A 230686-nucleotide genomic window follows, 5' to 3' on the forward strand; every position below is an offset into this window, starting at 1 on the left:
CTACTCCTGACAGCATGATGGTGGTTACGGCTGGCCAGCCCGAGCCGGGCCACGGCGCTGGTGTCCCAATGCAAGTCTCGTCCAGTGGCTCGACGGATCTGCACGCCTTGGTGATATTTGTGCTCGACGCCACCAAACCGTTTTCATCTCCCGCAAATTTCCCGTGAGCAACGGTTTACCCGCCTCAGCGCGTGAACATCCCCATGTGGGCTTCGCTTCCCTTCGCCGATGCCGGTCATTTCGAACGTCGAACGTCCGCTTTCGGCCTTTGAATTCGAGACCTCGTAATTTCGCTTCGGGTCGATAGCGCCTATTTCGATTTCTCCGAAACCAGGCGTTCAGAAACAGTCAAATGGCGGGAAGCTCGAATGGCCGGGGTGGCCGAAGAGCACCGCTGTCGTCCGCCAGCGGGACACGCTAACTGGCAATCTGCGTCGTCGCAAGTTGTGCGATTTGCTGCTTTAAGCAGGGTTGGGTGTTTGCGCGTCCGTTTCACCGTGTGGCATTCAAATCAAGAGAACCTAAACCGCGGGCGTCAAGGCTCCGCCGGACTTTCGTCAATTGAGCCCGCTACAATGAATGCTAGCCAAAAGACGAATGCGACCAGCCATGCATCTTCCCTCAATCCCCCGAATGCAGAAACGAACAGTCCGTCCAGTCTGGATCGCTGTGTGCATCGCACTCCTTCTGTCGCCGCCAGCCCTCCTTGCCCAGGACGAAAAGCCGGGTATTGTCTTTTCCACGATCCAGCCCGAAACACCACTGCCCGCGAGCTGGAAGAATCTGCCGGTCGTGCACGGCAAGCCCATGACGCAATACACGCTTGTTCACGACGGCCACATCACCGTCCTGCAGGCGGACGCGAACCGCTCTGCTTCTGCGCTGATGCACGAGGGTAATATCGACCTCGTCCGCACACCCGTCGTGGCATGGCGCTGGAAAGCAGAGATGCCGATCGAGGGGGCCGACAACCGCGTCGGATCGAAGGAAGACGCGCCAGCGCGACTAGTGTTCTCCTTTGACGGCGACAAAAGCAAGCTGTCGCTATTCGACCGGGCCAAGATGGGCCTGGCTAAGCGCATGGGGGGCGAAGAGTTGCCCTATGCCACGCTGATGTATATCTGGTCGACCACCGCCGCGCCAGGCACCGACATTGCCAATCCTCACACGGACCGCGTACAGATGATTGTGGTCTCAGGTCTGCCCGGCGATGCGGATCAGTGGCAAAGCCTGCGCCGCAATATCGTGCAAGACTACGAGCGGGTCTTTCGCGAACCGCCAGGACGAATCACCGGCTACGGGCTGCTCACCGATACCGACAACACCGGTACCACGACACGCGCTTGGTACGGTGACATCCAGTTCCTGCCCGGGCCTTGATAACCCAATGCCACCCGCTTCTGCCAAAAGCGCATGTCGCGGCTGTCGAGGGGGGTTCAGCCGAACTTATCAGGCGGCAGTCGGCCATGAACAGCTGTTCACATGCGTCGTCGCTCGGACGTTCAAGCGTCGGCTCCACTCCGTAACCGGCCATCCAATCGTAAAGGACGAACGCTCGGTCTTCGGCCATTGCCGACGTTCAGGCGATGAAGTCGGTGAGGCAGCTCCAGGTTGCTTCTCTGCCGTTCGCACATCGTTGGTGATGAGTATCTAGCCTCACTATCGGCGAATGCTTGCTACGACCCTAATGGGACATTCGGACTTCTCCGAAACGGACGCACCCGCCGACATTGGACTACGTTTCTTTTTGATTGAGCAGCCTTAGAACTACGCCTCTTACCTCGAAAGGTGTCCGGCGCTTACGGTCCGTCCATTGTCAGCCGAATCGCATAGCGATTGTTTAAACGTATTGTGCGTCTACATGGAGGCGCCTTCGTACACTGAAATAGTCGAAGGACGGCCGTCCTGGATCGCTGAAGATGTCGGCGATTTCTTCTACGGCAGGCCAACAAATCAGTATTCGGATACTACGTCGGGGCCGACATGGTTGGCTGTGCCGACGTGAATCGTTCATGTCTGGCGGAAGATAGCGTCTGGATCGGCTTGTTGCTATTTTGGCGATGCCGCTGGAATTGCGGGAGGCAACCAGATCGCCCATGCCGTGAATGTCACGTTCCAGACCGGCAAATATCCGCGGCACTAAGGGGCGGCAGCGCGCGAGGCCGTCGAGTTGCTACGATTTGAGATGTGCCGCGTCGTAGCGGTGATGAGCGGCAATTTCGATTATTGGGGTCTGCCGGATGGGGATCGGCCTACGACCGCGCCGGGCGCTGTGGAGCGGGTTGATGCTGTGGCGACTGGCGCCATGGCCAATCGAAAAAGACCGCAGAGGCCTAGGCCGGCGCGTTTTGCCGATACCGAGTAGGTCTTGCACCGTGCAACACACCCGGCGCCCCTGAACCCACCAGACGTGGGCCAGGAGCGCGTTCCTCAGACCGTTACGCCGCCAGTTTGCGAGAGCGAGCGGGGTCCCGCTGATCAGCATAGCACCGGGCCTCGACCACTCGGGCAAGATCTTGCTTGAGTAGGTAGACAGAGACCATCAGCAAAACGAGATCCTTCAAAAGGAAGCCCGAAACTATTGTCATCGCTGGAAACCCTCCGGCGGCAGCATCCCACGCGCCAGGAGCAAATGGCATGATCGTGAAGGTAGCGAGGAAGGTCAAGGTAGAACCGAAAGCGCCCAGTGCTCCCAATTTCTTATTCCAGAATCCCAGGAGCAGTAACGAGCCATACGTCCATTCTGACGCTCCCAAGAAAATGCTTGTGCCTTTAACGCCCAACAACGGAAGCACCCAAAAGATAAGCGGCCCGTGCTTGATTAAAGGAATTAGGTCTATGATTTCGGTCTGAAACCATTTGTCGTACCCGAACCAAGCGAAGATAATCACCATCGAGGCGCGGAGCAGGTGGTAGTCGAAGTCTCGCTTCAGAAGACCTGAACGACCCAGTATATCGACGAAGTAATTCATGATTTCCTCCGTGTCGGAGCTGTGAGCACTTCGGCTCCGGTGGCGACCTCAAGTGCGGGAATTTCGATGTGCAACATCTAGTAATCCTTTCATTAGTTGGCTTTCGCTAGTAAGTTCATTTTATGAGCCCGAATTGATACTTATGATTCTCAACTGGCTCGATAACATGCCTGGAATTATCAAACGACAGGTGCAATGCTCGACCAAATCGATTGGTTAAGGCGCCTCCTTGACCGCTCAGCCGGATCGCAGACACGACCTGCGCGGCACCACGAAGCGCTGGAAAGCACAGCTATCAATGCCGACCAATACAACCTGCTTTGCGCGATATCGCGCCTTGATGTTCCCACCCAGAGCGATCTGTCGGCGCTTGGCCATACGCTGAAGCCACTTATTCGCGATGGCTTCGTTGAAAGCCGAAAGGACGATGAAGATGCCCGCAAGCGCCGCATTGCCCTGACTGAAGCGGGCGAGACAAAGCTCCACGACGCTGAAGCGCTCTGGAAGCTGGCACAACGTCGTTTCGCTTCGCTGCTGGGTCGGACTGTCAGCAAAGAACTCCGGGAATTGCTTGATCAGATCGCTTCTCCCGATTTTGCAGAGCAGCTTTCGTCCTGAACCGTACCGTCGCATCCGCGCCGTGAATCAGACGTGTGCGCATCGCGGCATCGCCGCTGCCTGCGCACCTCGCCCTCACCTTTCGAGTCCTTCCGTTCGCTTCAAACGCTTTTTAAGTTTTTCATCATGAAGTGATGGCTTACGCTCGATTATCCGATCACACCGTGACGATGTTCGTGGTGACCTCGATGTTGCCGCGCACAGACTTCGAGTACGGGCAGATCTGATGAGCCGCGTGCGCGATTTTCTCGACGACGTCCTTAGCCAGACCCGGCACGCGAACGGTGAACTCGGCGCCGAGCAACCACGCGGTACCGGTCTGCCCAATGTTGACCTTGATGTCCACGGAATAGTCGGGCGGCAGCGTGACCTTCTTCATCGAGGCCGCAATCCCGAACACGGTGGTGTAACAGGCTGACCACGCGCCCGCAAACAACTGCTCGGCTGTCGGGTGCGGCTCGGTGGCGATGAACTCCAGGCTTTCAACGCCGGGCGCTGTCAGCTTGAGGTCGAACACACCAAACTCGCCGCGCTGGAGATTGGGGTCACGATTGACCGTGGCGTGGGTGTTGCCTGAGGCGAGGACTTTTTCGATCTTTTCCATGATGGATTCCTTCGTAAATAAGGGTGTTAAATGCATTTAAAGCGCGTGAGATTCAATCGTATGCGTCATATGGTGGGCGAAGATGCCCTCACACCGTGACTACGTTCAGGCCGACCTCGATGTTGCCGTGCACGGCCTTCGAGTACGGGCAGAGCTGATGGGCCAGGTGCGCGAGTGCCTCGACGACTTCCGTTGCCAGACCCGGCGCGCGGATGGTGAACTGGGCGCCAAGGGAATGCCCGGCGCCGACCGACCCAATGCTGACCTGGATGTCCACGGAATAGTCGGACGGCAGCGTGACCTTCTTCATCGAGGCCGCAATCTCGAACGCGCTGATGTAACAGGCCGACCACGCGCCCGAGAACAACTGCTCGGCTCTCGGGTGCAGTCCGGTGCCGATGAACTCGCGGTTTTCACTGCCCGACGCCGACAGCTTGAGGTCGAGGGCACCGTACTCACCGCGCGGGACGTTGGGGTCGCGATTAACCGTGGCGTGGCTGTTGCCTGAGTGGAGGAGTTGTTCGATCTTGCTCATTTGAGATTCCTTCGATGTGTGGGTAGGAGCCCAGACTTTAATTCGCGGCGTGACGTTCGCCGAGTCCTGAATGGCTCAAGGGCGTGCTCAAAAGGATCAATCTGTGACGGGTGGCGTCATTTCGTGACGCTTTGCCAAAGGGGCAACAGGTGCTGTTTTGCAGGAGCCGAAAATCCACTGGCACCTGATCCGAGGCGAACGGTAGGCGAGAGCCGCAGCGGAAAGCGGCAACTAACCAACGTAAGACAACCCGTGTTAGCAGCAATTTATAGCGTTTTATTAGCACGTTCTTCGGGTGCGACCTACCATTGCAAGGTGGTCAGGCAGACCCGGCATCCTTGCCGATGGAGGAGAACATGACCGAAGCCGACAACAGCGCCATCGCCGAAGCGTTGTTCGCCTAGCGGACCGGAGGTCGTCATGGCTTACGCTCCAATCCTCACCGAATCTCAACTCGAACGTGTGCGCGTCTTCACGAAGCCGCGACAGGTGGCGGCAGGCGTTGTCCTCTATAACCCCAATGACGACACCCCGCCGGTATACGTGGTGATCGAGGGCAAGATCAGGATTGTCTCGCTGGCTGGCGGCGTCGAAGATACGGTGACGACTTATGACCCGGGTCAGTTTTCGGGCGAATTGCTGATGATTGCAGGCAGGCGCTCCATCTACCGGTGTCAGGCCGTCGAAGCATCGCACCTGCTGGAGTTGAGCGCGGAAAACCTGCGAACCCTGATCAGCAAGGACGCGGAGTTGAGCGAAATCTTCATGAGGACGTTCCTGGCGCGGCGCCTTTCCATGGTTAGTCATGGACGTACCAATGTGCTCATGCTCGGCTCGCGCTATTCGGCGCAAACGCTTGCTCTACGAGAATTTCTGACGCGCGACGGACACCCGTTCGCTTATGTGGATCTCGACACCGACAGCAGTGCCCAGGAATTGCTCGACCGCTTCGGGGTATGCAGCGACGACGTCCCTATCGTCATTTGCAACGGGGACCAGATACTCAGAAACCCATCGACGCGGGAAGTGGCACAAACGTTGGGCTTCAACTCGAATATCGACGAGTTACAGGTGCGCGACATCGTCATTGTCGGCGCGGGTCCCGCAGGACTGGCCGCGGCAGTGTATGCGGCATCCGAAGGCCTCGATGTGCTGGTCATCGAACGCGCAGCGCCCGGCGGACAGGCCGGCTCCAGTTCACGCATCGAAAACTACCTCGGTTTTCCAACTGGCCTCTCTGGTCAGGAGCTTGCGAACAGCGCGATTGCGCAGTCGGAAAAGTTTGGCGCCAGGATCATGGTGGCGCGTACGGTCGAGGGCCTGAACTGCGATGAGCGGCCTTACCGGATTGCGCTCGACGACGGCCAACAGATAGCGGCCCGTTCGATCGTACTTGCGACGGGCGCCGCCTATAACCAGCCTGCGCTGCCCAACATCGACCGCTTTACTGGCCGTGGCATTTACTACAACGCCACGTTCATGGAAGGCCAACTGTGTAGCGGCGATCCGGTGATCGTTATCGGCGGCGGCAACTCCGCGGGACAGGCGGCCGTGTTTCTCGCCCAGAACACGAAGGGCGTGCGGATGCTGGTCAGGTCAGCGAGACTCGCGGCAACGATGTCGCGCTATTTGATCCGGCGCATCGAAGAAAATCCGCTCATTCAGGTTCATTTCAACAGTGAGCTCGTGAGCTTGAGCGGTGACGACCATCTTGAAGAGGTGGCGTGGTGCGACAAGACCACGGGCGAAGTGACGACGCAACCCGTGCGGCACGTCTTCGTCATGACGGGAGCCTCACCGAAGACCGAGTGGCTTGCCGGCTGCCTGTCACTCGATCCGCGCGGCTTCGTGTTGACAGGAAGTGATCTGGACGACGTCTTGCCACCCCAGCCATGGCCGCTTGCGAGGCGGCCCTACATGCTCGAAACCAGCCTGCCCGGCGTATTCGCGGTAGGCGATGCGCGGGCCGGAAATGTCAAACGGGTCGCATCTGCAGTCGGAGAGGGTTCGATCGTCGTCCACATGGTGCATCAGGTGCTTGCCGATATGTAGATTGGATGACGACCTTCCGTTTCGCCGGAGGCCGGGGATTTCAAACGCGTCGCCGCCACTTGATACTCACCTCATCCGTCTAAATGTCCAGCATCAACCGACTCGACCGGCGCATGCGGGTTGGCTACGGTCTGACGCGATGCGCGGTCCGGGAGATCGCGCGTGCGGGACATCGGACAGGGTTTGGCCATCACCGGCCCTCAGCACGCTCGCCCGCGCGGACACTCAAACGGCTGCTCCGCCCCTCGATAGCGGACGTTTGTCTTCCATAGTGGACCGACCGCGACGAATTGCGGCCCGTGCTTACCACGCATTGAACGAATCTGCTGCTGTTTCCGATTCCTGGGTGGCTGGATGATGGATGCATTCCAAACCAACAGGAGCAGTGTCATGGAATTCCTCCGACTCGTCCGCATCGTTCTTTCCAGCTTCTTCGGCGTGCGCAAGCGTGCGTCGCATGAGGCGGACTTCGCCAACGTGAACTTTGTCCTGCTGCCGTTCGTGGCCGTGTTCCTTGCAGTGGTCATCGGCGCAATCATATTCGGCTTTGTGCACCTGGTCGCGGACTCGACGAGCGCAATGCAGGGCTTCTGATTCGCGGTTCGCTGCATTGGCCGCGCAACCCGGCTGCTATTTGCGTGCATGGCTTAACAGCAACGGGCTCATCACGGTCGCGCAGAACTTGAATCAGATTGATGCGTGCACCGCCGGGTCCTCGAGAATCTCGGCAAGGGCTCGGATGGCTCCATCAATCTTGACGCTCCAGGGATGCCCAAAGTTGATCCGGACGCAATTCTGAAATGCGTGCCTGGCGGAAAAGATCGGACCAGGCGCGATGCTGATACCACGGCCGATCGCGAGCCGGTGCAGCGCCATCGCATCGACCGCGTCCGGCAATTGCAGCCATAGGAAGTAACCGCCCGAGGGCGTCACCCATCGGACCTCACGCGGCAGGTAACGCCGCAAAGCCGCCTCCATGGCTGCACGTTGTGTCTGCATCGCAGCACGCAGCTTGCGCAGATGCCGGTCGAACCCGCCATGCTCCAGGTAGTCCGCAATGCCCGCCTGCGCAGGGGTGCTGGCCGAGAGCGTCGTCATCAGTTTGAGCCGCTGCACGCGATCCGCGAAGCGTCCAGCGGACGCCCATCCGATACGATAACCCGGTGCAAGCGTCTTCGAAAACGAACTGCAGTGCATGACCAGTCCGTTGCCATCGAAAGCTTTCGCAGGTAGTGGCCGATCACGGCTGAAGTGCAGCTCCTGATAAACGTCGTCTTCGATCAGCGGTACGTCACGCGCTGCAAGCATGTCAACGAGCGACTTCTTCTTTTCGTCGGAAAGGGTGACGCCGGTCGGATTCTGGAAATTGGTCATGAACCAGCATGCGCGAATCGGATGCTTGTCGAGCGCAGCGGCGAGCGCGTCGAGGTCGAGGCCTGTGACCGGATGGACCGGAATCTCGACCGCGCGCAGATCGAGCCGCTCAATGGCCTGCAAGGCCGCGTAGAAGCCCGGCGACTCGACCGCGACGACGTCGCCCGGACGCGTGACGGCCATCAGACACAGATTCAGCGCCTCCAGCGCGCCGTTGGTAACGACGATCTCCTCGGGGGGGATCGACACGCCGGTGGCCACATAGCGCAGCGCGATCTGGTGGCGAAGATGGTCGTTGCCGGGCGGCAGATCCACGACCGTGCTCCATGGGCTGAGCGCGCGCGTGCCTTGGGTCAGCGATTTGAGCAGGCGAGCTGAAGGGAACAACAGTGGCGATGGGAACGCCGAGCCGAGCGGCACGATGTCTGGATGCTTCGCGGCATCGAGCACGGAAAACACCAGATCGCTGATGTCGACCTTCGTTGAATCGGCAAGCGGCATGTCGTGATGCGACGGCACCTGTTTGACCGCCGCACCGGGCGTCACGAAGTAGCCCGCGCGCTCTTCGGCGCGGATCAGCCCCCACTCTTCGAGCAGATAGTACGCGCGGAAAACCGTCGACTGACTGACACCGCGCTGCGCGATGATCTGCCGGAGCGACGGCAGCCGGGAGCCGATGGGAATCTGCCCCGACCGGATGCCATCAGCGATCGAGTTGGCGAGAGCCTCGTAGCGTTTCATGATGGGTCTTCTTCAAATGTTTATCCCATGTTAGGTCGCCGTCGCCGTCAACTCGTCCCCGACGTGACTCCTGTCCGGTTTCCGTCGTCCCGATCCCATGGCGGCGTCCCGCCGAACGCATCGACCAGGAAATCGATCATTACACGCACTCTGGCGCTCAGGTGTCGACGGCTCGGGTACATGGCGAGTATGTCGATCTCAGGCAGGCGATACTCAGGCAACACGTGAACGAGCGTCCCGGCACGTAGATCGTTGCCGATCAGGAATGTGGGTTGCCAGATCACCCCTTGCCCGGCGAGTGCTGCTGCGCGCGCCGTATCGCCGTTATTCGTATGCATGTGACAGTCGACCTTCACCATGTGAGTCTTGCCGCCATCGTCGATCAGTTGCCACTCATCGCCGGTGGCTGCATAGGTGTACCCGATGCAGCGGTGGCCGATCAGGTCCGCCGGCGCTGCCGGAACTCCGGCGCGAGCCAGATAGGCTGACGACGCGCACAGAATGTTTTGCGATGTCGCCAGCTTGCGGGCTGCGTGGCTAGTCGAGCCGGCGCGCGAGATGCGAATGGCGAGATCGTAGCCTTCATCGACAATATCGACGACGCGGTCAATCAGCCCAACGTCGAGTTCGATGCCAGGATATTTCCGCATGAACTCCGGCCATAGCGGCGCCAGATACAGAACGCCAAAGCTCACGGGCGCATTGATGCGCAGGCGTCCGCGTGGTTCGACCGACGCGGATGACACCAGCCCCTCTGTCTCAGCGACATCGTCGAGGATGGACTTGCAGCGGGCGTAAAGCGTCTCGCCGCCCTCGGTCAGAGACAGCGTGCGAGACGTGCGATTCAGCAGGCGCGTGCCGAGGTGCGCTTCCAGTTCATTCACATACCGGGTCACGTTGGCGGGCGACGTGTCAAGCGCATCCGCTGCACGCGCAAAGCCACCGCGACTCACCACCGTCACGAAAACCTCGAAGGCACGCAGGCGATCCATACAGCCCCCGATTATTCATAAAAACTGAATGATAGGACCATGTTTTAGGCCTTTCTGCCATCAGGACTGAAGCCTATATTGCTTTCACGGGCCAAGGCATAGGGCACTGGCCGATCAGATGCAGCCGGAGATAGAACATGCAACGCTTGACAGGAAAAGTCGCCATCGTGACGGGTGCCAGCGCAGGAATTGGCCGCGCTACTGCGAAGCTGTTCGCGAAGGAAGGCGCCAAGGTGGTCATTGCGGCGCGCCGCGCGGCGGAACTTGAAACGCTCGCTGCGGAGATCGTCAGCGAAGGCGGCGAAGCTGCGTATCTGGCAGGCGACGTGCAGTCGGAGGACTTCGCGAAGGCGCTGGTCGCACTCGCAGTGAGCCGCTTCGGCCGTCTGGACATCGCCTACAACAACGCCGGTACGCTGGGCGAGATGGGCCCGACCACCGGCATTTCCGAAGCTGGCTGGAACGCCGCGCTTGCGACCAACCTGACCAGTGCCTTCCTGGGAGCGAAGCACCAGATTCCCGAAATACTGAAGCAAGGTGGTGGATCGATCATCTTCACGTCGACGTTCGTCGGTTACTCGTTTGCGTTCCCCGGAACCGCGGCCTACGCGGCGAGCAAGGCCGGACTGATCGGCTTGACGCAGGCACTCGCCGCCGAGTACGGTGCGCAAGGCGTGCGCGTCAACGCGGTGTTGCCGGGCGCGGTGGACACGGAGATGTATCGGGACATGAACGACAGCAACGAATCGCAGACGTTCGTCACCGGGCTGCATGCGCTCAAGCGCGTCGCAAAGCCAGAAGAACTGGCGCGCTCGGTGCTGTATCTCGCGTCGGATGATTCATCCTTCGTGACCGGCACCGCCTCACTGGTCGACGGCGGCGCATCGATTACACGTACGTGAACCTCGTGGCGGCATCCGACGTTCAAGCCCCGATGCCGCGATTTCTACTTCATCCATTGAAAGGACCTCTCTCATGGACCTGAATCTGACAGGCAAACTCGCACTGGTGAGCGGCAGCACAGCTGGCATCGGTCTCGCTATCGCCAGCACGCTCGCACAGGAGGGCGCTCGTGTGATCGTGAATGGCCGCTCCCAGTCATCCGTGGATGACGTGGTCGCGCAGCTGAAAGCGGAGACAGGCAGCGACGTGCAGGGATTCGCGGGCGATCTAAGTACTGCGGCTTCAGCAGAAGAGCTCGCGCGACGCTACCCGGACGTGGAAATTCTGGTCAACAACCTGGGCATCTTCGAGCCAAAGCCGTTTGAAGAGATTCCCGACGCGGACTGGCAGCGGTTCTTCGACGTCAATGTCTTGAGCGGGGTACGCCTCGCCCGCCTGTTTTTGCCGGCGATGAGGCAGGCCAACTGGGGGCGCATCATTTTCATTTCGAGCGAAAGCGGGGTGCAGATTCCAGCTGAAATGATCCATTACGGGATGACCAAAACCGCGCAGCTGGCGGTCTCGCGCGGGCTCGCCGAAGCAGTCGCCGGCACCGGCATCACAGTCAATAGCGTGCTGCCGGGGCCGACGAAATCGCGGGGAGTGGGTGAATTCGTGGAGACCCTTGCAAAGGCCGACGGCAAATCGTTTGAAGCGTTCGAAAAGGAGTTCTTCGAGAAAGTCCGTCCCACATCGCTCATCAAGCGATTTGGTTCGCCGCAGGAAATCGCGTCGCTCGTAGCCTATATCGCCAGTCCGCTTTCGTCGGCCACGACCGGAGCTGCGTTGCGGGCCGACGGAGGCGTTATAAAGAGCGCCTTCTAGACCCACGCCAGCATTGGGCCGGGCTCTCTGCATGTTTTTTCGATCAGTATTCCGACGCAACGGGGCCGGCTGATGCGCTCCTTTTGTGAGCCACCTGACGATCAGCCATCGGCCGGGCTGATCTGCGTGCTCGCACTGACGGGGTTTTTTTGTTGCCTGTGGGTAGCCCTAAAATGTCGGGTAGCCGGCCGGACTCGAATGACGGGATTGACCCGTGTTGCGTGATTGAGCGAGTGCCCGCTGTACCTCGGAAGCTGCCCTTGATTTCGCGTTGAACCGAAGGGCCGAAGAGGGTCGCGTGCTACCGATCGCAGCCTGCCGAGGTTGAAGCGGTGTATGCCAATTGCATGAGACCGCACCCGGCCAGAAAACGCCGTTCGACGGCGCCACCGGATGGACCTTCAAAAGCCGCTCCGTACCGACAACGGACGGCATCCGTTGCTACCCGTTGTTTTGCCGGCGGGTCTTTGCAGGTCGAAATGTCGGCATACAGAAAATCGAAGCAGCTTAGCTACCGGCGAAAGTCGCCCACATTCCGTGGATGAATCCGACCGGAATCGACTTCTCGCGAGAAACGCGCTCGGTCTCTTGTCAGTCAAGGTTGCGCGGTAACGGCGCCGGTCTTTGCATCGATATAGCAGTCCACGCGCTGTGCGGCGGCCGAGGTGTCTACGACCTCGGCGCGCGGAGTATTGCTGCTGATGGGCTGCTTTCGCGCGTCTGCTGGCCTTGCGCCGCGGGGCCGCGGTCGAACCGGGTTAGCGGCGCCAGGCGCGCTGGCAGACGAAATGGCAGGCGGCGGGGCGCCGCGCGTTTCGAGGACGACATGCCATACCGCGCTGGATGATCCGCTGCCGCCGGTTCCCGGAATGAGATCGACCGACGCGATACGCTTAACCGTCTGCGTGTCTGCCGTCGCCTTTTTTGCGGCCTCGATTGCCATCGTCGCCGAGCTGACTGCGAAGTCTTCCGGTTTTCTGTGCACCACGTTGTCGTAGTTCCGTGCGGCGAACCCACCGAGGCATAGCATGCCTAGCCCGAATATGATGAACGTGCCCATTGTGGACAATTGCCGTATGCGGTTGTCGCCGGCCTTGAACGCCTTCGCGGGATTCGCGCCCGCCGAGTCGAGGGTGTTGATCAGCGTAGCGAGTACGAGGATTGCCGCTAGTATCGCAACGCCGAGCAGGACCCATGAGGCTTCCAACAGCCATTCCCAACGCAGCGTGCCGGCGGTAGGTCCAAAAACGTCTTTGATAAATCCGAAGGTCAATGCGAGCGTATCTTAATCCTTTATTTGCGACTTTGTAGCCAAGCTGAAAGGAGTAAAAGCCAACAAAGGAGACACACCATGGACCTGCTTTACATCGGCGCAATACTTACGTTCGGAGCGATCTCGTTAGCAATGTGATGGGCGTGGACAAGTTGCGCCGCACGTCACGGGATCGTGGAACACACTAGTTGTGGCGCTCGCCTGTGCTTCCGATCACGCCAATCTGGATCCGTTCATGTTGCATCCGGCACCTCCATTTCTTCAACGCGTTGCGCTGGCCGCTGAAATCCACTTCCCATAACCCACTCATCGGTTCGCGCAGCGCGTCAGGAGTTGGCCTGTTTCAGACGATTGCGTGCGGCGCGGACGATCGGCGGTTCTCTCAAGGCGTTTTTTCGATACAGCCCCAGACAACGGCAGACCGTCAGCCGTCCTGTGCTGGAGGAACGATTTTTCTTAGAAGCGGACCGAAGGTCAGGCCCTGAACCAGGATCGAAAAGATCACAACGATATACGTGGTCGTGAGGATTAACTCACGCTCATGACCTTGAGGTAGCAGGAAAGCCATCGCGATGGAAAGCGCGCCCCTCAGTCCACCCCATGTCAGCATGGTGATGGTGCCCTTCGGAAGCGATACAACGAAACTCATGATCCTGATCGGAATCAGGACGCTGATGCAGCGCCCGACCAATACGCACGCAATGCCTACCAGTCCGAGGACAAGATAGGTTCCAGTCTCCCTGATCGCGAGAATTTCCAGCCCGATCAGCAGGAACAGCAAACTGTTTAGAATCTCGTCGATCAGTTGCCAGAACGTCTCTAGATACGCTTGCGTCTGCTCGGACATCGCCAGGTTCCGTTCATTGTTGCCCAGGAACAGCCCGGCGACGACCACGGCGATCGGCCCTGACATATGAACCGCGTCGGCGAGTGCGTACGAACCCATGCATAGCGCGATGGAAAGCAGAACCTCGACCTGATAGTCGTCGATCTTGCGAAGCAGGCGAAACACAATCCAACCAAGAAGCCAGCCAAGCAAGATACCGCCAAGCGTTTCCTGGATAAAAAACCACGACACGCCGGCAACGCTCGGATCACTCCGACCGGTAGCAATATCAAGGATCGTCAGAAAGATTACCGCGCCGACACCGTCGTTGAACAGGCTCTCGCCAGTGATCCGGGTTTCCAGATCCTTCGGCGCCCCGGCTTTCTTGATGATGCCAAGCACGGCAATGGGATCGGTCGGAGAGATCAGTGCGCCGAACAGTAACGCGAAGATGAAGCGCAGTTCATATCCCAGCAGATGGGCTGCGCACCAGAACAAGGCGCCTATGACAAACGTCGAAATGATGGTGCCGAGGGTGGAAAGGATGGTGACGGTCCACTTGACCTTGTATAGATCACCCAGGTCCACGTGCAGCGCCCCGGCAAACAGCAGAAAAGCGAGAAAGCCGTGAAATACCAGATCGCTGAAATCGATACTGGGAACGAAACCGGCATACCTGTGGACTTCGACAATGCCGGTCTCCCCCAGGACGACCAATATGAGAGAGGATGCCAGCGCAATTGCCATGAGGCCGATCGTGGGCGGCAGGTGCAGAAGGCGGTGATTCAGATAGCCGCCCAACGCAGTCAGCGCGATCAGGACGGTCACGGTTTGAAACAAGGTCATGAGGGACTACGCCGGTTCGGGTTTGACTGGGCCGCCATGACTGCAATCGGCACCGGCGCTATTCTACCGAGTGCACGCCGGCAGCCGAAAAGCTCAATCCGCGAACGCCTGCTATCCCGCGAGTCGAAGTTCAGTTGTGAGTAGAGTGGAGGCAAGCGAGGTTCTACAAAGCAGCCATTCACGACGACGTTCGGTCACATTCCCGTAAATGGCGGCGTCCGGCTGAATTTGAGACGTTCGCGCGCAATCATCGAATGACGGCAGAGGGTGGCGGATTCAACCGGTCGATGCAACACACTAGAATCTGCGTGAGCAGTGGAGGTGTTGCAATGAAGCAGAGACCGAGGATCTATTATTCTGAGAGTCAGAAAGCACTGATGTGGGACCGCTGGCGCAAAGGCGAAACGATTCATCAGATTGCCAAATTGTTCGATCGGGGCCACTCTTCGATACAGCGGATACTCGCGGAGGCCGGCGGCATCGAGCCACAGCAAAGACACCGCGCACCGCAGGCGTTGAGGCTTGCAGAACGCGAGGAAATCTCTCGTTGCCTGGTGGCCCGATTGTCGATTCGGTCTATTGCGGCCAGGTTGGGACGCGCTCCTTCCACGATCAGCCGCGAACTGCAGCGCAACGGCGGCGGTCAAGGTTATCGAGCAAGTCAGGCGGACGCGCTCGCCTGGGATAGGGCACGTCGCCCGAAGGTTTGCAAACTGGTGAAAAACCAGACGCTGGCCCGAGTTGTGGCTGCAAAGCTGAAGCTGCAGTGGTCCCCTGAGCAGATTTCTGGTTGGCTCAGGCATGTATATGCCGTCAACAAGGACCATCTGGTGTCACACGAGACGATTTATCGGAGCCTTTATATTCAGGCTCGCGGCGCCCTGAATAAGGAATTGCTTGAACACTTGCGACGCTCTCGAGTCATGCGGCGGTCTCGCCATCACACATTGAAAACCGAAGACCGTACGAACATTCGCGATGCTGTATCGATCAGTGAACGCCCCGCTACGGCGGAGGATCGCGCAATACCCGGGCACTGGGAAGGCGACCTGCTGTTTGGCAACGCTACCAGCCAGATTGCGACTCTCGTCGAGCGTCACAGTCGATTCGTGATGCTGGTGAAAGTACCCAGCAAGGATTCTGAGGCTGTAGTCAACGCGCTGATACGACACGCCAGCAAGTTACCTCGGGAACTATATAAATCGCTGACATGGGACAGGGGCTCGGAAATGGCCGAACACAACCGCTTTACCGTGGCTACCGACATCAAGGTCTATTTCTGCGATCCACAGCATCCCTGGCAACGCGGCTCGAACGAAAACACGAATGGGCTTCTCAGGCAATACTTTCCTAAGGGCACTGATCTCTCCGTCTATTCACAGGCGAGACTTGATGTCATAGCCAGACGGCTCAACGAACGTCCCAGGAAAACACTAAACTTCGACACACCGGCTGAGCGATTTCACCACACCGTTGCATCGACCGGTTGAATCCGCCGTCGACAAGAGGCGGTCGCGCCTGTCCGGCAGCGGCCATTCACGAAGCCCACGATGGGCTAGGGACGCTCTTTCTCCGGTTACAAATGGGCGCCGTGACCGTGCCATTGCGACAAGTATTCTTGTATCTGTCGACGACACGCGCTGGCGTCGACGTCACCACAAATCGTCAAGCTCCAGCACCATCTGCTTCTTCGGGTTTGTGCCACGAGCACCGTCGGAGGCATCTCCCTTTGGCAACGGTCGCTTCAGCACATTGAGATGAAAAACCCACAGCCACGCCGATCAGGACAATGCAATCATTCTCCTGCTTCGAGCCTTCGGTGCCGTTCGGGATAGCGTACCGCCCTCTACCTCCGCCGCCGCGATGTTCACGCTGCGTCTGCCAGCATTGACCGACGACAGTCCGCCGCAGAGCACCGGCACGCGTACTGCGCCCGAACGTCTTCACCCAGCGGTTCGTCCGTCGCCAGCAAATATTCAATAAACAGTTCTTCACCGGGCTCGATCGGCCGGAGAGTGTGGATGAAAATGCGGCCAGCGTCTTCGATCGTCTCGCAGTTCGGCGCGCACGCATGGTTGAGCCAACGTGCGCTATTGCCGCCGCGGCTGCCGTCGATCACGCGCCCGTCGGTCAGGCCAAACAGGAAGGTGTGTCCCTCGACGCCTTCGCGCCGGTGCCGGCGAACGGCATCGCGCCACGCGGTGATTTCACCCTTGTACTCGAGCACGCGCTCGCCCGCTCCAAGCGGTCGCATCGCGAATACACCCTTGCCGTGGACCGAAGACTGCCGGACGATCACGCGTCGCATACTTTTTCCCTGACTGATATCCGCGCCAGTATAAAGCGGCAAATGTCCGCATCCACTGCGACGTGATGCAACACCACGTAGCCATATTGAAGTTGAAGAGCTGGAGGGTTCCGACCAGTTGAACAGTGAGCATGTCGTCAGACCGCTCGAGATCGCGTCCTGATTCAGAACAGCTGGGCGCCGAGCTCGCGCAGGCTGTTCCACTTCACGGTACTCACAAAGGATCTGCCCGCAGTATCAAGTGACTCGATCATCGCGCGCTGCCCACGCGCTTCTGCGATCACGCGCACGATGCGCGTCCGGTAGCGCAGCAGCGCACCGATCGGTGGACACAGCTCCCGCCTGCTCCGCGATCGTTTATTTTATTCCCTGTCGCCGGCCAACGGTAGGGAACGGTGTGGCCGGCTGGGTACCGCCGGCAGGAACCCGCCGACGGTTTGCCCGCTCTCAGCCGCCGTTCACCGCATCCTTGAATGCCTTGCCCGCCGTGAACTTGACCGTCTTCGCGGCAGGGATCTGGATCTCGGCGCCGGTCGCCGGATTGCGGCCCACCCGCGCGGCGCGCGCGCCCGTGGAAAACGACCCGAAGCCGATCAGTTGCACGGTATCGCCTTTTTTGACGGCGGCCGTGACCGCGCCAATGAATGCATCGATCGCCTCGCCGGTTGCGGCCTTGCTTTCTCCGGTCGCCGCGGCGACCGCATCCACCAGTTCCTGCTTGTTCATTGTCTTTTCCTCGTTGAGTGAATGATGATGGCGTCACCCTACCCGATCGGCACGCCTCCGCGCAATCGGCACGTGACTGCATGGGTTTCACGCGCCCGGTCCACACCGATGCCGGCTCGTCTTCTCCTGTCGTTTCGGCGCGCACGTGTTGAAGCGGCCTGACGAAATTGGCACAAGCAAGGGCAGCGACGCTGACCGCGAAAGGTCAGCGGCCAGGGCTCTGCGCCGGAGGCCCGGCATTCTCCGGGGATCGACCGGCCGAAACCGTCGACCACGCCCCGGGCGGCTCCGCGCCCTCTGTTGCCTGTACCCGCGCCCGCCGCTCCGGTTACTCCCGTCAATCCGGCCCGAGCATCCGCTCACACAACTAATGTTGTAACTATCGACGTGTGGCTCGAAATCCCCCGGAGACCCTTGACCAGCAAGGCACAGAGGTTGAATCCGATTTCAACTAATGTTGTAACTCTCGCGTCGACGTCGGCAACTAAAGGTGTATCCCGATGCGCGGTTTCAACAAAAGTTGTACCTCAATGAGCGGTGGCGCGCCGCAGCACGGTCGCCATGTGCAAGGTGGAGAACCGGCTCACGCGGCGCGGCCACGTAACGGTGCACCCGATGGCAATGTGCTCAGGTAGTCACAAAATTAGTTGAAAACTGGTAACAGATTTAGTTGTGTGAGCGGTCATCCGGTTCATATTGGGGCCAGTGTCCTCAAATGAAGGGTATGATAGCCATAACTTTCATACCCTTCACTTTTAGACCGGAATGAGGGTACATTTCCATTCGACCCCGTGCTGTGGCCCGCCACACAAGGCGCGCCGGGTGGTCGATCAATGGCACCGACGCCTGGGACCGCGTCGCAGACCGTGCGACGAAGTAAAAGTAGCTTCGTTTCAGAAGTGAAATTAGCAGCACCGTAGGCTCAAGTCTGGCGACCTAACGGGAACGCGGCGCCTCACCATAGGGCTTGGTGCTCAATCAATCAGCCGGGCTATTAAGAATTCGCTTAAAAATGCGGAATGCCGTGCTTCGGCTGGCGTACAAAAGCCTTGTCAGCAGTGTCCGTCGCCCCCATAATAGCGACCAAGTGGACTGGGAGTTCCCGGTCGGCGTCAAAGCCTCGGTGAGTCTCACCGGGGCTTTTCGCTTTCTCGCGACGGGAAAATCTTCAGTCCCCAGTCCTCGTAGCCTTCCCCCAGACGTTCGCGCCCGCCGCTGCAATAGAATTTTCGTTTCAGTACCTCGAATGCGCGGTTCTCCTGCCCCGGGCGAATAACGCTCATCCCGACCGGCCGAGCCACGAGGTCGGCTAGCTGCAGCCCCGGCGAATCAACCTTCTTGTCGGCAAAGATGACGTCGAACGGCAAGGAGATGCCCAGTCGGTTGGCGCCGTCACAGATGCGACGAAACTCAAGCTCGAGCTCGTTATCTTCCTTCTTGCCGCGGCATTCGACGACCACGTGCGTCAGCGCGCCATCCTGATTCTTTTCCTGAAGGAATTCGTAGAGCGTTTCGAGACAGAACCCGAGCGCAAGATGGTAGGGGTTGTTGTCCGCGTCGCCGCGCTCACGAAGCCGGATCTTGTCAATGACACAACTGATCAGGATGAAGTTGCTGAGCTCAATGATGCCGGTCAGCTCGCAGATGAACTGCTGCTTGTGCTCGCGATTGACGAAGAAACGAAAATCTCCTTTCTCCTTCCGGATCTCATGTTCGTGGAGCACCACCAGGTCGTGACCGAAGTGGTTGAACTTGAACTTGTGCAGCGCCGGCACGACCTTTTCGCTGTAGTGCCGCTTGTAGAACACACAAAAAGCCAGCACGAACACCGGATAGTTGGCATCTAGTGTCTGCATGCCGTGATCACCACTCTCATCCACGTAGACGACGAAATTGCTGTATTTGCCCGGCACCGACGTCTCGCCGGCATCATCGTCCGCGTCATGTTGCGGCTCATCGTTAAACAGCGAAAATTGCTGCGGCATCGGCGTTGGATCGTTGCTCATGCGTTGGTTTCGCTCCCTTGGTCGTCATCGCGCCGTTCGCCGGATTCTCCACGCGACCGCGGCAACTATCGGTGGTGTTTTGGCACGTACCGCCGGGATCCTGTTCCCGGTCCGGCGAGGCGACTATTTTACTGTCGACCGATGCGCATCCGCTTTCCCGCACGGAATGTCGGTCGGCCAGCCCCTCATACACATGACGGCATGGAGCCCGGAGCGTCGCTCGCAGTGTGCTCAGAACAGTTGCGCGTCCTGGCAGCCTTATTACCGCCATTTTCTGCGCAAAACGCTACCCCCTATCAGCTCGCCTCGTCGGGCAATGCGCTGCCAAAGAGGTCTGCAATCGCGTCGCTCGCCTGTTGCCGCGATGGCATCGTGCCGCTGCGGACACGCGAGAGAACATCCGGTGGCAGCCAGGTATCCTCCATCGCGCCAATGCCGCCCTCGATCATCTGCTGCAGGAAAAACGATTGCCTCCTTCCCGTTAATTCTGCCAATAGTCGCAACCTGTGCTCGATCTGTGGGTTGACGCGTACCGCGACCACCTTCAGCTTGTTTTCGGCGGTCCGTTTCACCGCATACTCCTGTCGTGTTCTTCGTGCCGCAAACGGGCACGTTCGTGCGGTGCTTCTACCATGGTGAATCGCGCTTCGCAACGCCATTTCGAGGACGGGCTCCTGTACCCGGCTGCCTGCATTCCCACACCTGAAGGAAGAACGACGACCGTAATGTCGAAACTGGGCGCGATGACAAAGGTGCGGTCTTCAACCGTCGACTTTACCGGCCACCCCGCGGGCGCGACCTGGCGATCTGGTCCAGGCAGTCTTCCCCGGCATTGTCGGGTTCTGCGACGACACGCGTGGAAACGCCCGACCGTCGCGGTTCCTGGTTTCGACGACAAGTCCGCAGTAAACGAAGAGTACGGCTCTCCCGCTGATCCCGCTTACGCGCGCATGACGAATCGACCGCCTACTGCCCCTGACTGCTCGTGTCGGGAGGCACCCCATCTGGATCGACCTGTCAGGACATACGCGCCAAGGTAACGACAGAGGGAACCTCTTCCTGCGCACATCAGGAAGCACGACCCGCTCCCGCTCGCTGCTCCATGGCTACCGGTTAGCCCCGGGCAATGTGTCAGGTCCTTCCCGGACAATCCGGTAGCCAGGGGCACAAAGGCGGTGGCACAGCGACGTGCGACAGGACACCGCCTTTGTGCCCCTCACCGGTGCTGCACTTTCCGTGTCGCCATATACGCGTCGAACAGGCCCGCATGCAGGCGCCTGAGTTCCTGGCGCAGCGCGATGAGTGCGTGCTGGTCGCCTTCGTGCTCCCGGCGCAGGACCTCACCCAGCAGGACCATGGCCCGCGAGGCCGCGTGGTCACGCTGCACGCGCGCCTCCTCTAGTCGGCCCGCGAGAGCCCGCTTGACCACCAGCAGCCTGGCCGGGAACCAGGCGTAATCGTCGACCTCACCCGAGCCGGGAAACTCCGCATCGAAGCGCTGGCGTAGCGCGTCAAGCGACGCATCGCCCAGTCCGGGCAGCAACGCCAGGAATCGGGCGGGTGCCAGCCACGCCAGTTCAGCGAGCAGTGGCCACGCGGCATCCAGCCCATCCGCCCGGTAGCGTGCCTCGTCCATCCACGTGAGCGGCACGGGGATGCGCCACCAGGATTCAATGCCCTCGACGGATTCGCGCGCGGCCGCCCAGTCGTGGGCTAGAAGCCACAGGGGCGCGGCATGGCTGTCGGCATCGGCGCCGCGAAAGGCGAGGGTTCCGGCCCGCCGGGCGAGCGATCGCCAGCACGGTGCGAGCCACGGCTGGATGGCATGCACGGGTAACACCCGCCTGGCGGCGGGCGTGACCTCGACCTCGAGGTAGCGGCGCGCGATGGCCAGCGCCGCGTGATCAGCAAAGGGCGCTGTCGATCCGCGCCCGAGTTCGCAAACCAGCACGGTCATTGCGGACAGCGCACCGTCGTCCGGGTATTCGCCGGCCAGCAGTTCCAGTGCTGTTTGCGCGGCCGCAGCATCGCGCCGCTGCAGCGGCTCCAGCACGTCGTTGCGCAACATCAGGTCACGGCTGTCGGCGAAGATGTCGAGCTGCTGCATGGTCAACTCATTCAGAAGAGCTGATCGTGAAGAGCGATCAGACTAGCCCATTTCACCGTGCTGCGGAAGGTCCGTCCGTCCTCGTCCACCGACTCGATGATCACCCGCTGGCCGCTCGCTTCGGCGAGCACCCGCACGGTCCGCTCGTTATAGTGCATCAGTGCGCCGATCGGCGGACAGGTCGGGGCTTTGCGCCCTTTCCGCTGGCGTTTTTTTCGTTCCATCGGGCTTACCCGCGCTTGCGGCGCTCCGCGGTCTTGCTGGCCGCCGGGCGTGCTGCAGTTGGGCGTGCACGGGCGGCCTTCTCGCGGACCGGCCGGGCTTCCGCCTGACGCAATACCGCGAGCTGCTCCTGCAGCGTTACGTTCGTGGCCTGCACCGCATCCAGCCGCCCCTCCAACACGCCAGCCCGATGGCGTGCGTCACCGAGCTGCGCCTGCAGCGCTTCGGCCACGCGGCGATGGTCCGCCTCGCGTTTTTCTGCGCGCTTCGTCGCCTCGTCGAACTCCTTCTGCAGCTTCGTTGCGGTACTGCGCTCGCGGTCGATCTCGAGCAGGGCGCGCTTTTCGGACCCCCTGAGCCGCTCCTCGGCGCGCTCAGCCGCCTCCCTCTGCTTCGCCAGATCGCGCGAAAACCCTTCCCTTGCCTCCGCCAGTTCGCGCTCGCGCGCGGCCAGTGCCGCCTGGACCCGCGCCAGTTCTGCCGCCAGCGCCTGTCGCTGCGCGTGGCCGTCGGCCTGTGCGCGGTCGAGATCCCGTATCTCGACCTGCGCGGCCAGCAGCGCCGCGGTGCGCTGCTCGAGCGCGGTCTCCACGCGTCCCAGCTCGTCCCGCGCGGCGACGACCGCCTGCTGCGCCTCGACGCGCTGCGTCTCGACCTCGTCGCGCAGCGCGTCGAGCGCGGCCTCCGCTGACGCGGTGGCGCGGGCCCAGAGGGTGGCCACCAGTTCGCCTGCGGCCGCACCGAGATCGACGGGCAGGTCGGGATGCTCGATGCGCACCCGGCTTTTTTCCCGCAGCTCGGCCCAGAACTCGCCGAGCACGGCCGCGGGCGTGCCCATGCTGCCACGCCTCACCAGCTGGTACAGCCGGTTCGCGGTCGGCGTCTGGCCGAAGCGGAAAAACAGCAGCGCACAGACCTCGCGGTACAACTCGCGCGTCCTCGGGAACTCCCCCTTCAGCCGGTCGATTTCAGCGGCGAGGCGGGCTTCGTCGGGCTGGACCGCAGGCAGGGCGTCAGACATGGATCGGGAATCTGAATAAGTAGCATTGATAATACAACGTAAAACGCAAAATATACAACGTGTATGGCTACCTACACGACATTAGGCCTATAATGTCGTGTAAGCGCTCGCGAGCATCGGCCGTCATCGCGTCACACCCGTCGGAGCCACCCCAACCGTGCCAGATACCCCGATTGCGTCCGTGCAGCCCGTCGAGTCGCTCGCCATTCCGGAACGCCTGGACGGCCGCGACGGCACCAACCGGGCCGACCCCGGCAATTCGCAGCTTTCGGCCCGCAATGACCTTGACGCGGTGCGCGCGTGGCTGTCCAACTACGCGGACACGAAGGCGACTTTCGACAGTTACCGCAAGGAAGCCGAGCGCCTGCTGCTGTGGGCCGTCGTGCAGTCCGGCAAGCCGCTTTCGTCGCTCACGCACGAGGATCTGCTGCGGTTCAAGGTATTCCTCGTCAATCCGCAGCCCGCAGACCGCTGGGTATCGGCCAATGGCGGCAAGTACTCACGCAGCGATACACGCTGGCGGCCGTTCAACGGACCGCTGTCACCGGCCAGCCAGCGGCAGGCGCTGATCATCCTGAACGGCATGTTCACCTGGCTGGTGGACGCCGGTTACCTGCGCGGCAACCCGATGGCGTTGCTGCGACAGCGTGGCAAACACGCGGCGCCGCGGGTCACGCGCTACCTGTCGATTTCACTATGGGATGAGGTCAAGGGCTTCGTCGGGCAGTTGCCGCAGGACACCGGGCTGCAGCAGGCGTACGCCGCCCGCTGCCGGTGGCTCACTACCCTCTTCTACCTGCAGGGCATGCGCCTCTCCGAGGTCGCCGCCGGGAAGATGGGCGACTTCTCACGCCGGCTCGGCGCCGACGGATGCGAGCAGTGGTGGCTCGACATCATCGGCAAGGGTGACAAGGAGCGGATCGTCCCCGCGTCGCCCGAGCTGGTCGCCGAGCTGGCGCGTTACCGGAAGGCGAACGGCCTGCCGCCGTTGCCGGCTCGCACCGACGACACGCCGCTGCTGATCCCGTTCAGGGGAAAAAGCCGCTGCATGTCGCGCTCAGCCGTGCACGACGCGATCAGAAGCGTATTCGGCAACGCCGCCGCGTGGCTGCGCGCCCGCGGACCTGCGTTCACGGATCGCGCCGATGAACTGGACCGGGCGTCGGCGCACTGGCTGCGACATACATCGGGCTCGCACCAGGCCGACGGCGGTGTCGACCTGCGCACGGTGCGAGACAATCTCGGTCACGTGTCGCTGAACACCACCAGCCTTTACCTGCACGAGGAAGAGGACAAACGCCATCGCGAAACGGTGAAACACCACCGGATGAACTGGGCGGCGCCGCCCGCCGCAGAACCCGGTTCTGCGGACAACGACCCATGAACCCAGACCCGGACGGCCGGCCCCGGCGATTGCGTTGAGCCACAGGCCGACTGTCGCCTGACGCCCGACGGCCGCGAACGGTCCAGGCCAGAGTCAGGTGCTCACAATGATTGGGGAACTGGACGTCCCGGCCAGGAACGCCCTGAGCTTCTGCTCCGCGGCGAGTACTTCGTGCAGCGGAGCACTCGCGAGTTGCGAGTCGTAGAGGGCAAGAAGCACCTCGAAGTCGGCGATCGCCTCTTCCGGAAGCCGCCACTCGCCACACTCGTGAGCATGGGCCAGCGTCGCCTCGACGGCGTATTCGGCGATCCTGAATTGGCCGGCCGGACAGTTGCCGTATCCGGCCCGCTGCAGAAACCAGCCCAGATACACCACGCGCATCAGCTCATTGACGAGGTGTCCGTTTCCGTGACCGCTCCGGCACGCGACCAGTGCAAGATGACTGGCCAGGGACTGTTCGCCAGCCGATGCCCGATCCATCGGCAACAGCAGCGCTTTGGTTAGCGGTTTATGGCTGCGGGCACTGCGGGACTTATTTCGTCTGGAGGACACGGAGTCGAAATTGCAAGGAACGTTTTGAACACGAGCGGATTATAGCGGGACTGCGCGCGGGAATTTTAAGCTCGCATGAGCCGTGAGGCGCCACGCCAGGCACGCGTCGTATGAGCCCGGACGAGGCCCATCAGGGCGTGGCGCGAGAACCCGGTTTGCAGGCCATCCAGATGGAGCCTGGCAACGTGATAGTCCGGGACGCGCGCGCTGCCCCTGGCACACCCGACCATACGGACCAACTGACTGTAACCGGTCACCACCATGACCATAGGCCGTGGCTGGAAGCGGGTAGCCCCTCCCGCGTTATCGCACAAGCGATATCAATGCCCTGGCCGGGCGGGCGAAATGGGATCTCGCGTCGGTCCGGCGCGACATCATGTGTCAGCTGATCGTGACGAACAGGGAGGCCGCCACTTCTTTAAAGACCGGGGTTTGGGGTTGTTGGGTGCCCGGCGGGCGCAAGACCGTTAGTTGCGTCTGCCGGTTTGACAGATTACGACTCTGGAAGGTGAGCCAATACGGGAGACCTGCAGCATGGGCGTCGGGCGTGCCGGCGCTAACATCTTTCCGATCGAAGTCGGTCGGCAACTCGCCTGCTGAAGCATTTCCTCATTGCGAGGTCGAGACATGCCTCACGCACCCGCGCTCCCCAGGGGTAATCGGCCGTAATCGACCCCTATGCTCAGGTCGCAACTATGCGCAGATGATCATCCCAGCGCGGCCAGCCCCTTGAGCGGTGCGGTGGGGGCTGGCAAGCCCTATGCATAGTTATAGCGTCTGCAGGAATCGAATCAACGAGTCCGGTGCCTGATACCGGCGAATCCTGGCGTCAGGCGCTGCCAGTCGACCGAGCGCTTTCTCCTTCATCGCGAGGTCAGCTTCGACGTAGCGATGGGTTGTCATCGGGCTCTCGTGACCCAGCCACAAGGCGATTACGTTGAATGGAACGCCCGCCTGCAACAGGTGCATCGCGGTCGTATGTCTCAAGATGTGCGGTGAAATGCGCTTCTTGAGGAGGCTCGGTTGCTCGACACTTGCGCGGCTCACGGCAAGATCCAGGCGTTGCGCAACGTTAGAGCGCGACATCGCCTGCCCATCCCGGTTGGGCAACAAGGCGGCTTCGCCGCGCGTCATTGGATTCGATCGCATCCAACTGCGGATCTCGGCGACGGTGGCGTCCCAAAGGGGAATCGATCGCAGCTTTCGCCCTTTGCCGCGCAGGTGCACGCACGCTGCACCGTCGAGGACTACATCGACGACCCGTACTCCGATGATCTCGGAGACACGCGCCCCCGTGTTGTAGAGCATTGTCAGTAGCAAGTGATCGCGTTGCGAGGACCAGCTCTCGCCGGGCTGACCGAGTACGGCCACCATCTCCGCACGTGTAAGGTAATTCAGCATCGGCCGCTCGAAACGCTTCATCGGCACCGCCAGCGCGCGCTCGACGTCGTGCAACGACGCCACGTCGCGGCGGCCGGCAAACTTCAAGAACGCGCGCAGCGCGGTGAGCCGCAAGTTGCGGCTGCGAACCGAGTTCTTCCGATCCTGCTCCAGATGGTCAAGGAAGGCCAGAATCAGATCGGGTTGGATGTCAGCCAGCCGCATTGTGGTCGGCGCCTTGTTGATCTGACGACAGGCGAAGTGCAGAAACAGCAGCAAGGCATCACGGTAACAGGCTACTGTGCGGGGACTGAGCGCTCGCTGCGCGACCAGATACTCGGTAAAGAATTGCTGGACCAGCGCAGCGAACGAAGGCGGCTTCGGGGCTAGGGTCTCACGCATCTTGCACCTCCAACCTGGCCGTAAACGACTTAAAACGTCCGGCGGCCAGCGCCATCAACTCGGGCACCGCCGACAGGTACCAGTAGGTGTTGGTCACCATCGTATGTCCGACGTAGGTCGACAGCGACAGCATGGCCTGATCGATGTCCACGCCTTGGGCCTGCCACTGCACGATGCGGCGCACCACGAAGGTGTGGCGCAGGTCATGAATGCGTGGTGCATGGTGCGCTCCGCGGTTGCGCCAGCCCAACTGCTGGCTTAGGTCGCGGAAGACGCGATGCACCTGACGCTCGCCGAGTGGCAGACCTCGTCGTCGACCGCGAGTGCCGACGAAGAATGGGCCATCTTCCGCTGGCGGTCCCTCGGTCAAGTCGCGCTGCAAGCAATACCGACGCAAGGAACCCACGGTGCTTGGGTGCGCAGGAACTTGGCGCGACTTGCCGAACTTGGTTCGACGGATGGTCAGCATCCCGTTCTTGAGATCAACGTCGCAGTTGCGCAGCGATAGCGCCTCGCCGATCCGCAGCCCCGTGGCGGCGATCAGTCCGAACAGCGTTTCATAGACGGCGCCGCGGAGTCCCGGTGAAGGCCCGAGTCGGCGCGAGTGAGCAAGTAGGTCGACGATCTCTTCCTCGCGGAAGATGTGTGGCGCTTGCCGCTCGGGCAACCGTCCGAAGATCGAATCATCGGGTATCTCAGTACGCGGCTCGAACTGCTGCAGCCATCGCAGGAACGTGCGCAGCCTCTTCAGCCGTCGCGCCCAGGTCCGCGGGTCATTGCTCTCGTGGCGGTCGCTTCGGGCCCAAGCAGCCATGAGTTCCACCGTCAGGGCGCCGCGATGGCCGGCAGCGTGGACATGGCGCGCGAAGCTGCGTAGGACGTAGCCATCATCGGAGAACCCCAGTTGGCGACGCTCGACCAGAAACTGTTCGACGCGTACTTGCACAGAAGTCGGCGCGCTCATGCTGCACTCCCTGGCCAGGGCAGCGCAACCTCGACCAACTTGCGGCTATCGAGCTTGGCGTAGATCAGGGTCGAGTTCAGCGAGCGGTGACGCAGGACGTCGGCTACCTCCTTCAGCGAGGAGCCGGCGGCTAGCAAGCGATTGGCCATCGTGTGGCGCAGCAGATGTGAGCGCGTATAGGGAAGGCCGGCGCGCGCAAAGGCCTGGCGGATGGTCTTGCGGACGAGATCAGCGCCGGCGGGCTGGTCGCGCGGCGCGACATGGCGGACGAAGACGGCTCGATTGGAAGTCCTGGGACGCTCCTGTTCAAGGTAGGCCGCGATGGCTTCGCCAGTCGCGACGGGTAGCGGCAGCACGTCCTCCCGGCGCCCCTTGGTTTGGCGCAGGATAAGCGTACCGGCTTGCCAGTCGATATCGTCCAGGCTGAGACGGGCGATCTCGCCGCTGCGCAGTCCGAGATCGAGCGCACAGCGCACGATAGCGTCGGCTCGCCGCATCGAGTGGCCCCGTTGGCCGAGGGATCTGATCAACAGTTCGACCTCTCCCGCCGTCAGTGACTTGGGCAACGAGGACAGCGACCAGTTAGCAGGATAGGACACCGCGCCAATCAGTCCGTGGACCAGATCGCCGAGCGAGGCGCGGTAGCGGAAGTAACCGCGCAGCGATGCCACGACCTGCCCGGCATTCGCCGGTTTGCTATAAAGCTTCGCTTGCACGGCGAAGAAATGCCGAACGTGCACGGGCTTGATCGCGGCGATGTCGACGAGGCCCTCGCCGAAACGAGCTGTCAGCAACCGCGCGACGATGCGCAGGGCGATGCTCCGCGTCTTCGGCGCCAAGCCTCGCACATGCTCCATATACTCGCCGTAGCGGCGCAGTTCCTCGTCTACAGGTGTTGTGCTGACCGCTGGCACTTCAATCACACCATGAGCGCGCAGGACCACGAGCAGGTGCCCTAGCGCCGCCCTATGGTCACCCCGGTCATGATGTAACGTGCCGGCACACCTGCATGGTAGGAGATGCTCGTCGAGGAACTCCGCGATCAACCCTTCATCGATTCGGCGCCGCCGACAAGGCCCGGAGTCTGCCCATTGGGCGAAGTGCGTGATACACAGCAGGTAAGTAGCGACCGTCTTTACAGCGTACCGGCGTTGGCTCAGGTACTGCTTGAACGCAGCAATGTATGGCCCGATCCGCCCGTCGGCGAAACCGCTTATGTCAGTACGGCGGGAGCGGCGAACGATGTCCATGGTGATCTCCAGAAGTGGGACCACCACTGCATCACAGGTCGGAACTATGTCCAGATCCTTGCTTGCTCACCTTGCCAAAGCCTCGTCATGCACGGGTCGCCACCATCAGCGACCGATTAGCTGCGCATAGTTGCGACCTGAGCATAGGGGTCGCTATGCAGAGGTTTACATAGCGACCCGTTGCCGTCATTCGGGTCTCCGCGACGACGGCGTCCGCTCTCGAAGTCTAACCGCCGTTCCATCGCGCCGGGACGCCCACTGCTTGCGGGGCATTGCCAATCGTCAGGTAACGACCTCAGTGAGGCGGTTTTGAGGAGTCAGCCACGACTACAAAATCGAAAGCGGCAATGCGCGGACGTGCGCCTGCAACACGAAACCACCCGCGTACGTAAGGGGTACACCGCGGAAGAAAAAGCGACTATCCGAGCCGAGAGCATGCCAGGCAAACGAGTAGAACAGCCCGCATTGCGCGGGCTGTCGTTTCCTCTCGGCAAGGGAAGTGGCTAGTTCAGGCTTTGTACCTGTTGCACGACGACAGGTTTGATGGAGGTTGACCCGGAGTTCGGCCCAACGGTTAGCGTGACCGGTACCGCAGTCGTCGATGAGCCGAACGCGTGAGCGCCAACCGCCACAATCCCCCAAGGCCCGGTTGCCTGCCCTGTCAGGATGAGACCGAACTTTGCACCGTTAAGGGTGCCGCTGTACGTGTACAGGCCAATCTTGGGGCTTGGCTGCTTGATGGAGCCTGCGGGGACTGTAACGGTGAAAGCGCCCACTGTCAGCGTCAGGTTTTCGGTCATGGGTGCAAGTGCCTTCGCTCCTTTGGCTAGCGTGAAACTCGCGGCCACCGAGTAGGCCGAAAGCTTCGGCGCAACAAGCAGCTCCGGCGTGTACTTCGCAAATGGCGTTGTGACCGGAGGCGGCGGGGGTGGCACTGGAATGCCGTTGGTGGCAATGAAGATTCCACCCGGAACACCCGACACACTGGTCGATATCGTGTTCGTTAAGGTGTCAATGACGGCTACACCATTGAAATACTGTGCGAGATAGCCAAACCTCCCGTCCGGCGTAAATGCCAACCCCCGAGGGTCGTTGCCGTTAGTCACGGGGACCGTTGCCCGAACAGTGTTTGACGCGGAGTCGATAACCACGACTTGTTGGCTCTGAACCACGTAAATACTTTTCCCATCTGGAGAAACTGCCACGAATTGGGGGTACGCACCAAGCGCCGCCACAGACTGTACCGCGTAGGTGGCGGTGTTTATAGAAGTGACCACACCATCGGCCCCCGAAACGTAAGCGATTGGCTGCGTCGGAGACATGGCAATGGAGCTTTCGGCCTCAGGCACCGCGACGGAAGCCAGGGTACCAAGCGTCGTTGTGTCATAGACATCAACGGTGGCTGATCCGTAGTTCGCCGAGAACAACTTTGTGCCATCGACGGTCAGCCCAAGTGCCCAAGTACCTAAGGCGCTTTGCGTTGCCAATGCCACATCATTCACGACCATGCGCGTGTTCAGGTTGATCGCGCTGAGGTGAGCTGCCACGCCCGAAACATTCTGAAAGCCAACATAGGCCGTTGTCCCGTCGGCTGACAGAACAAGCGTCTCGGCATACGGGGCAAGTTGTAGAGGATTATCCGCATTCGTCGCGGTATTGATGATGTGAAGGATGGAGGCATTGGGCTCAAGGACGACCGCGCGAGAACCTTCCGCAGACACATCAACATAGAGCGTGGCACCCGTGGTAGGAATCTGTGCAACGACGGAGTTTGAGGTACTGTCGACGACAAAAATATTCGCAGACGCTGTCGAACTCACATAAAAAACCGTTGCATGGGCCGCGTTGGTTGCGAGCGCCAGCAGCGCTAAGAAAGCAAATGTAGGCGCAAAGAGGGCAAGTCTTGCCCGCTGTCTAAACCGGCTCATGAAATGTCTCCTCGCAGGGTTTTATCGCGACACTGAATTGTTCAGAAAGCCTGAACGTTTATCTTCGATGCGAATGCCTAGAGGGGATGGTAGGTAAACGAGGGCCTCACTTGCACTGCCGTCGCTGTAATCCTTTCGAGGTCTGTCCGCTGGCGCACACTTGCGATAAAACTATCCCGGATAACGGGGTGACGGAAAAGTTGGCCACTCATTCGCAGGATTTCACGATGGTTACTGACTCCAAAATGGCTGGCAGGCTTAATCCGCCACATCCAACTGTCAGCTTTCGGTTTCCTTCTGAAACACCTGCAATGGCAGAGCCCATTCCTTCTCTTACGCAAAAAAGGACGAAGGGAATCTGGCAGCCAATTTCAGGTAAAACGCCGTAAAGTACACAGCACCTTGAGAAGATAACGCCGGGCGGCATCAGTAAAGGAAAGCGGCCAATTAGCAAAAAAATGACTATTTGTTTGACTCTGTTCACGTTACACGTTGATGAGTTGTCCGCCGAGCGATGACGTGATGAACTGCTCGGGCAGAACTCTGCCCTTAAACGATGTCAGAAGTCATTGGCATGCCAGATAATTGGGCAGGTGCCTGGGGTGTGACGTCGCGCAGTTCGATCTGCAGCCCACCATTGACGCGCGAGTGGAAGCTATTGACCGTCTGGATGTGAAGTGACTGGTTTTGTTGCGAGCTGTGCGTCAAGGCGCTGAGCGTCTTCAGGGAGGACAAAACGAGAGTGATTGGTGAGGTGAACGTCCGCTGACTACTGCGGAACAGGCATTTGAATGTCTCGGCGCGCACGCCGGCGAACGGCAGAAACTGGCCCCCGCCCGCCGGCAACAAGCAGAGCTCGACCTCCGCCAGCCATTCGCCCGACTGCCGGACGGTGACACACCTAAACCTCGCTTCGCTTCAGCAGGTAATCAAGGCCGCCCACCCGATACCATCGATACCCGTACGGCTCAAGCACTACGGTATGCCGCCCGTCATCGGCCTCCACACTGTGGTCGTCGGAGAGAAGGTTGATGAGGCGGGTTTCGCCCTCCCCGCTGCAGCCCGAGCGAAACTTCACCGTGCAGGCCTCGGGTCCGAAGTTATGCACGCAGATCACCGAGTTGTTTCGCCAGTCGTACCGCAGCGCGAGGACCTCGTTGCGCGATGTACGCAGGATCGCGAAATCACCCCAGCTTATTTCCGGCACTTCTCGGCGCATGCGGATTACACGCTCCGTCCAGTTCAGGAACGAATTCGGGTCCCGCCGCTGGCTGGCGACGTTCACTCGCTCGAAACCGTACGCGCCGCCCGATATGACCCGGCACGACGGCTTCGCGTGCTTCGTGAAGCCGCCATGGGGTTCGGTCGACCATTGCATGGGGGTGCGCGTACATTCGCGCTCCGGTAGGCACAGGTCGTCGCCCATGCCGATTTCGTCGCCGTAGCGAAATACCGGCGTACCTGGCGAGGTAAGCATCAGGCTGTAAGCAAGCTCGAGGCGGCGCCTGTCGCCAGAGAGCATCGGCGCAAGCCTGCGGCGAATACCGCGCCCGTATAGCTGCATGTTGGGGTCCGGGCCGAACGTGGCGAACACGGCGGCACGCTGGTCGGACGTCAGGCGGCCCAGATCCAGTTCGTCGTGATTGCGCAGAAATACACCCCATTGAGCGGTCGCGGGACGTGGTTTCGTCGCTGTCAGCGCTTTCTTCAAAGGCCCCGTATCGCCGGTCGCGAGGGTGTAAAACGTGTTCTGGTTGACCTGGAAATTGAACATCATCTGCAGGCGCTCGCCGTCGTCGCCGAAATAATCGAGGTCGGTATCGGGCAATACATTCGCTTCGGCGAGGATGATCGCGTCGCCCTTGCGCCATTGCAGAAACTCGCGGAAGGTCCGCAACATGTCGTATTGCTCGACGGGCCTGCGTACTTTCGGGCCCTTCGTGGCAATCACAAACGGCACGGCGTCCATCCGGAATCCCGACACGCCGAGCTGGATCCAGAAGCCCATCACCTTGAGTAACTCGGCCTGCACATGTGGGTTCGCGGTGTTCAGGTCGGGCTGGAAGTCATAGAAACGATGGAAAAACCAGCGTTTGGCCTGCTTATCGTAGGTCCAGGTTGATTTCTGGACGCCGGGAAATACCACCCCGTCTTTAGCGTTCGGCGGTTGCTTGTCGGCCCATACATACCAGTCGCGATACTTCGAGTCAGGATCGCTGCGTGCTTCCTTGAACCACGCGTGCTGATCGGACGTGTGATTGACCACGAGGTCGATCATCACGCGCAAGCCTCGCTCGCGGCACGCATGCGAGAACTCGGCGAAGTCCCCCAGGGTGCCGTATTTCGGGTCGACGTTGTAGTAATCCGAGATGTCGTAGCCGTTGTCGCGGCCAGGCGACGGCTGGAAAGGCATCAGCCAGATGGTCGTGGCGCCAAGCCCCTGAAGGTAGTCGAGCCGGCGGATCAGGCCTTGGAAATCGCCGACGCCGTCGCCATTCGCGTCCATGAAAGTGCCGACGGAGAGGCAATAGACGATTGCATTCTTGTACCAGAGGTCATTTAGCATACGGTCCGCGCGTGGCTCCAAAACAGTCGATCAGTGAGAGGAACAGCAATGCCTGAACTGGTGTGGTGGCAACGCGGCGTGATCTATCAGGTCTATCCGCGCTCGTTTCAGGACACCAATGGCGACGGCATCGGCGACCTGGCGGGCATTAGCGCGCGTCTGGCGTATCTCGCGGCGCTTGGCATCGATGCAGTCTGGATCTCCCCAGTCTACCCGTCACCCATGGCGGATTTCGGTTACGACGTCGCCGACTACTGCAATATCGATCCGATGTTCGGCACGCTCGACGACTTCAAGCAACTTGTGGACCGCGCCCACGGTCTCGGGTTGAAAGTGCTGCTCGACTTCGTGCCGAATCATTCGTCGGACCGGCATGCGTGGTTCGAAGAAAGCCGGTCCTCGCGCGACAACCCGAAGCGCGACTGGTATTTGTGGCGTGATCCCGTGCCCGGTGGTGGGCCGCCGAACAACTGGCTGAGCCGGATGGGAGGGTCCGCCTGGCAATGGGATGCGCACACTGGCCAGTTTTACTATCACGCGTTCTTGCGCGAACAGCCCGACTTGAACTGGCGCAATCCCGACGTGCGCCGCGCGATGGACGATGTCCTGCGCTTCTGGCTGGATCGCGGCGTGGACGGGTTCCGCGTGGACGTGCTGTGGCTGCTGATCAAGGACGCCCAGTTCCGTGATAACCCGCCCAACCCCGAGTTCCGACCGGGCGAGCCGGATCATCACCGGCTATTGCAGACTTACACTGCGGATCAGCCGGAGGTGCATGCGATCGTGCGGTCGATGCGTGCCACGCTGGATGAATACGGCGAGCGTGTGTTGATCGGGGAAATCTATCTGCCTGTGCCACAACTGATGACGTACTACGGCACGAACGGCGATGGTGCCAACATGCCTTTCAATTTCCAGCTCCTGAACGCAGCGTGGAATGCGGCCGAAATTGGAAGGATGGTGTCGGATTACGATCGCGCATTGCCGGAACACGCCTGGCCAAACTGGGTGCTATCCAATCACGACAACCCGCGCGTGGCATCGCGCCTGGGGGCGGCGCAAGCGCGCGTGGCCGCCGTGCTGCTGTTGACGCTGCGCGGGACACCGACGCTCTACTACGGCGATGAAATTGGCATGGTCGACGGCGAGATTCCGCCCGACCAGGTCCATGACCCGGCCGAGCTTCGGCAGCCGGGTTTCGGTCAGGGCCGCGATCCTGAGCGCACGCCGATGCAATGGGACTCATCCTTGCCCCATGCCGGTTTTACAGGCGGCCAGCCGTGGTTGCCCGTAAGCGCGGCAACCAGCGTTAGCGGCCAGGACGGCGAGGCGTCGAGCATGTTGTCGCTGTATCGCCGGCTGTTGTCGATTCGGCGGAGCAACGCGGCGCTCCGGGGAGGCGCGGTTGAAAACCTCACCGCGCACGGCGACGTGCTCACTTACGAGCGGCGTTCTGGCGATCAGCGGCTTTTCATGGCGCTAAACATGGGCGCCGCCGATGTCACCGCCCCGTTGCCATCAGGCACGGCGCTGTTATCGACTTTACCCAGCCGCGACGGCGCGTCGATCACGGAAGGCGCAAATCGTCTCGCCGCCGGCGAAGCACTGATCATCAGGCTCGCCTGATTGCGGATGGCAGACAGCCCCGTGCTGGCTCGCTCGTCTGGGCTCCAAGGCTGAACGGCGAGGTATAGCGCGCCCGCCGAATTGTTGGCATTCCAGAAGACGGCGTGCAACGGCTGCTGCTGGCCGCGAGGAGCGCGCTATGACGACCCTCCGGTATCGACCTTGACCCATTGCGGACGTTTGAGTCACTAACATCAACGGCTGCATACTGGAGATCAGCGGTCATCCGCGCCTAGCGGGGTAGTAGGCCGGCCCGTTGCGCGGCCACTTGGATAGCATAAACAGCGGAACCAGTTACCACACCTACTATCAACACGCCCTGAAATCCAAGCAAGATCGCGACGATCCGGCCAAGCGTGGTGGTCGGTACCACGTCGCCGAAGCCGATGGTCAGCGCCGTGACCGCGCAAAAGTAGAAAGTTTGACCTAGCGATGATTGTGTGCGCGTGGCTGCATCGACGGCCCCCCCAACGTAATACATGGCGACCGACAAAATGAGGAAAACTATCAGCAGCATCGCCAAAATTGCGCGCAGGTGCCAGAGGACCCTGGCAAACTCGGCAATTGCTTGGCGCGGCTGGATTCGGGCGCGAACAGCGTCTTTTGCGGCATTATCCATGTCATGAACCTTATAGATTTTCCGGCCTCTCTTTTTCCGAAGCCTAAAATCGATACTACTACGGGGTCGATCCTGAATAATCCTCCAAGCCAAGTATGACAAGGTGCCGGCAAGCGGGAGGATTGTGTCGCGATAACGGCGGCAAGACAAGAAAATTCCGCGATGACAAGGAGTCCTTACGCCACCAACGAATAGAACTGATCGGCAGCGGTTCGGGTGACGCCCCTGTCCTTCATCTGGCCTTTCCTGATCATATGCATCGTCTCAATGCCTGACAGGATGATGCGGGCGCACCGGAAATCCTTGAAGCCCATCATGGATCTGGTTCGGCGTTTGATCGCCCGATGATCCTGCTCTACGATGTTGTTCAGATGCTTGACCTGCCGGACCTTGATGGGCGTTTCCCGCTCGGCGTTGATGGCTTGGAGGGCGGCCAGATTCGCCCCGCTTTTATCCATGGTCACGGTCTCGGGCGTCCCGTTCCGATCAATGGCTTTCTCGAAGTAACGGCGTGCTGCCGCCTTGTCGCGATGCGCCCGCAACAGGAATTCGACCGTATTGCCGGCCTTGTCCACCGCGCGATACAAGTACTTCCACTGGCCGCCCACCTTGACGTAGGTTTCATCCATCCTCCAGCTCTTGCCGACCGGACGTTTGTACTTGCGAAAGGCCTTCTCGAATAACGGTACGAGTTTGATCACCCAGCGATGCACGCTCGAATGGTCGACCTCGAAACCCCGTTCGGTCATCATTTCCTCGAGATTTCGCAAGCTCAGCGAGTAGGCCACATACCACCGCACGCACAGAAGTATCACGTCCAGAGGATAATGCAGGCGCTTGAGTACCTTCGCTACGCCGGCAGGCAGGGGTTGTCTCGCAGTCGACTTCTTCATCTCACGCTTCACTTCGGGCAAATATCGCGTTCGATTTTACTCCTGCCCCCTTAGCGCGACAAAACCCCTGCTGGTGTGCCGTGACGCCCGCGCCTTCACGCTTCTGCCTAGACAACCGGCTGACCGGTTGCGGCAGCGCTTTGGCCGCGCCCCGGATATTGCGCCGCCACCGCCCGCATCGCACCGCTCCGACACGATCGCATCAGCGTCCTCGCAACCTTCACACGCAGCAGCGGGACGTCTTTCACAACCCATCCAACACCGCCATCTGCAACATCGCGGTCATCACGCTGATTCAATACCCATAGCTGCCCGCGCTAGCGGAGCGGTTTCGCTCAGAGGATTTTTAGCGAAGCGGGCGCGGATTTCATGCCGTGCCCGCGAGCATCCCCGTGCGCCGCTTCCGCTTCGCTAAAAATCCTCTGCCTTATGGAAAGCTTCGCATAAGGCCGAGCTGCGGTCCTTCGTCGCGCCTCGACCTCTCGCACCATCGAAGCCTTACGCAACCGAATCCCCGTTGACTATCCCCACTCGGTTCAGATCAAGAGCGGGCACAACAATGAATCCCCCCAATTCATCGCCGTATGCCACGAATCTCTCGTCAATTAAGAAATTTGCTGTCAATGCGCACAGTCCTGCATCCACTTCATCGATAGACTTCAGTGACGTCGCATCGATTCCTGCATCCTCAAGAACTCTTCGGCGCTGAGTTCGCTTTTGCTTGGCAGAGGCTACTTCAGTCTTGAGAAGGGCCGTCGCTATGGCGTGAGGAAACGTTTCAAAGCAGACTCGGTCAGCGCGTTCGCCGCCATTTTTGAAGAGACTGAAATGCGGAGCAAATGCCTGATAGACGCGCTCGCCGTTGAACATCCACTCGTAGAATCCGCTTTTACTGGCAACGGCCGTCTCGCGAGTCGGCGTAGCGAACGAAAAGATTCGTTGGCGTGCCAGCTCTTTCTCGGCGAGCCTACCCGCCTCGTTGCCTCGCCATTGGCACGGGGCATCAATACCCACTGCTTTTACCTCAAATTCGAGACATTTTTCGAGCATCTGCTCTGGCGTCTCCCTGCGAGGGTTATTCCAAACAATCTCCCTGCCTCGCATGATAACCAGATGATTCCCCTTCCGGTTCCCACCGATGTCGATTCCTGCTACCGTTCGTCCCGACCTCATAACTCATCTCGCTTTTGATATGGGCCAACCGTCTTAGACGGCAATACCGTATAGACGGCGACCCATCCCTCGCCGTTCCGTCCGGGCAACTACGCGCTAACAAGTGAGAGAACACGTCATTTACGCGCCACCGCGTTCTTGTCTAGCGCTTACATGAGGCAATCCTGCTAAGCGTGGAGCATGCCTTAGGTTTGGGGGGCCATGGTTCAGGACGGCGCTGTCACGTTAAAGCGTTCGCGACACATTGGCGGAGAGGAAACCGATTTGCTCAGAATGCGGACGGATCTTGGGTGATCTCAGTGAAACGATGCCAGGCGGCAAAGCGTGCGGCGAGTTGTTTGCGATAGAGCGAGGCGCGTAGCAGGTGTCGCTTGAGCGCGAAGTGCTGCCGGATCGGACCGAAGCTCGATAAGAAAGCCTGCGTGCGTTCAGGGTCGCGGAAGCCACGCATGCGTCGCTCGCGTTCGCGCGTCGGCTGATGACTGTTTTCGGCCCGGTTATTGACCCGCGCGCTGGCTTTGACGAAGACGTGCTTGACGTGAGCCAGTGCGGGAATCTCGGCTTTCGCCGCCGGATAGCTGCGCAGCTGGTCGGTCACGATCTTGCGCGGTCCTCAGCACAAGAGGCAAGCACGCGCTTGAAAAACCGCTCGCTGCTGCCTTGTCGCGGCGCTTCTGTAGCAGGATATCGAGCTCGGCACCATGCTGATCGACGGCGCGCCACAACAGGTAAGGCTCGCCGCGCAACGTCACAAATACCTCGTCAAGATGCCACGTGGTGCCGGGCTGGCGCCGCGCCGCTTTCACACGGTGTGCGAAGCACGCACCGAACTTATCGCACCAGCGTCGGACCGTTTCGTAACTGACGATAACCCCGCGCTCGAACAACAGTTCTTCGATATCACGCAGACTGAGCTGAAACCTGAAATACCAGCGCACCGCGCAACTGATGACTGCCGCCGGAAAGCGATGACCGTGGTAAAGCGATTTTGCATTCTTCATCACGCGATCTTACTCGACCATCTCAGCAACGTGACAGTGCCCGATAGAGTATTAACAGTGTCGCCCTTGGCATCATGCAACCCAAATAGATGAATGTGATCCATTGATCACATTCACTGATCGGCCGACTACGTGCCTGATGCGGGCCGGGTTTCGTGATTCAGAACAAAGTCCTCGGGGACGTCCGGCCCCCACACGTACAACGAGTCTTCAGGCGGATGGTCCCCGGCTCGCCACTGTGTGCCTGCGGGGATGAAATCGATGTCGAACGAGTATTCCGCGTAACTCCCCCAAGGGTCACGCACGTAGCGGAAGTAATTTGAGCCCAAGACTTGCCGCCCCAGACCCCAGCCCTCTGCGAAACCCGCGCGGGACATCTGCTCGCTGCCGAGTGCCACATCGTCGATGGACGGCACATCCCAGCTTGTGTGGTGCAGCCCGACCCCGTCGGAGCTGGCAAAAGCAATCAGATGATGATCGCTGCCGTGAGGGGTGTGCATAAAAGCGATGATCGAACCCGAATGGTCCGAAAGACGCAACCCGAGCGCGTCCGCATAGAAGCGGCGGGTCGCATCCACATCACGGGTAAACAGCAGAACATGAGACAGATGAGCCGGACGGACTGCCGTCACCTGGCTTCGGCATGGTGCCCTGCCATACCCAGACAACTCAGGTGGATAGACTCGCATCGACTTGCGATCAGGCGAGCATTTCTCAGCGACAACCAATTGCATGGCCAGGCCATCCGGTCCCTCGAACCAGACACCCGCGGCATCAGCATCGGCGGGCGCAGCGATACGCCTCACGCCATGCACACGCAGCCGCTCCTCGAAGGCCGCGCGGTCTTTCTCGAAGATACCAAGCGCGAGCCATCTCAGACGCTTGCTATCGCCCTGCAAGACACGCCCCCACCGATGCGGGTTGTCAAACGTGTACAAACCAAGCCCGCCAGGCTCCTCGCGCACGTCGAGGCCGAACGATGTATAGAAGCGTTCAGCCTCGCGCAAATCGGGAACGCTGAACACGAACTCGTGAATCGAATGGATCGCGGGGCCTGCTACCGTATGGTCTCTCATATCTGACCTCGTATCTGCCACTGACACAGCAGTCTCCTGTGAGCAACGCCCGGCAAGACGTCGGGCGCCGGAATATTCCGTCGTGACGAAGAAGCGACGCTATACGATGCGTTGACGTTGCGCACCCAGGCCATCGATCTTGAGCGTGACCACATCGCCGCGCTTGAGGAACTGCGGCGGCTTCATCCCGAGGCCGACACCGGCGGGCGTACCGGTAATGACGATGTCGCCGGGCAGCAGCGTCATGAACTGACTGAGGTATGACACAATCTCCGCGACCGGGAAAATCATGTCGGCGGTGTTGCTCTTCTGCCTGATCTCGCCGTTCACGCTCAACTCGAGCGCCAGGGCCTGCGGATCGGCAATCTCGTCGCGCGTCACGAGCCACGGACCAACCGGACCAAACGTGTCGAAGCTCTTTCCCTTGCTCCACTGCCCGTTGCGTTTGATCTGCCAATGGCGCTCGGACACGTCGTTGGCGAGGCAATAGCCTGCGACGTAATCGAGCGCCTCGGCTACTGCCACGCGCCGGGCCGTTGTGCCGATCACAAATCCCAACTCGACTTCCCAGTCGCCTTCGAGGGCGCCTTCGGGAAGCACCGTATCGTCGTTCGGTCCGCACAGCGAGGTGATCGCTTTGAGGAACACGACCGGTTCTTCCGGTATCGCGAGACCCGCTTCTTCAGCGTGCTTGCGATAGTTCAGGCCAATCGCGATGAACTGGCGCGGACCCTCAACAGGGACGCCCATGCGCGGATCACCCTCAACGCGAGGCAGCGTGTCCGGATCGATGGCGGCGATCTCGCGTAGCCGCTCGGGTGACAGATGCTGTGGGGTCCAGTCATCGATCTGCTGGGACAGGTCGCGGATCGTTCCGCTGGCGTCCAGCATGCCTGGCTTTTCGGCACCCTGAAGGCCGTATCGAAGTATTCTCACCTTGATGTCCTTATGAATAAAAGTCGTCTCGTGCGAACAACCCGCACGTCATGCGAAGCGCGGAAAAAGCGTGAGTGCGTTGTCCCGCATGAAATCCTTGCGCATCGCGGGCGACAACAAGGCCGTGTTATCGAGCTTCTCCGCCAGGTCCGCCACGAGCAGTTCCGGCGTGTAGGGCCAGTCGCTGCCGTACAAAATGCGCTTCGGGTCAGCGATTTCCAGCAGCGGGAGAATTTGCCGCGGTAATGGGAACCCGGCAAGGTCATAGTGCAGCCCGCGCAACATGTCATAGAAACGCGCGACGTCGAGCGGCTCAGGCAAACCAAGCGCCGACGACAGGCCTGCGACGCGATCAGCGAGGATGGGTATCGTCGCGCCGGCGTGCGGCACGATGATCTTCAGATTGGGAAAGCGCTCCAGTGTGCCGGAGAGAATCAGATTGAATACCGCACGGGTCGTCTCGAACATGAACTCGAGCATCGGAAACGGGTAGCCGATAGGCGGCAACGCAGTGGAATCCTGGCAACACGTGCAATGTGGGTTGGTCGGATGGATGAATACCTTCGCGTGACGGCGATTCAGTTCATCGAACACAGGGTCCAGTTTCCGGTCACCGAGGTACACGCCGTTATGGTTACTTTCCACCACCACGCCATCGCTGTGCAACGTGTCGAAGGCATATTCGATTTCAGTTAGCGAACCGTCGATGTCCGGCAACGGCAAAGCCGCAAACAAGCCGAAGCGACGCGGATGCGCAACGACCGCATTGGCGCCCTCTTCATTCGTGTAACGGGCAAGCTTGCGCGCCGCGGCGTCGTCGCCAAAGTGCAGGCCCGGCGCGGAAATCGACAGCAGTGCGGCATCGATGTGCAACCGGTCCATCATCCTGATGGCTCCGTCTATGCTCCAGGCCGGAATCCCGGGCATGCCCGAAGGCCTGGCGTGTCCTGCGGCGACCAGCGCGGAGCGATACTGCTCCGGCAGAAAATGCGCATGTACGTCGATTCGCCCGGGGCCTGCACGACCTGCCGCCAGCGTGTCCGGATCAGCCTTGACCGTGGCCTCATTCGACCCCGATGTGTCAGGCGTCCTTGCGCCTGCCGCAGACATGGCGCGTGTCGTGCGGCGCTGCTCAGGCCACATGTCGTCCGGAAATGCGTGGGAACCCGCAGCCACCCGCACTGCAGGCTCGCGCACTGCGTTGGCGAGGCTCCTGGCCCCTTCGTGATTCTGCTTCATTGTCTTTTCCATGGTTGACGGGCGCTGGGGTCACATTCAGCCCAATTCACCAGCAGTCGTTGTTTACCGTCCAGCCGACTGCAGGCGCGTGCGCCTCGACCTGCTTGTATTTGCCGCTAAAGAAGACCAGCGGTTTGCGCTGTTCGCCCAACTGCAGATATTCGATCTCGCCGATGTACAGCAGGTGATCGCCGGCCTGGTGAACGGCAGTCGTGCGCGCGACGATGTGGGCCAGACTGCCTTCCAGCAAGGGAATTCCGCTCTTTTCGACGAACGGAACGCGCAACGCCTCGTCCCGCTTGCCGCCGAAGTGCGCGCTGAGCGCCTGCTGGCCCTCAGCGAGGAAGTTGACGCCATACAGCACGCCCGCTTTGACTGCGTCGTTAAAGCGCGACTGTTTTCGCACCGACACGAGGACCAGTGGAGGATCCATCGAGATCGACATGAACGCGTTCGCGGTCATGCCAGCAGGTTGCCCATCCGCGACGTAGCTGATCACGGTGACGCCAGTAGCAAACAGGCCCATCACCGAGCGGAACAGCTTTGCGTCTATTTCCATAACCTTGCTCCAGACATGCGCAAATCAGACCAACGGGGTAACCGTGTTTTCGACGCCCAGCAGCGCCTTGCCATAGACCTCGATGCCGACCGCCGGCAACACCACTGCATGTCGCGCGGCCGTGTTCGAGTCGCGCCAGATACGCTGCAGCGGGCTCGCTTCGGCGAAGGTTCCAGCGCCGTGTGCCGAGATCAGGATATTCAGCGCGTCGGTGATTGCCGTCACGACCACACCTGCGTCGGCGCGCACCCGCGCCCGGGTCGCATAGTCGAGCTTTTCGCCGCGCCGGGCGGCCTTGTCGATGTCCTCGGCTGCGCGAAACGCGTGCAGGTGGGCCGTGTCGATCTTCAGCGATGCTTCGGCGATCTGCGCCTGGAACATCACCGACGAGGTCTGCTTCTCGAAGCTCGTGTACGCGATACTGCGTTGCGGCGCCTTGTCGATCACGTATTTCAATGCGGCACGCCCCATCCCCAGTTGCGCGCCCACCAGCACGATGGCAGCAACAGGCACAAAGGCTCCCCGATACTCGGCCTCGTCCTTGAACTCGGTCGGGTAGTCGCTGCTCACGGCGGCGCCCACGTCGAGCAGGCGGTGGTCGGGAATGAAGACTTCTTTCGCGACGACACAATTGCTACCGGAGGCGCGCATGCCCACCGTGAACCACGTGTCTTCGATGGTCACGTCCGATTTCGGAATCAGCGCCAGGTACTGCCCGACGAAGGCACCGTTTGCGTCGTGCTCCATCACACCAACAGTGACCCAGTCGGCGTGCAGGCTACCGGACGACCAGTACCACTTGCCGGAGACGACGAGGCCCCCTTCCACACGCCGGCAGTCTGTTGACGGTGTGAAGACGCCTGCAACCCGCGCGTCGGGGTTCGCTCCAAACACATCCTCCTGCGCCTTACGGGAGTAAAGGCCGACAAACCAGGCGCAGACATTGGTCAGCGCGGTCACCCACGCCGTACCTGCACACGCCTCTGCCAGCGCCGCAGTGATTTCCAGATGCGATTTAATCGAGCTTTGATAACCACCGAAACGCTTTGGTACCATCAACCGGAACAACCCGGCCTCACTGATCGCATTGATGTTTTCCTCGTGAGCTCGCCGATCCTGTTCCGACTTCTGGGCGTTCCTCGCGAGCAGTGGACCGAGTGCACGCGCACGTGACACCAGTTCCTCATCCGTAACTTCAGTTTGCGGCAAGGTCGATTCGATTCCTACTTTCATGATTAGTTTTCCTAAATGATGATGGATATAAACTGGCATTGCCGGCTGGCATGCCTGAACATACGGCTTCTACGCTTGCCAGCGCGGAAGAAGTGCTGCCGCGTTGCCGCCGAGAATCATCGTTCGCGTGCTGGCCGGCAGGGCTAGTTTGCCGAACTGGCCCACGCCGTGCCTGATCGGGATGTAGCTGTAATCGGAGCCGAAAAGCAGCTGGGACTTCGGCACGATCTTTCGCAGCATGTCGAAGATCTCCGGCGCGTAAGCCTGCGCACAGTCGAAATAGAGCTTTGAGAACTCTGCACGGATGCCGTCCGGGAACATCGCGTCGAGGCGTTGCTGCCCCACTGCCGGATAGTCCAAGAAGCCGGCGATACGGCCGAGCAGAATCAGCATCACCCCGTTGCCATGGCAGAAAATAAACCTGATGTCCGGCATGCACCGCGTCGTGCCCGCAGCCCACAAGCTCAGGATAGTGCGAGCGGTATTGGTCGGAAATTCGATCCACGGAACCGACACGGGCGGCTTTTCGTAACTTAGTGTCGCGGCCCGTGCAGCAAGGCGCTTCCGACGGCTGCACGAACACAACGGCTTTGCGACGGTTCAGCTCGGCAAAGATGGGGGCGAATTTCGGTTCGCCCAGCCAGACACTCTGATAGTTAGTGACGAGCTCGATGCCGTCTGCCTTGCGCACGTCAAAGACATAGGCGATCTCCACCAGGGCGCCATCCACGTCGTTCATCGGGATGGACGCAAACAGCCCGAAGCGGCCCGGATGATCGAGGCAAAGCTTCGTGCCCCACTCGTTGATCTCGCACGCCTTGGGCCGCCCCATCGGAACATCCGCGGTGAAGATGGCGCCCGCAAAGGCAATCGCCGTCGATACGGCGTTCTGGTCCAGTTGCTCCACTGCGTTTTCGATCTTCCACGGCATGCCGTCGTAGTTCTTGCCGCTGGGCTCGAAGTGATGGTGCACGTCGATCACCCGTGACTGGTCCGGCGCCGAGACTGCCAGCGAGGGGATGGCTGTGGACGCCGCGACTGCGATGGTGCCTGCAAGGAAGTGGCGGCGGCCGAGCGACGCAGGCGCACAGCAGGCACAGGTGGAGATCATTCTCATGCAAGCCGTCCTGCGCAGAGAGCTAATCGACGCGATCTGACTTGGATGTGTCGATTGCCGGCAGAGCGGTACTTGCACACGTGCATGCTGTTACCTGTTGGCCCGTTAAGAATGAACGTTTTGTCTATTATATTAATCGCGCTGAGCTTGCCAATGAGGGTTTTCGTCCCCGTCAGAGTGCACGGTTCGTCACTCTGCGATCGCTCATATCGCTGCACAAGCTAGCGTAGCCTAGCTCGATGTTCCCGTCTGACGGGGAACACAAGCGAATTTGAAGACGAGGATCGGCTATCAGCACGCCGAGCCGGTAGCACACAGCCCGGGCATGCTCGAGCTTGGCGGATTAACAAAATATATATACTCTGCAAACAAGTAGCTGCATTCGCAGCATTTCGCCGCGCAAGGAGTGCATACATGACCACGACTGCTTTGGTTGTTTTCGAAACGAAAGATGGCGCTTCGACCGACTTTGAAACGGCGATCAAAGCGCTGCTGGCCTCCACGTCCGGAGACCCGGGATTCGTGAGTTGCACCCAATATCAAGACCTCAATGAACCCAACGTCTACGTGTTCCATGAGCTATGGCAAAGCCAGAGCGCACTCAATGAACACTTGAGCACGGCGCACGTCGCGCGTTTTCTCTGCGCGATAGAACCGCTGCTCGAGCGCAAGAAGGTCAGGCTCCTGCAGCATCTCGATGCTTCGCCCCCGGATCGTTGCTGTCAGGCGTAAGGCGCATTACGCGGAAACGGTGTGACTTGCCTCGGGACACGCCCTTTGTCACACTAGCAAACGACTCACGGAGCCAACAATGCAACAGTCGATCCTGGAGCGCGGTGTAGCCGCAGCCACAAGCGGTGCACAGGAAGATCACCGAACCATCGCCGCGCGCAAAAAGCGGGACGTAATGCGCGCACGCATCCTGCATGCGACGATGGAAGTATTTGCCGAACGCAAGAATCTGTCGGCATCCATTGAAGACGTCGTGAAGGCCGCCGATATTTCCCGCGGCACGTTCTACAAGCATTTCGCGTCACTGGAAGAGGCGTTGACCGCTGTGGGACACGAGGCGACTGACCGCATGACGCTCGACATCCTCCCCGTCTACGACGTGCTGACCGATCCGTTGCAACGCGTCAGCACGGGCATGCGCCTGTTTCTCGAGCGCGCGTTGACCGACCGCAGATGGGCCGGTTTCGTGGTGCGAGCGGAGTTGATCCCACACGAATCGATCCTGCTCAACTACATTTATCATGACCTTCGCGCGGGACAGGCTGAAGCCAAGCTGGACTTCGATGATGTCACCGCCGCCGCGGATTCCGTGATGGGTGCAACAGTCGAGGGCATGCGCACCATCATGCTGGCACGTAGCAAGGATCCGCACGCGTATATCAGCAGTGTGATACGAATCACGCTGCGTGGCCTCGGGGTATCGAAAGAAAACGCCGAAGTGGCGGCCGCCTTCTCGCACTCGTATCTTATTGCGCAGACCGCAGGCACCGTCGATTATTCGTCGCCCGCGCGTTGAGCCTCGGTCTTGGTGCGACCGCGCGGGCGCGCCTTGAGCTGGATTGGCGACAGAAAAGCCTCGACCTGGTTCTTCAGCAACAGGTCAGCCGTCTTTTGGTAATGGTCGACGAGCAGCCGGCAGGCCGTCACGGCGTCATGAGACAGGATCGCCTCGGCTATGGCCTGATGCTCCATCGCCACGTTACGCTTGCCGCCATGTGCCCCCTTCAATGACAAATGCCGGTAGCGCGCCGTCTGCTCGCGCAGAATCTCGCTAAAGCGGATCAGATAGTCCGACGCGCAGCCCGATATCAGTACTTGATGAAATGACGCATGAGCGCGCTCCCATTCCGGGTTCATGCCGTCGCGCGCAGGTGTATATAGCGGTGTGTGCGATAACTGATGATGGGCGGCCAGCACGCGCGCCTCCCACTCCACGCCGCCGAAAGCCATGGCATCCTTAAGCGCGATCGTTTCGATGTGTTGCCGCGCGCGTGTCGCGTCCAGAAGATCCCGCCGCGAAAGCGGCGCTACGCTAAAGCCCTTTTGGTCCAACGCGACCACCAGCCCAACCGCCGTTAGCCGACTCAACGCCTCTCGTAGAGGAATCACGCCGACGCCATAGGCGAGCGCGAGATCCTTCAAGCGCAGCGGCATGCCCGGCGCGAGCCGGGCTTCGATGATGTCGCGCCGCAGGATACGTTCGAGCGTCGAGGCCGTCGTTTCGCCGGTGTGACCGGGTTCTGCGTGTGCCGTAGCAGGAAGAGCGCTGGGTTGTTCCATAAGGTCGTGGTTGAGCTTCTCGAGGCACGTCAAGGCGTGCGACGAATCGCGGGCGCATAAAACGTATATATTTTATCTTAGGTTCCGCGTTTCTGCGGGCCAGGCATTTCCACCGTCGCGCGTTCGGGCCGCCACGCCCTCGCCTCAGGATGACAGTTCGTCCACTGTTATGGACGTAAATACCCCAAATTGACGGCCTGCCGTCATCTTATAGAATGAACACGTTCGTCACTATACGTCCTTCGATGTGGAGACACGCCCGCGCAGTTGCGAGTCGTGGCGAGGTCAGGCCGCTGGTGGCCCGCCAACTTTTCACCGTAGCTTCACGAGCTGCTCGAGGCTTTCCATAAAATCCGTTAACTTAGAATGCCTAAATAATTAACCATAACCGATCCAGACGGCCGATACCGGCCGCACGAGGCGTGCCTACCCGACATCGATCACTCGCCAAACACACCCGAAAAAAACATACCTGTTTTTATATACGCATACTAATTACATTGAATATTGAAATGAATGATATTTTCTTTTCAACGTCGAAGTGGATAACGGGCGGCGCACTTCTGCTGTCAGCCGGCCTCGCACAGGCACAAAGCAGCGTCACGCTCTACGGCGTGGTCGACGCCGGCTTCCAGTACGCGAGCAAGACGCCCAATGCCAGCGGCCACGACGCGGGCGCAACCTATGCAATGACCGATGGCGGAAATGGTCCATCCCTCTTCGGACTGCAAGGGAAAGAGGACCTGGGTGGAGGTCTGAAAGCCACCTTTGCGCTTGAAAGCGGTATCAGCATGGTCAACGGTGGCTTTTCCAGTTCCAACGGCAACCTCTGGGGCCGCCAGGCATGGGTTGGACTCGACGGGAATTTCGGAAAAGTCCGCGTGGGCGCACAGTTTTCGCCATTTTTCCTCGCGTTGCTGGAGTCGGATCCGCGTCACTTCTCGACGTTCGGCAGCGGCATCGTCCAATACGGCAATAACGTCGCGTTCACCGGCGCGGTGAATTCGAACGCTGTGCTCTATAACTCACCGAAGCTTGCCGGATTCGAAGGCAGCGCGATGTTTGCGCCGGGCGGCATCGCCGGTGACTTTCAGGCCGGGAAGCAGTGGTCGGCGAGCCTTAAATACGGAAACGGCTCGTTTATGCTCAACGCGTCAATCTATGACGGCAACGCCGGCGGCACGCCGACGCCGGTACCGACCACCGTGGCCTTTCTCGGTCGCACGCTCGGGATGGCTTACGTGGTCGGCCCGGTCACGGCCAAGGTGTCGTTCGTCAACTATAAAGTGGCGGGGTCGTTCAATAACAACGTGATTGGGGGTGGCATCGACTACCTTGCCCTTCCCGCGCTCGATTTCTCAGGAGGTGTGTGGGTCACGAGCGACCGCAACAAAACCTCCAACAACTCGTTGATGGCTGCAATTGGCGCCAACTACTTCCTCTCGAAGCGAACCCAACTCTACGTGCAGTTTGCCTCGGTCGATAACCACGGTGCGATGAACACCGGTCTGTCGTTGACGGACCATAGCCTTTTCAACGGAGTACCGGGGACCACGTACGGCGCCAATATTGGCATTCGGCACTCGTTCTAGGACGCCTGCGAAGAAAGTCGGCCCGGGATAGTCATCCTTCTTCCACACACGTCACGGCGGGAAAGAAAAAGTGGCTCCGATGGAAATAGGTGACGCGGTCGAAATGTACCTTTTAGATCCGGATACCTTATCGATTGAACAGGAAACGTTCCAGACGGAGGGCGCAGCGGCGCCCTGCCATAATTCGTGAGCATTGTTTTGCGCGCCACCCCACGCAGTGCGCCTGGATCAACACGAACACTTATTTCCTGCTGCTAACCGCGACAAGGACTCCCCGAGTGTCTGTCGGCAAACTACACATGTAGGCTCTGCCGTGGGAGTTCTGAATGTAATTTCCTACGCAATACATTTCGTATAAGACATCTAACCGATCAAGGAATAGAGATGGCCCATCCTTTCTATCGATACGCCGCGATAGTCTCTGCTTGCGCAGCCGCAATTCTGAGTGCCGCTTGTGGATCTGGCGATAATTTGACGGACCATGGCACTGCAACCGACCAGCGTGCAGCAGCGCTTGTCGCTCAAATGTCCTTGGACGAAAAGATCCTGCTTGTGCATGGCACCGGCTTTCAGGCGGTGGGTGCAGGCTATATCCCCGGCATTCCGCGGCTCGGCATTCCGCCAATCTACAGCGCCGATTCGGCGGGTGGCGTCAACGTCGCGAATGTAGGCGCCACGGCGCTGCCAGCTCCCATTGCGCTTGCGGCGAGCTGGGACCCTCAACTGGCAAATGAATATGGCGCGCGTATTGCGACGGAACTCCGCACACTGGGCTATGCGGAGGGGCTCGGGGGTGGCATCAATCTGGCTCGGGAGCCACGCGACGGCCGCACATTCGAGTTCATGGGTGAAGACCCCGTACTGGCAGGTACGCTGAGTGCGGCGCGCACGACCGGCACGCAATCGCAAAAAGTGATTGCGACTGTCAAGCACTACGCAATGAATGATCAGGAGACAAACCGCTATACGAGCAATTCGCAGGTCGAAGAGCGCACGATGCGGGAGACCGAACTACTCGCGTTCGAGATTGCCGTCAAGCAAGGTCAACCGGGCAACGTAATGTGCTCGTACAACCAGGTGAACGGCACCTACGCTTGCGAGAATCCGTATTTGCTGACTGACGTGTTGAAAACGGAATGGGGCTTCAAGGGCATCGTGCAGTCGGACTGGACCGCGACGCACAGTACGGCACCCGCCGCGCTGGCCGGACTTGACGAGGAACAGCCGGGCGCTGCCGACGACAACAACATACCGCAGCCGATAGCGGGCATCACTGTGGCTTCATACTTCAACACGAAACTCAAGGCTGCTGTCACGGCGGGCACTGTGCCGATGGCGCGCCTGAACGACATGGTCCAGCGCAAGCTGCGCACGCTGATCCTGACCGGCATCATGGACTCGCCCCCTGCATCAGGCGGCACTGTCGACGAGTCGGCGGGCAACGCGCTTGCCCTTCAGGTTGAGCAGCAATCAGCAGTGCTACTGAAAAATTCCACGGCGGCGGGTGCGCAGCAAGCCGTGTTGCCCCTCGCGGCGGCGAATCTGTCTTCGATCGTAGTGATCGGTGGGCATGCCGATGTGGGTGTGCTCTCTGGCGGCGGCTCGGGTGGGACGCCAGCTGCCAACGGCAACGCGGTGTCCGGTTGCCAGCAGCCGACCGGCGTGCTCTTCGGCGGTTGCGCGAAGTGGTACAAGTCCGCACCGCTCGCCGCGATCAAGGCGGCCGCACCGAACGCGAACGTCAGCTACCTCGACGGCAACGACGCGAACGCGGCTGCCAGCGCAGCCGCGCAGGCGGACGTCGCGATCGTGTTCGCGACGCAGTGGGAGACTGAAGGACTTGATCTGCCAAGTCTGAGCCTGCCCGACAGCAATGCAGATCCGTACAACCAGAAGTACGACCAGAACGCACTGATCGCCACGGTGGCCGCGAAAGCGAAGCGCGTGATTGTCGTACTCGAAAACGGCAGCCCGGTGCTGATGCCGTGGATCAATAATGTGCATGCCGTTCTGGAGACTTGGTATCCGGGCGTGCAGGGCGGTCAGGCCATTAGCGACCTGCTGTTCGGGACCGTCAATCCGTCGGGCAAGCTGCCTGTCACGTTTCCGGTGCAGAACGCCAACCTGCCGCAGTCGGCAATATCCGCGACCAATCTCAACGTCAATTACAGCGAAGGCCTGATGATGGGATACCGCTGGTATGACGCGCAGAAGATTCAGCCACTGTTTCCGTTCGGATTCGGCCTGTCGTATACGACGTTCTCGTATTCAGGCATGACCGCGAGCACCGACGGATCGGGTAACGTGATCGTCACATTCACAGTCAAGAACACCGGGGCGCGAGCGGGTGCAGAAACGGCGCAGGTGTATGCCGCGTTGCCGTCCGGGCTCGGCGAGCCACCGAAGCGGCTGGTTGGATGGCAGAAGGTCACACTGCAGCCGGGGCAGTCTCAACAGGTAAGCATCGTGATGCCCTTGCAGCGGTTCGCAACGTGGGACGTGACGAATCACACGTGGAAGCTGAATGCAGGAACCTATGGACTCACGGCAGGAACATCGTCACGCGATGCCAGTGCACTGAGCAGTTCGGTGGCGCTCGCCGCAATCGAGCCGGTACATTGATAGGTCAGCGTTCAGGCAGTACCGGCCGGGTAAGCCCGGCCGGGGGAGCAGAGCGATTCATCGGCCGCCCTGATCCAGAACGGAGATCGAGGAAACAGCTGACTATGCGCTCAAACAGGACAGTGGCACCGGGAGCCATCGCCTTTTGAGGGCAAGCGATGACCGATCGTGGCATATGGCTGCTGTTCGTCGCTGACCACCGTTAGACCGCCCGGCCCCTGATTGACCCGACAGTAATGCCGGACACGTGCGCCCTGATTCTGGCGAAGGGGCAGTCCAGCAATTCCCTACACAACGCCGCTCCCGCCGGGGCGCGCACGTTCTCAGCTGATAGAGTCGGACAGGTAGGCGGCTATCGCTGAAATAATCTCCGCCAAGCCAAGCCAAGCCAAGCCCATCAAGCTGCTCACCTATTGTATCGATGCGCGAGGCATGTGTAGAGGAACTCAATTGGCTGGTTCTGTCAATGCGACCACCAGTCCAACCGCCGTTAGCCAGCTAAACGCCTCGCGTAGCGAGATCACCACGACGCCGTAAGCGAGCGTGAGATCGCTTCAAGCGAAGCGGCATCCCAAGTCCGAGGCTTGCCTCGAAGATGTCGCGCCGCAGAATGCGTTCGAGGAAGGATTCCGTCATTCCGACAGGTTCGTTGCGACAATGCCGCTCCCGTTTCAACTCGCCTGGTCAGGCACCTTCCTGCTCCCGTTGCTGGTGCTCTATGCCGCGCCGGCCTCCGTGCTTTGCTGACCGCCAACGGGCAAGCCGGTGAGTGACAGCCGCGACGCAAGGTTCGCGACAAGCGCCGTGAGGTCGGTAAGCGCCCTGACGGTACCGAAGACGTAATAATCCGGCCGAACGATGATGGCCTTCACACCATGTTCATCGAAGAACTGCCGATACTTGCCGCTCACGTCAAACAGGATGCGGCCCGGTACTGCCCTGCTCGCGTCGCCGGTGATGCCGATCGTCTGGCCACCGATTCGGGCAAGCGCAGCCTGCGACGCGGCGTCGACGAACTGTTCCGGGTCGGCATCGAGCGCGATGATGTGAAATCCGTTCGGCAACGCGTCGTCGTACCGCATCTGCTCGCCGTCATTGCGAACCTGCCCGTGTACGCTCAGGAGCCCCGCGGCACCGCGGGCTGCATAGCGTTCCTCTCCGCAAATAAGGCCGTCCGTGAGGCCTGGAAATGGGGGCAGCGGCGGAACCTGACCGGACAGGTAAGCTTCGTCGCGACGCGCTGCTTCGTCCGGGTCCGAAATGCAGACCACCTGGCCCATGGCAACAGATGCGTCAATGACGGCGCGCACCTGCGGGCGACGCTCCGGCGTATAGTCTTCGAGCAGTTCCGGCGACGCGACACCCTTCAGGATGAGATCGAAGCGCCACGCAAGATTCCACGCGTCCCGGATGCCAGAGCACATGCCTTGACCCATGAAGGGTGGCATCTGATGCGCTGCGTCGCCGGCGAGCACGACGCGCCCGCTGCGCCAGTTCTCGGCAATTAGCGAGCGGAATTTGTAGACTGCGTAGCGCACCAGCGTCGCGTTCTCGGGCGTTACCCACGGCGACAGGAGTTCCCAGACCTTTTCCGGTTTCTGAAGCTCATCGATCGACTCGTGGGGCAGGCGCATGAACTCCCAGCGACGATAGCCCGGACCGCCGGGCACCATCGTGGTGGGACGCGCGGGGTTGCACCACTGGCCGATATCCGGCACATCGAGCACGACCCCTTCGTTCGGTTTGAGGTCTATGACCAACCAGTCTTCCTGGAAGCCCAGGTCTTCAAACGCGATGTTCGACGCTTCGCGCACGAAGCTGTTTGCGCCATCAGCCCCAACCACATAGCGGGCGCGCACGGTCCGCGTCTCGCCGGTCGGAACCCATGAACCGTCAACCATTGCGCCCTTGCGCAGAGTAACCTCGCAGCAATCTGGAAATTGACGCAGGTCTGTCGCTTCCCAGCCCTGATTGACCGAGACATCAGGCAAAGACTTCGCCTTTCTGTCCAGCAGCGCTTCAAGTGAAGGCTGATTGAAGAGATAGCCGACAGGACCGTCGCTGATCGATTCGGCCGACCAGTCGATTTCGACGAGCGTCTTCCAGTCGGCGTTGAACCACTGGTAATTCGAAGACGGCTGCGAGATGCTTTCCACCTCCTCGCCGATTCCCATCGCGTGGAACACGCGGCGGATCTCATGGTCGTGGAACACGGCGCGCGGCAGCGGATACAAGGTGGGCCAGCGATCGAATACCGCCACGTTATAGCCGCGTTCGCCAAGAAGGATAGACAGCGACTGTCCAACGGGTCCGTATCCTACGATGACGACATCAAAAATGTTCTGGTTAGCCATTCGAAGTCACCTGCTAAGGAAGCGAGTGTTCCCCTGGCGCCAGCTGGTCTGGCTGCCATCGAAACACGTTTCAGGGAAGAAAGCTGTTAGCCTTCCGGCGTCACACCGGCCGGGTCGGCTGGTGCTTCGGTGTTGTGGATGAAGTTTTCCGGCACGGCGGGCCCCCAAAGATAAAGGGAATCCTCCGGCGGAAAGTCGCCTGCTGGCCACGGTTTTCCGGGCGAGACGAAGTCGATGTCCGCGGAGTACTCGCAAAACGAGCCCCACGGATCCTGCACGTAATGAAAATAGTTCGAGCCGAGGACATGCCGGCCGGTGCCCCACCCTTTGTCAAAGCCAGCAGCAGCCATTTGCGATGCCCCTTCGCCAACCTGGTTGACGTTGTCGACATCCCAGGCTGCGTGATGCCATCCGCGCGCACTGCTTTTTGCGAACGCAACCAGATGATGGTCGCTGCCATGCGGCGCATGCGTAAATGCGATCAGATCCAGTGACTTGTCCGAGAGCCGAAGCCCCAGCGCCTTGTTGTAAAAGTCGAGCGCGCCGAGCACGTCAGGGGTGAACAGCAGCACATGCGAAAGACGCCGCGGGTGGACCGTTTTCGCTGCCGAGCGCGTATGCGACCCACGTTCGTCCGCTGCGCTTCCGGTTAGTACGCAAGGCGTCTTGGAGGATGGGCTGGTTTTCCGACCAACCTTCACCTGAATCAGATTGCCGTCCGGATCGTGGAACCAGAACCCCGAGCGATCGACGCCAGAATTGCTTTCGATGGCGCCACCCGCCGCTTGCACCTGCGCCCGGATGGCGGTGAGGTCTTCTTCAAAGCAGTTGAAGCTCAGGTACGCGAGGGATTTTTTCGAAGCAGGCAGGACGCGCGCCCAGCGATGCCTATCAGCCGCACGAATCTCGAGTTCCTGCGCTTCATTCCCGGCCAACGTGACGTCGAGTCCGAACGCACGGAAGAAGCGCTCTGCGTCACGGATCGAAGGAACATTCAGCGCGAAGTGATCGATTGAATGCACACCTGCGCGGGGACGAACGACTACCGGGTCAGCCATGACTGTCTCCATCAATGTTCTGCTGGAGCCGGCTCGTCGGCCGGCTCATGGGGGGCGCCGCTGATCGCGCGCTGTTCCCCTTGTTTAACCGGCGGCTTCGTTGACAATTACATTTCTAAGTGTGCCGATTTTTTCAACGGTCACCTCACACACATCGCCCGCCTTCATCAGAAGTTTCGGATTGCGCGCCCAGCCGATGCCCGACGGTGTGCCAGACACGATGACGTCGCCAGCTTCCAGGGTGATGGCCTCGCTGATAATGCTGATGAGGCTCGCCACGTCGAACACCATCTCGTCCGTGTTTGCAGACTGGACGACCTGGCCGTTCAGGAGTGTCTCGAGCAGCAGCCCCTTCGCTCCAGCCGGCAATTCGTCTGCCGTCACGAGATCCGGACCAAAGGCGCCCGTGCCGTCAAAGTTCTTGCCGACGGTCCACTGCGGTGTTTTGAACTGGTATTCGCGCACCGATCCGTCGTTAAAGAGCGCGTAGCCGGCAACATGCGATAACGCGTCGTCGTTCGTGATGTGACGGCCACCCTTGCCCAGCACGACCGCAATTTCACCTTCGAAATCGAGTCCTTCGGAATCAGTCACACGCGGGCGCACCATGGGCTGCTCGTGAGCAATGAGGCTCGTGTGCACACGGAAGAATAGTGTCGGATAGTTCGGCTGTTCGTACTTGCTCTCTGACGTGTGGTCCGCGAAGTTCAGGCCCACGCAGATGATCTTTGGCGGCCGTTGCAGCGGAGGCAGAAATTTCAGACCCTCTGCCGCGACCGTTTCTTTACCTGCGTTGGCCCTTGCGTACTCTTGAAGATCCACACCACGGCCAAGCAGCGATTCCAGCGGCTCATCACCGATGATCCGCACCTGCTCGCCGTCGCGCACACCGAGAACCGCTTTGCCGTCTCGCTCAAAACTGACGAATCGCATTGTCTGCCTCCTGTAGATTCCCGGGCGGATCTCCCGAGAACATAAACTCATAGAATTGACGAATTTGTCATTTCTAATTCTAGTTGATTTGACGAATCCGTCAACTAGAATGGACATAGGACAAACCCGCATGGCCCTGCACTGTTAAACTGTTATGAATCAAGGGGAAACATCATGTTTGAATCAGCGTCGACCGAGAACTATCAATCGCGCGTCGGAGCCATGCGGCGTGAGAAAACGCGCAATCGACTGATCGAGAGCGCACTGCGTGTATTCGCTGAAAAGGGACCGGACGCGCCGCTCATCGACGACTTTATCGCCGCCGCGGGAGTGGCACGCGGCACGTTTTATAACTACTTTCGCACCACGGCTGAACTACTCTCCGCCGTGGCAGGCGAAAGCAGTGACGAGGTGCTCGGCGTCATTGACCCGTTAGTGCGGGAGGTACAGGATCCGGCGCAGCGGGTCGTCATCGGCTCGCGCCTTTACATGCAGATGGCGTGCCGTTATCCCCGTTGGGGGGCATTCATCACCCGTGTCGGCACCAAGCGAGGCTCGCGGGGCCGGTTACTTGATGAATATCTGACGCGCGACCTGCAGATGGCAATCGACGCCGGCAGGTTTGATGTTCCCAACGTGGTAGTAGCACGCGACATTGCACTGGGCTCAATCATTTACGGCATTGCGACCCTTCTGTCTGACGAATCGCCAGTCGACTATGCAGAGCAGGCCATGTATGCGCTACTGCGAGCGTTTGGCATCGGCGCCAGCGAAGCACGAACAATGGCATACGCACCGCTCGCCGAATGCCCGTCGCCACAGGGGACGCTGTTCAGGCGCCTTGAGATGGTTGCCGACGACAGCCAGCCCGATCTGAAGAACCAGCAGGCTTCCGCGGTAACCGAACGTTCTGCATGTTGACTGCATTGCAGCTTTTGGTTCGCGCCACGATCCCAAAACTGAGATTTGGCACCGGCGATCTGACGCAGCGCCAGGGAATTCCGGTTTCATCACGGCGGACAGGCATCGTGGACGAAATTCGGGACGCGATGGTTGCTTCCACCGAGCCGGGCACGCGAGAAGGCGGGTCGACGCGCCATCTACAACGATTCACATCGATCCACGACCAGGTGGCAAACCTGTTCACGCACTGCCGCCACAACGCGAACGCGCAAAAGACGCGGCAGGCTCGCAGCAGGCCTTCGAGCCCTGAGAAACCGTAGCGGTCAATCCGATGCTGGATCAGCTTGCTGCATAATTTAGCGATCCGCACGCTCTGCGTTCTCGCCCGCGAGCTCTTCACAATTTGACGGCATCCCAGACGGCGACGTGCCACATATTCGCTAGACACGACGTTACTACCTTCCTCTCATTGGACGCTTAGCCGTCTGCGCGGCGCGCCAGCGCCGCGCAGTTCAGTCCAAAAGCAAGTTGCTGGAGTTGCAACGCCGCGCCGATTCGATGAAAGTCTGCATTGTGGCCAGTTGCCCGAAGGATCTGCGCATCAACCACCGGCGCGCTCGTGAAGCGGGCTCCGAAACCATCCACCTCCTTATCGTCAACTACCCAAAGATTGTCGAATTCGGGCTGTCGATAGTGGACCGGAACATTGACGAGCGGCGCGGAGTCATTGAGTAACCGTGGCCACTCAAACACGATGTCCAGCAACTCCTGTCGAGGGGCAATAGAGTCCGCGCGATGGGCCGCGTTGCGCGCGGCCGGATCCCAGGTACCCTCCGGTCCGTACATCAGCAGGTCCTTTACGTCGGCCGGAATGGCGACAGACGGCGCCGTCGGCAGAGAGCGCCATTGTTCGGAGACATGCCCAGGAGCCCTCAACCCGACTCCGGAAATGGCGATGCCGAGCAAAGGCCAGTTTTTGCGCATACCAGCAATCAAAACGGAGACGGCACCTCCAATCGAGTGACCGATCAAGAAAATTCCGGCCGATTCGCGCCCGTGAAGGTTCCACAGTTCACCCAACGCGTCGTTGACAATCGCCGCACTCGACATGATCGATCCGTCGGCCGAATGTCCGTTTGAGCTATCGCCGTAGCACGGCCGGTTCACTGCCATGATTGGGATGCCGATGGCAGTCGCTCGCGCAAGCAGCGAGTAGCCCTCAACGTCAAAGTATCCGCTGGTGTATGTTCCACCATGAATGGCGACGACAAGAGGATAGTCGGGCGCAGCCGGTTGGCCGGATAAAGGAGAAAACTGGCCCGTAATAAAATTCGCTCCATCCTCGCAATTCAACTTTATATTGCTCACAACGTCTCCTTCCGGTATTGGTGATTTCTAAGTCGCCGTAGATAAGTTCGGCGTTCTGTCAGTAGCGGCTGATCAATGTGGCGGCCATTGTGGAATCGATCCTTCGCAAGCCGCGCGTTTGTCCGGCTACCGACTTCACGGTTCCCTGCGGACCGGCGGATGATCCGCAAGCACCTTGCGCAACGCCTGGGCAAATGGTTCCGGCTCGAGCTTCATGGCAAGATGATTTCCCGGTACCTTGACAAACGGGCAGCCGAGACGTTGCGCGACCATCTCGGTGGTGCGCACGTAGTAGGCATCTCCGCTTTTTTCGCCGGCCAGCGCGACGACAGGTACGTTGGACGCCGTGATTCGATCCAGCGCAATGTCGCACAAGCTCAGATTGAGATATTCCTTTCTAAAGAAAAAAGGCAGATCCTTGTCCTGACCCAAGTCGCGCGGTCGCTCTGACGGTATGTCGAAGCCGACGAGGCTGCCAGCAAACACCCTCATTGCAGCGCCTGCACCCTCACGCAAAAAAATGTCGTGGACCTGGCGGACGAATTCGACGGTTTTTCCGCCGTCTTCCAACAATCTGACGAAGGGCGGTTCGTGAACGACCAGCAACGAGACATTCGCGGCATGCCCCGCTGCAAGTTGGAGCGCGATGTTGGCTCCGCCACTGTTGCCGAACACAATCGCCCTCTCATGACCGGCCGCCCTCAGCACGGCGACGGCGTCTCTGGCTTGTTGCGCCATGTCCAACTCTGCGTCGACGTCGCCAGAGCTGCGGGCAACGCAGCGGCGATCGTAGGTGATGACCTCATAACTGTCGCCGAGCACACCCGCGATCCGGCTATACACGTCGGCTCCGCCCCCCGCCCCCGTGATCATGAGCAGAGGCGTACCCGCTCCGACTTTTTCGAAGACGATCTTCGCGCCTTCCGTCTCGACAAATTGCACATTTTTCATAAACGTCCCCTTTCCGGATTGCGTCGAGGCTAGAAGAGATCGCCATTCGGCATCGACAGATAAGCCTCGTTATAAGTAGTTACGCATACTGACGAGACTTGTCCCGAAAGTGCGCATCGCACCCCTGCTTCCTTGATAACTGACCACATGGTAAGCGCAGGTATTTCATAATTCCATGCAATGGAATTCATACTAAAAATGAATGTCCTGCATGGCTCACGCATTCCGTTCTCCCCCCGTCTGCACAGACTCGCTAACCGCACCTATCCTCGCTAATATGGCACGCATGCGGAGCTCGATCGAATAGCTTGCTTGACTCAGCGCCACGCAGCTCAAGGCTACCTGTCACAGCGCTTCGCAGGGCTGAGGACAGGCAAATTTGGGAGCATCTCCGTGTGCTCTTTTGAAAGCAGAGTGGGTAACCATTCACGGGGCATGCACGTTGAAGCCGGAGAAATCGATCTTGCCAGCGATGAGGAACAGAACAGCGCGTATGGCTTCGAAGCCTATGTATTTGCGTGCCTTGATCCTCGCAGCCTGAAACAAGCCGTTGATGCAAACTCCCGAGATAACACCGCCTTGCCGTGTTGCATGCTCCGATAAAAGCGCCTCTAGAAGGTATGTCGAATCCCGACATTCGCACCGTACGAGGTTCCCGCCACTCCATTCAGGAGGGACGTTGTATCCAACGACATGCCAGTGTGCATTGCACCGTGATTATCGACTGTGGTCAACTGCATATACAGCGAGGTCGCCTTCGAGAGAAGATACGTCGCGCCGACGGCTGCCAGCAGAGAATGATTGGACGTGTCATTGCGGTCACTCGTCACCCAGACACCCCCATTCAAATCGAGAGCCGTAGTGGCAAAGTAATCGAGGCCACCACCATAAACATTATTGTTGAACGATCCAGCCACCTTATAGTTGACGAACGACGCCTTGGCGACGAGTGGCCCGAATCGATAAGCCATGCCTACTGTTCGGCCCAGAAATTCAACGTTGGTGGGAACCGGTGTCGTCGCGCCACCAGCGTTACCGTCATAAATCGACGTGTTGACCATCAAGGAGCCGTTGTCGTATTTGAGACTGGCCGACCACTGGCGCCCTGCCTGAAAATTACCCGCCACGCCGCCCGGCGCGAACATCACGCTGCCTTCAACCCCTCCGAACTTTGGACTGGCATATGTCACAGCATTCGAATTGACTGCGCCCGTAAAGATGACGTTATCAGCGTAAATGACATTGCCGCTACCAGTCGAAGAAAAGTGCCGCGGATCCGAGTCCAGCAACGTCAGAAAGAACGGCGAAAACTGTGTACCCAACCTGATTTTCCCGAAGTTTCCCTCTAGCCCTACCCATGCTTGCCGGCCCCATAAATTTCCGTTTGAACTGGCAAACCCTCCGTTAGCCATGTTGATTCCACTTTCAAGGGCGAAGGTTGCTTTCAGGCCTCCGCCGAGATCCTCGGCTCCTCTCATTCCGAAAAGCGAAGGCCCGCTTGCGCCATTGACGACTGCGAACGTCGAGCCGGCGTTCTTCCCCGCCGCGGTGGCCGTCTTGCTGGCGTACTGCAAGCCGGCGTCGAGCACCCCGTAGAGCGTTACGCTGCTTTGCGCGTGTGTCAATCCAGCTGACGCGAGCAGTACGCTGCCTGCGACCCATTTCGACTTCGAACGAAAAGTGGACTTCATCTGATCTCCAAATATAATTAGTATGACTTATTAAATATGCTGCTTTTAGACACATTCTGCCGCTTCACCTTGATACGTGGCGAACAGCACTCTATGACATCCAGCAGTGGACTACCCGTGCGAGAGGGGTTCCGGCATCAGCTCGCTGCGACAGCATCACTCGGCTACGACCGAACACGTCAAGCGAAGGACAAATTCCGCCAACTGAAACGCCGCTCCCGCGCGAAGAAAATCGGCGTTGTGTCCAACATCTCTCATAGGCTGAACATCGACTATCGGAGCAGGAATAAATCGCGTCAGGCACTTCTTACGCCAGGATCTCTCCGTTGCAGGTAAAGTCATCCGGCACGTCTGGTCCCCATAGGTATAAAGCGTCCTCAGGAGCAAAGTCGCCCGCCGGCCATTCGTGTCCGACAGACACGAAATCAATGTCCGCCGAATATTCACAGAACGATCCCCAAGGGTCTTGAACATAATGGAAGTAGTTCGAGCCCAGCACATGCCTGCCAGTACCCCATCCCTTGCGATAGCCGGCTGCGGCCATTTGCGACGCGCCTTGGCCGACCTCGTTGACGTTCTGCACATCCCAGGCTACGTGATGCCACCCGCGCACGGTGCTCCTGGCGAATGCGACGAGATGATGATCGCTGCCATGAGGTGCATGAGTGAATGCGATGATGTCGAGTGACTTGTCCGAGAGCCGCAGCCCGATAGTCCGGTTATAGAAGTCGATTGCGCGCAGAACGTCAGACGTAAATAAGAGCACGTGGGAGAGCCTTCTCGGACGCACCGTCCTCGATGCCGAGCGGGTATGGGCACCACGCTCATCGGCCGGGCATCCTTTTGTGACGCAGGGCGTCTTGGATGAAGGGCTCGTCTTCGGACCGATCTTCACCTGAATGAGATTGCCATCTGGGTCATGGAACCAGAAGCCGGTATCATCACCGCTAATACGACCTGTAGTGAACGCTGCTCCCGCTGCGCTCACCTGGCTTCGGATAGCGTCAAAGTCGTCCTCGAAACAGTTAAAGCTCAGCCACGCAAGCGACTTGCGATCTGCGGGTAGTATGCGCCCCCAGCGATGACCGTCGGCCGCCCGAATCTCCAGTTCCCGTGTCTGCGCGTTCGCCTCGGTCACGTCGAGGCCGAAGGCCCGGAAGAACTGTTGCGCTTCGACAATGGACGGTACATTGAGCGCAAAGTGGTCAATCGAATGAACGCTGGCGTACACGCGTCCGACTGCGGATTCACTCATGACTATCTCCATGTTTCGCTGCAGTACGCCGGCTCTGCGGCCGGCTTCCGGTTTGTGATCACAATCAGGCTGCAGCTTCGTCCGTGACGACGTTGCGCAATGTACCGATTTGTTCGACCGTCACCTCGCACACGTCACCCGCTTTCATCAGAAGCCGGGGGGCGCGCGCCCAGCCGATACCCGAAGGTGTGCCCGACACGATTACGTCACCCGGCTCGAGTGTGATGGCTTCGCTGACAATACTAATGACACTGGCAACATCGAAAATCATGTCGTCCGTGCTCGCCGACTGCACGACTTCGCCGTTCAGCCGGGTCTCGAGCCGAAGTCCCTTTGCGCCGGGCGGCAACTCGTCAGCCGTCACCAGGTCCGGCCCGAACGCGCCGGTGCCGTCAAAGTTTTTTCCGACGGTCCATTGCGGTGTCTTGAACTGATACTCGCGTACAGAGCCATCGTTGAAGACTGAATAGCCGGCCACATGAGACAACGCGTCGTCCTTGCTGATATGACGGCCGCCCTTACCCAGCACGACTGCGACTTCGCCTTCGAAGTCGAGCCCCAGCGAGTCCGATACGCGTGGGCGCACCATCGGTTGCTCGTGGGCGATCAGGCTTGTATGAACCCGAAGGAATAGCGTCGGATAGTCCGGTTGCTCGTATTTGCTTTCCTTGGTGTGGTCCGCGTAGTTCAGACCGACGCAGATAATTTTTGGCGGCCGTTGCAGAGGCGGCAATAACTTCAGTCCATCAGCGGCCACCCTCTCCTCGCCCGCGTTGGTCTTCGCATACTCGTCAAGATCCACGCCGCGTGCGAGCAGTGACTCGAGCGTTTCATGGCCCACAACCCGTACGTAATCGCCTTCGCGAATGCCCAGCGTTGTGTTTTCATCATGTTCAAAACTGACAAACCGCATTTTTTCCTCCGTTTGGCCCGATACGCTAATCGCACTGGGGCCGGAAATTCGTATTAAAAGCAATGCCTCATCCGAAGACATCGCGGTAGCAACAGCGCGTTGCGCCTTTTTTCCTCGGTCAAATCTGGTAAAGCGGCAACTGGCTGAGGTGGACACGGGTGCGTGGGCAGAGTCGAATTGAAGCGCCGCGCCGCGCCGCGCCGCGCCGAACCGCACGGCCCGCTTCAGCGCTTGCCCACGCACGCTACTGCATCTAGCTAATAGTGCTTTTCACGTTAGTTTTGCGAAATGGACGTTGAAAATTTATCAGACGGTACCCAATCAAGGGGAACACCTTGAATTCTGTACACCCAGTTAGATATCGCTTTCGGATGACCGGGGGTCGGCGGCACGGGAGCCTCTCCCTTGAACGGTGACACATACTCCCAGACAATCTCTCCTTGCGGAGTAACCTGGAAGAAACGGCCGCTAACGCCCTCGTCTATCAAGGTATTGCCGTTTGGAAGTCTCTGCGCACTGCTGATGAACGGGCTAAAGAAGCTCCAGTTAGCGTCGCCGCTACTGGCTCCGGTGTATTCCCAAACGATTTCCTTACTTACGGGATTGATTTCCAGTACCCGCGAACCACCGGTCACTTCAAGCTCAACCGGCGGATAGCCGGCTTCGCCCTGATTATCGAACAGAAGGATATTTCCGGCTCCCGGGAGGCCTTTCGGAATCATGTGCGCATCATGTTGACCACTGATTTGATCGACCGGGCGAGGCGTGATCTCGGGTCGGAAATCATTTCGCGACGGATAATCTGGTCCGATCCGCCATACGACCTTGCCGGTCTCCCTACTAATGATGGCGGTAAAGTTCGAATCACGCGAACTGATCATGATGTTGTTCTGCGCAAAGCGGCTGTCGCCCGCCTTCTCCCAACGATTGGGCCCAAGCACCTGCATATCGTTGGTGTGCAGATAGTCGACCGCGGACTTCTGCTTGATGTCGGACAGTTGAGCAGGCGTAAAACCAAATTCGTTCAGGTGATCAGACGCTTTCCACGTCCATACGATATTGCCTTGTGCATCGACTTCACAAATGACATCGTCGAGCATGACGCGTTTGCCGAATCCGGGAATAGCGTAACTGGAGTTTGCGAGAATCAGCATATGTCCATTTGGCAGGACCGCCCAATCGTGATGCTGGCGGGCAGCGCCGCCCGGAGCCTGATTTCCCCACTGCCAGATCGTCTTCCCTTCCCAATCGACCAGCCCGACGCTTTTGTTTCGATACAAGGCCGGTTGGCCGGGCACCACGCCCGTTCCGGCGGGCCCGTCTTTCACCTCCGCGGCGCTCAATTGCGCGCCTAGGACGCCCTTCTTCCCGTTGACAAGACCCGGCTCCACAATGCGGGCAGGAAATCCCTCCACGTCCCACTGCTTGACGACATTGCCCTTGATATCAATAAGATAGGTTTTATGATCTGCCCCGGTGAACAACACGTCACAGTCGTACGCCTTGCCAGGCACGGATGCCGTTACACCCGTCGGAATCACCGATGGTGTCGCAAACGCGTTCACAGCTGCTACGGCCAAACATCCAAAGAACATGCATTTAGCTGCATACGTGGCCTTTTTTAAACTCGGCAACATAATCTTCCTTGTTCTTCTGACAATCGTTTCATCGTTGCCGTTCTTTTCAAAACTCACATACCGCATGTCCCTCTCCTTATCGTCTCCGCTACTTCACATTGGCCAGAATTGACTTCGATTGTTCCGACTGCTTCGATCACAAAGGGCGCGACGGCGCCGCATTCCGCTTACAGGTTTGTCGTGTGCCCGCCGCGATAGGCCCAGCCATTCACGAGCATCGCAGCGCCCGCGATCACGACTGGCGCCGCGAACATCGCGAAAGCCACCGTTGTCGACTGGAACGCGACCAGCACCAGACCGCCCGTCATCGAGCCGATGATCGACCCAACGCGACCGACGCCGAGCGCCCAGCTCACGCCGGTGGCCCGCGCTGCCGTCGTATAGAAGCCCGCGACCAGCACGTTAGCCCCCGTCTGTGCGCCGGAGAGGCCGAGGCCCGCCATGAAGACCGTCACGTACACCCACGTCGGCTCGGCGATCGAGAATCCGATGAGTGCAATCGACACCGCCGCGATCGCGTAGGACCCAGCCAGTACGAAGAACGGATTCATCCGGTCCATCAGGCGCGCGTTGATCAACGAACCGATCGTGCCGCCGAGCGGCAACATCGCGCCGACGCGCGCTGCATGCGCAGCATCGATACCGGCACCGGTGATCACGGTCGGCAGCCAGCTGCTAACCTGGTAGTAGACCCACAAGGTGCAGAAGAATGTGACCCACAGCAGCAGCGTGCCCGCGCGATAGCGGCGGCTGAACAGCGTGCCGACAGGCGTCTCCGCAGCCGCGCCCGGCGGCGTCTGCTCAGGAATGACGTCTTCGTAGTGGGCGTCGGCGTTGCCCGTGAGCCGCGTCAGTACTCGTCGTATCTCTCCCGCATAGCGCGGCTTGCCTGCCATGAAGCGAAGCGACTCCGGCAACCAGATCCAGATGATCGGTGCGAGCAGGAGCGGAAACAGCCCACCGAAGATGAACACGCCCTGCCATCCGAAACCCGGGATCAACAACGCCGCGACAGCACCGCCGAACGCGAGGCCCAGCGTGAAGCCGCAGAACATCAGCGTGACCATCATGGCGCGGCTGCGGGCCGGGCTGAACTCAGACGACAGCGTGATCGCATTCGGCATCGCGCCACCGAGGCCCGCGCCCGTCGCAAAGCGCAACGCGATCAACCACAGCGGCGACGGCGCGTAGGCGCAGGCAAAGCTGCCTACGCCGAACAGCACCAGTGAAATTGCGATGACCCGCTTGCGACCGATGCGATCGGCGAGCGGCCCGAACAGGAAGCTGCCGACGGTCAGGCCGAACAAACCTGCGCCGAAAATCGGTCCGAGCTGCGCGGGATTCAACCCCCACGCTTTCTTCAGCAACGGCGCGACATATCCGACCGAGGCGACGTCAAAGCCGTCGGCCGCAACAACGAAAAAGCATAGAACCAGTGTGAGGATCTGCAGGGACGACGTCTTTCTGCCATCCATGAGTGTGTGGGGCGTGATCGCCTGAGCATGCATGTCGTGCCTCCAGTGTCGCGTTCGCCTCTGTCGTGCGAATCTGTTCAGGTGTTGATTCGAGGCCTTGTTTGAAGGGCCCATTGCAGCGGCTTACATCGTGTGCAACGCCGCTCGCCGTGTCGCGGGCGCCGAAGAAAGCCGCGGGCTCACGCAAGCGGTTGCGCGAAATGCTGCCGCTTCGAACCCGGCGTCGAGTGCGTCGCCTCGCCATGCGATGTGCTGGTCCGGGCGGATCAGCACAAACGCGGCCTTGTATAACTCCGCGACACTCACGTCACTCACGTGGACGACCGCGAACTGTGCGAACGCCGACGCCGCGCGTTGCAAGACGTCGTCATGTTCGTTGCCAACGCGCGCATCGCCTGTGCACAGCAAGGTGAAGCCTTGTCCGAAACGATCGTAAAGCGAACGACCGTCGGTGAGCCATGCATGCGGTGCGCGGTGACCCGCGCGCGCGCACGGCACATAGAGATTGGCTGTATCGGGTGGAGACGGCCCGTCTTCTGCTTCGATGAGCGGCGAGGTTTCGTAGCGCGTACCCAACTGCACGCCGGGAATGACAAACTCGGACGTCGCATGGAACGCGAGATAGGCTCCCACGGCTTCGCGCGCAGCATCGCCCTCGGCGCCCTCATCCAGCACTTCGGTAGGCGTGCGTAAGTGGCCAATGCTGTCTGCGAAACCGCGCGCGAACGCGGTATTGCGCAACGCAGCCGGACGGCGCTCCGCCTCATAGCTCGCACCCAGCGCAGCGCCTGCGAAGCCCTTGACCATCGCCTCGAGCTTCCAGGCCAGATTCGCCGCGTCTTCGATGCCAGTGTTGTAGCCGAGGCCGCCCGTCGGTGTGAATAGATGCGCGGCGTCGCCAGCGAGATACACGCGGCCTCGCGCGAACTGCTCGGCGACGAGCGTAAAGCCGGCCGTCCACGTCGAGCTGCTTTTAACCTCAAACGGAATGTCCGCGCCGATCGCTTCGGCGATACGGTGTTTCACCTTTTCGCTATCGGGCAATTCGCCTTCGCGCGTCTGCACATTCATGATGAAGTGGCCTTGCCCGTCGACCGCGATGATCAGCGAGCGTTGGCGTGGCGTGAAAGTCCAGTATTGCCATGCAGGCGCATGCCGGCTCACGCGATAGATGTCCGGCGCGTAAAAGTACACCGCGTCCATCTGACCGCCCATGAACTCGCGCTTCTCGTTGGCGACGCCTTCGTAGCGAATTCCGAGCGACTTGCGCACGAAGCTGCGCGGACCATCGCAGCCGATCAGATAGCTCGCGGTAACTGTGCGGGTCATCGCGGGGCGATCTTCGGTAGCATCGTATTCAACGGTGGCTGTCACGTAGTCGTCGTTCTGCGAAAACGCGACGACCCGTGCAGCGAAATGCACACGGCAGGCAGCCTGACTGCGCGCGGCGTCAAGCAGCACCGGTTCGACGTAGAGCTGAGAGCAACGATGCGGCGGTTCCGGGGTAGCCCATGTAAACGAATGCGTCTTCGCCCATTCGACCGCGTCGCCTGATGCAGGTTGATGGAGGCGCGCCAGTTCGTGTCCCGCGATCGACGTGAAGTATGCGACGTCGGGCGCGTAGTCGCGCGGCAGGCCAAGTGACCGCACGGTCGACGCGATGCCGATGCGGCGGAAGTGCTCCATGGTGCGCGCGCTGTTCGCGTTCGCCGCGGGATGAGTGCTGGTGCCGGGCTTAGCATCGAACACTTCGACGCTCACGCCACGCTGTCCCAGTTCCGCCGCAAGAAAAAGCCCAACCGGGCCGCCGCCCACGATGATTACGTCGCAGTCCACCACTTCCATCTCCTATATTTTTCGTACCGTGGACGGAAGTTAATCGTCATGACTGTATAAATCTATACAATGCATTTCATACCGATCATGAATATGGTGCATAAATGCAACCGCCAGACCTCAATTTCCTGTATGTCGTACAGGCGCTCGCCGAGGAGCAGAGCGTGTCTCGAGCCGCTGACCGGCTCGGACTCACCCAACCTGCTGTCAGCCATGCACTAGGGAAACTACGGACACAGTTTCAGGACGATCTGTTCGTCCGCGCGGGTCCGGTAATGGCGCCGACACCCGTCGGGGCGCAGTTGATCAAAGGCGCGGCCAATGTGCTGTCGCTCGTGCAACGGGAGATCTGGGGCGCGCGTGCGTTCGATGCCGCAACCACGACTCGCATTTTCTCCGTCTGCATGAGCGATATGGGTGTGATCGTGCTGCTGCCGCGCCTGCTTGCAGCGTTACGCGAGCGCGCGCCGCTCGCGACGCTCAAGCCAATCCAGTTGCCATCGCCGGAACTGGCCGGAGCGCTGCAGGACGGCGCGATCGATATAGCGATCGGCTACCTCGGCAAGATCGGCGACAACCTGCATCAGCTGCCGCTTTTCAGGCGATCGCTGGTCGGTATCATCGGGGGCGGAGTAACGCGCAAGAAAGTGCGGATGACGCTCGACGAATTCATCGAACGCAAGCATGTGGTCGCGGGTACGCTGGCAATCACGAACCAGCTATTGGAAAAGGAAATGCGACGACTTGGCGCACGGCTCAAAGTCGCTGTCGACGTTCCGTATCTGCTCGCCGTCCCCGGGCTAGTGGCAACCTCAGACTACGTCGCCGCTGTTCCTGACGAACTTGCTGAATTATTCTCGCGCTTGGCGAATGTGGACGTGTTTCAACTGCCTATCAAGCTGCCAGACCTGACCGTGCAGCAATTCTGGCACGCCCGCTATCACAACGACTCAGGTCATCGCTGGTTCAGAAGCCTCGTTAGCGAAACTTTCCGCAGCAGATCGGGGATGCCGCCCCGCGCGGCCAATCTCGTTGCGCCCAACGCGCATTGAGCGGGGATGAACAAGGTACGCGCTTATGCTCTGCAGAGGATAAACGCGTACCTTGTTCGTCCCCCTAAACCACGGCGCTGGTTGCGTTTGGCATAGTCACCGCGACTTTTTCAACAGCATCCACTGATACCTGCCCTTGCGATCTCGACGGCTCGACCGACAGCAAAGGGTCGTTCAAACCGCGTCCCGTCCACTCTGCGCCCAGTGGCTGAGAGCCGCGTTTCGATAGGGTTGCATAGACGGGCAGACCGCCCGGTTGCGCAGTAACAGCATCCTGTAGTCTGAGATCGACCCGTTTCAACCAAATAGAAATCGTGCCCCAATTGCGCTGCGCGATAACCGTGCGCTCACAAACGGCTCAGCAGCTCCGCCTTCTTGGCGGCGAACTCCTCGTCGCTGAGAATCCCCTTCGCGTGCAGTTGGGCGAGCTTCTCGATGGTGGCGAATACGTCTGCATCGCTGGCGCCCGACTGGGTGCTGACGGGCTCCTCCTGCACCGGCGGCGATGCCGGCTGCGGAACCCCACTGACCGAGACAACCGGCAGGCTGGCGACAGCAACCAAGCCGTGCTGGCTCGCAAATGTGAGGGACGCGCCGCGGGACTGCTGCTGTGAGAAGCCGCTAATCTGGTGAGCGCGCGTATCGTAGACCGTCACCTTGCCGTTCACTTCGATCGCCAGGCGCCGGGGGTGAGCGAAGAACGCATAGCGGATGTCGTTCTGCGCGCCGGTGCTGTTGGGCGCCCCCAACTCAGCGGGCCACCAGTCGCCAGAGGTGCCGGGGGCGGCCGGAACAAACAGACTCACCGGGCCGACCGGGCCGGCTGCAGTCTGCTGCTGAGTGACTTGGCTCTGCGACTGGAAGCTGCCGATGCGAATAAGATCGGGCTGGTTTGCGATCAGGCGGGAAAGCTCGAAACAGAGCCCATCGACCCGGCCCTTCAGGTAGTGGTTGAACATGTCGGAGACCATGGTCATTCCCCCCTGCATCCACTGGCCAGAGCCACCAAATTCGGGGTGATTGAACTGGGCCATGCTGCCGTTACCGCGAATCACAGACTCCAGCATGCTCATCACGGCATCCGTGCTGAACCCATGTCGCTGGGCTACTTCTTCGATCAATTGCTGGCCGGCGGGGGTGAGTTTTTGCATGGCGATGCTCTCATGGTTTTTCGACATGTCACTGCCCGAATGTTGGCGATTAAGAGCCTGTCAGCCGACCTGTGACGATCAGCCGGGATCCAGCGCACGAAACGAGCATACTCTGCGTCGGCTGGCAGGGGGGCGGTCATCCGACTCAAACCCTGCGATGCTGTTTGAAAAAGTCGCTGTACGGCGTATGCAATCCGCTGGCGAAAAAATCGACCTCTCAGATCGGCCTACAAACCGCTCGCGAACATCGGCTAAGGGTACGAGGACCCCTGAAAACCCTGCGCAAGCGACGGTCCGCGACTTTTTCAACAGCATCAGTTGCTGAGCGGACAGTCGTTCGATGAGGCGACAGGTGGCTTCGGGTCCCTGTGTGCCATCGCATAGATAACGCGCGCGGCGATCCGTAGAATTGAAGTCGGCGAGGCGGCCTATCCTGAGGACGGCGACGGATTCAACAGGCCTTGTCAGGCGGTCTCGGAGTACATTGTGGTGCCGGCCAATGAGGCCGATCCCATCCCGGATGCGTTGCCTTTTGAAACCCTCTCTCCGGCCGATCAAGCTGCCCGCCGCCTCCGGTCCGGCAGCATACGTAAGGTAGTGGCGGGCGAATCTGGTAGCGGCCCTGTACCATCATCCTCTCCTGGACACGGCACTGGCATGGGAACGTCCACTAGCGAGAACGCATCAGTCTGATACGCCGTACCTGAATTGGCTCGCACCATCTCTCCTTTTTTGCACTCTCGCCGCCATACCTCGTTGACTATCAAACTGCACATGCGGATGGCGGCGCCAAGAGCGTCGGCAGGTGCCAACCGCTACAGAAGCGGCACGTGCAGATAACCGCTGCCCTACCCGCTGAGCTAACGACCCGAGCTACTCCCATTCATTCACCTCGCAAGCGCGGCGTCGCCGCCCAACGCTAGCCAATATCGATCGTGCGGCTCGGGGCGGCTCCTGTTTTGGCACGGTCAACGTAAGCACGCCTTTGTCAAATTTTGCGAGAGCGTGGTCCGGATCGGCGTCTTCCGGCATCGGGATCGTGCGCGTGAAGGCCTCGTATGCGCGCTCAAGCCGATAGCAGCCGTCTTCCTCGCTGTGCACATCCCGTTTTTTCTCGCCGCGCAACACCAGCGCCCCATCCTCCACGCTGACGTTCAGATCCTCCCTCTCCATGCCTGGCAACTCGACAGTCACGCGCAGTATCTTTCCCTAGTCGACCACGTCGATGCGCGGCAGAAAATGCGATGAGCTGAAGTCACCAAACCATCGTTCGAGCGCCCCGCGGGCTGCAAATGGATCGTGGAAACCGCGGAGAAACTTGAAAGGGTTCCATTTTTTCGGGTCGGTATTCATCTTATGATTGATGGTCCGGCAGGAGACCCGGATGTCTGTCATTGGCCCCCGCTGCAACGTTTCTGCTGACTTCCGTGGACTGCGCCCCCAATTGACCGCCGTCGCCTGGCGCCTTCGCTCGCGACTACATCGTTTCCAGTCAGCCCGACGGCGTGCCGCGGGGCGTCGCGCTCCGCCTCACGCCTGATCCTGACCAGCGCGATATTTCCATCAGGGACGGCCAGGCCGCTGGCGAACCGGCACGGCCTAGGTGCTGATCGTGTATCCACGCCACCATTCCTCCATGTCCTGCATCCGCGCCCCCGCGAACCGGGCGGTGGCGACCTCTCGGCCGCCGCCGGCTTTTCTCCTGTCGTCGTTGCTGGTCTTCCGGGCTCAGTTCGTGTGCACCTCGATCCGTCGCGGCCGCGCTTCGGCGCGACGCGGAATCGCCAGCTTCAGCACGCCGTCCTGCAGGTTTGCATCGATCTTCGATGTGTCAAAGTCCGGGCTCAGCGAGAACGCGCGCGCGAAACGGGGCTCACGGATCTCGGCGTGCTGCAGCCGCAGACCAGCGGGTGTCGGCACGACCGCTTCGGCCTCGATATAGAGATTGCCATCGTGCACCTTCACGTCGAGATTGTCCTTAGTGACGCCTGGCAGGTCCGCCCACAGCGTGATGCCCTGGCTGTCCTCGAATACGTCAATGGCTGGTGTAAGCGTCATCCGCCGTGCCGGCTGGTGGCCCGCGCGTGGTGCTACCGCTTCGTGCTCGCGTTCAGCAACCTGTGTCCTGTCGTTCATGGCTTGCTCCTTGAATAACTGGCGTTACTGGACGGTGATGGCCCACGGCTTCGACGCTTCGCGCTTGCCGACGGTGATCGACAGGCAGCCGTTGGTGTACCGGGCCTGCACCTTGTCGGGGTCCGCATTCTGCGGCAGTTCGATCACACGCCGGAATGTGCCGGTGAAGCGTTCCTGCGAATAGATACGGGTGTCGTCGCGGGATTTGTCACCGCTCCCGGGCTGAGCGGGCTTGCGCTCACCGCTGATTGTCAGTACGCCCCTGTCGATCGAAACGTCAAGTTCAGCGGTGTTGACGCCCGGCGCGAACGCGACGATCTCGATTGAGTCGTCAGTCGCACCGATGTTGACCTGCGGGAATGCGCCGGAGCGGCCGGAGCGGATGCTGGACGGGAAGCCGCCGAACAGGCTCGCCATCTCGCGCTGCAGGCGGTCGAGTTCGCTGAACAGGTCGGTTCCAGAATAGAGATCACTCATGGTCGTATCCTCCGTAAATGCAGCATGGAGGCGAACGGGCCTACGCGCTCCAGTCCGCCTGCCACGCTGCTGGCAAACAAATCGAAACACGCAGCGCGCCTGATACCACCAGCGCGTCTGCCTGAGCGAAAACCAAGATAGACGTTACAGCGAAAATTTCAAGGGGAAATGGTGAAATTCCGGTCTTGAAAACCGCCTGCCAGCCTATATAACCGCGATGCGTTCCAACGACCAGGCGGAGGACACCATGGAATTCAATACGGACTGGCTCACATTGGGCAGACACCGCGTCCGGCTGCGCTCCAGCAGAGGCTTCCCGACTGAAACGATGCGTAGCGTGGCGGAGGTCGTGAGGCTGGCAATCGACAACAACATGAGTGCGCGCGCGCGGCTGGTCGAAATCGTCTTCCAGCAGGAACCGACCTACGATATCGCCGTTGGCACGACCTTGGTGGAAGACAGCGTTTGTGCGCCGCAACTGGAAGCGGCGATCGCGCTGGTGCTCGGCCTGCTGCCGGAGCAGGTGAACATCATCGTGACGACGGTAAGGCAGGAGGAAGTTGACCTGCACTTCGGCGTGTATGAGCGCATGCTGGCCGAGAAACTGGGCGTTGTACCGCCAATCCAGTGACCGTCAGGCGATGGTGCTGAGCGGCAGGGGCGGTCTCCGCGAAGCAGATCGATTGCCGGCTAATTCTCGGCCTGGGACTTAACACCGATACAATTTCGCGATTCCGACCTGGAGTTCGACACCATGAGACCTGACAACGCATCGGACCTCGCGAAATTGAGCGACGCCCAGCGCCTTGAGCTTCTTGTTACAAGTGTCAGGGACTACGCGATCTACATGCTCGATCCGCGCGGGACCATCGTAAGCTGGAACACGGGCGCCGAGCGTTTCAAGGGCTATCTGGCCAAGGAGGTAATCGGCCAGCATTTTTCGCTGTTTTACACCGATGCGGACCGGCAGGCGGGGCTTCCAGACCGCGTCTTGCGCATGGCCGCCGAGGCGGGCAAATTCGAGGCGGAAGGTTGGCGCGTCAGAAAGGACGGCACGCGTTTCTGGGCTCACGTCGTCATTGACCCGATAACTAATGACGCCGGCCAACTGATCGGCTACGCGAAGGTCACGCGGGACATCACCGAGCGGAAAGCTGCGCAGGAGGCATTGCGCAAAAGCGAAGAGCAATTCCGGCTGCTGGTCCAGGGCGTCACTGACTACGCCATCTACATGCTTTCCCCGGAAGGCGAGGTGTCCAGTTGGAATGCGGGTGCCACCCGGATCAAAGGATACGAACGCGCGGAAATCGTTGGCAGACATTTCTCATGTTTCTACACCGGCGAGGATCAGGTCGCCGGGGTGCCAGCAACGATGCTGGCGATTGCCTCGAAAGAAGGCCGTGTCGAGCGCGAAGGTTGGAGGGTGCGCAAGGACGGCACGCGTTTCTGGGCTCACGTGGTCGTCGATGCCATACGCAATGAGGACGGCGCGCTCGTCGGGTTCGCGAAAATAACCCGCGATATCACCGAGCGAAAGGAGGCGGCTACTGCGATCGAACGCGCGAATCTCGCTCTTTTCCAGTCGCAAAAGATGGAGGCAATCGGTCAGTTGACGGGTGGCGTTGCGCATGACTTCAATAACCTGCTCGCGGTCCTTTCCAACGGACTGCAGGTACTGTCGACGCAATCGCGAACCCACCTCGATGCGAAGATGATCCAGAGCATGCAGCGCGCGATAGAACGGGGCGCGTCGCTTACGCAGCAGCTACTTTCGTTCGCCCGTCAGCAACCGCTGAAACCGGAACGGCACGACCTGAACGCGCTAATCCGTGATTTTGAACCCATGCTGCGACGCGCGGGCAGTTCCTCCGTCAGGATTGAGCTGGCGATGAGCCGGGCCGAGACTACGGCGCTAGTGGACGCTCCTCGATTTGAGGCGGCTTTGCTCAATCTGGTAGTCAATGCCTGCGACGCCATGCCAGACGGGGGATCGGTCATCGTCAGCACAGAATGTGTCGAGGTGGCATCCGGGACCATCGGTAATCTGCCCGGCGGGTCATACGTGCGGGTTTGCGTGACTGATTCGGGAACAGGGATGTCACCCGAAGTCGCGTCGCGTGCGTTTGAGCCGTTTTACACAACGAAGGAGACGGGCAAAGGTACCGGCCTCGGCCTGAGCCAGGTCTACGGCTTTATCACGCAGTCGGGCGGCGACGTCAGGATTACCAGCACAGAAGGCGTAGGGACCGCCATCGACCTTTACCTTCCGATCGCCGGCGCAAGTGCCCCAGGTTCCCGCGACGGCCTGACGCCCTTCGCGGCCGAGACTGTACTTCTCGTCGAGGACGATCCGGATCTGCTCTCGGGAGCCACCGAACTGTTTCGTAGCATCGGCTATGAAGTGGTGGCCGCAACGGATGCAGCACAGGCTGCGGGAATCCTGGAGAGCCGAACGGACATTGATATCCTGTTTAGCGACATCGTGATGCCGCATGGCGTGAGCGGCGTCGAACTTGCCAGGCGTGTGCGGGCGCGCTACCCCGGTGTAAGGATCGTACTGACGTCGGCCTACCCGATGGCCGCATTGCGGCGCGATAACGGCGACATAGACGAGTTCGTTTTTGTTCACAAGCCGTACCGTCTGTCCGACGTTGCCAGAGCGATGCGCGCGTAAAGACCCAATCCTGCCTCGTCTCGCAGTTCGATCTACGCGTTCGCGCGAAACGGCATGCGTCGGGCGCGCGGTGCCGTGCGACCCGGACGGTCCGGCAGCATCGACACCATCGCTTTCCGCGAACGGCCGCATTCACATTACCCGCGAGGTACAGCCTGCAATTGCTCCTCCGGCGCGATCCGACCGCCCTGCTCTCGCTCCGTTGCAACCACGACAGGTGTAGGGCCCCGGGCACACTCGTTGCGAGAATTAGTGGACCACATGTTTCAGGAGAACACCATATCTACACTCGGCGCGCAGGGCAACAATCGCCGTCCTTCGCCCCGCCAACTATCATCAGAAACTTTGCACTATGAGCGGTTCAATTCAGACACTACGGCTTGGTGATTGCGGCGGAAGCTTTTAGCGCCGACCGTTGGTATTCCGATCCCTTCGCGATGATCGGCAAGACCAATTACCTGGCGGTACGCAGTCGCTCCCGGTATTCAGTCTCTCTTCCAATGGCAGTGACAAGAAAGGATGCGCCATGACCCTGCCCCAGATCAGCGGAACAAAATTTTCCCCAGACGCGACGCGCTTCGGTCGATTGTTTTTCCTCGAACCGAGCGGCGGACGCATGATAGCGGTCCCGGCTTTAATGGCGGCGACGGTGGTGATGGAAGTGTATTGGCCCTCCCCAAAAATTGGGAAACTAATTCCAATCTAAATTTCGTTTCCAGGGGTGGCGAACCTGTACTAGGTGGTCGAGGCGGCAAGGGTGGGCGAGGGCGGCGTTGGCGTAAAGTCCTCCCGCTGTATCGGGCTGGGCCGGGCCCAGCCGCTGTTGCGCGCGGCTCTGAAGGCTTGTTAATGGGCGACTTTCAGAACGCGGGGCTTCACTTCCCAACGTCGGTCAACGCCTCCGTTATCAGCTCAGCGGTCGACAGTCGGCGGCTAACTTCGCGCAAGGCGGTGCCGAAGCCCTCGGGTGCTCGCGAATCCAGACGCGCACTGGTGATCACACGGGGAGCGGCGCTCCAGGCAACCGTCGCACCGGCGGCAATCAAGGCCTCCACTAGCGCGACGTCCTCGTTCGAAGCGAGGGGCTGGAAGCCCCTCACGAGCGAGTACGCTTTTGCCGAGACACCCAGGTTTGCACCGTGGATATGACGGTGTCCGTCAACATCACGATACGTCGCCACGAAGTTCTCGCGGACGGCGTTGCTATGACCGCTCCAGTCGTCCACACTGATCACGCCACAGACTGCGTCTGCGCGGCACCGTAGCTGCTGAACCAGCCAGTCAGGTGCGACCGTCGTGTCAGCGTCCGTGAATGCCAGCCAACGTGCCCCCTGAGCCAACGCGGCCCCGGCGCCCGTCGCGCGCGCAACACCGACGTTTCGGGTCCCGACGAGCAGAACGTTGGCATCGAGTGCTGTAGCGACATCGCCAGTTCCGTCTGTACAGCTATCGAGCACCACAAAGATTTTGACCTCTTCGCCTGCGAGGCCCGGATGCTCCGCGGCCCGGATGACCGACCGCACACAGGAGCCTATGTAAGCGGCCTCATTATGGGCCGGGATAACGACGCCGAGCACGGTCTTCTCCTGTTCTTATTCGATCAGATCAATCTATTTCTGACGCATGTCCAGGCGCGGACACGGGTTGACGTTATGTGCGCGTCGACGATGTTGAGCCCGCAGTCCGCAGCCCACGCGTCGGCCTACTCCACCTGGCCCGAACCGAGATCAGCGCCCGTCGTGGGATCGGACGACGTGTCCGATGCAGTGCGCGCAGCCATCGCCTGCAGCACCTTCACATCCCGTTGCGACACGTTGACGGTGGCGAGGCCGTCGCCGCCATCTACGGCTGGTTGTGGAGACTCCACGAACTCCCATTCCGGTCCCTCGTTCCAAGGACCACGCGGCGCATCGTCGCCCTGTGACATGTTGTAATACACGCTCGTGTATTCCGGCACGCCCGGAAGTTTGCCTTGTGGGAAGTTCGGCTGGATCGAATGCAACGCTTTCTCGAACGACTTCTGATGGGCGATTTCGCGTGTCATCAGAAAGCCGAGCGTCTCCTTGATACCCGGATCGTCAGTGACGTTGATCAACCGCTCATAGACAATCTTGGCGCGCGCCTCAGCGGCAATATTCGACCGCAGGTCCGCAGTAGGGTCGCCAATCGTGTCAACGTAGGCGGCACACCAGGGCACGCCAGCTGAATTGGTCAATGCCGGGCCGCCGCCGTAGAGCAACGCGGTCGTATGGGAGTCGTTGCCTCCGCCTGTCATTGACCGATAGAGTTCTGCTTCTGCTTCCACGGCCTCTGCCAGTTGACCCTTGGCACTCTTGTTAAGCATTGCGACAATCGAACCGACAATTTCGAGGTGACTCAGCTCCTCCGTCGCGATATCAAAAAGCAGATCCTTGCGCCCCGGATCATCTTCGCCCACGGCCTGCGTGAAGTAGCGACAGGCGGCGCCTAATTCGCCCTGGGGGCCGCCAAACTGTTCGAGCAACAGATTGGCAAGACCGGGATTGGGTGCGGCGACCCTGACGGTGTACTGCAAACGCTTGTTGTGAATAAACATGGTGCCTCTCCGGTGCATGGCGCGATGCGACCTCCTACGTTCGGGCCGAGGCACCGTTTGCGTAGACAGGGTCGTTTGCGACCGTGGGTCAAACCGGACAGCGACGCAATCACGGGATCGCGTCCAACCCATACCTGGGCGCCCGGCTCTCAGAGCAGAAGCTCTGGCATGTGCACGGCGATATTGCCGCGCATGGCAGACAGTGCCAGCCGAAGTCCCGCATGACTTGTGCCTGTTCACCGAAGGAGGCAAGGTGTGAAACGGGAGTCGACTGCGTGCGCCCTGCACGTCCTATAAGCGGCTCAATGGATTGTCGGGTTGGGCCCAGGTTTTGCGCAACGTTTGGCACAGCACCACCCGGCCGAGTCCGCGCTTTGCACAGAAGCGTGGTTCTCGACTTTACGGCGCCGCATTTTTCCCGTGCGGCTGATCGCACCCAATTGAGGAGCACACAATGGAATCGACGAAAGGAGAAGGAACACTACGAGAAATCGCCGGCGACGTGCAGCAAGCCGCAGGGGATCTGCTCGGCAATGCCGGTGCGCAAGTTAGCGGAACGGCAAAGGAACTGAGTGGCAAAGCGCAGCAGCTCTATGCCGATTTTGCGGAGGTGGTACGCGAGTCCACCGTGGAGCGGCCGTTCGCGGCGCTGGCGATTGCCGCCGGCGTGGGTTTCATCCTCGGCACGTTACGCGCGGCAAATCGCTCCAGGGCCGATAACGACCGCGGCGATCGAAGAGATCGCGAATAAGGCGATTCGCGTCTTGCCTTCCACGAGAGCGAAGAGGTGCAGTCGACAAGCACGCGGACGATCGCCACGGCGTTTCCGCGGCACGCCAGCCCTGAGGAGTTCCGCAATGTCAATGCGTTTAAAAGCCACGAAGTGGCGAAACGTGGGCAGATTCTGCATCGCGCGGGCCACCGATTATGGTGAGCTCCTCGGTGTCGAACTCGAGGAAACCAGGAAATGTCTGGTCCGTGAGTTAAGTGCACTAGTTGCCCTGGCCGTCGCTGGCCTTTTCACGCTCTCGTTTGTGTGCATCGCGATTATCGCAACGGCTTGGGGGACGCCTTATTTTCTTCCCGTGGTTTGGGGTGTCGCCGGGATGTGGCTTGTTGTGTCTGTTGTCTGCGTGCTAATCGTTCGCTCCCAGAAACCAGCGCGATCGTTTCATATTCTGCAGGGGGAGATCCGGAGCGATCTCGACACCTTAAAGGAGGCGCTTAAATGAACCGCGCACCTGGCGACGATGAAACCGAGACCGCCATCCTGCTGCGGATGGCGGCATCACGCGCAGCGCTGCTCGCAGCGAACAGCACTCCACCATCGGTCCCGGCTGTACATGGACAGATGCGGTCTCCCGCAGCCGGCCTCATCGCTTCGCTGGCAGACGCACCGCGCGTTACGCTGCTGCTGGCGCTTTGCGTTAGCGCGATCGTCCTCGGACCTAGCCGGACAATAGGAATCGCCAGCCGTTCGGGGATCGCCGCGTGGCTAGGCGGCACCGTGCGGAAAGCAATCCACAAGGCTGTATGAGCAGTTGCGGCGTAGCCATAGTGGGACCGCCCTGTCCGCCCGTTCCCCCTGCCCCTTGCGCGAACGCGGAGCCGGCGAATGCGAACAGGACTGCAGAATAAACTGCCAACAACGTCGGCGCTGGACTTTTCCTCATGGCAATCGCCACACAGGCGAGCTAGACCGCACGGCGGGCCGCCTTTACATAGCTCGACATGAAGGTCCGCGTTCTACCGTCGGGAAACACGATTGCGACCTGCTCGCCGTTCGCCAAAGCCACCTCTCCTGCCCCAAACCTCGGGACGCGTACCGCGTCGCCCGGTGACCATGGATGCGGCATCGACGATGGGTTCGATGCGTCCGCGTCGCGCAAGGTGTCGTCCGCGTCGGTCGACTGCTCCGCCGGCACAATGCGCGGTGGACTCACGCAGTTGTCGCATACGCCGCAGCGCTGCATCGACGGCGTATCGCCGTAGTACGCGAGTATCGCGCGCCAACGGCATTGGCCGGTCTGCGCGTAGTCGATCATCTGTTGCAGCGTTTCCTTGTCGTGGACGCTCATTGCTTCGAATTGAGCGGCGGCTTTCGCCACTGCATCATGCACGCCATCCTGCGCGCCGTTACGTGCCCGCACTCGATAACGCCGGTGACGGTCGCGGCCCGCGATACGGGCATCGACCAACATGCCGAGCGCAACCTCCAACTTGCCGCCGCCCACCTCGGGCAATGCGTCCTTCAGCTCCGCGAGCGTGACACCTTCCGGCGCTCCTTTACAGCGTGCCGCGAGCGCATCGTACAAACGCCGCGCCAGTTCGACGCTCGGGTACCTGCCGGCGAGAAAGAACTGCTGGATGCGCCGGTCGTTCAGATCGAATAGCGGCACGCAATCGGCAGGTTGCCCGTCGCGGCCCGCGCGGCCAGTTTCCTGGTAGTAGGCGTCAAGGCTGCCCGGCATCTGGTAATGGACGACGAAGCGGATATCGGATTTGTCGATACCCATGCCGAAAGCGTTGGTGGCCACCATCAACCTAGTCGCTCCCGACATGAATGCTTCCTGAGCGGCTTCGCGCGCGCCCGGCGCCAGCTTGCCGTGATAACGCGACACGGACTCGCCCGCTTCTGCGAGCCAGGCGTAAATCTCGTCTGCATCGCGTACCGTCGCTGTGTAGATGATGCCCGTCCCCGTGATCGACGCGATCACTTCGCGCAACTGTTCGCGCTTGGCCTGCGCGGCCCGCTCGGCGTCATTTTTGCCACCCCCAACGCTCACCTGCACGACGCGATAACGTAAGTTTTCCCGCAACGTCCCGGTACGGACCACGCGCGGATCGCGCAGCCCCAATGACCGCGTGATGTCGTCCAGCACAGGTGGAGTCGCGGTAGCGGTGAGCGCGAGCACCGGCGGTTGGCCGAGCGCCTTGACGGCGCTGGCAATCTCGAGAAACGCCGGCCGGAAGTCATGGCCCCATTGCGACACGCAATGCGCTTCGTCGACCACCACCAGACCCACGCTATGTCCGGCACCCGCGCGCAACACCTTCATGAATGCGGGCTGCGCCAGCCGCTCCGGCGTGACGAAGACGATGCCGCTCTCACCATCCAGAATGCGTTGCAACGCCTCCCGTTCGTCGCGGCTGCGCAACGTGCTGTTCACTACCGTGCAGTCGACGCCCGCCGCCAGCAGCTTGTCGGCCTGATCCTTCATCAAGGCGATGAGCGGCGATACGACGAGCGTCGTGCCGTCGAGATGTAACGCCGGCAACTGGTAACAGAGCGATTTGCCGGCGCCGGTCGGCATCGTTGCAAGCGTGTCGCGCCTTTCAAGCACGCTGCGAATGATGTCTTCCTGGCCGGCGCGTAATCGGGCAATGCCGAACATCTCACGCATCGTCTTGCGCATGCTGCGAAGCCGCTGCTCTAGCGTCATATGTTCTTAATTCCGGTCGGACCACAGTGAAAGCTGCGGCTTCCCCGCTTCATCGAGCAAACCCTATGCCTACCAGCGGACGGCCAGGACGCGGAGTTGGAAAACGGAACCGGAGCGGCACAAAAAATGCGTCCCACGCAAACGATTTATCCCGAACGGCATCGCAGCGATGCCGAACGCTTCGGCATATGGACGATGCCGGTATCGACAAGGTCATGGAGGCTGTCAATGAACCACACGATAGATCCAGCGGACTATCCGCCGGCCGCGAAAGATCCTGCGCTGTTAATCCGGCAACACGAGGCCGCGGTCTCATGGGGAGCCGTGTCCGCCGGCGGCATCGGCACGGCCGCGTTCGCACTCATCCTGCTGACCTTGGGCACCGGCCTCGGCTTGACCTCGATCTCGCCATGGTCATCGGGGCCGTCGAATGCAAAAGCATTCGGCTTTGCCGCCGTGGTGTGGGTATGTGTCACCTCGATACTCACATCAGGATTAGGCGGCTATCTGACGGGACGACTACGCAGCCGCTGGCTGGCAGTCGATACCGACGAAATCCACTTCCGCGACACGGCTCATGGTTTCCTCAGTTGGGCCGTGGCGACGCTCTTCACGGCTGCCATACTGACATCGGCCGCGTCGGGCGTTGTGCGCGCCGGCGCGCAGACCGCCGCGACAACTGCCGCGGCAGGCGGCTCCGTGACGATGGAGACGATGCAACGCGGCAATGCACAGGCCGCTACGAACACGTGGCCGCTCGGTTATTTCGTCGATTCGTTGTTCCGGATGCCCGCCGGTTCGTCACTCGCCGCACCCGCCACCCCAGAAAACCGCAACGAGACGACGGCCCGCGCGGAAACGGCGCGGATATTCCTTAACAGCGCAGCGACCGGCGATCAATTGTCGCCGGAAGATACTGCCTATTTAAGCCAGCTTGTCGCGCAGCATACTGGCCTTACGCCGGAAGCAGCACGAACTCGTGCGGTGACCACCTACACGCGCCTGCTGCAGAAAATCGCTGCCCTCGATGCTGCCGCTAAAGATGCCGCCGACAAGGCGCGCAAAGTCGCAATCGGCGCATCGTTATGGTTATTCCTCTCGCTTCTGATGGGCGCATTCTCTGCGAGTCTGATGGCAACTCATGGCGGCCGCGTACGCCAACTCTGATTGAAACTTCAATTCATTACCGAAGGAGGTGTTTATGCGCTCAATTCTTCTTTATATGCTCGGAGTACCCATTCCCATCATTATTCTGATCGCGCTGTTCTGGCATTAGGCGCCGTCTTGCCGTCGACCGTCGGGGCATACTGCCGGTCGACGGCGCTGATTGTCGAAAAGGTCGTAACGGGCCCCGCAATTGAGAACGTCGCGTCCGTTTTGACTCTACGCTAATGTCGATCAACCGTGTCCGGGCCCGGATCGGGCGGCCCAAGCTCCGCGGTGGATGCTACGATCTGAAAACCATCGACTGCGTTCTGGCCGAGCAGCTTGAGGATCATGCCTTCGAGCTGGCTTAGTTCAGCAGGCTTGCGGCACACGGCGTCAAAACCAACCTCCTTCATTTCACGGATGTAGTCGGCGGTATCGAACGCGGTGAATGCCAGAAGGGGAATCATTTCAGTCGCCTCGATTCTCCGCAGCGCCGCTGCAACACCGATGCCGGATAGGCCGGGCATGGCGACATCCAGAACAATGCAATCAGGTATCCACGCCCTCGCTTCCCGCAGGGCGTCCGACCCATGGTAGACGGTGCGCACGCTCATGCCGCCTGCTTGCAGGTATGCGCTCAGAGCGTCTGCCGACGGTCGCGAATCGTCGACGACAAGCACGCGGACAGGCGCTCCGTTTTGATAGCGCCCGCACTGACTTCCGGTCGAATCATCCGGGTGTTCCTGGCTTTCGAAATTCGGGGTCATGGGTTTTCTCTCGCTGGTGTAGCGTTGACATCGAACTGCTGCCAACGGTGACCGCAACGACCGTTCCCACACCCCGATCCGCCCGCAACTCGACCTAAGTGAATAACCAGTTTGCGGAGCGACCTGACTGCTCCGCAGGCCGTGCTGGAGCGCATGGCAGCTGCCGGTTCTTCATTGGACAGCGTGGGACTTGAGAACTGGCGCCTTAGCACGCCCCAAGCCTCACGCGTCCAACGCCGACGGAATCGTGCGCGGCACGTCCGTCGGCGGCCGCGTCGATGCAATCCTAGTGCAAGTCGCCCCGGACATCGTCCGAACAAATCACTTTGCCGGAACGGTCCACGATCGCCACCTCCTCAGCGGCGGCGACGGCTGGTTCCGTCATAACAAGCAGACCCGATCTGGCGATCCGCTCCTGAGCGACGAATCCACCGGACGACGCGACGTCGAATATCTCCGCGAACGTCTGAAGCGAACTTCCGAAGTGCTCCTGCATTGCCGAGAAGAGCCCATTTCGCGTTTGAACAGCGATGTCTTCCACATGCCGCCAGTATACAAATGTCTTCGTGAGCGCGGCTGGGAACTGCTGTGACTGAAGATCGATTACTTCGCTGACGGATTGGGCAGAAAGCGCCGCGTCGCCCAACGCCTGCTGCTCGGACAGTGAGGTTTTAACCGTCTGGACGTTCAATTCGACAACCCTCTCAATTCCGGCAAAGACCTCATTAGTGCAGGCGAAAGCCGCTTCGACTGCCGTTTCATATCGACGCGGGGAGAACGGGGTCATGGTTTCGGGGTACATAAAGGCTCCGTTGTGGTGAGGCGCACACAGCGTTGGGTACCGCATGCTGGAGACGACCTGCTCGCGCCACTCGCACTGCGCTAAGACCGAACAGGTCTCTCCGTCGCCGGCATTGAGCTGCCGCCGACCTTGATTGCTACTGCTAGCGCTTTCACTTCGATACTGCTGCATCCTGACCGGCGCCCAGGCAGGCACCGGCGTCCGGGTCGCTCTTAGTTGCGCAAGAGTGACTGCTCTGGTGTGATGTGCGCTGGAACGCAAGAGATAACCCTGCGCCTCCGACTTCCGCATGCGTCGTGCCCGAAGGGTCAACTGTCTGCGCGGATCCTGGGGGATTCCTGCCGCAATGCGAATGAGGGTGCTCTCATCGCTCATCGCAGCAGACGCCGTTATGCACATTCGGTTGGCCCTGGCAGCCATCGCCGCGGCATAACCCTTGCGCGTGCCAGAACGTCCCAAGGCTCGGGGCCTGAATGGGCTTTGCGTGCCGCTCGCTCACGCGAGCCGTCTTTTTTTGCCTCGATGTGGCACCGACGGGAATATCAGCCGACTGAGGCCTCTGTGTCTCGTGGTCGTTCTTCTCTCGGACAACGTAAGGTCACCGGCGGCGGGGTTCTCCAACGACTGCCGATTTTTCGGCCGGCTTCTGACGCTCGCTATCCATGGCCGCGGTGATCTCCGCACCGAGCAGGAAAACCGCTGCGGAGAAATAAAGCCACATCATCAGCACGGCAAGCGAGCCGGCCGCGCCAAACGAGTTTGCCGTGCCGGCGTGCGCGAGATAAAGTCCGAAAAGTCGCCGCCCCACCGTGAAGAGGACGGAGGAAACAATTGCGCCTGTCATTGCATGGCGAAACGGGACATGGGCGTCCGGCAGCCAGCGCAACATCGCAGTAAAGGCAGCGGACAACACAACGACGCCGAAGACGGTTTGTGCGACCTGAGCGGCAATCACCAATGGCGAGTCGCCAAACACCTGATGCCCGATATAGGTGATCGCCGTGTCGAGGACTAGCGAAACGACCAGCAGAAATCCCACTCCGAGGACCAGCCCGAATGAGATAAGCCGCGCACGCACCAGCAGGGCAAAGCCGGCTACCCCTGCCCTCGGCTTTGCCGCGAAGACCACGTCGAGGGCGGTGTTTAGCGAGCTAAATGTCGCAAACGCGCCGATCGCCAGCAGCAGCGTCGAAAGCACCGCTGCCAGGCCGCCTCCGCTTGCACGGTGCGCGTTGCCGATCACGGCTTGCATCGCGCCTGCGGCGTCGTTGCCCAGGATGTCGTGCACCTGCGCGAAAAGTTTGCCACGGGCTGCCGTCTCACCGAAAAACCAGCCGGCGACGGTGAGGACGATCAGCAACGTAGGTGCCAATGAAAATGCTGAATAAAACCCGATGCTGGCGGATAGCGTTGTGCATCGGTCCGCAAAAAACTGCCTGACCGCCCTGGTCACTACACCTGCCAGGTTGGCAATGGGGCCTCGCTGGGCCGCCTGGATCCGGTTCGACTCATTCACAATCGGTCTCCCAACGTCCACACACGTCGACAGGCAATCACGGCCCGACATCTGACGCACAGGGACGCATGGGGCGATGACACAACCCCGGGCTCGGGAGGAAGCTGGGCCATAAGCCGCCGCAGCGCCACGTTGTCAAGGCTTCAATACCACCTTGATGCAACCGTCTTCCTTGTCGCGGAACACCTTGCACATATCAGGGCCCTTTTCGAGAGGCACGGTGTGGGTGATTACAAATGACGGATCGATCTGACCTTCCACGATGCGTTGGAGCAGGTCGTCGGTCCAGCGATTGACGTGGGTTTGGCCCATTCTAAAAGTAAGTCCCTTGTTCATCGCCGCGCCGAACGGGATCTTGTCGATCAGGCCGCCATAGACGCCGGGAATCGACAGCGTTCCCGCCGGCCTGCAGACGTAAATCATTTCGCGCAACACATGCGGCCGGTCGGTTTCAAGCATCACAGCCTGCTTCACCCGATCGTACATCGCGTCGATTGAGCGAGTCGCGTGAGACTCCATTCCGACCGCGTCTATGCACTTTTCCGGTCCCTTGCCTTGGGTCAGTTCATTCAGCCGCTCGACGACACTCTCGTCCTCGAAGTTGATCGTGATCGCACCTGCCCCACCTGCCATCGCTAGCCGCTCCGGCACACGGTCAATCACCACGACCTGTTTTGCGCCAAGCAAATTGGCACTGCGGATAGCAAACTGGCCCACTGGCCCGGCGCCCCAGATCGCGACCGTGTCCGTTGGCTGGATATCGCATTGCACCGCAGCCTGCCATCCGGTCGGGAAGATGTCCCCGAGGAACAGGACCTGTTCGTCCGTCAGATGCGAGTAGCCGAACAAGCCTGCCGTAGAGTGGCCGAACACCTTGTCAGCCTTCTCCTTGTTGCGGTTCGATCGCTCACACACCGAGAAAAATCCGCGCTTGCACTGGTCGCATTCACCGCATGCAATGGTGAACGGCACCACCACCCGGTCCCCGACTTTCAGCTTTCTGTTATCAGCTCCGACTTCGACAACCTCGCCCATGAACTCGTGGCCCATCACGTCGCCCGACTCCATGGTCGGCATGAAGCCGTCAAACAGATGGAGGTCGGAGCCGCAGATCGCGCAACTGGAGACTTTAATTACCGCGTCGCGCGGATGCTCGATCGTCGGATCCGTGACGGTGTCGTACCGGATGTCTTTCTTGCCATGCCAGCATAGGGCTTTCATCTCTCGCTCCGTCGTCAGGGAGGGCCAAGGCTTCGTATAACATGCCTTGCATGTCGTCGCGTGCGCACCGGCGCATCGGTGTCGGCACTGCGAGTGCGCAAACACCGTGCCGCACACCGGGGAGGACTTCAACAAGCGTCCCGGACCTGGGCCGGACTAGTTTCGGATGGCGGAAGATGCTGATACCGGTAGGCCTTAAATCTCGCCGGTCTTCACCTTTCCCCTCTGCCAGAGTCGGGGGCCGCGGCTCCAGGGAGCGATTCCCTTAGTACTCCGCGACGGCTGAAGGGCGGTATGCGTTGCAAGTGCGCGAGCTTTCAACCGCGGAGTTATCGTCGGGCCGCCGTGGCATGCTGGTTGCGCGGAGTCCGGTACGCCGCGCTTGCTGGATGCTGCGGGGCCCCGACCGACTCAAGGAGGAACTATGGCTACCAAGACCCTGAAGGATCTGTTCATTCATTCGCTATCTGACATTTATAGTGCCGAAAAGCAGATGACGAAGTCACTTCCCAAGATGGCGCGGGCGGCGACCGGTCTTGACCTCCGGTCGGCATTCGAGACGCACCTGGAAGAAACGCAAGGCCAGATTGAAAGAATTGACCAGGTCGTCGAAGCCAGCGGAATCAAACTCAAGCGCATCAAGTGCGTTGCCATGGAGGGTCTGGTCGAAGAAGGCCAGGAGCAGATAGACGAAATCGAGAAAGGCCCGGTTCTCGACACGGCCCTCATCGCAGCAGCGCAGAAAGTGGAGCACTACGAAATTGCATCGTACGGCTCGTTGATAGCGCTGGCCAAACAGCTCGGTGAAACGGTTGCTGTCAAGCTGCTGGCTGAAACGCTGAAGGAAGAAAAGGCTACCGATGACAAGCTTTCTCTGCTCGCTGAGGAAAAGGTGGCGGCAGAGGCCTTGGGCAAGTAGGCCGACTCGTCGCCCGGCGGCGGCCAGCGCCGCCTTTGTCATAGTGCACCTGATTCGTATCTGCCACGAAATCTGTTGATTGCACTGCGACGCAGTCGGTGCCGACGGTGCAATCAACAGTCTCAAAACCGATATCTTGTTGGCCGCCAGCGGGGCGGCCCTTGGAGAAGGGAATGGACCCGGTCTCGCATGGAATCATTTTCTGGCTAATTATTGGCGGCATCGCCGGCGCTTTGGCTGGTCGCATTGTCGATGGTGGCGGCTTCGGAATTCTTGTCGATATCCTCGTGGGGATTGTTGGCGCATTCATCGGAGGATGGCTCGGTGGAGTTCCCGGATTGCACCTAGGCAGCGGCATCATCGGGTCGCTGATTACAGCTCTGATCGGTGCCGTCATCCTGCTCGCTATCCTGCGCCTATTCAGCGGCGGTAGCGCGCGTTCACTCTGACGCCGGTACATGATCGACCCGTAGCAAGGCCCTGACCACTTGACGGTTTTTCTGGAGATTGAAATGGATATGCCAGTTACCGAGGACCAGATTCGTACGCTCGCGTTCTATCTTTGGGAGAAGGATGGAAGTCCGGACGGGCGTTCCGAAGAATATTGGGAGAAGGCGCGACAGCAGCTAGGCGCGGACAGTTTGACGGCGGAGCCGAACTCAGACGGCAGCACGACTTGAGTAGTAAATTTCCTGTCAATGGCTCAGCGCGAGTGTTCGGCGGCCCAGTTCCGCTGACGCTCGCCTACCGGAGCTGGAACGCCCAAGCGTATATGAGCAGGCAGCCTATCTGTTCTCAATTGCCCTGATAATCTAATCGACAGAAACCGGCGTGGTCAGATGCAAATCAAAGCCTGCATTTCGACCCTTGAACATCGTCCTCTTGACCAAAGCCGCTCAACGCAACCGTCCTCATTCGACCTAGCGCGGAATTTCCACGAAGGATTCCCGCAAGCTCGCGCCCGCTCATTTCCGGCATCTTTTCGTCAATGAGCGCGACGTCCGGCAAGAACGTTTCGACTATTCTTAGTGCCTCGGTACCGCCAACAGCAACGCGCACCTCGTATCCTTCCAGCTCAAGTAGCAATGACATCGCCTCGACGGCATCAAGCGCGTCATCGACAAGCAAAACCTTCTTGCGAACAGCCATGGCAATGAACCCAACAAGTCCGAATTTGCTCATCGTCGCACGCCTGACAGGAAACGCGGACGGAAAGAGCCTTAGCTTCTGGTTGCCATTCCTCGGTTTGCTCGGACCCAGCACATGCGATGAAGTGCCGACGCTCTCTTGATCCGAGAGTTCATCGCTCTTCAGTGCACCGTTTCGCCGTTCGCCGACGACAACCAAGCGGCGAACGGGGCGTACTGCTGCAGCACAGAACCGGTGCCGCTCGTTCACAATTTGTGCGACGCAACGGCGTTAAACGTTGACGGAACCGCGCAACTCTGTCGCCAGCATCTGACGAGTAATGCGGCTTTAATTTGCACGCAGTTGATTGCCGTGCCGTTCGCCGCCTAAGCGCTCCGCCCAGAATCCGCGTGCCGCGGTTGCTACAAGGGCATATCCGGTTATGGATAGGTGGCGGCCTGTCCACACGTCCACGGTGAAACGGTCGGCCCAAGCCCAAGCTCAGCGCGGATTCACCTGTCGTCGCCGGGCATCGAGATCGGCGTTGACGGACTTGCGTCTAGAAACTTCAGCCTTCGCGTCACGGTATGGTTGTTGCGCCCGGGTGATTAACTGCTCCGGACGTTCTCAATGCCGACCATCCTTCTAGTAGATAACGAACCAGACATTCTGGCCGCTTTGAGCATGGCTTTGGAATGGCGCGGATATCGGGTCCTCTTGTCGGGAGACGGCAAGGCCGCGCTGGAACAGGCTGGAAGAAGCGTCCCGGACCTTATTGTCACGGATTGCAGCATGCCGGAGATGGACGGCGTCGATTTGTGCCGGCAGCTCAAGTTATATCCAGCCCTTGCGGCAATACCGGTAATCATGGTTTCGGCGCAGACGCAGCCTCACCAGAAGCCAGCCCTCTGGAGTGCGTTCTTTCTCAAACCCATAGACCTTGAAGCGTTTGAGTCCACTGTGGGATTGTTGCTGTTATCGCGACCTTTGCGTGAAACGCTTCGCCCAATGTGTTCCGACCGGGCAGTGTCGCGGTGGCAGCCGGTATCTTCGGCATTTATATCCTGAGGTCCGCCGAGGTCTGCGGAAGGCAGCGGTGAGCTATTAGACGACGCCGCTCACCCAATGCTCCGCACGTTCAGCTCGCAGCGATTCCGGCCGCAGTCAAACCAATCCACCCAGCTTGCCACCAGTTCGATTCGCCAGGATGTATTGCAGCCTTTCAAGCGAGAGCGGCTTGGTCAAGTGGTAGTCAAAGCCTGCAGCGAGGGCCCTTGATTTGTCGGACTCGACTGCGTAGCCGGTCAGTGCCACTAGCACGACGTGATCCAGGTGCCGGTCAGAGCGAACAGCGCGTGCAACGTCGAAGCCGTCTACGTCCGGCATCCCGACATCAATAATTGCCACCTCCGGTCGCGCTTCCGTCATAAGACGGATGGCGTCGCGCCCACTGCTTGCGGTGGTCACACTGTGACCTTCGAGCTCGAGCAAGATGCCCAGGGACATCAAAGCGTCCTGATTGTCATCGACCAGAAGAAGGCGTACCGGGCCGAGTGCCAAAGTCTCGGCAGTCTGTTCAGGTCGGGCAGGCACCGGTGCCGTCCGGAGGATTGATAAACGCAGCGTTACAACGGTGCCGGTGCCTGCTCCTTCACTCTGAAGAGATATGGTGTAGCCAGCGCGTGCGCGAGTTCGCGCAGCGCCCTCGCTTCGGCTTGGTAGTCCGGCGCGCGTGCATTTCTTGTGGACAGCTCGGCGGTGATAAGCGACTCGGTGGTCGTCACGGATACCGCCCTCCAGGCCCGGGAATCGTCATAAGCGCTCAAAAATATGGCGGAGAACCGCACAATTACACCGAATATGTCAGGCCGCGAATTGGGCAAAGACGGGCTTCACCAGGGTAAGCGCGAGGCACACTGGCCTCTTCACATCGGAAACCTGAATCGTTGGCATCTTGGACACGTAGACGCATACGGCGCGGCCGCCGGTGCCGTGTCGGAAACGGCAGAGCGCCGCCGGTGCGGCGAACAGCCGTGGCAGTCGACTGTCGACGCGGTTGCTAGCGCCCTAATCGGACGGGGCAATCTGTCGGTCGCATTCGGTCTGGCCTCGGTCGGCGGCCTGCGGTTCTTCCTCGTCCGGGGGGGTGTCGCCTGGCGAAGGCTCTGCGGGCGTTTCTTCATCAGGGATGTCCTCGTCCGGCTCGGTACCGGGAACATCGCTTTCCGCCTCACTCAGTTCAGTCACTTCGTCGTCGGACCCAATCCGCATTACCCCTCCCGTCGACGGCGGGTCGCTTGCGGGAAAAGTGTCGTCGACGCTCGCTTCCGATTTGTCGTCGGGAGCGCGTTGCTCTGTCGGTTGGTCTGCCATGGTGAGCTCCTTAAGGGTGAGTCCAAGACTGCAGCAAGCTACGTACCGCGCAGCGTGCGCGCCGGTGTGCTCCGCGGTCCTCGACCGCCGCGCGGGCAGCGAGACGATAAAACGTTCGCCAGAGACTTTGAAGCCGTATTTTTCCAAACTACGTCAACGCGCCTCGTGAACGTAGACGGCGCCGGCAACCGCAGGATAGGGGCAGCGCGGTCAGGCGTCGGTGAGCCGGCGTCGCTGTTCGGGATAGCGTGCCGCTTGCTTGTCTTCGGCCGCTTTGCGGTCGACACCGCGGCTCGGTTCCTTTGGATGGTTGGCCATCAATGCTCCCAGGAAAGGCCGTAACTCGTGCGCAACTGCGCGGGAGTGCGGCGGCTACCTCGGTTGACGACACGCCGAACGGGGCGACCAGTTCGCACCTCGTTCGCCCGGCAGACGGCTGCACCCGCGTTCCAGTTTTATGTCTATGATTGTTAGGTCTGGCTGATTTTTCAGGAATAGCGGATATGCGTGAACCCATAACAGGTTGGGCCCTCCTAACTGTCGTCGCTGTTGCATTCTCGGTCGGCCTGCTTGCATTTCAGACAGTTGCTGCTCAAGACCTTGGTCCTCGCACAGCACGACACGCAGTCGGTAAGAAAGCGCTTCGACATATCCAGGCACGCATCGCTGGGATAGACCCGGCGTACAACAGCGTGACCTTGCGCGACGCGGGCGGCGAAATGCTCGTGTTTGCACTGAGCGCAGACATCGCGGACGTTGAAAAGTTACAAGTCGGAGACACGGTCAGTATTACGTATAGAAATGCAATTCTGACGCATCTGGACAAGATAGCATCGAGCGGTATCCGCGAGCAAATCGAAACCGAAGTCATGCAGCCAGCGTCGAATGGGGAAGTCAGTTCGACCCGAAGCGTGGAGTTCGTGGCGACGGTGCTGAAAATCGACCGCAAGAATCGAGAGGTCACGTTGCGCGGCCCGACTCAAACGCAGGAGCTCGATGCTGCCCCGACGGTATCGCTCTACGGCCTGAAAGTCGGCGATACCGTGCGCGCAGAATTTCTCACCGCTGTTGCCGCTTCGGTTGTCCGGGTCGGGACTGCTCCCCAGTAAGCAGTGCCGCAAGACAACTGTCTCTTTGGCAGAGAGTTCGGACGATTCGCGCGGATTGAAGGGACTGCGTCGGAACCCGTGCTATGTATCTCGGGCCAGGGCACGATTGAATAGCGGCCGTTTCGCCGCGTTCTGTCGAATACGTAGCGAGGATGAACATGGATATGCAGATGACGGAAGAAGAGCTTCGTCCGCTCGCCTACCAATTGTGGGAGAGGGCTGGATGCCCCGATGGTCGCGCGGCTGAATTTTGGGAACAGGCCCGGCTGCAACTCGGCTCAAGCGGCAGCCCTACGCCGGGAGACAGAATGAACGACTCCGATGAGTTTGTCGACGCTCCGGAAGTGGTGCCGAGCGAAAGGACATCCACAGTCAGTCCCGGTCGAGCTTGAGACGAGGCAAACATGGCCGACTGCGGCTTGGGAAACGCGGTGTTCCTTCGATATGACATTATGAATTCTGGTGTTTAACCTCGACACATAAATAAAGCGGTCTCATTGGCAACCTGAAGCCAACCGTGTACAGCCGCGACCCGCCGGAGGACGAACCATCAGCAAAGCCACCGAAGCCGCTTTAGACGTTTGAGTCGAACAGTCAGCTCACCAAATTTTGGCGCCCGAGCTAGCCTCGCTCGGCAGCCCTCTGTCCTTCGAGCAAGACCCATCCATTCGCACTGCCGGTCGAGACACACCGGGCATACCCGTTGCGCAATGAAGTTATCCTGCGCCGCGACATCGCGTCTGGTTGCCAGCGAGGCTCATTGAATCACAAGGGAGACAGTCATGAAAGCGATAAGGAAAGCCGCCGTTTGTTCTGCGGTACTACTCGCATTCTCTACTACCGCGTTTGCACAAGGCGCGGGAGGTGGCGGAGGTGGAGCGGCCGGTGGCGGTGGCGGCGGAAGCGGCGGCGGACAAGGGGGCGCTGGTATGAGTACGCCCAATGCCGGCGGGACGACTGGCACGACTTCCAGCTCAAAGGGCTCAAATACGACAAAGGCGCCGACGCGCATGCCGCAGAATGACCCGCACGCTAAAGGCGCATCAGACACGGCTGCTTCGGGCGCCCAATGATCTCGGCTTCGGTTACTGAGAAAGGGGCCGAAGCTCGATTGCCGATCGATGCCACATGTTGGATCGACTGAGACCGATGCGCGAATGTGAACATTTGCCGCCGCGTCAAGGTAAGCCGCACCGGCCGCCGGAGTTCGAGCGCAGCCATCAACGCAAGCGGGAGATGATAATGCGGCCGTAACCCCGAGCCGAATGCGCCGCCGACAAAAGGCGCGATCACTTGCACCTCATCGTCCTTCAGGCCGAACAAATTGGTCAGGTGTGCATCCGAGTATTTCCATGGGATTGTGATATTAGGCGGTCGTGCTGTAGAACGCGTCGACCTGCACCGCAGCGCTCGCCGATACCGCGTACCCGTTGCCGCGCTTGACGCAGACGAGCGGCCGGCGGAGCTACGTCAGTCACGTGGGTATTTTCCCCAAGCGCCGTCGTCGCGGTATGGCGGTTGCGCGGGATTGGGTGCATCCCCGCGTTATCTCGTGAGGGGCATTTGTCTTGTACGCACCTTTTCAGCGGTGCCGCTGGAGCGTCAGCGGTCCGAAGCACACCTGCACACCGAAGGCGCAGCCCGCACGCAAAGCCTGCCGTACCTCGAAAAACTGCGGCTGCTGCACTGCGCTACCACCGCGCTCTTCTCCGCGGGACTCTTCCGGGCTGGACACTGTGGCCGTAGAACCAGGAACATGCGACGACCGGTGAGGTAGTGCTCAGCGGCTCGCCTGGTTTTGCAATCCTCCACGGCACCCGGGATCTGGCGGTAGCGCCTGTCGACCTCACGCAGCATATTGCGCGACAAGGCGAGGCGAGGCGACGCAGACGCTACTTATCCCGCATGAGATGGCAGCGCGGGGCAATACGCAGCCCCTGCAGATAGAACGGGCGTCCGTGGACTTCGACAAAGTGTGCTTCGCCTAATCCGGCCGCCGGTCAGTGCTCAGCGACTTTAACCTGCACGTTCGCGCTGGCGAGCGGGTGGGGATTGCGTCCTCACACGCTTGGCGAACATCGCTTTCCGTCGCGTCTGGGACACCGTTTGCGAATGCTATCCAGCAGGGATCAGTGAAACAGGGACGCGTCGTTGGCAGCCCGATAACTTTGCGCCACGGTCGCCAGCAATGGTGTCGAGTCCCACGGGTAAGGCGGCGAGGAAGTCCATAGCCGTCCATCCCGTCACCCAAGCCGTGCGCGGAAATCATCCCGCCTTAAGCGTATCAAAGCCGCAGCAGTTCATCTTTCATCCACTCGTGGACGGCTCGACTCAGTTCCTGCTGCGACAGGTCCCGAGGGGACAATGCCGGGCCGACAACCACACGAATTTGTCCACGGCCGCTGGGCCAGCCTTTCGCCGGCCAGACTTTGCCCGCGTTGAGAACCACAGGAACAGCAGGCACGCCAGCCGCGCAAGCCAATCGAACGCCTCCCGATGTCATCCTCAACGGGGCATCGTGTGGCACCCGGGTCCCCTCCGGGAAGATGACGACAACATCCCCCTTTGCCAGCCTCTTAGCGCTTTCCTGCGTCACAGCCTGATGAGCCTGCCGAGCGGAGCCGCGGTTCAGACTAACCATATCGAGGCCACGCAGCACCCATCCAAAAAAGGGAACGCGAAGAAGCTCTTCCTTGAAAACAAAGCTGATGCGCCGTGGAAAAAGTGCAAGAAACGCGAGTGTCTCCCAGGTCGATTCGTGACGGCACAGTAGTATCGCTGGCCCTTCAGGAATATGTTCAACCCCTTCTATCGAACATGAGACTCCCGGCAGCCAGCGCATTGCGGCCACCAGCGCACGACACCATTGTTTTGCCAACCAGTACCGCCCTGCCCTGCCGACGAAAGGAAACAGTGGCAGTATGCCCATTGAATACAGCGTCCCACTACCGAGAACGTAGACGATGAACAGCCATTTAATGAAAGTCGAGCGCATCGGGACCTGATTCAGATTGGTTTGCGGCGGAGCATTTTCACCGTCGACAGATGAGACTATGCCGTAAGCGATGCGTTCGTTCCCCAGACCGAATTCTGGCAACGCCGCACCTGAAACGTGCCGCGCAAAGCAGACTATCAGTTCCGGGACGTCCAAATCCGCAACGCTTATGTCCCCCAACGCCATGGGCGGCCCCCACGCTGCTTCAAGCACACTGGGAGCCCAGCATGCGCTGCAAATTACATCAAGCATAGGAACCCCGCGCCAAGCTTCATAGCTTTCGCCAGACAAAGCGAGTCTCCATCGGCCTGCTGCGGGCACGACGAGGCGCGGTTGGTTTAACGGGAAAAAGGGCGCGACGCCAGCATCTGCAGCTGCTGGCGCTGCAAAGTTGGCAAGCGCGTCGGTCTTCGATCTCTCTGGCGTCCGATCGACCGGCATGCGGGAGTGGTTGAGAAACATCTGCGCATCGGGAAACTCCCGCACCAGAGACAAGACCTCTTCCATCTGCGGGTAGTACAGCCACAGGTCGAACGACAGGTCGTGGCGCTTGGGCAGCGCAGCGCCTCGAAAGCGGTGCGCCAGCCGCTGTCGCAGGAGGCTCCGAGGATCCGGTTAGCGGGCGCCCTAAGACACGCGGAGCTTCACTTCCCGCCCCCGGTCAACGCCACTGATGTTAACCCAGTTGTCGCCAGTCGGCGGGTGACTCCGCGCAAGGCGTCGCCGAATATAGATCGCGTACACGCCTGTAAATGCTGCGGTGCGCCTATAAGCAAATCAAAACAGAAACCTGACGCTATGGGGAAAACTGTCGGCGCCGCCATGGCGAACGCTCGCGCAGCTTACGCGCTTGAACTGGCGCGAGGGTGCTCCTACATCAGCTGTTGAAGTTCGTAAATTTCGCTAATAATGTCCGTTGAAGTGCTAATCGTGTCCGTTAATGTTGAAGTTCGTAGATTTTGCTAATGGCATCTTTTGGAACGCGAACGGCGTCCATTGAATCTGCTAACACCGCATCAAGAGTGGGTCATTGCGCTTCTCCGACGACTCTTGCGGCGATTGCGCAATGGCCCATAGCCGAGCAAGGGATGGCGACGAGCTTCACTGAATTGCAGAAAGTGCCACAATTTAGGCCACAATCTGAGAACGGAACGGAGCTGCCGACGAAGTACATGGCCACATATACCTCGAGTCCCGGCCAATGTCTTCGTCGTCCAGGAGCCGTTGCCGAGCGGATGCATTAGCAGATTCAAAGGACAGACAAACACGTTAGCAAAATAAACGGACATCCTAGCGTCCATGCGTTGCCGAAACGCAACGCGTAAAAAAACGCGCAAAAGCGCTGTCATGCCTTTATCCGTGGGCTAGGCCGAAACCTTACATTAGCGCAATCTACGGACGCAATTAGCAGTTACTACGGACTGCAACACAAGCTGACGACGCGGCTTTGCGTTGATGATTTCTGGTCTACCATCATCGTATAATTTTACATAAAAATTATCAACAAAAGCACAATCGTTCGCTTTACTGCTCTTGTCAGTTACGTGTCGACGCGACAGCCTTCGTCAGCCAACGGTCGGTTACCGGGCCACGAAATCGTTGACGGTCAGCCACAGCGGCTCGTCGGGCCGCGCAAGTAACCTTCTTTGTGCGACCGCGACGATGCGGTTGCGGCCGTTTTCAAATGTTTCGAGCGTGCGCGTCGTGTCGGCGCTACGCGGGAGCCAGAAATGCTCTTCGAGTGCGTCACGAGCAATTGCGCCTTCGACCTCGCGGCCGCGGATCGATAGCGTGAAAACCACAGCGCGTCCGTCCGGCGAGACAGCGGGCGCGCGATCAAGAACTTCCATGACGTACCTCGACAATATCATTCGCGGTCTTTGTATTTGTACTGCGTCGCTCAGCGACAAATCTACCAGAAGTTGAAAGCAGCGCAATCGTCAATGATGCAACGGCTCAGCCTCACCAGTTATCCGTTCTCGATAACCGGCAGGCGACGTCCGTGCTCGTTATTTTTCAGGCGGCCGTTGTTGCAGACAGGTTTGAGTTTTGTGGTGCATGTCGTTCGGATAGACGATTAGTTGCTTATTAGATATCAACACGCCTCGTTATGGTGAGCTTTTCCGGGAGCGCGCGCGTGCCACCATCTGACGAGTGGTCAGGCGCTACAGTGTGAAAACACCAATAACGATGATTTACCAGCGAGAACGCAATAGCCGTTTCTGAAGAAGCGTTTGTAAATCACGGCGCGTATCGGTGACGACGTGAATGTAAATCGTGTCGTCGCGCACCTCATATATGACCCGATTCTGGCCACTCAACGCTTCCCGGAAATTCAGACCGCCGAAATCTGAAAGCTCCGGCGGGACATAACCGCTCTGCGGGGCCAATGTTCGTCGGTCGCCATGAATGCGCCGCCCTATTCCGCTTTGCTGTAGGTCGGCGCCCCCACGTGTTCAAGTGACCGACAGGCAAGCGGATGCAAGCGGCCGCGGACAATTTGAACTAAAACGTTCACGAAAAGTGCTCACTTTAATTATGTCAAAGCACTCAAGGCTGCTCTTGGCGTGGGGTCAACCCTACCGAAAAGATCGCGCCATCTCGATACCAATACCCCTACGCGCGACACAATCACCGGCATGCACTCGTCAGCGACAGCGGATCGAAATCTTTCCCTCGGGTGCCGAAGCACTTGACATCCGAATCGAGACCCCCCCGTTCAGTGGCCGTGGACCGTGGACGGAGACCACGGTGCTGCGGGACGCAGCGCGCAAACGCGCCGCGAATAAGGCCAGCGCTCCTGTCAAACTCGGGCCCGCGGCGGCACGCCATCGAAAGCGTCCTGCAACAGCGCACGAATCGACGTGTAATCGATAGCACGTGGATTCCAGTAGGGATTTGCTGTAGCAAGCTCCGCCATCTGATCGAGCTGATCCGCCTGCATGCCGATGTCTCTGAGCGCGACCGGCGAGCCGTTCGTGCGGGCGAGTTCGTACACACCGGTCCCGGCATCCGCATGGCCGAGTGCTTTCGCGATCCGCTGCATCGCCTCCGGCACCGCGCCGGCGTTATAGGCCAGCACATGCGGCAGCACGATCGTATGAGTCTGCGCGTGCGGCAGATTGAGACTGCCGCCTAACGTGTGACACAGCTTGTGGTGCAAGGCCATGCCGACATTGCCCAGCACCGTACCGCACAGCCATGCTCCATACAAGGCACGCGACCTCGCCTGCAAGTCCTGCGGATCGGCGACGATGGCCGGCAAGGCCTGCGCGAGCGCCGCGATACCCTCTTCCGCCATCAGGCTGATGATCGGATTGGCGTCGCGCGAATACAGTCCTTCAGCGGCATGTGCAAGCGCGTTGATCCCGCTCGTCAGCGACAATTCCGCGGGAAGCGAAAGCGTCAGTTCCGGATCGTAGATCACGGTCTTCGGCAGCACGCGAAGATCGGTTCCCGTCCGCTTCAGGCCGCCTTCGGTCAAGCCGAAGATCGGCGTCATCTCGCTGCCGGCATAGGTAGTCGGAATCGCGAGTATCGGCAGTCCCGATTCCAGCGCAATGGCCTTGCCGAGGCCAATGGTCGAACCGCCGCCTACGGCGATCGCGCAATCGGCTTTGAGTGAGGCCGCCAGCTCGCGGGCTTCGATCGCCAGTTCGAGCGGCACATGCATGACCGCCCGATCGAAGATGGCCGCCGCACGCGAGCCCAGCCGCTGCGCCAACGCTTCAGCAACCTCGCGTTGCCCCGGCGTGCACAGGATCAACGCCCGCTCGGCCCGCTGGTTGAGCACTTCACGTTCGAGATGCTGCAAGCTGCCGGCGCCGAACACCACGCGCGCGGCGCGCGCCGAATAAACGAAGTCAGGCGTTTGCATGACGGTCCTCCGAAGTCCCAGCCGCCGTCCCGGCAACCGCATAGTCGACCTGATAACGCGCCGTGCGGATGTTGCCCAACGCCTGCCGCACCCGAAGATGTTCCGGATGACTGGCGTAAGCGTCCAGCGCCTGCTGCGACTCGAATTCAGTGACGAGCACGACGTCGCACGCGTAGTCCACCGCGCTGGCGTCGATGCCGACCTCGAGATGCCGCATGCCGGGAATACGTCCGCGCAACTGCTCGAAACTCTGCTTGACGAGCCGACGCGACGCCAGCCTCTCGTTGGGCGTGTCGCCGCTCACGCGCCACATGACAATGTGTCTGATCATGCGGCCTCCTCCACCGGGTTCAGAACGAAGTTGTACTCAAGCTTGTAGAACGGCGTCGACATCGACGAACCATCCGGAGCAATGCCTGGCTCGTGCTTTACCCATTCGACGATCAGGCTCGATCGCACCCCGAACACCGCGTCCGAATCCAGGTACTGATCGCCGTCGCGGAATACGTGAGTGATCAGCGTCTCGTAACCGGGTGCCTTGATCCAAAAATGCAAATGAGCCGGTCGCCACGGGTGCCGCCCGAGTCCTTCGAGCATGCGTCCAACCGGACCGTCGTGCGGAATTGGATAAGCCTCTGCAAGAATCGACCGAAAGCAGAAGCCACCGTCCGCCTGTGTGCGCAGTGTGCCGCGCGCACTGTGGACCATTTCACCGACCGTTTCGCTGGTCTTCTGCACGTCGTAGAAGCCGTCTTCGTCCGACTGCCAGACATCGATCGATGCCCCGGCGATGGATTCTCCGTTCACGCCGGTTACCCGACCCTGTACAAAGCAAGGCGCGCCAGCAGCGCCATTCGACAGATCGGCGCCGTTCTCATAGTCGGGGGCGCCCTCCACGAAGAAGGGGCCAAGCACCGTCGCCGCGGTGCACACGGCAGGCTTGCGATTGTTCTGGGTCGTCACCAGCATCGAGAGGCCCAGCGTGTCGGACAGCAACACGAACTCCTGACGTTTGTCGTCGGTAATGTGGCCGACGTCAGTGAGGAACTGGATCGCCTTGAACCATTCGCCTTCGGTCAGCTTCACGTCGCGGGCAAACGCATGGAGATGCTGGACCAGACTCGTCATGACCGTGCGCAGGCGCTCGTCTCGGCATCCGTCCATCGAAGCCAGCACCGCCTGGGTGATCGTGTCTTCGTTGATATTGCGCATTGCGGAGTCTCCGTTCTTTGGGGTGGCCATCCACCTGATAAATGGGGATGTTAGACCTTCGCCGGTTGGAGAAAAACTCGCTATAGTAAGAACATATTTCCACCAGACGGAAAAATCGCGCCTATGGATCGTTGGACACAACTTGAATTTTTCGTTTTGACGGCAGAAACCGGCAGTCTTTCCAAAGCGGCGGAGCGGCTGAACATGTCCAACGCCGCAGCGAGCCGCACCTTGAACGCGCTCGAAGAGCGGCTCGGCACGCGCCTGATAGAACGGACCACGCGGCGGCTCTGGCTGACGGACGCCGGGCGCGAGTATTACCTGCGCTGCAGCACGATTCTCGCCGAAGTCGCTGAGGCAGACGCCGCCGCCAGCGATGCGGCATCGCAGCCGCGCGGCACCTTGCGCGTGACGAGTTCCGTTTCGTTCGCGCTCATGCATATCGCACCATGGTTGCCCGAATTCAACCGGCAATATCCGGATCTGGCCGTGCAGGTCGTGGCCGCCAACCGATATCCGGATTTCATCGAATCCGGCATCGACGTCGCGATCCGCACACGCGAATATGAAAGCGATTCCGGCATCACGGTCAGGCGGCTCGCCGAAACGCGGCGGGTGCTGGCCGCCTCGCCGGGTTATCTGGCACAGCATGGCAGCCCCAAAACACCGGACGACCTCGCGCAGCACAAGATGCTCGTGTACAACCTCGCCGCCGATCCGTACGTGCTGCATCTGACTCGCGGTGACGAAACCCGCGCTATCCCGCTCAGAAGCGCACTCGATTCGAACGAAGGTCAGGTAATTTGCGCCGCCGGCTATGCAGGCATGGGCATCGTGATTCAACCGCTCTATCTCATCTACGACGATATCGTGGCGGGGCTTCTCGTGCCCGTTCTGGAAGACTGGCAACTGCCGCGCCTCACGATCAATCTCGCGTATCAAAGCAGACGCTACCAGCCCGCCAAGATCCGCGTTTTTACAGAGGCGTTGATCGCGCGGGTTGAACGGCTCGATCTGGCGCGCAAGTGGTCGACGGTGTCGGCGTGAAGTCAGCACTGGCAGCCGTGCGGAAGCCGCTCAATTGTGAAGCTCATCCCAGATCAGCAAGGTGAGTTCGAAAGCTACGCATTTCAGCCGGCCGGCTTCTCGGAACACCACACCGAAGAGCCCATTTTCTGGAAACCCATCCTATTTCGTACGCGATATAGTCCCTTGGAACTGGCTTCCTTGTGTTGGATGCTGCTTGCCACATTGCACATGCGTTGCTCGCCGCGCGAGCTCAAACCCCAAAAGCGTAGCCCGGCGTCCAGCTTTTGGCGGCAGTTCACCGCCAGAACCATCTGCTCGTGTGCTCACTGACAGCGTGAACGTGTCAACTCAAAACCGTGTTTCCACCGCCACGCGAGCAATAAACTGGCTCGGACCACTCGACGTCCCATTCGGATCGAGTACGCCAGCGATCAACGCGCGTGCGCCATGGTTAGCGCGCTGGTAGACCCCCTCTACGTACACAGTCGTGCGCCTGGACAGGAAGTAATCCAGGACGGCCGTGATCTGATGTGCGTGGTTGTTGTTGAGGAATGCATTGCCCTTCATGTACATATAGTCCGCACCGATCTGCCACTCCGGCTGGAACAGCCAGCTCCATCCAACTTCGCCTTCGGTGATAGCACCGCCATTGAACGTGTTGCGCACGGTTGTCAACAAGGCCGTCATACTTACATTCGCAAACTGATAGTGCCCGCCTACACCCCAGTTACGGATGCCCACCTCTGGCGCACCTGTCGTCAGATATTTCACTTCAGTATAGGCCGCGGCCATCCCGAATGGACCGTTTTCATAGTTCACGCCAAAGCTCACGGAGTTGCCGCTTCCTAGTGAGCCCGGCACACCGCCGAACCCGTATAACGCGCCAAACCTGAATCCGCCGATCGAAGGAGACTGGTATTTCACTGAACTGTTAACCGTCGCTCCAGCCATGCGATCCCAGTCGAACTGCTGGGCAAACGGCGGATTTGCCGGAATTCCGATCCTGCTAAAAGGACCGGCGCGGAAATTGTATAAGCCCCCCACTTCCAACGCCGCATCGGCGCGTCCCGAGAATAGCGAGTCGGTCATAAAGTCGTACTGGTTACCGAGCGTCACACTGCCGTAGCTGTCACTGACGAGACCCACATATGCGTTCCGCCCGAATAGACCCTGCCCCGCCAGGATCGAACCGGTGCCAAGCGAAAACTGATCGACAAGACTGAACACCGCGCGTACTCCGTCCCCTAGATTTTCGATCCCTCTAAAACCAAGCAGGTTCGGCACAAGCGCGCCATCGTCGAATTTAATATTCTTGCCGCCGCCCTCGTTGCTCACGTAAGACAGGCCGGCGTCAATCAATCCGTAGATCGTCACGCTGTCGCCCGTCGGTCCTCCGTCCGCATGAGCCTGAGCAACTGCGAACGCAGAGAGAGAAGCACACCATAATGCACGATATTTCATTGATCCATCTCCTAAATTTACTTCCTTTGTGATTGTTTCAGTAATCCTCTTTAAATCTTCTAATTGTTGCCATACTGAAACACTGGCAGTCCGAACGTCCGACCTAATATTGATGTTTGACCCCACCGGGTCAAATGCTGTGGCCTTCTTGCGGTGAGGCCCAATGTTAGAAGGAAACGGAATGCCGACCCCCTCCAGCAGTGTGCGCAGTCTTTTAACGAATCATGGGAGCTGTTCCACAGCCTGATATGACGAGTACAGAACACCCGGACGATGTGATTCGAAAGCGCGTGTGTCACCGAATCTCATCGTCACTGGCTTACCACGTGACGCAGGAGAAACTGGGGACGAATTTACACCGCCCGTACCGTGGTCTTCGGGCCAGTACACAACGTCATGGCGAGCGTTGTTTCCAGCCGCTGAATCAGACGCCGTTCAGCCCGACGATAAAAAGGCACTCGGCAAAAATGCGCCATCTGGACCGAGAGAATGGATGCTTCCTTTCGATGGTTTTAATGCCAGCTTCCTCTCGTTTTTCGTTACTTCGCTATACCAATTGTTTACGTCGACTCTGCCACGTAGTTCCACATGAGACTTGCTTCTCGGGTCGATTTATCACTGGCGCGAAAGAATACGACTGGATCCCAGACTCTCAATGGAAAGTTCCAGAACCGTCCCACACGTAGCGTCGACGCCCTCAAATCGTCAGCGGATGCTCCCGACACGCACGCCGATGCTGCGTTGTACTAACACGAATATATCGGCCAAATTGAGCGCACTTGCCTCCAGCCTGCACCGCTTCATCCACGGATTTCCTTTAACCGCCAAATGCTATTTGTTCACTATACGCACAATATTTTGCATACCGAACGTGCCCAAGTGGAGCGGATACTACTGGCGAAGCCTCGCAGCGCAAATGCGGGACAACCCGCAACGTGAGTGAGACTGTACTAGCCCGAATCCTTGTTCGTCCTCCAAGGATCCGGGCTGCAAGCTGCAACGTGTCTTTCTGCGACAAACAGAAGAGCCACCACAAATTTTGGCCTATACCATGCTTCTGCTATCGTCATGCGTCGGGCATCGACTCCGAAGAGAGGAGTCACCCCACGGAACTTCATCATCGGCTTCCCCGACGACTAGTCCGAACGCGCCAATTGCCGCCAGACACCGCAGCAGGGCTATCTGGGAGCGTAGTACGCTCTTAGGGCCGCCTGTCCTAAGGAATTTTTGAGGCGCTGCCCGGACGCCGAGCTCAACCGATACTTATCGCCTTCCCAGACGAAACCTATCTGGAGAAGCGACCCTGACCAGACGATTTCCTGAGTCGCAGATGTGCGACCTGGAAATGCAGACCGCCCGTGCTTGCCTCAAATTCCCGGACGATCAAGACGTACCGTCCTTCAGGGCAGCCAGACGATGACGAAGCTGTGCCCGCGTCAAACCCAGTTCCCGGGCCGCCCCGGATACGTTTCCGCCTCTTTTCCTCAAGGCTTCATCGATAGCGGCCCTCTCTATTTCGGCTAACGAGCGCCGGCCGACCAGAGTCCTAATGGCTGTGTAATCGAGGTCGTTGTCCTCGACGGCTCGCTTGAAGCGGGCGTCTGCGAGACTGCCGTTATTTTCAGGTGAAAGGAAGGCTTTCTGTAACGCGTCCTGCCTGCTGAACAGGTGAAACGCGTCTATCGCCTCACCGTCTGTTGTCAGGATCGCCGCGCGCTCCACCATGTTCTCGAGTTCACGGATATTGCCGGGGAACTCATAGAGGAGCAGCGCGTCGATCGCGGCGGAAGTGAGACCCTGCACGCGCCGGGCTGTCGTTTCATTGAAGCGTCTGAGAAAAAGATCAACCAGTGGTGGGATATCGCCGCGCCGCTCCCGGAGCGGGGGAATAGAAATCGGGAACGCTTCCAGCCGGTGTCGAAGATCTGCGCGAAAAGTCCCTGCCGAGACCGCTTCGGCCAGATCTACGTTGGTTGCGCACACCACGCGAACGTCAACCTTGGTGGTTCTGGTTGAGCCCACTCTCGTGATTTCTCCCTCTTGAAGAACTCGCAGCAGTTTTGCCTGGGCCGTCAGGCTCAGGGTTCCGATCTCATCAAGGAAAAGTGTGCTTCCGTCGGCTGCTTCGAACCAGCCCGGCCGCGCGGCTACGGCACCTGTGTATGCGCCTCGCTCCACGCCGAAAAGTTCGGAGTCTATAAGGCTGTCCGGGATTGCAGCACAATTCAGACAATAAAGCCGTTTCGAGGACCGCGGACTCGAGCGATGCAGCGCCCGGGCAAACACCTCCTTGCCGACGCCAGTCTCGCCTTGAAGCAATACGGTAGTCGTTAGCGGTGCGACGAGTTGAACCAGATGCCATGCAGCCAGAAAGCGCGAAGATGCGCCTACCACGCCTTCTGCGAGTAGTGTGGCGTGGCCCGAAGCAGCGAGAGAAGCAATCGATGTTGCATCACCAATCACATCGGAACCGTCTTCGCGGGCCGCCCACTCCTCCACCGTGCGTCCGACAATACGGCAGACTGCACCCCCTGACGCTGAACACTCTACTTCGCGAAACAGAATCGGGCGTCCCATCACAACGCTTGTGTACCCGGATGCGTAGCCAATCTGCATCCAGCACACCGGCTCCGAACTCCCGCCGAATGAAGCGACATGGGCTTCGGCTTCCGCGGAATTTCGCCAGGTCAGTACGCTGTAGTGATGGCCCGTTTCCACATCCGTCTCAATGATTTCAGGCTCAACGAACACTTCTCCGCGAAGTGCATGCAATTGCGGACCGATGAGAAATGCATCGAGATTGGGCTGCCCGGTTCTGAGCTTCATTGCGAGCATCGCCTCACGGGCACCCGCCGCGTGGCCGGCGTTAAACAGGATCTTCTTCGTTTTCTCCACCCCTACGCTCTCGACCAGTTGCCGACGCAACGCGGTCAGCGTCTCTAGATTCAGGACCACCACGCGCTGGTCATCGAGCCAGACCTGGCCATCGTGAGGTGCAAAACGAAGTCTTGCGCTCAGATCCGATATGTCGGGTAGCGGTGAGAGGTTGCCCGCCACTGCATCGGCGGATCGGTCCGCGCGGAACTTCAGTGGCAAATCCGTGAATCGGGTCATCGTGTGGTGATCTCCTGAGCAGGTTGGTTGTTCTCAGCCGATGGTAAACGTTGATATGGTTGTTCACAGCCAAGAATAGCCCTTGGTCTCTGAAGCCGCACTCCATGAGATTTCACTGGAAGTCCCGCCCAAATGTCAACTCCGTCGATTCCCTGCTCGTCTGGCATGGTATCTGCATTAGATGTTCTGCCAAACGAAGCTTTGGCCTTCTAGAACCAATCAGAGGATGACAAATGGAAATGCTCGCAGATCCCGAAATCGCTAAACTGAACACCTCCCGGGCTACCGGGCCACTCGCCTCGTTCTTCGATGCACCTGAGCCGGATTGGACGATTGTCGAAAAGGCGAGATCCCTTGTGCCATTTATCCGCGAAAACGCGCAGGCCTCAGAAGACAATCGCCGGGTACAGGAAACCGTCGTCGAGGCGCTTCAGTCTGCAGGTCTGTATCACATTTCAATTCCCGCGAGACTCGGCGGCAGCGGTGCCAATTTCAGAACGTTTATCGAGGCGGTCGCAGAAGTTGCCCGCGGTGACGGCGGAACAGCGTGGGCCATGGCACTTCTGAACGTTTGCACCTGGTTCGCCAGTCTCTACTCCGATAAGGCGCAACAGGAAGCATTTGCAGAGCCCGGCACCCGCATCTGCGGCATCTTCACCGCCCCAATTCACTCCGAGCGCGTGACGGGCGGATATCGCGTGACTGGAGAGTGGTGGTACGCGTCAGGCTCTCTCCACGCGCAATGGGCCAATCTCGGCATCAAGATTGGCGAAAACGCCGATGGGTCGCCACAGCTTGGACTGGCGCTTGTCCCCTGCTCGGACCTCCGCTTGCGCGACACATGGTACGTCGCAGGAATGCGCGCATCGGGCAGCAATACGCTGGTCGCAGACGACATCTTCATTCCGGATGAACGAATTCAGGCATTCGCCGACATGGCCGCCGAAAGCTACGCGCGCCCGGATTCCGACGAAGCAAACGACTACGCGTCGTTTGTTCCGGTAGCAGAAATCGTACTGGTTGCGGCTCAGCTCGGCCTGGCGCGAGAGGCAATCGAACTCACGCTCTCAAAAGGTGCGAGGAAGAACGTAGCGTATACGACGTTTAACAGTGTGAGCGTATCGCCAGTCCATCAGATCAAGCTTGCCGAAGCGACTTCAAAAGCCGATCAGGCGCACTTGCTCGTCGCTCGTGCATGTGCCGATATCGATCGCGCAGCAGCACGGCATGAGAAGCTGGATATGACCACCCGCGCACGCATTCGTATGGACACGGGAGCGGCAGGCCAGCTTTGTCGCGAGGCGATAAACATGTTGCTCAGCGTCAATGGCGCAAGCAGTTTCGCCCAGACAAATCCGCTCCAGCGCATCTGGCGAGACAGTGAAGTCGCCAGCCGGCATGCGTTCGTGTTGCCCGAGATGGCCAGCCTGATTTATGGACGCGCGCTGTTTGGTGTGAGTGACCTGGTCCAGATCTACTAAAGATCCCCACGGACTAGCTCTGCCTTCTCGCTCTGAGTTATTTAACTTTCACCGAGTTCAGGATGTATAAGTTAATCGCAATCTATGTTCGCCCCGAAGACCCAGCGCGCTTCCAGAATTACCTTGTCGAAACGCATCTGCCGCTGGTTGCCCGCTTCCCCGGACTCCAGGCCATGCACTATTCCGTAGCTATCCACGCCGGCGAAGACGATAAACCGTTCGCGGTAGTTGAATGTGAGTTTGCCAACGAGAAAGCATTACGCGACGCCCTGTCATCCCCCGAAGGAAAGATCGCCGCGGCTGATGTGGAGAACTACGCCACGGCCGGTGTCTCAATCCTGACGTACGAACCGCGTACCTTCCCTCTGACTCCTACTACTGGAGGGCGACATGAACAGCGAATTGGGAAGTGACTTCAAGCTCGCCATGCGGCGGCTCACTTCCACCGTCACCGTTCTAACCTGTAGCGTGGCCGGTCAGCGATTCGGCATGACCGCAACGGCCGTTACGTCGGTCTGCGCGGAACCGCCCTCTCTGCTGGTCTGCGTCAATAGATCGGCTTCATTTCACTCTCCGATGGCAGACGCAAAAGGCTTTTGTGTCAACCTGCTTAAGGTGGGGCAACAGAATGTCTCGGCGGCCTTTGGCGGCAAAAAAAAGGGTGACGAAAAATTCACAGAAGGAGTCTGGCTTTCGAGCGTCGATGACATCCCCTACCTGGCCGACGCACAAGCCAACATCTTCTGTTCGGCCTCGGAGAACTTTTCTTTTGAAACGCACACGATCTTCGTTGGACGGGTCGAAAGTCTATTGATGGCCGATGAAATAAGTCCACTGCTGTATCAGGACGGCGGTTTTGCCAGGGCCCTGTCTCTCGCGGGTGGCGCGTAAACCGCCGGCAGCGAGCCCTCACTCGGCTAGTTAAGGTTTTCTCGCCGCAGGGTAAGTGAGCAGGAGTGTCGGCGCGCGTGAATGGCGTCGGCACCCGTGGATGGCGCATTGATGGTAGAGCTCGATGCCGTCATGACCCGACCGTGTTTGCTAAAAGCAAAAAAAACGAAATTGATTGGAGACTGCATGAAACTGAAAAGGAACGCTGGTCGATCATTCCCGGTCGTGTTTACTCTCGCTCTCTGCACAGCGTCAGGTGTGATGGCGTTTTTCCCCAAGCCCGCCCTCTCGGTCACAGGAGCCGTTCCTGAATATGCCACGGACGCTGAGAATTGCGGTCGTTGGGCATCACTGCCTCCTGATTCCCCCATGCGGGCGCCCGTCGAGCGGCATGACGCCACATCTCTTCAATATAACGATAGATATGGTGTTGAAATTCCCGCGCTTCACGTCGGCGCTCCCGCTATCTCTCGCCTCTTTATTGGGATCTCCAGTGCGAAAATACCCGGCGACTCCTTCGCTTCTCATTCTATCGCTCCACCGGACGCTCTTAACGTGGAGGCTGCGAAGCACAACGGGTTGCCCGATTACGTTCAATCATTTGGAGTCCTCTGATGTCGATGATCGATTTGGGTGCCGCCGAGGCCATTGCTGCAATGCGAACTGGTGATATAAAAGCGGAAGACTATGCGGGCGCCCTATTGACGCAAGCGGCGAAGTGCGAACGGTTAAACGCCTTCCTCACGCTTGAACCTCAGACGGTTATGTCGGCCGCACACGAAGCAGACAAGGCAAGATTGGCGGGCAGGAGGCTGGGAATTCTACACGGACTGCCGGTTCCGATGAAAGATAGCGTGGCTACCCGCGCACTGCCAACCTCCGGGGGCACGCGGACTCTTCGAGGCTTTGTGCCGACGGCGGACGCCGAGATCGTTACGCGGCTGCAGGACGAGGGGGCAATTTTGATGGGGAAAACCAACCTCAGCGAACTTTCATTCGGCTGGACCAACAACAATGCTGTTTTTGGTCCTGTCCGAAATCCTTACGACACCGACTGCATTCCTGGAGGCAGTAGCGGTGGCTCGGGAGCCGCGGTCGCGGCGCGTATTGCGCCGCTTGCGCTGGCAGAGGATACATTGGGATCCATCCGCGTGCCGGCATCATGCGGCGGCATTGCGGGCTTTCGCCCCACATACGGACGGTATCCAAACAGGGGCGCCATGCCCCTTTCAATGACCAATTTCGATCAGGTCGGCCCGCTTGCGCGCTCGGTCACCGACCTCGCTTTGTTCGACTCTGCAGTGACCGGTGCGCCGCAGAACATCGACGGAACACCTCTCGATGGCGTCCGAATTGGGGTTGCTGCTCATTTCTGGTCGAACCTTGACCCCGAAGTTGAACGGTTGGGCCAAGAAGTACTGCGAAAGCTACGTGCTTCTGGAGCTGTGATTGTAGAAGCGGATATTCCGGACACAGTCAAGGCCGCTGAAGAGATCGCTTTCGCGATCATCGGTCATGAGATCATGCCGGGAATCACGGCATACCTTGCAATCCACGGCAGCAGTATGGAATTCGAGCAAATATTCGCCGGAGCAAGCGAGGGAGTCCAGTCCATGCTCGCTGCCATGGCAATGCCCCCCAACCGCCCCGATCGATCGGCCTACGAGGCAGCGCTCGCACGGCGGGAGGAGTTAGTGGTCGAAACTCGTCGCCATTTCAGGGCACAGGGAATTACGGCGCTGGTGTTTCCGACGATCATGACGCCGCCGCCTCGAATCGGAGAAGACACCGAAGTCGAGATCAACGGTCGAAAGGTTCCGATTTCCGTTGCCATGGCGCGCAACGCGTCGCTCGGGAGCTGTGCCAGCATGGCTAGCCTGGTATTGCCTGCAGGTCTGAGTTCGCGCGGGTTGCCAGTTGGGGTCGAATTTACCTCGCTTGCCCACACGGATCGAGCGTTGCTTTCGTTGGGCCTGAGTCTCGAGGATGCGCTCGGCGTGCGACCGACGCCGCAACTTTAACCGGGCCGCGCATTTGATTAGCTGCGGCGTAAAGCGATTCCAGTGTGCACGAAAGTTCCCGCTTGGGGCTCGCTTTGCCGCCATTGGGCCGCATGGTCTCACTGCTCGGTGCGCCGCAAGATCGCGCTCACCCTTTTGCACCAAGAAGAATCATAGATACGCATCGTATTACGAAATATAGTCTGGGAATAATCTCCATTGCGATGTTTAACTAGGATTTATAAACTCGCAGTTATCTCATCATGAAAATACATATTCACTTTCCTATACACAAGGACGAATCTCGTATGAAGTTCCGCTCACTCACGTTCGCGTTGTTGTCACTGACCAGTATCGGCACCGCGGTTGCTGTGCAGCCCGCCGAACAGCGCGAGACAGTTGCGCCTGCGTTTTCTTATCCCATTGCCAATACTGCCGGAAAGACGCTTTCCGCTTTGGTCGTCAACTACGCGCCTGGGGCCAAGACACCCGCTCATCGACACGGTCGATCATTTGTGGTCGGCTATGTGCTGGAGGGATCAATCCGCAGCAAGGTCGACAATGGAAAAGAGGTCGTCTATCGCGCTGGCGAGAGCTGGGCCGAGAAACCGGGCGCGCACCATCGCATGAGCGAGAACGCGAGCTTGACCGAGCCTGCAAAGTTGCTGGCGATTTTCGTCGCTAATACCGACGAAAAAGATCTGGTCGTTTTCGACAAGAAGTGAGATGTGCCCACCCGAGTCCTTCAGTAGAAGGTCTCAGGTGAGCTGCTTTGGGTACGTTCTGCTTCGGTTTCTCACAGGAGGGTGCGTGACTCATATCAACGCTCATTTCGAATATGGACTCCATCGCTTTCTCTATATTTCCGCCTCTTCCGAATAGAGAGTTTGCGGTCAGCGCTCGAGACATCGCGGAGTTTCAGAAACTCTCGGTTGAGTTTGTTGCGGAGATTTTCATCAAGCTTCGTAGGGCGCGGCTAACCGAAACCACAGAGGGGAAAAATGGGGGATTTTGTCTTGCCAAGCGTGCGAATCAGATCAGGGTGCTTGCCGTCGTACACACGATCGATTGAGCTAAGCTCGATCCATACGGTGATGGTCGATACCAAAAAGCGCCCCGTGAAAGGTTCTGTCGTCTGAGACTCTCTCGTGACGCACGGATATCAAGCGTCGGCGCAGCTATGATGCCAAAATCGTGCGGTGGAACTGAGCCTGGGACCCTTCGATGCAGTGTGTTGCCCTGGACGTTGCCGCTCATGTTGAAAACCATGAACATCCAGCTTGAAAAAATACGACCGACCGTCTCTGCTACCGGGATCACCGGGCTCCAGACAGAGTTGATTGGGCGCCTCCTTTGCCTGTCATTGCCCTCCAAAGCAAGCTCCGCGCGATGCCCAGAATCGTGAAGCAGCACCACGCCGGCATCTTTGACGAGCCGCTGCAAGGGGGCCTGACCATCTGTTTTTCGTGTTCACCCGATAGTTTCCCGAGGCGGCATGGAGCGATAGGAAGTCGGGCGAGTCGCACGGAAGCGGTCATTTCAACGCTAGGTTCAGGAAAACCGCTCCGCCGCCATTGCTACCACGGTGCCGCAGGACCAGCCGGCATCGACACTAGATGAAAGAATTCTGCATACCCTCGTGCATAGGTGCATAAATGGCCAGTCCAGATCTGAACGACGTCGTTTCGTTGCTCACGGTTGCGCGCGAACGGAGCTTTACGCGAGCTGCGATCTTGCTCGGCGTGTCGAAGTCGTCTCTTAGCAGAACGGTGACTTCCCTCGAAACGAAGCTCGGAATGCCCCTACTCCTCCGCACAACCCGCAGTGTGGCCACGACGGAAGCTGGGCAGCGGCTTCTCGATGCCATTGCTCCGAAACTCGAGGAGATCAAGGCCGAGTTGCGGGCCGTCGCCGAGCTTCCCGAGAGGCCCGTTGGCACCGTGCGCATCTCCGCTGCGGACTACATAGCGAACCAATACGTATGGCCGAAGCTCCAGGGACTGCTACGGGAACATCGGGACCTCCATGTTGAACTTATCAACGACTACGGGGTATTCAGCATCGCCGCAGATCGGTTTGACGTCGAGGTGCGTCTGGGAGACCAGGTAGAGAAGGGCATGATCGCTGTACGCATTGCGCCTGATGAGACCGTGGCGATCGTAGCATCGCCTGAATATCTTCAGGAAAGGCCCGCGCCAACGGATCCCGGTGGACTTACGGACCACAACTGCATCAATCTAAGGATACCCACCGAAGACACCGTCATGCAGTGGGAGCTCAGAAAAGGCACACGCCGCCTTGACGTTAGAGTGGGCGGCCAGCTTGTTTTTGATAACCCCTATCAGATGCTTGATGCCGCTTTGAAGGGATTTGGCCTCGCATACCTTCCAAAGGCCCTCGTTGAACCAGATGTGCAGGCTGGGCGACTTCGCTGGGTTCTTGAAGACTGGTGTCCAACGTTTACTGGACATCACGCGTACTATGCGACGCAGCATCAGTCTTCGCTCGCTGTGCGCCTCGTCATTGGGGCCCTGCACTGCAGGTAGCGTTAGCCGTGAGACTGAACCGCCCCGGGAATCGTGGAGGCTGGTTGGTTTAAGTTAATGCGCGTTCGGCGACCGATGCTTCAAGTCGTCGATAGTAGTTTGCCTCAGTTTCAACTGGCGGGATGTAGCCGAGGGGTTCCATCAATCGATGATGATTGAACCAGGCCACCCATTCCAGCGTTGCCAACTCGACGGACTCCCGTGTTTTCCAGGTGCGGCGATGAATCAGTTCGGCCTTGTACAAACAGTTGATTGTCTCGGCCAGTGCGTTGTCGTAACTGTCGCCACGGCCACCAACCGAGGGCTCTATGCCCGCTTCGGCCAATCGCTCGCTATAGCGAATGCCAACGTATTGCGAACCTCTGTCGGAGTGATGTATCAACGTTCCATCGCCGCCTGGGCGCCGCGCATAAAGTGCCTGTTCAAGTGCATCCAGAGCGAAATCTGTAGTCATCGACGAACTGACGCGCCAACCGACGATCCGTCGGGCGAACACGTCGATCACGAAGGCCACGTGGAGCCAGCCCTGCCACGTCGAGACATAGGTGAAATCAGAAACCCAGAGCTGGTTTGGCCGGTCTGCTGAACTGTCGGTTGACCCGATCCAGCGGGCGAGCGGCCGCCGCATCGGCAATGGTCGTGCGAGCACGTTCAGGCTCCGGCGCTGCCGTGGGTAGCTCGTTTCCATTCTTTAACTAGGACTGGTATAGTCCTCGTTAATGAATGTGTTTTGCCCGCGCATTCATGGCATGTGTATGGGCGCAACCGCGCCGATCGGCCGCCATCGCGATCCGCGCACCTCACACTTCAATCTGGAATTTTATCCGTGACTAAACGCCTTCTCATTATTGGTGCCGGCTTTGCCGGAATGTGGAGCGCGCTTTCCGCAGCTCGAGCCGCCGATGAGGTCGGCCGCTCGAACGAACTGGAAATCGTGGTGCTCGCCCCCGAAGCTCGTCTGAACATCCGCCCGCGTTTTTACGAAACCGATCTGTCTGAAGCCTCGTTCCCACTTGCCGAGTTGTTCGAAGTAACAGGTGTACGTTTCGTGGAAGGCTTCGCAGAGCAGATTGATCCCGACACACGCGCCGTCACCTATATTGGGCACAATCAGGTTCGCGAATCGATTCATTACGACCGGCTAATTCTCGCGACTGGTAGCCGTTTGGCCGCTCCGAACGTACCCGGACTCGGGCAGTACAACTTCAGCAACGACAAACTGCCGGACGCCCAACGACTGCAACGCCACCTTTTGGCACTCGGAGAGCTGCCGGATACACTGACCCGCAACACTGTCGTTGTCGCAGGGGGAGGCTTCACCGGCATCGAAACGGCAGCAGAACTCCCATCTTATTTGCGCAGAATTCTCGGCGACAACACCGCGATTCAGGTCATTGTCGTGGAACGTGCCGACGCGATCGGCCCCGATCTCGGCCCTGGACCGCGCCCCGTCATCGAACAGGCATTGTCTGAACTCGGCGTCACCGTTCGCCTCGGAGTCGGTGTATCCGCCATTGATCCAAAAGGCGTGGTACTAAGCGACGGTTCGCGCATCGAAAGCCAGACTGTTATCTGGACCGCGGGTCTACAGGCAAGCGAATTAACTCGGCAAATTGCAGGCGAACGTGATCGTCTCGGGCGTCTACATGTCACGCCCGAGCTTCGCGTAATCGGACAGGAGAATATCTTCGCGGCCGGCGATACGGCCTACGCAGCGACGGATGACAAAGGACATCACGCCTTGATGTCGTGCCAGCATGCGATGAATTTGGGACGGTCCGCCGGGCACAATGCTGCCGCCGATCTGCTCTACATCCCCACGATCCCGTACGATCAGGTGAACTATGTGACCTGCCTCGATATCGGCCCTTGGGGCGCGGTGCAAACCGAAGGCTGGGATCGACAGGTCAAGCTCACGGGTGCTGAAGCGAAAAAACTCAAGCAGCAGATCAATACGGTCTGGATTTCCCCCCCGCGCGCAGATCGCGCCGAAGCCTTCGCAGCTGCCGATCCGCACCGCCGCCTTGTGTAAAACACGCCCGATGTGTTTCTGATCAGGGCACACGACCGGCGGTCTATCGCATCACCGGTCTTTCTTCTCTACTGGCGCTTGCCGCCACGATTCTTTATACCGTTCAGACGCGCGTCATCCCGGGCGTCTGCACGCGCGCCGAACCATTCCACAACATCATGACCGAATCGGGCCGGCTCCTTCTGTGCGAGCCCCTCGGCCAGATCTGCCAAGGTCGTGGCAGCCAGTTCAGCGCGCATCTGTTTCTCGGCACGCAACATCACGGCATGGATACCGCAAACTCCCTTGGTTGCCCATGCAGGGGGTTGGCTTTCGAACAACGCGCATCGACCGCGGATCTCCTGACAATCAAACAGCGGCTTCTCTCCCTCAACCGCATCCACCACATCAAGAACCGTGACCCGGTCTGCTGCCTGGGCGAGAACATATCCCCCACGAATACCTTCCGTCGCCCGGACAATGCCGGCTTTTTCGAGTTTCTGAAACAGCTTTGCCATGTAGGGAACGGGTGCCCCCTGTAATTCGGCCAAGTCACGGCTGCTAGCGCGTACTTGCGGCGATTTGACCATCCACAGGAGACAGTGCAATGCGTATTCGACGCCTGTGCCAAAATGGGCCATACATTTCGCAGATAAAGGTCAAACAGGTATCTTACCGCAAGTATGCCAACACAATTCTGACCTTGGTTGCCTCTCCTGTCAGCCTGGCTTCAGGTGCGAACACGTAGGTCTGTCGCGCCGAGCGGCCGTGCGACCCGCCCTTCAGAGCGAGCAGACAACGCGAGCAACGCGTGTTCGCTCGATGCGGGGCCGACGAGACTCAGCCCGAACGGCAGGCCGCGGTCGGTGAAGCCGGCCGGCACGCTGATCGCCGCGTGGCCGAGCGGGTTCGCAATGGCTTCGGAGAACGGCGTGTAGTCGATGCGCACCGCTTCGCCGCCGAGACCTGCGAGCATCTCGACGGCGTCCAGATAGCACGCGCGCACGTGCTGGTTGCCAAAAAACTGCAGCTGGCCTTCGTGCGGCACGCCGAAGCGAAAGCCAACGGACGCATTGTCTCCGGCCGTATCGGTATGTGGCCTCTGTTGCCCCGTCAACACTTCGAATACCTGTGCGGCATCGGCGACCGTCAGTGCAAACACGGGCGCGACATCGAAAGTGCGGTTGCAGTACAGAAAACCTTCAGTGTCGATCACACCGGGTGTGGACTTCAGCCCGACGATGTTATTCAACGCGGCGGGTACGTGCCCCGACCCGCCAGTGTCGGAGCTGATCGAAAGCGATACTTGCCCGGTCGCGACAGCGACCGCGGAACCTGAACTCGCCCCCCCCCCCGGGAATGTAGCGAGCATCGAATGCATTGCGGCAATACCCGGTCAGCGAGCGGGTGCCGACAAGGCCGGTCGCGAAGTGATCCATATTCTGCTTGCCGATCAGAATCGCGCCTGCCGCTTCGAGTGCGGTGACAAGCGGCGCGGTGCGATTCGCGATCCGGGCGAACGCCGGGCACCCACCGGTGGTCGGCAGACCGGCGACGTGAGCTCGAACCCTGCAACCGCGTTAAGCATCGACGAACAGGCGGCGCCGATTCTGTTACTTGCTTCGGACGAAGCCGGTTATATCACCGGGACTGTGTTGCCGGTAGCCGGCGGTGACACGGGCTGAATTACGAATGGCTCGAGCCACTCGCTCGAGCCATCTATTTATCAGGCTGCCGGGCTGGACAGAATGTCGCCGCCCTACCCGGGCGGCGCGCGTCCGGGCATTTAGAAGCCGTGGAGCGATGCGAACTCTTCAATGGAAGCCTTCGGCATTTGCGGCCGCTGCTTTGCCCACTCCGGATCGCCGAAGCCCATAGCCATGCTGCACACGACCAACTCCTCAGGAGCAAGCGGCAGATTGGCACGGATAACAGCGTGGTAGCGGGACAGGAATTCCTGAGTACAGGTGTCAAGCCCTCGCGCTTTTGCCGCAAGCATGATGTTCTGAATAAACATACCCAGATCAAGCCAGCTTCCTTTCTCGAGACGTCGATCGATCGTAAAGATCAGACCAACCGGCGCGTCGAAAAACCGGCAATTCCGCGCGCTCTGTGCCGCGCGCGCGGCGAGATCGTCGTGGGCAATCCCCAGTGAGCCGTAGAAGGCCGAGCCGAATTCACGCCGGCGTGAGGCAAACGGCTCCGGCAACGGGTCCGGCAAGTACCTGTATTCGGACGCATGCTCGCCAGGCGCTGTTTCATGCGCGTTACCGATGGCCTTGGTCAACGTCGCTTTCGCCGCCCCCGTTGTGACATAGACGCGCCAAGGTTGCACGTTCGCTCCCGTACCCGCATAACGCGCCGAATTCAGAATGCCCGTGACGATCTCAAGATCGACTGCGCGGTTCAAATAGAATCGATTGGCAAATCGACTCATCATGACTTTCTCAACTTCGGTTGATACTTGCAACGTTTTTTCCTGAACATCAGACATGGTTCATAGTCCTATCATTTGATGCATTACAACGCTTAATACCTTACGCTGCCCATATTAGAATGCCGGGTGGGAAATCACCGTTCCCAATTCGAACCGAGAATGATGCTGCAGAGGTTCACGCGCTGGAAGCCCGGATCCTTGTGGGCAAGGAAATCGTCATTAAAAGTGCCGAATGTACTGGCAGGCCGATGCGCCATTCCGTGATAGAACGTATCGATCATCTTATGGGCAAAGTCGGTCTCGCGAGGATAGGCAGCGATCACCGCTTCGCGTTGTTCGTCTGTGAACTGCTCAAAGCCACGCCCCGCCACGTCCATTCCCGCGCCGGCCTGGACCAGGGCGATCTCTGAATTCATGTGTTCAGGAATGCCCGGCGTGGTATGAAGTGCGACGGCGGCCCAGACTTTCTCAATGTCCCCCTCGGAGATCTTGTGGCTTCGCAGAAAATCGCGCGCGGCATTTGCGCTATCCACTTCAAAGCGAAGCTGGCTCTCCTGATAAACCGATGTCAGGCCGAGATCGTGGAACATGGCGGCGACGTATAGCAACTCCGGATCGAAGCTCATGCCCTTGCGTTTCCCGAGCAGGGCGCCCCAAAAGTAGACGCGAGTCGAGTGAGAGAACAGCAACTCCCTTTCGGTGTCGCGAATGAGCTGCGTTACCTCGCGCGCCAATTGACTGTCAGGGATTGCTACGCTGGAAATGTCGTTCGTTGCCATGGTCTTATCCTCCTCCGCATCAGAACAGATCGTTCTGTTGATAAAGAGAAAAGTACACTTCTCTCGGGTCATAATAAAGTGCCAAGATTGATATCTTTGAATGTACCATTAGAAACATGCCGACCCTCCCCTTCGGCCTCGATCGCTCCGGAAGCATCTCGCTGTCCACACAGATCTACTGCTCAATCCGGAACACAATCGAGACAGGCCAGCTTGCCTCCGGCGCACGGCTGCCTTCCTGGCTGGATCTGGCGGCTCAGCTCGGCGTCTCCCGAGGCACTGTGCGGGTGGCCTATGAGCGGCTGATCGACGAGCAATTCGCGATCGGTCTGGGGGTAGCGGGTACTCGCGTGGCCGAACGCCACGGCGCTTCGGGATGACAGCACTCGCAACCGGGTTTGCGAGAAACTTCCGCCGCAATCGATAAACCGTTGTCCAATGAACGCCCAGCAGTTTCGCGGCTACTAATGCAAGCTTTTCGAGAGTGATCCACGCCCCAGTGGCCGGAGAATGTCTGCTACTTCCGCAGCGCGATTAGCCGCTCCCTCCGAAGCCGCCATTTCCCGCTCCTTGTTGTTGAGCTTCGTCAGACGCGTTAGCAAAATAAACGGACATCCGCGCGTCCATGCGTTGCCGAAACGGAACGCGCAAAAAAACGTGCAGAACCACTGCCGCGCGCTTATCTGTGGGAGAAAATTGAGGTCTTACATTAGCGTAATTTACGGGCACATCAGCAGTTACTACGGACGGCAACATCACGCACGATCGCTGCACCTGTCAGTTGGCACACCGGCACGCGCGCGCCCCGCTATCGCGGGGTCGCGGTCGCGCGAAGTCTGAGCGGCAGGGAACAGCTACCCGCCGCGCACCGGCGTGGCGACGCGCCTTAGAAGATCTGCTTGATACCGGCGGTCACACCAAACTGGTTACCGCCCGCAACGGGATTCCCGCCCGGGGCGCCGGCGCTGACCGACATATTGAGTTGCCCACTGTTGTCGACATAGCCGGCAGTCAGGTAGGCCGACGTGCGCTTGGAGAGCAGGTAGGTTGCCCGCACTGCCCCGAGCCACGCCTTGTCGTCACTACGGCGGTAGTCCAGGTAGTAACCTTCGGCTGCCAGGTTGACGTCCGGGCGAATGTCGTAGGACACGCCAAGGAAATACTGGTTGCTACGCGGGGTTGCGCTCGCGCCATTGCGACGTGCAATGACACCGGCGCCGACCTTGGTGCTGTCCACAATTACGTAGCCGCTCAGCACGGCGCGATCGTCCCTCAGGTTGCTACGGGTGAGACCTGCGAAGGCACCGGGGCCGCCGCTCAATGAGTCATACGCGGCGTTCACGCCCCACCAGCTCGTCTCGTACATTACCATCGCCGACCATTCGCGGCATTCGCGCGCGTCCGCGGGGTTCTGGCCAGGGCAATTCGCTGCCGACGGGCTCGGCACGGCAACGGCCGTCGCGTCACGGCCGAAGCTGTACGTTGCGCCAACGGTCAGGCCGCCGAACTTGCCCTTGTAGGAAAGGGAATTGTCAGCGCGAGCATTGGCGGGATAGCTGTCCATCAGGCCGTACACATTTGGACCGAGAAGGTCCGTATTCAGCATCGCCCACAGCAGCATCGTGTATTGTCTGCCAAAGCCGATTTGCCCCCACGTATTGGACTGAAGGCCAACCCACGCCTGACGGCCGAAGAGACGACCGCCCTGATTCAATGCACCCGTGCCCGGAGCGAAACCGGATTCCAGAACAAAGACGGTACTGAGCCCACCGCCCAGATCTTCCGTGCCACGGATACCCCAGCGAGACGGCACGGTGCCGGATATGCTTAGCATGCGCGTGACCGTACTGCTTTGCGGGCCAACCTTGTTCAAGAACTCAACGCCTGCATCGACGATGCCGTACAGTGTCACGGACGATTGCGCCCATGCGGTCGGCGCCATCAGTGCCGCAACGGCACCCGCGGCGGCCATTCTCAAATGCAATTTCCTCATTTTGCTATGTCTCATGGTTGTTGAAATAAAACGACACCGGTTTGGGAAGCCGTCTCACCCGAGCCTCGCGAGCCGATGGCGCCTGCGCGAGTGATTTGTGCGGGCGAGCGCGAGCACCAGGCGTAGTCATCCGCCCGGGAGAATTCCAACTTCCGGTTAACAGACTGCTGAGAGAAGGTCGCTTCTACATCGATCAGGATGTCTGATCGTGATTGGCATGAAGCGACTAGCTGACGAAGATCAATCCGTCAAATTCACCGCTTCGAAGAAGGATGCCGGAGCATCCGGGCTGCTCGCCGCCAACGTGACCGGGTAAAGAAGCGCGCGCGCACTTTAGGTGGCATCACGGCCATAAGGCCGAGAATCGCAGCCATGAGGACGGCTGGTCCGACATACCAGCGCTCGCGCTCGCGGGCACGCGCGGACAGCGACGTGGCCACGAAATCTTCACCGCGTGCCATTTCGTTGAAGGCTTGCTGAAACGCGCCCATGCGCCGTACCTCGTCATCTGAAAGCGGCTCGCTCTGCGAGCGCGATTGCCGCTCCAGCGTCGTGAACTGCGTTGCCTGCGATTGGCGAAGACGGACTTCCTTCACGGCGTCCGCATAAATTGCCCGCTCGCTGGGCGTCATGAACGCCTCGGGACCGATGCCGCTAGCCAACTCCAACACATCAAGCATCGGCTGATCCGCGGCCGGCATCACCATGAGCCAGATCATGGCCGCTGACACGACGGTCAGAATGGTCACCGATACACCTTTAATAAGGAAGCGAAGCCGGTTTTTGCCCTCTTCCCCCGACAACGAAATAAACGCTCTTAGAATGATCGCGACCGCGAGTGTCAGCGCAAATGCGAGGACCATCGCAGCGCCCGCAGGCAGGTCGAATTCGAATGATGCGGCGAGACCGACTACGCTGGCCGCCGCCCCGCCGAGCCAGCCGATTAGAAGCGCGCCAGTGAAGCGTTGCGAGAACAACGACCCGATAATCGCCGGGATGATTAGAAAGCAGAAGACGAGAAGCACGCCGGCAGTCGCCACGGAGCTCGTGACGACTGCACCGAAAGACAGATAGAAAAGAAAATCCCAGATCAATGCGCCGCGCGCCTGCCCTGCCGCCGCCGCTTCCGTCGCCATTCGCAATGGGCCGCGGGCGAGCCAATGAAAGACGCCGATCGCTCCATACAGGATCACGAACTTCGGCAGATCGTCTACCGAAACGGTCAGAATACTGCCGACCAGTATCTGTTTGACGTGCTCCGCTCCCTGCGGCGAACGGTCGACGACGATAATGGTCGCCGCGGTAGCGACGACGTACAGAATGCCGATATACGCTTCAGTGTGAACGACCTTCGGCAAGCCTCGGCCGGCGGTGAGCAGCGCCGCTCCTATGGCGGAAAAAAGAAACGTGTAGACAAGACCGGAAGTACTCGTCGGCACATGTCCAACCGCGAATGCAATAGTCGCTCCGAGCGCGGACATCTGCGCCAGAGCAAGATCGACGAAAATGACGCCACGTCTCAAGACGTGCAAACCGAAATTGGCGTGGATGGCGACGAACAATACGCTCGCCGCAAACGGAGGCGCAAGTAGCGCGAGGAGGTCGTACGGTGAGATCGTCACTTTGGCTCACCGTGCGGACGATGCGAGCGCGCGCGTGAGCGTGTCGACGTTGTAATCCATCATGCTCAGGTAGTCCGGCGCTTGGGCCATGCTGCCTACTGAGGGCGCCAGCGTAACGACAGGTATGCCCGTACGTGCCGAAAGTATTTCGGAATAGCGTTTCGGTTCATATGCGGTTTGCAGAATGGCTCGCGCGCCGCGTTGGCGCGCCTGAGCCATCAGCACGATCAAACGTGCGGCGCTTGGTGGAACCCCCTCCTTCATCTCGATGAAGCCGATCATGTCCAGTTGAAAACGGCGTGCGAAATAAGGCCAGCCATTGTGATAGGCGAGAACCGCTGTGCCGCGATAAGGCGCCAGCTGTTTTGACCACGCCGCAAGCCGCTCATGCAGGTTCGCGAGAAACCGGTTGTGGTTTGCCTCGACGGTATCTCGCGCGCTGGGCGCGAGCCGGATGATGCCTGTCGCTATGTTCGCCGTGATCGTTTCCGCATTGACGGGGTCGAGCCAGTAATGGGGATTGGCCATGCCATGCCCGTGGCCGTCGTCCGGAACGAGCGGGTTGAGGCCGCCCACCTCCAGCAGCGGTATCCCCGTCGAGGCGTCGATCGAGCGTGGACCACCCTGCTGCAGATCGGGCCGTTGGAGCCGGTCCGTGAGCCTGTCAATCCAGACGTCGTAACCCAAACCCACTCGAACGATGAGGTCCGCGTGGGCCAGCTTCGCGAAGTCGCTGGCGCGGGGCTCGAATGCCTCGGGATCGGTTGCCGGTGGGACAATGGTTTTCACCTGAACCAGGTCGCCTCCCACTGCGCTGACGAGACTTGCAACATCGCTCGTCGTAGCGACCACCACTATCTGCGCTGCCGCGGACTGCACATGCAGAAAAGAAACCACCACGGCGAGCCGGATGAAAACCACTGCCAGTCGCACCAGGACGGCAAACTCGCGCATGCTTACTCTCCCGTCCAATAGCTCTTTTTCATCAGACAGTGCACTTCGCGCTCGGATGTGGCGGGCGAGCCAAGCCGACAGTCCATGGCCATGCTCGCGAGCGAATAAGCGTCGAGCCGCGAGAGATGCTTTTCCGTCGTCAACTTGTCGATCATCGCCAACGATGCCGCGTCCATCGCCTTGTTCAGATCCTTGTCGGCGGCATAGGTAACGAGATAGTCCGAATTGCTTCTGGTGGGCAGTACGGGCGCGGCCATGCTGGTGGCTTTGGGAACCATGCAGTACGTTCCCTTCAGAATGTTGACCACTTCTGAAATGCGGCAGTCCCACGTCGCCAGCATACGGGCTCGCGCTGCCTCGGGTGCCAACCCGTCCTGCTCGGCGATGAGTTTGATCGTCTGCTGTTTCAGCAACTCGTACCCGACGTTGAGATCGCGGTCATAGCCAGTAGCGATCCAATGCGTCGGCGTCTCGATTCTTGGCCAATCGAGCTTGACGCCCTTCAGCACGGAAACTTTGAGAGGCAGTTCTTTGAAGGCGGTTTCGAGAGCAGTCAGGTTGACTTCGCCATTGCCTTGCGCGGCATGCGAGTCCCCGGACCATAGCAGGCCGCCATCGACGAACACGGGCAAGTACAGCGTAGTGCCCGACACCATCTCGTTGATGTCAAGATTGCCGCCAAAACGTCCCGGCGGCACGGTGCCGTAGCGGCCCGGCTCGGCGCGTGCAACGCTGACGATCCCCGGAAAAGGCCGTAATGGGATGAAGATGTCTGGCGCGAACTGAAACTGTTGTTTGGCCAGATCGAGGTAAAAGTACTTGAGTTGACCTTGCGGAAACTGCTTCGGAAACGCGCCCGCAAATCCGGGATAATTGAAATTGAGGCCGTAAGACGTCGGTACGATATGGCCGATTTCAATCTTCAAGGTATCGCCGGGTTTCGCTCCCTCCACATACACCGGCCCTGTAAGCGAATGCACGCCGCGGCCGGGAGAGTCGATCTGCTCCTGCTTTGCGCGAGCCGTCATCTGTTCGATCGTTGAATCCGGCACGATCTGCGCGTGACCGTGAATCAGCGTCTCCATGACGACCGTGTCCCCCGAATGAATGCGGAGAACGGGAGCTTGCGCGTTGTCGTACCAACCGAACTGGGTCGTGGCAGGCGTTGCCTCCAACCGGATCACTTTTCCCCTGGTGGAATTCGACGCGAGCGCCTCGCCGACTGCCGGTGCCGATTGGGAAACCATAGTCTGAGCACCGGCAGGTGGCGGGGCCATACCCGCAACAGTCAGCAGCGCGGCCGACCAAATCGCCCATCGGACGGTACATGTCCGGTAATCCATTATCTGTCTCCGTTCTTGACCTGTTTTCAGTCGATTTTTATTGCGGCGCATTTCTAACGCTCGTTATCTTGTTCTTCGACAACCATGTGCTCCGCACATTCCCAGTCGACAGCAATCCGCAGACCGGCAATGTGCTCTTCGCAGATCAGTGATCGAAGGTCGTCAGCTTGGCGTTCTCGTTGGAGATAAAAACCACGAGCATGCTCGCCGGTTCAGTCGTACTGGCGTTTTTGCTGATGACGTGATGTTGACCACGGCGCTCGAAATGGCCTTCCCCGACGTTGTAGACCTTCGCTTCTTCCCCCTCCTCCCCCGAAAGAATCTTGCCCGAAAGGACGAAGGCAAAGACGTCCGCGTCATGGTGATGCGACTTCGAAGAGCCGCCAGGCGCGTAGTGCACCACCTGGGCGGTCAAAGCCCTACCTGGTGCCACCGACAGCTTTTCGGCCAGGATGGATTCGATCGCGCGTCCGCTGGCCGCCGTTTGCGACCATGCCGGTGCGACCGTGAAAACCGTCGAGGCCGCGACACTGAGAAGTCCGAATTGACACAACTTTTTGCAACGAAACGAGAACATGGCGATCTGCTATTTTGAGTAGACGAATGCGTTTCAGGGAATGAGTTGTGGGAGTCGCCGCCGGACACTGTCCGAAAGCGGCTGCGATTCCGGCCACGAAAACTCAACTAGTGGAAAGCGTAATCCACGTCGACCCAACAGACATCGACCAAGAATCGTCAAAATGACCAGACCACCGAACTCACGATTTGCGCTGGTCTGGTGGCGGTGCGTGACGAACGTTCGATTTCGATCCACCCGTCGACGCTTCGCCGTGCCGCGTAAAAGGATGCAGGCGGCGCGCTGTGCCGCGGAGCGGCGATAGCAATCGACCGCATAGGAATGAACGGCGCTCGAGTGAAAGCCGCAATAAAGGATGCCGAGCCATGATCACCGAAACGAGCGTCGATCAGCCCGCGTCATAGCCGCTAAATATGGTCGGCGAAAGCACCGGAAGAGATATCGGCGTCCGGGAGCGCCATTCGGGCGCCCTGGCTAGATCGGTATTGCGGCGAGGCCGGTATGGCGAGCAAGCTTTTCAAGCGTCGCGCGGCATCCTTTGCCGCATCTGGGGCCATATTCGTGAACCCCAACAGCAGACCCGGGCCGGTGCTGGCCCGCAAACCCATCGGGGACAACGCGGTTGTCGCCATTCCGTGCGCGCGGGCCCGATTGGCCAAAACAACGTCATCGGAATTCGGGGGCAGGCGCAACAGCACGTGCATGCTCCCCGTGTCGTTCATTTGAACCGAGTCGCAGAAAACATCCTTCAATGCGTCGACGAGCGCGTACTTACGTTCGGTGTACAAGCTTCGCATCCGCGCGAGATGGCGGACGAAGTGACCTTGAGTGATGAAGTCAGCCACGACCATCTGATCGAGTAGCGACTGTTGTAAAGGCAACAACGCAGACGTGCGTTCGAAATCAGCGGCCAGCGAAGGCGGCACGACCAGATAACCCAAACGCAGACCGGGAAACAGGACATTGCTGAAGGAACCCACATGCAACACCCGGTCCGCGTGATCGAGGCGCTTGAGCGCCGATACGGGTCGATCCAGGTGATTGAATTCGCAGCCGTAGTCATCCTCGATAACCCACGCCCCTGTTTCAGCGGCCCAGGCCATGAGGTGCGCGCGCCGCCGGGGCGAGAGCGCGACGCCAAGCGGGAACTGCGCTGCCGGAGTGATCAGAGCGAGTCGAGCGGCTGGGGCCAGTGCAAGTCCCGCCGGCACATTGATGCCTTCGTCATCCACAGGAACCGGAATCAGATGACCGCCTGCGAGTTCGAGCGTGTGACGCGCCGGCGAAAAGCTGGGGTCTTCGACCCAGACCTCATCCCCCCTGGTTATCAGGGTACGCGCAATCAGTGCCAATGCGCCGAGGAACCCCGCACTGATAAAGATCTGGTCCTCGCTGCACGGAATGCCGCGGCCAATGACCAGATGATTCGCAATCGCCTGCCGCAACGGGCCGAAGCCGCCCGTTGCCTGATACACCATCCTGGACAGCGAAAGGGATCTCGCATGCCGGCCGGCCAGCCTTGACCAGAGCTTGCGCGGAAATGCATCGAGCGCCGGGAGCCCTATTTGAAACGGACGCGGGAGTTGAGCGGCTTCCGAGGCCAGTCCGGGCATCAACGGTTGCGGTGATCGTCTTGACGGTTCCGGCGGTCGTCCAACTGGGCGCAATTCCACACGCGTGCCCGCGGCGTGTTGACGGTTCAGATAACCTTCGCCAGCGAGGATGCTGTAAGCAAGTTCGACGGTTGCGCGAGAAACCGAAAGTTGAGACGCCAAACTACGTGACGAAGGGAGGCGCGCGCCCGGCGCCAGAGAACCTGTCGAGATCGCATCTTTGATGCGCTCCGAGATTTGCTGATGAAGGGGTGTACCGTTGCTCCGGTCCACCCGGAGCTCAGCTAGCTCCGGTTCGGGCATGGGATTGATCATCAAGTGCTCATTCGGGATGGGTCTCGCCGCGTGGACGAACTTACCAAAGATATCACGCAATATACTGCAGTACAAGATCTAACAGGCATCATGTCTGGTGTAAATTTCAGCACAAATATGCATTATGATGCAGTTTTTCAATTTTAAGGAGAAGAGCAACCAAGATGCTCGACTCCTCAGGCGGCTTGCGCATCCACCCGGGAGCAAAGGCGAACCTGGAACGCATCCGTGCGGATAGCGCAGCCAAAGGCCGGCGGCGCGCGCGACGATCCGCCCGCTAGCCAACTTCCGCACGAGGCCTTCGCACAATCGAAGCGAGAGCGGCGCGCCGTTTTGCCAGATGATTCTTTAATAACAGCGCGCCGGCAGCGACGAATACCGGGGCTGCTAGGGCCGGGCGCAGTCGCGTACCCGCTTCCAGGTAACCGATAAAATGGAAACCTCTCATGAGCGCCGGATCGCGCCTCGCGAGTGGCGATCACGGCACCGCCAACAAGCGGTTCCACCATGTCGCACTACCCGAAAGCGATAACGCGGCCGCGTTATTCAGGCAGCACCGCCACCGCCTTGATTTCGACGATATAGCCCGCCGCTCCGCCGAGCATGTGAGCACCCACCGCCGTCCACGCCGGCAGCGGGTCCGTTGTAAGATATCGATTCCGAATTTGCATGAACAGCGGCAAGTCACGCATGTCGGTATGGAAAGTGGTCAGGTCAACCACGTCGCTCAACGACCCACCCGCGGTAGCCAGCACGAGTTTGAGATTTTCAAACGCCTGGGCTATCTGCTCCTCGCGAGCCTCCACCAGCTGCATGGCCGCATTACGGCCAATCTGACCAGACACATAGACGGTGTTGCCGACTTTGATCGCGGGGCGTAGCGGATTTTTTCGTACACAGTTTCCATCCCAACAGGGACGATGGCTTTGCGTTCGCTCATGAATGGGTTCCTCGTTATGCAAGCATTCGGATGGCGGCAGCGTCAGCCGTCGTCTCCGCTTGCAACTGGCAGTACGGCGCGGTTCATACAGGCGGCTTCGTCGGGCGCGAAACGCGAATTGGCGAACGTCGTTGCCGACGCCGCATCTCCGCAGACATCAAGGTCCGCGACGAAAACACGAAAAGACAGGATAGTGGACGCGAGAAGCACGAGTCCAACACCGATTGAGTATTGGGATATATCCAGCGGGTATCAAGATGGAGTTGCTGTTGAAGTTCGTAGATTTTGCTAATGGCGTCTTTTGGAACGCGAACGGCGTCCATTAAATCTGCTAACACCGCCTCAAGAGTGGGTCATTGCGCTTCTCCGACGACTCGTGCGGCGATCGCGCAATGGCCCATAGCCAAGCAAGGGATGGCGACGAGCTTCACTGAGTGGCAGAAAGTGCCACAATTTAGGCCACAATCTGAGAACGGAACGTAGCTGCCGACGAAGTACATGGCCACATATACCTCGAGTCCCGACCAATGTCTTCGTCGTCCAAGAGCCGTTGCCGAGCGGATGCATTAGCAGATTCAAAGGACAGACAAACACGTTAGCAAAATAAACGGACATCCTAGCGTCCATGCGTTGCCGAAACGCAACGCGTAAAAAGACGCGCAAAAGCGCTGTCATGCCTTTATCCGTGGGCTAAGCCGAAACCTTACATTAGCGCAATCTACGGACGCGATTAGCAGTTACTACGGACTGCAACACCTGCTGACGCAGGCGGCCCGCTCGTATCTGCAGGCGCGCGCCATGGGAGAACGGAGCGGGCAGTGAATGAGCGCGACCAACGATGCTGCACGGCTCGGTGAAGTTTCGCGGTTGGCGCAGTGGATTAATGCGTGCTACCTCTTAAGGCAGTGGCGAAGACTTGGAATCGGTCGGCCGAGTGCGGCCGATGCTGTTGAAAAAGTCGCTGTACGGCGTATGCAATCCGCTGGCGAAAAAATCGACCTCTCAGATCGGCCTACAAACCGCTCGCGAACATCGGTTAAGGGTGCGAGGACCCCTGAAAACCCTGCACAAGCAACGGTCCGCGACTTTTTCAACAGAATCGGCCATCTCCCGCCGTTCGCAAGCGCGCACAGACAGACACTCAAACGTCGGCTTCTCCCAGACATCTGACATTCGCGCGCCGGCCGTGTAGGTTGCGTCGTCGGACATTCTGCTCATTGGGCCGATCGCTTGCCGCGGGCCGCTATGGGTTGCTGTGCCGTAGTTGGACCACTAGTAATCTCTAAAGACAGCATTTCACCTGCAGCAGGACCGCACACTAAAAGCCTCGTTACGCTGCATGGGGATGGCGTCGTGCCACTTACCAGGTCACTGCTTCTGCCAGTATCCTGCCGCAGGAGTTCCTTCGACGAATTCCGCCCCGGTTCAGGTGTCGCCGAACGCTCGTCGCTGGTTCGTTCATTCGGATCGAACTAGGCGGCGACTGTCTAAATCTTTTATCGCGGGAAATACCGCTTTGTCCCACGAATAATAACCGGGCCAGTGCCAGACCACGTGCTTTCCAACAACAACTTCGAACATCGGGGTCCGGGATTTAAGATGGCCACGCCGCAAGTTGCGTTGATAAAGCCATTGGAACTCGTCCGGGTAGTCATCGGCCACCTCAGTGGCGGCTATCGCCGAACGTTCTACGATGACTAGACGATCGCCTGGATGGTTCTGGGCCCACGATTCGAAGTCGTGCTTCCCGCCAAGGAAGCCCTTCCACCGGGCGCACCACTCACAGTCTTTCGCCGAATGCATGATGAGCAAGAGGGGTTCGTCCTTGTAAATTTCGGTTTGTCGTACTGCTTCGGCCCAGTCCTTGTTTGTCTCAGTGGTTATGGCGCTCGCGCCATCGGTTTTACCGTTGCCGTCGTCCGCCCAGCCAGCAGACGGTAACGCCAGCAGCAGGAGCGCTGTCGAGAGAACACGGAAGATATGTGGCGCGGAGCAACAAGCTTTCATGGCATCGCTCATCAGTTTCCTCCCGGTCACGGCTTGGCGCCACGCTTCGCGGATACATCGCAGCGCGGTCTTGCAACGGAGTCCGCAGAGGACACGCGGAGGCGTTGTGTAACGAGGCTAGACAATATCGCCGGGAGCGCGGCAGTCATCTAGTGCTGTATGTGCGCTAACGAACATACGATGTGAGGGCTTGCAATGCTCACGTGACATACAGCGAGGTTCGCATTGATTTGCAAATTCAGGGTTGACTCGGTGGTGCCGGTGCGCTGCTTCTCTTCGCACTTCCGGTTTCGGCCATCAGACGCCATTCGCCTGCACGGGAGGTCGGACATTGGAGCGGCCGCATCATCTGAAATTCCGCCTGATGGCAACGGTCCGGCGTTAAGAGCGATGGTGTGGACGCCGTGCGCAGAGCCTGCTCAAGAGGCACCAATCGGCCCATATATGAAGGGGCCGCGCGACTGTTCAACCGTTGGCGAAAAGCTTCCCTTGGTATGGCCACGGCGGATCGTTCCTCGACCGCGAGGTGCATGTTCCGGCTTCCGCCTGAGTCGAACACGTTCTATCGTCCCGTTTTATCTGTCGAACCATCGGATTTGAAGACGCAGGCCGCAGCCTGAAGTTTGCCACTAAGGAAGCATTGTCGAAGATCAGCGGGCCGCGTCACCGGCAAGAACGTATGCACCCCAGAAATACGGGTGACGGTAGAGTTCTCCATCCTTGCCGCTGGCCATGTCGCGTTCGGTACGCGCTAGTGCCTCCGCTTTTGACAGCGAGGGATTACTGGCATAAGTGCGGAATACACCGGTTGTCACCTCTGTCGCCGAGCGAGATTCGACAGCCCACTGGGTGAGGAGAATCGAGCGAGCCCCCGCCGAAAAAAAGGCGCGGGATAGTTCCGACATTGCATCTCCCGCATTACCGGTGACAAGTCCCGTGTTGCAGGCGGACAGTACCACCCAGTCGGCATTTAACCGCAGGGTTACGATGTCGTCCGCGGTGAGAACCGAATCTGGCAGCCCGTTTCCCTCATAGGCCAACGCGAGCCCCGCCTTGTGCCAGCCCGGCACTTCGCCCGCGACAATGCCGTGTGTAGCGAACAGAACAACCCGATCGTTCAACAGATCCCGCTTCATGACTTCGCTACGCGAGGCGCTGGTTCCCCACAGCACGCTGTGCCCGGAGGCATTGAGCGTCTTCGCGATTGAGGTCGCCTCGTCGAGCGTCTCAGGTAGCGGTGCGACGCGATGGTAGTCGAACGAAGCTGTACCCGCATCAACCGGAAAGGCTCGCGCGGGAGTCTTATCAACTGGGGGGGCGGCAATCCTGGCTGAGTCGCGGCCGTCGAAGCTCGGATCTGCGAATGCGATCAGCGCCTCGCCAGCGTGCGCTGCTGGATGACTACGGGCGAGCATGAGAGCTGCGGAATTCGGAATACGTACCGGCATTGTGCTGGCGATCCACCAGTGTACACTCGCAAGATCCGTTGCGGGTGCCGTCACGAGCACATCGAACGGCAGGCTGGAGAGAATGCCGCTCGTGGCGATGTACACGGTGGCCGCCCCTTCGAGGTCGGGCTGGATCGAAGAGATCAACAAGCGATAGAGATCCGATGCCACTGTTGTGTCGAACCCGGCCAGATCACCCGCCTTACGTGGCGGAACGCCCGCATCAAACACGTTGCGAAGCGTCAAGATCTGCTTTTTCAGGTCTGCACGCGTTACGTTGAGTCGTGTCGCATGCAGCGAGCCTTTGGCGTTAATGACAAATGCGTAGGTCGCACCGCGCCCGACGTAGAAGTCGACATAAACCTCATCGGCATGCAGCGCCGCGCCCACCTGGTCCGGCGTTGGAACAGCGGACGATACAAGCCGCCGGTACTCGGGAAACTGCTTGTTGATGCGGTCGTGTAGTGTGGCCAGATCCTTGGCCGAGGCATTCATAGCTTCCTCGGCATCTTTGACACTAGCGATCGCATTCCCCTTATCTACGGTATTTTCTGCGTCGACTTTGGCAAGGCGTGTGCTCAGCCCCGAGAGCCCCATCCGTTCGGTATCCTGGGCACGACGTGTCATCTGCTCCTGCTCAACCAGGCTGCGCAGCTCCGGTGTGACCGCCGCCAATCGCGCTGCACCATCGCTCATTGCGCCCTGGGTCGCATTCATGTGAAACAATTCGGCAATACGGAAGGCGAGCGCCTGACCCTCTGCGCCGTCGTCCATGAGGCGGCTCAGACACATTGCAACCGCACCGTCCTCGACAAAAGCCCCCGCGCTACCGAAAGCGTCCCAATCGTCGTTTTGGCCAAGCATGGGCATCACGTATCGGGAGATCTCACTTTCGCTGACCTTTCTTTCGGGATCCTCAAGGCGATAGAGCATCAACATTGCAGACTGATACTTGACGAATGGACTCTGCGCACCCTGATGCATCAGGTTGTACTCCAGCACGCGTGAAATGCTCGACTCGGCTCCCGACCAGTTCCCCTGCGTCGCGAGTATCACAGACAGCCGCTCGTCCGAGCTCGGTGTTTTGGCCACGACAGGATTGATCGAAGCCGCGTATTGGAACGCCTCGGCATCGGCTTTGTAATCGGCAAGGCGATTCGTCGCAAGCGCAATCATCAACCGTGTGCGGAGCGCTTGCGCATAGGGGTAGGAATAGGGGAGCGCGCCGGCATCCTGATACCCTTTGATGGCTTTGTCAATCCAGAAGAGTGCGCCATCGTAGTCGTCGTTGGACATGAGCGCGATCGAGACTGCAACCTCGACGAGCGCGCGTTGCAAGGGGCCAGGTTTGAGTCGCGGATCGTGGTCGATGTCCCAAAGCAGTCCGTTCGCGTAGTTCAGCGCCTCGGTGCGCCGATTATTCTGCGTTAGCAAGTCAACGAGGTGCACACTTTCGTCGAGGAGTTGATTGGCGGCTTCCTCGTGGCGATGTTCACTGAGCGACGGGTTGTCGAGGTTCTTTCTGGCAAGATCGGACGCCTCGCGCACTAGGCGTAACGCCGTGTCATGTTGATTCAACGCACGGCGCGCAAGCTCCGCCTCGGCAGAGAGATGCTCGTAGGCCGGTTCTTCCGACAGCGTTTCAAGTTCGGCAGCGGGCGTCTGGTCGGCCAGTTTCTTCGCCTGATTCGCCAGCCTCTGGCTTCGCACGAAGTCGTTTTCCAACGCATACACAAGGGCGAGTCCCGAGGCTGTCAGCGAGCGTTGGCCAGGCGGGATTAGCCTGTCATCAACGATGTCTTCCATCACCCGCCTCGCGTCCGAGGGGTCATCCTCGTCAAAATAATCCTGGACAAGCACAATCAGCAGCGAAAGTCGTATATCGCCGTCTAAATTCTCATCCAGAAGTTTACGAATGGCCTTCTCTTCATCGGCAACCGAGGGTTGTCCCGACGTCTTGTAGATTTTTGCAACGGACGCATTCACGCCTTGTGGTTCACCCGCTACCGCAGTCCGGAGTAACGCGCAAAACGATCCGAAGATAGCTGCCGACAGGATGCACAGCATAGGCCTTAGACACCGCCACACGGCATGCGATGTATTCTCGGATCGGATGATCATCCTTGCCTCCGCTTCACACGTCGTTGCAGACCTCCGTAGTCTATGGGCTCATGCATGGCGCGTGTCCACGGTATTGTCTGTCAGTACCGCGCGAGCGCCAGCGCCAAGCAGCGCTGCCTCCGCGCAATTCGTACTCTGAAGCTGTCCCGCTGCCCAGTAGCACCAAGGACAAAGACGGAAATATGGCATCAACCGTCCAAAGACGAACATTAGCTTGTGACAGACAAACAACCTTGTCTGCTATCGGCCAGCTTCTGCAGTTCGTCGTCGTTTTATTGGACTTTGAGCGATGGCTCCGTTGCACGCAGCCGACGCTCGCGACGGCATAGGACGTGCCAATCATCTGGCCTGCCGTTAATAACACGAGTTGTTAATGAAGCATGACAGAAAATCGTCGCAGTCGCCGCCCGTAAATGGCAAAAGGGCGACTGATTCGCTTTACCGATTGCGAACCTAGCAGGGGACTGCGAGGTTGTCCCGCCAGAGTCCTGTCATCGCGAAGACCGTGCCGTTGTCATTATCGTTCCGGAATAAAAAAAGCACTCGACGGCATTTCAGACAGCACTGCGGTCGTGCAGGTTTTCAGAAGCCGCGAATTGGCGATCTTGTCCGGACTGGAAATGTCGATGTGGCGCTGTCGTTCGAGCGCACGCAAAAAGTCAGCCTTTAACTCCTCGTCGTAAATCCCGCGCTGTTCGACTTTGCGGCGTATCGTTTCGAGGTCGTACTCGAGGGCTTGATAAGAAACGATCGTCATTTCATACGTTTTGAGCGTTTTTCTAAACTGAATCGCCGGCCGGATGGCAGCAATGAAGGCGGAAACCGTTCCGAGGCCTTGCCATACATGCTTGCCCATGTCAGTTTTGAAAAACCAAAGACCGGCAACCGCCGATGTCGGAGCCGCGATGACGAGCGCTAGGTCCATCGCCTTATCCAGAAGTTCCAGACGGCGCAGCCGTTCACTGTAATATCGGACATTGAGCCGAGCGGTACGAAGCTTGTCATAAACCGCCCAGACTGGATGGTTCTCGCGTTCCATGGTTCCCCCGTACACGTGCGGAGCAAAATAATGATAGTCAAGAAACAGAGCAGAGGCATTCTCGTCTTGCTACCTGCGCTATTTTGCCTGTCGACTGTCACCAGGGCCGAGGTGCCCAAAACAAATACCTCTGTATCAGGAAAGGCGGCGGCTCCAAAAGCCGCGCCGATTCCGTCAAGCACCGCGTGTGCACAACCGGCATCCGCAGCAAGCGGCTCCGGTTCGAACCCTGACCAGGGTGACGCGCCACCTTCCACACGCAGCCTTTTTCCGAATGGCCCTCATCCCAGCGTCGACCCAACGCAACCCTGGCCGCGATCCGGCGCTACTGACGAATCCAAGTAGTGTGACGCTCGTCAGAGGGAGTACCCAGCAATGCGGGGCGCTTCACGCCTTGCATCGCCACTTTACTGCTGCTTCAATACAAGCACTACTAGAGCGGCCGACCATCGTCTTATATCGCGAAGCCGAACCAGCCCAATGGAGACCGGGACATGGAGATGCGCTACCGTCGGCTGATCCTTTTGATTTCGCTGATCCCGCTCACGCTGGCAGAGCTGTCATGCACGTCGGACGGCTCGTCCCGGACATCCCGAACCGGCAATTCCCCCGCGTCATCGGCGCCCATGTCGTCGGCTGCACAGGGTCCCCAACAACAGACGCTACGGGAGCGTGAACAGGCGGTGCGACGTCAGTTGAGCGACACGACTGATGGCAACGCGCGTTATGCGTTGCTCGACGGTCTGTCGTCGGACTATTTCCATGCGGAAATGGTGGCCGACTCGATCCGGATCCGCGAGCAGATCGTCGAGGACTCGCATATTCCGGCTGGCCGACGCTCGCTGACCGCTTCGTCGCTAGCCGGAGGGTACGCCCAGGGCTTCGACTATGCGCGTAGCGAACGCCTGCTTGGACGCGCCCAGGCGCTGGCGCGCGACACAACTCCGGCAGAACTCGAGACATTGGCGCGCGAGCCATCCTATGCTTACTTCTCCGCTGAAGCGGAAATTGACCGTCGGTATCTTAACCGGCATGACCTCGCGCTGCTAAAGCGCCGGGAAGGCGCGGAACTCGCCTGGCGTAACATCAACGACCCGGCACTCAGTGTCAGACGGCACCAGGCAGCAGTCAACGAACTCCTCGACAACTTTCCCGAACTGATCCGCGAGATGGTCCAGAACAATCGCCGGACGGAGGCGCTTAGCTATGCGAATGAGATTCGATGGGATATCGACAATCGTCCCGACATGAAGGCGAATGTCACGCAGCGTGCGGAGGTTGAGATCGGCCGGTCGATGGCGCTTGCATCGAACGACGACTACGATGGCGCGATGTTGGCCGTCGATGCCGCGATGACAGGCTACCGGAAGGCAAACCTCGCCTCTTTTTCGGGGTACGTCGCGAACGCACTACGGCTACGTCTGATGTATGCACTTGCAACAGGGCGCATCGGCGACCATCAGGCGGACGCAGACGCCTACGAGTCCGCAGCAAGCATCAATCCGGTAGTGGCCCACACGATAAGCAATGACGAACGCGAGTCTCTGATACTCGCAGCGCACGGAAACTGGCAGGAGGCCGACAGGCGGATCAGGGCAACGATGGCTAGGAATCTGGCCCGCCAAGGGCCCGAAAGCCCGTTCTACAAGTACCAGGCGGCAATGCAGATGCTGTACCGGCTGGAAGATCCTGCCGGCAACGTTGGCGAGGCGGAGATCGCCGCCTATGTCAAACCCCTCATTGGCACGCAGGACGACTGGAACGACTCGAGTACTCGGGGCGCGTACGACGAAGACGGGGCGCTGGCCCAATCTCTGAGCCGCGCGATGACCGAAGGTGAGCAAGGCGAGGTCCTCGCGTTTCAGATCGCCGAGCTGTTCCATATGAACGCAACCCAAGGCGCGATGGCCGATGGCGCGGCGCGCCTCGCGGCTTCGACGCCAGCGTTGCGCGCGCTGATCGAGCAAGAGCAGTCGCTGCGCCACGAGCAGAACACCGCACACCTCGCGCTTGCGCGCTCGACCAACTGGCTCGAAGCGGAACAAACGCAAGGTGGCTCTCAAGGGCGGCAGAATGTTGCCAGTTCCAATGTCGAGCATGAAGAGAACGCCATCAAGGCGGTTGACGGAAAGCTGGCCAGTCTGCGTCAGCAGATTGCCGCGCAATTTCCGCTCTATCGTCAACTGGTGTCGCCAGAAATCCCGACACCCAACGCCCTCGGCAAGGCACTTCACGAAGGCGAGGTCTATGTGGATTTCTACGCGGGGCGCGATGCGAGCTACGCGTTCGTGGTACGTCCCGGCGGGTCCTTCCGCGCGGTCCGCCTGCGGGTGACACGTGCCGAACTCGCGAGGCAGGTAAAGGCATTGCGCGCCGGTTTTGCTGCGGGAGTGCCACCGCAGCACGCGGGCGATCTGGCAGGCTTCGATCTGGGCGCGGCGGCGAGCCTGTACCAGGCGCTGATCGCCCCGGTGCAGGACGATATTCACGCGGCGACGACCGTGTACATCGGGACGAGCGGAGTCCTCGCGAGCGTCCCGTTCGACGTGCTGGCTACGCGTCCCGCGTCAAGTCTCGCAGACGCCAACTGGTGGATCGACACAGCAACGCCCGTGCGCTTACCGAGCGCCTCTGCACTCGCACTCGCGCGGAGTCATCCCGCCACGCACGCAAATAAACCGCTGATCGCTTTCGCTGACCCGAGCTTCGACGGTCGCGATTCGCAAGCCGTGGGCACGCCAACCGCCAGCGTTGCCGCGCGCGCTTTTCCCGTCGACACGGGTGCTCGGGCGTTCGACTACCATCGCGTGATGCCGTTACCCGAAACGATGGCCGAAGCGCACTCCATCGCCACGACGCTTGGTGCCTCTGATGAAAGTGTGCTCCGGGGTACGCGAGCCTCGCGTAGTGAAGCGATGAAGACAGATATGTCGAATGAGCGCGTCGTGCTGTTCGCGACACACGGCATCGTAGCGGGCGAAGTACCGGGATGGCGCAAGGCGGGTCTTGCGATGGCCTACGAGGGGAGCGGGCTGTCCGATTCTATTCTCACTGCGGACGATATCGTGACGTTGCGGCTGAACGCCGACTGGGTCGTTCTGTCCGCCTGCAATACGGGATTCGTTACCGGCACCGCTGGTGATGCAATCTCGGAATTGTCCAGGGCGTTTTTCGCGGCAGGCGCGCGTTCGATGCTCGTCACTCAGTGGGCAGTTGAATCGCGCTCAGCGACCAAGGTCACAACCGGCGTGTTCCGAACTTATGCCGACGATCCGTCGCTGTCAAAGGCCGATGCACTCGCGCGCGCAGAGCGCGCTATGGCCGCCGGCAAAGATGGGGCGCTTTATCGTCATCCGTATTTTTGGGGCGCGTATGTTCTGAGCGGTGATGCGGCTCGCTGATCTCATACTTCAAGGTACTTCGCCGTAGACGCTAGTGGCAATCCCTTTTGCTATCGAGCTTGCAGGTGTGAACCGGCATGACTCGATGGCGTTCGAGCACATGCTTGGCTCGCTCTGATAGTTTCGGGACCTGCATTTTCGCTTTTGACACTGGCTTGACATTCAAATCGCGTCGCTACTCTTGCCGCTGTCATCATCTACCACGCTTTGTTGACGGGTTGTGTCTGTGGCTCGCACGTGACCAGTATGCGACAATCGGAAAGCAGTTGCTAAGACACAGTTGGCGAACAAATTCGAAGAAAGCAACAAGTCCGGAGGAAGTTGAAGTACCCGACGCGGCACAAATGCCACGGGGCTTTCGGCCGAGCGTCCGTTGCGTCCTGAAAGCGGTCGTCGTGCCTTGCAAAGTTCTTTGTCCGCTGTGGGTCGTCCACCGCCGCTCGTCTGGATCGCCATGTAGTGCAAGGCTGGCATGAGATCACTGGCTGGTCGCCTACCCTCGACGGGGTGTCGGGATGCGGGGACTCGCGGCAAATCGGGCTCGTTGCCCGTCGGGGCTTCATCAAGTCCGAGCGGCAATCGCTCTCTTCAGGATCGACTGACGACCACTGGGTGCCCTGCCGCAAGAGGTGGGAAACCGGCAAGGTCGGATTGCCACACCTCACAGGCACCCCACGGCTACCTGATGGAGCTGCATCCCCCGGCCCACCGCCGGTAGCAACAACTTTAGTTGAAATCTAGACACAACTTTAGTTGTGGAAGCGGCTGTGCGGCGTTCATTCCGGGCTTTCCGGTTGTTTTAATCCTGATAAGGCAGAGGATTTTTAGCGAAGCGGAAGCGGCGCACGGGGATGCTCGCGGGCACGGCACGAAATCCGCGCCCGCTTCGCTAAAAATCCTTTGAGCGAAACCGCTCCGCTAGCGCGGGCAGCTATGGGTATTGAATCAGCGTGATGACCGTGATGTTGCAGATGGCGGTGTTGGATGGGTTGTGAAAGACGTCCCGCTGCTGCGTGTGAAGGTTGCGAGGACGCTGATGCGATCGTGTCGGAGCGGTGCGATGCGGGCGGTGGCGGCGCAATATCCGGGGCGCGGCCAAAGCGCTGCCGCAACCGGTCAGCCGGTTGTCTAGGCAGAAGCGTGAAGGCGCGGGCGTCACGGCACACCAGCAGGAGGTGCCCGCGGCCGGGCGTGATGCGGGAGGAGTTCGATGCATACCATGTGTCCGCGCGCGCACGCTGGACAGTCACGCAGGGATCGACCGGTGAGTCTGGCGTAGCGGTCACGATAGTCCTGGCTGAGCTCATCAGCGGCCGTCGCGCGGGGCGGTATAACCTTGAGCAGGCGCCGGCATTCGGCGAGTCCGGTTTCGCGGCGCCGGTTGCTGAGGAACCCATAGTGACGGATACGCTGCAGTCCGCGCGGCAGCACGTGAAGCAGGAAGCGGCGGATGAACTCCGGCGCATCGAGCTTCATCACGCGCTGTGCGGATTCATGGCGGTAGTCTTTCCAGCGGAACGTGACGTGTCCACCAGTGATATCGATCAGGCGATTGTTCGAGATGGCGACGCGATGCGTGTAACGGCCCAGGTAGTCGAGTACCTGCTGCGGGCCGCCGAACGGTTCCTTTGCGTACACCACCCATTCCGCTCGTCGCGGGCCATCCAGATAGTGGGCGAACGCCTGCCCATGCTGCAGGGGCGTGAGGGCGTTGAAGAACCGCAGGCGCCCGGTCTCAAAGGCACGCCGTAACCGATCGAGGAACAGACGCCGGAACAGGCGTGATAGCACGCGCACCGGCAGGAAGAAACCAGGACGGCAGGCAATCCAGCGTGAGTGGTCCGGTGCCAGACCGCCACCTGGCACCACGCAGTGCAGGTGTGGATGGTGCAGCAGATTCTGGCCCCAGGTGTGGAGGATCGCGATGAAGCCAATGTCAGCGCCGAGGTGTTTCGGATCAGCAGCGATGGTCTGCAGTGTTTCGGCGGTGGCCTGGAACAGGATGTCGTAGACCACCGCCTTGTTCTGGTAGGCGATCGCAGCGATCTCTTGCGGGACCGTGAACACCACGTGGAAGTACGGTACCGGCAGCAGATCGGCCTGACGGTCGTCGAGCCATCGTGCGCGGGCAAGTGACTGGCACCTGGGACAGTGGCGATTCCGACAGCTGTTATAGGCGATGCGTTGATGGCCGCAGGCATCGCACTGTTCGACATGTCCGCCGAGCGCAGCGGTCCGGCATAGCTCAACCGCGCTCATGACGCGCCGCTGGGGCGAGACTGAGTGACCCGGCATGGGTTTGACGATACGCTGCACCGTAGCGACGCAACACGTCCGCCACTTCCAATGGCGCGAACTTCATGGTCGCACTCAGAAGTGCGTCGGCGGTTCTTCTGGTGGATTAGGCGCAACCGGTTGAGGGAGCAGGTCAAAGGGGCTGGTGGTCGCGCAGATTGTGCTCGTAGCCACCTTCAGATAACGCGAGGTGGTGGCGAGGCTGCGATGGCCGAGCAGCAGTTGGATAGTACGCACGTCGGTACCCGATTCGAGAAGATGGGTAGCGAACGCGTGGCGCAGCGAGTGCGGCGTGACATGCTTGCTGATTCCGGCTCGGCGACGGGCCTGCTGGCACGCCAGCCGGATCGTCGCAGGGTCGATGGACTGGTCAGGAAACCGCCCCGGGAACAGCCAGTGTTGTGGTCGTCCAGCCTGCCAGTAGGTGCGCAGGATTTCCAGCAGCCGCGGCGAGAGCATCACATAGCGGTCGACCTGGCCTTTGCCCTGTTCGACGCGCAGCACCATCCGCCGGCCGTCGATGTCGCTGACCTTCAGTCGCGTCACTTCCGAAATGCGCAGACCGCCGGCGTAGGCTGCCATAAGGATCGCGCGGTGTTTGAAGCTCCTGATCGATTCGAGGAAAATGGTGACCTCCTCACGACTCAGGATCACAGGTAGTGTGCGTGGCTTCTTCGACATGACGATGTCGTCGACGGCCCAGTCTCGTTTGAGCGTGACCGTGTAGAGAAAGCGCAGCGCGGCGGTCGCGGTAACCAGGCTGCTGCGCGCCAGTTGCCGGACTTCGACGAGGTGCAGTTGCCAGGCGCGGATCTCTTCGGGCCCCAGCGTCGCCGGGGAGCGGCCAAAGTGTTTCGCGAAGGCGCCAACTTGCTGCAGGTACGCGCGTTGGGTATTGGCCGAGAGATTGCGAACGCGCATATCCTCGACCATCCGCTGACGTAGGGGTGTCATGGCAGGACTCCTTTCGGGATGAGCAGGTGCGATGAATTGCACTGTCATCGTCGCACCCGGAAAGGAATGCCCGCGGCGCCGGCCAGGACGGGGACGTGGGCCAGCTACCATACCGCGTCAGCGGTTTCGTTCAACTCCGGTTATCAGGAGCGAGCAGCCGAGACATGAAGCGTGACCAAAGCGCCACATTGCCTATCGCAAGGTCTGCGCTTTGCATAATCGCGTTCGTTGTCTTCGCCACGGTCTAGGCCACCACATATGACCTCTCTGTATCGATTCTTGTGTGCCAAAGCACCCCTTGGGGCGCCACAAACGAAAACGCCACCTTTCGGTGGCGCTTCATTCGGCAAAAAAGATATTCGAACCGGTTACGATTCCGAGTCTGCGGTCCGCCGCGTGCGTACTCGCACAGTGGCGCGGTACGTCTCACGAGCCTTTGTTTCCGTCAGTGCGCCATTCTCCGCCGCCGCCTCGGTACGCTGGAGGAGCATGGCGACCCCGCATTTTTGCAGCGCAATCACCTTCGGGCGAAGCTTGCTAGATGCGTTCAAAGCCATAAAAACGGTTCTGGTGCAAATGAAGGCCGTGAATGGGTTAGAGTCGTCGGACTACACGACCTGATAACCAATGACGAGTACGCTGAAGAGCCTGGACAAGCTGTTCGATGGGCGACATTTTGATCGTGAGATCATCCTTCTATGTGTTCGCTGGTACTTGCGCTACAAGCTTAGCCTGCGGGATCTTGTCGAGATGATGGCTGAGCGGGGTGTGTCACTCGCACACACGACGATCCTGCGTTGGGTGCAGCGTTATACGCCCGAATTCGTCAAACGCTGGACCCCTTTTTAGCACACCCGCGGGCCGGTCGTGGCGCGGCGACGAAACGTACTTGAAGATCCGCGGTAAGTGGGCCTACCTCTATCGGGCGGTAGATCGAACCGGCCAGACGGTGGACTTCATGCTCAGGGCGAAGCGCGACGTAGCCGCGGCCAAAGCCTTTTTCAGCAAGGCAATCAAACATCAGGGACAGCCGCCGGAGACGATTACACTCGATGGGTATACCGCCTCACATCGGGCGGTGCGTGAGATGAAGGCCGATGGCCTGCTGCCTGAGGACACGAAAATCCGGTCCTCGAAGTACCTGAACAATGTGATCGACCAGGACCATCGAAGCATCAAGTCCAGAACGAACGTGATGCTCGGATTCAAACGGTTCAGGAGCGCCGCGATCGCGATTTCAGGCATCGAGTTGATGCACCGCATTCGCAAGGGGCAGTTCGACCTCTGCGCTCTCGGACTCAAGGATATCGCTGCACCCGCAGTCTGGAATGCTGTGCTGTTTAACCAATAAGGTATCCTTATTTATAAAAGACGTCTCGCTTCACTAGATATTTGCACCAGAGCCGTTATGCATATAGCTATGCAGCGAATCACAGGGGCCGCGGCACATCGCGGCATCTCGCCATCGATGCTACTAGGCAGACATTGCCAGGTCCAAGTCCTGCCGGATCACTCCGTGCCGTTGCTGCCGCCAGCACCTGTAGCGGCTGCCCTAGGGACAGCCCGCGCCATCGCCAGAAATCCGGCCGACTGCTTGCGTCCGGTCTCAGGCGCCGTTCACTGCGTCCTTGAACGCCTTGCCCGCCGTGAACTTCACCGTCTTCGTGGCAGGGATCTGGATCTCGGCGCCGGTGGCCGGGTTGCGGCCGACCCGCGCGGCACGCGCACCTGTGGAAAACGAACCGAAGCCAATCAGTTGTACCGTGCCGTCCTTCGTCACTTCGCCGGTGATGGCCGCGATTACCGCGTCAATCGCCTCGCCCGTCGCGGCCTTGCTGTCTCCGGTCTTCGCGGCGACTGCATCCACCAGTTCCTGCTTGTTCATGGTTTTGTCCCTGTTCTGGTTGTGAAGATGGCGTCACCCTACCGAATGACGCACGTCCGCGCAACCGGCACGCAACGGCGCTGCCGCCGTCTCGCCGGGACAAACCAGCCGACGGACCCCACGATCCGCAGTGCCCCGCGAGAAACTTTGCACGTACAAAGTTCGGCGCCCCGCCGCAAGGTCAACGGCGATGATGCCGTTCTCGGACTCCGCGGACGGCCTGGCGTCAAAGTCGCATAGGCGATCGCGCCGTGGCCGCCGGTTCCCCGCCCCTGATGCGCGCTCCCGCGTCCGCGCGACTCCGGCCACCACCGGCCTCCCGCTCCGATCGCCCTTCACGAGCCGCGACTGCCTGGGACGACATGAAACGATCGAAAACCATACGCTGTCGTCCCTATCCGACCATCAAATTCTGTCCCTGATGGACAGGAGCCGACTGAACTCACGCCTCTCTTTTGGGGAGGGATAACGGTCGTTTGAGCATGTGGAGGCATTTCGGGAGTTCTGTGAGCCAACAGACCTTTGCGATCAGGTTCAATACGAATGTGCGAAGACCGCGATGTCTGCATTAGCGCTGGCTCGCGCCACGCGCCGCCGGCACGGAGCCGCGACGTGGAGACCGGGTGCCAAAGATTCGCCCATGGAGCGCGAACTGTCCGACTTCATCGCGAACGCCGAAGAATAGCGTAAGGCGTTTCTCGAGCGTCAAGCGGAGTCTACTGTCGGTCGGCGAGCTGACGCGCAGCTATTCAAACAGCCGCTAAGCGCTTAAACCCGAGACGCGACAAGAGGATATCAAACCGTCGGGCCCCTCGTGCCCGCACAACTGCCCTTCACCGTGGCATATCCACCGGCTGGCATAGCGCGCATAGCGGGCACCGATTGCCGATTGCGTTGAACATGACCGTCGCTCAGCAATACGGCCCACCTGACTCACGCGGGGCCGGTTTGGCCGTCAGCACGATATCCCTAAACCCCACGCCCAAGCTACGCGTCCGAGCACTTCAGCCGCAGGGAAGCCAAAAACCGTTGGGCGGGATGGACGTTGATCGATACCTCGAACGTCTCGCCCGCGGAAGCTGCGACATGAATTTAATTATTGATCTCTCTGGCAATCTTTGGCTGACCGTCAAGCCTGGCGAATTTCCCTGGCCACCGTCTGTAACTGCCTGAAGGCGCGAAACCGCGCCTCGTGCAGTGCCGCAATGTCACCCGTGTCCGGCGCGTAGATCTTGCAGATCTGCGACATTCTGGCCATCGCCGAGCGCACGTTGTCGAACAGGCCGCCCGCCACGCCGCCCAGCATCGCCGCGCCCAGCAGCACGGGCTCTTCCGCCTGCGTCGCGAGCACTGGCTTTCCCGTCGCATCAGCGAGTAGTTGCCGAACGAGATCGAGTCGCCCCGCGCCGCCGCTGATAACCACCCGCTCGATCGGTGCACCGGCCATCGCCTGTGCTTCGATGATCTGGCGAAGGCCGTAACCGATACTGCAAATGCCGGCAATGTAGAGGGCGACCAGATTGTTCAGGTCGTCTTCCATTCCAAGGCCCGCAATCACGGCTCTTGCATGGGGGTCGGCTAGTGGGGCCCGGTTACCCAGGAACTCCGGGACCACATGCAGGCCGTTGGCCAGCAACGCCGCCCCCGACAGACTGACCGCCGCTTGCACCGCGAGACCGGCGAGCATCACCGGCAGCGGGTGGCCCTCGTGCTCTGCGCGACGTCGGGCGTCCGGGGCTGCGGGGTGCATCGAAAGCAGTCGTTCGATCGCCGCGCCGGCCACCGATTGGCCGCCCTCGTTGAGCCATGCATCCGGTACCATCGCCGAAAAATACGGCCCCCACACGCCGGGCACGAAGACCGGACCGCGGGTCGTGGTCATCGTGCACGATGAGGTGCCGAAGACGTAGGCGAGGCAGGACTCGGGCTCGCCGTCGGCGCCGACCGTGCCGCCCCCCCCTGCATGGGCATCGATCACGCCCGTAGCGACCGGCGTTCCGGTTCGCAGGCCGAGCTGCACGGCGGCGTCTGTGGTCAGTCCGCTGCCCATCGGCGTTTCCGGGTCGACGACGGTCTGGCCGATGCGCGCAAAATCCTCGTCCGCCAGCACCCCGAGGCCGATGCGCCGAAAGTAACTCTCATCCCAGCGCCGCTCGTGCGCCAGATAAGTCCATTTGCAGGTGACCGTACAGGTGGATCTCGACAGATCCCCGGTCGCGCGCCAGGTCAGGAAGTCGGTCAGGTCGAAAAACTGCCACGCCGCCTCGAAGACGCCCGGCCTGTTCTCGAGGAGCCACAGCAGCTTTGGTGTCTCCATTTCCGGCGAGATCTTGCCGCCGACAAACTTCAGCACCTCGTGGCCCGTCGCATTGATACGCTCGGCCTGTCCCACGGCACGGTGGTCCATCCACACGATGATGTCGCGCTCTGCTTGCTCGGAAGGGCCCACGGGCAAGGGCTGACCGCCCTCGCCCAGCACGACGAGCGAGCAGGTGGCATCGAAACCGATGCCGGCGACCTGATCGGGCGCCACGGCGGCCTGCGATAGCGCATTCTTCACGGAATCGCAGACGGCGTTCCAGATTTCGGCGCTCGACTGTTCGACGATGGAGCCGCTTGCATGGAACAGCGTGATGTCACGCTTGGCGGAGGCCACCATGCGACCGGCAAGGTCGAAGATCCCGGCCCGGGCGCTGCCCGTACCCACATCCACGCCGATGACATAGCGCGTATTGCGCGTGCTGTCCGTCGCGCCGGAGATCGGGTTCTCTGAAGTCATAGCTCGCTACCTGTTCACTGTCTGCTCTTGCTTCTCTAGAGTGGCGTTTCATGACGACGGCGAGCCACATCACCGCGCCCGCGTCTGTCATGCGTTTCAGAGATCGACGTTGTTTGGAAGAATCACGAGATCGCGGATGGTCACGTTGCGCGGCCGCGTCAACATGAACAGCACCGCATCGGCGACCTCTCTCGCCTGCATCAGGCTGCCCGAAGCGAGCGCTTCGTCCATCTTCGCCTTCGGCCAGTCGTCGAGCAGCGCCGTGACGACCGGGCCCGGGGCCACCGCGCCGACCCGCACACCATGCTTGGCGAGCTGGCGCCGGGTCGTGTGGACGAAGGCCTGCACCGCGAATTTGGACGCGGTGTAGATCGGCTCCCACACGACCGGGACGATGCCTGCGATGGAACTGGTAAAGATGATGTCGCCCGATTTCTGCGCGACCATATGCGGCAACACGGCGTGGACCGATCGGAACGCGGCATTGATGTTCAGGTTCAGTACGCGATCCCACTCGTCCGGATTTCCGTCCACAACATCGCCGCCGACGTAGGCGCCGGCGTTGGCATGGAAGATGTCGAGGCCACCGGCCAGCTCCAGGATTCCCGGCAGCATCGCGGATACGTCCGATGGGTGCAGGAGATCTACGACGAGCGGCAGTGCGTTCGGCCCCAGTTCTGCGCACAGTTGCGCGAGCCTGTCCTTCGCACGGTCGATCAGAACGACCTTTGCGCCTTCCGCGATCAGGGTGCGAGCGCACTCGAGGCCGATGCCCGATGCCGCGCCCGTGATGGCGGCAACTTTTCCCTTCATGGATTCATTCATTGACTGCTCTCCTGGATTACTCGCATTACGCGCGACCATGCGAGACGCGGGACTGCCGAGCGAGCGAGTCGACGATCACCGCGATCGCCAGCACCGCGCCGGTGATCATGAAGCGCAGCGAGGACGACAGGTTCAGCAGCGTCAGGCCGCTGGCGATAGACTGGATCACGATAATGCCCAGCACGGCCGAATACGCGCTGCCTCGGCCGCCGAACAGGCTGGTGCCACCGATCACGGCCGCTGCGATGGCGTTCAGGTTCACGTCGCCGGTGCCGGCCTGCTGACTGGCCGAGGCGAGCCGTGCCGCGGTTAGCACGCCGCCGAGTGCGGCGAGACTGGCGCATAGGACGAAGGCGCTGGTGTAGATGGCGCCGACATTGATACCTGCCCGTCTCGCGGCCTCGTGATTGCCGCCGACCGCGTTCATCGACCGGCCCCAGCGCGTCCTCTTGAGCGCATAGTCCATCGCGACCGAGAGGCCGAGGAAGATACCGAACATCAGTGGAACGCCACGTCCCTGGTTGAGGTAGGCAACCACCGCCTCCAGAAGAACAGTGATGGCTAGGGCTCGCAAAAAAAGGCCGCCAACCGAGGGCGCCGAGAGATTGGATGTGCGGCGGCGCTCGCGCGTGCGCAGCCCGATCACCAGCATCACGACACCTGGCACCAGCGCAAGGAGGTACGAAACGACAGCTGGGATGATGATGAGTTGCCCGAGGTTCACCATCGTCGAACCATAGGGGAGGTTGATGGACCCGGTAGCGCCAAGCACATACAGCTGCATCCCGAGGATCGCGAGCAGCCCGGCTAGCGTCGCGACGAAGCTCGGCATGCCGAGCCGGTTGAGCAGAAAGGCGTACAGGGCGCCGACCACCGCGCCGACGACGATCGCAGCGACGATGGCCAGCAGCACCGGCCACCCGTGGTTGACCCAGAGCATCCCGACGAGCGCCGAAGCAAAGCCGCTCATCGAACCCACCGACAGGTCGATCTGCCCCACCATCAGCACGCAGACGATCCCCAGCGAGATCACGCCGACCGTCGAGCAGTCGAACAGCAGGTTGACCAGGTTGTCGGCCGAGAGGAACACCGGGTTCAGGCTGGCGAACACGGTCCAGATGATGATCAGGCCCGCGACGACCGGCAGCGATCCCAGATCGCCCGAGCGCACCCGCTCGATGAAGGCGGCCACGGTGCCGCCGACGCCAGTGGCGTGCTTGACGCGGACATCGCTGCGGTCGAGCAGCGTGGACGGCTGTGGCGCACCCTGCGGTTCAGCTTGCGAGGCGCCGTGAATATCGTTGCTCATGACGGTTCCTTAGTCTGGGTGCCCTGTTCGGCCTGGCGCCGGCCGGCGCGACGCGAGACGGCGTTCTCGGTGGCGCCGGTGATCGCGGCCACCAGTTCCTGATTCGAGGAATCGGGATAGAACACGCCGTTGTTGCGACCCAGGCGCAGCACCACGATCCGATCCGCCACGGCGCGAACGTCCTCCATGTTGTGGCTGATCATGATCACCGCGTGACCGCGCTCACGCACCCGCTCGATCAGATTCAGCACCTCGGCGGTCTGGGCCACGCCCAGCGCCGCGGTCGGCTCGTCGAGCATGATCAGTTTCGGGTCCAGCAGCAGCGAGCGCGCGATTGCCACGGTCTGGCGCTGGCCGCCCGAGAGCGACGCGACCACATCGCGCACGCTCGGAATGCGCGCCGACAGCTCGTTCAGCAGCGTCCAGGCCTTCACCTCCATCGCGACCTCGTCGAGGCGCAGCGGATTCAGCTCGCGCCCGAGGTAGATGTTCGCGACGACGTCAAGGTTTTCGCACAGCGCCAGGTCCTGGAACACCGTGGCGATGCCAAGGTCGAGCGCCGCGCCCGGATTGGACAGCGTGACCTCCTTGCCGCCGAACGTAATGGTGCCGGCGCTGGGTTGATGGACCCCGGCTAGAACTTTCACCAATGTCGATTTGCCGGCCCCGTTGTCGCCGACCAAGGCGACCACTTCGCCGGCATGCACGTCGAGCTCGATGTCCGTCAAAGCCGAGACCGCTCCGAAGTGCTTCGAGACGCCGCGCAGGCTCAGCACCAGTTCGCCGCGTCTGGATCGTGTTGTGGGGTTGTCATTCATGGACGGATACCTCATTGAGAGTAGAGGGACCCGGCACGAGCCGGGCCCGTCCGGCGTTTGCGTCGGGTATGCGCCGGATCAGTAAGTGATTCCCAGCTTCTTGCATCCCTCGGCATAGCGATCAGTACACAGATCCTTGCCGCTCGCGAACCCCTTATCGACAACTTCCGCCTTGAGGTTCTTCGCCGTGATGACTGCCGGCTTGAAGAGCTGGGACGGCGTATTGAAGAGCGTCGTTTCAGCCTTCGGCGTCTGGCCGGACAGGAAGCCGACGGCCACCTTCGCTGCCGCGGCGGCGACTATCTCGCTCGGCTTCAGAATTGTGTTGTACTCGTCGCCCGCGATGATCAACTGCAATCCCGCCAGCGTCGCGTCGTTGCCGGTCACGGGGGGCACCGGGTTGACGCCGGCTGCCTTGAAGGCCGCGACGGCCCCGCCGCCCGTGCCGTCGTTAGCGGCCACGACACCGATAATCTGCGAGCCGAAGCGCGTGATCTGCCCGCTGACCCATTGCTGGGCCTTCGGCGGCGCCCAGTCCGGTGTGTCGTACTCGGCCAGCGTCTTGTAGCCGCTCCCCTGCAGCCCGGCGTGAATACCCTTCTTGATCAGTCCCGCGGCCGCGTCAGTCGGCGAACCGTTGACCTCGAGCACGCCGCCCTTGGTGGTCGGCACGCCCGTTTCCTTCAGGTGCTGGACGAGTGACTGCGCGATGGCTTTGCCGATGCCTTCGTTGTCGAACGAGACGTAGTAGTTGGCCGGCGTAGAGGGCACGGGCCGGTCATAGGCGATAACCTTGATACCCTGGCCCTGCGCCATGTGAACCAACGAGGCGGCGGCCGTCGAGTCGACCGGGTCGAGGACGATCACCTTGGCGCCTTGCGCGATCACCGAGTTGAACTGCTGCTGCTGCGTCGAGACGTCGGCATTGGCATTCTGATAGAGCACCTTGCAGTCGGGGCAGAGCTTGCTCATTTCAGTTTTGAAGCCGGGGAAGTCGTGCTGCTCGTAGCGGGTCGACGCTTGGTCGGGCATCAGAAAGGCGACCGTGCCACTGGGCGCGGCCAGCGCCGCCGTGTTGCTCAACAAGCTCAGGCTCAGGGCGCTTGCGCCGATTAGTTGGTTCGAAAGTCTGGTCATCGAATGTCTCCACTATTAGAAAAACTCTGACGTAGCTGCTCTCGTCTCTGTGTCGCGGGTGAGCTCCTTGTTATAATTTCTTCGTCTTTGCTGGCGGCTTCCAGATTAAAGCCAATCATTCGCCTCGCTTGTGTTGGCCCAAATATGGGTAAGTTGCCCTGTCGTGTTTCATACCCTATGTTGTGTGCAATATCTCCAATCCACGTGCTGAAAGTGTTGCCGCTTAGTTTGTCGTGTCGTCATCGCCGGTCTTGCGCAACGGCTCCAGAGCCGGCGCTAGCCGGACACTTCCGAGGCACGCGCTGCGTCGGGCGGTTCAGTAGCACTGGCAGCATTGAGTTGTTGATATGCCCGCCATCGCGAAGGCGACATGTCCTTCAGGGAAAGGAACTGGCGGTTAAAATTCGAGAGATTATTAAAGCCGACCTGATAGCAGATATCGGTGATGTTCAGTTCACCCGACATCAGCAATTGACACGCAAGATTAACGCGCAGCCGATTCACATACTGCACGAAAGGCACGCCGGTATGCCGACGGAAGTATCGCGAGAAGGCACTGACGCTCTGTCCCACGAGATCGGCCAACTCCGTTTCGCGCAACTCTTGCGACAGGTTCTTGCCAATGTAGGAAAGCACGTGATTGATCCGCGTCTCCGCATAGCGCGCCGGGTCCGCACAATATGCTGCGCTCGCCAGCTTCACCGGGGCGACGCTTTGCACCAGCAGGTCGAACAGGGCAAGAAACAACGTGATACGCCGCATGCCTTTCGCGCCCAGCATCTCGCGCATGATCGGTTCAGCCGCCGCGCCCGTTTCCGGTGTGAACAGTACGCCCCAACGCGATGCATCGAGTAACAACTCGACGCGCTTAAACTCTGGGAAGACCTTGATTGCGCGCGTAACGAACTCTGCATCGAATTGCAGAATGAGGCAGCGTTCATCCACACGATCGCCCTGCGGCACATTGCTGACCCAGTTGTGTGGCAGATTCGATCCCACTATCACGAGATTGCCGGGCGCGAAATTGCCGATGTAATCGCCTACGAAGTATTTGCCCGTCGTCGCCGTAACCAGCTGAATTTCGTATTCAGGATGGAAGTGCCAGCGCACCGTGCGATACGGGTACCCATGCGACCAGATCTTGAACGACTCATCGCGCGGGACGGCGACCAGTTCCAGATCCGGCTGGGCGATTTTGGGGTGGCGGGCATCGGTACGCGCCGTGACACCCAGCGTCGTGTGCATCTGTCTTCCTCCTGAGCCTATTCTGCTTTTGGCAGTCGCATACGCCGTATTGCGTCCGCCATGAGAGAAAGTTAGCCCCGCCACGGATATCTTGCCACCGAAAATAAGACCGCGAACTGATACTTTATTGCATTCGGGTAAGTCCGTATGGCATCAGGGGTCAATTTTTGTGCAATGCAGCAGCCCATGGGAGCACTCCGGGCCTCTGAACCAGGGAGGGCCACGACATGGGTGCTGCAAGGCCGGGATAGTCGGGGTCGGTACGGTGAAGTGGCGCTTCGGCGCCTCGTCACCAGCCGCAAGGGTCGATTCACCTGGCGAACCCCCATGGAAAATCCGTACATATTGCGCGATGAGACACGCCGCACCATCGAGTCGCGCTACGCTGATGTTGCCTTTGCTATGAGCGACACCTCAATGGAGAGCCGGATGCGCTGAGAGGTGCACGTCCGGTTCGGGGAGGAGAAACAGGGAAATAGTTCGACTACGCCCTGTTTCCTACCCCACTGAAGATCCGAGGCAGGTGGATGTATCTTTACCAGGCGGTTGATCAGGCCGGACAGACGGTAGATTTCCTGCTTCGCGCAAAGCGCGACGTGAAGGCAGCCAAAGCGTTTTTCCGCAAAGCCATCAAGCATCAGGGCCAGTCACCGAAGACAATCACGCTCGACGGCTATGCCGCGTCGCAGCGCGCGGTGCGCGAGACGAAGGCCGATGGTTTGCTGCCTGAGGATACGAAGGTCCGGTCCTCGGAATATCTGAACAACCTGATCGAGCAGGACCATCGCCGCATCAAATCGAGAACGAACGTGATGCTGCCCTTCAAACGGTTCAGGAGCGCCAAGACGACGATTTCCGGCATCGAATTAATGCATCGAATTCACAAGGACCAGTCTAATCTTGCAAAGCTCGGCCTCAGGGGTGCCGCTATGCCAGCTGTATGGAATGCAGTCCTGTTCGCTCGATAAGGTATCCTGTCTACAGAAAGATTACCGACCGACTTATCTATTTGCACCAGAACCCTCGCGGCCACTGTTGTCTCAAGTTGTCGGATGGGGCTTGCGCCCACTGGAAAACGCCGCCTTTTCACGGCGCACATCCAACGCGGACATTCGTCCGCAAGGTCTAACGGTCCGCTTTCGGGGAAGGAACGGTCGGACGACCAATCTTACCTTGTGCGACAAGCCTCGCGGACACGTGTGCGACGCCCGGCCTGACAGTCAAACAAGCAGAATCAAAGAGTCAAAGAGCGCGACGTCTTCTTTCTTTGCCGATCTTGCATGCTTGCGGATCACTTGCAAGAGACACTCGATAAAGCAGTGCGCAGCGCCGCCGAGCGTGCTGTTCCGGCGCGTGACAATGCTCAGTTGTCGCGAATCGAACTTCTCTTTCAGCGCTAGCGCCACCAGTTGACTTTGAAACAGGGGAGCCGTCTGGAGGACAGTTGGGCACCATGTGCACATGTCGGCACGCTCAACCAGCATCTGCAGCGTGCCTAGCGACTGTGCCCGCACAATACGGCACGCTTCAATCTGCGCGCCATGGCGTGTGAACAGATAGTCGATCAGCGCTTCCTGACCGTCGGGCGCGAAATTCAGTGTCCAGTCCTGATCCAGGAGATCGTGAATCGAACGGCAGTGCTGACGCGGATGCCCCCGGCGAACCATCACGGCCGTCTCGTAGTTCAACACCGGTTCGCAGGAAAACTCCTGCGTGCTAGTAGACGGATGCAACTGTCCGATCACGAAGTCCATGTCGCCTGCGCGTAAGAGCGGTTGCGCGACGGCCATCAGACTCTCGAACAGTTCTAGTTGAATATCGGGCATGCGCTTGCGAAACAGCAATACCGTCTCAGCCAGAAACGTCAACGTGATCCACGGTGTCACACCGACGCTAAGCCTTCCCTCCGCCCGACCTCGCAATCTCGCAAGGTCGTTCTGCGCGTGCTCCAACTGATTAAGGACCAGCCTCGCGTGCGTGAGCAGCGCCTTGCCATATTCGGTAAAGCCGATTCCTGCAGGCGCGCGTATCAGCAAGGGCAGTTGCTCGGTGGCCTCAAGTTCGCGCAGCGCGCGCGTGACTGCGGCCTGAGAAATCCCCAATGAGCGCGCGGCCGCTCTGATGCTGCCCGCTTCCGCACTCGCGACTAACGCCTGCAGTTGATGAATCTTCACGAAACCACTCCGACAACTAATTGTTGTCAGCATAACAAAACTGCAGCTTCACCCTCGAAATTTAGCTGAATAGCATTCGATCCAACCAGTGCAGACAGTTGCGACGCCCGACACCCAAACGGCCGGGCGCGACGACCAGGTCTGTCCGATCTTCAAAGGACTTCATCGATGGTTCAAGACCTCGTTTTGCCCGGCATCGCCGCCATTCAAGAGGAAATGATCGGCTTACGCCGCCGTATTCACGCGTATCCGGAACTTGGTTTTCAGGAGGCCGCAACCAGCGAACTGGTCGACGAATGCCTGAACAAGTGGGGCTATCAGGTCAGCCGCGCGGTCGGTAAAACCGGCGTGGTCGGCACACTACAGAACGGACATGGGCGGTCCCTTGGATTGCGCGCCGATATGGACGCGCTTCCCATCCACGAGACGACGGGCTTGCCTCATGCCAGCAGGAACGAAGGCGTCATGCACGCATGCGGCCACGATGGGCATACTGCCACGCTGCTGGCTGCAGCAAAGTACCTGTCCGAAACACGAGCATTCTCCGGCACCCTGAACCTGATTTTCCAACCCGCTGAAGAAGGCCTCGGCGGTGCGCAGAAAATGATTGAAGACGGCCTCTTCGAACGCTTTCCGTGCGATGCGGTATTCGCGCTCCACAACGTTCCTGGTTATCCGTCCAGTCATCTGGGCTTCTTTAGCGGCGCATTCATGGCGTCTGCCGACACCGTCACCGTGCGCGTGGTGGGTCGTGGCGGGCACGGTGCCGTGCCGGACAAGGCGATTGATCCGATTGTCGTATGCGCGTCGATCGTGACCGCGCTGCAGAGTATCGTCTCACGTAACGTGAGCCCGCGCGATCTGGCCATCATCAGCGTCGGTTCGATTCATGCGGGCGTTGCGTCGAATGTGATCCCGTCATCCGCGCAGATGCTGCTGACCGTCCGGGCGCTTGCGCCAGACGTGCGCGACTTGCTCGAGCGCAGGATTTGCGAGCTCGTGCATGGGCAGGCGGCAAGTTTCGGCGCGCATGCGGAGATCGATTACGTCCGCTGTCATCCGGTACTGATCAATCACCGTACGGAAACGGACTTTGCGCGCCAGGTGGCGGCGGACTGGCTCGGCACACAATCCATCATCAACGACCTCGAACCCTTCCCAGCCAGCGAAGACTTTGCATTCATGCTCGAAAAATGCCCGGGCAGCTACCTCGTGATCGGCAATGGCGATGGCGAACGCAGTTGCGCACTACACCACTCCGGCTACGATTTTAATGATGACTGTCTGGCAGTGGGCGCCACCTATTGGGTCAAGCTGACCGAACGCTTTCTGGCAAATCCTGTTCATATGGAACACAAGTAGTTCAACAACGACGTTGAGGAGAAACACATGAAGAAGGTATTTGCAACGATCTCGTTAGCTTTGATGGCGCTGTCCGGCGGCGCCAGTGCCGCTGACTGGGCCGGCAAGGAGATCAGGCTGGCGGTGGATCCGACGTATCCACCCCTCGAGTTCAAGACACCCGACGGCAGGCTGACCGGTTTTGGCGTGGATATCGCCAATGCGCTCTGTGCCGAGCTTCACGCCCGGTGCGTATGGGTCGAAACGAGCTTTGACGGCATGATCCCCGGACTGCTGGCGAGAAAGTTCGACGCGATTTCGTCGTCGATGACCATCACACCCAAGCGCATGCAGCAGATCGCGTTCACGAACAAGATCTCCAACGCGCCGGCCCGCCTGGTTGTCAAGCGCGATTCCGATCTGTTGCCGACCGCCGCTTCGCTAAAAGGCAAGCGTGTCGGCGTCGAACAGGGTTCGAGTCAGGAAGATTACGCCAGAGCACAGTGGCAACCGGCTGGCGTGCAGATCGTCTCTTACCAGAATCAGGATCAGGTGTACACCGATCTGATCTCGGGAAGGCTCGATGCGGCATTTCAGGCGTCGATCGAAGCGAGCGACGGTTTTCTGAAGAAGCCCGAGGGTAAGGACTACAGGTTTGCCGGCCCCGCTTTGGACGACCCGAAGTATTTCGGTCAGGGCGACGGTCTGGGCCTTCGCAAGGAGGACGTTGCGCTGCGCAACGCATTCAATCAGGCACTGGCTGCCGTGCTGGCAAACGGGACCTATGCACGGATCAACCGAAAGTACTTCGACTTCAATATCTACGGCGCAAAGTGAGCCGGTCTGAGCCAGCCACTACAGGAGACAAAATGATACTCGGAGGCTTCGGACCGGCTCTCGTGGCCGGCACCTGCGAAACGATCAAGCTTGCGCTGCTGTCGCTACTTGTTTCGTTCGCTCTGGGACTCTGCGGCGCTGCGGCGAGACTGTCCAACCGCCGTTACATCGTCCGGCTCGGTGTCGCATACACGACCTTGATCAGGGCGGTGCCGGATCTCGTGCTGATGCTGCTGCTTTTCTATAGCATCCAGATCGTGTTGAACCATATCACGGACGCGTTTGGTTTCAACCAGATAGATATCGATCCGTTCTCGGCCGGTGTCGTCACAATCGGCTTCATCTACGGTGCGTATTTCACCGAGACATTCCGCGGCGCATTCATGGGCGTGCCGAGAGGACAACTGGAAGCGGGCATGGCATTCGGCATGTCCAACTGGCAGGTGTTCACTCGCATCATGTTTCCGCAAATGATGCGACTGGCGTTGCCGGGTATCGGCAACAACTGGCAGGTTATCGTCAAGGCGACTGCACTGGTGTCGATCATCGGACTGTCAGATGTCGTCAAGGCCTCGCAGGATGCCGGCAAGTCGACGCAGAACTTTTTTCTATTCACGATCGCGGCCGGTGCGATCTATCTGGCAATCACAACGCTATCCAATGTGGTGTTGTGGCGGCTCGAAGTACGGTATTCCGCGGGTGTGAGGCGCGTGGCGACATGATCGATATTGTCCGGCAGTACTGGCAAAACTACCTGTACACCGATGGCTTTCAGTTCACCGGGCTCGCGGTCACGTTATGGCTTCTGGTGGCATCGCTCGGACTGGGATTTACGTTGGCGTTGCCGCTCTCGGTGGCCCGGGCATCGCGCAACCGGTTCCTGTCGACACCGGTCTGGCTGTTCACCTATATGTTTCGGGGAACGCCGCTCTACGTCCAGTTGCTGATCTGCTATACGGGACTGTACAGCTTGCATGCCGTGCATTCGCATGCGCTGCTCGACGCATTCTTTCGTGATGCGATGAACTGCACACTGCTGGCATTCGCGCTGAACGAGTGCGCTTACGCCACGGAAATCTTTGCGGGATCGATCAAGGCGACAGCCTACGGAGAAATCGAAGCAGCGTTCGCAGTCGGCATGTCCAGATTTACCGTCTACCGGCGAATCATTCTGCCTTCTGCGCTGAGGCGTGCGTTACCCATGTACGGCAACGAAGCGATTCTGATGCTGCACTCCACCACGCTCGCGTTCACCGCCACGATTCCAGACATTCTGAAAGTGACCCGTGACGTAAATTCGGCAACGTATGCGTCATTTGAGGCATTTGGGATTGCCGCGCTGCTGTATGCAATGATCGCTTTCGCCCTGGTCTGGATGTTTCGGCAGCTTGAGCGACGCCTTCTGGCGTATCTGAAACCACGAGGTGGATAACGGTGCATTGCCGCTCAAGAGAAATCGTCAGGTTAGTCAATGGTAGTCGAGTACTTAAAAGAACGTGTAAATATTAAGGATCGCGAAGTGCATAATAAATTCGTTTTTATCGCAATAGCGTCAACATTTGCAACGTCGGCATTTGCGCAGAGCAGCGTAACCCTGTACGGCGTGATTGACGAGGGACTCGACTTCACGAACAACGTTGGCGGAAGCCACGTGTATGAAATGGCAAGCGGCTATGCACAGGGTAGTCGCTGGGGGCTGAAAGGCACCGAGGATCTGGGTGGCGGCTTCAAGACGATCTTTCAGATCGAAAGCGGATTCAACGTCAACACCGGCAAGCTCGGGCAAGGCGGTCTTGGATTTGGACGTCAGGCGTACGTCGGTATCGAAAGCGAGCGGTACGGGACCGTGACGCTCGGCCGCCAATATGATTCGGTGGTCGACTATCTTGCGCTGACGACAGCCAATGGCAACTGGGGCGGTTATCTGCTATCGCATCCATTCGACAACGACAACACGGATAACACGTTCCGCGTCAACAACACGGTCAAGTATGCGAGCCCAGATATCGCCGGCTTCCAGTTCGGCGGCACGTATAGCTTCAGCAACAGCACGGGCTTCGCCAACAACCGGCAGTTAAGCGTTGGCGCACAGTACACGTACGACGGACTGTTGATTGCCGCAGCCTATCTGAATGCGGACAATCCGGGATCGACGTCCGGTGGCGCGATTGCCGGATCAAGTTCAACCATCGCCGCAGACGCGAATTTTCAATCGGAGCGCTTGCGCATTTTTGGCGCGGGGATCAACTACACAATGGGCCCGGCGACGGTTGGCTTCGTCTATACCAACACGAACATCGGCAATCCGGCCGCGAATGTCGCCTACCTCAGCGCCCAGGAGAGCATTCAACCGACTAGCGCGGCACTCGCGGGCGGGACGTTGACCTGCCTGAAGTATCAGAATTTCGAATTGAACGGAAAATATCAGTTCACGCCAGCATTCTTTGTGGGTGCGCAATACGTCTATACGGTGGAGAACTACGATGCAACAACAGGTAGCGTACGGCCGAAGATTCATACCGTCGGCTTGATGGCAGACTACAACCTGTCAAAGCGCACCGATGTGTATGTCCAGGGCGCCTTTCAAAAGATCGCAGGCAACGCAACAGGGTCGGCTCTCGATCAGGCGTACGTGCCCGGTGCGCAGGACCTGTCTTCGTCATCGAGTCAGATTGTCGTGCGCGCGGCGATCCGGCACACGTTCTAAGAGACCATTTCAGAAAGACCCCGAGGGGGGCTGTTAGCGGGGAAGCTACGCGCTTATGCTCTGCAGCGCATAAGTGCTTATCTTGTTTCGTAGAGGCGGTTCGCGGCGGAGGTGCCAGATGACGCGACGGCCACGGCTGAGGGTAGGTACGGCAAGCGATGGCACTGGTTTGCAGTGCGAAGTCGATCTCGAGAGCTGGCCGGTCGTTGACGAGCACGCATTGTCCGGGCCGCGACCAGTACCGGCGACGCGGACAGGCGATTCGCCTCTATCTCGAGGGCGCCAGCTCCGCGCGGATCAAGGAAGCGTGCAGTATCGGACGCGGCCAAGCCTATCGCCTGCTGACGGAGCGCTGCCTTAAGCAACATCCCGACGGGCGTGTCTATGGATGGCGTGGCGCGCTCCCCCACGAAAGAGTCAAGGCCTATTACCCGCTCAGCGCCGCTGCAACCCAACAACTGGGGAGGCGGCGCCGTCGGCTCGTTGCAGCGGGTGTTTGAGTCGCCCGGTGGACTCGGTCTCGATGCCCGTCTGCGAGACCGGATACTGGGCAAACGGGGAGACCTGGAGTCCTCGCGACGTCCCCGACTGGCCGTATTCCGCAGGTTCCTCGGCGAACTGCGCGAACGCGGCTTCGAGCGCCGGGGCGAGTGGCCATTCAACGTCGAAAAGCGCGGCTATGTCACGCTATGCCGTCACATCGACCGCGTCCTGAGCGCTCATCCCGAACGGCAGCGACAACTAGCCGGCGGTGAAGATGCGATGCGCAAGGCGCGCGTTGCAGCTTTTCGAGCGGCTGGAATGTGACGCACACAAGCTGGATGCACGCATGGTGGTCCTCGTGCCGTCACCGCACGGCGGCACCGAGCCGCGCGTCATTCACCGTCTGTGGGATGTGGCGCTGATCGAGGTCGCCTCCCGCGCGGTGCTCGGCTATCACCTGTGCCTGCGTCGCGAATGCTCCGCCGAAGACGTGCTGCGCGCGGTCAGATGCGCCCTGACTGAGTGGACGCCGCGCACGCTTCAGTTCAGCGGCGACGCGTACGTACCCGGCGCCGGATTGCCGTCGCATCGTTCGGCAGCGTTCATCGGCGCGTGCTGGAACGAGTTCCGCGTAGATGGTGCGCTTGCCAACGTGTGCGCCCGGGTCGAAGGCATACTACATGACGTGGTTGGCGCAACGCTCATCAAACCGCAGGATCCGGCGAGCTACAGCTGCCGGCGGCACTGTCACGTTGCTGAGATGACGCATGCGTGGCTTCCGCGATCCTGAACGCAGGCAGGCTTTTTTATCGAGCTTCGGTCCGATCCGTCGATACTTCGCGCTCAAGCGACACCTGTTACGCGCCTCACTCTATCGCAAACAGCTCGCCGCACGCTTCGCCGACTGGCATCGTTTCACTGAGGCCACCCCGGTTCCGTCCGTTTTCTGAGCAAGCGTGTGTCCTCTCCGCTATTGCGTCGCGAACAATTTAACGTGACAGCGCCGCAGTTCCAGATCGCGCTGCGATTCAGAGAGAAATGCGTGGGCGATTTCCGACGACCGTCGAGAAGAGAGCCAGTGCCCCGCTTCCGGTAGGAGACGCGTCAGTAGCCGGGCCGACATTCCCACATGCGCTGCGCTTCCTACTGCCCATTCAGTCTGACTGCATTCAGTTTGGGCAAGTTGATCGAAACAATTGCATGGCTCGTCCCGTAGTCCGTCGGATTATGGAACGGCCGCTAACTCAACGATCATCAGACGGTCGCGAAAACCAATTGACCGTATTTTCGTGGCCGCACTCCGCCTCCCGCGCGGTTCGTACGCAGCAATCAGTTTCTGAGCGGCACGCCCTTCCCCAACGTCCAGGCATCTTAAAACTCTTTCAAATGACCCCGCATAGATTCGGACGACGGTTCAACTCGCGCCGAATAAGCACCGACCGCAGATGCCAGACCCGTTGCCAACGCACTCCAGAACGCAACCTGCAATACGCCTGGACCACTTGCGCACCGCCAACGCGCGCGGCGGGTCCGCCGAGAATTGCCAACGAAGCCAGCGCCATCACCGCGATACCCGCTGGCACCCATTGCCGCGGTGCGAGCGCAGTGACAACAAGTGGTAAAGCTGCCCCCCGAGAAGCTGCAGGCCGAGGCAAGTGCGGCCTGCAATGGCTTTGCCGTGGTGACTTCCGACATACCCAATTCGTCGCGTGCATGTGCCCCGAGCGCGTCGTGTGCCATCAGTGCCTGCGCCACCTGTTTGGCGAGCGCCATGTCGAGACCGCGTCGCACATATATTGCCGCCAGATCCCGATGTTCGCGCGCGCCGTCCGCATCAAGCTCCGCCTGCTCTTCGGCAAGCGCTGCTTTTTCCGTATCCGCCTGTAACGAAACTGACACGTACGGCAGTCGCCATCGACATCGCGCCGGCTACCAGTCCAGCCAAGCCGGTCAGACGAGATGGCCGTGTTCAGCGTGCGCTGACGCGACGCCGACAATCAGACTTGCCGTCGAGACGATGCCATCGTTCGCGCCGAGTACCGCCGCGCGTAGCCGCCCAATTGCGTTGATGCGATGAGGTTCTGCATGTCCTTTGGGCATCGATGCCCAATATCAGTCGTTTCGATTGGCATGCTTCTGGCGCAACGGCGCCGCCCAGGGCAGCATCCGCCGCTACGCATGGTCTCCCAGAACAAATCGATGGAATAACGCCGCGCCGACATGCAGACCAATCAGAGCGAAAAGCACCCATGCAAGGATGCCGTGCACGTCGCCCATCTCGTGTCCGAAAGCCGCGCCCGGGGCGCCCAGTGCCGGATACGGCACGACACCCAGCAATCGAACCGTCCATCCTCGTGACGACGCATTGATCCAGCCGAGCAGCGGCACTAGCACGAGCGTTGCATAGAGCAGAAAATGCGTGACACGCGAGATGACGCTCAACAGCGGTGTCAAGTCATCCGGTGTGGGCCGGTGAGTCAATCGCCAGACCACCCTGATCAGCACTACGGCGACCAGCGTCGAGCCGACGCCCAGATGCCAGGCGATCAGGCCAACGGGTTGCGTGCCCTTGCGGACGTCCGGCATGGTCCAACCAATCACAAACTGCGTTGCGATCACAGGACGGTCAGCCAGTGGAGCGTACGCGCGACCGCGTCATATGCCGGACGCGTGATTTCCTGGCCCTTACTCGCTCCCGCTCCTCAATTTACCCGGAACCTCGTCGGGTTAATAAACGACCCGACCAGCGACTCTGGAATCGACTTCCGGCACATGCACGTCGTCAGCCCTAAACGATGCTAACGATCTCACCTTAAGGAAACCTGATGTTCCGCGCGGAGTCATCCGGCGGCACAGTGGCGCTATCGACGCCTGGTATGCCCGCGAGGCTATCGGGGCAATTATAGGGTCGCGAGGCCGACTTTCCAATAGAATACCCCGGAGCCATTTTCGCATCGGCATGCATTTTCACAGGCAGGCTTCTTGCTGCTCTTCTCCAGCATCATTGACTGACGCTTATCGCTGGGAACAAGCATGCGCCTTCTAGATCGTCTGGCTGCTTTAATGGTTTTGCCGCTCGCCGCCTGCGCGATCGGACCATCGGCTACAACCGATACCGGTTTCGGCGTCTCGCCCGCCATACCGGCGCCAGAATCGAAGTTGATTCCCATGGTCAACGTCGCGCCCGTTCAGGCGCGCCCGGCCGGTTTCATGCCCATCGTTCCCAACGGCTTTTCCGTCACCGAGTTCGCCACCGGGCTGGCGCATCCGCGCTGGCTTTATACGTTGCCAAACGGTGACGTACTGGTGGCGGAAAGCGATGCACCCAAAGAGCACGACGAAGGAAGTGGCATATTCGGCTGGGTCAGACGGCAGGTCATGAAGCGCGCCGGAGCGGGTGTGACGAGTCCCGATCGCATCGTGTTGCTACGCGACGCGAGCGGAAGTGGCGTCGCCCAGATGCAAACCGTGTTTCTCCGTGGCCTGCACTCTCCGTTCGGAATGGCGCTCATTGGCAATAAACTCTACGTTGCCGATACGGACGCCCTGCTGCGTTTCGACTACCCTACTGGCGCCGCGCAGATCACTGGCCCCGGGGTCAAAATTGCCGATCTGCCAGCCGGCGCGATCAATCATCACTGGACGAAAAATATCCTCGCGGATCACTCAGGCAAGCATCTCTACATCACGGTGGGATCGAATAGCAACGCGGGAGAAAACGGCGTCGACGCCGAACAGGATCGCGCACGGATCCTTGAGTTTGACGTGGATACGGGCCGCCTGCGGCCCTATGCGACAGGACTGCGCAATGCCAACGGCCTCTCGTGGCAACCGGACAGCGGCGCGTTGTGGACGGCGGTCAACGAGCGGGACGATCTCGGTAACAATCTTGTACCGGACTACATGACCGCAGTTAAAGAGGGAGCATTTTATGGCTTTCCCTACAGCTATTACGGCCAGCACGTCGACACGCGAGTCAAACCTCAACGTCCCGACGTGGTCGCCACGGCCGTCGCGCCGGACTATGCCCTCGGCAATCATACGGCTTCGCTAGGTCTTGTCTTCTACGACCGCGCGCTGTTCCCAACGCACTATCAGGGCGGCGCATTCGTTGGCCAGCATGGATCATGGAACCGCAAGCCGCGCACCGGCTACAAGGTGGTCTTCGTGCCCTTTTTCGATGGAAAGCCTGCTGGCGCTCCTGAGGATTTTCTCAGCGGCTTTCTGACGGCTGACGGCCACGCCGTGGGGCGACCTGTCGGTGTCGCGCTGGATGGGCACGGAGCGCTGCTCGTAGCGGACGACGTAGGTAACACTGTCTGGCGAGTCGCGCCGCGTGGCGACATCGACTCGGCGCACGTCTCGTCGACAGGCAAATGACCCCCTCCTCTGGCTCCTCTCCTCGACGACATCAGGGGCGTCTTGCTGGCGGCTAGAATCAGTCTGCCCACGGCTTCACGACGACTTGCGCTACGTGACTGCGAGCACGAAATCGAACCGGGCCGCCTTTTGCTCGCCGTCGTCGTCAATCGTCATCAGCAGCCGGCGATCGAACAGGGCATCGCGAGCATTGCGCCGCTCGCTAGGAAAGTACAGTTGGGTGGTAAGGATAGGCCCGTTGGGCGGCTGCACCGTCACATGGAAGTGTCGTGTGCGTCCTGGATATAGCCCCGGCACGATGGTCTCAAGGCGGTAGCGTCCCTCGCTGTCGGCGAATTGATGGCCGCGCAGCCGGAACCCCTCGACGTCGTACTCCCCGGCGTCATTGGCGTGCCAGAAATCGAGTAAGGCCCCGGACACCGGCCTGCATCGTGTCGACCACACCCGTCCGGTCAGGACGATCTTCGTTCCATTGATGCCCGGTTCGAGCAGCGACATGCGTTGCGGCGAGTGCGGCAGGAAGAATGGACCTGCCGTCTGCTGCCGGCTCGGTTCGTGTTCGTCAGTGCAGGCGGGTGTAGCTGAAACTGCATCGGCCCGGCCATAGCTTGCTTGTCCGAGGGCCAACAGCAGCAACGTGGACGGCACTGCACCCGACCTGCGAAGAAAATCGCGCCGTCCCTGGCTCATAATTCGGGTCCGCATCGTGAGCGCTCCTTGCTTCCCGCTCGATCGGCACGCTGCGCGAAGCACGCTGCGAGCCGACGAGCGTCCGTGCGGGCGCCGTTGCGGCTAACGGAGCCAGCATGCTGTACCAGCCATCGTAAGGCGAAACTTCAGGTCGGGTGAGCCATAAGAGACGTAACTGGCGAATGACTGGTCGTCGGCAGCCTTGGCATGCCGTTCATGCCATCGCGGCCGCTCCACAATGGCCGCTTCCGAGCAAGTCGAATAGGCACTGCCGACCCTCAACGGAGGGTGGGCCAGGCACCACCTGGCCGGCAGTTGCCTGGGTAGCGGTCATTCACTCCTTCAAGTTGTTCCGCAGGTCATAGGCCAAGCGGTTGTTGGCGGCGGCAACACGACGTCGGCGAATGTCCGCTGACGGGCCGCACGCGCGCATCTTTGCGTGATGCGCCGCGTGCAGCGTTATGCCTCACTGGCCCGCGTTCTCGAATGGCAGTTGCCAGACGGTCACGGTGTTCGTGTTGTCGTCGACGGCCGCAAAGCGCACGAACTCATGCTGCGGCTGCGCAAACGCGATTCCAAACGGACCGGCTGGTGCGGGGTCGATGGAAAACTGCGCGACGAAGCGGCCTTGCGGCGTAAATTCAACGATTTCGCTCGGCCGCTTCGGATCGGCGTTGACCGCGTCGCCATTCGCGACGAACAGATGGCCGTTCGGTCCGAGGCTCATCCCGAGCGGGCCGCGCAGGTGAGCGTTGTCCGAGTAGATCACCACGCCCTTGCTGCCGTCGTGCTGCGAGTTGCCCGCGCCGAAGACGGCGAAGATCGCGTTGTCGGCGGTCGACGCGACATAAAGTACATCGCGTTGCGGATCGTAGGCGAGTCCCGTGGGTCCGAGAACCAGTGCTGCCGGATCGCTGCGGAATGTGTAGCCGGAGGCGATCTTCGTGGCGCGGTTCAGATGAACGCCGCCGTCATCGACGCTGACGTCGAGCCTCGTGACGGTGCCATCCAGCACGTTTGACACAAATACCTTCGCGTGGTCGCCCTGATCGAAGATCGTCAGATCCCAGGGGCCATTGATCTTTGCCATCGTGGGCGTCCATTCCGCAATCTGGCGGCCACTTCGATTAATCACCAGCAGCGAGCCGGGCTGGACCGTTGCGGACGTGCCGTCCCTGGTCGGTACATTGCCGACCAGCACGAAGCCGGCCCTGAGCACACCGAGCGCGGTGCTCAGACCGAGACGCGTCGGACCCTGGAAGAAGGTGACCGGGTTGTCGTGCGGCACGATCTTGACAATGGTCGTGCCTTTGCCCTGAAGATTGCCGGCGCTCTGCGCGTTGTTGAAATTGGACACGAGCAGGTCACCCGCCGCGATCGTGCCGAAGCGCGGGAAGCCCTCGGGCACGAAGACGACGCCGTACGGATTGAGGTCACCGTTGGCCGGCACCGTCGACGAGGTGACGAACGAAGGCGGCAGCAGCGCCGTGAGTTCACCGGCAATGGCGATGCTCGCTGAGAAAAGCGCGAGACCCGTGCCGTATAGCGTGGTCAGCAGCAGGCTTTTCAGCGCGCGGCCTTTCCCACGGGCAACGCGCTGGCAGGGTTGCCGACCGAACCTCGGAGTAAGACTTCGCATGAGGGGATTCATGACTTGGCTCTCCACGAAAGCCGCGGGGCGGGCGCGTCTGTTGTCGCTGCACGCATCGCGTGCCGGCCGCCGCAAGCGAATTTCGCCCGTGTCCGCGTGGCGGACACTAGCACAGCAGTCCTGCGACTCGAACGGGGGTCGCACAGCGTTGGCAGCAGTGGGGCGAATGACGTAAACCAGGCAAAAGCAGACCCGCTGCCGGCCAGTGCGCGGCGAACGAGGCATGCGTCATGCACGACGAGAACTGGATCGACCGGTGGCAAACGCGAATGCGGGCGAAGGGTGTGCAGTAAACGGCTGGCAGGGGCAAAATATTCCAGCGTGATTGGCAACACTGGAGTCGCTTTCCATGCCAGTTCCCTGGTTGATGCAGCTGCTGACCGCCATCGACCGCGACATTCGTTCGGTCGCGCACGCCTCCTCACGCGAATACGTCGCCCCGATCTCCGGTCCGATCCATGCGCCGATGTTGGGCGTTCGTAATCCTCAGAAGAGGCCTGTCGAGTCCCATCACTAACCAGGTTAAAGACTCGTCGGCCACGGGCACGTCCAGACCTACACCGAGAATCCGCCACGCGGTCACTGATTGCCAGACGTAAGCTGCTTGTTGCGGTCCGTGAGAAACTGGATCAGCCCATCGACCCCGCTTTGCTGGATCTTGTCGCTGAATTGCGTACGGTAGGTCTGGATGAGCCACGCGCCGAGCACGTTCATGTCGTAGACCCGCCAACCCTGCGGTGATTTGTACAGCCGGTAGTCGATCTGCACTTGACCGTTTTTGCCTGGCGCGATTGTGCGCACCACGGCGTCGGTGTCGCTCGACTCGGCGGGCGAAGGCGGGTACTCGAATTTCTGATCCGTGCTGACCAGCGCGAGCGCGCCGGAATACGTGTGGATAAGCAACTGCTTGAACTGCTCGACCACCTGGTCCTGTTGCTCGGGTGTCGCGGTGCGCCAGAAGCGGCCCATCGCGTACTGCGTGGTGCGGCGAATGTCGACGTAGGGGAGGATGTCCCGGTTCACGATAATCATGATGCGCGGGATGTCGTCCGGCGTGAGCGCCTGCTGGCGCACCTCGTCCAGGATTTGCTGCGTCACGGTCTGGATGAGTGTCTGCGGGTCGGTCTGGTCGTTGATTTGAGCGGACCAGGCGTGCTCAGGCGCGCACAGCGACCCGATGCCGACCCCAATGGCCAGCGATGCGACGAACGCGGAACCGACAACGGTGCTTCGACAGAAGTGCTTCATCGCAAACCTCGATTCCGAGAAGGGCCCGTAGACCGCCGGAGCGGTGATGGCACGGTTCGCGCGGCGCTTCGCTGCTCATGCGGCGACGCTGGCATACCAGGTGCCTGATGGATTGCGCGAATATCCAGGGGCGGTTGCGCCAATGTACATCCCGTTGCCATCGCTTCAGGCAACGACCACGACAACACGAACGGATATGACAGGTACCCGACTGATTGTTGTCGTTTTGCTATCTTCTCTTCGTTCGTGATTGGCCAGGCGCGGAGCGCCCGGCCCCGGTGTTGAAGGTCGTAAATTCCGCTAATAGTGTCCTTTGGAGCGCTAATCGTGTCCGTTAATTCCGCTAACCGTAGACCGACGCAAAATTGGTCAGCACCGAGCGAAACTTTTCCGGTGCCTCAGCCCTTTGCAATTGCTGCAAGCAACCATCCGACACAGTCATAAGTTCCTGACAGGTTGGTCGGCGTCGAACACAGAATTCAATTCGGCATCGCCTTCGGTTGATATGGTGCGACACGTCGCCGAATCGGCGCATGGAATGTCGAGCGACGCACCTGTCCGATAGCTTTCACTTACGTTCGGTAACGCACGTCCGGCTGTCGAACCGCGAGGTACTGTCATAAGCGAACGTCCGGTTCATGTGCGGAGGATTTCATGGCTGACATCGAACACGTGTTTGTCCTGGTTATGGAAAATCGATCCTTCGATCACCTTTTCGGACTGTCAGGTATCGACGGCGTCCAACCGCCCAGTGACTCATGGGGCTTCTCCGACGGAGCCGCCGACAGGCTGACAGACGATCCGCCGCACGAATTTGACGACGTGACGCAGCAACTATCCGGTACGCCGCCCATGAGTGGATTTAGCATTGGCACGTCGGCCACTATTGCAATGAGAGGATTTCGGCCGCCCGCCCTTCCGATCGTCTCTCAGCTCGCGCAGAATTTCGTATTGTTTGACAACTGGTTCTCGTCCATGCCGGGCCCAACATGGCCGAACAGGTTCTTTGTGCATGCCGCATCATCGGGCGGCCTCGACAACAGCCCTGATGGGTTCACCAGCGGCGCATCCGTGACCATTGATAGTCTCGGTTTCGCCTTCAAAAACGGGACGATCTTTGACCGCCTGACTGCCCACGGGAAGAAATGGCGGGTCTATCACGCTGACGCATTTCCGCAGGTGCTTGCCATCAAGGGGCTCGTCGGTGGCTTCTTTCACAGGGATACCTTCCGTTCAATCGCTCCCGGTGCCGGTGATGACCCTTTCAAACGAGATCTCGCCTCCGGTTACGACATCGCATACACGTTCATTGAGCCTGACTATGGCTTACTGAGCGGCGACTTCGCCAACGGCAATTCTCAGCACCCCGTTGGTTCCATGGCTGCCGGCGAGAGTTTCATCAAGTACGTTTATGAGACGATCCGAAAATCGCCCGTATGGCAAAAGAGCGTGCTGTTGATTACATGGGACGAGCACGGAGGCTTTTTTGACCACAAGCTGCCTCCATCAGCCGAGCCTCCTGGCGACGGTAACCAAAACCAGCATCGCGCCCTGCATCCGAGACAATTCGCGTTCGATAAACTGGGGGTACGCGTGCCCGCCTTGTTGATTTCGCCTTGGGCCCCACATGGGCGATTGGGTAGCAAACTCTTCCCCTCGCCAGGTTCGTCGGACGGCGTCGCCTTCGACCATGCTTCGATCGTGAGGTCGGTACTGGAAACATTTGGGATCGACGCGCCACTCACGCACCGTGATGCCACTTCTCCATCCTGGAAAGGCGCACTTCTCGACCAATCACGAGTTGACGGTAGCGACGGGCCGTTGACGCTGGAGTCCGCGCCCACGCCGGCCCTGGACGTCGCTCCTGCAGAAACTGCTTCCGTCACTGCGAACCATATCGGCGGATTCGCAATCATCGCTCACGCATTGGACTTACAGATGGCCAAAGACAAGCAGCAAGTGGCGGCGATTCACGACACTGCGCTTTTTGCCGCCCGGCTCTATCCGGGCATAGCTACGCCCGTGGGTGACGAACTTGATCCGGCGAAGGCACAAACGCCAGCGGGACAAGCCGCTGTGAAGCCGGTTTCGCGCGAGACGCTCGTAGATTACGTTACTTATATTGCGCGAATGACCAAGGCACACAAACAGCCCTAGCCGCTGCGTTGGAGCAGCGCGTCCGCGAGCCTTTTGCTGCACGAGAGAAGGTCACCGGTACCGATGAATTCCACTACATCAAGCATGGGACTAGCCGCTGGAGCCGATTTCAACGCCGGCCAAAGTCAGCCGGGGTCGCTCCTTCGAGCGGGCGCTGAAAGCTGGCTAATGGCACTTTCTCATCAGCACCGTCCCACTGCAGGTAAATCGTCCAGTGCAATTCCATTCCTCACCTCGCTGAACAAGTGTCGAAAGTAGCTTAGGGCAAAAACGTCGTGCTCCCTCCAGTTTTTGTCCACTCCCAGGTGAGCCATGAGCGCAACGCTCCCTGCATGTATAAACCGACCGACGGCTCTGCTGCAACGCGGCCCACGAGCGGACGTTTGCGCCTGTCACTTCGCACAGTCCCTCGCAAGTCCGCTTCGCCATCACAACTGCGCCGCTGCATCGCTTCATCACTGCGTCAGGGCGTCAGGGCGTCAGGGCGTCAGGGCGTCAGGGCGTCAGGGCGTCAGGGCGTCAGGGCGTATCCAGCATCCCGCCTGACCACGCATCCATCAACATTGCCGGGCATCCCGGCCTATCAATCGCCATAGCCTCAAAGACTCCGACCGCATCGGGGCACTTCGCGGTTTCCTCCATCGAGGGTCGTTCGACGCCTGCCAGCGAAGCGCGGTGGCGCATTCACCTTCCTGCGGATGATGGCAGGCATCGAACAACCCGATATGACTGCTGCCTCATTCAATTGGTATGCACAGCTTGAGCGTGGCAGTGCCTGCGATCGACAGCACGCAACTCGATGCGGTCAACGGAGCCGCTCGAAAGCCGCCGTTCAGCGAATCAGCCACAATGGGAGACTGCTGAAAGCGAAGACGCGCAGACAGGTCTGCGCGAGCGTCGTTGCGAGTCCTGGCGAGCGGAAGCCAGTCGATCTGAATCTTGAATACGGCGGTCAGCGTGCCGTGACGCTCAGGACTGCACCACACCTGCTCCTCGGACCACTCCGACAGCTTGCGCAATTCGACGTCCTTCGGACGATTGGCCGCCACGCTCGGCAACGGACATTGGCGAACCTCCTGAGAGTCTGGCGGCGAAGATCGACAACCTGTACCAGGAATCAATCCGCGAGATCGCTTCCTACACTTCGCTGATCGACACAGCGGAATCTGGTCGCTTTTTCGAAACCAGACTGATCTGTGATGGCATCCTGTTGCACAAGTCGTTCATGGCGACGTGGCTAAGCGATCGTATCTCATCAACGAGTCAGGCGTGTGCCGACGAGAATGCAGGCGCCGCCGCCCACAGCGGATAAGCCGCATCGCGTGAGCGGTCGCAGGAGTCTACGCGTCCGACAAAATTCGCGCATTTCTGATGTTCGCAGCGCCGCGAACGACTGAAATAAGCGGGTGATCACGCTTACTATATTCGTCGAACACCATAGATCTATTACAGATCGTGTGTTAGGGCGAGCACGCGCGGTGCTGGCAGTGTCGCAGTAAGGCACTGCGGTAGAATTCGCCTCTCCAACTACATGAAGACCGGAATGTCGAAGTCGAAGACGTCGTTGCCGCCCGGAATCGGCAAGGTACTCAAGCGCCTTCACTATCCGCTTGATGTAATTTTGGTATGCGTGCGATGGTATGTGGCTTATGCGTTGAGTCTGCGCAATCTCGAAGAGATGATGGCCGAGCGCGGTGTCAACGTTGACCACTCGACGGTGCACCGCTGGGTCATCAAACTCGTGCCGCTGTTCGAAAAGGCGTTTCGCCAGTACAAGCGGCCCGTGGGGCAGAGCTGGAGAATGGATGAAACGTATATCAAGGTAGGCGGCCAGTGGAAGTATTTGTATCGCGCAGTCGACAAGGCCGGCAGCACGGTCGACTTCCTCTTGCGCGCCCGTCGTGACAAGGTCGCTGCCCGACGTTACTTCGAAAAGGCGATCGGGAACAATGGAGAACCTGAGACGGTCACCATCGACAAGAGCGGCGCGAACTTGGCCGCACTTGATGCCCTGAACGCCGAACGGGAAATGCTGATCCGGATCCGACAGGTCAAGTACCTGAACAATATTGTGGAACAGGACCATCGCGCGATCAAACGCATCATCAGGCCGATGAGGGGCTTCAAGGATTTCCGCTGCGCGCGCATCATCCTCTCCGGTATCGAGCTCAATGGAATGAACGCCTCCCACCCGTGAGCGATGGGTTTCAGCAATGAAGGTGGACCCTCACGCGCCGACGGGCATCAAAGTGCCTAGGATGGAGGATCATACAGGTCTTCCCAGGCAAAACCGGAGGTGTCCGAAATGAACCTTACGCCAGTAGGGATCGATATTGCAAAGAGCGTCTTCCAGCTTCACTACGTGGACGCCGGGACAGGTGAAATCGTGAACAGGCCGGTCAAGCGAGCCAGGTTTCTCGAATACTTTGCGAACCGGGCGCCCTGCCTGATAGGGATGGAGGCGTGTGGCGGTGCACAGCACTGGGCACGGGAGCTGATAAAAATGGGGCATCAGGTAAAGCTGATGCCTGCAGAGTTCGTCAAGGCGTTCAACATCCGCAACAAGAACGATGCGGCCGACGCCCGGGCGGTCTGGCTGGCCGTGCAGCAGCCCAGCAAGGCGGTAGCGATAAAGACCGAAGCGCAGCAGGCCGTGCTGGCGCTGCACCGGATGCGTCAGCAGCTCGTCAAGTTCCGTACGATGCAGATCAACAGCCTACGCGGACTGTTGACCGAATACGGCGAAGTGATGGGCAGGGGCCGGGCTGCGCTCGACAAGGCAATACCCGCGGTGCTGGCCAGGATATCGGATCGCCTACCTATGGTGTTGATCGATACGTTGCGAGAGCAGTGGGACGGGTTGACGAAGCTCGATGAACAGATCGCCGTGATTGAGCGGCGGCTGCGCCAGTGGATGCTGGAGGACAAGGCGGTCAAGGCGATTACCGCGATCCCAGGCGTTGGTGTGCTCACGGCGACCGCTGCGGTGGCGACAATGGGCGATGCGAAGTCGTTTAGATCAGGGCGCGAGTTCGCGGCCTGGATCGGTCTTGTGCCGAAGCAAACGGGCTCGGGAGGCAAAGTGACGTTGCTGGGTATCAGCAAGCGCGGTGATACGTATCTGCGCACGCTGCTGATTCACGGTGCGCGCAGCGTGCTGCACCACGTTAGAGAACCCGGTCCCTGGGTCGAGCAGATCAGAAAGCGCAGACCGCCGAACGTGGTAATCGTAGCACTGGCCAACAAGATAGCGCGGACGATCTGGGCAATCCTCGCCCACGATCAACCGTACCAGAAGGGGTACGTGAGCGCGAAGCCAGCCTGAACGGTTTAGCGCTGCGTAGAGGATTAACGCTTTACACAGGATGGTACGTCGAAAGGTTGCGTCGGCAATCGAGTGTGATGACAAGACAGGTTGGACCCGGACTCGCTAAACCTGAATGTGCATAAGAGCCTCGAGCTCGTGAGCTCAATGAGGTGCGAGTCAGCGGATTTCATAGGGGCCCGCAGCGGCCGTATCGGCTGCAGTAAGGCCGTATATACAGCAGCAACCAATTCTGTACGTCAAAGCAGGAAAAATTGCTTCGCAAACGGGAGGCGTTCATATATATGCACATGATCCGCAAGGGCCAGATGAGTGGCGACACCACCCGCAGTGTCGCCGTTCAATTTTACTCGCTGATTACATAAGGTATCCTAATCTGATGCCGGCTTGCTGAACCCTCATCGCTTATCGCGACACAACCTCCTCCACGACACGCCCGACGACGTCTCAAACGAGATCGGCCAGGAGATCGGCGACACCATCGATATCGTGAAGGCTGCGGAAATTCTCGAACTGATCGACACGCCAAAAGATGAAGTGAGGTTCACTGAACTGAGCCGGGCTGCAAGTTCATGGCGGCAGACCGACTCGGACGGCGTACGATCTTCGCGCAGCAGGTCTTCAGGCTGCGGATCTTTCACATCATCCTTGCGCCGCTGAACGAATACAAGGAGATCGACGCCGCTCGCGTAATCAGGAACGTCGCCAGCGCGCTTGTCTTCACAGGCTCTCTCCATCGAGCACTTCCTGGCCGAACTTGCTGTCGACATAGCAACGTATAGCAGCTGCCAGATCATCATCGGCGAGACAGGCGGGGTCATTCGCCCCTTCCGCTTCGGAGCGGTGTTTATTCTGAGGAAAAATGGCAAGACGAGACCGCTCGGCATACCCGTGATGAAATGCCGCGCCATGGAGGCGTACATCTGACCACACCGGCACTCCGTCAAACCGGCGGAAGATCGTCCATGGACTTTTCGACACTCGCGCCCGGGGGCTCAGTGTCGATCCCATCCGGGCCGTTGGTGTGCGCAACGATCTTTATTTTTGGACCGAGAAATCTCGCGCCGCCGAGGGTAAAAAGGGACCAACAAACGTCTCCCGCACGGATCGCTCTGACAACTTCCGCCACCTCGACTACTGCGGTGGAAGAAAGCCAGTCATGTGTCTTCGCGTCGATGAGAGCCCAGCGCACATGCGTGACACGGTCGGTTGCAGGGTTAATCCGTACGCCGTCGATAGCAAACGTAGCCATATCTACCTCCATCATCCTGACAACGGGAACTCACCATTATGCGCTGCCTCTTTTCTGGCTCTCCTCGACGACCCTTTTCGTGATGCTCAATCCGAGTACTGCCGATGCACAGATCGACGACCCGTCAGTCCGTCGCTGTCGCGGCTTTGGGAAAGCGACGCGCTCCAACCGCCTGGCGGCCAAGCACCTAGTAAGCTGCCCAGCCGTCCTCGCCGATTAGCGGCAGAAAGCTCACAGCGCCGAGCGAGCGCTCGTGATAATCGTGTTCGCCGCGGCGGACCAGTTTGATCAATCGCTGATGGTATGGCTCGCGCCCCACCGGCATGATGATCCGGCCACCAACCGAGAGTTGCGAACGCCACGCCCGCGGGATACACGGCCCGCCGGCTCCCGCGATAATCGCATCGTACGGCGCATGGGCGCTCAAGCCGACAGTGCCGTCGCCGAGATGAACGGTCACGTTTGAAATACCCAACCGGGCCAGCGTCTCGCGAGCGGTGTCGGCGAGCACGGGATCGCGCTCAACGGAATCAACGTGCGCCGCGATCGCGGCCGCAATTGCGGCGGCATACCCTGAGCCCGTGCCGATGTCGAGAACCCGGTCGTGCGGACTCAATTCGGCCGCCTCGATCATCTGCGCAACAATGGCCGGTTGCGAGATCGTTTGCTGACTCGCGATGGGCAACGGGCCATCGTCGTACGCGCATTCACGGAGATGCTTCGCTACGAATTCCTCGCGCGGCACATGACGCATCGCGGATAGCACGTTGAAATCACAGATGCCGCGGGCCGCGATTTGCTGCACAACCATCCGTTCCCGTGCTTCTCTGAAATCGATCATTGTGGCCTCCCGCTAGTGGGTCGCACAGGCATAGGCGGAGCCAGACCCACAGGTGCCCCCGAAACATAGCCGTAACGATACGGCGCCCGCAAGCTCCAGCCGCCCTTCGTCCCATCGGGTGTCGAATGCATCCGTAAGGCTGGCGCAACCTGCTCATATCGAGCCGCGCTCGCGATCTGCCCACTTCGAAGCAGGGTGTTTGAGGCGCTCGGCACGCATTGCCGGCCCCCGGCAAACGACGGCCGGGGAACGGCACCCAATCAGAAAGATGCCAACTCGCGCGGTGTATTTCGCACGCGGATCGTGAGACAACGCACGCGTGACTGGATCCTTCCCCTGCTAGACTTCAGATATATACAGAGGGGACGGCCATGCACGCACAACCCGCTCACTATAAGCGGGCGACAATAATCCCCGTCGCCTCGCTGTCGTCACGTGGATATGCAGCAATGGCTATCGTCACCAGTCCGGTCGGCAAACAAAGGGCCTTTGGGCCGATGGGCTATTTCCCTACCGAGAAGGCCGCGTGCGAATTCGCAGTCTCCTACGCGAAAACGTGCCTTGACGGGCGGAGGGCGCGGAGGCTCACATCCAGGGGCTGACAGGTGTGTCGGCATCCTCCAGCCTCTCCCGAGCCCCTGCAAACTCCCTACGCCGGCGCTCGCCTTATCTATTGGCAACTCCGCGCTTCCCGCAATATTCAGCAGATCAAAGGTAGCAAGTGCATCCTCTGGTGTCATGGCCTCCCGCCAATCAATTCAATCTGGAGGCCCGCCCGAACGTGCGAGGTTTTTAATTCTGACGGCATAGTCAATGCCTATGGTGCATCCAGCCCATGTGATGGGTATCGAGCCACTGAGTCATTCTCTCGCTATGGTGGTCGCGCATGTAACGTCGCGCCAGCATGACCGTAACGGCCAGCACGACCACCAGGCCCACTACAAAGCTAATCATTGACTGAGTCATGGCAGCCTCCCCGCCTGATTGCGACCATGCTTACATTGTAGTGTCGTGGTCCGTATATCGGATGGCAAGTTACAGCTGAAGCAAGTCGTCGATTTCGTCAAGATCGGGTGCTCAGTGACGCCGCCGGCGGGCACGCCTGATCTGTAGATCATTGTGTCGGCCCTGGTGACATTCGCGTCCGACAGTTCCTGCAGAAACGCTATTCGGAATTCGGTGCATTCCCGCAGCGCAGCATACTTCGGCACGCTGCCAGCGACAAAATCGGCAGCTTGATTGCCCTAGCAATTCCACTTAAAAACTCGCAGATCCTGTTCGAACGAACGAGGCCACCTCTGAGATTGCAGTCCGCGCCGGGATAGAATTCAATCGGACTCCCTTTCATGACGTTGCTCGCGGACGCGGGCGTGCAGCACGCGTCAGGCGTTACCGCTTCGCGCCAGCCGACGCCTGCTCGGCGCGACGGGCAGCCTTCGAGGCCACTGCCGTCGCAGCCTCAAAGTTGCTTTCGGCGAGTTGTACCGCTTGCTGGCCGGTTTTCTGCAGCGTTTCGACCAGTGTACTGGTGGTAGCAATCGCCGACTTCCACGCGGCGATGGCGGCTTCGGAGCCCGCTGGCGCGTTCCTGGCAACGTCCTCGACGAGCACCTGCAGGCGGCCGCTGTACGCCTCGTAATACGTCTGCGCAGTGTGCACACATTCGGCCTGCGTAGCCGAGACGATCTCGAGCACCTGACGACTGTACGATTGCGCTTTTTCCGCCATCGGCGTGGCAATGGCAGCCTGCAGCGCGAACCACTCCTGCGGCTCGTTGGCGGAAAGCGCTTTTAGCGTGTTCTCCCGGGTTTCCGCCAAGGTCGACCTGATTGCCGTCAGATGCAGCGCTGCCAGCTTCCCGGTGCCCTCGACAAACTGACTGGTCAGGCCGAAGAGAATGCCGAGGTTGGCTCGCTGGGCCGCAGTGAGTTGTTCGGGTGTCAACAGACTCATCATGAAGCTCCTGAATGGCGATCCGGCACAGAATCCAGAGACGGGCCGGCAGGATCGCGTGAATAGATCAACGAAAGTGTGGGCATCGCAGGCAACCCGGACCTCGCGCGTCCTCCAGTCGGCCCTGCCATCTCCCGCACGACCGGTGAAGTAAGGCGTTCTGGCTCCGCCGCCTGGTCCAGACAGGCTCCAACCGACGCAACTACCTCTGCCAGGCGGTACGACAGGTGCGGCAGCGGTTCAGCTGATCCGGGCGACGGCCTGGAGAATGGAATTCCCATCACAGGTGATGGAAAAACGCTCTCCTCCGGACGCCAGTTTCTCCAGCGCGACGAGTTGGTGCTCCAGCAGGGCGTCCAGTTCGGTGCGATCGAGTCCGGCCGGATCGGAGGCGTCCTTGACGAGCATCAAGGTAGCCAATTCATGGGGGCTAAGCATACGCGTCTCCCAGGTGAACGGGATCAATGGCGCCGGAACGGGATGAATACCCACTGTTACGCAGACGGCGCGCGCTGGATTCGGCAACTCAAGCAGCTTCAAGTGCAAGTCTGCCGCATGGCCGGGCGTATACCGCGATTCCGGAATCCTCATCTTAGTAATTTTTTGACTTTTTGTCAGATGATTGTGCGCCAGCACGCAAATTCAGCTCAGGGACGTCTACGGCTCCCCTGGATGGGGGCGCTCAGACCCAGACCGGAAGGCCTGACATGTAACGCCGCCTCGCAGTGGGTTGTGCGGTGCATGCGTCCTTACTACCGGGCGAAAGCGGTGCTGCACCGGACGTGGTACCGACTTTTAGCTGGCTGTTGGCGCCGGCCTCGGCTCCGGCGGTCATTTCACGGACGGCGGTTTCATCGGTCCAGCAAATAGTGCGCAGTCGAAGAAGGAATCGTCCAGTTCCATTATTTCCTCGTCGCCGAGGAGGACCACAACTAATTGCCGTGAACCGTTCCCGGGCACGTCTGCAACTTTCCCGACGGTTTGCTTTGGCGACCGGTCGTCCGTAAATCGCACCCAGTAGTATCCCGGTACTACAGGTCGCGTGTCGGTCCATTCCATGACTGATAACTCCCGAGACTCCGCGTAGCTGATCGCTACCCCATGCCCGATTGCATCGCCGCGGCGTAGACGGCAGTTGCACGGCAAGTAGCGACCAACCGTAGGTGATGGCGAGAGTGTGTCCTGTGAGTTCTTCAACGCGAGAAGAAGAGTTCAGGCGTCGTCGTGGGCGAGGGAGGAAGACAGCTCGCGGCGGGCTACGGCCTGGGCGAGCAAAGTTCTGGTCTTGGCCTCGAAGGTCTGCACGGCGTCGGCGCATGGACATAAGGGTTCCAGCGGGCCCGAACACGAACAGAATTCGCATACCATTCAACCGAGTACGCTCTGAGTCCCACGCTGCTGCCAAATCTCCTCCCGTCACTCAGTGCCCGGAAAAAACAAGGGGACGCCGATCTATGCAACAACGCCACATCGTTCATACATTGCATTTGCACCAGAACCAGCAACGCCAGGTTTTTTGCAGGAGACTTCGATGCGAATTTTGATCCTTGGAGCAGGCGTGCTCGGTGTCACGAGCGCCTGGTATCTGGCGCGCGCCGGCCATGAGGTGGTGGTGCTTGATCGCCAACCGGCTGTGGCGCTCGAAACCAGCTTCGGAAACGCCGGCCAGATTTCACCGGGCTACGCGTCGCCGTGGGCCGGGCCAGGCGTGCCCGCCAAGGCCATCAAATGGCTACTGCAGAAGCATCCGCCACTGTCACTCCAGCCGGACGGCACCTTGTTTCAGATGCAATGGCTGACACAGATGCTGGCTAACTGTACTAAAAGGCGTTATGCGGTCAACAAGGCGCGCATGGTGCGGCTCGCCGAATATAGCCGCGACTGCTTCGTGGCGCTGCGCAACGATACCAATATCACCTATGAAGGTCGCCAGCAGGGCACGCTTCAAGTCTTTCGCACGCAAAAACAAATGGACGGTACCGCCAAAGACATCGCCATTCTGAAGGCGATGGGTGTGTCTTACGAGTTGTTGTCGCGCGATGAACTGGCTCGCGCCGAACCGGCGCTTGAAGGCTCAAAGAATAAACTGGTCGGTGGCTTGCGTTTGCCAGGAGATGAAACCGGTGACTGCCATGTGTTCACCACCAAACTGGCCGAGATGGCGAAAACACGGCACGTGCAGTTCCTGTTCAAGCGCAGCATCGATGGCCTGGTAGTCGAAGGAGGCACGTTCAAGGGCGTACATTCCAGCGGCGAAACATTGACTGCAGACGCTTGTGTTGTGGCACTGGGCAGCTATTCCACTGCACTGCTGCGCGGCCTGGTTAGCATTCCGGTCTATCCCGTCAAGGGCTATTCAATCACTGTGCCGATTACCAGCACGGCGCAGGCACCGGTCTCGACCATTCTCGACGAAACCTACAAAGTCGCGATCACCCGCTTTGAGGATCGAATCCGCGTGGGCGGCATGGCCAATCTGGTGGGCTTCGACAAGGAACTGCACGGCACCCGGCGCGAGACGCTGGAATATGTTGTCACCGACCTGTTCCCGCATGCTGGCGACGTGGCACAAGCCAGCTTCTGGACTGGCCTGCGGCCTATGACCCCAGACGGCACGCCGATTATCGGCCCGACTGCGATCAAGGGTCTATGGCTTAATACCGGCCACGGCACTCTGGGCTGGACCATGTCCTGCGGCTCGGGACAACTGCTGGCGGATTTGATGTCGGGCACAACGCCGGTGATTATCGCCGACGATTTTGCGGTCAGTCGCTACAAGAACTAACCGGACAGGCAGCAGGACCTGTTCGGTGTCACCGCCTGTTTTTGCTTATGCGCTCCCATTGAACGGCTGGCCGGGGTCGACCCCACATGCGTCACTCGCGATGGATCTGGGTGACCTTACCCCTGACCTGCGCGTGGTGATGTCACTGGTTCGGAACAACGAATGAGCAATCGACGAACGTGTGCGCACGGCGCTCGCCTTAGGCGAAAGCCTCCTCAGGACACGCAAATTCAAGCGGCTCGGGATGACTTGCAATCACGTATCCCGGCCCGAAGTGACCTTCCCGATGAACGTACCAGGTGACGGCATAGCGTGGCTCGACACCGTTGAAGGAAAGCGTGGTGTACTGTACGACGGGAGCGTTAAAAACTTAGGGGTATTGGGTTCGGTATTCGCTCGAAGAGCTTGATCAACTCCGCGCCTCGTCCGATAGCGGCGGCTCCGGCTTCTTGTATCTCGCAAGTCGTTGGACAAGGTCACCGTTGATCACGGCACATCGCAACTGAGCCAGGAGGTGAACTCCTTGCGGTGACCAACGCATCTGTTGTCGCTTGCACATACGCTGATTGATCACCTGGTTCACCGCTGACTCCGCCGTCGCAGTCGAGACCGTTTTGTGCTGACGATGTCGCGCTCCATAGTTGATTGTCAATCCTCCATTTGCTTCGACATATGCGACAAGCTCCCTCGCACGGTAATCAAGTTGAGCGAGGCTTTCTGCAGCCCCTGGTGTCTCGGCGGCGTTGTCAAGTTGGTGGGCCGGTCGCGTAAGATGGCGTTGAAGAAAGCAAAATCGCTCTACCACGGTCATCGTTTCCCAGCATCGGTCATCTGCCACGCAGTTCGCTGGTATTTTCGATTCCAGTTGAGCTTACGCGACATCGAGGAACTGCTCTTCGAGCGCGGTGTAACCGTGACATATGAAACGATCCGATGCTGGTGTGACAAGTTTGGTAAGGGCTTTGCTCATCGGGTAAAAGCAGCGCGACGCAAGCCGGGTAGCACGTGGCACCTCGACGAGATGTTCGTCGCGCTGCGTGGCGAACCATACCTGCTGCGGCGTGCGGTCGACGAGCATGGCGCCGAACTTGACATCCTGCTACAAAAGCGGCGCGACAAGGCCGCAGCCAAACGGTTCTTCAAGCGTGTGCTGCGCTCGAGCCCGATGCCGCGTAAGATCGTCACCGATCAGCTGCGAAGTTATCCGGCCGCAAAGGCCGAAATTCCACAGTTGGTGAACGTGAAGCATGTGTTCGTTAAGGCGGCCGCCCGCCTGAACAATCGCGCGGAGAACAGCCACCAACCAACACGCGAACGCGAGCGTCGCATGCGCGGCTTTCGCGACCCGAAACGCACGCAAGAATTCCTCTCATGCTTCGGGCCGATCCGGCAACATTTCGCACTGAAACGGCATCTGCTACGCGCCTCACTTTATCGCAAACAACTCGCAGCCCGGTTCGTTGCATGGTGCGAATTCGCCGAACTCGCCCAAAATCCGTCGACTAGCTTCTGACCCGTCGTCGCACCTGCCATCGTGCCGTCTCGCACTCGGCAAGTTGACAACGCCGATACCGCCGGTTCCTAGATCACGACCACTCATGACGGCGCGACACTGACCGCGTGTCGCTCTTTAAGGCTTGCAGAATCAGGATGCGTGAGCGTGTATCCCCGGGATTTGAGACTCGCATCTGGCAATGAGCAGGCCCGCACATGATTCAGGTGTTTTCGGCTCGCTGTCCGTCGGAGATCCGGTCCAGAGGTGACTCCATCGATACCTTTGGTTGGGCGCACTCGAACAGGGTCGACGCTACGGGATCTGAGCCAACGACAGCTGCAGAGGACGACCTGTGTGCATGCAGATCAGAAACCCAGCGGCCCACCGGTCGACGAGAACAGGGACACGTCGGGGGAACGTCGCTATCGCAAATGAGGTCCCCGCGCTATTGCGATAGCGAATTGAACGAACGCCTTCTGCGAGTGACAATAGCCCGGTATGTGACTGCATGACACGGACGACGACCGTGCAGAAAAATGTTCAGCTTGCATATCGGTCAGCCGAGCAATCAACGCTGGACCAACGCCGTATCCAGGGCAGCGATATGCCCACTCGCAATGAGGGAAAAGACTCGGCGAGGTCCTCTACGGACGGCATTATTGCAAACCCTACGTGTCTCAGGTAGTCGCACGCCCAGTTGTATCGCAGGACATTTTCGGGATCGGCAGGCAATATATTATTTAAGGAGAAGTGGCCATCGGCACTCCACGTTTGGATCAGGGCGACCACGGTTCCGCATAACGCCAGCACGGCATTTCGCAATGGGACACGTAGCGTGCGCTGCCCGACCAGCGTGAACTCCAATGCCCGAATACCGATTGGGCAGGCTATCGGCGCACAGACCGTGTGATCGCAGGCGTATCGTTTTTCCATCCAGCACCGAAGCACAAGGTAAGCAACTTCGCATGTGTCACGGCAACTGACTGCATAGCGCCCTCTCCCTTCATGAATGGCACGATGAAAAAGACGCAGACGCCGCGAAAGACACTGGCCTCGGGCATAGCGAAAGTTCTGAAGCGACTTCACTATCCGCTCGAAGTGATATTGGTCTGCGTGAGATGGTACGTGGCCTACTCGCTGAGTCTGCGTGATTTCGAGGAAATGATGGCTGAGCGCGATATTTCAGCCGATCATTCGACCGTGCACCGCTGGGTGATCAAGCTGATGCCGTTGCTCGAGAAAATATTTCGCAAACACAAAAGGCCAGTCGGCAAAAGCTGGCGGATGGACGAGACCGACCTCAAGCTCAGGGGCCATTGGAAGTATCTTTACCGTGCCGTGGACAAGGCCGGCAACACCATCGACTTCCTGCTGCGTGCCCATCGCGACAAGACTGCAGCGCACCGCTTCTTCGAGAAAGCGATTGGCCAGAACGGCGCCCCGCAGACGGTCAACATGGATAAGAGCGGTGCCAGTCTGGCCGCCCTCCAGGCCATCAACGCCGCACGCGAAACACCCATCCGCATCCGTCAGGTCAAGTATCTGAACAACCGCATCGAGCAGGACCACAGGGCCGTCAAACGCCGAACCCGGCCCATGCTCGGTTTCAAGGATTTTCGTTGTGCGCGCATCATTCTGGGCGGCATTGCGGTGATGCACATGATCCGCAAGGGGCAAATGAAATACGCGAAAGGGAACGGTGCGTCCGCCGCACGGCAATTCTATTCCCTCGCCTCATAAACGATCACGGCCCGTGCACTCCGCTCGCCCCTCCGTCCTTATCGCGACAGAGCCAGGTCGCAAAGCCAGCGACAAACAGAATGAACACGACCTGACCTCCTGCTTGACGCTGTCCACCCGTGTCCGACGGACGGACGCGGGTAACCGTGACTGGGCACTCTTTACCGCCTTCACGCCATCCGGCAGCACCCCTTCCGATAACAGCCGGGGCGGCCTTGATGGCCGTTGCCGGAATATTGCGCACAGGTACGAAATATTGCGCAACATTTTCGCACCCGTGCGAAGGGTTATCCGCAATCGACCTCGGCTCTAGCTGTCCGATCCCGACTCTCCGCAGTGACAGGTGCCGCCCGACGGTCTCCTTTTTCGAGAACATCGGGGGCCTTTCACGGTATCGATCGTGAGGGTTACCCGCCCGGGTTACCTGCAGTCTGTGGAAGGGGTTACCTGACACGGCGCTTAACAGTAGGTAACCCGGGGAGATCCCATTCATGAAGTGCTAGTTCTCGGCACAATATGTCAGGCACCGATGCACAGCAGTTGACGGCACCATTAAGGGTGGTAGGCTTCGCCTGAACGGGGTGAATGGCCACAGCAGGCAAAGCCGGGCTGGTACCACACAAAGAGCCATGACATCGACTAACAGCCGCACGCCAACGAGATCGGACGACACGAAGACCGCCTATGAGAAGCGGTACCTTCAACTGCGCAGCCGTTTCATGCGATCCCTTGACCGGAACGAGATCGCGCCGGATGAGGTCGTGGCCCATCTGATCTTGTTGAAGCCGGATCTCACGCAGAAAACGTGGAAGAACTACAAGTACTCGGTCCTGCATTACCTTGAGACCTACCACCCCGACCGCGACATCGCTATCAACGAACTGAAGGCGCAATCGTCAAGCGGGTTGCAGAAGACGTCGGTTCGAGGCAGCGGCGCCAAGATGAAACAGGTGCCGGCCGCTACGCGGGCGGCGATCTGCTACGCGCTGGAACAGCGCGCCAAGCGCGGACACAAGTACGCGCGCGGCCTTCGCTCCGTGTGCGAAGCCACTCTGTTGACCGGGCTGCGGCCAAACGAGTGGGCGTTTTCCGAGTTGGGCACGCATCCGGAAAGCGGCCGCCCGATTCTGACGGTCCGCAACTCGAAGCACTCGAACGGCCGCGCCAACGGTGAATACCGTGAGATGTACGTCGACGGGTTGACCGGGGAAGAGCTCGATCACGTCCGGAAAGCCCTCGAATGCTGTCGGTGTGCGTCCGCGGAGGACGCGAGCAAGCTGCTGCTCGCGCTGCGTCACGAATTGGAGGCCGCACGCGGCGTCGATCTGTCGCCGCGCCGTCGGGCGAATTCGAGCGTGACGCTCTACTCCTTCCGACACCAGTTCGTCGCGAATGCGAAGCGGACGTTTTCGGATCCGGTGCTCACGGCGGCTGTGTGCGGCCACTCCAGTACGAAGACCGCACACGAGCATTACGGCAAGCGGCGCAACAGCCAGAGCACCGTGCGCGTCTATCCAACCGAGGCGAGCGTCCAGGCGGTGCACACGCGCCACCTCGAAATCTACAGCGACTTCGTCGCACGTCTCGGGGGTCCGCGTCTATCGGCACCGACTCGGTAATGTCGACTTCACGGGAGCAAGGCTTGGCTGAATTCAAATCGATCAGGAGACGGCTCATCGATGCCATCCGGCGCTCCCGCGCCCGTCCTTCGGAATCGTCCACGGCGGAGCCGTTCGCGGTACCAGACGACATGATGAAGCGCGAGACCACCGGTGCCGCGATCGACGCTTTGCACCTTAAGCTCAAGTTCATCGTGGGCGGGATCCCCGAGGAGCACGAGTGGAAATCCTGGGTAAAGGGTTTTGGCGATGCCGACCACCGCATGCTCGATATCGTCAAAGACGAAACCCCTGTGCGGCGAAGTTCAGCGACCACTAACCTGACCTCTGGCGAGATCTTCGCCGTCAGGTCGGTATCTGACACCCGGGGCCGCAGGTCACGTGGACGGCGCGCCGCGCTAGTGCCGGTCTGACGGCACCTCCTTTTGCCGTTTGAGGCGCGCCGCGCAAGCAATTTTTCGGGCATCTGCCTTTGGCAGTAGCCGCACGTATTTGTCCTTGGCGTATCAGCCTTGAAATCCACGCATCTGTCATGTCGCGTCGATCCTCCGGGGCGACACGGATCGCAACGCTTCGAAATGATGCGAAATATTTCGCATCATTTCGCACCGGTTCGCAACATTCCGCGTCAGCGCGTAATTGGTCACCAGAATCGCGACCAGCCCCCCACTGAAATCAGCTTCGGTCAGGACCTTGCTCTCGAATCCGAAGCCGGAAAGCCCTTCGGCATCGGGCCCGTCGACGTCCCGGAGCGACGCGGATCGCACCTCTCCACGTCGACAATTAATGTTGCGCATTATGTCGCACCGGTTCGCAACATTCCGCGTCAGCGCGAGAGCGGTCATCAGAATCGTGACTAGCCCGCGATTGAAATCAGCTTCGATCAGGATCTTGCTCTCGAATCTGTAGTCGGAAAGCACTTCGGTATCGAGCCCCGTCGATGTCCGGCCCGAATCGAGATGAAATGGCTGAATCCAGTCTGATTCCGCGCTTTCAAAGATCACTCCGTAGCGCTCTCCTACGCCGGTATCCTCCACGGCAAAAACGATCCCTCTGTTATGCGCAACATTTCGCATACATACGCACCAATGCGAAATGTTACGTATTGTTTCGTATACGTGCGTAATATTTCGCAGGATTTTCATTTCTTTAAAATACTGCATTTATCGACGTTGAAATCGTGTCGACTGGAATCAAATAGCATTTGTGTGTTTTCTTCTAAAAACGGCTTTTTTTCTTATTTTTTTGTTTTCTGGAATGCATGCGCCGGCGCAGGGCGCCAGAGGACATGACTGACGACTCCTGCAGCGACGACGGTCTTTCTGGCGCAAGCCACGCAGGAGGCCATCCGGCGCCGGGCTCCAACAGAATCGAATCGCTCAAAGGACTGAATTGGCCCCCACTCATCCACTCAAATCATTCCAGCGCACGTGGGCAGGCTGACAGCTATCTGCGCGAATCGCGTTTATTGCGGCGCCGCCCTACGGTCAAGAACAAGGTTTCGATAACGAAGCAGCCTGCAGCCTTCAGGAAGAACGTGCGAGTAGTGCTCGAGCGTCCCGGCGTGACACACCTGGACGACAGCGACATCTACCTGGATGCCGTCGAAACGGTTGCGGGCACGCTACGCCTGGACATTTACGATAGCTCGATCGCCTGTCGCTTCATGACGTTGAGCGCGCGAAACATCAGCGGTCGCTACGCGCGCCTCAATCCCGATTCCGGCAAATGGAACTGGAATGGAGTCGACTGTCCCGGGCGATTCGAAACGAGACCCGCATGCTTTTTACAGCCTGGACTCTTCGATGACATCACCCTGGATGAACTGCCCGGAGGCTGGCAGTGCGATAGCCGCCTGCTACATGTCCCGCCTGCGGGCATGCCGCACGCGCAGGATCTGCACGTGCTCGCCCGCGACGCGGTACACGATGATGTAATTCGGTTTGACGACAAGCTCACGCGTGCCCCTGATCCTGCCTGCCCGGTAGCGGTTCGGGTACGTCGCGAGCGTGTCGGCCCTGGTCCGGATCGTCTGGGCCCGTTCAACGGCAGCGGCGGGGCTGTCCTCGCTGATATGGTCGATGATCGTCAGCAACTGTTCGAGTGCAACCGGCAACCATTCGATCATGCACGGCCTTTACGGCTGGCCTTTTTCTGGATCCCGGCAACCTTCGCATCGAGCAACGCCATCGCTTCGGCATGCGGGATCCTGCGCACCTTTGGATCTTCGGCTTCGGCCAGTGCCTGCATCACGTCGGCCTCGAACTCGGCGGCCTCGTCGGCGCGCTGGTGTCTGGCCTTCATGTGCGCAGACTGGTCGGGGCGCTCCCATGCCTTGACCTTCGGTGCGTGCGTGTCCCATTCCTCAAGTGCGAAGCGGCCAGTGGCCACGCCAAGCTCACGCACGACCTTGAGTGCCTGGCCCGGATCGCGGAACGGGCGGCGTTCGCGGCCGTTGGACGTAACGAGTTCGGCCACGCCAGACTCACGCGTTTCGAGCTCGATATAGAAAGACCCTTTGTCGGCCCGCAGGATCGCGGACAGCACACCGCCTGCCTCGACAGCGGCGCGGGCCTGGGCAACATCAAACGATACGCGTCGCATTCTGTTTCCTCGCTTCAGTACCAATCATCCATTCCTGCCTTTGAGGCGGACTGTATATAAACAACTCCAGACGTTTCGAGTCGGCCCTGAAAGTGACCGCCTCCCCGTCCGTGAGATCCAGCTGGCCCACGAGGGCACGCCAGAACAGGAGCGCGCCAGCCGCCTTGCAGAAGGCGGGACCCTTCGGCTCCTGCCTGCGGACTACCTCGGCCATGTGGTTCCCGATTTCGACCTCGACGGCGCTGGTGATGGCCTGATAGTTGAGTGAGTTCGTCACATGACCCATATCTGCCTCAGTTAATCGGTGATCAGTTCGGGACGCTACGCGCGCACCACGGCCTCGAACTGCGGGCCATAGCCCAGCGTGTCCGGGTAGCTGCCTGCACGCGTGGCAAGCCGGAACACCACGCCCATATCCTCGGCAATGTCCTCATCGAGGCCCCACAGCGATGCGCCGGCTCTGCCCGGTATCGCCCTGAGCGTGCTGCAGGAGGTTTTCGAGGGCCTGCTTTTCAGCGGGTGTCATCTGTTCGGGTTGCATCACGTCTCCCAGTCGTCGGTAACCGGCCGCCACTCGAACGGCCGCAGGGTGTGAGCCGGATCGTCTGCTTCGCAGGTGATCCAGCCTCGCGTAAATCCGGCACTGCTGTTGCGGTAGACCAGTTCGCACCCGCCGTGGTCGGTGGCGATCGTCACGCCGTAGAACACATCGAAATCCGAATGCGGCACACCATCGCGGCCGACGGCAGGCAACTGCCGCACCGCCGCGCTGCGCACCTTCGCGCCGAGCAGGTGATGCACGCCACTCATGCGCACACACCAGGTCATGCCGTCTTCCTCGGCGTCGGTTCGCCAGTAGAGGGATCCCGTATCGGTGTCGATGCGCAGGAACTGGCCCGCGTCGTCGGTGAACACGGCATAGACCTTGCGACCGGCAAGGGGCTGCATCGCGTGCTGGACATCCGTGTACATGGGCGCTCGGTGCCTCGGAAAACCCATCAGGGAATGTCACGGATTATAGCATTAGTCGGCACGCAATATAGTATTTCGTGGTTTTTTCCGGTACAGTGGGTTATCGACGCGTGCCGGATGCCCGCTGCACAGGGGCTGGCGGGGCGCGTTTTACATAACATCCGAATACCGCCGCAACTTTTGTCAGAGCTTTTTAGTAATGTCTGGTTCTGGCTCATTAGAAATGTCCGGTTCCCGGCTCCGGACCGGCGGCTGTGGCGCATGCTGCGGCATGAGCACAGCCCGGGAGCCGGACATGAACGGACGTGGATTGATCACGATCAGCATGCACGAGCTCGAGCGCGTGAAGATCATCGAAGCGGTCGTCCAGCATCGCCTGACGATCGTGCTGGCGGCGGAACGGCTGCAGCTGTGTGAGCGTCAGGTCAGCCGGCTGGTGCGGCGCTACGAGGCTGCCGGACCGGCCGGGCTCGTCTCGGCGCGGCGTGGGCAACCGGGCAACCGCGAACTGCCGGTGGATCTCCGTGCGCGGGCCATGGCGCTGGTGCGTGAGCGTTACGCCGATTTCGGGCCGACACTGGCGTGCGAGAAGCTCGCCGAGTGTCATGGCGTGGTGCTGGCGAAAGAAACCGTGCGGCGCTGGATGCGTGAGGCCGGGCTGTGGATTCCCCGCCGGCAGCGACCGCCGAAGCTGCATCAGCCGAGAAACCGCCGAGCATGCCTGGGCGAACTGGTGCAGATCGACGGCAGCGATCACCGCTGGTTCGAGGGCCGCGCGCCAGCCTGCACGCTGCTGGTGTTCATTGACGATGCGACCAGCCGGCTGATGGCGCTGCATTTCACGGCGACAGAGTCGACCTTCAGCTATTTCGAGGCGATGCGCGCGTACCTTGAACAGCATGGCAAGCCGGTCGCGCTGTACAGCGACAAGGCGAGCGTATTTCATTGCAACAGCCATTCGGTGACGCCTGGCAAGGGCGTGACGCAGTTTGGCCGCGCGCTGTACGAACTGAATGTGGATACGTTCTGTGCCAACAGCAGTCAGGCGAAGGGGCGCGTCGAGCGCGCCAATCTGACGTTGCAGGATCGCCTCGTGAAGGAATTGCGGCTACGCGGCATCAGCACGAAGGAGGCGGCCAACGCTTATGCGCCCCACTTCATCGCTGACTTCAATGGCCGGTTCGGCAAGGTGCCCAGGAGCGCGTTCGATGCACACCGGCCGTTACGGGCCGATGACGATCTCGACCTGATCCTGACGTGCCGGGTGCCGCGGCGCGTGTCGAAGGTGCTGACGGTGCAGTACGACCGGGTGATCTATCTGCTTGAAGACACGGCGGCAAACCGCAGCCTCATTCACAACTATCTGGACGTGTTCGAGTATCCGGACGGACGCATCGAGATCCGGGTCAATGGCGCTGCCCTGCCCTGTGTGCCGTATGACCGGCTCTCGGAGATCGACCAGGCGGCGGTGGTCGATAACAAGCGGCTGGGACACACGTTGCAGATGGCGCAGGTGATCCAGGCGCAGCGCGATGACCGGCGTGCGTCAGGCTCGCCGTCGAGAACGAATCAGGGCGAAGCGCCGCGGCCGAAGGAGCGCAAGGTGGGCACCTGCAAGCAGCGCGAACTGACGCTTGAAGACCTGAATGCAGCGGTCCTGGGAACTGCCGGAACGCGGGCAGGCTCGGTGCTTGAAAGCCCTCTAACATAGAGATTTCTGAACCTTAAAACCGGACATTTCTAAAAAGTCCAAACCCGGACATTTCAGAATGGCCTCGACAACTTTTGACGTTCCATCCCTTGCAACAAAACTGCCCGGCAAGCCAGCGAGATCAGCCCGGCCTGACGCTTTCGTAATCCTTCCGGTACGGCCGTTGATGTGCCAGCATCGCCCAGATTATTCGGGCAAGCTTGTTGGCCATCGCCACAATTACGACATTCATCGGGCGTCGCTGTTTCAGCTGCTCTACCCATCGACCGGGCTCTTTCACGCGATAGATTATGCTTCGCGCGCCATGAACGAGCAAAGTCCTGAGGTAGGTGTCGCCTCGCTTACTTATCCCCTGTAGCTCTATCTTGCCGCCGGAGCCGGTCTGCCCCGGAACGAGACCGAGCCACGCCGCAAACTCCCGACCGGATTTGAAGGCATTGGCATATCCCATCGTTGCCACTGCAGCAGTTGCGGTAAGCAGTCCAACGCCTGGAATCGCTGCGATTGCTTTGCCAGCCTGATCGTCCCTCATCCACTCCCGTAACCGCCGCTCTATCCGGCCGATCTGCTGATCCAGGTTATCCAGACCTTTCCATTGGTCACGCAATGTATCGATCAGTATCGCAGGCAGGCGTCCCGAAAGTCTCTCCAGAATTCCCGCAATCGATTTGTCCAAAGCCGCGCGACCCACGGCCATCACTTCACCATATTCGGTCAACAAACCCCGCAGGTTGTTGATCTGCATAGTGCGAAACTTCACCAGTTGCTGGCGCATACGATGTAGCGCCGGGACAGCCTGTTGTGCTTCAGTCTTCACGGCGACCGCTTTGCTGTCCATCTGCGTAGCCATCCAGATTGCACGCGCATCGGCCGCGTCGTTTTTATTACGAATGTTGAACGCCTTGACGAACTTCGCCGGCATCAGCTTGACCTGATGGCCCATCTCAATCAGCCGTCGCGCCCAATGCTGAGATTCGCCGCAAGACTCCATGCCGATGAGGCAGGGGCTGCGATTGGCAAAGTATTCGAGAAACGCAGATCTCTTCAAAGGCTTGTTCACGACCTCACCGGTTTCAGGGTCTTCCCAGTGAATCTGCATTACGCTCTTTGCGATATCCACACCCACGATCGTATGTGTCATGACGGATCCCTTCTATTCGATAGAGTAGGCCAATATGATCGCCGATTCGCAAATCGCAAGGCTGTCGCTTCGTATCAGGACACCGCTCGGTCGGGATGCACCGGTGGGCGGGAGTCGTTCATATCATTCAGAAGTTGAAGGCAGCGCAGTCGTCAATGACGCAACGGCTCAGCCTCAGCAGGTATCCGTTCTCGATAACCGGCAGGCGACGTCCGTTCTTGTTATTTTTTCAGGCGGCCGTTGTTGCAGACAGGTTTGAGTTTTGTGGTGTACGTTGCCCGGATAGACGGTTAGTTGCGTATTGGAAATCAACATACCTCGTCACGGTGAGCTTTTTCGGGAGCAAGCGTGTGCCACCATCTGACGCGTGGTCCGGTACGACAATGTGAAAACACCAATAAAGATGATTTACCAGCGAGAGCGCAATAGTCGTTTCTGAAGAAGCGTTTGCAAATCACGGCGCGTATCGGTGACGACGTGAATGTAAATCGTGTCGTCGCGCACCTCATATATGACCCGATTCTGGCCACTCAACGCTTCCCGGAAATTCAGACCGCCGAAATCTGAAAGCTCCGTCGGGACATAACCGCTCTGCGGGAACTGCCTGATATTGCCAAACGTGACAGCCAGTTCCGCGGACGTTTGCTTCCATGTCTGAGTACCGAAATTTTTGAGGATGTAGCGACGCAAATCCTTCGTATCCTCCTGCGCCTCGTCGAGAACCAGAAGCTTGAACTTCGTCTGCCCCATCAGCGGATTTGCTCCTTCCGATCAAGGTCGTCGAGTTCGGCAAGAAACTCATCGGCATCCTTGAATTTCCCCTGCTCGATGTCCTTCTGGCCCAAGGCCAGAATCTTGAGCAGCGCCAGCGTTTGCTGGGTGTCCTCATAGCTTTGCACGTCCTGAACGACGAGCTTCGCCTCGCCATTCTGCGTGATAAGCAGCGGCTCGCCAGAAGCCGTCAAATCCTTGACGATCTGCGCTGCGTCGCTTTTGAGGTAGCTGATTGGCTTTACGTGGTCTGCTAGGCGCATATCCGATTCTCCGTTCGTCACCACATTCAGACTGAATATAGACTAAATTCGGTTTTATGCAAAGTCCTGAATCAGGCTGGGCGCTCGTGAGCTGTCATCGGGGCTCGATTTGCCCATCCACAAAATACGGTGCAGTTCGACACCGGTTGATTGGTCGCTATGAACGCGCCGCCCTATCCTGCATCGCCCGCCTCACGGGTCACGGGCGATGCAGCGGGTTGGTCGGCCCTACGTCTTTAAGTGGCGCGCTACAGACAAGCGGGTTGCGAACGACACTGTAAATTTGAACTGAAAAGTTCACGAAAAGCGATCGACTATGTTATGTACAGTCCTATTCCGAGGATGATGTCAGGCTATGTCGATCGCCGCTGAGCCCACGCGCGGATGCGCGATACTATGCACATGTTTATGCGCATAGTATCTGCACATGATTTCCGCACAAATTCGGCAGTCTGCCGAACCGGCCATATCTCAATCGGCGAAGAAAGCTACGCGCAAACCCACCAACGTGTCGTTGCCAACTGATCTGCTTGACCGCGCGAAACAGCTGGACGTCAACATCTCGCGTGCAAGCGAACGGGGTCTACGCGAGGAAGTTCACGAGGCCGAAGCGCGTGCGTGGGCGGCCCAGCATGCGGACTTCATTGCCGAGCTCAACGCACGCATTGAGCACGATGGCCTGCCGCTCGACGACCACCGCATGTTCTGATGGCGCGTTTTGATCTGTACGACAACCCTTCATCCAGGTCCAGAGCGAAGTCACCGTACCTCCTTGATGTGCAGAGCGATCATCTGGGCAGTCTGATCTCGCGGGTCGTTATTCCCTTCACTCGCATGGCTGGCAATTACACACCCGACAAGGTCGCACAGGATCTGGCTCCGATCATTGAGATCGGTGGCGAAAAATTCATACTGGAAACGCCATTCCTCGGCGCGATGAGAACCAGTGAGCTTGGTCCCGCGGCAGGAACACTCAAATCCGAACAGAGCCGGGTTCTGGCCGCACTCGATCGTCTGTTCGGCGCTTACTGATCAACCCGGCCGGAAACTGCGCTGGTCACGTCAACCGCGCATATCAACTTCCGGAATCGAACTTACGATCACCCGTCGCGTTCGGTCGTGCTCGAACGTGAACTGCCGTTCGGACGTTTGCCACCGCAAATATCCCGCAGGCAAATCGCATGCTTGATCGCGGAATTTCATCGATGCCGACGAGATCGGCGAACTGAACTTAGTGCGACGCGACTGTCCTTGTGCCGTTGCCAGATCGAGCAACAGAGTATCTGCTCAGCCGGCTCGCCGGCCAGCCCTGCTAGCAATTCCCCGAAAGATCGATCCTGAGCAATCGGTCACCCATAGACGATCCGACATACAGCGTGTTGCTGATCTGAAAGCCAACCGACCCGCCGGCGAGAACGCCGGACTCTCCGTGAAAAGCGCGGCTGTTGCCATCGTGTCCGGGTCAAGCGTCACGGCGGAAAAACCCGTTCTGCAGGACACACTTTGGGCGAACGTGCAGGCCTCCCAGCTCTGAAGTTCATCGATGCCTATGACGATCAGCTTTCCATCGTCGCGTACTCTGACATTGTCCGGATGGAACGTAAGATCGGCGAAGCCGGTCACTCGTTGTGTCTGACGATCGTACTTTCGCACCTGTTTTCCGGTCCACGCGTTGAAATAGATGAACCGCGGGTTGCTGCTGAGTATCTGAATGCCATTGTTCGTCGGCGCCTCGCTATTGGGGAGCCTGACAAGACCCGCGCCAGGATGCCATTCGACGAGGTAGCCGGTGTCTGCCCCGCTTACCATCACATCAAGCGCATCTTTACGGGTGCCAGCGGCCTTGTCGAGCATCACGGTCGCGGCAAAGCCTCCATCGAAAGTCGCCGACACGCTGTTCATCAAGCCGTCCGGATTGACGACACAACCGTGCCGGCTCTGTCGCGATAAGGACGGAGGGGCGAACGGAGTGCACGGGCCGTGATCGTTTATGAGGCGAGGGAATAGAATTGCTGTGCGGCGGACGCACCGTTCCCTTTGGCGTATTTCATTTGCCCCTTGCGGATCATGTGCATCGCCGCAATGCCGCCCAGAATGATGCGCGCACAACGAAAATCCTTGAAACCGAGCATGGGCCGGGTTCGGCGTTTGACGGCCCTGTGGTCCTGCTCGATGCGGTTGTTCAGATACTTGACCTGACGGATGCGGATGGGTGTTTCGCGTGCGGCGTTGATGGCCTGGAGGGCGGCCAGATTGGCACCGCTCTTATCCATGTTGACCGTCTGCGGGGCGCCGTTCTGGCCAATCGCTTTCTCGAAGAAGCGGTGCGCTGCAGTCTTGTCGCGATGGGCACGCAGCAGGAAGTCGATGGTGTTGCCGGCCTTGTCCACGGCACGGTAAAGATACTTCCAATGGCCCCTGATCTTGAGGTAGGTCTCGTCCATCCGCCAGCTTTTGCCGACAGGCCTTTTGTGTTTGCGAAATATTTTCTCGAGCAACGGCATCAGCTTGATCACCCAGCGGTGCACGGTCGAATGATCGGCTGAAATACCGCGCTCAGCCATCATTTCCTCGAAATCACGCAGACTCAGCGAGTAGGCCACGTACCATCTCACGCAGACCAATATCACTTCGAGCGGATAGTGAAGTCGCTTCAGAACTTTCGCTATGCCCGAGGCCAGTGTCTTTCGCGGCGTCTGCGTCTTTTTCATCGTGCCATTCGGGGAATTTCGTCAGATCCGGATTTTACCCCTTCGGCTTATCGCGACAGAGCCCTTCAACATTTTGTGGTCCGTCGGCTGCTGTACCTTGGCTAATACGAGAACTTGCCGCAGACCACATTGTGCAGAATCAGGGTGATGAAAATTGCCGGTAGTTGACCTTACTTGCGTGTCAGGGGCCACGCTGCTTTAAGTTCCTCCACGCTGCCGTTATAGACATTTATATCCATGTCTTTTCTGGTGCCAGAAACCGGCACTTGAGGCAGGATTTCGCTCGAGAACTGCCAGAGCGCGTATGTCTTCCAGACGCCTTTTGGGAAGTCTGTCACCTTGGCCTTGAAGCGTGCGTACCAGAGCGGGGACTGTTTGAACGCCTCATCGGGAAGCTTTTGTGAAATGTACTTTGCTCCGTCCTGATTGGTATAGAGCAACGGGTATCGACCAGTCCTTTCTTTTACTCGTTTGATAAACAATAGCGCTTCATCCGCATTCATAAGCGTGCTCGAATGTACGTCTTCGAGGTCAAGCGCGATCAACTCGTCGTCGGCGGGTTTGACGGTATCGATATAGTGATCAGCCTGCTGCACGGGATTGCCCGCAACGCCCCAGTGATATGAGCCCCACAGGTAGCCACGCTCCTTGGCTTTCGCCTTGCGTTCGAAGTAAGTGTTGTCGATGCGTGTTGTTCCGACAGTTGACTTGTGAATGATTGCTTTCACACGGGCGTCTTTCCCGAGCGCATCCCAGTCGATGAAGTTGCCTGCATAGGGATCAAGGATAAGCGCAGCCCCGGCGTTAGCCCACGGTCGGTCGAACTCGCCGGCCTGTAAAGCCGCCGAACTTACCAGTAGGAGCAGCGAACTCGCCAGCTTCAGCATAAGTAACTCCGACAGGTTATGACGCACTCGAGAAGCATAGGAGACGACTCTCAGAAAGCGCAACAATTATGTGCTGGCATGTGGAAAAGCACATCGTGCTCATTCTTTCCACCTTCGCTTTTGGCGAACCGGATTGCCGCTGCACGATACGCAGGACGGCACAAAATAAGTTGAAGTTCCAACGTTGACCAACTACGCTGCTCTCAGATGAAAGGGAATTGTTTGCTAACGGTGTGGAGTCGTTGGTCTCGACCGGCCATCCAGATGTTTCGCGGCCATATGTGGGTACCAATGGCTTGAATGCAGCGGTGGAACGCCGCTTCAACCACTTCAAGTCGGAGCGCGCGATGAAGAGCTTGCTGATAGCCTGCATTTGCATCAGCGCAATTGGCGGGGCGTTTGCTGCAAGCGACCCCAATGTCTCACACTACAGCGGCATCTGCGATGCGTCCGCGGCAATTGCGTTGAATCACGACCACTTCGCAGTGGCGGACGATGAGCGCAATGTTCTAATGGTCTATCGACGCGGGCAACCTGCACCGGTGCGCCAGATAGCATTGAACGACTTCCTTGGCACAAAAGACGGCAAGGAGTCAGACATCGAGGGTTCCGCTGCCATCGGAGAACGAGTTTTCTGGATCGCTTCGCATGGGCGGAATTCGAAGGGCAAGGTTCGCGAGGAGCGCTATCGTTTCTTCGCGACGGACATAGTTGCTGATAGCACACCGCCGAGCCTCAAGCCTGCGGGCTCACCCTACCTGCATTTGCTTGACGACCTGCTTGCTGCCGATAACCTCAAGTCCCTCGGTCTTGACGCCGCTAGCAGCCGAGCGCCTGAAGCTGACGGCGGACTAAACATCGAAGGGCTCGCAGCGATGCCGACGGGCGGCCTGTTGATTGGTTTTCGCAATCCGATTGTCGACACGAAGGCCCTGCTGGTTCCTCTCGAAAATCCTCAGGAAGTGATCAATGGGCATCGAGCAAAACTGGGTCCTCCGGTCCTGCTCGACCTTGGCAACCGAGGAATTCGAAGTATCGAGCGGGTCGGGGACAGCTATCTGGTTGTAGCCGGGCCTGCGGCTGATGAAGGCTCTTTCGCGCTTTACAAATGGTCTGGGAAGTCCACTGACGCGCCGAAGCGAGTCGAGCAGGTGCAGTTCGACGGCCTTTCTCCGGAGGCACTGTTTGCCATCCCAGATTCTGACCGCGTGCAGATATTAAGTGACGACGGAGGGCTCGACGTCGGCGGCACTGCCTGTAAAATATCCAACGAAGCGGATAAGTCGTTCCGCAGCTTAGTCGTTCAAAAGCCGTAGCGAACGCGTTGAGTCGAAGCCAGAGCACGGATAACATTGATAGCGTTGTTGAGAGCCCTGCAGCTCCTGCTGACCACTTCGCACGCGCCGGTGAAACCGATATTGCCGTGCCGCTATTTGAATTGCTTTCTCTGGCGACGATTAGCGGCCGTGAAAGCCTGGTATGCAGTTCTTCGGTTCGTTTTGTTGATTGCACAACAGCATGAACGTCGACCCATCACTCGACAGAAAATCGACGCTGCTCCAGCTTAATGGTCAGTGTATCGACTTTGCTGCCATGAGCGATTTGGCTTTGGCCGAGATCAGCACGTTGCGGTCAGAATTCCAGGCCTCCTGGTACAGTCGACGGATGACGTCGGCCCAGCGCGGATCGCCATTTTTGTCGGTACCGACCGGTTCAGTGCCACCGGCTTCGCGATATTCGTCCCGCGTCGTAGACGCGACGCGGGCGTATTTCTTCGCCGTCACGATGGCCCCATCATTGTCTGCATCGGGGCAGGCAGAGCCGATTGCGGCCAGAGCCTTCGGTATGACCCTGGTGGTCACGGTAACGCCATCCCGGAACAGGAAGCAGACCATTGAGCTTCCCATGCCACCGCCTGACGACGCGGGCTCAGGAATGAAACCGGCAACTGGAAACACGCCGGAGGAGGCAGACATGATAGTTTTCGAGACTGCTGTGGCACAGGTCGCCAAGTCATTGGAGTTCGCGTCTTTGCACGCGGTAACCGTCCATCGGGCTAACTTGTCCGCAGTCGGATTGAGCATGTACGTCTGCACTTTCACTCCGCTGTCGTTGTAGCCGCAGCGTTGCACAGGAAAACCGTTCCATCGAGGGAAGTCAACGACAGGTGTATCGCATTGCCGCGTGGACAACCTTGCTGCGAACCACGCGCTTGTCTTGACCTGCACGTCTGTATCTTGCGACGTAGCCACAAGACGAACCGGATTCGCCTCCGACTTATCGAGCGGCGGCGTTATTTTGTAAAGGTTCCGTTCAGGGGAAACGTCGTCCGACGGCATAAGCGGATCATTCATGATTCGCGTCACGGTTCGGACGTATCTCTCCGGCTGCCAATTGTAAGGGCTCGCGATGCCTGCAAGCCAGGCCTTCGCGCTCTCATCGCTTGGCAGACCAGCGGCTCGAGCCTTTCTGTACTCGTCGGCATCGTGCTTATAAGCCGGCAGGGTGGCCAGTTTGGCCGCGACGAAGTCGACGGAGTCTGCAGCATCCATGAAAACGACGTAATGGTTGTTGACGTCTTTTGGTGGTTGGCAAGCTAATGTAAAGCTCTTGCGTCCACCTGCGGCCGCTGCTGAGTAGTATTTCCAGCCAAAGAGATTGTTCGCTTGCAGCGCTGTGCGCGTCCAACCGTATCCCGACTCAGCGATGGACATAGCCGCGAGCGCCGGAGCAGGGACGCCGTGCTGACGTTCGGCGGCTACTGCGAGCGCCGATACCCGTTCTATAAACTCCGCTTTTTCCGCCGCCGTAGGGTGGCCTGGCTCGGGGTCGTAGCACCCCCATTCGGCGGCACCCGCTACGTTTGAGATACAAACGCACACGACTGCTAGAGAATATATGGAAAGACGCATGAGACGCTCTATATTCATTTGCGCGGTTTGCCATGTGTTGTCCGTGTTCTCTCGCGAAACTGAAGTCGGCGCATGCTGAAGGCAGCTGTGGCTTATGAGTGCGGCCGGCAAACGACGAGTGGGCGGACGATAGTTCTTGCATAGATTCACACGCCGCGATCGTTCGCTTGAGTTCTGAGAGGACACTGCAACGTCCAATGACACTTAGAAACTAGGCGAAGCATATCCTTAGGCTGCAAAAATCCATCAAACAGTGTGGGATGTCGCACATAGTGACTCGCTAGACTTCTCTGTGCCCAAGGGGCGAGCCGCGGTGACTGCACAGGTGGCGAGGGCATCCACGCCAGGGAAGCGCCCATGTGGCAGGGCATGCAGCCATGAGGCACCAACGAAATCGCCCAGCGAACGGCTGCTGTACTCCGCAACCCGTCGAATCACGACGCGCGCTGTCCGACGACCTGCTTCTTTCAAGGCGGCACCTGCCACATTCTGTTTGCGCTCTGCTCCGTGCACTGCCCGGGCGTCGTATAAAAATTGCGAAGCAGGTGCATCCGCGCCATCAACCGGTCCAGGTAAAACGATAAGCAGTGACCGAGGCCACCCTAAACATGCGGGGCCTTCCGATGTTGCGAAGCCTGTTCGAACGCGTACCCGAAACGGAAGAGATCAGGTTCGTGGTACGGATAGACAACCAGTTCCATGCCTACCGACAAGCCTGCTTCGGTGAAGCCCGCAGGCAGACAGATCGATGGCATCCACGTCTGCGATGCTATGAGCGTATTGGTCGGGAACGTCAACGTATTCGTCCGCCCTTCTCGCACGTCGTCTTTCTTCGGTGGCGGAACCTGAACGGCGGGGTAGCACAGCGCCTGCACGCCAGCATCAGCCATGATCTTCACAACCGCCCGCTGGAAGCGGTCACGCGCGGCCAGTTTGCGAAAGTAGTCGGGGTCGTCCTCTGGATGCTGTGAGCCGTCGAATACGCTTTGCAGAAGATCCAGCACCGGATGAAACTGGTTGGCTTCCCGAATCGCTTCGAGCGAACGGTACGGCAGTGCAGGTCGCTCTGCGAGAAACGCGTTTAGGTCGGCGCGCGAATGTGTCAGGTAAAGAGACGTCTCCAGGATTTGTTCCATAAGCCCCGGGATCTCCACCTCGACCAGGACTGCACCCGCTGCCTGCAGTTGCTCGAGGCTACGGCGAACTGCAGCATTCACCATCGAACAGGCCGGATCGCTATCGGAACCGAACGCTTGACGCAACACGCCGACACGCACGCCATTCAAACCTCCTGCATCCAGATGATCGGCATAGCTACCGGGATGACCGGCGATCCGGTGTGCGACGGTGTATTCGTCGCGTGGATCGTAACCCACCATGCTATCCAGAAGCATCGCCGCGTCGGTGACCGTGCGTGCCATCGGCCCCGCCGTGTCCTGAAACACGACCAGCGGCGACATCCCGTCCCTGCTGATCAGTCCAGGTGTCACGCGCACACCCACCAGATTATTGAAGCTTGCAGGCAGTCTGATCGAACCACCCGTGTCCTCCCCGATGCCGACCAGCCCCAGATTTGCAGCGATCCCAGCTGCCGTGCCGCTGCTCGAGCCTCCCGAGTCGTGCGCGAGATCATAGGGATTCAGGGTCTCGCCGCTCATAGACGAAAAGCCGAACCACGACGTGGCGAAATCCGGCATGGTCGTCTTGGCGAGCACGAGCGCACCGGCACGCTTCAACTGCGCAATTGCCGTAGCGTCTCTCGCAGGTACGTAGCCTTTTTGCGCAATCGACCCGAAGGTCGTCTGGATGCCGGCCGTTTCGATTTGATCCTTCACAAGGAGTGGAACGCCGTGCAAGGGTCCAACGAATCGGCCCGTCCGCGCGAATTCGCGATCCAGTGCGCGTGCTTCGTCGCGCACCCGCGGATTGGTCGAGACGATCGAATTGAGTCGCGGCCCGTTACGGTCGATCTGCTCGATTCGAGCGAGATACATTTCGACGAGTTGCTCCACCGTGAGAGCGCCTGACTTCAACGCGCGATGGACAGAATCGATGGTCGCTTCTTCGAGAATGAATTCGGACATGTTGATCACTTTTGGGTAGAACAGCCGGATACCGCTGTCGGATTCCACACTGTTTGAACGATGAATGCGTTTGTTTGTGCAATGTCAGTTCCTGCCGGGCATAGCGCGTTGAATCGCTATGCCATGCTGCGCCAATATCTCGCGTACAGCCGTCAGGATCAGGACGGCATGAGGCGTATCGCTGTGCACGCACACCGACTCGAATTCGATGGCGATGTCACGCCCGTCAGTCGTCACAACACGCCCTTCGATACACGCTCGCAAGACCTTGTGCGCTATCTCGCGTGGCTCAAGCGGGCGAACTCGCCGCGAAAACACAATCGATCCCGAATTGTCGTAGTCACGGTCCGCATAAAACTCGCGCACCACGGGGTGTCCAGAAGTTCTGGCCACCCGCTCGATGACGCTATCCGCCATGCAGTAGATCGGCAGACTGGCGTCGAGCTTACGAACGGCGCGCACGAGCCCTGTAGCGAATGCCTCGTCGACCGCAGCGTGCATGTAAAGCGCTCCATGGAGCTTGACGTGACTAAGGTCCAGCCCATGTAACCTCGCAAATTCGCGCAACGCGCCACACTGATAGATGACGTCATTGACCAGTTCTTCCGATGAGGAATGGATCGCACGACGGCCAAATCCAACGAGATCTCGATAGCCGGGATGGACGCCGATCGCAACGCCGAAATCTCGCGCCATCGCGACAGTACGCGCGATCGTGCAGGGATCGCCGGCATGGAAACCTGCAGCGATGTTCGCCGAACTGATCTGCGGCATGATCGCTTCATCCACGCCGTCGCCGATCGACCAGACGCCAAACCCCTCGCCCATATCCGAATTCAGGTCCACAGAATTGCGACGCACTTTTCGTCTCCCATGTCATCGGGGCTTCACCGCACCCCACAGGGACAACGATAGTCGCCACACAGGATTCGAAAAAGTTGTTTCTTTATATGTGTCCGTATATATTTTATTCATACCCAGGTGAGCAAACGGCGCGTAGTCTCCGTCATCATCAGCGCCATCCTGCGCCTTCGAGCGGGATTCACGCTATTCCAGGCTTCGTAAAAACCATGTCCATCACACTCCGTCAGTTGCGGTACTTCGTTGCCGCCGCAGAACTCGGCCAACTATCGCGCGCTGCGATGGAACTGAATATCAGTCAATCAGCCGTGACAATTGCAATTCGCGACCTCGAGCAGACCGTCGGCCGGCAACTACTGCAGCGTGGTCCACACGGTGTCGATCTGACCGATGCTGGCCGACGCTTTCTCGAACACAGCTACACCATTCTCGCCAGCGTCGACGAGGCACTTAGGGAATCAAGCGAGGAGAGCACGGTTGAAAGCAATGTGCGTGTAGCGGCCAGTTACACGCTCCTTGGTTATTTTCTGCCCTACCACCTGCAACGGATCGCAACGCTATATCCACACCTTTCAATCCAGTTGCATGAAGTCAGTCGCGATGAAATGGAAGAAGGACTCATTGCCGCCAGATATGACGTGGCCGTCCTGCTTGCCGACAATGTCGCGAGTTCGAGCCTCGCGGTCGAGCGCATCTTCGCGTCTACGCGACGTCTTTGGGTCGCGTCACACCATCCATTGCTTGAAAAGCGCTCTGTAACGTTTGCTGACGTCGCCAAAGAGCCATTTATCATGCTGACCGTCGATGAGGCGGCCGACACGGCTATGCGTTACTGGAACAAGACGGACTATCAGCCACACGTGATCTTGCAGACGTCCTCGGTCGAGGCAGTGCGCAGCATGGTTGCCAATGGCAGCGGCGTCGCCATCCTGTCGGACATGGTGTACCGGCCATGGTCGCTCGAAGGCAAACGTATCGAAACTATCACATTGGCGAACCCGGTCCCTTCAATGGCGGGTGGTATTGCCCATACACGCGACAGGAAGATCACGCCTGGTATGCGTGTCTTTCTCGACTACTTCCGCGAAACCTTCAATTCGCCCTATCTCCCTCATGCGGCCTTGCGCCAGTCGCGTACGGCGGCACGCTAAGCCTCGCTCCGGAACACAGATCGCTTGCATTTGCTCCGAGAACGGTGTGCAAAATTGCCTCCACTTACCATCGCGGTCTCCGGAGTATCGCGAGCTTTCAGCCTAAGTCTGAGCCGACCCCATTTCGGCCGTTTGATTTTCGGTGAAGCGGTCATTTAACGTTGGGGCGAATTTTCGATCCAGACAAGCCAACCGACCAAGGGACGCGGCAAAAATGAGGCGACGAAATCCAGATACTCCCTAATTCGGGGGCCAACGTGCTAACCGACAACCAGGTTAGCGACCTTGGACTCGGAAGCAGTTTCCATCTCATCGCTTACAGGGTAACCAAGCCTAATTCCCCACCTTACGGAGATCCTCGATTCCAGCCTGAGCGGAATGACGACGGAACAACCGCATCTCTGTCGGTTCCCGCGATTGCCAATCTGAACATCCAGGTTGAGGGACCCGCGGCGGACCTTACCCATACGACCGGCTTCTACAATGACAATGTCCTCGCGGTGCAATCCTGCCGTTCTTTACCTATACGTGTAGCGGATCGGGTTGGCTGCGCCGGGTTTCCGGTATTCGTCCGGTACACGCTTGTGGACGTAAAGGCGTTCGATTTCAACCGGCGCAGGCCCGCCTCGGAACCCATATCGATCGGGCTCGTCATCGCGTGTGGGGAAGTTGGCCGAAACCGCCTGAAGCCACTCATCAGCGACAAACGCACCGACAATCAGTCCTTGCCGGCACGCAAGCACGTACTCAGCACGATGGGCCCTCTTTGGATCGACTTTCCAAGCAAAGCTCACAGCGGTATAGAGGTCATCCTTTATTGCCGTCTTATTGACGTTGATGAGCAGAAGGCGATGCATGATGTTCGCCACTTCCGCCAGGTAGCGGACCAGTATTTCGTCGGCGTGCATCACTCCCGTTGCCGAGTTTCCGACGCCTCCTGCCACGTTGGTAAGCCCCGGATAGGCATCGATGAGCGCAGCTTCGACCTCCAGCGCAGTCTTCTCATCCATTCCGTGCCGATGGATGACGTGCCCAACCTCAAAACCAGCAAGTTTGATCTCACGGATCCGTTTGACTTTATTGGCGACGACGTCATCCTCGACGGCCTTCTCAGCCCGGATATGCTGAAAAACGCGGTTGTCCCTGCCCTTCCCGACGTAGAAGGTTTCGCCGTTACGCGGGTCGATGAGACGGTACACGTAGAACTGGATGGCGTCAGCGACGGACTGGGGAAACATCTTGACTCTCGACATGTAGCAGGTCTCCGTGGACTGTCAGGTCCTGGGCGTGATCTTATCTCGCGCGTCACGGTCTTACGCGTCGGACCTTCCCTGCTTAGCGATTGCATCGATCGGCCATCCGATCTGCGTTAGAGTTTTTTTGGAGCCGCACGGGCCGCCATCAGGTTGAAGAAAGAAGCCGAATGCGAAGGTTGATTGAATGTCGTGTGCTGGCCGATCACTGCCTCGTGCAAAAGGCGTTGACGGCCCGATACTCGCACGGCCGCGACCCTCTTTGGCCCTTCGGTTCAACGCGAAATCAAGGGCAACTTTCGAGGTACAGCGGGCACTCGCTCAATCACGCAACACGGATCGCTACGACAACGCCCAGTCCATGGACACGAAACCTTCGAATCGCGCTCATCGGATGACAATTTCGGAAATGTCCCCCGTCCACTGAAAGCTTGCAGTTGATGGAAATGGGCTGATGCGAGCCGGAACGGACAGTTAGTTGCGTTTTTGTGCAAGATTTTATGATGAAACCGCACACGGATTTGGCGCTCACTGACCATGTTGCACCGCCGCCTTTCGAAGCTACCGGCGATCCAAACTCCAGCATGGGTTTCGAACAGCACGCTTGCCACGGAGTTGATCCCGTTCATGTTCGCCGGCGTGTGGAAATCAGACAACAATGCTGACAAGGCGATGCTCGAGGTGCAAGCGGCAACGTGCCCTATGAGGAGCTGGAGCGACGAGTTGCAGCGCTCCTGCCGATGGACGCCACACCGGTCTGGTCCGAAAGTTCGCTTCGTGGTGTGACCTCCAAGATCGACTCTCTCTTCGCGGTCAAGGATGCGGCGACGACGACCGACATGGAGCGCTTCCTCGATGTCGCGAAGTTGATCCCGTCGGAGGCAAATCCGGCGCTCGAATTGGCTGAAATGGATCGCTGGGTAGCAGGTGGATCAGTTCAGTCACTTCCCCTGCCAATTTGCTGTCTGGGATCTGGATGCTGGAAACTCCGTTCGTTGACACAGTTTTATCTTCCTTGATCTGGTTGGAGGCGGCTTGACTCACGGACGCCGGACGGTTGCATTAGCTGGTCGCATTCATACATGCAAGGTCTTGGAAAGCGACGCTCATTCGAGCTGGCAGACAGTATCAGGATTGGAGATCTGGAACGTACCATCGAAAATGCGGTGACCTTCCCAATCGGATCGGCGTCGCATTCTGCTGTTTCGTGGGTGCGACACGAGTTGACTTTTGTTTGCTGCGTCGCCGTCCATGTCTGATTGCTGGGGAAACCGCGCGTTGTTTCACCCGCAAGCGTTTCTATCAGCTATCCTGAAGTTCGAAGGCCACAGCTTTTTATAGTGCAAGCGACGCCGTCGTCACGTCACTGGGTTCATCGCGGAACATTTCTGGTCCTCACAGCGGGAGGAAGTCATGCGGATCTCGAATGCACTGCGTCTGATTGGCAACAGTTCTCTCCGGTATGCGCCAGTTATCGTCACCGCAGTATGGGCAGCGCAGTCACCGACGGTACAGGCCACGGTACGTGCACCGCTCTGCAAGGTAGAACAGGCAAGAGAAAATCCGGCCGAATCGATGGAAGAGGGTTTTCGCAAACAATTCTGCGAGACTGCGCACTCGAAATCCTGCGACAACCGCTGGTCGAATGCCAGGCTCTTTCTGGACAGGGCACTGGCCGATACCCGCATACAGGATGTCGGAACGATCGCCTACATGTTCGGGACCATTTACGTTGAAACGGGCACGAAAGACTTCTCCCCCGCCGCCGATGAAACAATCTGGTCAGGGAATAAAGACAAACAGTACGTCAAGGACGGGTTTTACGGCCGTGGATGGATCCAGCTAACCTACCGGGATAAATACGTGAAGGCGAAAAAAGTCATTGGAGGCGACCCGGTCAACGACCCGTCGATTGTCAAAACCCCCGACAATGCCTATGAGATTCTCTATCGCGGGATGACTGAAGGGTGGGTCGAGAACTATCGAACCTCGCCTGGCGGTGCTGCAGATCCGAAGTACGCAACGCCAGTGCGCCTCAGCGACTTTGTCACGCCCGTACAAGTGGACTACGATCACGCGAGAGCAGTCATCAACGCTAACTGCAAGAAAATCAAGGTCGGCTCTTCGTGGGTGTGCAGTCCGCCAGACGTGAAGGTCGCCGAGCATCATTACATTCCCCCCGCAGCCTCCCTTGATTCGAGCTCGGCCGCGACAGGCGCGGCCGACCGGATGGAGAGATTGCTGTGTCGAGCGCAGGCGCCTCAGTGATAGAGGCTATTTTTGCTGCCTGGCCTCGCGCTCTTTTTCTTCACGCTCCTGTTCTTCGCGCTCCTGTTCTTCGCGCTCCCGTTCTTCGCGCTCTTTTTCGAGCCGTCGTTCGTTTGCCTCCTTGCCAGCTTGCACCAGGTTTTGCGCAGTTTCGCGCTGCTCGTCGGTCATTAGATGCGAATTGCGATCCAGATTCGACTTGGCCATATGCCCCGTAATCTCGGGCGCGCGCTTTACGGCTTCGACGCCGACTTCAGCTGCCAGCATGCCGACATTGGCTGCCGATTTCCCAACCAGCTTTGCCACGGCCGACAGCTTATCCGAGCTACTTCCAGACGAGAAAGTGTCTCGCGCCTCGTCGAAGGCTTCTTTAAGCTTGAAATATGGCAGTTTCATTTCAGCGCCGCTCCACGCGCCTCAAGTTGAAGTCGTAGCCCGGCTTGTCCCGGCGGCCCTTTGCTTCGGCGATCTCGATGGCGGTACGTTCGGATTCGCACTCGGTCGTATGGGAATACACCGCCGAGTTGGAGCCTTTTCGCATTTCATAATGCACAACATATTTAGCCACGGTTACGTCCTCTCAAATTGTTATGGGCAAAAGGAGTAACGGCAGGTACATCGGTGTTCTTTAGCAAAAACTTAAAAATGTTCCTTGGACACAGCCGCGAACAAGCGCCCGGCTAAAGCTTGGGGGAAATGCCTATTTTCTTCCTCACCTCCGCCTGTATCGCGCGACACATCCCCAAGCTCATTAAACTTTCCAGATAAAGCGCCGATAACACATGCTTGCAGCCGATCGCCTTCGGCGTTGCGCGCCATATAAAGGTAGCCACGTTAAATGACGGCTGCACATTTCTCGTGACGCGAATTGAGAGTCGATAGATGGAACAGGACAGCTACGAAAAAGACCTGGAAGAAACGCGCACTACTTTGCAATCCATGCTCGTTCCGGGTGAGTCTGTGCTGGCGTTCGCCGTTCAGCGACGTTTATTCGCACTCTCGCATCGCCGGATGATGGTTGCAGCTACATCGGGAAGACTGCTTGTCATCAGCAGATGGCTTGATTGGCGGCTTCACGCCGGCGGATCGCGCTAGTGCGCAACGGGCGTCAAGTGGCTTGATGGCAAACCGCACGTGGTGAGCTTTGGCCCGTGGAAAGCTACCGGGGGCAGCGGCTGGATGGGCGCCCAGTGACGACGGATGCGTGGCTGATTCGTGATGGCGCCTGGCATTTAGGCCGCGCCGGGTCGTTACGGTTGGCCCCCACCCCGTCCGTCGAATGACAGGTTGCCGGCACGACGGCCCTTCGAACGCCGGCCGTGAAACTCACACAGCGGAAGAACGGGGACGTACGTCGCGCCCCTTCGGCTAGCCGTAACCCCTGCGACGAATGGACCAATTGCTCAACGGATTCACACTCCCTTTCGACGGGCCATGAACGGCATCATCGATGGCGTAAAAGGCAAACAGACGACCACTCCGACCTATAACCGCGCGACCTACAATCAGACCAGCACGCTCACGAACGCCATGACAAGCGGCGCCACAACGGCTGCAGGCAACGCCGCTGGCTCGGTCATTTCGAATACCGTGTCGTCCGCCATCGGCAAACTCTCAGGTCAACTGGGCTCATCGGACGCTGGCGAATACACGATTACTGAAGCGAATGATCCAGGCGTCTTCTTCGGCAAGCCCCCTGCGGAGATCGACGCCAAAGATCTCTACCGCGAAAACGGCTTTCTGGGTTACAAGCATCTCGACAACGGCGGGGTGAAGGGCACGGACGCTTACGCGCCGGTGGCAGCACGGGAGCAGGCGCTGCAGGCGGGATTCGAGGCCGCTAACAGCGGCCTGGGCAATATTCATGAAATTCAGACCCGGCAGCGTCAGGGCTGTGTGCCGTTGACCGGCAGCCCGGGCTACTGCCGTGCGGCCGCCTTGCTACGAAATTTAAGGAGCTTTTTGTCGAGATCTTAGGCGCCGGCAATCACACAATGCGTCATGACATCACACCGGATATGAACGAGATCCTTCAGGGGACGTCCCATTGCCTAGTCGCATATACTGCGTAACGACGCGCTTCTATAATAGAACAGGGGCCGCACTTGGAAGCAGACGCCCCTTCGCGCGCCTTTCGAAAAAAAACAATTGTCGCTAACCGACGAGCCCTTCCTTTGCTTCCGCCCATCCTTTCCGAGCATTTGATGTGACGGTAAGTAGAGCTTCCAGTCCTGTAGACCCCGCAGCAACTGCGTGCAGGAACATGCTGATCGAGAAATGAACGATTGAGCTGACTCCTATAGGCATGTCAGCACGAGGGATGCGCTCACTCAATATCAAAGCCGCAAGTCCATGCTCCATCGCCCATGCGCTGTGGACAACAAACGGAAGTGCCTCCCTTTTCCACCCACACTCTATCGCGTATCCTTCGACGGCCCTTGCGAAAACATTAAAGGATGCGGCACTTTGCTCGGAGAGCTCGGAGTAGGTATCGCGAGAAACGATTCGAGGTCCCACCATCAAGTTAAAAAGGCCCTTATGTGCTTGCGCGAAATCCACGTACGCATCCATCATCCGGTAAGCAACCGTTAAAGGGGCGTCCCCGGAACTGGCGACTCTATAACGAATATCGGCTAACTCCCTGAATCCATCTGCCGCAATCGCCGCCAGCAGCCCTGCCTTTCCGGCGAAATGTCGCGAGGGGGCCGCCTCGGACACGCCTACCGCACGAGCCAGATTACGCAGACTCAACTCCTGCGGCCCCATTCTCTCCAACTCCAAGCGACCTTGGGCAATCAGAGCGTTGCGCAGATTTCCGTGATGGTAACTTTCGCGGGGCGAACGCGGCGCTGCTGACGACATCGACTAAACCTCTTGTTAGGAACTGGGTGGATAAATACAGTTGTAATGCCGTTGCGGCCGCACAATTAAAACGAAGAGTGACACGAAAGTCCAGTCGTTTCGAGAACGATATGTCTTTCTCTGCGACCACGCTGCACGCTCAGTCCGTCACGCACGCGCGACATCACCTCGCCTCCTCAACAACACGCATTGCGCCAGTCGCCCTGGCGTGTCCTAGCACCCACGCACACTTTGCTTCCCGCGCAAGTCCGAATTTGGCACCGCGGGAAAACCCGTATGACTGCAGCTGACCTCCTCTAAGTCATCGACACACGTTTTAGATTCTTGTTGATATCAATGTTCTTCGGAGTGTTGAGTTGCTTTCCGCCGATCGCGTCGGCCCATACCGGTTGGTCGTGCTCCACAGTAAGAATTCTTGTCCCCTATGCGGCTGGCGGGGGTACAGATGTGGTCACTCGAACCGTCGCCGCCAAGCTGTCGGACGAACTGCATGAAACAGTTATTGTCGACAACAGGCCCGGCGGCAAGTCGGTAATCGCCTATCAGGCGCTATTGCGCGAGCGGCCCGACGGCTGCACACTGCTGCTTAGCAATTCTTCGCACACAATTCAGCCCCTATACAAGAATTTGCCGTATGACCCGCTGAAGGACTTTCAGCCGGTTTCCATCGTTGCCGCGGGGCCGACTCTGCTGGCTATCGCGCCAGGCATCCCTGTGAACAATTTGAAGGAATTTATCGACTTCGCCAAAAAGGGCGGTGTGGCTTATGGCTCATACGGGGTTGGGACTACAGGTCACCTCAACGGTGAATCGTTGAACGCAGGAATGGCTTCACTACCTAGGTGACAGGACGTCCGCGTGCCAGGTTTCTCAGTCGTCGTCCTGCCGCCAGGCAAGCGGTGCATGCAGTGGTATCTCTCTCCGCATTCGCTTTACGGTGCAACTTTCGCACGACATCCGCTCGGATCCAAACCCTCATGCCGATTGTGGTCGACCTTATGCTGACTCGGCGTACTTCCGGAGTTCATCGCGTCGGCACACACGACCCAAACGCCACCTATAGTCCAACTCCCCTCTTCGGCTTTACCTGTGCCAAGGCGAACCATCGCTATCACCGGATTGCCCCCGCAGCACCTGGTCGACTAATTGCTCTCCCTCCCGAAGCCCGGCGAGCAATGCATCAGACACCGAGACAAAGTGCGTCCCGGATTCCCACAGAGCATCGGCCACTATGTGGTTAACCTCAACCCGGCACGAGTACATTCTCTCCAACGAGAATTTCCTGCTAAGCGCAGACGTCCAAATTGACTCGACTTCTACCGTTATGCTGCCGTCTCTATAATGGTAAATCCGGTTCATAGTCTTCAAGGATTGAAAATACACTACAGAACACATCGATTTGCGTTTTCAGTATTGGCTCCGTGACACATCCTCCCGTGAGGGGCGCACCTTCATCTCGGTGCCTGCGCCGTCTGCCCGCTTTTTCTTTCGGCGGTTTGCGAAATACTGAAAGGCAACTCAGAGACGATCACTCCCCTTTCACCATTTCCGGCGTCACGAGTCCTATCTCTCAGGACCAGTCGTTGTCCTGTGCCACGTTCGATGATTGCGAACAGGCAAGCCTCAACCATGAGTGGTAGGGCAGGAGTGCTCGACTTCGATCCCCAGCAATCGCGCACCGTATTGACCTACACCATCGAGCTTGAGACGACTAGTCGCACTTCCGCAAACGCCCTCGAAGAAATTGTCCGATGCCGTGGTGCGGTTTCAGCACATGACACAGCCGCTCTTCCTAACCGGTGTCGTCCGTCTCATTCGGCTTCAGCGATCAGCCTCGTGATCTTGCCGCTCGCCCCCTTCGCTTGCGAGAAGCGCAAACGCGCCAGTGCCTTCCGCAGCGGAACCGGGCGCCTCATCGGGAGATGCGAGAACCGCTGCGCGAGGAGGCATGCCTGCCGATTCAGTCAGATCACCATTTCGGCGCGGCATCCGCCAGCTGGGCGACGCCCCGCCCGAACGAAAAGTTCTCGTTCGGTACGGGTACGAGGGCGATGAACACGTCATCGGGCGAGATCCCCGCGGCCTTCTCCAGCAAGCGGGTTATTGCAGCCAGCAGGGCTTTCTTGTCGGACGCGGGACGATGCTCGCCGATCAGAACCGTGATGATCATGGCATTGGCCGTTCGGTTCATCTCCATGAACGTCGGGTCGATGAATAGCTCGTCATCGCCATGTTCGCTGATCATCACAAAGCGGTCTCCCTTGGGGATGTTCAATGCTTCGACGAGCGACTGATTCAGCGCATTGCCGATCGCAATCTTCTGCTCTTTCAGAAAGCGGCCTTTCGGGATGTGGGCATGAAATACGGGCATGGTTTGTTCTCCAGGTGATTACGGTTTTTGCACAGTTCGCTAACGCACGGCGGAACAGGGTCCGTCCTGCGCGAGGTGTTGCGTGAACCAGTCGGTGGCGGCCTTGCCGGCGACTGCGAATCCTGCTTCATAGGGATCGAAGTGGCCGCCGGGTACCAGTACGAGGTGTTTGGGCTCAAGTGCCCGCTCATAGGCATCCAGATCCAGATCGGTCATGGTCAGCCGGTCGTCAGTGGCGACAACCATCAGAAGTGGCGTCGGCGAAATGCGGCTAACCCAGATGCCCGGTTCGTACAGACGGGCTGCGAACGTAGACCTGAGGGTCACCGTGTTGCTCCAGTTGGCCCCACCGAGATCCTGGGAGTAAAAGGAAATGGCATCCGGCGAACGGTATGCCGCGGGTTCGGTCGGATCGGCGCCGACTATAGCCTGCAGCCGCGGAGGATTTCCACTGTGTTGCGCGCGCAGGTCATCGGTCAGCATCGCGAGAAAACCAGGCAGCGCATCAGGTGACACTCTGCGGCGGCTTTGCTCGAAACCGCTGATTGTAGGCACCTGTGAAACCACACATTTGACCCGCCGGTCGGTTGCCGCCAGCACGAGTGCATGGCCACCGCTAAAACTGCTGCCCCATATGCCAATCTTCTCGGGGTCAACTTCCGGCTGAGTTTCGAGGTAGGAGATTGCGCGGCGCCAGTCGGCGATCTGCGCCCACGGATCGATGTCCTGTCTCGGCGTCCCATCGCTCGCACCAAAGTTGCGGTGGTCGTGAACGAGCACCACAAACCCAGCCTCTGCAAACGCGCGCGCGAACCGTTCCAGCCGATGCTCCTTGACCGCTGCAAACCCGTGGCACATCGAGATTGCGGATCGCCTACCGTCGCCTTCTGGCACGAATATCCAGCCGCGCAGCGTCACGCCGCCCTCCCCAGCAAACTCTACTTCGAGCTTATTGATCATCGGGTAATCCTTGTCTTTACAATAGGAGCATATCCTCATAATATGCGGCTCATACGCTTCTGACAAGCGGATTTCTGTATCAGGAAAACGGACATGGCAATCGATTCACATGACGCCCACCCGGAATCGGCCAGCCGGCCGATCTCAGGACACCGGCATCAGGCACTTGTATTCATTCACGGCTTTCTGGATAGCCACGCCACCTGGGAGCCGCTGATAAAGGCACTTCCACAAGACGCCGCCCAGTCGATCGCCCTGGATCTGCGTGGCGCCGGGAAACGGCAGGCGCACGCAGGACCCTTCACGCTCACGCAGGCGGTGGCGGACATCCTGGAAGTGCTTGACGAGCACGAACTGACGGGCGTGGCGCTCATTGGCCACAGTATGGGTGCGCAGATCGCCGAACTCGTCGCGTGGGAGGTGCCGGAACGTGTCACTTCGCTGACGCTCCTCACGCCCACGCCCCTCGCGGGCAATATCCTGCCTGAGAGTGCCCGGGCACTGCTGCGCGAGAGCGGCGGCGACCCGCTCGCCCAGCGCGACATCCGCAAGCTGTTCTCAAGGAACCTTGATGGAAATCGGCTCGAGCAACTGGTGCACCCGTCTGCGTTGATGGGTAAGGAGGCGGTACGCGACTACTACGATGCGTTCACCGGCGGCGATCCAAGAGGGCATGCCCTGTGCACCTATAGCGGGCCTACGCTCGTTCTCGGAGCAACGGACGATCCTGTCATACCGGCCCAGCAGGTGGCTGAGATCCGGCGGACCCGGTTTCCTGCCGCCGATTTCAGACTGATCGACGGCTCGGGGCACTGGCCACAACTCGAACAGCCGGAGAAGACGGCGGAAGCACTCGCACGTCACCTTCGTTTGAGCTGAACAGGACAGCTCGATACCCCCAGCAGCACCGGAACTTCTCGCCAGCTTGCATATATGCGTATATGAGCCTATATTTCCCTGAACGGAAAATTCTTGTGAGATGAGAGATGGCAGCGCACCCTAAACGGCTGGACGATATTGACGGGCTCTGCAATTGTCTGGCGGCTCGTCAGGCATCGCGATACCTGACGGCCGTATATGACCAGGCGTTAAGTCCGGTTGAATTGCGGATCACCCAGTTTTCGATTCTTTACAAGCTGGTGAAGAACGGCCCGTTGATGATGGGCGAACTGGCCAGCAAAATGGCAATGGACCGGACGACCCTCTCATCGAACCTGAAGCCGCTGGAACGTGATGGACTGGTCGATATTGTGCCGGGACAGGATCGGCGCGTGAAGCAGGCAGTGATCACGAAGGCGGGGCTTGCGCGGTACCGGATGGCGCTACCGCTCTGGAGCGACGTACAGGCGAAGTTTGAGGGCACGTACGGCAGGAAGCCAGCGGCCGAATTGCGCAGTGCATTACGGACGGTACTCGGCACGGGTTTTCAGCCCTGGGCGGAGAACGAGTCGACGGTAGGCACTTGAGGTTGTTCAAGCCGGAGAGGTCGCCATGCAGTAGCGGTCCCTCTCCGGATGCACTCCGGGAAGGGGTGACGGTTGGGCTGACGGCCCATTTTTTTTAACTGCAATATGCGCATATGCTCATATATAACCGATGTGAGATGCGCAAGGAGACGGTACATGCAACACACCAACCTTATCGAGGCGTGCAGGAAGGCATTCAGCGGGTTTGAGCGCAATGACAAATCGGACCTGATCGCTACATTGGCCGACGACGTGGTGTTTGAATTTTCTGACTCGCTGCCCTACGGCGGCACCTATCAGGGGAAGCAGGAGTTCCAGGCGTTCTGGGCGCACGTGCACAAGGAGTACGAGTACTTCAACTACGACGCCAGAGCAGTGCTCGAGGCAGATGATTACATCATCGTGCCAGTGATCGCGCGTGCCAAGACAAAGAAGGGATTCTCGATGGAAAACGAACATCTGTTCCTCTTCCGGGTGAAGGACGGCAAGATCGCATATGGCCGCATCTATGCCGATACGGCCCGCGGGCGGGATGTACTCGAGGGCCGTGAGCCCCGACGCTACCCCAAAATCGTCCTCGGATAAAGCCGGAGCGACGACAGGCGGAGCTCTCAGCTCGCTTTAGCCAACGAAAAACCTTAGCGGCGGGCTGTGTCGTCACCAAGCGGCGACATGGCCCCATGAGAAATTATGGAAATCGATCCCAATACTCTCGACAGCGACGCAACATACAAAATTCTGATTGGAAGTGTGCTACCACGCCCGATTGGCTGGGCCTCGACACTCTCGACGGATGGCGTTGCCAACCTCGCCCCCTTCTCGTTCTTCACGGTGGTCGCGCGAAAGCCTCCGATGATCAGCCTGACCATCCAGCCCCGTTCGGACCGAACGCGATTCAAGGATACGTTGATCAACGTGCGCGAAACGGGAGAGTTTGTGATCAACGTGGTTTCGCTTCCTCAGGTCAACCAGATGCACCTGTCTTCCGCTGAACACCCTTCAGAAGCGGATGAGTTCGAAGTTGTCGGATTGGGCAAACTACCGTCCATTACGGTGCGGCCGCCGCGGGTAGATGGTGCGCCCGTCGCCATGGAGTGTAAGGTTGAGACTATCCTCCCCTTGGGCGAGGTGGGCGATCACCTGGTGATCGGACGGGTTACCCGCTTCCATATCCGCGACGACATCTGGTTGGAGCGGGGACGTCTAGACACCGCCGCCCTACAACCGGTTGGACGCCTCGCCGTTGAGTACACCCTGGCCAATACTGTCTTTGCGTGTCCTATTCCTGATCACATGCTGACTGATGAGGTACACAAAAGGATGCGTCGCATCGACCAGAAAGATACCGGCTGGTCGCCCCTCGATGACAAGAACTGGTCGGCCGCTGGTAATGCGACCAATCTCAAAGGATAAGTCCGGTCCTGTTGCGGATGCACGAATGTAGACGATCGACCCTCGCAGCCTGGACGGCTTTAAGCAGCGCTGGACTGGTCTGCGAAACCGGTGCCGATCCATCACGTCTTCTCATGGAACGTTCCAGTCAGATTGAGGATCGCTACGGCAATGGGACAACACCACAGCGACTACTATCGCTCGCAATAGGCAAAGCCCGCGTTCAACCAGCGTTGCGTTTGCTGGTAGACCAACTCCCATGGCGGAAAATTGGTCGGCAGCATACGCCACGACGCACCCGCCCGCGCCATCCAGCGCAACGCATTGAACATCTCGCGCAATTCATACCGCCGCTGTAGCGCATCTTCATTCATCAACGTTAGATAGGGAGCCGCAAAGCTCCACTCTTCATCCGAGACATCTGTAGGGTATGGCTTGCGTTCTGTCATTCCGCCAGGGTACCAGGTCTGGCGAAAAGTGCCTAACACCCTCTAGGGAAAGCTATTGTGACATCGGCAGAAGACTCGGACTGGCAAAAGTTGTCCGATCAGGTTCAACGAGCATTGTCGGCCGGTTGGAGCAACGGCGGGATGCCAGCCACAGCTTCGGCGCTGTACAGTCGCTGGTGGCAACTGGAGACTTGGTTGCGCTCGCTTGTCTATCTTGAACTTCGCAGCGCGAAAGGCTCAGCGCGGGCAGATGTGCTGCCGGTAAACTCTGCTGTTCGTCAGCAGAAGGACGAAGAGTAACCGCACACAAAACTTTTCGGAGTCCGTCGCTGGATTACCATTCGAGCGACGGCGACCAGCAGGAGTTACTTGTAAGCTCTGGCCACTGTTTGGTGCCGTTCGGCTCAATCGGCACGACCGCACCAAGACCTCCAGACCCTGACCAGAGGTGTCCATCGCGATAAGTTTGTTTATTGGGCGTAATTGGCCTTCAGTGCAGGCAAAGTCGGCATAATCTCGAAATACAACTCTGCGCTGGAACGGATAAGCAAAGCAAACGAATCCCTGTGATAGTGTCCAAAGGTCATGTAGACAAAACCAAAACGGTAGTCGACGACAAATCGACACTCCACGTACAGATCGTCCTGGCACGTGTACTCCATAAACTGCCCGTTATTAGTCGCGTTAGCTGCTGCCTGATTATGCGGGAGAGCACCGACCGTCTTGGCGGCGTACCGAATGAACGGAGCACCGACCGCGGACGGGGCATCATCCTTATGTGGCAAATAACCATGCTCATTCTGATGTATCGACCGCGCAGCTTCGACAAAAGGGAGAAAGGTATTATGTTCGATGCGGATCGCCTTGCGAACCTTTTGGAGGAGAGCGTATGTTTCCCGTTTATTCTCCAGGCATTCATCATGGAAGATCGGTATTACTTTTTCGGCATGGTGGGCGTCAATGACCTTTAGCGATCCGTTATAGTGCTTGTCGCCACATTGATTGAATAAAGCTCTTAGTCCAGGTGGAAACTTGCCAGATGCGTTATCTTCTACTAAAGAAACCGGTTGAAATGGCACAAAACCCTCGTCTTTAAAATCGATAAAGTTGATAGTGACCTTTGCGAAGCGTCTCATTGTTGAGATAAAACAAAGTCGTATAGTAGCAAAGATAAAATTGTGCAGTCAGTGTCGCATGAGACCAAACCAACCAGCCGTTCATTTGCGTTAGCCAGTTCGAAAGCCTGTGGTGCAAAAGGTTTATCGTTTAGTACGGATGTCTTATCGGCAACCTTGCGCGACACCTTGAGCACTTTCGGTCTGTCATCTGTTGCGGCCTGACGGTTCTCCAGCAAAGCCATTGCCAGAATTGCCCGGCGACCGAACTGCAGAAATACTATGTGAGGGCACGAGTTCGACGATCTTGCGACCGACAAGACGTGGGCCGAGGCCGTCGAAAACCTCGACCGCGCACGTCCCTCGACGAACTTGAACCTGCACTTCAGACGCTGATGAATACTTCCGATCGCACTGTTTTCCTTAATATCGAAGTTGATGCAGGGTCGAGGGTTTGGCCGATGATCAAAGCAGGAAAAGGGCTAACCGAAATGATCCTGTCGGAGGACGACATCTAGAGGATGCGGATGACTTATTTCCTCTACCTGAATGGACGCAGGCCGCTGCCTCAGTACTACCCGGCGCGCACCGCGCGACCGGTGACTCGCCCCACGTCCCTGACACCGCATCTGCTCATTCGACAACAGTTACTGCAAAGGTCGAAACGCTTGCTCGTCACCTACCGCCGCTATGGCCTCGGAGGCATCGCGTAAGTCATCAAGGTCGCGACCGCGTGTCTCCGGCGTGTAGTAGGTGGTCACCACGCCGATCAGGCTCAGAATCGCAACATAGCTGGCGAGCGGAATCCACGCCAGTATCCGGCCCTCGCTGCCACCCCAGTGCGCGGTCGCCCAGGCGATGATCGATGCGCCGACGAGCGGCGCCACCCCGCCGGCGATGACCGCCGATACTTCGCGCCCCACCGCCACGCCGGCATACCGGTGTTGCGCACCGAACAGTTCAGGAAGCAGCGCGCCTTGCGTTGCGAACATGCCCCAGACGCCGGCCAGCGCGACGCACAACATCGTGATGCTCATCGCCGCATTGCCCTGGCTCAGCACCCACCAGGTCGGGTAGGCCAGCAGCAGTTGATAGACGGCGAACGCGCGATAGACGGGAATGCGTCCGAACCGGTCGCTCAGCATGCCGGTCAGCGGGATGACGATCGCCCCCGATGCCCCGGCCAGCAGCAGTGCGACAGGGCCGATCTGTCCTTTGAGACCTGTCGCTGTCGCCATATAACTGATCGCGAGCGATTGATAGATCGACGAGCCGCCGTTCTCCGCCATCCGCATGCCGATGACTTTGAGCAGCGTCGGCTTCGAATGCCTGATAAGGTGTTTCAACGGACTGTCGTTCACCTGCTTGCGCGCTTCGAGCTTGGCGAACGATGGCGACTCCTTGAGTTTCAACCGGATCCATATCGCCACCGCGACGATAGCGACGCTCAACAGAAACGGCACGCGCCAGAGCCAGCTTTGCGAAATGTCTTCGACACGCACCAGCGCGAAGTAGATCGCGGCCGCCATCACCGTCCCAAGCAGTACGCCCATGAATGGCAGTGCGGCGAAATATCCACGGCGCCTGGCCGGCGCGTACTCCGCCATGAGCACCGCGGCTCCGGCCTGCTCCGCGCCCGCTCCCAGTCCCTGCAGCAAGCGGCAGCCCACGAGCAGTATCGGCGCCCAGACGCCGGCGGTCGCGTAGGTGGGCAGCAGACCTATGAGCGTGCTGGCCACGCCCATCAGCAGGATCGTCGCCATCAGAACGAACTTGCGTCCGTAACGGTCGCCGAGCGTCCCGAAGATGATGCCGCCCACAGGCCGGATCGCGAAGCCCAGGAAGTACGCGCCGAAGCTGGCAATCAGGCCAATGCCCGGATCGCCCGACGGGAAAAACAGCGGCACGAAGATCAGCGCCGAGGCGAGGTTGTACAGCGCGAAGTCATAGTATTCGAGCGCGCTGCCAAGCGATGCCGCCCATGCCGCGCGATACAGATCGGCGGTCGTCACCTCCGGCCGGCCTGCGCCCGGGTCGTTGCTGTCGCCGCTCGGCGCGGCCGCAATGGTTTGCTGGTGTTTCATGATGTCTCCTCCAATGTAGATGCCGTTCCTGATCACTTCATGATCCAGACGGCCCGCCCTGCATTGCGGCGCGCGAGTGCCGCATGTCGCCAGATTCGCAACGCGATGAATCCGCCCTCGTCTTGCCGCGAGGTGTCGGATCTCTGGCCACTCTTTCCTTCGAAACAAAACCCGCGCCGGCCTATCCGACCCGGGCAATCTCGTCGAGCAAGGCCGCGCTCATCACGTCGAGCGGCGCCGGCTTGCCCGTATAGAGTTCGACCTGTCCGCAGAACTGATGCAACAGCATGCGCGTTCCGTCAACGACGCGGCAACCGATTCCAGCGGCATCACGGATCAGCTTCGTGCGCACCGGGATGAATGCCGCATCCATCACGAACAGGTGCGGCGCAAGCTGTCCGGTGTGCAGCGGGTTCACGTCAGGCGCGCGAAAACCCGCTGCCGTCGCATTCACCACGCCGTCGAACGCGGCCGGGTCGAAGGCGTCCAGAGCGCCGCCAAAGTCGAGGCCGAAGGCGGCGGCCAGCTCCTGTCCACGCGACGCGGTGCGGTTGAACACGGTCACCTGGGCGCCCGCGCGTTGCACGCCCCAGGCGATCGCGCGCGCCGCGCCGCCCGCACCGAGCAGCGCGATGCGGCGGCCCCGCAGTGACGTCACCTCTTCGAGCGCGCGTACCGCGCCCGCGCAATCGGTGTTATAGCCCGTCAGATAGCCGTCGCGATTGTCGATCGTGTTCACGGCGCCGATTTCGCGCGCGGTTTCGTCAAGTGCGTCGAGGTGCGCAATGACGGCCTGCTTGTGCGGCATTGTCACGTTCAGTCCGCGAATGCCGAGCGTGCGCATCGCGTTGATCGCGCCGGCGGCATCCTCGACGCCGAAGCTCACGAACGTGTAGTCCACGCCGAGCGCCCGATACGCTGCGTTGTGCACCTTGACGTTGAACGTGAACGGCTGACCCGCTAGTGAGCCGCAAAGGGCTGGAATTGAATGTGGCATGGTCGCTCTACACCGTCGAGAGGTCGAACGCGGAGACGGCTGCCTCGCCGCCGAGCACGCGCGGCAGGTTGTCGGTCGCGAGTTCGGCCGTCGCGCGCCGCGTCTCGTGCGTCGCGGAGCCGGTGTGCGGGAACGGCGTGACTTTGGAATGGGTCCGTAGCGGCGAATCCTGTGCCAGCGGTTCGACGGCGAACACATCATGCGACGCGCGAATTCGCTCGAGCAGGTCGTCCGGAACCGTCCGGAATACCACGACGTTCTTGCGTGCTGTGTTCATCATTTGCATGCTCTCTTTCCTCTGTGTCGATTGCCGGCGCCTTAGCGCGGGGTCGTGCGAAGCGACGAAGGGCCACCTGTCAACGCGATCCTTTGCCCGGTATCGCGCAGATGCCCGCCGTTCACGGCAAAGAACGCGAGTTCCTTCTCGACGTTGAACTGAACGATCAGATACTTGCTGTCGGCGGTAAAGACGATTCCCTGAGCCGCCTCCCCGCCCGGCGCCTCGGACACCTTCACGGCGTGCCCGTCGCGAATCGCGAAGAGCAGGACCTTCCCGCGCGCATTGCGTCCGGGGTTATCGGGCGTCAGGTTCGAGCCGTCCATGGCTTGCACGCCGATCCATTTGCCGTCGGGCGAGATCGCCACGCCCTCGGGCAGCGACGGCACCGTGACGTGCTGAACCGCGCGGAAGGGCTCGTGCGATACGTCGATGAGCGTCACCGTATCGGCGTCGCCGGCAAGTTTGCCCGCGTAGGACGGCAGCCCGGCCAGTCCGACATCGCTGACGACTGCCCATTTGCCGTCGCTCGATACATCGACCGTGTAGGGCGCCACGCCGCTTGAGAGGCGCACGCCGCTGTCGGTCACGTGGCCGTCGGCTACGTTCAGCACGGCGACGCCCTGTTCGTCGCGCAACGCCACCAGCGCGTGCCGGCCGTCGTGCGTGAAACTCACGCCGGCCAGACGCTTCTGCGCGAGCTTCAACGTGTCCAGGAGCGTCACGCGGTTCCCTTCGATGCCGAGCACCGCCACGCTGCCATCGACGCAGGTGACCAGCGCGAGGCGTCCGGCGCGGTCGATGGCGATGCCCTGCGGATGGCTGCCTATATCGAGCCGGTTGACGGCAGGCGGCGACGCCTGCAGATCCACCACCTGCACGAACGAATCCATCAGCAGCTTCCTGGCCGCCTGATCGTAGCGAGTTGGCGCCCCAACCAGAGCAACGGCGGCGTCCGGCGTGATCGCGACAGCCTGCGGCGGTCCCTGGATGCCGTTCTCGACCTCCACCTGGACCTTGACCTGCGGTGGGAAGCGGCTGGCGTCGAGGAGCGTCAACGTGTCCGGGCTGGATTTGTCGGGATAGGTGTCGCGGCCTTCGACGCGCTGATATTTGCCGTCGTTGCCCGAGACGATCCAGTCAGCGGCATACGACGTGCAAGTCGTGACCGCGATCGCCAGGCCCGCGAGCGCTCGTGCGCAGCGGCTGTGGTTCGCAATGAGTGAACGCATTTCGATGTCTCCTTTACTCTGTTTTGTTGGCACGTTGCGTGCCGGCGTGCCCGGTCTCAGACCACACTGGTCAATCCACCGTCGACGAAAAGTGTCTGCCCGTTCACGAAGTCCGAAGCCGACGACGCCAGAAATATGGCGGCCCCGCACAACTCTTCGACGTGGCCCCATCGTCCGGCCGGCGTGCGCTTGCAGAGCCAGTCGGAGAAAGCGGGATCATCGACCAGCGCACGATTGAGATCAGTCGCGAAATAACCCGGAGCGAGCGCGTTGGCCTGAATGCCACGGCCGGCCCACTCCGCGCACATGCCCTTGGTCAGCATGCGGATCGCTCCCTTGGTTGCCGCATAGGGCGCGATGCCCGGCCGAGCCAGCTCGCCTTGCACGGAGCAGATGTTGATGATTTTGCCGCGCCCGCGCTGCAGCATGTGGCGTGCAACCGCCCTCGATGCATGAAAAGCACCATCCAGGTTGACGCGCAGCAGGTCGTTCCAGTCGGCGGCGCTAAAGTTCTCGAGCGGCGCTCTGCGCTGGATACCGGCATTGTTGACGAGAATGTCGATTGTGCCGACGCGGTCCTCGAACTCATCGACCGCTTGCGACACTTGCGCAGACTCCGTCACATCGAATACCGCGACATCCGCATTGAACCCCTCATCGCGCAGTCCCATCGCAACGGCGAGCGCCTTTTGCTCATCGCGATCGTTGATAACAACGGCCGCGCCCGCGCCCGCCAGGCCGCGCGCCAGCGCGAGCCCGATGCCGCGCCCGGAGCCGGTGACCAAGGCCCGCCGTCCCTTCAGGCTGAAGAGGTTCAATGTATCGCTCATGTGCTAAGCCGCGTTGGATACGCGTCCGGGTTGTCTCCTGATGCTCCTAGTTCACCGCAGATGCGGACGTTGCGCCAATAGTCTTTCGTGACCTTGTTATCATGATTCTTGATAACCCACGGCGGGCCGCCCGGCGGCCGTAAACATCATGGAACTGAAACACCTGCGCGCGTTCGTCGCGCTGGCCGAGGAACTGCATTTCGGCAGGGCCGCGCAGCGGTTGTGCATCGTCCAGCCGGCACTGAGCATGCAGATCAAGGCACTGGAAGACGAATTGGACGTGCGCCTGCTCGAACGCGACCGGCATAAGGTCGCGCTGACTGAAACCGGGCGGCTTTTTCTGCCCGAAGCGCGCGCTACGCTTCATCAGGCGATGCGCGCGGAGCAGACCGCCCGCTTGTCCGCTCGTGGCGAAATCGGCACGTTGCGCATCGCATTCGTGTCATCGGTGCTCCCGAAGCTGCTGCCGACGCTGATTCGCAGCATGCATGCGCGCTACCCGCTCATCACGCTCGAGCTGAAAGACATGCCGACGCCCGATCAGATCGCTGCCCTGCACAGCAACCAGCTCGACTTTGGGCTAGTACGCCTGCCCGTGACCGGCGCCGGCGTAGAAACGCGTCTGGTGCTCGAGGAGTCGTTCGTCGTTGCGCTTCCCGATGACCACCCGCTCGCCGCGCAACCGTTAATTCGTCCGTCCGATCTGAGTGGATGTCCTGCTTTCGTGCTCGCGCGGCGCTACGCGCCTGGCTTCCACGACGAAATGCTCGTCGCATTGAAGCACGAGGGCGCGGATCTCGAGATCGCTCAGGAACTCGGTGAATTTTCGACGATGCTGGCCCTGGTCTCGGCTGGGCTCGGCATCGGCGTGATTCCGGCTGAAGCCGCCATCGCCTTGCCGCCAAGAGTCACAGCTCGTCCGCTTGACCTCGCCAATCATCGGGCGGGCATCGGCCTCGCTTACGCACATCTGGATAGCGCTGCCAAACGCGCACTGCTCGGCGTGATGGAGCAGTGCGCCCGCGACGCCCGGGCAAAGTAGACGCCTCCTCGTTTTGCGCGCGTTGCAAAGTCGGATGAACGGCTTTGATTCAGCGCGTTGCACCGACGGGAAACACCGTGGTCGTCTCGCGGCCTTCGCGTACTGAACGAACGCGAACAGATGATGCGTTGTCATCGTCCCCTCGATGCCGCCCGCACCGCGAAAATGCACGCGCTCGAGGCGTTCGCCTCCTTCAAGCGCGGTCAGTTCGGTGCGCCGATGAACCGTCACATTCTCCAACGCGGCAACACGCTCGATCAGATATCGCGACATACTCTTTTCGAGGCTTGAGCCGCTGTAAGCGACAAAGGTAGTCTACGCCCGTCCGCTTTTCAGTCACTGCACCCGGTAAACCCGTCAGGGAATCGACGCCAGTGTCTCGTCAAATAAGTTTTGCAGTTCGACTTCCTGTACTCCGTCCGTAGCGGATCCTGAAAACAGAAAATCTCTCTTCCAACCCCTGCAGGATGTAGCCCGCAGCAGGATCCGACAGCTTTGCCGGCCGGCGAAGCTGGGACGCCGATTGAAAACGACCGGTGGCACAGTTTTCAACTTGCGTTGATCTGTCCAGGACGCACGCCGTTGCGTCCAGGTTGCGTCAAGGCTACCTACCTATACTTGAGCAATCAACCGCATCAACAGCGTTCATCAGATTCCGGAACCCGGCATGGATACCTTTCCACTTGAATGGACGTCAGCACATCACCTATCAACCTGGTTCCTGGAGATAAGACAATGACTGAATCAAGCACCAAAAGAATCGCGCTCGTTACCGGTGCAGGCAGCGGGATCGGCCGAGCCACAGCGACGGCGCTTCTCGCGGACGGTTTCTGCGTGGTGCTTGCTGGCCGCCGTGCCGAACCGCTCGCTGAGCTCGTCGAGACAGCAAAGGCCGCAGGCCAGGAAGCACTGGCAGTTGTAACCGACGTTCGTGATGCAACAAGCGTTGATGCCCTTTTCGACACCATCGAACGCACTTACGGCAGACTCGACGTTCTGTTCAACAACGCGGGAGTCAATGCGCCAGCCGTGCCCATGGATGAGCTACCCGTTGAGACCTGGATCAATGTCATCAATACCAACGTGACCGGTGTTTTCCTGTGCGCTCGCAGTGCTTTCGGATTGATGAGAAAGCAATCACCGCAGGGAGGCCGGATTATCAACAACGGATCGATCTCGGCACATGCGCCACGCCCCTTCACTTCGCCCTACACGGCCAGCAAGCACGCAGTGCTCGGTCTCACGAAAAGTATCGCGCTCGATGGCCGCGAGTTCAACATCGTCTGCAGTCAGATTGATATTGGCAATGCGCTAACGGAACTGTCCGAGCGCATGACGCGCGGCGTACGCCAGGCAAACGGAACGATGACAACGGAACCGATGATGGATGTGAAACACGTGGCCGAAGCGGTGCGTTACATCGCCAACCTGCCGTTGGGCGCCAACGTTCTGAACATGACGGTTATGGCTAGCAATATGCCATTTGTGGGCCGCGGCTAACCCCTGCCTGCAGGCAATCATTTATGGCGGTACGGGGGCTGCGCCGACTTCCCGCCCCGACACGGCCCACCAGATGCTGCGCCTCGTACTTTTCGAAGTGCGATGCGTACTCCGGGTCGCGCACGCTAGCTGATAGCCCGAAAATCAGCGAATGCGACGGGCTATAGCTCACTGACCAGAAAGTCGATAAAACGTCGAATCCGCGGTGAGAGATGTCGGCGATTTGCATATAACGCATAGAGGTCGATGTCATTACACTGGTACTCTGCCAGGCACTCAACCAACGTTCGCGCGCACAGGACGATCTGCGCCGTCGGGTGACCATTGCCGAAACGGGCGCCGTGTCACAGGAGGAAGTCTCGCACGCACGCGATGCCGTGAAGAGCGCACAGGCCGCGCTCGACGCGGCCCAGCAGCAACTTGCATCGAACCGCGCGCTGACGGCCAACACCACGATCGCGGACCACCCGAACGTCGAGGCCGCGGCCGCCAAGGTACGCGATGCCTACCTCGCCGGAGGCAGGCGAGCCGATTATTTCAGCGGCATCCGGCGATCACAAGAAGGCACCTGACGGTTTCATACTTTCCTCAGGGAAACTAATTGCTACGACGGCGCTTACGCTTGCGACTACCCAGAAAGAAGAACCGGCGATCTGGCGCGGCCAGCAAAGCGGTGAGAAATTGCCCATAATTGCGCGCAGTCTTCGAGCAACCGTTGGGACATTTGATGAAAGCAGTTTCTGGTACAACGCAATCCCCGATCGCATTTCTGGCTGTAGCGTTGGCGTTCGCGATCAACATGATGGGCACAACGCTACCGACGGCAATCTACCGGTACTACCAGCAGCAGTACGGTTTTACGCCGACCGTCATCACCGTGATCTACGCCTCGTATGCAATCGGGGTGCTCGGTGCGCTGCTGCTGATCGGCAACTGGTCCGATCAGTTAGGCCGCCGTCGCATGCTGCTGGTGGGGCTGTGTGCATCGGCTGCGTCGGCGCTGACGTTCCTGCTCAGTGACGGGTTGGCCCTTCTGATGCTGGGCCGCCTGTTGTCGGGAATTTCCGCCGGCATCTTCACAGGAACCGCCACCGTAGCCGTGATCGAACTCGCGCCGCCTGCGTGGCGCGGCAAAGCCATGCTCGCGGCTACCGCCTCCAATATGCTCGGGCTGGGTTGCGGTCCTTTGCTAAGCGGCATTCTGGTCGAACTCTTCCCCTGGCCGATGCAGTTGCCGTACGTGGTGCATCTGGCGCTTGCCGGCGTCGCCGCACTCGCCGTCCTCGGCGTGCCGGAGACCGCCGCGATTCCCGCGCGGGTGAAGCTCGGCATCCAGAGAATTTCACTTCCTGTCGAGGTGCGCCGTGCGTTCATTCCGGCCGCACTAGCGGGGTTTGCCGGCTTCGCCGTAGTGGGCTTTTTTGCTGCGGTCGTCCCTCAACTGATTCGGGTTGTGCTCGGCTTTCACAGCGGCATCGTGACCGGCTCGATTGTGTTCCTGCTGTTCGCGTGCTCCGCGCTCGGGCAGATCGTGCAGACGGTCATTGCTGCCCGGTGGCGGCAAGCGGCCGGCTGCATCGGAGTCGTCGTGGGACTGATGTGTGTCGGCCTGTGCGTGCCGGAACGCTCGCTTGGTGCGCTTTTGCTCGGCACCGCCCTCGCAGGAATCGGGCAAGGCATCAGCTTCCGCGCCGGGTTGGGCGAGATCGCGTCGGCGGCGCCCGCGCACCGGCGAGCGGAAGTCACGTCCAGCTTTTTCGTCGTGCTTTATGTGGCGATCTCACTACCTGTGATCGGTCTTGGCATCGCCGTACAGCTCGCCGGCATTCAACGCGCGACGCTGCTCTTTGTCGGCTTGACGATAGTCCTTGTGCTTATCGCACTGCTCCTGCTGATGCGTGGGCAAGCGAACCCGGAGCCAGACGCCGAAGGAATTAGTGACTGAAGACGAACCCCTTGCAGCTTGAGCGAAGCGGTCCACGACGCGCGCATTCGCGCGTCGATAGATGCTTATTTTCCGCGCTGGGCGAGGCCATCAGCGCGTCACGCTCAGGAGGCTTGCAGCGCCGGAAGCAGCGCTGGCGCGCTCGTGAGGAAGGCGCGCACGTGCATCGCAATCACCGCGTCGCTGGGCGTGGTGTTGTCGTTCGAATAAATGCGGCGGCGAATCGCAAGGTGGGATACCGCGCCATGCAGCAGCCAGCCCACCTCGGTCAGATGCGCCGGATCGGCCGGTACGCCGCATCCCAATTCGTGCGCCGTCTCGGTGACAATGATCTCGAGCGCATGCGTCACAACGGCATTCGTGTATGTCGGCGCCATCTGCATATCTTCAAGCGACGAGTAGAGGAACAGGCGAAGCCACTGCCGCGTCAACAGGGTGTCGTAGTACTCACGATAAAAAGTATTGAGTCTGCTTTCAATAGGTACACTGCGGTCTTTCAGTTGAACAAACCACATCGCCTTGAAGGTTCCCACAATTTCGCGCTTGTAAACTTCGTCGATCAACGCGGCTTTGCTTGGGAACAGGCTATACAGCAAACGTTGTGACACGCCACAGGCTTCGGCAATCGCGCGAGTCTGCGCGTTCAGGCCGTGCTCGGCGAAATATTCGGCGGCCTTCTCCAGCACGCGCGCCTGACGCTCAGCGCGAGGCAGACGCTGCGGCGCTTTCTTCATCGGCCGCCTGATCGGCTCGCGACCCGCTACGGTCTTGCTGCCCGGCTCTGCAACATCCCTGGGTTTGGCCTTCATGACGCTCCTGTGTCCATCGCTTTCGAAAAATAAGTCTTCACATGACGACTTATGGTTTGGTAGAGTATATCGCCGGGTACGAGGAAGAGTCTCGCCGGGCACCCGGGCGCAGCCATGCATTATCTCAGGCTGCCGCGTAGCGAGCCCCATCTTTGACTGCCATCCGCGGCAAACGCCTCATTCTGCAGCGTTCGAGAGGCTGTCGCACACCCCGAATTCCGTTCTCCGCCCATGTCTTTGTCAAGCCGCCAGTCAGTCATCATTGCGCTGATCGTCGCCAGTGCCTATTTCATGGAGAATCTGGATGCGACGGTGATCGCGACCGCCCTGCCCCACATGGCCGCCACGTTCGGCGTCACGTCCGTGAGCCTGAGTGTCGGCATGACCGCCTATCTGCTGGCGCTTGCGGTCTTCATTCCAATCAGCGGATGGGTGGCCGACCGCTTTGGGCAACGTTCGGTGTTCGGTGGCGCGATCATCGTGTTCACCGGCGCCTCCATACTTTGCGGGCTGAGTCACGGCCTCGTCGAATTCACCATGTCGCGGATCCTGCAGGGAATCGGCGGCGCGATGATGGTGCCGGTAGGCCGCCTCGCCGTATTGCGCAGCACCGAGAAGCGTCACCTGATGCGCTCGATAGCCTATATCACGTGGCCTGCCCTCGCCGCTCCGGTGTTGGGCCCAGCGCTGGGCGGATTTATCTCGACCTATTTCAACTGGCGGTGGATCTTTCTGCTAAACGTACCGATCGGTTTGCTGGGTCTGGCGCTAACCGCCCTATTCATTCCGAACTACCGCGCCCCCACCCGCCGTCCCTTCGATGTGCCGGGGTTCCTGCTGAGCGGTATCGCGCTGACGTGCCTGATGTACGGCATGGTCCTGATCGGGCAACTGCATAGCGACTGGCGCGTCACGACTGCCGCGCTGATCTGCGGCTTTGCCGCTGCCGTTCTGGCCATACGGCACTTCGGCCGCGCCGAACATCCGTTGATCGATCTCTCGCCCTGGCGAATTCCAACGTTCCGCGTGACCCTCAACGGCGGTTCGTTATATGTCGTGTCGGTTAGCGTCTCACCCTTCCTGTTACCGCTGCTGTTCCAACTGGGCTTCGGGTTGAATGCATTCGCCGCGGGTTTGCTGGTGCTCGCGTACGCGGCCGGCAATCTGGCCATGAAGACCGTCACCACGCCGATCCTCAAACGCTTTGGCTTTCGCAGGGTAATGATCGTCAACGGGGTGCTTACCGCGGCCACAATCGCTTCGTGCAGCCTGCTCTCACCGGACACGCCGCGCGCGCTGATCATGCTGGTGCTGCTGGTGGGCGGCCTGTGCCGGTCCATGCAGTTCACCAGCATCAACACGCTCGCGTTTGCGGACGTCCCGCCGGCGCGAATGAGTTCAGCGAGCACATTCTTCAGCATGGTCCAGCAGATGACCATCGGTCTGGGCATCGCATTTGGTGCGATCGCGCTGCACATCGCGGTCCAGATTCATGGCAATCACGCACAGCCCTCACTGGCCGATTTCCGGGTCGCCTTCCTGCTAGTGTCTGTGCTGGTGCTGTTCTCGGTCCTCTACTTTATCGGCATAGAACCGGACGCAGGCCGGGAAGTGAGTGGCCATGCGCGGACCGCATCGCGATAGCGCCGAAATGCCAACAGTAGACGCAGCAGCCCCCCGTAGCGCCTCGCAACAGATGCTGATCCTCGTGGGCATTTGCATCGCAGTGCTCGTGCTGCCGCTGAATTTCGGCGGTGCGGCCGTGTCCGCGCCGGCCATCGGCGCCGCCCTGGGAGGCAGCCCAGTGGCGATCAACTGGATTCTCAACGCCTTTATGCTGAGCTTCGGCAGCAGTCTGATGGCCTCGGGAGCGCTTGCCGATCTGTTCGGACGAAAGCGTGTATTCGCCATAGGCGTGGTGCTTTTCGCGTTGACATCGCTTGGGATCGCCGCGGCGCCGACTCTTTTGTGGGTCGATTTTCAGCGCGCGCTACAGGGCATTGCCGCCGCATTGGTCCTGGCTGGCGCGTCGGCAGCACTCGCGCAGGAATTCGACGGACATGGGCGCGCCCGCGCGTTCAGCATGCTCGGCACCACCTTCGGCCTCGGCCTGGCGCTCGGCCCACTACTCGCCGGCTTTCTCACGGAGACGTTCGGTTGGCGTTCGTTCTTCCTGGTGGATGCCGTAATCGGCGTGACCGGGTTTGCACTCGGCGTTCCAAAGCTAAGAGAATCGTACGACCCCCATGCCACGGGTCTCGATTGGCCTGGCGCCGCCAGCTTTACCGCCGCGCTGACACTCTTCACATTCGGGCTGTTGCAAGGGCCGGAAAGCGGCTGGAGCAGCCCTCTCATCATCGGCCTGTTCTCAGGCGCCGCGGCGATGTTCATCGCGTTCGTCTGGATCGAAAAGCGCGCTTCCCGGCCAATGCTCGACCTGTCGCTGTTTCGCTATCCGCGCTTCGTGGGTGTGCAGGTGCTCCCGCTAGCGACGGCATTTTGTTACGTCACCCTGCTTCTCATCTTGCCCACGCGATTCATCGGAATTGAAGGACATTCTGCGATTGACGCCGGCTTGATGATGGTCTCGCTGTCGGCGCCAATGCTCTTTGTGCCCATCACCGCTGCATTTCTCACGCGATGGATGTCGGCCGGTGTCATTTCAGCGGCCGGCCTCGTCATCGCGGCGGTCGGCATGCTCTGGTTCAGTGGCATTGCGCCTGGCACGCCATCCGGTGCCATGACGCTTCCGCTATTCATAATCGGAATCGGAGCCGGCCTGCCGTGGGGCCTGATGGATGGCTTGTCAGTCAGCGTCGTTCCAAAGGAGCGCGCGGGCATGGCAACCGGCATCTTCAGCACGACACGTGTAGCGGGAGAGGGCATGACGCTCGCAGTCGCCGGCGCGATCCTGGCGGTCCTCACACGTCTGAGGCTAGCCGATGCACTCGCAGCGTACCCGCCCGTTCCGCGCGATGCCGCCGCGCAAGCCGCCCAACGTGTGGCGACCGGCGATCTGCCACATGCCGCCGCACTTCTGCCGGCGCTGGGGCAGCCCATTCTCGCGCACGCATACGATGACGCGTTCCGCATCCTGCTCCATATTCTTGTGGCAATCACACTGGCTTCCGCGTGCGTCGTGCTCGGGTTTCTCGGTCGCACGCCATCCACTGCGCGCCCGACCGACAACGGCCCCACGCTTTTGGGAGGCGAAGAGATGGCCGACTGAGTACGCGTCCTGGGCGAATTGGTAATCGGCCGGCGGCCGCCCAAGTCTGTGACGTTTGCTCACAAAGTCAATATTTTTCGTGCATTGTCGTACCCTCGGTCAGGGCGCTTAATCATCCTCGAGAGCATTCCGCAACGCGTCAATCTGGAGGAAGCCATGGATTTTGGGCCGCGCAAACCTGCGATTTCTGATCGGTTGATGAAGCGGATCGCCTGGCGGCTCGCGCCGCTGATGATTGTGATGTACATCGCGAACCAGCTTGACCGCGCAAACATCGGCTATGCGGCGCTGACCATGAACGCCGAGCTCCATATGACGACGGCGCAATTCGGCTTCGCCGCAAGCCTGTTTTTTCTCGGCTATATTCTGTTCGAAGTGCCGAGTAACCTGTGCATGCATCGGTTTGGCGCGCGGCTGTGGATGACGCGCATTCTGCTGAGCTGGGGTCTGCTCTCCTCGCTGACGAGCTTCGTCCCCGACTCCCGCTGGCTCTACATCGCCCGCTTCTGTCTGGGCGCGTTCGAAGCCGGCCTGTTTCCGGGCATGGTGTATTACCTCACGCTGTGGATGCCGGCGCGCAATCGCGTCTGGATGATGTCCCTGTTCGTAACAGCAATTCCGCTAACCGGCGTGCTCGGGGCACCGGTGTCCACCTGGCTGATGGCACATGCGAACGTGTTCGGTATCACCGGCTGGCGCGCGATGATTCTGCTGGAAGGGGTCCCCGCAATCATGCTAGCCGGGATTGCCTATTTCTGGCTGACGGACAACCCGTCCCGCTGCCGGTGGCTTTCCGCTGAGGAAAAGAGCGAAATCGCTGCGGCGCTGGCTGCCGAACGGGCCGAGGCAGCGGCCGCCACCTCGCCGGCCAGCGCCTTGATGGCGCTCAGAAATCCGAAAGTCTGGGCGCTCGGTGTCGTCTACTTCGGCACCAACGCCGGCATTATCGGCTTGCTCTACTTCCTGCCGCAGGTCATTAAAACGTTTGAGAGCACTTTCGGGGTGAAGTACAGCCTCGTGGATATCGGGCTGATCACGGCGATTCCATTCGGCGTGGCCGTTGTCGCGACGCTGATGTGGGGCCGTGTGGTTAGCCGCCACCAGGTCGGCGCCTGGCACGTGGCAGGTCCCCTGCTGGTATGCGCG

General features: G+C 59.6%; 201 protein-coding genes and 22 pseudogenes (1 of these 223 cut by a window edge). 84 read left to right on the forward strand and 139 right to left on the reverse strand.

Annotated features, from left to right (window positions below):
• Nucleotides 1-609: 609 nt before the first annotated feature.
• The gene (locus PQR27_RS35800; protein ID WP_408528420.1) at nucleotides 610-1380 is read left to right on the forward strand and encodes a DUF3047 domain-containing protein; all 771 of its coding nucleotides are present in this window, start codon (nucleotides 610-612) and stop codon (nucleotides 1378-1380) included.
• 1058 nt (nucleotides 1381-2438) lie between these two features.
• Here PQR27_RS35800 and PQR27_RS35805 read toward each other — a convergent pair.
• The gene (locus tag PQR27_RS35805; protein WP_408528421.1) at nucleotides 2439-2972 is read right to left on the reverse strand and encodes a YkgB family protein; all 534 of its coding nucleotides are present in this window, start codon (nucleotides 2970-2972) and stop codon (nucleotides 2439-2441) included.
• A 195-nt stretch (nucleotides 2973-3167) separates the two neighbouring features.
• Here PQR27_RS35805 and PQR27_RS35810 point away from each other — a divergent pair, with 195 nt between their 5' ends.
• Nucleotides 3168-3590, forward strand: coding sequence for a MarR family winged helix-turn-helix transcriptional regulator (locus PQR27_RS35810; RefSeq protein ID WP_408528422.1), 423 nt, complete (start codon nucleotides 3168-3170; stop codon nucleotides 3588-3590).
• Between the two features lie 157 nt (nucleotides 3591-3747).
• Here PQR27_RS35810 and PQR27_RS35815 read toward each other — a convergent pair whose 3' ends face one another.
• Entirely contained in the window at nucleotides 3748-4194 is a 447-nt protein-coding gene (locus PQR27_RS35815; protein ID WP_408528423.1) for an Ohr family peroxiredoxin, read from the reverse strand.
• An 88-nt stretch (nucleotides 4195-4282) separates the two neighbouring features.
• Nucleotides 4283-4729, reverse strand: a complete 447-nt coding sequence (locus PQR27_RS35820) for an Ohr family peroxiredoxin (protein WP_408526457.1) — start codon at nucleotides 4727-4729, stop codon at nucleotides 4283-4285.
• A gap of 420 nt (nucleotides 4730-5149) precedes the next feature.
• Here PQR27_RS35820 and PQR27_RS35825 point away from each other — a divergent pair, with 420 nt between their 5' ends.
• A complete protein-coding gene (locus PQR27_RS35825) occupies nucleotides 5150-6781 on the forward strand; it encodes an FAD-dependent oxidoreductase (RefSeq protein WP_408528424.1) in 1632 nt (543 codons plus the stop codon).
• 390 nt (nucleotides 6782-7171) lie between these two features.
• Entirely contained in the window at nucleotides 7172-7375 is a 204-nt protein-coding gene (locus tag PQR27_RS35830; protein ID WP_408528425.1) for a DUF2970 domain-containing protein, read from the forward strand.
• 93 nt (nucleotides 7376-7468) lie between these two features.
• Here PQR27_RS35830 and PQR27_RS35835 read toward each other — a convergent pair whose 3' ends face one another.
• Together PQR27_RS35835 and PQR27_RS35840 are read right to left on the reverse strand one after the other, a co-directional pair.
• Complete coding sequence (locus tag PQR27_RS35835; protein ID WP_408528426.1) at nucleotides 7469-8896, reverse strand: aminotransferase-like domain-containing protein; 1428 nt, start codon at nucleotides 8894-8896, stop codon at nucleotides 7469-7471.
• 47 nt (nucleotides 8897-8943) lie between these two features.
• Nucleotides 8944-9888, reverse strand: a complete 945-nt coding sequence (locus PQR27_RS35840) for a LysR family transcriptional regulator (protein WP_408528427.1) — start codon at nucleotides 9886-9888, stop codon at nucleotides 8944-8946.
• Nucleotides 9889-10025: 137 nt separating this feature from the next.
• On the opposite strand from PQR27_RS35840, the gene PQR27_RS35845 reads away from it, so the two are divergent.
• Both PQR27_RS35845 and PQR27_RS35850 read left to right on the forward strand, forming a co-directional pair.
• Nucleotides 10026-10790, forward strand: a complete 765-nt coding sequence (locus tag PQR27_RS35845; RefSeq protein ID WP_408528428.1) for an SDR family oxidoreductase — start codon at nucleotides 10026-10028, stop codon at nucleotides 10788-10790.
• A 73-nt stretch (nucleotides 10791-10863) separates the two neighbouring features.
• Nucleotides 10864-11655, forward strand: a complete 792-nt coding sequence (locus PQR27_RS35850) for an SDR family NAD(P)-dependent oxidoreductase (RefSeq protein ID WP_408528429.1) — start codon at nucleotides 10864-10866, stop codon at nucleotides 11653-11655.
• 595 nt (nucleotides 11656-12250) lie between these two features.
• Here PQR27_RS35850 and PQR27_RS35855 read toward each other — a convergent pair.
• Nucleotides 12251-12862 carry a hypothetical protein gene (locus PQR27_RS35855; RefSeq protein ID WP_408528430.1) on the reverse strand — a complete coding sequence of 204 codons (612 nt, stop codon included), beginning with the start codon at nucleotides 12860-12862 and terminating at the stop codon, nucleotides 12251-12253.
• A gap of 490 nt (nucleotides 12863-13352) precedes the next feature.
• Nucleotides 13353-14582 carry a cation:proton antiporter gene (locus PQR27_RS35860; protein ID WP_408528431.1) on the reverse strand — a complete coding sequence of 410 codons (1230 nt, stop codon included), beginning with the start codon at nucleotides 14580-14582 and terminating at the stop codon, nucleotides 13353-13355.
• A 347-nt stretch (nucleotides 14583-14929) separates the two neighbouring features.
• Here PQR27_RS35860 and PQR27_RS35865 point away from each other — a divergent pair, with 347 nt between their 5' ends.
• Nucleotides 14930-16090 carry an IS30 family transposase gene (locus tag PQR27_RS35865; protein ID WP_408528432.1) on the forward strand — a complete coding sequence of 387 codons (1161 nt, stop codon included), beginning with the start codon at nucleotides 14930-14932 and terminating at the stop codon, nucleotides 16088-16090.
• A gap of 377 nt (nucleotides 16091-16467) precedes the next feature.
• Here the strand turns inward: PQR27_RS35865 and PQR27_RS35870 are convergent, their stop codons facing one another.
• The 7 genes and pseudogenes from PQR27_RS35870 to PQR27_RS35900 all read right to left on the reverse strand — a co-directional run bounded on the left by PQR27_RS35870 (nucleotide 16468) and on the right by PQR27_RS35900 (nucleotide 22990).
• Nucleotides 16468-16908 carry an SET domain-containing protein gene (locus PQR27_RS35870; protein ID WP_408528433.1) on the reverse strand — a complete coding sequence of 147 codons (441 nt, stop codon included), beginning with the start codon at nucleotides 16906-16908 and terminating at the stop codon, nucleotides 16468-16470.
• A gap of 447 nt (nucleotides 16909-17355) precedes the next feature.
• A pseudogene (locus tag PQR27_RS35875) lies at nucleotides 17356-17643 on the reverse strand (HU family DNA-binding protein); the annotation flags it as partial.
• Nucleotides 17644-18764: 1121 nt separating this feature from the next.
• The gene (locus tag PQR27_RS35880; RefSeq protein ID WP_106356507.1) at nucleotides 18765-19640 is read right to left on the reverse strand and encodes a DUF3800 domain-containing protein; all 876 of its coding nucleotides are present in this window, start codon (nucleotides 19638-19640) and stop codon (nucleotides 18765-18767) included.
• Between the two features lie 296 nt (nucleotides 19641-19936).
• Nucleotides 19937-20212 carry a YlcI/YnfO family protein gene (locus PQR27_RS35885; protein ID WP_106356509.1) on the reverse strand — a complete coding sequence of 92 codons (276 nt, stop codon included), beginning with the start codon at nucleotides 20210-20212 and terminating at the stop codon, nucleotides 19937-19939.
• Between the two features lie 644 nt (nucleotides 20213-20856).
• Nucleotides 20857-21747, reverse strand: a complete 891-nt coding sequence (locus tag PQR27_RS35890) for a hypothetical protein (RefSeq protein ID WP_408528434.1) — start codon at nucleotides 21745-21747, stop codon at nucleotides 20857-20859.
• An 11-nt stretch (nucleotides 21748-21758) separates the two neighbouring features.
• Nucleotides 21759-21971, reverse strand: a complete 213-nt coding sequence (locus PQR27_RS35895; protein ID WP_106356513.1) for a hypothetical protein — start codon at nucleotides 21969-21971, stop codon at nucleotides 21759-21761.
• Between the two features lie 5 nt (nucleotides 21972-21976).
• Nucleotides 21977-22990, reverse strand: a complete 1014-nt coding sequence (locus PQR27_RS35900) for a DNA-binding protein (protein ID WP_408528435.1) — start codon at nucleotides 22988-22990, stop codon at nucleotides 21977-21979.
• A 157-nt stretch (nucleotides 22991-23147) separates the two neighbouring features.
• Here PQR27_RS35900 and PQR27_RS35905 point away from each other — a divergent pair, with 157 nt between their 5' ends.
• The gene (locus tag PQR27_RS35905) at nucleotides 23148-24374 is read left to right on the forward strand and encodes a tyrosine-type recombinase/integrase (RefSeq protein WP_408528436.1); all 1227 of its coding nucleotides are present in this window, start codon (nucleotides 23148-23150) and stop codon (nucleotides 24372-24374) included.
• 93 nt (nucleotides 24375-24467) lie between these two features.
• Here PQR27_RS35905 and PQR27_RS35910 read toward each other — a convergent pair whose 3' ends face one another.
• From PQR27_RS35910 to PQR27_RS35940, 7 genes are all read right to left on the reverse strand, one after another.
• The gene (locus PQR27_RS35910; protein ID WP_408528437.1) at nucleotides 24468-24854 is read right to left on the reverse strand and encodes a hypothetical protein; all 387 of its coding nucleotides are present in this window, start codon (nucleotides 24852-24854) and stop codon (nucleotides 24468-24470) included.
• 840 nt (nucleotides 24855-25694) lie between these two features.
• Nucleotides 25695-26708, reverse strand: a complete 1014-nt coding sequence (locus PQR27_RS35915; RefSeq protein WP_408526449.1) for a tyrosine-type recombinase/integrase — start codon at nucleotides 26706-26708, stop codon at nucleotides 25695-25697.
• On the reverse strand, nucleotides 26701-27672 hold the full coding sequence (locus tag PQR27_RS35920; RefSeq protein ID WP_408526448.1) for a tyrosine-type recombinase/integrase: 972 nt from the start codon (nucleotides 27670-27672) through the stop codon (nucleotides 26701-26703). Before PQR27_RS35920 ends, PQR27_RS35915 begins: the two co-directional genes overlap by 8 nt.
• Complete coding sequence (locus tag PQR27_RS35925; RefSeq protein WP_408526447.1) at nucleotides 27669-28922, reverse strand: site-specific integrase; 1254 nt, start codon at nucleotides 28920-28922, stop codon at nucleotides 27669-27671. The genes PQR27_RS35920 and PQR27_RS35925 overlap by 4 nt, the downstream gene beginning before the upstream one ends.
• Nucleotides 28923-29425: 503 nt before the next feature.
• Nucleotides 29426-30850: a YncE family protein gene (locus PQR27_RS35930; RefSeq protein WP_408528438.1), complete on the reverse strand. Its 1425-nt coding sequence runs from the start codon at nucleotides 30848-30850 to the stop codon at nucleotides 29426-29428.
• A 549-nt stretch (nucleotides 30851-31399) separates the two neighbouring features.
• Entirely contained in the window at nucleotides 31400-31699 is a 300-nt protein-coding gene (locus PQR27_RS35935) for a hypothetical protein (protein ID WP_408528439.1), read from the reverse strand.
• Between the two features lie 52 nt (nucleotides 31700-31751).
• Entirely contained in the window at nucleotides 31752-33416 is a 1665-nt protein-coding gene (locus PQR27_RS35940) for an alpha-amylase family protein (protein ID WP_408528440.1), read from the reverse strand.
• 48 nt (nucleotides 33417-33464) lie between these two features.
• Between PQR27_RS35940 and PQR27_RS35945 the strand changes: the two genes are divergently transcribed.
• Nucleotides 33465-35042 carry an alpha-amylase family glycosyl hydrolase gene (locus PQR27_RS35945; protein ID WP_408528441.1) on the forward strand — a complete coding sequence of 526 codons (1578 nt, stop codon included), beginning with the start codon at nucleotides 33465-33467 and terminating at the stop codon, nucleotides 35040-35042.
• 232 nt (nucleotides 35043-35274) lie between these two features.
• Here PQR27_RS35945 and PQR27_RS35950 read toward each other — a convergent pair whose 3' ends face one another.
• From PQR27_RS35950 to PQR27_RS36000, 11 genes and pseudogenes are all read right to left on the reverse strand, one after another.
• Nucleotides 35275-35661 carry a potassium channel family protein gene (locus PQR27_RS35950; protein WP_408528442.1) on the reverse strand — a complete coding sequence of 129 codons (387 nt, stop codon included), beginning with the start codon at nucleotides 35659-35661 and terminating at the stop codon, nucleotides 35275-35277.
• 176 nt (nucleotides 35662-35837) lie between these two features.
• A complete protein-coding gene (locus PQR27_RS35955; RefSeq protein ID WP_408528443.1) occupies nucleotides 35838-36554 on the reverse strand; it encodes an IS6 family transposase in 717 nt (238 codons plus the stop codon).
• Between the two features lie 498 nt (nucleotides 36555-37052).
• Nucleotides 37053-37727 (reverse strand): DUF429 domain-containing protein, encoded by a 675-nt coding sequence (locus tag PQR27_RS35960; RefSeq protein WP_408528444.1) that lies wholly within the window; start codon nucleotides 37725-37727, stop codon nucleotides 37053-37055.
• Nucleotides 37728-37995: 268 nt separating this feature from the next.
• Nucleotides 37996-38728: pseudogene (locus tag PQR27_RS35965) on the reverse strand (IS6 family transposase).
• A gap of 128 nt (nucleotides 38729-38856) precedes the next feature.
• Nucleotides 38857-39804: a VOC family protein gene (locus PQR27_RS35970; protein ID WP_408528445.1), complete on the reverse strand. Its 948-nt coding sequence runs from the start codon at nucleotides 39802-39804 to the stop codon at nucleotides 38857-38859.
• Nucleotides 39805-39903: 99 nt separating this feature from the next.
• Complete coding sequence (locus PQR27_RS35975; RefSeq protein ID WP_408528446.1) at nucleotides 39904-40740, reverse strand: fumarylacetoacetate hydrolase family protein; 837 nt, start codon at nucleotides 40738-40740, stop codon at nucleotides 39904-39906.
• Between the two features lie 48 nt (nucleotides 40741-40788).
• Complete coding sequence (locus PQR27_RS35980) at nucleotides 40789-41979, reverse strand: amidohydrolase family protein (RefSeq protein ID WP_408528447.1); 1191 nt, start codon at nucleotides 41977-41979, stop codon at nucleotides 40789-40791.
• A 46-nt stretch (nucleotides 41980-42025) separates the two neighbouring features.
• Nucleotides 42026-42538 (reverse strand): flavin reductase family protein, encoded by a 513-nt coding sequence (locus tag PQR27_RS35985; protein ID WP_408528448.1) that lies wholly within the window; start codon nucleotides 42536-42538, stop codon nucleotides 42026-42028.
• 24 nt (nucleotides 42539-42562) lie between these two features.
• Nucleotides 42563-43771, reverse strand: coding sequence for an acyl-CoA dehydrogenase family protein (locus PQR27_RS35990; protein ID WP_408528449.1), 1209 nt, complete (start codon nucleotides 43769-43771; stop codon nucleotides 42563-42565).
• Nucleotides 43772-43840: 69 nt separating this feature from the next.
• Nucleotides 43841-44206: an amidohydrolase family protein gene (locus PQR27_RS35995; RefSeq protein ID WP_408528963.1), complete on the reverse strand. Its 366-nt coding sequence runs from the start codon at nucleotides 44204-44206 to the stop codon at nucleotides 43841-43843.
• A 127-nt stretch (nucleotides 44207-44333) separates the two neighbouring features.
• Nucleotides 44334-44888 (reverse strand): annotated as a pseudogene (locus PQR27_RS36000) (amidohydrolase family protein); the annotation flags it as partial.
• A 414-nt stretch (nucleotides 44889-45302) separates the two neighbouring features.
• Between PQR27_RS36000 and PQR27_RS36005 the strand changes: the two are divergent.
• Both PQR27_RS36005 and PQR27_RS36010 read left to right on the forward strand, forming a co-directional pair.
• Entirely contained in the window at nucleotides 45303-45620 is a 318-nt protein-coding gene (locus tag PQR27_RS36005; protein ID WP_408528450.1) for a putative quinol monooxygenase, read from the forward strand.
• 79 nt (nucleotides 45621-45699) lie between these two features.
• The gene (locus PQR27_RS36010) at nucleotides 45700-46416 is read left to right on the forward strand and encodes a TetR/AcrR family transcriptional regulator (RefSeq protein ID WP_408528451.1); all 717 of its coding nucleotides are present in this window, start codon (nucleotides 45700-45702) and stop codon (nucleotides 46414-46416) included.
• Here the strand turns inward: PQR27_RS36010 and PQR27_RS36015 are convergent.
• Nucleotides 46395-47180: a GntR family transcriptional regulator gene (locus tag PQR27_RS36015; protein WP_408528452.1), complete on the reverse strand. Its 786-nt coding sequence runs from the start codon at nucleotides 47178-47180 to the stop codon at nucleotides 46395-46397. The two genes, PQR27_RS36010 and PQR27_RS36015, sit on opposite strands and share 22 nt — an antisense overlap.
• A 512-nt stretch (nucleotides 47181-47692) precedes the next feature.
• Here PQR27_RS36015 and PQR27_RS36020 point away from each other — a divergent pair.
• Together PQR27_RS36020 and PQR27_RS36025 are read left to right on the forward strand one after the other, a co-directional pair.
• Complete coding sequence (locus PQR27_RS36020) at nucleotides 47693-48772, forward strand: porin (RefSeq protein WP_408528453.1); 1080 nt, start codon at nucleotides 47693-47695, stop codon at nucleotides 48770-48772.
• A 384-nt stretch (nucleotides 48773-49156) separates the two neighbouring features.
• On the forward strand, nucleotides 49157-51394 hold the full coding sequence (locus tag PQR27_RS36025; protein ID WP_408528454.1) for a beta-glucosidase family protein: 2238 nt from the start codon (nucleotides 49157-49159) through the stop codon (nucleotides 51392-51394).
• 716 nt (nucleotides 51395-52110) lie between these two features.
• Here PQR27_RS36025 and PQR27_RS36030 read toward each other — a convergent pair.
• The 3 genes from PQR27_RS36030 to PQR27_RS36040 form a co-directional block, all read right to left on the reverse strand.
• Complete coding sequence (locus PQR27_RS36030; protein ID WP_408528455.1) at nucleotides 52111-53748, reverse strand: bifunctional 3-(3-hydroxy-phenyl)propionate/3-hydroxycinnamic acid hydroxylase MhpA; 1638 nt, start codon at nucleotides 53746-53748, stop codon at nucleotides 52111-52113.
• Between the two features lie 86 nt (nucleotides 53749-53834).
• Entirely contained in the window at nucleotides 53835-54806 is a 972-nt protein-coding gene (locus tag PQR27_RS36035; RefSeq protein WP_408528456.1) for a VOC family protein, read from the reverse strand.
• An 84-nt stretch (nucleotides 54807-54890) separates the two neighbouring features.
• A complete protein-coding gene (locus tag PQR27_RS36040; RefSeq protein WP_408528964.1) occupies nucleotides 54891-55739 on the reverse strand; it encodes a fumarylacetoacetate hydrolase family protein in 849 nt (282 codons plus the stop codon).
• Nucleotides 55740-55913: 174 nt separating this feature from the next.
• Here PQR27_RS36040 and PQR27_RS36045 point away from each other — a divergent pair, with 174 nt between their 5' ends.
• Nucleotides 55914-56660: a TetR/AcrR family transcriptional regulator gene (locus PQR27_RS36045; protein WP_408528457.1), complete on the forward strand. Its 747-nt coding sequence runs from the start codon at nucleotides 55914-55916 to the stop codon at nucleotides 56658-56660.
• A complete protein-coding gene (locus tag PQR27_RS36050) occupies nucleotides 56654-56962 on the forward strand; it encodes a hypothetical protein (RefSeq protein ID WP_408528458.1) in 309 nt (102 codons plus the stop codon). Before PQR27_RS36045 ends, PQR27_RS36050 begins: the two co-directional genes overlap by 7 nt.
• Nucleotides 56963-57119: 157 nt before the next feature.
• On the opposite strand, the gene PQR27_RS36055 is transcribed toward PQR27_RS36050, so the two are convergent.
• The 9 genes and pseudogenes from PQR27_RS36055 to PQR27_RS36090 all read right to left on the reverse strand — a co-directional run bounded on the left by PQR27_RS36055 (nucleotide 57120) and on the right by PQR27_RS36090 (nucleotide 67768).
• Nucleotides 57120-58010: an alpha/beta fold hydrolase gene (locus tag PQR27_RS36055; RefSeq protein ID WP_408528459.1), complete on the reverse strand. Its 891-nt coding sequence runs from the start codon at nucleotides 58008-58010 to the stop codon at nucleotides 57120-57122.
• A gap of 135 nt (nucleotides 58011-58145) precedes the next feature.
• Nucleotides 58146-58952, reverse strand: coding sequence for an alpha/beta fold hydrolase (locus tag PQR27_RS36060; protein ID WP_408528460.1), 807 nt, complete (start codon nucleotides 58950-58952; stop codon nucleotides 58146-58148).
• A 435-nt stretch (nucleotides 58953-59387) separates the two neighbouring features.
• Nucleotides 59388-59516: pseudogene (locus PQR27_RS39415) on the reverse strand (ISL3 family transposase); the annotation flags it as partial.
• A gap of 56 nt (nucleotides 59517-59572) precedes the next feature.
• A complete protein-coding gene (locus tag PQR27_RS36065; RefSeq protein ID WP_408528461.1) occupies nucleotides 59573-60652 on the reverse strand; it encodes a porin in 1080 nt (359 codons plus the stop codon).
• Between the two features lie 307 nt (nucleotides 60653-60959).
• Nucleotides 60960-61907 (reverse strand): VOC family protein, encoded by a 948-nt coding sequence (locus PQR27_RS36070; protein WP_408528462.1) that lies wholly within the window; start codon nucleotides 61905-61907, stop codon nucleotides 60960-60962.
• A 64-nt stretch (nucleotides 61908-61971) separates the two neighbouring features.
• Nucleotides 61972-62820 carry a fumarylacetoacetate hydrolase family protein gene (locus PQR27_RS36075; RefSeq protein WP_408528463.1) on the reverse strand — a complete coding sequence of 283 codons (849 nt, stop codon included), beginning with the start codon at nucleotides 62818-62820 and terminating at the stop codon, nucleotides 61972-61974.
• 275 nt (nucleotides 62821-63095) lie between these two features.
• Nucleotides 63096-64523, reverse strand: coding sequence for an aryl-sulfate sulfotransferase (locus tag PQR27_RS36080; RefSeq protein ID WP_408528464.1), 1428 nt, complete (start codon nucleotides 64521-64523; stop codon nucleotides 63096-63098).
• 101 nt (nucleotides 64524-64624) lie between these two features.
• Nucleotides 64625-65965, reverse strand: a complete 1341-nt coding sequence (locus PQR27_RS36085; RefSeq protein WP_408528465.1) for an MFS transporter — start codon at nucleotides 65963-65965, stop codon at nucleotides 64625-64627.
• A gap of 90 nt (nucleotides 65966-66055) precedes the next feature.
• On the reverse strand, nucleotides 66056-67768 hold the full coding sequence (locus PQR27_RS36090) for an FAD-dependent monooxygenase (RefSeq protein WP_408528466.1): 1713 nt from the start codon (nucleotides 67766-67768) through the stop codon (nucleotides 66056-66058).
• 104 nt (nucleotides 67769-67872) lie between these two features.
• Here PQR27_RS36090 and PQR27_RS36095 point away from each other — a divergent pair, with 104 nt between their 5' ends.
• The gene (locus PQR27_RS36095; protein ID WP_408528467.1) at nucleotides 67873-68820 is read left to right on the forward strand and encodes a LysR family transcriptional regulator; all 948 of its coding nucleotides are present in this window, start codon (nucleotides 67873-67875) and stop codon (nucleotides 68818-68820) included.
• 347 nt (nucleotides 68821-69167) lie between these two features.
• Here the strand turns inward: PQR27_RS36095 and PQR27_RS36100 are convergent, their stop codons facing one another.
• The 4 genes and pseudogenes from PQR27_RS36100 to PQR27_RS36115 all read right to left on the reverse strand — a co-directional run bounded on the left by PQR27_RS36100 (nucleotide 69168) and on the right by PQR27_RS36115 (nucleotide 72584).
• The gene (locus PQR27_RS36100) at nucleotides 69168-69971 is read right to left on the reverse strand and encodes an SHOCT domain-containing protein (protein WP_408528468.1); all 804 of its coding nucleotides are present in this window, start codon (nucleotides 69969-69971) and stop codon (nucleotides 69168-69170) included.
• Between the two features lie 873 nt (nucleotides 69972-70844).
• A pseudogene (locus tag PQR27_RS36105) lies at nucleotides 70845-71324 on the reverse strand (Hsp20/alpha crystallin family protein).
• Nucleotides 71325-71699: 375 nt separating this feature from the next.
• Nucleotides 71700-72107 carry an Hsp20/alpha crystallin family protein gene (locus tag PQR27_RS36110; RefSeq protein WP_408528469.1) on the reverse strand — a complete coding sequence of 136 codons (408 nt, stop codon included), beginning with the start codon at nucleotides 72105-72107 and terminating at the stop codon, nucleotides 71700-71702.
• A 24-nt stretch (nucleotides 72108-72131) separates the two neighbouring features.
• Nucleotides 72132-72584, reverse strand: coding sequence for an Hsp20/alpha crystallin family protein (locus PQR27_RS36115; RefSeq protein ID WP_408528470.1), 453 nt, complete (start codon nucleotides 72582-72584; stop codon nucleotides 72132-72134).
• 247 nt (nucleotides 72585-72831) lie between these two features.
• Here PQR27_RS36115 and PQR27_RS36120 point away from each other — a divergent pair, with 247 nt between their 5' ends.
• From PQR27_RS36120 to PQR27_RS36130, 3 genes are all read left to right on the forward strand, one after another.
• Entirely contained in the window at nucleotides 72832-73215 is a 384-nt protein-coding gene (locus PQR27_RS36120; protein ID WP_408528471.1) for a hypothetical protein, read from the forward strand.
• Nucleotides 73216-73338: 123 nt separating this feature from the next.
• Entirely contained in the window at nucleotides 73339-75258 is a 1920-nt protein-coding gene (locus tag PQR27_RS36125; RefSeq protein ID WP_408528472.1) for a hybrid sensor histidine kinase/response regulator, read from the forward strand.
• Between the two features lie 526 nt (nucleotides 75259-75784).
• The gene (locus PQR27_RS36130; RefSeq protein WP_408528473.1) at nucleotides 75785-75964 is read left to right on the forward strand and encodes a hypothetical protein; all 180 of its coding nucleotides are present in this window, start codon (nucleotides 75785-75787) and stop codon (nucleotides 75962-75964) included.
• 169 nt (nucleotides 75965-76133) lie between these two features.
• Here the strand turns inward: PQR27_RS36130 and PQR27_RS36135 are convergent, their stop codons facing one another.
• Together PQR27_RS36135 and PQR27_RS36140 are read right to left on the reverse strand one after the other, a co-directional pair.
• Nucleotides 76134-76835 carry a glycosyltransferase family 2 protein gene (locus PQR27_RS36135; RefSeq protein ID WP_408528474.1) on the reverse strand — a complete coding sequence of 234 codons (702 nt, stop codon included), beginning with the start codon at nucleotides 76833-76835 and terminating at the stop codon, nucleotides 76134-76136.
• Between the two features lie 125 nt (nucleotides 76836-76960).
• Nucleotides 76961-77833 (reverse strand): manganese catalase family protein, encoded by an 873-nt coding sequence (locus tag PQR27_RS36140; protein ID WP_408528475.1) that lies wholly within the window; start codon nucleotides 77831-77833, stop codon nucleotides 76961-76963.
• A gap of 454 nt (nucleotides 77834-78287) precedes the next feature.
• Here PQR27_RS36140 and PQR27_RS36145 point away from each other — a divergent pair, with 454 nt between their 5' ends.
• From PQR27_RS36145 to PQR27_RS36155, 3 genes are all read left to right on the forward strand, one after another.
• Nucleotides 78288-78584, forward strand: a complete 297-nt coding sequence (locus PQR27_RS36145) for a CsbD family protein (RefSeq protein ID WP_408528476.1) — start codon at nucleotides 78288-78290, stop codon at nucleotides 78582-78584.
• A gap of 106 nt (nucleotides 78585-78690) precedes the next feature.
• Nucleotides 78691-79065 carry a phage holin family protein gene (locus PQR27_RS36150; protein WP_408528477.1) on the forward strand — a complete coding sequence of 125 codons (375 nt, stop codon included), beginning with the start codon at nucleotides 78691-78693 and terminating at the stop codon, nucleotides 79063-79065.
• A complete protein-coding gene (locus PQR27_RS36155; protein WP_408528478.1) occupies nucleotides 79062-79370 on the forward strand; it encodes a hypothetical protein in 309 nt (102 codons plus the stop codon). The genes PQR27_RS36150 and PQR27_RS36155 overlap by 4 nt, the downstream gene beginning before the upstream one ends.
• A gap of 157 nt (nucleotides 79371-79527) precedes the next feature.
• Here the strand turns inward: PQR27_RS36155 and PQR27_RS36160 are convergent, their stop codons facing one another.
• Nucleotides 79528-81276: a RecQ family ATP-dependent DNA helicase gene (locus PQR27_RS36160; protein WP_408528479.1), complete on the reverse strand. Its 1749-nt coding sequence runs from the start codon at nucleotides 81274-81276 to the stop codon at nucleotides 79528-79530.
• A 228-nt stretch (nucleotides 81277-81504) separates the two neighbouring features.
• Between PQR27_RS36160 and PQR27_RS36165 the strand changes: the two genes are divergently transcribed.
• Nucleotides 81505-82443, forward strand: a complete 939-nt coding sequence (locus PQR27_RS36165) for a hypothetical protein (RefSeq protein WP_408528480.1) — start codon at nucleotides 81505-81507, stop codon at nucleotides 82441-82443.
• Nucleotides 82444-82664: 221 nt separating this feature from the next.
• On the opposite strand, the gene PQR27_RS36170 is transcribed toward PQR27_RS36165, so the two are convergent.
• The 4 genes from PQR27_RS36170 to PQR27_RS36185 form a co-directional block, all read right to left on the reverse strand.
• On the reverse strand, nucleotides 82665-83192 hold the full coding sequence (locus PQR27_RS36170) for a response regulator (protein ID WP_408528481.1): 528 nt from the start codon (nucleotides 83190-83192) through the stop codon (nucleotides 82665-82667).
• A gap of 286 nt (nucleotides 83193-83478) precedes the next feature.
• Nucleotides 83479-83994, reverse strand: a complete 516-nt coding sequence (gene phaP, locus PQR27_RS36175; RefSeq protein WP_408528482.1) for a phasin family protein — start codon at nucleotides 83992-83994, stop codon at nucleotides 83479-83481.
• 598 nt (nucleotides 83995-84592) lie between these two features.
• Nucleotides 84593-85510, reverse strand: a complete 918-nt coding sequence (locus PQR27_RS36180) for a YihY/virulence factor BrkB family protein (RefSeq protein WP_408528483.1) — start codon at nucleotides 85508-85510, stop codon at nucleotides 84593-84595.
• Between the two features lie 135 nt (nucleotides 85511-85645).
• Nucleotides 85646-86731 carry a zinc-dependent alcohol dehydrogenase gene (locus PQR27_RS36185; RefSeq protein ID WP_408528484.1) on the reverse strand — a complete coding sequence of 362 codons (1086 nt, stop codon included), beginning with the start codon at nucleotides 86729-86731 and terminating at the stop codon, nucleotides 85646-85648.
• A gap of 424 nt (nucleotides 86732-87155) precedes the next feature.
• Here PQR27_RS36185 and PQR27_RS36190 point away from each other — a divergent pair, with 424 nt between their 5' ends.
• The 3 genes from PQR27_RS36190 to PQR27_RS36200 all read left to right on the forward strand — a co-directional run bounded on the left by PQR27_RS36190 (nucleotide 87156) and on the right by PQR27_RS36200 (nucleotide 88330).
• On the forward strand, nucleotides 87156-87650 hold the full coding sequence (locus PQR27_RS36190) for a YciE/YciF ferroxidase family protein (RefSeq protein WP_408528485.1): 495 nt from the start codon (nucleotides 87156-87158) through the stop codon (nucleotides 87648-87650).
• A 173-nt stretch (nucleotides 87651-87823) separates the two neighbouring features.
• Nucleotides 87824-88099: a GlsB/YeaQ/YmgE family stress response membrane protein gene (locus tag PQR27_RS36195; RefSeq protein WP_408528486.1), complete on the forward strand. Its 276-nt coding sequence runs from the start codon at nucleotides 87824-87826 to the stop codon at nucleotides 88097-88099.
• Nucleotides 88100-88162: 63 nt separating this feature from the next.
• A complete protein-coding gene (locus tag PQR27_RS36200) occupies nucleotides 88163-88330 on the forward strand; it encodes a DUF2934 domain-containing protein (protein WP_408528487.1) in 168 nt (55 codons plus the stop codon).
• Nucleotides 88331-88496: 166 nt separating this feature from the next.
• Here PQR27_RS36200 and PQR27_RS36205 read toward each other — a convergent pair whose 3' ends face one another.
• Nucleotides 88497-88832 (reverse strand): response regulator, encoded by a 336-nt coding sequence (locus PQR27_RS36205; RefSeq protein WP_408528488.1) that lies wholly within the window; start codon nucleotides 88830-88832, stop codon nucleotides 88497-88499.
• A 576-nt stretch (nucleotides 88833-89408) separates the two neighbouring features.
• On the opposite strand from PQR27_RS36205, the gene PQR27_RS36210 reads away from it, so the two are divergent.
• Nucleotides 89409-89846, forward strand: a complete 438-nt coding sequence (locus PQR27_RS36210; protein ID WP_408528489.1) for a response regulator — start codon at nucleotides 89409-89411, stop codon at nucleotides 89844-89846.
• Between the two features lie 96 nt (nucleotides 89847-89942).
• On the opposite strand, the gene PQR27_RS36215 is transcribed toward PQR27_RS36210, so the two are convergent.
• The 3 genes from PQR27_RS36215 to PQR27_RS36225 all read right to left on the reverse strand — a co-directional run bounded on the left by PQR27_RS36215 (nucleotide 89943) and on the right by PQR27_RS36225 (nucleotide 91151).
• On the reverse strand, nucleotides 89943-90371 hold the full coding sequence (locus PQR27_RS36215) for a response regulator (protein ID WP_408528490.1): 429 nt from the start codon (nucleotides 90369-90371) through the stop codon (nucleotides 89943-89945).
• 32 nt (nucleotides 90372-90403) lie between these two features.
• The gene (locus PQR27_RS36220; RefSeq protein ID WP_408528491.1) at nucleotides 90404-90562 is read right to left on the reverse strand and encodes a hypothetical protein; all 159 of its coding nucleotides are present in this window, start codon (nucleotides 90560-90562) and stop codon (nucleotides 90404-90406) included.
• Between the two features lie 283 nt (nucleotides 90563-90845).
• Entirely contained in the window at nucleotides 90846-91151 is a 306-nt protein-coding gene (locus tag PQR27_RS36225) for a hypothetical protein (RefSeq protein ID WP_408528492.1), read from the reverse strand.
• A gap of 503 nt (nucleotides 91152-91654) precedes the next feature.
• On the opposite strand from PQR27_RS36225, the gene PQR27_RS36230 reads away from it, so the two are divergent.
• The gene (locus PQR27_RS36230) at nucleotides 91655-92260 is read left to right on the forward strand and encodes a hypothetical protein (protein WP_408528493.1); all 606 of its coding nucleotides are present in this window, start codon (nucleotides 91655-91657) and stop codon (nucleotides 92258-92260) included.
• Nucleotides 92261-92430: 170 nt separating this feature from the next.
• Nucleotides 92431-92652 (forward strand): DUF2934 domain-containing protein, encoded by a 222-nt coding sequence (locus PQR27_RS36235; protein WP_408528965.1) that lies wholly within the window; start codon nucleotides 92431-92433, stop codon nucleotides 92650-92652.
• A gap of 640 nt (nucleotides 92653-93292) precedes the next feature.
• Here PQR27_RS36235 and PQR27_RS36240 read toward each other — a convergent pair.
• The 6 genes from PQR27_RS36240 to PQR27_RS36265 form a co-directional block, all read right to left on the reverse strand.
• The gene (locus PQR27_RS36240) at nucleotides 93293-93559 is read right to left on the reverse strand and encodes a molybdopterin cofactor-binding domain-containing protein (RefSeq protein WP_408528966.1); all 267 of its coding nucleotides are present in this window, start codon (nucleotides 93557-93559) and stop codon (nucleotides 93293-93295) included.
• A 985-nt stretch (nucleotides 93560-94544) separates the two neighbouring features.
• Nucleotides 94545-95255 (reverse strand): lysophospholipid acyltransferase family protein, encoded by a 711-nt coding sequence (locus PQR27_RS36245; protein ID WP_408528967.1) that lies wholly within the window; start codon nucleotides 95253-95255, stop codon nucleotides 94545-94547.
• Between the two features lie 1580 nt (nucleotides 95256-96835).
• On the reverse strand, nucleotides 96836-97105 hold the full coding sequence (locus tag PQR27_RS36250; protein ID WP_408528494.1) for a DUF1488 family protein: 270 nt from the start codon (nucleotides 97103-97105) through the stop codon (nucleotides 96836-96838).
• A gap of 953 nt (nucleotides 97106-98058) precedes the next feature.
• Nucleotides 98059-99132 carry a maleylacetate reductase gene (locus PQR27_RS36255; RefSeq protein ID WP_408528495.1) on the reverse strand — a complete coding sequence of 358 codons (1074 nt, stop codon included), beginning with the start codon at nucleotides 99130-99132 and terminating at the stop codon, nucleotides 98059-98061.
• The gene (locus PQR27_RS36260) at nucleotides 99119-99463 is read right to left on the reverse strand and encodes a Dabb family protein (protein ID WP_408528496.1); all 345 of its coding nucleotides are present in this window, start codon (nucleotides 99461-99463) and stop codon (nucleotides 99119-99121) included. The genes PQR27_RS36255 and PQR27_RS36260 overlap by 14 nt, the downstream gene beginning before the upstream one ends.
• Nucleotides 99460-100344, reverse strand: coding sequence for an intradiol ring-cleavage dioxygenase (locus PQR27_RS36265; RefSeq protein WP_408528497.1), 885 nt, complete (start codon nucleotides 100342-100344; stop codon nucleotides 99460-99462). The genes PQR27_RS36260 and PQR27_RS36265 overlap by 4 nt, the downstream gene beginning before the upstream one ends.
• Nucleotides 100345-100467: 123 nt before the next feature.
• Here PQR27_RS36265 and PQR27_RS36270 point away from each other — a divergent pair, with 123 nt between their 5' ends.
• Complete coding sequence (locus tag PQR27_RS36270; RefSeq protein WP_408528498.1) at nucleotides 100468-101391, forward strand: LysR family transcriptional regulator; 924 nt, start codon at nucleotides 100468-100470, stop codon at nucleotides 101389-101391.
• Between the two features lie 330 nt (nucleotides 101392-101721).
• On the opposite strand, the gene PQR27_RS36275 is transcribed toward PQR27_RS36270, so the two are convergent.
• Complete coding sequence (locus tag PQR27_RS36275) at nucleotides 101722-102834, reverse strand: porin (protein ID WP_408528499.1); 1113 nt, start codon at nucleotides 102832-102834, stop codon at nucleotides 101722-101724.
• Between the two features lie 1383 nt (nucleotides 102835-104217).
• Nucleotides 104218-105948, reverse strand: coding sequence for a sigma 54-interacting transcriptional regulator (locus tag PQR27_RS36280; protein WP_408528500.1), 1731 nt, complete (start codon nucleotides 105946-105948; stop codon nucleotides 104218-104220).
• A 233-nt stretch (nucleotides 105949-106181) separates the two neighbouring features.
• Between PQR27_RS36280 and PQR27_RS36285 the strand changes: the two genes are divergently transcribed.
• From PQR27_RS36285 to PQR27_RS36315, 7 genes are all read left to right on the forward strand, one after another.
• Nucleotides 106182-107429: an acyl-CoA dehydrogenase family protein gene (locus PQR27_RS36285; RefSeq protein WP_408528501.1), complete on the forward strand. Its 1248-nt coding sequence runs from the start codon at nucleotides 106182-106184 to the stop codon at nucleotides 107427-107429.
• Nucleotides 107430-107491: 62 nt separating this feature from the next.
• Nucleotides 107492-107842 (forward strand): EthD family reductase, encoded by a 351-nt coding sequence (locus PQR27_RS36290; RefSeq protein ID WP_408528502.1) that lies wholly within the window; start codon nucleotides 107492-107494, stop codon nucleotides 107840-107842.
• Nucleotides 107820-108320, forward strand: coding sequence for a flavin reductase family protein (locus PQR27_RS36295; protein ID WP_408528503.1), 501 nt, complete (start codon nucleotides 107820-107822; stop codon nucleotides 108318-108320). Before PQR27_RS36290 ends, PQR27_RS36295 begins: the two co-directional genes overlap by 23 nt.
• Before the next feature lie 614 nt (nucleotides 108321-108934).
• The gene (locus PQR27_RS36300) at nucleotides 108935-110341 is read left to right on the forward strand and encodes an amidase family protein (RefSeq protein ID WP_408528504.1); all 1407 of its coding nucleotides are present in this window, start codon (nucleotides 108935-108937) and stop codon (nucleotides 110339-110341) included.
• A 287-nt stretch (nucleotides 110342-110628) separates the two neighbouring features.
• Nucleotides 110629-111045, forward strand: coding sequence for a cupin domain-containing protein (locus tag PQR27_RS36305; protein WP_408528968.1), 417 nt, complete (start codon nucleotides 110629-110631; stop codon nucleotides 111043-111045).
• Between the two features lie 113 nt (nucleotides 111046-111158).
• A complete protein-coding gene (locus PQR27_RS36310; RefSeq protein WP_408528505.1) occupies nucleotides 111159-111392 on the forward strand; it encodes an RrF2 family transcriptional regulator in 234 nt (77 codons plus the stop codon).
• 583 nt (nucleotides 111393-111975) lie between these two features.
• Nucleotides 111976-112866 carry a LysR family transcriptional regulator gene (locus PQR27_RS36315; RefSeq protein WP_408528506.1) on the forward strand — a complete coding sequence of 297 codons (891 nt, stop codon included), beginning with the start codon at nucleotides 111976-111978 and terminating at the stop codon, nucleotides 112864-112866.
• A gap of 49 nt (nucleotides 112867-112915) precedes the next feature.
• On the opposite strand, the pseudogene PQR27_RS36320 reads toward PQR27_RS36315, so the two are convergent.
• Nucleotides 112916-113510 (reverse strand): annotated as a pseudogene (locus tag PQR27_RS36320) (IS3 family transposase); the annotation flags it as partial.
• Nucleotides 113511-113692: 182 nt separating this feature from the next.
• Between PQR27_RS36320 and PQR27_RS36325 the strand changes: the two are divergent.
• Nucleotides 113693-114898 (forward strand): NAD(P)/FAD-dependent oxidoreductase, encoded by a 1206-nt coding sequence (locus PQR27_RS36325; protein ID WP_408528507.1) that lies wholly within the window; start codon nucleotides 113693-113695, stop codon nucleotides 114896-114898.
• A gap of 68 nt (nucleotides 114899-114966) precedes the next feature.
• Here PQR27_RS36325 and PQR27_RS36330 read toward each other — a convergent pair whose 3' ends face one another.
• Together PQR27_RS36330 and PQR27_RS36335 are read right to left on the reverse strand one after the other, a co-directional pair.
• Nucleotides 114967-115518, reverse strand: coding sequence for an RrF2 family transcriptional regulator (locus tag PQR27_RS36330; RefSeq protein ID WP_408528508.1), 552 nt, complete (start codon nucleotides 115516-115518; stop codon nucleotides 114967-114969).
• Nucleotides 115519-115607: 89 nt separating this feature from the next.
• The gene (locus PQR27_RS36335; protein ID WP_459251667.1) at nucleotides 115608-116258 is read right to left on the reverse strand and encodes an amidase family protein; all 651 of its coding nucleotides are present in this window, start codon (nucleotides 116256-116258) and stop codon (nucleotides 115608-115610) included.
• 202 nt (nucleotides 116259-116460) lie between these two features.
• Here PQR27_RS36335 and benD point away from each other — a divergent pair.
• Nucleotides 116461-116562, forward strand: a pseudogene (gene benD / locus PQR27_RS36345) (1,6-dihydroxycyclohexa-2,4-diene-1-carboxylate dehydrogenase); the annotation flags it as partial.
• A gap of 101 nt (nucleotides 116563-116663) precedes the next feature.
• Here benD and PQR27_RS36350 read toward each other — a convergent pair.
• Both PQR27_RS36350 and PQR27_RS36355 read right to left on the reverse strand, forming a co-directional pair.
• Entirely contained in the window at nucleotides 116664-117371 is a 708-nt protein-coding gene (locus tag PQR27_RS36350) for a nitroreductase (RefSeq protein WP_408528509.1), read from the reverse strand.
• A 77-nt stretch (nucleotides 117372-117448) separates the two neighbouring features.
• Complete coding sequence (locus PQR27_RS36355) at nucleotides 117449-118093, reverse strand: HD domain-containing protein (protein WP_408528510.1); 645 nt, start codon at nucleotides 118091-118093, stop codon at nucleotides 117449-117451.
• Nucleotides 118094-118209: 116 nt separating this feature from the next.
• Between PQR27_RS36355 and PQR27_RS36360 the strand changes: the two are divergent.
• Nucleotides 118210-118455, forward strand: a pseudogene (locus PQR27_RS36360) (GntR family transcriptional regulator); the annotation flags it as partial.
• 524 nt (nucleotides 118456-118979) lie between these two features.
• Here PQR27_RS36360 and PQR27_RS36365 read toward each other — a convergent pair.
• From PQR27_RS36365 to PQR27_RS36410, 10 genes and pseudogenes are all read right to left on the reverse strand, one after another.
• On the reverse strand, nucleotides 118980-120086 hold the full coding sequence (locus tag PQR27_RS36365; RefSeq protein WP_408528511.1) for a porin: 1107 nt from the start codon (nucleotides 120084-120086) through the stop codon (nucleotides 118980-118982).
• 254 nt (nucleotides 120087-120340) lie between these two features.
• The gene (locus PQR27_RS36370; protein ID WP_408528512.1) at nucleotides 120341-121708 is read right to left on the reverse strand and encodes a metal ABC transporter permease; all 1368 of its coding nucleotides are present in this window, start codon (nucleotides 121706-121708) and stop codon (nucleotides 120341-120343) included.
• Nucleotides 121709-121714: 6 nt separating this feature from the next.
• On the reverse strand, nucleotides 121715-122662 hold the full coding sequence (locus tag PQR27_RS36375; protein WP_408528513.1) for a metal ABC transporter substrate-binding protein: 948 nt from the start codon (nucleotides 122660-122662) through the stop codon (nucleotides 121715-121717).
• Between the two features lie 2 nt (nucleotides 122663-122664).
• Nucleotides 122665-124056, reverse strand: coding sequence for an acetamidase/formamidase family protein (locus tag PQR27_RS36380; protein WP_408528514.1), 1392 nt, complete (start codon nucleotides 124054-124056; stop codon nucleotides 122665-122667).
• Nucleotides 124057-124150: 94 nt separating this feature from the next.
• On the reverse strand, nucleotides 124151-124582 hold the full coding sequence (locus PQR27_RS36385) for a cupin domain-containing protein (RefSeq protein ID WP_408528515.1): 432 nt from the start codon (nucleotides 124580-124582) through the stop codon (nucleotides 124151-124153).
• A 407-nt stretch (nucleotides 124583-124989) separates the two neighbouring features.
• Nucleotides 124990-126510: a MocR-like pyridoxine biosynthesis transcription factor PdxR gene (pdxR, locus tag PQR27_RS36390; protein WP_408528516.1), complete on the reverse strand. Its 1521-nt coding sequence runs from the start codon at nucleotides 126508-126510 to the stop codon at nucleotides 124990-124992.
• A 542-nt stretch (nucleotides 126511-127052) separates the two neighbouring features.
• Nucleotides 127053-127450: pseudogene (locus PQR27_RS36395) on the reverse strand (RidA family protein).
• Between the two features lie 1458 nt (nucleotides 127451-128908).
• Nucleotides 128909-129469 carry a hypothetical protein gene (locus tag PQR27_RS36400; protein ID WP_408528517.1) on the reverse strand — a complete coding sequence of 187 codons (561 nt, stop codon included), beginning with the start codon at nucleotides 129467-129469 and terminating at the stop codon, nucleotides 128909-128911.
• Nucleotides 129470-130107: 638 nt separating this feature from the next.
• Entirely contained in the window at nucleotides 130108-132972 is a 2865-nt protein-coding gene (locus tag PQR27_RS36405; RefSeq protein WP_408528518.1) for a CHAT domain-containing protein, read from the reverse strand.
• 571 nt (nucleotides 132973-133543) lie between these two features.
• Entirely contained in the window at nucleotides 133544-134065 is a 522-nt protein-coding gene (locus PQR27_RS36410; RefSeq protein ID WP_408528519.1) for a hypothetical protein, read from the reverse strand.
• A gap of 494 nt (nucleotides 134066-134559) precedes the next feature.
• On the opposite strand from PQR27_RS36410, the gene PQR27_RS36415 reads away from it, so the two are divergent.
• Nucleotides 134560-137466, forward strand: a complete 2907-nt coding sequence (locus tag PQR27_RS36415; protein ID WP_408528520.1) for a CHAT domain-containing protein — start codon at nucleotides 134560-134562, stop codon at nucleotides 137464-137466.
• Between the two features lie 1155 nt (nucleotides 137467-138621).
• Here the strand turns inward: PQR27_RS36415 and PQR27_RS36420 are convergent.
• Together PQR27_RS36420 and PQR27_RS36425 are read right to left on the reverse strand one after the other, a co-directional pair.
• A pseudogene (locus PQR27_RS36420) lies at nucleotides 138622-139828 on the reverse strand (IS91 family transposase).
• 8 nt (nucleotides 139829-139836) lie between these two features.
• A complete protein-coding gene (locus PQR27_RS36425) occupies nucleotides 139837-140763 on the reverse strand; it encodes a tyrosine-type recombinase/integrase (protein ID WP_408528521.1) in 927 nt (308 codons plus the stop codon).
• A gap of 579 nt (nucleotides 140764-141342) precedes the next feature.
• Here PQR27_RS36425 and PQR27_RS36430 point away from each other — a divergent pair.
• A protein-coding gene (locus tag PQR27_RS36430) for an IS6 family transposase (RefSeq protein ID WP_459251668.1) occupies nucleotides 141343-142066 on the forward strand; the annotation gives its coding sequence in 2 pieces (ribosomal slippage) (nucleotides 141343-141546 and nucleotides 141548-142066; 723 coding nt in all).
• 255 nt (nucleotides 142067-142321) lie between these two features.
• Here PQR27_RS36430 and PQR27_RS36435 read toward each other — a convergent pair.
• The 7 genes from PQR27_RS36435 to PQR27_RS36465 form a co-directional block, all read right to left on the reverse strand.
• Complete coding sequence (locus tag PQR27_RS36435) at nucleotides 142322-142600, reverse strand: HU family DNA-binding protein (RefSeq protein WP_408528522.1); 279 nt, start codon at nucleotides 142598-142600, stop codon at nucleotides 142322-142324.
• 1129 nt (nucleotides 142601-143729) lie between these two features.
• Nucleotides 143730-145379: an FGGY-family carbohydrate kinase gene (locus PQR27_RS36440; protein WP_408528523.1), complete on the reverse strand. Its 1650-nt coding sequence runs from the start codon at nucleotides 145377-145379 to the stop codon at nucleotides 143730-143732.
• 96 nt (nucleotides 145380-145475) lie between these two features.
• Nucleotides 145476-146204: an SDR family oxidoreductase gene (locus PQR27_RS36445; RefSeq protein ID WP_408528524.1), complete on the reverse strand. Its 729-nt coding sequence runs from the start codon at nucleotides 146202-146204 to the stop codon at nucleotides 145476-145478.
• Nucleotides 146205-146229: 25 nt separating this feature from the next.
• A complete protein-coding gene (locus PQR27_RS36450) occupies nucleotides 146230-147513 on the reverse strand; it encodes a sugar ABC transporter permease (protein ID WP_408528525.1) in 1284 nt (427 codons plus the stop codon).
• Nucleotides 147510-148331 (reverse strand): ATP-binding cassette domain-containing protein, encoded by an 822-nt coding sequence (locus PQR27_RS36455; protein WP_408528526.1) that lies wholly within the window; start codon nucleotides 148329-148331, stop codon nucleotides 147510-147512. Before PQR27_RS36455 ends, PQR27_RS36450 begins: the two co-directional genes overlap by 4 nt.
• 78 nt (nucleotides 148332-148409) lie before the next feature.
• Complete coding sequence (locus PQR27_RS36460) at nucleotides 148410-149468, reverse strand: ABC transporter substrate-binding protein (protein WP_408528527.1); 1059 nt, start codon at nucleotides 149466-149468, stop codon at nucleotides 148410-148412.
• A 276-nt stretch (nucleotides 149469-149744) separates the two neighbouring features.
• Nucleotides 149745-150713, reverse strand: a complete 969-nt coding sequence (locus tag PQR27_RS36465) for an AraC family transcriptional regulator (RefSeq protein WP_408528528.1) — start codon at nucleotides 150711-150713, stop codon at nucleotides 149745-149747.
• 500 nt (nucleotides 150714-151213) lie between these two features.
• On the opposite strand from PQR27_RS36465, the pseudogene PQR27_RS36470 reads away from it, so the two are divergent.
• Nucleotides 151214-151681, forward strand: a pseudogene (locus tag PQR27_RS36470) (IS6 family transposase); the annotation flags it as partial.
• 252 nt (nucleotides 151682-151933) lie between these two features.
• Here PQR27_RS36470 and PQR27_RS36475 read toward each other — a convergent pair.
• The gene (locus PQR27_RS36475) at nucleotides 151934-152887 is read right to left on the reverse strand and encodes a LysR substrate-binding domain-containing protein (RefSeq protein ID WP_408528529.1); all 954 of its coding nucleotides are present in this window, start codon (nucleotides 152885-152887) and stop codon (nucleotides 151934-151936) included.
• Between the two features lie 168 nt (nucleotides 152888-153055).
• Between PQR27_RS36475 and PQR27_RS36480 the strand changes: the two genes are divergently transcribed.
• From PQR27_RS36480 to PQR27_RS36515, 8 genes and pseudogenes are all read left to right on the forward strand, one after another.
• Complete coding sequence (locus PQR27_RS36480) at nucleotides 153056-154249, forward strand: M20 aminoacylase family protein (protein WP_408528530.1); 1194 nt, start codon at nucleotides 153056-153058, stop codon at nucleotides 154247-154249.
• A gap of 27 nt (nucleotides 154250-154276) precedes the next feature.
• Entirely contained in the window at nucleotides 154277-155065 is a 789-nt protein-coding gene (locus tag PQR27_RS36485) for an ABC transporter substrate-binding protein (protein ID WP_408528531.1), read from the forward strand.
• A 32-nt stretch (nucleotides 155066-155097) separates the two neighbouring features.
• A complete protein-coding gene (locus PQR27_RS36490) occupies nucleotides 155098-155787 on the forward strand; it encodes an ABC transporter permease (protein ID WP_408528532.1) in 690 nt (229 codons plus the stop codon).
• Nucleotides 155784-156497: an ABC transporter permease gene (locus PQR27_RS36495; protein ID WP_408528533.1), complete on the forward strand. Its 714-nt coding sequence runs from the start codon at nucleotides 155784-155786 to the stop codon at nucleotides 156495-156497. Before PQR27_RS36490 ends, PQR27_RS36495 begins: the two co-directional genes overlap by 4 nt.
• An 87-nt stretch (nucleotides 156498-156584) precedes the next feature.
• Nucleotides 156585-157772, forward strand: coding sequence for a porin (locus PQR27_RS36500; RefSeq protein WP_408528534.1), 1188 nt, complete (start codon nucleotides 156585-156587; stop codon nucleotides 157770-157772).
• Nucleotides 157773-158165: 393 nt separating this feature from the next.
• Entirely contained in the window at nucleotides 158166-158579 is a 414-nt protein-coding gene (locus tag PQR27_RS36505; RefSeq protein ID WP_408528535.1) for a hypothetical protein, read from the forward strand.
• Nucleotides 158580-158601: 22 nt separating this feature from the next.
• Nucleotides 158602-159045, forward strand: coding sequence for a hypothetical protein (locus PQR27_RS36510; RefSeq protein ID WP_408528536.1), 444 nt, complete (start codon nucleotides 158602-158604; stop codon nucleotides 159043-159045).
• Nucleotides 159020-159205 (forward strand): annotated as a pseudogene (locus PQR27_RS36515) (IS6 family transposase); the annotation flags it as partial. The gene PQR27_RS36510 and the pseudogene PQR27_RS36515, both read left to right, overlap by 26 nt.
• 421 nt (nucleotides 159206-159626) lie before the next feature.
• Here the strand turns inward: PQR27_RS36515 and PQR27_RS36520 are convergent.
• Both PQR27_RS36520 and PQR27_RS36525 read right to left on the reverse strand, forming a co-directional pair.
• Nucleotides 159627-160355: pseudogene (locus PQR27_RS36520) on the reverse strand (VIT1/CCC1 transporter family protein).
• A gap of 72 nt (nucleotides 160356-160427) precedes the next feature.
• A pseudogene (locus PQR27_RS36525) lies at nucleotides 160428-160930 on the reverse strand (cytochrome b).
• Nucleotides 160931-161288: 358 nt separating this feature from the next.
• Between PQR27_RS36525 and PQR27_RS36530 the strand changes: the two are divergent.
• A complete protein-coding gene (locus PQR27_RS36530; protein WP_408528537.1) occupies nucleotides 161289-162635 on the forward strand; it encodes a PQQ-dependent sugar dehydrogenase in 1347 nt (448 codons plus the stop codon).
• 90 nt (nucleotides 162636-162725) lie between these two features.
• Here the strand turns inward: PQR27_RS36530 and PQR27_RS36535 are convergent, their stop codons facing one another.
• The 3 genes from PQR27_RS36535 to PQR27_RS36545 form a co-directional block, all read right to left on the reverse strand.
• Nucleotides 162726-163133, reverse strand: coding sequence for a dioxygenase family protein (locus tag PQR27_RS36535; protein ID WP_408528538.1), 408 nt, complete (start codon nucleotides 163131-163133; stop codon nucleotides 162726-162728).
• 658 nt (nucleotides 163134-163791) lie between these two features.
• Nucleotides 163792-164964 carry an NHL repeat-containing protein gene (locus PQR27_RS36540; RefSeq protein WP_408528539.1) on the reverse strand — a complete coding sequence of 391 codons (1173 nt, stop codon included), beginning with the start codon at nucleotides 164962-164964 and terminating at the stop codon, nucleotides 163792-163794.
• Between the two features lie 591 nt (nucleotides 164965-165555).
• Nucleotides 165556-166224: an MlaC/ttg2D family ABC transporter substrate-binding protein gene (locus tag PQR27_RS36545; protein WP_408528540.1), complete on the reverse strand. Its 669-nt coding sequence runs from the start codon at nucleotides 166222-166224 to the stop codon at nucleotides 165556-165558.
• A gap of 654 nt (nucleotides 166225-166878) precedes the next feature.
• Here PQR27_RS36545 and PQR27_RS36550 point away from each other — a divergent pair.
• Complete coding sequence (locus PQR27_RS36550) at nucleotides 166879-168381, forward strand: alkaline phosphatase family protein (RefSeq protein WP_408528541.1); 1503 nt, start codon at nucleotides 166879-166881, stop codon at nucleotides 168379-168381.
• A 914-nt stretch (nucleotides 168382-169295) separates the two neighbouring features.
• On the opposite strand, the pseudogene PQR27_RS36555 reads toward PQR27_RS36550, so the two are convergent.
• Nucleotides 169296-169433: pseudogene (locus tag PQR27_RS36555) on the reverse strand (NAD(P)H-dependent oxidoreductase); the annotation flags it as partial.
• A gap of 479 nt (nucleotides 169434-169912) precedes the next feature.
• Here PQR27_RS36555 and PQR27_RS36560 point away from each other — a divergent pair.
• The 3 genes and pseudogenes from PQR27_RS36560 to PQR27_RS36570 form a co-directional block, all read left to right on the forward strand.
• Nucleotides 169913-170551: pseudogene (locus PQR27_RS36560) on the forward strand (IS6 family transposase); the annotation flags it as partial.
• A 135-nt stretch (nucleotides 170552-170686) separates the two neighbouring features.
• On the forward strand, nucleotides 170687-171706 hold the full coding sequence (locus tag PQR27_RS36565) for an IS110 family RNA-guided transposase (RefSeq protein WP_408528542.1): 1020 nt from the start codon (nucleotides 170687-170689) through the stop codon (nucleotides 171704-171706).
• Nucleotides 171707-171990: 284 nt separating this feature from the next.
• Nucleotides 171991-172071: pseudogene (locus PQR27_RS36570) on the forward strand (IS6 family transposase); the annotation flags it as partial.
• 33 nt (nucleotides 172072-172104) lie between these two features.
• Here PQR27_RS36570 and PQR27_RS36575 read toward each other — a convergent pair.
• Together PQR27_RS36575 and PQR27_RS36580 are read right to left on the reverse strand one after the other, a co-directional pair.
• Nucleotides 172105-172629 carry a hypothetical protein gene (locus PQR27_RS36575; RefSeq protein WP_408528543.1) on the reverse strand — a complete coding sequence of 175 codons (525 nt, stop codon included), beginning with the start codon at nucleotides 172627-172629 and terminating at the stop codon, nucleotides 172105-172107.
• Nucleotides 172630-172649: 20 nt separating this feature from the next.
• On the reverse strand, nucleotides 172650-172958 hold the full coding sequence (locus PQR27_RS36580; protein WP_408528544.1) for a hypothetical protein: 309 nt from the start codon (nucleotides 172956-172958) through the stop codon (nucleotides 172650-172652).
• Here PQR27_RS36580 and PQR27_RS36585 point away from each other — a divergent pair.
• On the forward strand, nucleotides 172882-173178 hold the full coding sequence (locus PQR27_RS36585) for a DUF1643 domain-containing protein (protein WP_408528545.1): 297 nt from the start codon (nucleotides 172882-172884) through the stop codon (nucleotides 173176-173178). The two genes, PQR27_RS36580 and PQR27_RS36585, sit on opposite strands and share 77 nt — an antisense overlap.
• Here the strand turns inward: PQR27_RS36585 and PQR27_RS36590 are convergent.
• From PQR27_RS36590 to PQR27_RS36610, 5 genes are all read right to left on the reverse strand, one after another.
• Entirely contained in the window at nucleotides 173146-173799 is a 654-nt protein-coding gene (locus PQR27_RS36590) for a protein-L-isoaspartate(D-aspartate) O-methyltransferase (protein ID WP_408528546.1), read from the reverse strand. The two genes, PQR27_RS36585 and PQR27_RS36590, sit on opposite strands and share 33 nt — an antisense overlap.
• 810 nt (nucleotides 173800-174609) lie before the next feature.
• Nucleotides 174610-174753 (reverse strand): hypothetical protein, encoded by a 144-nt coding sequence (locus PQR27_RS36595; protein ID WP_408528547.1) that lies wholly within the window; start codon nucleotides 174751-174753, stop codon nucleotides 174610-174612.
• A 435-nt stretch (nucleotides 174754-175188) separates the two neighbouring features.
• Nucleotides 175189-175752: a TIGR01841 family phasin gene (gene phaP / locus PQR27_RS36600; RefSeq protein WP_408528972.1), complete on the reverse strand. Its 564-nt coding sequence runs from the start codon at nucleotides 175750-175752 to the stop codon at nucleotides 175189-175191.
• Nucleotides 175753-175992: 240 nt separating this feature from the next.
• Nucleotides 175993-176190 carry a hypothetical protein gene (locus tag PQR27_RS36605; protein ID WP_408528973.1) on the reverse strand — a complete coding sequence of 66 codons (198 nt, stop codon included), beginning with the start codon at nucleotides 176188-176190 and terminating at the stop codon, nucleotides 175993-175995.
• A 393-nt stretch (nucleotides 176191-176583) separates the two neighbouring features.
• Nucleotides 176584-176811: a hypothetical protein gene (locus PQR27_RS36610; RefSeq protein WP_408528548.1), complete on the reverse strand. Its 228-nt coding sequence runs from the start codon at nucleotides 176809-176811 to the stop codon at nucleotides 176584-176586.
• A 472-nt stretch (nucleotides 176812-177283) separates the two neighbouring features.
• Between PQR27_RS36610 and PQR27_RS36615 the strand changes: the two genes are divergently transcribed.
• Nucleotides 177284-178537 (forward strand): D-amino acid dehydrogenase, encoded by a 1254-nt coding sequence (locus tag PQR27_RS36615; RefSeq protein WP_408528549.1) that lies wholly within the window; start codon nucleotides 177284-177286, stop codon nucleotides 178535-178537.
• A gap of 460 nt (nucleotides 178538-178997) precedes the next feature.
• On the opposite strand, the pseudogene PQR27_RS36620 reads toward PQR27_RS36615, so the two are convergent.
• Nucleotides 178998-179279, reverse strand: a pseudogene (locus tag PQR27_RS36620) (ISKra4-like element ISBte2 family transposase); the annotation flags it as partial.
• Nucleotides 179280-179309: 30 nt separating this feature from the next.
• Between PQR27_RS36620 and PQR27_RS36625 the strand changes: the two are divergent.
• From PQR27_RS36625 to PQR27_RS36640, 4 genes are all read left to right on the forward strand, one after another.
• Nucleotides 179310-180050 (forward strand): IS6 family transposase, encoded by a 741-nt coding sequence (locus PQR27_RS36625; RefSeq protein WP_408528550.1) that lies wholly within the window; start codon nucleotides 179310-179312, stop codon nucleotides 180048-180050.
• Between the two features lie 999 nt (nucleotides 180051-181049).
• The gene (locus tag PQR27_RS36630; protein ID WP_408528551.1) at nucleotides 181050-181772 is read left to right on the forward strand and encodes an IS6 family transposase; all 723 of its coding nucleotides are present in this window, start codon (nucleotides 181050-181052) and stop codon (nucleotides 181770-181772) included.
• 719 nt (nucleotides 181773-182491) lie between these two features.
• Nucleotides 182492-183391: a site-specific integrase gene (locus PQR27_RS36635; protein WP_408528552.1), complete on the forward strand. Its 900-nt coding sequence runs from the start codon at nucleotides 182492-182494 to the stop codon at nucleotides 183389-183391.
• 23 nt (nucleotides 183392-183414) lie between these two features.
• Nucleotides 183415-183804 (forward strand): hypothetical protein, encoded by a 390-nt coding sequence (locus tag PQR27_RS36640; RefSeq protein ID WP_408528553.1) that lies wholly within the window; start codon nucleotides 183415-183417, stop codon nucleotides 183802-183804.
• A gap of 117 nt (nucleotides 183805-183921) precedes the next feature.
• Here the strand turns inward: PQR27_RS36640 and PQR27_RS36645 are convergent, their stop codons facing one another.
• The 6 genes and pseudogenes from PQR27_RS36645 to PQR27_RS36670 form a co-directional block, all read right to left on the reverse strand.
• Nucleotides 183922-184467, reverse strand: a complete 546-nt coding sequence (locus tag PQR27_RS36645; protein WP_408528554.1) for a hypothetical protein — start codon at nucleotides 184465-184467, stop codon at nucleotides 183922-183924.
• Between the two features lie 782 nt (nucleotides 184468-185249).
• Entirely contained in the window at nucleotides 185250-185519 is a 270-nt protein-coding gene (locus tag PQR27_RS36650) for a type II toxin-antitoxin system RelE/ParE family toxin (RefSeq protein WP_408528555.1), read from the reverse strand.
• On the reverse strand, nucleotides 185516-185995 hold the full coding sequence (locus PQR27_RS36655; protein WP_408528556.1) for a hypothetical protein: 480 nt from the start codon (nucleotides 185993-185995) through the stop codon (nucleotides 185516-185518). Before PQR27_RS36655 ends, PQR27_RS36650 begins: the two co-directional genes overlap by 4 nt.
• Nucleotides 185976-186281 (reverse strand): hypothetical protein, encoded by a 306-nt coding sequence (locus tag PQR27_RS36660; RefSeq protein WP_408528557.1) that lies wholly within the window; start codon nucleotides 186279-186281, stop codon nucleotides 185976-185978. The genes PQR27_RS36655 and PQR27_RS36660 overlap by 20 nt, the downstream gene beginning before the upstream one ends.
• Nucleotides 186282-186316: 35 nt before the next feature.
• A pseudogene (locus PQR27_RS36665) lies at nucleotides 186317-186536 on the reverse strand (DUF7673 family protein).
• Nucleotides 186536-186967: a hypothetical protein gene (locus tag PQR27_RS36670; protein WP_408528558.1), complete on the reverse strand. Its 432-nt coding sequence runs from the start codon at nucleotides 186965-186967 to the stop codon at nucleotides 186536-186538. Before PQR27_RS36670 ends, PQR27_RS36665 begins: the two are co-directional and overlap by 1 nt.
• A gap of 295 nt (nucleotides 186968-187262) precedes the next feature.
• Here PQR27_RS36670 and PQR27_RS36675 point away from each other — a divergent pair, with 295 nt between their 5' ends.
• Entirely contained in the window at nucleotides 187263-188678 is a 1416-nt protein-coding gene (locus PQR27_RS36675; protein ID WP_408525451.1) for an ISNCY family transposase, read from the forward strand.
• Nucleotides 188679-188799: 121 nt separating this feature from the next.
• Here the strand turns inward: PQR27_RS36675 and PQR27_RS36680 are convergent, their stop codons facing one another.
• The 3 genes from PQR27_RS36680 to PQR27_RS36690 all read right to left on the reverse strand — a co-directional run bounded on the left by PQR27_RS36680 (nucleotide 188800) and on the right by PQR27_RS36690 (nucleotide 190853).
• A complete protein-coding gene (locus PQR27_RS36680) occupies nucleotides 188800-189819 on the reverse strand; it encodes an IS110 family RNA-guided transposase (RefSeq protein WP_408528559.1) in 1020 nt (339 codons plus the stop codon).
• A gap of 408 nt (nucleotides 189820-190227) precedes the next feature.
• The gene (locus PQR27_RS36685; protein WP_408528560.1) at nucleotides 190228-190569 is read right to left on the reverse strand and encodes a type II toxin-antitoxin system RelE/ParE family toxin; all 342 of its coding nucleotides are present in this window, start codon (nucleotides 190567-190569) and stop codon (nucleotides 190228-190230) included.
• A complete protein-coding gene (locus PQR27_RS36690; RefSeq protein WP_408528561.1) occupies nucleotides 190569-190853 on the reverse strand; it encodes a type II toxin-antitoxin system Phd/YefM family antitoxin in 285 nt (94 codons plus the stop codon). The genes PQR27_RS36685 and PQR27_RS36690 overlap by 1 nt, the downstream gene beginning before the upstream one ends.
• A gap of 427 nt (nucleotides 190854-191280) precedes the next feature.
• On the opposite strand from PQR27_RS36690, the gene PQR27_RS36695 reads away from it, so the two are divergent.
• The gene (locus PQR27_RS36695) at nucleotides 191281-191562 is read left to right on the forward strand and encodes a type II toxin-antitoxin system CcdA family antitoxin (RefSeq protein WP_408528562.1); all 282 of its coding nucleotides are present in this window, start codon (nucleotides 191281-191283) and stop codon (nucleotides 191560-191562) included.
• A complete protein-coding gene (locus PQR27_RS36700) occupies nucleotides 191562-191885 on the forward strand; it encodes a CcdB family protein (RefSeq protein WP_408528563.1) in 324 nt (107 codons plus the stop codon). Before PQR27_RS36695 ends, PQR27_RS36700 begins: the two co-directional genes overlap by 1 nt.
• A 255-nt stretch (nucleotides 191886-192140) precedes the next feature.
• On the opposite strand, the gene PQR27_RS36705 is transcribed toward PQR27_RS36700, so the two are convergent.
• From PQR27_RS36705 to PQR27_RS36715, 3 genes are all read right to left on the reverse strand, one after another.
• Complete coding sequence (locus PQR27_RS36705; protein WP_408528564.1) at nucleotides 192141-192755, reverse strand: hypothetical protein; 615 nt, start codon at nucleotides 192753-192755, stop codon at nucleotides 192141-192143.
• 86 nt (nucleotides 192756-192841) lie between these two features.
• Nucleotides 192842-193564: an IS6 family transposase gene (locus PQR27_RS36710; RefSeq protein WP_408528565.1), complete on the reverse strand. Its 723-nt coding sequence runs from the start codon at nucleotides 193562-193564 to the stop codon at nucleotides 192842-192844.
• A gap of 170 nt (nucleotides 193565-193734) precedes the next feature.
• Complete coding sequence (locus PQR27_RS36715) at nucleotides 193735-194451, reverse strand: glycoside hydrolase family 25 protein (protein WP_408528566.1); 717 nt, start codon at nucleotides 194449-194451, stop codon at nucleotides 193735-193737.
• 218 nt (nucleotides 194452-194669) lie between these two features.
• Here PQR27_RS36715 and PQR27_RS36720 point away from each other — a divergent pair, with 218 nt between their 5' ends.
• Nucleotides 194670-195767, forward strand: coding sequence for a DUF3616 domain-containing protein (locus PQR27_RS36720; protein WP_408528567.1), 1098 nt, complete (start codon nucleotides 194670-194672; stop codon nucleotides 195765-195767).
• A 255-nt stretch (nucleotides 195768-196022) separates the two neighbouring features.
• Here PQR27_RS36720 and PQR27_RS36725 read toward each other — a convergent pair whose 3' ends face one another.
• From PQR27_RS36725 to pxpA, 3 genes are all read right to left on the reverse strand, one after another.
• Nucleotides 196023-197363 carry a glucosaminidase domain-containing protein gene (locus tag PQR27_RS36725; RefSeq protein WP_408528568.1) on the reverse strand — a complete coding sequence of 447 codons (1341 nt, stop codon included), beginning with the start codon at nucleotides 197361-197363 and terminating at the stop codon, nucleotides 196023-196025.
• 602 nt (nucleotides 197364-197965) lie between these two features.
• A complete protein-coding gene (locus PQR27_RS36730) occupies nucleotides 197966-199447 on the reverse strand; it encodes an amidase (protein ID WP_408528569.1) in 1482 nt (493 codons plus the stop codon).
• 84 nt (nucleotides 199448-199531) lie between these two features.
• Nucleotides 199532-200308 carry a 5-oxoprolinase subunit PxpA gene (gene pxpA, locus PQR27_RS36735; RefSeq protein ID WP_408528570.1) on the reverse strand — a complete coding sequence of 259 codons (777 nt, stop codon included), beginning with the start codon at nucleotides 200306-200308 and terminating at the stop codon, nucleotides 199532-199534.
• A gap of 209 nt (nucleotides 200309-200517) precedes the next feature.
• Here pxpA and PQR27_RS36740 point away from each other — a divergent pair, with 209 nt between their 5' ends.
• Nucleotides 200518-201459 carry a LysR family transcriptional regulator gene (locus PQR27_RS36740; RefSeq protein WP_408528571.1) on the forward strand — a complete coding sequence of 314 codons (942 nt, stop codon included), beginning with the start codon at nucleotides 200518-200520 and terminating at the stop codon, nucleotides 201457-201459.
• A gap of 518 nt (nucleotides 201460-201977) precedes the next feature.
• Here the strand turns inward: PQR27_RS36740 and PQR27_RS36745 are convergent.
• Nucleotides 201978-202712: an LEM-3-like GIY-YIG domain-containing protein gene (locus PQR27_RS36745; RefSeq protein WP_408528572.1), complete on the reverse strand. Its 735-nt coding sequence runs from the start codon at nucleotides 202710-202712 to the stop codon at nucleotides 201978-201980.
• A 740-nt stretch (nucleotides 202713-203452) separates the two neighbouring features.
• On the opposite strand from PQR27_RS36745, the gene PQR27_RS36750 reads away from it, so the two are divergent.
• Nucleotides 203453-203731: a hypothetical protein gene (locus PQR27_RS36750; RefSeq protein ID WP_408528573.1), complete on the forward strand. Its 279-nt coding sequence runs from the start codon at nucleotides 203453-203455 to the stop codon at nucleotides 203729-203731.
• A 394-nt stretch (nucleotides 203732-204125) separates the two neighbouring features.
• The gene (locus PQR27_RS36755) at nucleotides 204126-204980 is read left to right on the forward strand and encodes a hypothetical protein (RefSeq protein ID WP_408528574.1); all 855 of its coding nucleotides are present in this window, start codon (nucleotides 204126-204128) and stop codon (nucleotides 204978-204980) included.
• 6 nt (nucleotides 204981-204986) lie between these two features.
• Here the strand turns inward: PQR27_RS36755 and PQR27_RS36760 are convergent, their stop codons facing one another.
• The 3 genes from PQR27_RS36760 to PQR27_RS36770 form a co-directional block, all read right to left on the reverse strand.
• Nucleotides 204987-205376, reverse strand: coding sequence for a hypothetical protein (locus PQR27_RS36760; RefSeq protein WP_408528575.1), 390 nt, complete (start codon nucleotides 205374-205376; stop codon nucleotides 204987-204989).
• A gap of 1 nt (nucleotide 205377) precedes the next feature.
• The gene (locus PQR27_RS36765; RefSeq protein WP_408528576.1) at nucleotides 205378-205521 is read right to left on the reverse strand and encodes a hypothetical protein; all 144 of its coding nucleotides are present in this window, start codon (nucleotides 205519-205521) and stop codon (nucleotides 205378-205380) included.
• Nucleotides 205522-205619: 98 nt separating this feature from the next.
• Nucleotides 205620-205799: a hypothetical protein gene (locus PQR27_RS36770; protein WP_408528577.1), complete on the reverse strand. Its 180-nt coding sequence runs from the start codon at nucleotides 205797-205799 to the stop codon at nucleotides 205620-205622.
• Nucleotides 205800-205862: 63 nt separating this feature from the next.
• On the opposite strand from PQR27_RS36770, the gene PQR27_RS36775 reads away from it, so the two are divergent.
• Both PQR27_RS36775 and PQR27_RS36780 read left to right on the forward strand, forming a co-directional pair.
• A complete protein-coding gene (locus PQR27_RS36775; protein ID WP_408528578.1) occupies nucleotides 205863-206075 on the forward strand; it encodes a hypothetical protein in 213 nt (70 codons plus the stop codon).
• 339 nt (nucleotides 206076-206414) lie between these two features.
• Nucleotides 206415-206957: a hypothetical protein gene (locus PQR27_RS36780; protein ID WP_408528579.1), complete on the forward strand. Its 543-nt coding sequence runs from the start codon at nucleotides 206415-206417 to the stop codon at nucleotides 206955-206957.
• Nucleotides 206958-207134: 177 nt separating this feature from the next.
• Here PQR27_RS36780 and PQR27_RS36785 read toward each other — a convergent pair whose 3' ends face one another.
• Nucleotides 207135-207842 carry a TetR/AcrR family transcriptional regulator gene (locus PQR27_RS36785; RefSeq protein ID WP_408528580.1) on the reverse strand — a complete coding sequence of 236 codons (708 nt, stop codon included), beginning with the start codon at nucleotides 207840-207842 and terminating at the stop codon, nucleotides 207135-207137.
• A gap of 447 nt (nucleotides 207843-208289) precedes the next feature.
• On the opposite strand from PQR27_RS36785, the gene PQR27_RS36790 reads away from it, so the two are divergent.
• Nucleotides 208290-208688, forward strand: coding sequence for a tripartite tricarboxylate transporter substrate-binding protein (locus PQR27_RS36790; protein WP_408528581.1), 399 nt, complete (start codon nucleotides 208290-208292; stop codon nucleotides 208686-208688).
• Nucleotides 208689-209811: 1123 nt separating this feature from the next.
• Here PQR27_RS36790 and PQR27_RS36795 read toward each other — a convergent pair.
• On the reverse strand, nucleotides 209812-210213 hold the full coding sequence (locus PQR27_RS36795) for a tautomerase family protein (RefSeq protein ID WP_408528582.1): 402 nt from the start codon (nucleotides 210211-210213) through the stop codon (nucleotides 209812-209814).
• A 39-nt stretch (nucleotides 210214-210252) separates the two neighbouring features.
• Nucleotides 210253-211173, reverse strand: coding sequence for an alpha/beta hydrolase (locus tag PQR27_RS36800; RefSeq protein ID WP_408528583.1), 921 nt, complete (start codon nucleotides 211171-211173; stop codon nucleotides 210253-210255).
• Nucleotides 211174-211266: 93 nt separating this feature from the next.
• Here PQR27_RS36800 and PQR27_RS36805 point away from each other — a divergent pair, with 93 nt between their 5' ends.
• The 4 genes from PQR27_RS36805 (at nucleotide 211267) to PQR27_RS36820 (ending at nucleotide 214052) form a co-directional block, all read left to right on the forward strand.
• Nucleotides 211267-212052, forward strand: a complete 786-nt coding sequence (locus PQR27_RS36805; RefSeq protein ID WP_408528584.1) for an alpha/beta fold hydrolase — start codon at nucleotides 211267-211269, stop codon at nucleotides 212050-212052.
• Between the two features lie 107 nt (nucleotides 212053-212159).
• Entirely contained in the window at nucleotides 212160-212639 is a 480-nt protein-coding gene (locus PQR27_RS36810) for a MarR family winged helix-turn-helix transcriptional regulator (RefSeq protein ID WP_408528585.1), read from the forward strand.
• A 156-nt stretch (nucleotides 212640-212795) separates the two neighbouring features.
• On the forward strand, nucleotides 212796-213224 hold the full coding sequence (locus tag PQR27_RS36815) for a nuclear transport factor 2 family protein (RefSeq protein WP_408528586.1): 429 nt from the start codon (nucleotides 212796-212798) through the stop codon (nucleotides 213222-213224).
• A gap of 105 nt (nucleotides 213225-213329) precedes the next feature.
• Nucleotides 213330-214052 (forward strand): flavin reductase family protein, encoded by a 723-nt coding sequence (locus tag PQR27_RS36820; protein WP_408528587.1) that lies wholly within the window; start codon nucleotides 213330-213332, stop codon nucleotides 214050-214052.
• 194 nt (nucleotides 214053-214246) lie between these two features.
• Here PQR27_RS36820 and PQR27_RS36825 read toward each other — a convergent pair.
• Nucleotides 214247-214480, reverse strand: a pseudogene (locus tag PQR27_RS36825) (transposase); the annotation flags it as partial.
• A 57-nt stretch (nucleotides 214481-214537) separates the two neighbouring features.
• Here PQR27_RS36825 and PQR27_RS36830 point away from each other — a divergent pair.
• Nucleotides 214538-214780, forward strand: coding sequence for a hypothetical protein (locus tag PQR27_RS36830; protein ID WP_408528588.1), 243 nt, complete (start codon nucleotides 214538-214540; stop codon nucleotides 214778-214780).
• Nucleotides 214781-214950: 170 nt separating this feature from the next.
• Here PQR27_RS36830 and PQR27_RS36835 read toward each other — a convergent pair whose 3' ends face one another.
• The 7 genes from PQR27_RS36835 to PQR27_RS36865 all read right to left on the reverse strand — a co-directional run bounded on the left by PQR27_RS36835 (nucleotide 214951) and on the right by PQR27_RS36865 (nucleotide 221015).
• Complete coding sequence (locus PQR27_RS36835; RefSeq protein ID WP_408528589.1) at nucleotides 214951-215616, reverse strand: hypothetical protein; 666 nt, start codon at nucleotides 215614-215616, stop codon at nucleotides 214951-214953.
• On the reverse strand, nucleotides 215613-215840 hold the full coding sequence (locus PQR27_RS36840; protein WP_408528590.1) for a hypothetical protein: 228 nt from the start codon (nucleotides 215838-215840) through the stop codon (nucleotides 215613-215615). The genes PQR27_RS36835 and PQR27_RS36840 overlap by 4 nt, the downstream gene beginning before the upstream one ends.
• Nucleotides 215841-216242: 402 nt before the next feature.
• Nucleotides 216243-217679: an MFS transporter gene (locus tag PQR27_RS36845; protein WP_408528591.1), complete on the reverse strand. Its 1437-nt coding sequence runs from the start codon at nucleotides 217677-217679 to the stop codon at nucleotides 216243-216245.
• Nucleotides 217680-217860: 181 nt separating this feature from the next.
• Nucleotides 217861-218676: a shikimate dehydrogenase family protein gene (locus tag PQR27_RS36850; protein WP_408528592.1), complete on the reverse strand. Its 816-nt coding sequence runs from the start codon at nucleotides 218674-218676 to the stop codon at nucleotides 217861-217863.
• Nucleotides 218677-218683: 7 nt separating this feature from the next.
• The gene (locus tag PQR27_RS36855) at nucleotides 218684-218962 is read right to left on the reverse strand and encodes a Rossmann-fold NAD(P)-binding domain-containing protein (protein WP_408528593.1); all 279 of its coding nucleotides are present in this window, start codon (nucleotides 218960-218962) and stop codon (nucleotides 218684-218686) included.
• Nucleotides 218963-218994: 32 nt separating this feature from the next.
• Nucleotides 218995-220185 carry a YncE family protein gene (locus tag PQR27_RS36860; protein ID WP_408528594.1) on the reverse strand — a complete coding sequence of 397 codons (1191 nt, stop codon included), beginning with the start codon at nucleotides 220183-220185 and terminating at the stop codon, nucleotides 218995-218997.
• 56 nt (nucleotides 220186-220241) lie between these two features.
• The gene (locus tag PQR27_RS36865) at nucleotides 220242-221015 is read right to left on the reverse strand and encodes an SDR family NAD(P)-dependent oxidoreductase (protein WP_408528595.1); all 774 of its coding nucleotides are present in this window, start codon (nucleotides 221013-221015) and stop codon (nucleotides 220242-220244) included.
• Nucleotides 221016-221163: 148 nt separating this feature from the next.
• On the opposite strand from PQR27_RS36865, the gene PQR27_RS36870 reads away from it, so the two are divergent.
• On the forward strand, nucleotides 221164-222057 hold the full coding sequence (locus tag PQR27_RS36870) for a LysR family transcriptional regulator (protein WP_408528596.1): 894 nt from the start codon (nucleotides 221164-221166) through the stop codon (nucleotides 222055-222057).
• Nucleotides 222058-222162: 105 nt separating this feature from the next.
• Here PQR27_RS36870 and PQR27_RS36875 read toward each other — a convergent pair.
• Nucleotides 222163-222351, reverse strand: a pseudogene (locus PQR27_RS36875) (thioredoxin reductase); the annotation flags it as partial.
• 441 nt (nucleotides 222352-222792) lie between these two features.
• Between PQR27_RS36875 and PQR27_RS36880 the strand changes: the two are divergent.
• From PQR27_RS36880 to PQR27_RS36890, 3 genes and pseudogenes are all read left to right on the forward strand, one after another.
• A complete protein-coding gene (locus PQR27_RS36880; RefSeq protein ID WP_408528597.1) occupies nucleotides 222793-223557 on the forward strand; it encodes an SDR family oxidoreductase in 765 nt (254 codons plus the stop codon).
• Between the two features lie 287 nt (nucleotides 223558-223844).
• Nucleotides 223845-224081: pseudogene (locus PQR27_RS36885) on the forward strand (EmrA/EmrK family multidrug efflux transporter periplasmic adaptor subunit); the annotation flags it as partial.
• 203 nt (nucleotides 224082-224284) lie between these two features.
• On the forward strand, nucleotides 224285-225502 hold the full coding sequence (locus tag PQR27_RS36890) for an MFS transporter (RefSeq protein WP_408528598.1): 1218 nt from the start codon (nucleotides 224285-224287) through the stop codon (nucleotides 225500-225502).
• A gap of 104 nt (nucleotides 225503-225606) precedes the next feature.
• Here the strand turns inward: PQR27_RS36890 and PQR27_RS36895 are convergent, their stop codons facing one another.
• Nucleotides 225607-226461 (reverse strand): TetR/AcrR family transcriptional regulator, encoded by an 855-nt coding sequence (locus tag PQR27_RS36895; protein WP_408528599.1) that lies wholly within the window; start codon nucleotides 226459-226461, stop codon nucleotides 225607-225609.
• Between the two features lie 81 nt (nucleotides 226462-226542).
• On the opposite strand from PQR27_RS36895, the gene PQR27_RS36900 reads away from it, so the two are divergent.
• The 3 genes from PQR27_RS36900 to PQR27_RS36910 all read left to right on the forward strand — a co-directional run.
• Nucleotides 226543-227955 (forward strand): MFS transporter, encoded by a 1413-nt coding sequence (locus tag PQR27_RS36900; protein ID WP_408528600.1) that lies wholly within the window; start codon nucleotides 226543-226545, stop codon nucleotides 227953-227955.
• 7 nt (nucleotides 227956-227962) lie between these two features.
• Complete coding sequence (locus PQR27_RS36905) at nucleotides 227963-229540, forward strand: MFS transporter (protein ID WP_408528601.1); 1578 nt, start codon at nucleotides 227963-227965, stop codon at nucleotides 229538-229540.
• Nucleotides 229541-229738: 198 nt separating this feature from the next.
• On the forward strand, nucleotides 229739-230686 hold the 5' portion of the coding sequence (locus PQR27_RS36910; protein WP_408528602.1) for an MFS transporter. Its footprint extends 345 nt past the window's final position; 948 of the gene's 1293 nt are visible here — the first part of the coding sequence; it begins with the start codon at nucleotides 229739-229741; its stop codon lies beyond the right edge, outside the window.

It is taken from the genome of Paraburkholderia fungorum, from assembly GCF_046027215.1.
Lineage (GTDB): Bacteria > Pseudomonadota > Gammaproteobacteria > Burkholderiales > Burkholderiaceae > Paraburkholderia > Paraburkholderia fungorum_D.

Bases quoted from the DNA above. Each gene is read 5' to 3' on its own strand.
- PQR27_RS35800 (WP_408528420.1), top strand. From the start codon at position 610: ATGCATCTTCCCTCAATCCCCCGAATGCAGAAACGAACAGTCCGTCCA.
- PQR27_RS35805 (WP_408528421.1), bottom strand. From the start codon at position 2,972: ATGAATTACTTCGTCGATATACTGGGTCGTTCAGGTCTTCTGAAGCGA.
- PQR27_RS35810 (WP_408528422.1), top strand. From the start codon at position 3,168: ATGCTCGACCAAATCGATTGGTTAAGGCGCCTCCTTGACCGCTCAGCC.
- PQR27_RS35815 (WP_408528423.1), bottom strand. From the start codon at position 4,194: ATGGAAAAGATCGAAAAAGTCCTCGCCTCAGGCAACACCCACGCCACG.
- PQR27_RS35820 (WP_408526457.1), bottom strand. From the start codon at position 4,729: ATGAGCAAGATCGAACAACTCCTCCACTCAGGCAACAGCCACGCCACG.
- PQR27_RS35825 (WP_408528424.1), top strand. From the start codon at position 5,150: ATGGCTTACGCTCCAATCCTCACCGAATCTCAACTCGAACGTGTGCGC.
- PQR27_RS35830 (WP_408528425.1), top strand. From the start codon at position 7,172: ATGGAATTCCTCCGACTCGTCCGCATCGTTCTTTCCAGCTTCTTCGGC.
- PQR27_RS35835 (WP_408528426.1), bottom strand. From the start codon at position 8,896: ATGAAACGCTACGAGGCTCTCGCCAACTCGATCGCTGATGGCATCCGG.
- PQR27_RS35840 (WP_408528427.1), bottom strand. From the start codon at position 9,888: ATGGATCGCCTGCGTGCCTTCGAGGTTTTCGTGACGGTGGTGAGTCGC.
- PQR27_RS35845 (WP_408528428.1), top strand. From the start codon at position 10,026: ATGCAACGCTTGACAGGAAAAGTCGCCATCGTGACGGGTGCCAGCGCA.
- PQR27_RS35850 (WP_408528429.1), top strand. From the start codon at position 10,864: ATGGACCTGAATCTGACAGGCAAACTCGCACTGGTGAGCGGCAGCACA.
- PQR27_RS35865 (WP_408528432.1), top strand. From the start codon at position 14,930: ATGAAGCAGAGACCGAGGATCTATTATTCTGAGAGTCAGAAAGCACTG.
- PQR27_RS35870 (WP_408528433.1), bottom strand. From the start codon at position 16,908: ATGCGACGCGTGATCGTCCGGCAGTCTTCGGTCCACGGCAAGGGTGTA.
- PQR27_RS35880 (WP_106356507.1), bottom strand. From the start codon at position 19,640: ATGAGCAACGATCCAACGCCGATGCCGCAGCAATTTTCGCTGTTTAAC.
- PQR27_RS35890 (WP_408528434.1), bottom strand. From the start codon at position 21,747: ATGCAGCAGCTCGACATCTTCGCCGACAGCCGTGACCTGATGTTGCGC.
- PQR27_RS35895 (WP_106356513.1), bottom strand. From the start codon at position 21,971: ATGGAACGAAAAAAACGCCAGCGGAAAGGGCGCAAAGCCCCGACCTGT.
- PQR27_RS35900 (WP_408528435.1), bottom strand. From the start codon at position 22,990: ATGTCTGACGCCCTGCCTGCGGTCCAGCCCGACGAAGCCCGCCTCGCC.
- PQR27_RS35910 (WP_408528437.1), bottom strand. From the start codon at position 24,854: ATGGATCGGGCATCGGCTGGCGAACAGTCCCTGGCCAGTCATCTTGCA.
- PQR27_RS35915 (WP_408526449.1), bottom strand. From the start codon at position 26,708: ATGCGTGAGACCCTAGCCCCGAAGCCGCCTTCGTTCGCTGCGCTGGTC.
- PQR27_RS35920 (WP_408526448.1), bottom strand. From the start codon at position 27,672: ATGAGCGCGCCGACTTCTGTGCAAGTACGCGTCGAACAGTTTCTGGTC.
- PQR27_RS35925 (WP_408526447.1), bottom strand. From the start codon at position 28,922: ATGGACATCGTTCGCCGCTCCCGCCGTACTGACATAAGCGGTTTCGCC.
- PQR27_RS35930 (WP_408528438.1), bottom strand. From the start codon at position 30,850: ATGAGCCGGTTTAGACAGCGGGCAAGACTTGCCCTCTTTGCGCCTACA.
- PQR27_RS35940 (WP_408528440.1), bottom strand. From the start codon at position 33,416: ATGCTAAATGACCTCTGGTACAAGAATGCAATCGTCTATTGCCTCTCC.
- PQR27_RS35945 (WP_408528441.1), top strand. From the start codon at position 33,465: ATGCCTGAACTGGTGTGGTGGCAACGCGGCGTGATCTATCAGGTCTAT.
- PQR27_RS35950 (WP_408528442.1), bottom strand. From the start codon at position 35,661: ATGGATAATGCCGCAAAAGACGCTGTTCGCGCCCGAATCCAGCCGCGC.
- PQR27_RS35955 (WP_408528443.1), bottom strand. From the start codon at position 36,554: ATGAAGAAGTCGACTGCGAGACAACCCCTGCCTGCCGGCGTAGCGAAG.
- PQR27_RS35960 (WP_408528444.1), bottom strand. From the start codon at position 37,727: ATGAGGTCGGGACGAACGGTAGCAGGAATCGACATCGGTGGGAACCGG.
- PQR27_RS35970 (WP_408528445.1), bottom strand. From the start codon at position 39,804: ATGAGAGACCATACGGTAGCAGGCCCCGCGATCCATTCGATTCACGAG.
- PQR27_RS35980 (WP_408528447.1), bottom strand. From the start codon at position 41,979: ATGAAGCAGAATCACGAAGGGGCCAGGAGCCTCGCCAACGCAGTGCGC.
- PQR27_RS35985 (WP_408528448.1), bottom strand. From the start codon at position 42,538: ATGGAAATAGACGCAAAGCTGTTCCGCTCGGTGATGGGCCTGTTTGCT.
- PQR27_RS35990 (WP_408528449.1), bottom strand. From the start codon at position 43,771: ATGAAAGTAGGAATCGAATCGACCTTGCCGCAAACTGAAGTTACGGAT.
- PQR27_RS35995 (WP_408528963.1), bottom strand. From the start codon at position 44,206: ATGCCGGACATCAGGTTTATTTTCTGCCATGGCAACGGGGTGATGCTG.
- PQR27_RS36005 (WP_408528450.1), top strand. From the start codon at position 45,303: ATGACCACGACTGCTTTGGTTGTTTTCGAAACGAAAGATGGCGCTTCG.
- PQR27_RS36010 (WP_408528451.1), top strand. From the start codon at position 45,700: ATGCAACAGTCGATCCTGGAGCGCGGTGTAGCCGCAGCCACAAGCGGT.
- PQR27_RS36015 (WP_408528452.1), bottom strand. From the start codon at position 47,180: ATGGAACAACCCAGCGCTCTTCCTGCTACGGCACACGCAGAACCCGGT.
- PQR27_RS36020 (WP_408528453.1), top strand. From the start codon at position 47,693: ATGAATGATATTTTCTTTTCAACGTCGAAGTGGATAACGGGCGGCGCA.
- PQR27_RS36025 (WP_408528454.1), top strand. From the start codon at position 49,157: ATGGCCCATCCTTTCTATCGATACGCCGCGATAGTCTCTGCTTGCGCA.
- PQR27_RS36030 (WP_408528455.1), bottom strand. From the start codon at position 53,748: ATGGCTAACCAGAACATTTTTGATGTCGTCATCGTAGGATACGGACCC.
- PQR27_RS36035 (WP_408528456.1), bottom strand. From the start codon at position 54,806: ATGGCTGACCCGGTAGTCGTTCGTCCCCGCGCAGGTGTGCATTCAATC.
- PQR27_RS36040 (WP_408528964.1), bottom strand. From the start codon at position 55,739: ATGCGATTCGTCAGTTTTGAGCGAGACGGCAAAGCGGTTCTCGGTGTG.
- PQR27_RS36045 (WP_408528457.1), top strand. From the start codon at position 55,914: ATGTTTGAATCAGCGTCGACCGAGAACTATCAATCGCGCGTCGGAGCC.
- PQR27_RS36050 (WP_408528458.1), top strand. From the start codon at position 56,654: ATGTTGACTGCATTGCAGCTTTTGGTTCGCGCCACGATCCCAAAACTG.
- PQR27_RS36065 (WP_408528461.1), bottom strand. From the start codon at position 60,652: ATGAAGTCCACTTTTCGTTCGAAGTCGAAATGGGTCGCAGGCAGCGTA.
- PQR27_RS36070 (WP_408528462.1), bottom strand. From the start codon at position 61,907: ATGAGTGAATCCGCAGTCGGACGCGTGTACGCCAGCGTTCATTCGATT.
- PQR27_RS36075 (WP_408528463.1), bottom strand. From the start codon at position 62,820: ATGCGGTTTGTCAGTTTTGAACATGATGAAAACACAACGCTGGGCATT.
- PQR27_RS36080 (WP_408528464.1), bottom strand. From the start codon at position 64,523: ATGCGGTATGTGAGTTTTGAAAAGAACGGCAACGATGAAACGATTGTC.
- PQR27_RS36085 (WP_408528465.1), bottom strand. From the start codon at position 65,965: ATGCATGCTCAGGCGATCACGCCCCACACACTCATGGATGGCAGAAAG.
- PQR27_RS36095 (WP_408528467.1), top strand. From the start codon at position 67,873: ATGCAACCGCCAGACCTCAATTTCCTGTATGTCGTACAGGCGCTCGCC.
- PQR27_RS36100 (WP_408528468.1), bottom strand. From the start codon at position 69,971: ATGCAAAAACTCACCCCCGCCGGCCAGCAATTGATCGAAGAAGTAGCC.
- PQR27_RS36110 (WP_408528469.1), bottom strand. From the start codon at position 72,107: ATGAACGACAGGACACAGGTTGCTGAACGCGAGCACGAAGCGGTAGCA.
- PQR27_RS36115 (WP_408528470.1), bottom strand. From the start codon at position 72,584: ATGAGTGATCTCTATTCTGGAACCGACCTGTTCAGCGAACTCGACCGC.
- PQR27_RS36120 (WP_408528471.1), top strand. From the start codon at position 72,832: ATGGAATTCAATACGGACTGGCTCACATTGGGCAGACACCGCGTCCGG.
- PQR27_RS36125 (WP_408528472.1), top strand. From the start codon at position 73,339: ATGAGACCTGACAACGCATCGGACCTCGCGAAATTGAGCGACGCCCAG.
- PQR27_RS36130 (WP_408528473.1), top strand. From the start codon at position 75,785: ATGACCCTGCCCCAGATCAGCGGAACAAAATTTTCCCCAGACGCGACG.
- PQR27_RS36140 (WP_408528475.1), bottom strand. From the start codon at position 77,833: ATGTTTATTCACAACAAGCGTTTGCAGTACACCGTCAGGGTCGCCGCA.
- PQR27_RS36145 (WP_408528476.1), top strand. From the start codon at position 78,288: ATGGAATCGACGAAAGGAGAAGGAACACTACGAGAAATCGCCGGCGAC.
- PQR27_RS36150 (WP_408528477.1), top strand. From the start codon at position 78,691: ATGTCAATGCGTTTAAAAGCCACGAAGTGGCGAAACGTGGGCAGATTC.
- PQR27_RS36155 (WP_408528478.1), top strand. From the start codon at position 79,062: ATGAACCGCGCACCTGGCGACGATGAAACCGAGACCGCCATCCTGCTG.
- PQR27_RS36160 (WP_408528479.1), bottom strand. From the start codon at position 81,276: ATGACGCTAGAGCAGCGGCTTCGCAGCATGCGCAAGACGATGCGTGAG.
- PQR27_RS36165 (WP_408528480.1), top strand. From the start codon at position 81,505: ATGAACCACACGATAGATCCAGCGGACTATCCGCCGGCCGCGAAAGAT.
- PQR27_RS36170 (WP_408528481.1), bottom strand. From the start codon at position 83,192: ATGACCCCGAATTTCGAAAGCCAGGAACACCCGGATGATTCGACCGGA.
- phaP (WP_408528482.1), bottom strand. From the start codon at position 83,994: ATGTACCCCGAAACCATGACCCCGTTCTCCCCGCGTCGATATGAAACG.
- PQR27_RS36185 (WP_408528484.1), bottom strand. From the start codon at position 86,731: ATGAAAGCCCTATGCTGGCATGGCAAGAAAGACATCCGGTACGACACC.
- PQR27_RS36190 (WP_408528485.1), top strand. From the start codon at position 87,156: ATGGCTACCAAGACCCTGAAGGATCTGTTCATTCATTCGCTATCTGAC.
- PQR27_RS36195 (WP_408528486.1), top strand. From the start codon at position 87,824: ATGGACCCGGTCTCGCATGGAATCATTTTCTGGCTAATTATTGGCGGC.
- PQR27_RS36200 (WP_408528487.1), top strand. From the start codon at position 88,163: ATGGATATGCCAGTTACCGAGGACCAGATTCGTACGCTCGCGTTCTAT.
- PQR27_RS36205 (WP_408528488.1), bottom strand. From the start codon at position 88,832: ATGAGCAAATTCGGACTTGTTGGGTTCATTGCCATGGCTGTTCGCAAG.
- PQR27_RS36210 (WP_408528489.1), top strand. From the start codon at position 89,409: ATGCCGACCATCCTTCTAGTAGATAACGAACCAGACATTCTGGCCGCT.
- PQR27_RS36225 (WP_408528492.1), bottom strand. From the start codon at position 91,151: ATGGCAGACCAACCGACAGAGCAACGCGCTCCCGACGACAAATCGGAA.
- PQR27_RS36230 (WP_408528493.1), top strand. From the start codon at position 91,655: ATGCGTGAACCCATAACAGGTTGGGCCCTCCTAACTGTCGTCGCTGTT.
- PQR27_RS36235 (WP_408528965.1), top strand. From the start codon at position 92,431: ATGACGGAAGAAGAGCTTCGTCCGCTCGCCTACCAATTGTGGGAGAGG.
- PQR27_RS36245 (WP_408528967.1), bottom strand. From the start codon at position 95,255: ATGCGCTCGACTTTCATTAAATGGCTGTTCATCGTCTACGTTCTCGGT.
- PQR27_RS36250 (WP_408528494.1), bottom strand. From the start codon at position 97,105: ATGGAAGTTCTTGATCGCGCGCCCGCTGTCTCGCCGGACGGACGCGCT.
- PQR27_RS36255 (WP_408528495.1), bottom strand. From the start codon at position 99,132: ATGCAAACGCCTGACTTCGTTTATTCGGCGCGCGCCGCGCGCGTGGTG.
- PQR27_RS36260 (WP_408528496.1), bottom strand. From the start codon at position 99,463: ATGATCAGACACATTGTCATGTGGCGCGTGAGCGGCGACACGCCCAAC.
- PQR27_RS36265 (WP_408528497.1), bottom strand. From the start codon at position 100,344: ATGCGCAATATCAACGAAGACACGATCACCCAGGCGGTGCTGGCTTCG.
- PQR27_RS36270 (WP_408528498.1), top strand. From the start codon at position 100,468: ATGGATCGTTGGACACAACTTGAATTTTTCGTTTTGACGGCAGAAACC.
- PQR27_RS36275 (WP_408528499.1), bottom strand. From the start codon at position 102,834: ATGAAATATCGTGCATTATGGTGTGCTTCTCTCTCTGCGTTCGCAGTT.
- PQR27_RS36280 (WP_408528500.1), bottom strand. From the start codon at position 105,948: ATGACCCGATTCACGGATTTGCCACTGAAGTTCCGCGCGGACCGATCC.
- PQR27_RS36285 (WP_408528501.1), top strand. From the start codon at position 106,182: ATGGAAATGCTCGCAGATCCCGAAATCGCTAAACTGAACACCTCCCGG.
- PQR27_RS36290 (WP_408528502.1), top strand. From the start codon at position 107,492: ATGTATAAGTTAATCGCAATCTATGTTCGCCCCGAAGACCCAGCGCGC.
- PQR27_RS36295 (WP_408528503.1), top strand. From the start codon at position 107,820: ATGAACAGCGAATTGGGAAGTGACTTCAAGCTCGCCATGCGGCGGCTC.
- PQR27_RS36300 (WP_408528504.1), top strand. From the start codon at position 108,935: ATGTCGATGATCGATTTGGGTGCCGCCGAGGCCATTGCTGCAATGCGA.
- PQR27_RS36305 (WP_408528968.1), top strand. From the start codon at position 110,629: ATGAAGTTCCGCTCACTCACGTTCGCGTTGTTGTCACTGACCAGTATC.
- PQR27_RS36310 (WP_408528505.1), top strand. From the start codon at position 111,159: ATGGACTCCATCGCTTTCTCTATATTTCCGCCTCTTCCGAATAGAGAG.
- PQR27_RS36315 (WP_408528506.1), top strand. From the start codon at position 111,976: ATGGCCAGTCCAGATCTGAACGACGTCGTTTCGTTGCTCACGGTTGCG.
- PQR27_RS36330 (WP_408528508.1), bottom strand. From the start codon at position 115,518: ATGGCCCATTTTGGCACAGGCGTCGAATACGCATTGCACTGTCTCCTG.
- PQR27_RS36335 (WP_459251667.1), bottom strand. From the start codon at position 116,258: ATGCATTCGATGCTCGCTACATTCCCGGGGGGGGGGGCGAGTTCAGGT.
- PQR27_RS36350 (WP_408528509.1), bottom strand. From the start codon at position 117,371: ATGTCTGATGTTCAGGAAAAAACGTTGCAAGTATCAACCGAAGTTGAG.
- PQR27_RS36355 (WP_408528510.1), bottom strand. From the start codon at position 118,093: ATGGCAACGAACGACATTTCCAGCGTAGCAATCCCTGACAGTCAATTG.
- PQR27_RS36365 (WP_408528511.1), bottom strand. From the start codon at position 120,086: ATGAGGAAATTGCATTTGAGAATGGCCGCCGCGGGTGCCGTTGCGGCA.
- PQR27_RS36375 (WP_408528513.1), bottom strand. From the start codon at position 122,662: ATGCGCGAGTTTGCCGTCCTGGTGCGACTGGCAGTGGTTTTCATCCGG.
- PQR27_RS36380 (WP_408528514.1), bottom strand. From the start codon at position 124,056: ATGCGCCGCAATAAAAATCGACTGAAAACAGGTCAAGAACGGAGACAG.
- PQR27_RS36385 (WP_408528515.1), bottom strand. From the start codon at position 124,582: ATGTTCTCGTTTCGTTGCAAAAAGTTGTGTCAATTCGGACTTCTCAGT.
- pdxR (WP_408528516.1), bottom strand. From the start codon at position 126,510: ATGATCAATCCCATGCCCGAACCGGAGCTAGCTGAGCTCCGGGTGGAC.
- PQR27_RS36400 (WP_408528517.1), bottom strand. From the start codon at position 129,469: ATGAGCGATGCCATGAAAGCTTGTTGCTCCGCGCCACATATCTTCCGT.
- PQR27_RS36405 (WP_408528518.1), bottom strand. From the start codon at position 132,972: ATGCTGTGCATCCTGTCGGCAGCTATCTTCGGATCGTTTTGCGCGTTA.
- PQR27_RS36410 (WP_408528519.1), bottom strand. From the start codon at position 134,065: ATGGAACGCGAGAACCATCCAGTCTGGGCGGTTTATGACAAGCTTCGT.
- PQR27_RS36415 (WP_408528520.1), top strand. From the start codon at position 134,560: ATGGAGATGCGCTACCGTCGGCTGATCCTTTTGATTTCGCTGATCCCG.
- PQR27_RS36425 (WP_408528521.1), bottom strand. From the start codon at position 140,763: ATGACAGTGCAATTCATCGCACCTGCTCATCCCGAAAGGAGTCCTGCC.
- PQR27_RS36435 (WP_408528522.1), bottom strand. From the start codon at position 142,600: ATGAACAAGCAGGAACTGGTGGATGCAGTCGCCGCGAAGACCGGAGAC.
- PQR27_RS36440 (WP_408528523.1), bottom strand. From the start codon at position 145,379: ATGACTTCAGAGAACCCGATCTCCGGCGCGACGGACAGCACGCGCAAT.
- PQR27_RS36445 (WP_408528524.1), bottom strand. From the start codon at position 146,204: ATGAATGAATCCATGAAGGGAAAAGTTGCCGCCATCACGGGCGCGGCA.
- PQR27_RS36450 (WP_408528525.1), bottom strand. From the start codon at position 147,513: ATGAGCAACGATATTCACGGCGCCTCGCAAGCTGAACCGCAGGGTGCG.
- PQR27_RS36455 (WP_408528526.1), bottom strand. From the start codon at position 148,331: ATGAATGACAACCCCACAACACGATCCAGACGCGGCGAACTGGTGCTG.
- PQR27_RS36460 (WP_408528527.1), bottom strand. From the start codon at position 149,468: ATGACCAGACTTTCGAACCAACTAATCGGCGCAAGCGCCCTGAGCCTG.
- PQR27_RS36465 (WP_408528528.1), bottom strand. From the start codon at position 150,713: ATGCACACGACGCTGGGTGTCACGGCGCGTACCGATGCCCGCCACCCC.
- PQR27_RS36480 (WP_408528530.1), top strand. From the start codon at position 153,056: ATGGTTCAAGACCTCGTTTTGCCCGGCATCGCCGCCATTCAAGAGGAA.
- PQR27_RS36485 (WP_408528531.1), top strand. From the start codon at position 154,277: ATGAAGAAGGTATTTGCAACGATCTCGTTAGCTTTGATGGCGCTGTCC.
- PQR27_RS36490 (WP_408528532.1), top strand. From the start codon at position 155,098: ATGATACTCGGAGGCTTCGGACCGGCTCTCGTGGCCGGCACCTGCGAA.
- PQR27_RS36495 (WP_408528533.1), top strand. From the start codon at position 155,784: ATGATCGATATTGTCCGGCAGTACTGGCAAAACTACCTGTACACCGAT.
- PQR27_RS36510 (WP_408528536.1), top strand. From the start codon at position 158,602: ATGGTGGTCCTCGTGCCGTCACCGCACGGCGGCACCGAGCCGCGCGTC.
- PQR27_RS36530 (WP_408528537.1), top strand. From the start codon at position 161,289: ATGCGCCTTCTAGATCGTCTGGCTGCTTTAATGGTTTTGCCGCTCGCC.
- PQR27_RS36535 (WP_408528538.1), bottom strand. From the start codon at position 163,133: ATGTCGCTGCTCGAACCGGGCATCAATGGAACGAAGATCGTCCTGACC.
- PQR27_RS36540 (WP_408528539.1), bottom strand. From the start codon at position 164,964: ATGCGAAGTCTTACTCCGAGGTTCGGTCGGCAACCCTGCCAGCGCGTT.
- PQR27_RS36545 (WP_408528540.1), bottom strand. From the start codon at position 166,224: ATGAAGCACTTCTGTCGAAGCACCGTTGTCGGTTCCGCGTTCGTCGCA.
- PQR27_RS36550 (WP_408528541.1), top strand. From the start codon at position 166,879: ATGGCTGACATCGAACACGTGTTTGTCCTGGTTATGGAAAATCGATCC.
- PQR27_RS36565 (WP_408528542.1), top strand. From the start codon at position 170,687: ATGAACCTTACGCCAGTAGGGATCGATATTGCAAAGAGCGTCTTCCAG.
- PQR27_RS36575 (WP_408528543.1), bottom strand. From the start codon at position 172,629: ATGTACGCCTCCATGGCGCGGCATTTCATCACGGGTATGCCGAGCGGT.
- PQR27_RS36585 (WP_408528545.1), top strand. From the start codon at position 172,882: ATGAGAGCCCAGCGCACATGCGTGACACGGTCGGTTGCAGGGTTAATC.
- PQR27_RS36580 (WP_408528544.1), bottom strand. From the start codon at position 172,958: ATGGCTACGTTTGCTATCGACGGCGTACGGATTAACCCTGCAACCGAC.
- PQR27_RS36590 (WP_408528546.1), bottom strand. From the start codon at position 173,799: ATGATCGATTTCAGAGAAGCACGGGAACGGATGGTTGTGCAGCAAATC.
- PQR27_RS36595 (WP_408528547.1), bottom strand. From the start codon at position 174,753: ATGATTAGCTTTGTAGTGGGCCTGGTGGTCGTGCTGGCCGTTACGGTC.
- phaP (WP_408528972.1), bottom strand. From the start codon at position 175,752: ATGAGTCTGTTGACACCCGAACAACTCACTGCGGCCCAGCGAGCCAAC.
- PQR27_RS36605 (WP_408528973.1), bottom strand. From the start codon at position 176,190: ATGCTTAGCCCCCATGAATTGGCTACCTTGATGCTCGTCAAGGACGCC.
- PQR27_RS36610 (WP_408528548.1), bottom strand. From the start codon at position 176,811: ATGGAATGGACCGACACGCGACCTGTAGTACCGGGATACTACTGGGTG.
- PQR27_RS36615 (WP_408528549.1), top strand. From the start codon at position 177,284: ATGCGAATTTTGATCCTTGGAGCAGGCGTGCTCGGTGTCACGAGCGCC.
- PQR27_RS36625 (WP_408528550.1), top strand. From the start codon at position 179,310: ATGGCGTTGAAGAAAGCAAAATCGCTCTACCACGGTCATCGTTTCCCA.
- PQR27_RS36630 (WP_408528551.1), top strand. From the start codon at position 181,050: ATGAAAAAGACGCAGACGCCGCGAAAGACACTGGCCTCGGGCATAGCG.
- PQR27_RS36635 (WP_408528552.1), top strand. From the start codon at position 182,492: ATGCGATCCCTTGACCGGAACGAGATCGCGCCGGATGAGGTCGTGGCC.
- PQR27_RS36645 (WP_408528554.1), bottom strand. From the start codon at position 184,467: ATGCGAAATGTTGCGCATAACAGAGGGATCGTTTTTGCCGTGGAGGAT.
- PQR27_RS36650 (WP_408528555.1), bottom strand. From the start codon at position 185,519: ATGATCGAATGGTTGCCGGTTGCACTCGAACAGTTGCTGACGATCATC.
- PQR27_RS36655 (WP_408528556.1), bottom strand. From the start codon at position 185,995: ATGCGACGCGTATCGTTTGATGTTGCCCAGGCCCGCGCCGCTGTCGAG.
- PQR27_RS36660 (WP_408528557.1), bottom strand. From the start codon at position 186,281: ATGGGTCATGTGACGAACTCACTCAACTATCAGGCCATCACCAGCGCC.
- PQR27_RS36670 (WP_408528558.1), bottom strand. From the start codon at position 186,967: ATGTACACGGATGTCCAGCACGCGATGCAGCCCCTTGCCGGTCGCAAG.
- PQR27_RS36675 (WP_408525451.1), top strand. From the start codon at position 187,263: ATGAACGGACGTGGATTGATCACGATCAGCATGCACGAGCTCGAGCGC.
- PQR27_RS36680 (WP_408528559.1), bottom strand. From the start codon at position 189,819: ATGACACATACGATCGTGGGTGTGGATATCGCAAAGAGCGTAATGCAG.
- PQR27_RS36685 (WP_408528560.1), bottom strand. From the start codon at position 190,569: ATGGGGCAGACGAAGTTCAAGCTTCTGGTTCTCGACGAGGCGCAGGAG.
- PQR27_RS36690 (WP_408528561.1), bottom strand. From the start codon at position 190,853: ATGCGCCTAGCAGACCACGTAAAGCCAATCAGCTACCTCAAAAGCGAC.
- PQR27_RS36695 (WP_408528562.1), top strand. From the start codon at position 191,281: ATGATTTCCGCACAAATTCGGCAGTCTGCCGAACCGGCCATATCTCAA.
- PQR27_RS36700 (WP_408528563.1), top strand. From the start codon at position 191,562: ATGGCGCGTTTTGATCTGTACGACAACCCTTCATCCAGGTCCAGAGCG.
- PQR27_RS36705 (WP_408528564.1), bottom strand. From the start codon at position 192,755: ATGAACAGCGTGTCGGCGACTTTCGATGGAGGCTTTGCCGCGACCGTG.
- PQR27_RS36710 (WP_408528565.1), bottom strand. From the start codon at position 193,564: ATGAAAAAGACGCAGACGCCGCGAAAGACACTGGCCTCGGGCATAGCG.
- PQR27_RS36715 (WP_408528566.1), bottom strand. From the start codon at position 194,451: ATGCTGAAGCTGGCGAGTTCGCTGCTCCTACTGGTAAGTTCGGCGGCT.
- PQR27_RS36725 (WP_408528568.1), bottom strand. From the start codon at position 197,363: ATGCGTCTTTCCATATATTCTCTAGCAGTCGTGTGCGTTTGTATCTCA.
- PQR27_RS36730 (WP_408528569.1), bottom strand. From the start codon at position 199,447: ATGTCCGAATTCATTCTCGAAGAAGCGACCATCGATTCTGTCCATCGC.
- PQR27_RS36740 (WP_408528571.1), top strand. From the start codon at position 200,518: ATGTCCATCACACTCCGTCAGTTGCGGTACTTCGTTGCCGCCGCAGAA.
- PQR27_RS36745 (WP_408528572.1), bottom strand. From the start codon at position 202,712: ATGTCGAGAGTCAAGATGTTTCCCCAGTCCGTCGCTGACGCCATCCAG.
- PQR27_RS36750 (WP_408528573.1), top strand. From the start codon at position 203,453: ATGGACGCCACACCGGTCTGGTCCGAAAGTTCGCTTCGTGGTGTGACC.
- PQR27_RS36755 (WP_408528574.1), top strand. From the start codon at position 204,126: ATGCGGATCTCGAATGCACTGCGTCTGATTGGCAACAGTTCTCTCCGG.
- PQR27_RS36760 (WP_408528575.1), bottom strand. From the start codon at position 205,376: ATGAAACTGCCATATTTCAAGCTTAAAGAAGCCTTCGACGAGGCGCGA.
- PQR27_RS36765 (WP_408528576.1), bottom strand. From the start codon at position 205,521: ATGCGAAAAGGCTCCAACTCGGCGGTGTATTCCCATACGACCGAGTGC.
- PQR27_RS36770 (WP_408528577.1), bottom strand. From the start codon at position 205,799: ATGGCGCGCAACGCCGAAGGCGATCGGCTGCAAGCATGTGTTATCGGC.
- PQR27_RS36775 (WP_408528578.1), top strand. From the start codon at position 205,863: ATGGAACAGGACAGCTACGAAAAAGACCTGGAAGAAACGCGCACTACT.
- PQR27_RS36780 (WP_408528579.1), top strand. From the start codon at position 206,415: ATGAACGGCATCATCGATGGCGTAAAAGGCAAACAGACGACCACTCCG.
- PQR27_RS36785 (WP_408528580.1), bottom strand. From the start codon at position 207,842: ATGTCGTCAGCAGCGCCGCGTTCGCCCCGCGAAAGTTACCATCACGGA.
- PQR27_RS36795 (WP_408528582.1), bottom strand. From the start codon at position 210,213: ATGCCCGTATTTCATGCCCACATCCCGAAAGGCCGCTTTCTGAAAGAG.
- PQR27_RS36800 (WP_408528583.1), bottom strand. From the start codon at position 211,173: ATGATCAATAAGCTCGAAGTAGAGTTTGCTGGGGAGGGCGGCGTGACG.
- PQR27_RS36805 (WP_408528584.1), top strand. From the start codon at position 211,267: ATGGCAATCGATTCACATGACGCCCACCCGGAATCGGCCAGCCGGCCG.
- PQR27_RS36810 (WP_408528585.1), top strand. From the start codon at position 212,160: ATGGCAGCGCACCCTAAACGGCTGGACGATATTGACGGGCTCTGCAAT.
- PQR27_RS36815 (WP_408528586.1), top strand. From the start codon at position 212,796: ATGCAACACACCAACCTTATCGAGGCGTGCAGGAAGGCATTCAGCGGG.
- PQR27_RS36820 (WP_408528587.1), top strand. From the start codon at position 213,330: ATGGAAATCGATCCCAATACTCTCGACAGCGACGCAACATACAAAATT.
- PQR27_RS36835 (WP_408528589.1), bottom strand. From the start codon at position 215,616: ATGAGACGCTTCGCAAAGGTCACTATCAACTTTATCGATTTTAAAGAC.
- PQR27_RS36840 (WP_408528590.1), bottom strand. From the start codon at position 215,840: ATGGCTTTGCTGGAGAACCGTCAGGCCGCAACAGATGACAGACCGAAA.
- PQR27_RS36845 (WP_408528591.1), bottom strand. From the start codon at position 217,679: ATGAAACACCAGCAAACCATTGCGGCCGCGCCGAGCGGCGACAGCAAC.
- PQR27_RS36850 (WP_408528592.1), bottom strand. From the start codon at position 218,676: ATGCCACATTCAATTCCAGCCCTTTGCGGCTCACTAGCGGGTCAGCCG.
- PQR27_RS36855 (WP_408528593.1), bottom strand. From the start codon at position 218,962: ATGCAAATGATGAACACAGCACGCAAGAACGTCGTGGTATTCCGGACG.
- PQR27_RS36860 (WP_408528594.1), bottom strand. From the start codon at position 220,185: ATGCGTTCACTCATTGCGAACCACAGCCGCTGCGCACGAGCGCTCGCG.
- PQR27_RS36865 (WP_408528595.1), bottom strand. From the start codon at position 221,015: ATGAGCGATACATTGAACCTCTTCAGCCTGAAGGGACGGCGGGCCTTG.
- PQR27_RS36870 (WP_408528596.1), top strand. From the start codon at position 221,164: ATGGAACTGAAACACCTGCGCGCGTTCGTCGCGCTGGCCGAGGAACTG.
- PQR27_RS36880 (WP_408528597.1), top strand. From the start codon at position 222,793: ATGACTGAATCAAGCACCAAAAGAATCGCGCTCGTTACCGGTGCAGGC.
- PQR27_RS36890 (WP_408528598.1), top strand. From the start codon at position 224,285: ATGAAAGCAGTTTCTGGTACAACGCAATCCCCGATCGCATTTCTGGCT.
- PQR27_RS36895 (WP_408528599.1), bottom strand. From the start codon at position 226,461: ATGGGGCTCGCTACGCGGCAGCCTGAGATAATGCATGGCTGCGCCCGG.
- PQR27_RS36900 (WP_408528600.1), top strand. From the start codon at position 226,543: ATGTCTTTGTCAAGCCGCCAGTCAGTCATCATTGCGCTGATCGTCGCC.
- PQR27_RS36905 (WP_408528601.1), top strand. From the start codon at position 227,963: ATGCCAACAGTAGACGCAGCAGCCCCCCGTAGCGCCTCGCAACAGATG.